207 protein-coding genes, 3 tRNA genes and 3 pseudogenes (2 of these 213 only partly in view) are annotated in these 227,471 nt (G+C 67.4%); 99 read left to right on the top strand and 114 right to left on the bottom strand.

The window, feature by feature from the left end; translation table 11 throughout:
- Both ACQPYM_RS13375 and ACQPYM_RS13370 read right to left on the bottom strand, forming a co-directional pair.
- Positions 1-1,358, bottom strand: the start of a protein-coding gene (locus ACQPYM_RS13375) for a dynamin family protein (protein ID WP_433020081.1). Its footprint begins 2,386 nt before the window's first position; only the first 1,358 of its 3,744 coding nucleotides appear in the window; it begins with the start codon at positions 1,356-1,358; the stop codon falls past the left edge of the window.
- A gap of 90 nt (positions 1,359-1,448) precedes the next feature.
- The gene (locus ACQPYM_RS13370) at positions 1,449-3,122 is read right to left on the bottom strand and encodes a PrsW family glutamic-type intramembrane protease (RefSeq protein ID WP_433020078.1); all 1,674 of its coding nucleotides are present in this window, start codon (positions 3,120-3,122) and stop codon (positions 1,449-1,451) included.
- A gap of 216 nt (positions 3,123-3,338) precedes the next feature.
- Between ACQPYM_RS13370 and ACQPYM_RS13365 the strand changes: the two genes are divergently transcribed.
- From ACQPYM_RS13365 to ACQPYM_RS13355, 3 genes are all read left to right on the top strand, one after another.
- Positions 3,339-3,415: transfer RNA gene (locus ACQPYM_RS13365), tRNA-Arg, on the top strand.
- Positions 3,416-4,059: 644 nt separating this feature from the next.
- Positions 4,060-5,319 (top strand): pentapeptide repeat-containing protein, encoded by a 1,260-nt coding sequence (locus ACQPYM_RS13360; protein ID WP_433020076.1) that lies wholly within the window; start codon positions 4,060-4,062, stop codon positions 5,317-5,319.
- 549 nt (positions 5,320-5,868) lie between these two features.
- Complete coding sequence (locus tag ACQPYM_RS13355; protein WP_433020073.1) at positions 5,869-6,864, top strand: hypothetical protein; 996 nt, start codon at positions 5,869-5,871, stop codon at positions 6,862-6,864.
- Positions 6,865-7,136: 272 nt separating this feature from the next.
- On the opposite strand, the gene ACQPYM_RS13350 is transcribed toward ACQPYM_RS13355, so the two are convergent.
- Entirely contained in the window at positions 7,137-10,598 is a 3,462-nt protein-coding gene (locus tag ACQPYM_RS13350) for an error-prone DNA polymerase (protein WP_433020070.1), read from the bottom strand.
- Positions 10,599-10,661: 63 nt separating this feature from the next.
- Here ACQPYM_RS13350 and ACQPYM_RS13345 point away from each other — a divergent pair, with 63 nt between their 5' ends.
- Both ACQPYM_RS13345 and ACQPYM_RS13340 read left to right on the top strand, forming a co-directional pair.
- On the top strand, positions 10,662-11,012 hold the full coding sequence (locus ACQPYM_RS13345; protein ID WP_433020067.1) for a hypothetical protein: 351 nt from the start codon (positions 10,662-10,664) through the stop codon (positions 11,010-11,012).
- A gap of 19 nt (positions 11,013-11,031) precedes the next feature.
- Positions 11,032-11,325, top strand: a complete 294-nt coding sequence (locus ACQPYM_RS13340) for a hypothetical protein (RefSeq protein ID WP_433020064.1) — start codon at positions 11,032-11,034, stop codon at positions 11,323-11,325.
- Between the two features lie 77 nt (positions 11,326-11,402).
- On the opposite strand, the pseudogene ACQPYM_RS13335 reads toward ACQPYM_RS13340, so the two are convergent.
- A pseudogene (locus ACQPYM_RS13335) lies at positions 11,403-12,263 on the bottom strand (ATP-dependent DNA ligase); the annotation flags it as partial.
- Between the two features lie 71 nt (positions 12,264-12,334).
- Here ACQPYM_RS13335 and ACQPYM_RS13330 point away from each other — a divergent pair.
- From ACQPYM_RS13330 to ACQPYM_RS13315, 4 genes and pseudogenes are all read left to right on the top strand, one after another.
- Positions 12,335-12,544, top strand: a pseudogene (locus ACQPYM_RS13330) (hypothetical protein); the annotation flags it as partial.
- 197 nt (positions 12,545-12,741) lie between these two features.
- Positions 12,742-13,515 carry a tyrosine-type recombinase/integrase gene (locus ACQPYM_RS13325; protein WP_433020061.1) on the top strand — a complete coding sequence of 258 codons (774 nt, stop codon included), beginning with the start codon at positions 12,742-12,744 and terminating at the stop codon, positions 13,513-13,515.
- On the top strand, positions 13,512-16,010 hold the full coding sequence (locus tag ACQPYM_RS13320; protein WP_433020058.1) for a tyrosine-type recombinase/integrase: 2,499 nt from the start codon (positions 13,512-13,514) through the stop codon (positions 16,008-16,010). Before ACQPYM_RS13325 ends, ACQPYM_RS13320 begins: the two co-directional genes overlap by 4 nt.
- Before the next feature lie 47 nt (positions 16,011-16,057).
- Positions 16,058-16,348 (top strand): hypothetical protein, encoded by a 291-nt coding sequence (locus ACQPYM_RS13315; RefSeq protein WP_433020055.1) that lies wholly within the window; start codon positions 16,058-16,060, stop codon positions 16,346-16,348.
- 50 nt (positions 16,349-16,398) lie between these two features.
- Here ACQPYM_RS13315 and ACQPYM_RS13310 read toward each other — a convergent pair whose 3' ends face one another.
- The 4 genes from ACQPYM_RS13310 to ACQPYM_RS13295 form a co-directional block, all read right to left on the bottom strand.
- Positions 16,399-17,604: an alpha/beta hydrolase gene (locus ACQPYM_RS13310; RefSeq protein WP_433020052.1), complete on the bottom strand. Its 1,206-nt coding sequence runs from the start codon at positions 17,602-17,604 to the stop codon at positions 16,399-16,401.
- 288 nt (positions 17,605-17,892) lie between these two features.
- Entirely contained in the window at positions 17,893-19,176 is a 1,284-nt protein-coding gene (locus ACQPYM_RS13305) for a multidrug effflux MFS transporter (protein ID WP_433020049.1), read from the bottom strand.
- Between the two features lie 25 nt (positions 19,177-19,201).
- Positions 19,202-19,552 carry a cyclophilin-like fold protein gene (locus ACQPYM_RS13300; protein WP_433020046.1) on the bottom strand — a complete coding sequence of 117 codons (351 nt, stop codon included), beginning with the start codon at positions 19,550-19,552 and terminating at the stop codon, positions 19,202-19,204.
- Positions 19,553-19,793: 241 nt separating this feature from the next.
- Complete coding sequence (locus ACQPYM_RS13295) at positions 19,794-20,813, bottom strand: zinc-dependent alcohol dehydrogenase family protein (protein WP_433020043.1); 1,020 nt, start codon at positions 20,811-20,813, stop codon at positions 19,794-19,796.
- 160 nt (positions 20,814-20,973) lie between these two features.
- On the opposite strand from ACQPYM_RS13295, the gene ACQPYM_RS13290 reads away from it, so the two are divergent.
- The 3 genes from ACQPYM_RS13290 to ACQPYM_RS13280 all read left to right on the top strand — a co-directional run bounded on the left by ACQPYM_RS13290 (position 20,974) and on the right by ACQPYM_RS13280 (position 23,359).
- Positions 20,974-21,846: a helix-turn-helix transcriptional regulator gene (locus ACQPYM_RS13290; protein WP_433020040.1), complete on the top strand. Its 873-nt coding sequence runs from the start codon at positions 20,974-20,976 to the stop codon at positions 21,844-21,846.
- A gap of 7 nt (positions 21,847-21,853) precedes the next feature.
- A complete protein-coding gene (locus tag ACQPYM_RS13285) occupies positions 21,854-22,264 on the top strand; it encodes a (R)-mandelonitrile lyase (protein WP_433020037.1) in 411 nt (136 codons plus the stop codon).
- A 171-nt stretch (positions 22,265-22,435) separates the two neighbouring features.
- Positions 22,436-23,359 (top strand): hypothetical protein, encoded by a 924-nt coding sequence (locus ACQPYM_RS13280; RefSeq protein ID WP_433020034.1) that lies wholly within the window; start codon positions 22,436-22,438, stop codon positions 23,357-23,359.
- A gap of 153 nt (positions 23,360-23,512) precedes the next feature.
- On the opposite strand, the gene ACQPYM_RS13275 is transcribed toward ACQPYM_RS13280, so the two are convergent.
- From ACQPYM_RS13275 to ACQPYM_RS13255, 5 genes are all read right to left on the bottom strand, one after another.
- Entirely contained in the window at positions 23,513-23,677 is a 165-nt protein-coding gene (locus tag ACQPYM_RS13275; protein WP_433020031.1) for a hypothetical protein, read from the bottom strand.
- Positions 23,661-23,888 (bottom strand): hypothetical protein, encoded by a 228-nt coding sequence (locus tag ACQPYM_RS13270; RefSeq protein ID WP_433020028.1) that lies wholly within the window; start codon positions 23,886-23,888, stop codon positions 23,661-23,663. The genes ACQPYM_RS13275 and ACQPYM_RS13270 overlap by 17 nt, the downstream gene beginning before the upstream one ends.
- A gap of 249 nt (positions 23,889-24,137) precedes the next feature.
- On the bottom strand, positions 24,138-24,698 hold the full coding sequence (locus ACQPYM_RS13265) for a hypothetical protein (protein ID WP_433020025.1): 561 nt from the start codon (positions 24,696-24,698) through the stop codon (positions 24,138-24,140).
- Positions 24,699-25,982, bottom strand: coding sequence for an AAA family ATPase (locus tag ACQPYM_RS13260; protein WP_433020022.1), 1,284 nt, complete (start codon positions 25,980-25,982; stop codon positions 24,699-24,701).
- 275 nt (positions 25,983-26,257) lie between these two features.
- Positions 26,258-26,842, bottom strand: coding sequence for a hypothetical protein (locus ACQPYM_RS13255; RefSeq protein WP_433020019.1), 585 nt, complete (start codon positions 26,840-26,842; stop codon positions 26,258-26,260).
- On the opposite strand from ACQPYM_RS13255, the gene ACQPYM_RS13250 reads away from it, so the two are divergent.
- From ACQPYM_RS13250 to ACQPYM_RS13235, 4 genes are all read left to right on the top strand, one after another.
- Positions 26,835-28,127, top strand: coding sequence for a hypothetical protein (locus ACQPYM_RS13250; RefSeq protein WP_433020016.1), 1,293 nt, complete (start codon positions 26,835-26,837; stop codon positions 28,125-28,127). The genes ACQPYM_RS13255 and ACQPYM_RS13250 overlap by 8 nt on opposite strands.
- A 271-nt stretch (positions 28,128-28,398) precedes the next feature.
- On the top strand, positions 28,399-28,860 hold the full coding sequence (locus tag ACQPYM_RS13245) for a hypothetical protein (protein WP_433020013.1): 462 nt from the start codon (positions 28,399-28,401) through the stop codon (positions 28,858-28,860).
- A 467-nt stretch (positions 28,861-29,327) separates the two neighbouring features.
- Positions 29,328-31,091, top strand: coding sequence for a hypothetical protein (locus ACQPYM_RS13240; RefSeq protein ID WP_433020009.1), 1,764 nt, complete (start codon positions 29,328-29,330; stop codon positions 31,089-31,091).
- Positions 31,092-31,113: 22 nt separating this feature from the next.
- Positions 31,114-31,686: a hypothetical protein gene (locus ACQPYM_RS13235; RefSeq protein ID WP_433020006.1), complete on the top strand. Its 573-nt coding sequence runs from the start codon at positions 31,114-31,116 to the stop codon at positions 31,684-31,686.
- A gap of 329 nt (positions 31,687-32,015) precedes the next feature.
- On the opposite strand, the gene ACQPYM_RS13230 is transcribed toward ACQPYM_RS13235, so the two are convergent.
- The 19 genes from ACQPYM_RS13230 to ACQPYM_RS13140 form a co-directional block, all read right to left on the bottom strand.
- A complete protein-coding gene (locus ACQPYM_RS13230) occupies positions 32,016-32,936 on the bottom strand; it encodes a bifunctional DNA primase/polymerase (RefSeq protein ID WP_433020003.1) in 921 nt (306 codons plus the stop codon).
- Positions 32,933-33,391, bottom strand: coding sequence for a hypothetical protein (locus ACQPYM_RS13225; RefSeq protein ID WP_433020000.1), 459 nt, complete (start codon positions 33,389-33,391; stop codon positions 32,933-32,935). Before ACQPYM_RS13225 ends, ACQPYM_RS13230 begins: the two co-directional genes overlap by 4 nt.
- A gap of 5 nt (positions 33,392-33,396) precedes the next feature.
- Entirely contained in the window at positions 33,397-34,266 is an 870-nt protein-coding gene (locus tag ACQPYM_RS13220) for a hypothetical protein (protein ID WP_433019997.1), read from the bottom strand.
- An 81-nt stretch (positions 34,267-34,347) separates the two neighbouring features.
- Positions 34,348-36,093 (bottom strand): DNA cytosine methyltransferase, encoded by a 1,746-nt coding sequence (locus ACQPYM_RS13215; protein WP_433019994.1) that lies wholly within the window; start codon positions 36,091-36,093, stop codon positions 34,348-34,350.
- Positions 36,094-36,175: 82 nt separating this feature from the next.
- Positions 36,176-36,415, bottom strand: coding sequence for a hypothetical protein (locus ACQPYM_RS13210; protein WP_433019992.1), 240 nt, complete (start codon positions 36,413-36,415; stop codon positions 36,176-36,178).
- 429 nt (positions 36,416-36,844) lie between these two features.
- Positions 36,845-38,257 (bottom strand): hypothetical protein, encoded by a 1,413-nt coding sequence (locus tag ACQPYM_RS13205; RefSeq protein WP_433019989.1) that lies wholly within the window; start codon positions 38,255-38,257, stop codon positions 36,845-36,847.
- Positions 38,258-38,275: 18 nt separating this feature from the next.
- Positions 38,276-43,132 (bottom strand): MobF family relaxase, encoded by a 4,857-nt coding sequence (mobF, locus tag ACQPYM_RS13200; RefSeq protein ID WP_433019986.1) that lies wholly within the window; start codon positions 43,130-43,132, stop codon positions 38,276-38,278.
- Positions 43,123-43,374, bottom strand: coding sequence for a hypothetical protein (locus ACQPYM_RS13195; RefSeq protein ID WP_433019983.1), 252 nt, complete (start codon positions 43,372-43,374; stop codon positions 43,123-43,125). The genes mobF and ACQPYM_RS13195 overlap by 10 nt, the downstream gene beginning before the upstream one ends.
- Complete coding sequence (locus ACQPYM_RS13190; RefSeq protein WP_433019980.1) at positions 43,371-44,852, bottom strand: DUF2637 domain-containing protein; 1,482 nt, start codon at positions 44,850-44,852, stop codon at positions 43,371-43,373. The genes ACQPYM_RS13195 and ACQPYM_RS13190 overlap by 4 nt, the downstream gene beginning before the upstream one ends.
- Positions 44,849-45,616, bottom strand: coding sequence for a hypothetical protein (locus tag ACQPYM_RS13185; protein ID WP_433019977.1), 768 nt, complete (start codon positions 45,614-45,616; stop codon positions 44,849-44,851). The genes ACQPYM_RS13190 and ACQPYM_RS13185 overlap by 4 nt, the downstream gene beginning before the upstream one ends.
- A complete protein-coding gene (locus ACQPYM_RS13180) occupies positions 45,616-45,813 on the bottom strand; it encodes a hypothetical protein (protein WP_433019974.1) in 198 nt (65 codons plus the stop codon). Before ACQPYM_RS13180 ends, ACQPYM_RS13185 begins: the two co-directional genes overlap by 1 nt.
- Positions 45,810-46,493 (bottom strand): RRQRL motif-containing zinc-binding protein, encoded by a 684-nt coding sequence (locus tag ACQPYM_RS13175; protein WP_433019971.1) that lies wholly within the window; start codon positions 46,491-46,493, stop codon positions 45,810-45,812. Before ACQPYM_RS13175 ends, ACQPYM_RS13180 begins: the two co-directional genes overlap by 4 nt.
- Positions 46,490-47,293 (bottom strand): DUF7221 family queuine tRNA-ribosyltransferase-like protein, encoded by an 804-nt coding sequence (locus tag ACQPYM_RS13170; protein ID WP_433019968.1) that lies wholly within the window; start codon positions 47,291-47,293, stop codon positions 46,490-46,492. Before ACQPYM_RS13170 ends, ACQPYM_RS13175 begins: the two co-directional genes overlap by 4 nt.
- Positions 47,290-47,871 carry a hypothetical protein gene (locus ACQPYM_RS13165; protein ID WP_433019966.1) on the bottom strand — a complete coding sequence of 194 codons (582 nt, stop codon included), beginning with the start codon at positions 47,869-47,871 and terminating at the stop codon, positions 47,290-47,292. Before ACQPYM_RS13165 ends, ACQPYM_RS13170 begins: the two co-directional genes overlap by 4 nt.
- Positions 47,868-50,282: a type IV secretory system conjugative DNA transfer family protein gene (locus ACQPYM_RS13160; RefSeq protein WP_433019963.1), complete on the bottom strand. Its 2,415-nt coding sequence runs from the start codon at positions 50,280-50,282 to the stop codon at positions 47,868-47,870. Before ACQPYM_RS13160 ends, ACQPYM_RS13165 begins: the two co-directional genes overlap by 4 nt.
- The gene (locus tag ACQPYM_RS13155) at positions 50,279-50,512 is read right to left on the bottom strand and encodes a hypothetical protein (protein ID WP_433019960.1); all 234 of its coding nucleotides are present in this window, start codon (positions 50,510-50,512) and stop codon (positions 50,279-50,281) included. Before ACQPYM_RS13155 ends, ACQPYM_RS13160 begins: the two co-directional genes overlap by 4 nt.
- Positions 50,509-51,030, bottom strand: a complete 522-nt coding sequence (locus ACQPYM_RS13150) for a Pycsar system effector family protein (RefSeq protein ID WP_433019957.1) — start codon at positions 51,028-51,030, stop codon at positions 50,509-50,511. The genes ACQPYM_RS13155 and ACQPYM_RS13150 overlap by 4 nt, the downstream gene beginning before the upstream one ends.
- Positions 51,027-51,425, bottom strand: coding sequence for a hypothetical protein (locus ACQPYM_RS13145; RefSeq protein ID WP_433019954.1), 399 nt, complete (start codon positions 51,423-51,425; stop codon positions 51,027-51,029). Before ACQPYM_RS13145 ends, ACQPYM_RS13150 begins: the two co-directional genes overlap by 4 nt.
- 113 nt (positions 51,426-51,538) lie before the next feature.
- The gene (locus tag ACQPYM_RS13140; RefSeq protein ID WP_433019951.1) at positions 51,539-51,787 is read right to left on the bottom strand and encodes a helix-turn-helix domain-containing protein; all 249 of its coding nucleotides are present in this window, start codon (positions 51,785-51,787) and stop codon (positions 51,539-51,541) included.
- Between the two features lie 115 nt (positions 51,788-51,902).
- On the opposite strand from ACQPYM_RS13140, the gene ACQPYM_RS13135 reads away from it, so the two are divergent.
- The 6 genes and pseudogenes from ACQPYM_RS13135 (at position 51,903) to ACQPYM_RS13110 (ending at position 55,952) form a co-directional block, all read left to right on the top strand.
- Entirely contained in the window at positions 51,903-52,244 is a 342-nt protein-coding gene (locus tag ACQPYM_RS13135; RefSeq protein WP_433019948.1) for a GntR family transcriptional regulator, read from the top strand.
- 124 nt (positions 52,245-52,368) lie between these two features.
- Positions 52,369-52,503: pseudogene (locus tag ACQPYM_RS13130) on the top strand (helix-turn-helix domain-containing protein); the annotation flags it as partial.
- A gap of 141 nt (positions 52,504-52,644) precedes the next feature.
- Positions 52,645-53,592: a hypothetical protein gene (locus ACQPYM_RS13125; protein WP_433023532.1), complete on the top strand. Its 948-nt coding sequence runs from the start codon at positions 52,645-52,647 to the stop codon at positions 53,590-53,592.
- The gene (locus ACQPYM_RS13120) at positions 53,589-54,164 is read left to right on the top strand and encodes a flavoprotein (protein ID WP_433019945.1); all 576 of its coding nucleotides are present in this window, start codon (positions 53,589-53,591) and stop codon (positions 54,162-54,164) included. Before ACQPYM_RS13125 ends, ACQPYM_RS13120 begins: the two co-directional genes overlap by 4 nt.
- 229 nt (positions 54,165-54,393) lie before the next feature.
- Complete coding sequence (locus ACQPYM_RS13115; protein WP_433019942.1) at positions 54,394-55,044, top strand: TauD/TfdA family dioxygenase; 651 nt, start codon at positions 54,394-54,396, stop codon at positions 55,042-55,044.
- Entirely contained in the window at positions 55,041-55,952 is a 912-nt protein-coding gene (locus ACQPYM_RS13110) for a hypothetical protein (RefSeq protein ID WP_433019939.1), read from the top strand. The genes ACQPYM_RS13115 and ACQPYM_RS13110 overlap by 4 nt, the downstream gene beginning before the upstream one ends.
- A 179-nt stretch (positions 55,953-56,131) precedes the next feature.
- Here ACQPYM_RS13110 and ACQPYM_RS13105 read toward each other — a convergent pair whose 3' ends face one another.
- The 4 genes from ACQPYM_RS13105 to ACQPYM_RS13090 all read right to left on the bottom strand — a co-directional run bounded on the left by ACQPYM_RS13105 (position 56,132) and on the right by ACQPYM_RS13090 (position 61,685).
- Entirely contained in the window at positions 56,132-56,887 is a 756-nt protein-coding gene (locus ACQPYM_RS13105; RefSeq protein WP_433019936.1) for a hypothetical protein, read from the bottom strand.
- A 268-nt stretch (positions 56,888-57,155) separates the two neighbouring features.
- Positions 57,156-58,610, bottom strand: a complete 1,455-nt coding sequence (locus ACQPYM_RS13100) for a mCpol domain-containing protein (protein ID WP_433019934.1) — start codon at positions 58,608-58,610, stop codon at positions 57,156-57,158.
- A 167-nt stretch (positions 58,611-58,777) separates the two neighbouring features.
- Entirely contained in the window at positions 58,778-60,436 is a 1,659-nt protein-coding gene (locus tag ACQPYM_RS13095) for a GntR family transcriptional regulator (RefSeq protein ID WP_433019931.1), read from the bottom strand.
- Between the two features lie 295 nt (positions 60,437-60,731).
- Positions 60,732-61,685: a hypothetical protein gene (locus ACQPYM_RS13090; RefSeq protein WP_433019928.1), complete on the bottom strand. Its 954-nt coding sequence runs from the start codon at positions 61,683-61,685 to the stop codon at positions 60,732-60,734.
- A gap of 195 nt (positions 61,686-61,880) precedes the next feature.
- Between ACQPYM_RS13090 and ACQPYM_RS13085 the strand changes: the two genes are divergently transcribed.
- Together ACQPYM_RS13085 and ACQPYM_RS13080 are read left to right on the top strand one after the other, a co-directional pair.
- Positions 61,881-62,822 (top strand): aldo/keto reductase, encoded by a 942-nt coding sequence (locus ACQPYM_RS13085; RefSeq protein WP_433019925.1) that lies wholly within the window; start codon positions 61,881-61,883, stop codon positions 62,820-62,822.
- Positions 62,823-62,887: 65 nt separating this feature from the next.
- Positions 62,888-63,598 (top strand): YdcF family protein, encoded by a 711-nt coding sequence (locus ACQPYM_RS13080; RefSeq protein ID WP_433019922.1) that lies wholly within the window; start codon positions 62,888-62,890, stop codon positions 63,596-63,598.
- A 48-nt stretch (positions 63,599-63,646) separates the two neighbouring features.
- Here the strand turns inward: ACQPYM_RS13080 and ACQPYM_RS13075 are convergent, their stop codons facing one another.
- Positions 63,647-64,036 (bottom strand): nuclear transport factor 2 family protein, encoded by a 390-nt coding sequence (locus tag ACQPYM_RS13075; protein ID WP_433019919.1) that lies wholly within the window; start codon positions 64,034-64,036, stop codon positions 63,647-63,649.
- Between the two features lie 140 nt (positions 64,037-64,176).
- Here ACQPYM_RS13075 and ACQPYM_RS13070 point away from each other — a divergent pair, with 140 nt between their 5' ends.
- On the top strand, positions 64,177-64,527 hold the full coding sequence (locus ACQPYM_RS13070) for a winged helix-turn-helix transcriptional regulator (RefSeq protein WP_433019916.1): 351 nt from the start codon (positions 64,177-64,179) through the stop codon (positions 64,525-64,527).
- Here the strand turns inward: ACQPYM_RS13070 and ACQPYM_RS13065 are convergent.
- Positions 64,503-65,279 (bottom strand): alpha/beta fold hydrolase, encoded by a 777-nt coding sequence (locus ACQPYM_RS13065; protein ID WP_433019913.1) that lies wholly within the window; start codon positions 65,277-65,279, stop codon positions 64,503-64,505. The two genes, ACQPYM_RS13070 and ACQPYM_RS13065, sit on opposite strands and share 25 nt — an antisense overlap.
- Positions 65,280-65,418: 139 nt before the next feature.
- On the opposite strand from ACQPYM_RS13065, the gene ACQPYM_RS13060 reads away from it, so the two are divergent.
- The 3 genes from ACQPYM_RS13060 (at position 65,419) to ACQPYM_RS13050 (ending at position 67,611) form a co-directional block, all read left to right on the top strand.
- Positions 65,419-66,381: a LysR family transcriptional regulator gene (locus ACQPYM_RS13060; protein ID WP_433019910.1), complete on the top strand. Its 963-nt coding sequence runs from the start codon at positions 65,419-65,421 to the stop codon at positions 66,379-66,381.
- Positions 66,382-66,522: 141 nt separating this feature from the next.
- Positions 66,523-66,687 (top strand): hypothetical protein, encoded by a 165-nt coding sequence (locus tag ACQPYM_RS13055; protein WP_433019907.1) that lies wholly within the window; start codon positions 66,523-66,525, stop codon positions 66,685-66,687.
- 171 nt (positions 66,688-66,858) lie between these two features.
- Complete coding sequence (locus ACQPYM_RS13050; RefSeq protein ID WP_433019904.1) at positions 66,859-67,611, top strand: GntR family transcriptional regulator; 753 nt, start codon at positions 66,859-66,861, stop codon at positions 67,609-67,611.
- A 212-nt stretch (positions 67,612-67,823) separates the two neighbouring features.
- On the opposite strand, the gene ACQPYM_RS13045 is transcribed toward ACQPYM_RS13050, so the two are convergent.
- The 5 genes from ACQPYM_RS13045 to ACQPYM_RS13025 all read right to left on the bottom strand — a co-directional run bounded on the left by ACQPYM_RS13045 (position 67,824) and on the right by ACQPYM_RS13025 (position 75,071).
- The gene (locus tag ACQPYM_RS13045; protein WP_433019902.1) at positions 67,824-68,360 is read right to left on the bottom strand and encodes a hypothetical protein; all 537 of its coding nucleotides are present in this window, start codon (positions 68,358-68,360) and stop codon (positions 67,824-67,826) included.
- A gap of 1 nt (position 68,361) precedes the next feature.
- Entirely contained in the window at positions 68,362-69,861 is a 1,500-nt protein-coding gene (locus ACQPYM_RS13040) for an Nramp family divalent metal transporter (protein ID WP_433019899.1), read from the bottom strand.
- 105 nt (positions 69,862-69,966) lie between these two features.
- Positions 69,967-72,111, bottom strand: a complete 2,145-nt coding sequence (locus ACQPYM_RS13035; protein ID WP_433019896.1) for an acetate--CoA ligase family protein — start codon at positions 72,109-72,111, stop codon at positions 69,967-69,969.
- Positions 72,112-72,146: 35 nt separating this feature from the next.
- On the bottom strand, positions 72,147-73,373 hold the full coding sequence (frc, locus tag ACQPYM_RS13030) for a formyl-CoA transferase (protein WP_433019893.1): 1,227 nt from the start codon (positions 73,371-73,373) through the stop codon (positions 72,147-72,149).
- Positions 73,374-73,385: 12 nt separating this feature from the next.
- Positions 73,386-75,071 (bottom strand): thiamine pyrophosphate-binding protein, encoded by a 1,686-nt coding sequence (locus ACQPYM_RS13025; protein ID WP_433019890.1) that lies wholly within the window; start codon positions 75,069-75,071, stop codon positions 73,386-73,388.
- Between the two features lie 181 nt (positions 75,072-75,252).
- On the opposite strand from ACQPYM_RS13025, the gene ACQPYM_RS13020 reads away from it, so the two are divergent.
- The gene (locus ACQPYM_RS13020) at positions 75,253-75,537 is read left to right on the top strand and encodes a hypothetical protein (protein WP_433019887.1); all 285 of its coding nucleotides are present in this window, start codon (positions 75,253-75,255) and stop codon (positions 75,535-75,537) included.
- Positions 75,538-76,048: 511 nt separating this feature from the next.
- On the opposite strand, the gene ACQPYM_RS13015 is transcribed toward ACQPYM_RS13020, so the two are convergent.
- A complete protein-coding gene (locus tag ACQPYM_RS13015) occupies positions 76,049-77,407 on the bottom strand; it encodes an MFS transporter (protein WP_433019884.1) in 1,359 nt (452 codons plus the stop codon).
- A gap of 139 nt (positions 77,408-77,546) precedes the next feature.
- Here ACQPYM_RS13015 and sucC point away from each other — a divergent pair, with 139 nt between their 5' ends.
- Together sucC and sucD are read left to right on the top strand one after the other, a co-directional pair.
- Positions 77,547-78,704, top strand: coding sequence for an ADP-forming succinate--CoA ligase subunit beta (sucC, locus tag ACQPYM_RS13010; protein WP_433019881.1), 1,158 nt, complete (start codon positions 77,547-77,549; stop codon positions 78,702-78,704).
- A 10-nt stretch (positions 78,705-78,714) separates the two neighbouring features.
- Entirely contained in the window at positions 78,715-79,605 is an 891-nt protein-coding gene (gene sucD, locus ACQPYM_RS13005; protein ID WP_433019878.1) for a succinate--CoA ligase subunit alpha, read from the top strand.
- Here sucD and ACQPYM_RS13000 read toward each other — a convergent pair.
- Both ACQPYM_RS13000 and ACQPYM_RS12995 read right to left on the bottom strand, forming a co-directional pair.
- On the bottom strand, positions 79,602-80,408 hold the full coding sequence (locus tag ACQPYM_RS13000; RefSeq protein WP_433019875.1) for a hypothetical protein: 807 nt from the start codon (positions 80,406-80,408) through the stop codon (positions 79,602-79,604). The two genes, sucD and ACQPYM_RS13000, sit on opposite strands and share 4 nt — an antisense overlap.
- A 62-nt stretch (positions 80,409-80,470) precedes the next feature.
- A complete protein-coding gene (locus tag ACQPYM_RS12995) occupies positions 80,471-81,502 on the bottom strand; it encodes a LacI family DNA-binding transcriptional regulator (RefSeq protein WP_433019872.1) in 1,032 nt (343 codons plus the stop codon).
- 102 nt (positions 81,503-81,604) lie between these two features.
- Here ACQPYM_RS12995 and ACQPYM_RS12990 point away from each other — a divergent pair, with 102 nt between their 5' ends.
- Genes ACQPYM_RS12990 through ACQPYM_RS12970 form a run of 5 tightly spaced genes read left to right on the top strand, consistent with a single transcriptional unit; the run spans position 81,605 to position 87,948 of the window.
- Positions 81,605-82,468 carry a carbohydrate ABC transporter permease gene (locus ACQPYM_RS12990; RefSeq protein WP_433019869.1) on the top strand — a complete coding sequence of 288 codons (864 nt, stop codon included), beginning with the start codon at positions 81,605-81,607 and terminating at the stop codon, positions 82,466-82,468.
- A complete protein-coding gene (locus ACQPYM_RS12985) occupies positions 82,465-83,328 on the top strand; it encodes a carbohydrate ABC transporter permease (RefSeq protein WP_433019866.1) in 864 nt (287 codons plus the stop codon). The genes ACQPYM_RS12990 and ACQPYM_RS12985 overlap by 4 nt, the downstream gene beginning before the upstream one ends.
- 10 nt (positions 83,329-83,338) lie before the next feature.
- Entirely contained in the window at positions 83,339-84,793 is a 1,455-nt protein-coding gene (locus ACQPYM_RS12980; protein ID WP_433019863.1) for a ricin-type beta-trefoil lectin domain protein, read from the top strand.
- A gap of 11 nt (positions 84,794-84,804) precedes the next feature.
- Positions 84,805-86,157, top strand: a complete 1,353-nt coding sequence (locus ACQPYM_RS12975) for an ABC transporter substrate-binding protein (protein ID WP_433019860.1) — start codon at positions 84,805-84,807, stop codon at positions 86,155-86,157.
- A gap of 57 nt (positions 86,158-86,214) precedes the next feature.
- The gene (locus ACQPYM_RS12970; protein ID WP_433019857.1) at positions 86,215-87,948 is read left to right on the top strand and encodes a glycoside hydrolase family 35 protein; all 1,734 of its coding nucleotides are present in this window, start codon (positions 86,215-86,217) and stop codon (positions 87,946-87,948) included.
- A 93-nt stretch (positions 87,949-88,041) separates the two neighbouring features.
- Here the strand turns inward: ACQPYM_RS12970 and ACQPYM_RS12965 are convergent, their stop codons facing one another.
- On the bottom strand, positions 88,042-89,031 hold the full coding sequence (locus tag ACQPYM_RS12965) for a 2-dehydropantoate 2-reductase (RefSeq protein ID WP_433019854.1): 990 nt from the start codon (positions 89,029-89,031) through the stop codon (positions 88,042-88,044).
- Between the two features lie 327 nt (positions 89,032-89,358).
- On the opposite strand from ACQPYM_RS12965, the gene ACQPYM_RS12960 reads away from it, so the two are divergent.
- Positions 89,359-89,562 (top strand): cold-shock protein, encoded by a 204-nt coding sequence (locus ACQPYM_RS12960; protein WP_026163488.1) that lies wholly within the window; start codon positions 89,359-89,361, stop codon positions 89,560-89,562.
- A 25-nt stretch (positions 89,563-89,587) separates the two neighbouring features.
- Here ACQPYM_RS12960 and ACQPYM_RS12955 read toward each other — a convergent pair whose 3' ends face one another.
- From ACQPYM_RS12955 to ACQPYM_RS12945, 3 genes are all read right to left on the bottom strand, one after another.
- Positions 89,588-90,097: a GNAT family N-acetyltransferase gene (locus ACQPYM_RS12955; protein WP_433019850.1), complete on the bottom strand. Its 510-nt coding sequence runs from the start codon at positions 90,095-90,097 to the stop codon at positions 89,588-89,590.
- Between the two features lie 104 nt (positions 90,098-90,201).
- Positions 90,202-90,564: a M23 family metallopeptidase gene (locus ACQPYM_RS12950; protein WP_433019847.1), complete on the bottom strand. Its 363-nt coding sequence runs from the start codon at positions 90,562-90,564 to the stop codon at positions 90,202-90,204.
- Positions 90,565-90,597: 33 nt separating this feature from the next.
- Positions 90,598-93,795, bottom strand: a complete 3,198-nt coding sequence (locus ACQPYM_RS12945) for a tetratricopeptide repeat protein (RefSeq protein WP_433019844.1) — start codon at positions 93,793-93,795, stop codon at positions 90,598-90,600.
- Positions 93,796-93,942: 147 nt separating this feature from the next.
- Between ACQPYM_RS12945 and ACQPYM_RS12940 the strand changes: the two genes are divergently transcribed.
- The 3 genes from ACQPYM_RS12940 (at position 93,943) to ACQPYM_RS12930 (ending at position 95,640) form a co-directional block, all read left to right on the top strand.
- On the top strand, positions 93,943-94,860 hold the full coding sequence (locus ACQPYM_RS12940) for a class I SAM-dependent methyltransferase (protein ID WP_433019841.1): 918 nt from the start codon (positions 93,943-93,945) through the stop codon (positions 94,858-94,860).
- A gap of 48 nt (positions 94,861-94,908) precedes the next feature.
- Positions 94,909-95,517: an oligoribonuclease gene (orn, locus tag ACQPYM_RS12935; protein ID WP_433019838.1), complete on the top strand. Its 609-nt coding sequence runs from the start codon at positions 94,909-94,911 to the stop codon at positions 95,515-95,517.
- Positions 95,518-95,567: 50 nt separating this feature from the next.
- Positions 95,568-95,640 (top strand) — tRNA-His (locus tag ACQPYM_RS12930).
- A 1,267-nt stretch (positions 95,641-96,907) separates the two neighbouring features.
- Here ACQPYM_RS12930 and ACQPYM_RS12925 read toward each other — a convergent pair.
- Positions 96,908-98,704, bottom strand: coding sequence for an aminotransferase class V-fold PLP-dependent enzyme (locus tag ACQPYM_RS12925; RefSeq protein ID WP_433019835.1), 1,797 nt, complete (start codon positions 98,702-98,704; stop codon positions 96,908-96,910).
- A 93-nt stretch (positions 98,705-98,797) separates the two neighbouring features.
- Between ACQPYM_RS12925 and tenA the strand changes: the two genes are divergently transcribed.
- The 3 genes from tenA (at position 98,798) to ACQPYM_RS12910 (ending at position 101,162) form a co-directional block, all read left to right on the top strand.
- A complete protein-coding gene (gene tenA, locus ACQPYM_RS12920) occupies positions 98,798-99,463 on the top strand; it encodes a thiaminase II (protein ID WP_433019832.1) in 666 nt (221 codons plus the stop codon).
- Positions 99,463-101,016, top strand: coding sequence for a phytoene desaturase family protein (locus ACQPYM_RS12915; RefSeq protein ID WP_433019829.1), 1,554 nt, complete (start codon positions 99,463-99,465; stop codon positions 101,014-101,016). Before tenA ends, ACQPYM_RS12915 begins: the two co-directional genes overlap by 1 nt.
- Positions 101,017-101,086: 70 nt before the next feature.
- Positions 101,087-101,162: transfer RNA gene (locus ACQPYM_RS12910), tRNA-Lys, on the top strand.
- Positions 101,163-101,380: 218 nt separating this feature from the next.
- Here the strand turns inward: ACQPYM_RS12910 and ACQPYM_RS12905 are convergent.
- A complete protein-coding gene (locus ACQPYM_RS12905; protein ID WP_433023263.1) occupies positions 101,381-102,832 on the bottom strand; it encodes an AI-2E family transporter in 1,452 nt (483 codons plus the stop codon).
- Positions 102,833-103,185: 353 nt separating this feature from the next.
- Here ACQPYM_RS12905 and ACQPYM_RS12900 point away from each other — a divergent pair, with 353 nt between their 5' ends.
- From ACQPYM_RS12900 to ACQPYM_RS12890, 3 genes are all read left to right on the top strand, one after another.
- Positions 103,186-103,593 (top strand): MerR family transcriptional regulator, encoded by a 408-nt coding sequence (locus tag ACQPYM_RS12900; RefSeq protein WP_433019826.1) that lies wholly within the window; start codon positions 103,186-103,188, stop codon positions 103,591-103,593.
- Entirely contained in the window at positions 103,590-104,552 is a 963-nt protein-coding gene (locus tag ACQPYM_RS12895; RefSeq protein WP_433019823.1) for an alkylmercury lyase family protein, read from the top strand. The genes ACQPYM_RS12900 and ACQPYM_RS12895 overlap by 4 nt, the downstream gene beginning before the upstream one ends.
- Positions 104,553-104,742: 190 nt before the next feature.
- Positions 104,743-105,285: a hypothetical protein gene (locus ACQPYM_RS12890; RefSeq protein ID WP_433019820.1), complete on the top strand. Its 543-nt coding sequence runs from the start codon at positions 104,743-104,745 to the stop codon at positions 105,283-105,285.
- A gap of 244 nt (positions 105,286-105,529) precedes the next feature.
- Here ACQPYM_RS12890 and ACQPYM_RS12885 read toward each other — a convergent pair whose 3' ends face one another.
- The 5 genes from ACQPYM_RS12885 to ACQPYM_RS12865 all read right to left on the bottom strand — a co-directional run bounded on the left by ACQPYM_RS12885 (position 105,530) and on the right by ACQPYM_RS12865 (position 110,602).
- Positions 105,530-106,390 carry an SH3 domain-containing protein gene (locus ACQPYM_RS12885; protein ID WP_433019817.1) on the bottom strand — a complete coding sequence of 287 codons (861 nt, stop codon included), beginning with the start codon at positions 106,388-106,390 and terminating at the stop codon, positions 105,530-105,532.
- 991 nt (positions 106,391-107,381) lie between these two features.
- The gene (locus tag ACQPYM_RS12880; protein WP_433019814.1) at positions 107,382-107,939 is read right to left on the bottom strand and encodes a hypothetical protein; all 558 of its coding nucleotides are present in this window, start codon (positions 107,937-107,939) and stop codon (positions 107,382-107,384) included.
- Positions 107,940-108,580: 641 nt separating this feature from the next.
- Complete coding sequence (locus ACQPYM_RS12875) at positions 108,581-108,796, bottom strand: hypothetical protein (protein ID WP_433019811.1); 216 nt, start codon at positions 108,794-108,796, stop codon at positions 108,581-108,583.
- Between the two features lie 286 nt (positions 108,797-109,082).
- Positions 109,083-109,643, bottom strand: a complete 561-nt coding sequence (locus ACQPYM_RS12870) for a carboxymuconolactone decarboxylase family protein (RefSeq protein WP_433019808.1) — start codon at positions 109,641-109,643, stop codon at positions 109,083-109,085.
- A gap of 32 nt (positions 109,644-109,675) precedes the next feature.
- Positions 109,676-110,602 carry an SDR family oxidoreductase gene (locus tag ACQPYM_RS12865; RefSeq protein WP_433019805.1) on the bottom strand — a complete coding sequence of 309 codons (927 nt, stop codon included), beginning with the start codon at positions 110,600-110,602 and terminating at the stop codon, positions 109,676-109,678.
- Positions 110,603-110,687: 85 nt separating this feature from the next.
- On the opposite strand from ACQPYM_RS12865, the gene ACQPYM_RS12860 reads away from it, so the two are divergent.
- Complete coding sequence (locus ACQPYM_RS12860) at positions 110,688-111,254, top strand: TetR/AcrR family transcriptional regulator (protein WP_433019802.1); 567 nt, start codon at positions 110,688-110,690, stop codon at positions 111,252-111,254.
- 194 nt (positions 111,255-111,448) lie between these two features.
- Here ACQPYM_RS12860 and ACQPYM_RS12855 read toward each other — a convergent pair whose 3' ends face one another.
- A complete protein-coding gene (locus ACQPYM_RS12855; protein WP_433019799.1) occupies positions 111,449-112,507 on the bottom strand; it encodes a phosphotransferase family protein in 1,059 nt (352 codons plus the stop codon).
- Positions 112,508-112,845: 338 nt separating this feature from the next.
- Here ACQPYM_RS12855 and ACQPYM_RS12850 point away from each other — a divergent pair, with 338 nt between their 5' ends.
- Entirely contained in the window at positions 112,846-114,489 is a 1,644-nt protein-coding gene (locus ACQPYM_RS12850) for an alpha/beta hydrolase (RefSeq protein WP_433019797.1), read from the top strand.
- Between the two features lie 43 nt (positions 114,490-114,532).
- The gene (locus tag ACQPYM_RS12845) at positions 114,533-115,261 is read left to right on the top strand and encodes a MerR family transcriptional regulator (protein ID WP_433019794.1); all 729 of its coding nucleotides are present in this window, start codon (positions 114,533-114,535) and stop codon (positions 115,259-115,261) included.
- 75 nt (positions 115,262-115,336) lie between these two features.
- Here ACQPYM_RS12845 and ACQPYM_RS12840 read toward each other — a convergent pair whose 3' ends face one another.
- A complete protein-coding gene (locus ACQPYM_RS12840) occupies positions 115,337-116,005 on the bottom strand; it encodes a GntR family transcriptional regulator (RefSeq protein ID WP_433019791.1) in 669 nt (222 codons plus the stop codon).
- A 102-nt stretch (positions 116,006-116,107) separates the two neighbouring features.
- Between ACQPYM_RS12840 and ACQPYM_RS12835 the strand changes: the two genes are divergently transcribed.
- Both ACQPYM_RS12835 and ACQPYM_RS12830 read left to right on the top strand, forming a co-directional pair.
- Complete coding sequence (locus ACQPYM_RS12835) at positions 116,108-116,539, top strand: VOC family protein (RefSeq protein ID WP_433019788.1); 432 nt, start codon at positions 116,108-116,110, stop codon at positions 116,537-116,539.
- Entirely contained in the window at positions 116,536-117,027 is a 492-nt protein-coding gene (locus ACQPYM_RS12830) for an NAD(P)H-binding protein (protein ID WP_433019785.1), read from the top strand. The genes ACQPYM_RS12835 and ACQPYM_RS12830 overlap by 4 nt, the downstream gene beginning before the upstream one ends.
- A gap of 119 nt (positions 117,028-117,146) precedes the next feature.
- Here the strand turns inward: ACQPYM_RS12830 and ACQPYM_RS12825 are convergent, their stop codons facing one another.
- The 3 genes from ACQPYM_RS12825 to ACQPYM_RS12815 are packed head-to-tail and all read right to left on the bottom strand — an operon-like array spanning position 117,147 to position 119,127.
- The gene (locus tag ACQPYM_RS12825; protein WP_433019782.1) at positions 117,147-117,557 is read right to left on the bottom strand and encodes an RICIN domain-containing protein; all 411 of its coding nucleotides are present in this window, start codon (positions 117,555-117,557) and stop codon (positions 117,147-117,149) included.
- Positions 117,558-117,585: 28 nt separating this feature from the next.
- Entirely contained in the window at positions 117,586-118,377 is a 792-nt protein-coding gene (locus ACQPYM_RS12820) for an SDR family NAD(P)-dependent oxidoreductase (RefSeq protein WP_433019779.1), read from the bottom strand.
- Between the two features lie 27 nt (positions 118,378-118,404).
- Positions 118,405-119,127: an SDR family NAD(P)-dependent oxidoreductase gene (locus ACQPYM_RS12815; protein WP_433019776.1), complete on the bottom strand. Its 723-nt coding sequence runs from the start codon at positions 119,125-119,127 to the stop codon at positions 118,405-118,407.
- Between the two features lie 154 nt (positions 119,128-119,281).
- On the opposite strand from ACQPYM_RS12815, the gene ACQPYM_RS12810 reads away from it, so the two are divergent.
- Together ACQPYM_RS12810 and ACQPYM_RS12805 are read left to right on the top strand one after the other, a co-directional pair.
- Positions 119,282-120,295, top strand: coding sequence for a sigma-70 family RNA polymerase sigma factor (locus ACQPYM_RS12810; protein ID WP_433019773.1), 1,014 nt, complete (start codon positions 119,282-119,284; stop codon positions 120,293-120,295).
- A 27-nt stretch (positions 120,296-120,322) separates the two neighbouring features.
- Positions 120,323-120,862, top strand: coding sequence for a pyridoxamine 5'-phosphate oxidase family protein (locus tag ACQPYM_RS12805; protein ID WP_433019770.1), 540 nt, complete (start codon positions 120,323-120,325; stop codon positions 120,860-120,862).
- Here ACQPYM_RS12805 and ACQPYM_RS12800 read toward each other — a convergent pair.
- Both ACQPYM_RS12800 and ACQPYM_RS12795 read right to left on the bottom strand, forming a co-directional pair.
- Positions 120,849-121,496: an NADPH-dependent FMN reductase gene (locus ACQPYM_RS12800; RefSeq protein WP_433019767.1), complete on the bottom strand. Its 648-nt coding sequence runs from the start codon at positions 121,494-121,496 to the stop codon at positions 120,849-120,851. The genes ACQPYM_RS12805 and ACQPYM_RS12800 overlap by 14 nt on opposite strands.
- Entirely contained in the window at positions 121,493-122,131 is a 639-nt protein-coding gene (locus ACQPYM_RS12795) for a DUF2867 domain-containing protein (RefSeq protein WP_433019764.1), read from the bottom strand. The genes ACQPYM_RS12800 and ACQPYM_RS12795 overlap by 4 nt, the downstream gene beginning before the upstream one ends.
- 103 nt (positions 122,132-122,234) lie before the next feature.
- Here ACQPYM_RS12795 and ACQPYM_RS12790 point away from each other — a divergent pair, with 103 nt between their 5' ends.
- Positions 122,235-122,840: a TetR/AcrR family transcriptional regulator gene (locus tag ACQPYM_RS12790; RefSeq protein WP_433019761.1), complete on the top strand. Its 606-nt coding sequence runs from the start codon at positions 122,235-122,237 to the stop codon at positions 122,838-122,840.
- A gap of 16 nt (positions 122,841-122,856) precedes the next feature.
- Here the strand turns inward: ACQPYM_RS12790 and ACQPYM_RS12785 are convergent, their stop codons facing one another.
- Positions 122,857-123,600, bottom strand: a complete 744-nt coding sequence (locus ACQPYM_RS12785) for an SGNH/GDSL hydrolase family protein (protein ID WP_433019758.1) — start codon at positions 123,598-123,600, stop codon at positions 122,857-122,859.
- Positions 123,601-123,718: 118 nt separating this feature from the next.
- On the opposite strand from ACQPYM_RS12785, the gene ACQPYM_RS12780 reads away from it, so the two are divergent.
- Positions 123,719-124,360, top strand: coding sequence for a TetR/AcrR family transcriptional regulator (locus ACQPYM_RS12780; RefSeq protein ID WP_433019755.1), 642 nt, complete (start codon positions 123,719-123,721; stop codon positions 124,358-124,360).
- 37 nt (positions 124,361-124,397) lie between these two features.
- Here ACQPYM_RS12780 and ACQPYM_RS12775 read toward each other — a convergent pair whose 3' ends face one another.
- Positions 124,398-124,724, bottom strand: a complete 327-nt coding sequence (locus ACQPYM_RS12775; protein ID WP_433019752.1) for a nuclear transport factor 2 family protein — start codon at positions 124,722-124,724, stop codon at positions 124,398-124,400.
- A gap of 65 nt (positions 124,725-124,789) precedes the next feature.
- Between ACQPYM_RS12775 and ACQPYM_RS12770 the strand changes: the two genes are divergently transcribed.
- The gene (locus ACQPYM_RS12770; RefSeq protein WP_433019749.1) at positions 124,790-125,317 is read left to right on the top strand and encodes a MarR family winged helix-turn-helix transcriptional regulator; all 528 of its coding nucleotides are present in this window, start codon (positions 124,790-124,792) and stop codon (positions 125,315-125,317) included.
- A 6-nt stretch (positions 125,318-125,323) separates the two neighbouring features.
- Here the strand turns inward: ACQPYM_RS12770 and ACQPYM_RS12765 are convergent, their stop codons facing one another.
- Positions 125,324-126,160 carry an SDR family NAD(P)-dependent oxidoreductase gene (locus ACQPYM_RS12765; RefSeq protein ID WP_433019746.1) on the bottom strand — a complete coding sequence of 279 codons (837 nt, stop codon included), beginning with the start codon at positions 126,158-126,160 and terminating at the stop codon, positions 125,324-125,326.
- Between the two features lie 222 nt (positions 126,161-126,382).
- Here ACQPYM_RS12765 and ACQPYM_RS12760 point away from each other — a divergent pair, with 222 nt between their 5' ends.
- Positions 126,383-127,090 carry an alpha/beta fold hydrolase gene (locus ACQPYM_RS12760; protein WP_433019743.1) on the top strand — a complete coding sequence of 236 codons (708 nt, stop codon included), beginning with the start codon at positions 126,383-126,385 and terminating at the stop codon, positions 127,088-127,090.
- Positions 127,091-127,189: 99 nt separating this feature from the next.
- A complete protein-coding gene (locus tag ACQPYM_RS12755; protein WP_433019740.1) occupies positions 127,190-127,858 on the top strand; it encodes a trimeric intracellular cation channel family protein in 669 nt (222 codons plus the stop codon).
- A gap of 1 nt (position 127,859) precedes the next feature.
- On the opposite strand, the gene ACQPYM_RS12750 is transcribed toward ACQPYM_RS12755, so the two are convergent.
- The 3 genes from ACQPYM_RS12750 to ACQPYM_RS12740 all read right to left on the bottom strand — a co-directional run bounded on the left by ACQPYM_RS12750 (position 127,860) and on the right by ACQPYM_RS12740 (position 129,221).
- Positions 127,860-128,516, bottom strand: coding sequence for a GntR family transcriptional regulator (locus ACQPYM_RS12750; protein ID WP_433019737.1), 657 nt, complete (start codon positions 128,514-128,516; stop codon positions 127,860-127,862).
- 29 nt (positions 128,517-128,545) lie between these two features.
- Positions 128,546-128,761 carry a hypothetical protein gene (locus ACQPYM_RS12745; RefSeq protein WP_433019734.1) on the bottom strand — a complete coding sequence of 72 codons (216 nt, stop codon included), beginning with the start codon at positions 128,759-128,761 and terminating at the stop codon, positions 128,546-128,548.
- Between the two features lie 91 nt (positions 128,762-128,852).
- On the bottom strand, positions 128,853-129,221 hold the full coding sequence (locus ACQPYM_RS12740; protein ID WP_433019731.1) for a TetR/AcrR family transcriptional regulator: 369 nt from the start codon (positions 129,219-129,221) through the stop codon (positions 128,853-128,855).
- Between the two features lie 68 nt (positions 129,222-129,289).
- On the opposite strand from ACQPYM_RS12740, the gene ACQPYM_RS12735 reads away from it, so the two are divergent.
- Together ACQPYM_RS12735 and ACQPYM_RS12730 are read left to right on the top strand one after the other, a co-directional pair.
- On the top strand, positions 129,290-129,742 hold the full coding sequence (locus ACQPYM_RS12735) for an SRPBCC family protein (RefSeq protein WP_433019728.1): 453 nt from the start codon (positions 129,290-129,292) through the stop codon (positions 129,740-129,742).
- 4 nt (positions 129,743-129,746) lie between these two features.
- Entirely contained in the window at positions 129,747-130,112 is a 366-nt protein-coding gene (locus ACQPYM_RS12730) for a hypothetical protein (protein ID WP_433019725.1), read from the top strand.
- 25 nt (positions 130,113-130,137) lie between these two features.
- Here ACQPYM_RS12730 and ACQPYM_RS12725 read toward each other — a convergent pair whose 3' ends face one another.
- Both ACQPYM_RS12725 and ACQPYM_RS12720 read right to left on the bottom strand, forming a co-directional pair.
- The gene (locus ACQPYM_RS12725) at positions 130,138-130,554 is read right to left on the bottom strand and encodes an LIC_13387 family protein (RefSeq protein ID WP_433019722.1); all 417 of its coding nucleotides are present in this window, start codon (positions 130,552-130,554) and stop codon (positions 130,138-130,140) included.
- Positions 130,554-131,198 (bottom strand): class I SAM-dependent methyltransferase, encoded by a 645-nt coding sequence (locus ACQPYM_RS12720; RefSeq protein ID WP_433019719.1) that lies wholly within the window; start codon positions 131,196-131,198, stop codon positions 130,554-130,556. The genes ACQPYM_RS12725 and ACQPYM_RS12720 overlap by 1 nt, the downstream gene beginning before the upstream one ends.
- 86 nt (positions 131,199-131,284) lie before the next feature.
- Here ACQPYM_RS12720 and ACQPYM_RS12715 point away from each other — a divergent pair, with 86 nt between their 5' ends.
- The 4 genes from ACQPYM_RS12715 (at position 131,285) to ACQPYM_RS12700 (ending at position 134,480) form a co-directional block, all read left to right on the top strand.
- The gene (locus ACQPYM_RS12715; protein ID WP_433019716.1) at positions 131,285-131,893 is read left to right on the top strand and encodes a TetR/AcrR family transcriptional regulator; all 609 of its coding nucleotides are present in this window, start codon (positions 131,285-131,287) and stop codon (positions 131,891-131,893) included.
- A 57-nt stretch (positions 131,894-131,950) separates the two neighbouring features.
- Entirely contained in the window at positions 131,951-132,457 is a 507-nt protein-coding gene (locus ACQPYM_RS12710) for a MarR family winged helix-turn-helix transcriptional regulator (protein WP_433019713.1), read from the top strand.
- A gap of 14 nt (positions 132,458-132,471) precedes the next feature.
- On the top strand, positions 132,472-133,305 hold the full coding sequence (locus ACQPYM_RS12705; protein ID WP_433019710.1) for a helix-turn-helix transcriptional regulator: 834 nt from the start codon (positions 132,472-132,474) through the stop codon (positions 133,303-133,305).
- Between the two features lie 242 nt (positions 133,306-133,547).
- The gene (locus ACQPYM_RS12700) at positions 133,548-134,480 is read left to right on the top strand and encodes an NADP-dependent oxidoreductase (RefSeq protein WP_433019707.1); all 933 of its coding nucleotides are present in this window, start codon (positions 133,548-133,550) and stop codon (positions 134,478-134,480) included.
- A 16-nt stretch (positions 134,481-134,496) separates the two neighbouring features.
- Here the strand turns inward: ACQPYM_RS12700 and ACQPYM_RS12695 are convergent, their stop codons facing one another.
- Positions 134,497-135,339, bottom strand: coding sequence for a LysR family transcriptional regulator (locus ACQPYM_RS12695; protein WP_433019704.1), 843 nt, complete (start codon positions 135,337-135,339; stop codon positions 134,497-134,499).
- A 72-nt stretch (positions 135,340-135,411) separates the two neighbouring features.
- On the opposite strand from ACQPYM_RS12695, the gene ACQPYM_RS12690 reads away from it, so the two are divergent.
- From ACQPYM_RS12690 to ACQPYM_RS12675, 4 genes are all read left to right on the top strand, one after another.
- Complete coding sequence (locus tag ACQPYM_RS12690; RefSeq protein ID WP_433019701.1) at positions 135,412-136,602, top strand: MFS transporter; 1,191 nt, start codon at positions 135,412-135,414, stop codon at positions 136,600-136,602.
- Between the two features lie 139 nt (positions 136,603-136,741).
- Positions 136,742-137,281: a dihydrofolate reductase family protein gene (locus ACQPYM_RS12685; protein WP_433019698.1), complete on the top strand. Its 540-nt coding sequence runs from the start codon at positions 136,742-136,744 to the stop codon at positions 137,279-137,281.
- Between the two features lie 35 nt (positions 137,282-137,316).
- Complete coding sequence (locus ACQPYM_RS12680; protein WP_433019695.1) at positions 137,317-138,288, top strand: sigma-70 family RNA polymerase sigma factor; 972 nt, start codon at positions 137,317-137,319, stop codon at positions 138,286-138,288.
- Positions 138,289-138,373: 85 nt separating this feature from the next.
- Positions 138,374-138,805, top strand: coding sequence for a nuclear transport factor 2 family protein (locus ACQPYM_RS12675; protein WP_433019692.1), 432 nt, complete (start codon positions 138,374-138,376; stop codon positions 138,803-138,805).
- 34 nt (positions 138,806-138,839) lie between these two features.
- Here ACQPYM_RS12675 and ACQPYM_RS12670 read toward each other — a convergent pair whose 3' ends face one another.
- The 6 genes from ACQPYM_RS12670 to ACQPYM_RS12645 form a co-directional block, all read right to left on the bottom strand.
- Positions 138,840-139,928: a DUF3048 domain-containing protein gene (locus ACQPYM_RS12670; protein ID WP_433019689.1), complete on the bottom strand. Its 1,089-nt coding sequence runs from the start codon at positions 139,926-139,928 to the stop codon at positions 138,840-138,842.
- Positions 139,929-140,069: 141 nt separating this feature from the next.
- Positions 140,070-141,365, bottom strand: coding sequence for a ricin-type beta-trefoil lectin domain protein (locus ACQPYM_RS12665; RefSeq protein ID WP_433019686.1), 1,296 nt, complete (start codon positions 141,363-141,365; stop codon positions 140,070-140,072).
- A gap of 25 nt (positions 141,366-141,390) precedes the next feature.
- Positions 141,391-143,106, bottom strand: a complete 1,716-nt coding sequence (locus ACQPYM_RS12660) for a ThuA domain-containing protein (protein ID WP_433019683.1) — start codon at positions 143,104-143,106, stop codon at positions 141,391-141,393.
- A 48-nt stretch (positions 143,107-143,154) separates the two neighbouring features.
- Entirely contained in the window at positions 143,155-145,974 is a 2,820-nt protein-coding gene (locus ACQPYM_RS12655; RefSeq protein ID WP_433019680.1) for a PQQ-dependent sugar dehydrogenase, read from the bottom strand.
- Positions 145,975-146,025: 51 nt separating this feature from the next.
- Positions 146,026-147,531, bottom strand: coding sequence for a non-reducing end alpha-L-arabinofuranosidase family hydrolase (locus ACQPYM_RS12650; protein ID WP_433019677.1), 1,506 nt, complete (start codon positions 147,529-147,531; stop codon positions 146,026-146,028).
- 24 nt (positions 147,532-147,555) lie between these two features.
- On the bottom strand, positions 147,556-149,067 hold the full coding sequence (locus ACQPYM_RS12645) for an endo-1,4-beta-xylanase (protein WP_433019674.1): 1,512 nt from the start codon (positions 149,065-149,067) through the stop codon (positions 147,556-147,558).
- Positions 149,068-149,332: 265 nt separating this feature from the next.
- Here ACQPYM_RS12645 and ACQPYM_RS12640 point away from each other — a divergent pair, with 265 nt between their 5' ends.
- From ACQPYM_RS12640 to ACQPYM_RS12625, 4 genes are all read left to right on the top strand, one after another.
- On the top strand, positions 149,333-150,343 hold the full coding sequence (locus ACQPYM_RS12640) for a glycoside hydrolase family 5 protein (protein WP_433019671.1): 1,011 nt from the start codon (positions 149,333-149,335) through the stop codon (positions 150,341-150,343).
- An 83-nt stretch (positions 150,344-150,426) separates the two neighbouring features.
- The gene (locus tag ACQPYM_RS12635; RefSeq protein WP_433019668.1) at positions 150,427-151,923 is read left to right on the top strand and encodes an amino acid adenylation domain-containing protein; all 1,497 of its coding nucleotides are present in this window, start codon (positions 150,427-150,429) and stop codon (positions 151,921-151,923) included.
- Positions 151,920-153,113, top strand: a complete 1,194-nt coding sequence (locus tag ACQPYM_RS12630) for a hypothetical protein (RefSeq protein ID WP_433019665.1) — start codon at positions 151,920-151,922, stop codon at positions 153,111-153,113. The genes ACQPYM_RS12635 and ACQPYM_RS12630 overlap by 4 nt, the downstream gene beginning before the upstream one ends.
- Positions 153,110-153,889, top strand: a complete 780-nt coding sequence (locus tag ACQPYM_RS12625; RefSeq protein ID WP_433019662.1) for an enoyl-CoA hydratase/isomerase family protein — start codon at positions 153,110-153,112, stop codon at positions 153,887-153,889. The genes ACQPYM_RS12630 and ACQPYM_RS12625 overlap by 4 nt, the downstream gene beginning before the upstream one ends.
- A 66-nt stretch (positions 153,890-153,955) precedes the next feature.
- Here the strand turns inward: ACQPYM_RS12625 and ACQPYM_RS12620 are convergent, their stop codons facing one another.
- Positions 153,956-156,343, bottom strand: coding sequence for a ricin-type beta-trefoil lectin domain protein (locus ACQPYM_RS12620; protein ID WP_433019659.1), 2,388 nt, complete (start codon positions 156,341-156,343; stop codon positions 153,956-153,958).
- A gap of 194 nt (positions 156,344-156,537) precedes the next feature.
- Between ACQPYM_RS12620 and ACQPYM_RS12615 the strand changes: the two genes are divergently transcribed.
- Positions 156,538-157,299: a FadR/GntR family transcriptional regulator gene (locus ACQPYM_RS12615; protein ID WP_433019656.1), complete on the top strand. Its 762-nt coding sequence runs from the start codon at positions 156,538-156,540 to the stop codon at positions 157,297-157,299.
- Positions 157,300-157,333: 34 nt separating this feature from the next.
- On the opposite strand, the gene ACQPYM_RS12610 is transcribed toward ACQPYM_RS12615, so the two are convergent.
- From ACQPYM_RS12610 to ACQPYM_RS12590, 5 genes are all read right to left on the bottom strand, one after another.
- Complete coding sequence (locus ACQPYM_RS12610) at positions 157,334-158,074, bottom strand: phosphotransferase (RefSeq protein ID WP_433019653.1); 741 nt, start codon at positions 158,072-158,074, stop codon at positions 157,334-157,336.
- 64 nt (positions 158,075-158,138) lie between these two features.
- On the bottom strand, positions 158,139-161,048 hold the full coding sequence (locus tag ACQPYM_RS12605) for a caspase, EACC1-associated type (protein ID WP_433019650.1): 2,910 nt from the start codon (positions 161,046-161,048) through the stop codon (positions 158,139-158,141).
- A 3-nt stretch (positions 161,049-161,051) separates the two neighbouring features.
- Positions 161,052-161,450, bottom strand: coding sequence for an effector-associated constant component EACC1 (locus ACQPYM_RS12600; RefSeq protein ID WP_433019647.1), 399 nt, complete (start codon positions 161,448-161,450; stop codon positions 161,052-161,054).
- Positions 161,451-161,546: 96 nt separating this feature from the next.
- The gene (locus ACQPYM_RS12595) at positions 161,547-161,855 is read right to left on the bottom strand and encodes an AzlD domain-containing protein (RefSeq protein ID WP_433019644.1); all 309 of its coding nucleotides are present in this window, start codon (positions 161,853-161,855) and stop codon (positions 161,547-161,549) included.
- A gap of 3 nt (positions 161,856-161,858) precedes the next feature.
- Positions 161,859-162,560: an AzlC family ABC transporter permease gene (locus ACQPYM_RS12590; protein WP_433019641.1), complete on the bottom strand. Its 702-nt coding sequence runs from the start codon at positions 162,558-162,560 to the stop codon at positions 161,859-161,861.
- A gap of 49 nt (positions 162,561-162,609) precedes the next feature.
- Here ACQPYM_RS12590 and ACQPYM_RS12585 point away from each other — a divergent pair, with 49 nt between their 5' ends.
- Positions 162,610-163,179, top strand: coding sequence for a CGNR zinc finger domain-containing protein (locus ACQPYM_RS12585; RefSeq protein WP_433019638.1), 570 nt, complete (start codon positions 162,610-162,612; stop codon positions 163,177-163,179).
- 198 nt (positions 163,180-163,377) lie between these two features.
- Complete coding sequence (locus ACQPYM_RS12580) at positions 163,378-164,229, top strand: EamA family transporter (protein WP_433019635.1); 852 nt, start codon at positions 163,378-163,380, stop codon at positions 164,227-164,229.
- Here the strand turns inward: ACQPYM_RS12580 and ACQPYM_RS12575 are convergent.
- On the bottom strand, positions 164,168-166,345 hold the full coding sequence (locus tag ACQPYM_RS12575) for a hypothetical protein (protein WP_433019632.1): 2,178 nt from the start codon (positions 166,343-166,345) through the stop codon (positions 164,168-164,170). The two genes, ACQPYM_RS12580 and ACQPYM_RS12575, sit on opposite strands and share 62 nt — an antisense overlap.
- A 122-nt stretch (positions 166,346-166,467) precedes the next feature.
- Here ACQPYM_RS12575 and ACQPYM_RS12570 point away from each other — a divergent pair, with 122 nt between their 5' ends.
- The 5 genes from ACQPYM_RS12570 (at position 166,468) to ACQPYM_RS12550 (ending at position 171,182) form a co-directional block, all read left to right on the top strand.
- On the top strand, positions 166,468-169,017 hold the full coding sequence (locus ACQPYM_RS12570; RefSeq protein ID WP_433019628.1) for a tetratricopeptide repeat protein: 2,550 nt from the start codon (positions 166,468-166,470) through the stop codon (positions 169,015-169,017).
- 45 nt (positions 169,018-169,062) lie between these two features.
- Positions 169,063-169,275: a PadR family transcriptional regulator gene (locus tag ACQPYM_RS12565; protein WP_433019625.1), complete on the top strand. Its 213-nt coding sequence runs from the start codon at positions 169,063-169,065 to the stop codon at positions 169,273-169,275.
- Positions 169,272-170,096, top strand: a complete 825-nt coding sequence (locus ACQPYM_RS12560; RefSeq protein WP_433019622.1) for an ATP-binding cassette domain-containing protein — start codon at positions 169,272-169,274, stop codon at positions 170,094-170,096. Before ACQPYM_RS12565 ends, ACQPYM_RS12560 begins: the two co-directional genes overlap by 4 nt.
- Complete coding sequence (locus ACQPYM_RS12555) at positions 170,096-170,776, top strand: hypothetical protein (RefSeq protein ID WP_433019619.1); 681 nt, start codon at positions 170,096-170,098, stop codon at positions 170,774-170,776. The genes ACQPYM_RS12560 and ACQPYM_RS12555 overlap by 1 nt, the downstream gene beginning before the upstream one ends.
- A 193-nt stretch (positions 170,777-170,969) precedes the next feature.
- Positions 170,970-171,182, top strand: a complete 213-nt coding sequence (locus tag ACQPYM_RS12550) for a hypothetical protein (RefSeq protein ID WP_433019616.1) — start codon at positions 170,970-170,972, stop codon at positions 171,180-171,182.
- 16 nt (positions 171,183-171,198) lie between these two features.
- Here the strand turns inward: ACQPYM_RS12550 and ACQPYM_RS12545 are convergent, their stop codons facing one another.
- Positions 171,199-172,005, bottom strand: a complete 807-nt coding sequence (locus tag ACQPYM_RS12545) for an MBL fold metallo-hydrolase (protein ID WP_433019613.1) — start codon at positions 172,003-172,005, stop codon at positions 171,199-171,201.
- A 277-nt stretch (positions 172,006-172,282) separates the two neighbouring features.
- Between ACQPYM_RS12545 and ACQPYM_RS12540 the strand changes: the two genes are divergently transcribed.
- From ACQPYM_RS12540 to ACQPYM_RS12530, 3 genes are all read left to right on the top strand, one after another.
- On the top strand, positions 172,283-172,579 hold the full coding sequence (locus ACQPYM_RS12540) for a hypothetical protein (RefSeq protein WP_433019610.1): 297 nt from the start codon (positions 172,283-172,285) through the stop codon (positions 172,577-172,579).
- Complete coding sequence (locus tag ACQPYM_RS12535) at positions 172,576-172,755, top strand: hypothetical protein (protein ID WP_433019607.1); 180 nt, start codon at positions 172,576-172,578, stop codon at positions 172,753-172,755. The genes ACQPYM_RS12540 and ACQPYM_RS12535 overlap by 4 nt, the downstream gene beginning before the upstream one ends.
- 219 nt (positions 172,756-172,974) lie before the next feature.
- Entirely contained in the window at positions 172,975-174,210 is a 1,236-nt protein-coding gene (locus ACQPYM_RS12530) for a glycoside hydrolase family 5 protein (RefSeq protein ID WP_433019604.1), read from the top strand.
- 565 nt (positions 174,211-174,775) lie between these two features.
- Here the strand turns inward: ACQPYM_RS12530 and ACQPYM_RS12525 are convergent.
- From ACQPYM_RS12525 to ACQPYM_RS12470, 12 genes are all read right to left on the bottom strand, one after another.
- Positions 174,776-176,185 (bottom strand): GDSL-type esterase/lipase family protein, encoded by a 1,410-nt coding sequence (locus ACQPYM_RS12525; protein WP_433019601.1) that lies wholly within the window; start codon positions 176,183-176,185, stop codon positions 174,776-174,778.
- A gap of 17 nt (positions 176,186-176,202) precedes the next feature.
- Positions 176,203-178,110 carry a glycosyl hydrolase 53 family protein gene (locus tag ACQPYM_RS12520; RefSeq protein ID WP_433019598.1) on the bottom strand — a complete coding sequence of 636 codons (1,908 nt, stop codon included), beginning with the start codon at positions 178,108-178,110 and terminating at the stop codon, positions 176,203-176,205.
- Positions 178,111-178,191: 81 nt separating this feature from the next.
- Positions 178,192-179,502: an RICIN domain-containing protein gene (locus ACQPYM_RS12515; RefSeq protein WP_433019595.1), complete on the bottom strand. Its 1,311-nt coding sequence runs from the start codon at positions 179,500-179,502 to the stop codon at positions 178,192-178,194.
- A 72-nt stretch (positions 179,503-179,574) separates the two neighbouring features.
- A complete protein-coding gene (locus ACQPYM_RS12510; protein WP_433019592.1) occupies positions 179,575-181,098 on the bottom strand; it encodes a glycosyl hydrolase 53 family protein in 1,524 nt (507 codons plus the stop codon).
- A gap of 13 nt (positions 181,099-181,111) precedes the next feature.
- Positions 181,112-181,945, bottom strand: coding sequence for a carbohydrate ABC transporter permease (locus ACQPYM_RS12505; RefSeq protein WP_433019589.1), 834 nt, complete (start codon positions 181,943-181,945; stop codon positions 181,112-181,114).
- Positions 181,932-182,855, bottom strand: a complete 924-nt coding sequence (locus ACQPYM_RS12500) for a carbohydrate ABC transporter permease (RefSeq protein WP_433019586.1) — start codon at positions 182,853-182,855, stop codon at positions 181,932-181,934. Before ACQPYM_RS12500 ends, ACQPYM_RS12505 begins: the two co-directional genes overlap by 14 nt.
- Complete coding sequence (locus ACQPYM_RS12495) at positions 182,855-184,207, bottom strand: ABC transporter substrate-binding protein (RefSeq protein WP_433019583.1); 1,353 nt, start codon at positions 184,205-184,207, stop codon at positions 182,855-182,857. The genes ACQPYM_RS12500 and ACQPYM_RS12495 overlap by 1 nt, the downstream gene beginning before the upstream one ends.
- Positions 184,208-184,262: 55 nt before the next feature.
- Positions 184,263-186,137: a rhamnogalacturonan lyase gene (locus ACQPYM_RS12490; RefSeq protein WP_433019580.1), complete on the bottom strand. Its 1,875-nt coding sequence runs from the start codon at positions 186,135-186,137 to the stop codon at positions 184,263-184,265.
- Between the two features lie 29 nt (positions 186,138-186,166).
- Positions 186,167-187,264 carry a rhamnogalacturonan acetylesterase gene (locus tag ACQPYM_RS12485; protein WP_433019577.1) on the bottom strand — a complete coding sequence of 366 codons (1,098 nt, stop codon included), beginning with the start codon at positions 187,262-187,264 and terminating at the stop codon, positions 186,167-186,169.
- A 340-nt stretch (positions 187,265-187,604) separates the two neighbouring features.
- Positions 187,605-188,930, bottom strand: coding sequence for a helix-turn-helix domain-containing protein (locus tag ACQPYM_RS12480; RefSeq protein ID WP_433019574.1), 1,326 nt, complete (start codon positions 188,928-188,930; stop codon positions 187,605-187,607).
- A gap of 51 nt (positions 188,931-188,981) precedes the next feature.
- Positions 188,982-189,815, bottom strand: coding sequence for a glycoside hydrolase family 16 protein (locus tag ACQPYM_RS12475; protein WP_433023261.1), 834 nt, complete (start codon positions 189,813-189,815; stop codon positions 188,982-188,984).
- A 145-nt stretch (positions 189,816-189,960) separates the two neighbouring features.
- Positions 189,961-191,007: a LacI family DNA-binding transcriptional regulator gene (locus ACQPYM_RS12470; protein WP_433019571.1), complete on the bottom strand. Its 1,047-nt coding sequence runs from the start codon at positions 191,005-191,007 to the stop codon at positions 189,961-189,963.
- 160 nt (positions 191,008-191,167) lie between these two features.
- On the opposite strand from ACQPYM_RS12470, the gene ACQPYM_RS12465 reads away from it, so the two are divergent.
- Both ACQPYM_RS12465 and ACQPYM_RS12460 read left to right on the top strand, forming a co-directional pair.
- The gene (locus ACQPYM_RS12465; RefSeq protein ID WP_433019568.1) at positions 191,168-191,761 is read left to right on the top strand and encodes a hypothetical protein; all 594 of its coding nucleotides are present in this window, start codon (positions 191,168-191,170) and stop codon (positions 191,759-191,761) included.
- A 122-nt stretch (positions 191,762-191,883) separates the two neighbouring features.
- Positions 191,884-192,771: a hypothetical protein gene (locus ACQPYM_RS12460; RefSeq protein WP_433019566.1), complete on the top strand. Its 888-nt coding sequence runs from the start codon at positions 191,884-191,886 to the stop codon at positions 192,769-192,771.
- 28 nt (positions 192,772-192,799) lie between these two features.
- Here the strand turns inward: ACQPYM_RS12460 and ACQPYM_RS12455 are convergent, their stop codons facing one another.
- Entirely contained in the window at positions 192,800-193,009 is a 210-nt protein-coding gene (locus ACQPYM_RS12455) for a hypothetical protein (protein ID WP_433019563.1), read from the bottom strand.
- 306 nt (positions 193,010-193,315) lie between these two features.
- Here ACQPYM_RS12455 and ACQPYM_RS12450 point away from each other — a divergent pair, with 306 nt between their 5' ends.
- Positions 193,316-194,509 (top strand): S1 family peptidase, encoded by a 1,194-nt coding sequence (locus ACQPYM_RS12450; protein WP_433019560.1) that lies wholly within the window; start codon positions 193,316-193,318, stop codon positions 194,507-194,509.
- A 52-nt stretch (positions 194,510-194,561) separates the two neighbouring features.
- Here ACQPYM_RS12450 and ACQPYM_RS12445 read toward each other — a convergent pair whose 3' ends face one another.
- Positions 194,562-195,491 (bottom strand): helix-turn-helix transcriptional regulator, encoded by a 930-nt coding sequence (locus ACQPYM_RS12445; protein WP_433019557.1) that lies wholly within the window; start codon positions 195,489-195,491, stop codon positions 194,562-194,564.
- Positions 195,492-195,552: 61 nt separating this feature from the next.
- On the opposite strand from ACQPYM_RS12445, the gene ACQPYM_RS12440 reads away from it, so the two are divergent.
- Genes ACQPYM_RS12440 through ACQPYM_RS12430 form a run of 3 tightly spaced genes read left to right on the top strand, consistent with a single transcriptional unit; the run spans position 195,553 to position 198,112 of the window.
- A complete protein-coding gene (locus ACQPYM_RS12440; protein ID WP_433019554.1) occupies positions 195,553-196,536 on the top strand; it encodes an ABC transporter ATP-binding protein in 984 nt (327 codons plus the stop codon).
- Positions 196,533-197,336 (top strand): ABC transporter permease, encoded by an 804-nt coding sequence (locus ACQPYM_RS12435; RefSeq protein WP_433019551.1) that lies wholly within the window; start codon positions 196,533-196,535, stop codon positions 197,334-197,336. The genes ACQPYM_RS12440 and ACQPYM_RS12435 overlap by 4 nt, the downstream gene beginning before the upstream one ends.
- Positions 197,333-198,112, top strand: a complete 780-nt coding sequence (locus ACQPYM_RS12430; RefSeq protein WP_433019548.1) for an ABC transporter permease — start codon at positions 197,333-197,335, stop codon at positions 198,110-198,112. Before ACQPYM_RS12435 ends, ACQPYM_RS12430 begins: the two co-directional genes overlap by 4 nt.
- 33 nt (positions 198,113-198,145) lie before the next feature.
- On the opposite strand, the gene ACQPYM_RS12425 is transcribed toward ACQPYM_RS12430, so the two are convergent.
- On the bottom strand, positions 198,146-198,355 hold the full coding sequence (locus ACQPYM_RS12425) for a hypothetical protein (RefSeq protein WP_433019545.1): 210 nt from the start codon (positions 198,353-198,355) through the stop codon (positions 198,146-198,148).
- Between the two features lie 168 nt (positions 198,356-198,523).
- On the opposite strand from ACQPYM_RS12425, the gene ACQPYM_RS12420 reads away from it, so the two are divergent.
- The 4 genes from ACQPYM_RS12420 to ACQPYM_RS12405 all read left to right on the top strand — a co-directional run bounded on the left by ACQPYM_RS12420 (position 198,524) and on the right by ACQPYM_RS12405 (position 201,174).
- The gene (locus tag ACQPYM_RS12420; protein ID WP_433019542.1) at positions 198,524-199,306 is read left to right on the top strand and encodes an MBL fold metallo-hydrolase; all 783 of its coding nucleotides are present in this window, start codon (positions 198,524-198,526) and stop codon (positions 199,304-199,306) included.
- A 66-nt stretch (positions 199,307-199,372) separates the two neighbouring features.
- A complete protein-coding gene (locus ACQPYM_RS12415) occupies positions 199,373-199,948 on the top strand; it encodes a hypothetical protein (protein ID WP_433019539.1) in 576 nt (191 codons plus the stop codon).
- Positions 199,949-199,965: 17 nt separating this feature from the next.
- Positions 199,966-200,595: a histidine phosphatase family protein gene (locus ACQPYM_RS12410; protein ID WP_433019536.1), complete on the top strand. Its 630-nt coding sequence runs from the start codon at positions 199,966-199,968 to the stop codon at positions 200,593-200,595.
- 195 nt (positions 200,596-200,790) lie between these two features.
- The gene (locus ACQPYM_RS12405; RefSeq protein ID WP_433019533.1) at positions 200,791-201,174 is read left to right on the top strand and encodes a hypothetical protein; all 384 of its coding nucleotides are present in this window, start codon (positions 200,791-200,793) and stop codon (positions 201,172-201,174) included.
- Between the two features lie 77 nt (positions 201,175-201,251).
- On the opposite strand, the gene ACQPYM_RS12400 is transcribed toward ACQPYM_RS12405, so the two are convergent.
- The gene (locus ACQPYM_RS12400) at positions 201,252-202,214 is read right to left on the bottom strand and encodes an RNA polymerase sigma-70 factor (RefSeq protein WP_433019530.1); all 963 of its coding nucleotides are present in this window, start codon (positions 202,212-202,214) and stop codon (positions 201,252-201,254) included.
- Between the two features lie 200 nt (positions 202,215-202,414).
- Between ACQPYM_RS12400 and ACQPYM_RS12395 the strand changes: the two genes are divergently transcribed.
- A complete protein-coding gene (locus ACQPYM_RS12395) occupies positions 202,415-205,393 on the top strand; it encodes a BTAD domain-containing putative transcriptional regulator (protein WP_433019527.1) in 2,979 nt (992 codons plus the stop codon).
- 15 nt (positions 205,394-205,408) lie between these two features.
- On the opposite strand, the gene ACQPYM_RS12390 is transcribed toward ACQPYM_RS12395, so the two are convergent.
- Both ACQPYM_RS12390 and ACQPYM_RS12385 read right to left on the bottom strand, forming a co-directional pair.
- Positions 205,409-211,201 carry an RHS repeat-associated core domain-containing protein gene (locus ACQPYM_RS12390; protein ID WP_433019525.1) on the bottom strand — a complete coding sequence of 1,931 codons (5,793 nt, stop codon included), beginning with the start codon at positions 211,199-211,201 and terminating at the stop codon, positions 205,409-205,411.
- A 2-nt stretch (positions 211,202-211,203) separates the two neighbouring features.
- Positions 211,204-215,253, bottom strand: coding sequence for a LamG-like jellyroll fold domain-containing protein (locus tag ACQPYM_RS12385; RefSeq protein ID WP_433019522.1), 4,050 nt, complete (start codon positions 215,251-215,253; stop codon positions 211,204-211,206).
- Between the two features lie 769 nt (positions 215,254-216,022).
- Here ACQPYM_RS12385 and ACQPYM_RS12380 point away from each other — a divergent pair.
- Together ACQPYM_RS12380 and ACQPYM_RS12375 are read left to right on the top strand one after the other, a co-directional pair.
- The gene (locus ACQPYM_RS12380) at positions 216,023-216,313 is read left to right on the top strand and encodes a hypothetical protein (protein ID WP_433019519.1); all 291 of its coding nucleotides are present in this window, start codon (positions 216,023-216,025) and stop codon (positions 216,311-216,313) included.
- Positions 216,314-216,569: 256 nt separating this feature from the next.
- Positions 216,570-216,968, top strand: a complete 399-nt coding sequence (locus tag ACQPYM_RS12375) for a hypothetical protein (protein ID WP_433019516.1) — start codon at positions 216,570-216,572, stop codon at positions 216,966-216,968.
- 904 nt (positions 216,969-217,872) lie between these two features.
- On the opposite strand, the gene ACQPYM_RS12370 is transcribed toward ACQPYM_RS12375, so the two are convergent.
- The 5 genes from ACQPYM_RS12370 to ACQPYM_RS12350 form a co-directional block, all read right to left on the bottom strand.
- Positions 217,873-219,288, bottom strand: coding sequence for an MFS transporter (locus ACQPYM_RS12370; protein ID WP_433019513.1), 1,416 nt, complete (start codon positions 219,286-219,288; stop codon positions 217,873-217,875).
- 174 nt (positions 219,289-219,462) lie between these two features.
- The gene (locus tag ACQPYM_RS12365) at positions 219,463-220,203 is read right to left on the bottom strand and encodes an isocitrate lyase/PEP mutase family protein (RefSeq protein WP_433019510.1); all 741 of its coding nucleotides are present in this window, start codon (positions 220,201-220,203) and stop codon (positions 219,463-219,465) included.
- Complete coding sequence (locus tag ACQPYM_RS12360) at positions 220,196-220,972, bottom strand: SDR family NAD(P)-dependent oxidoreductase (protein WP_433019507.1); 777 nt, start codon at positions 220,970-220,972, stop codon at positions 220,196-220,198. The genes ACQPYM_RS12365 and ACQPYM_RS12360 overlap by 8 nt, the downstream gene beginning before the upstream one ends.
- A 29-nt stretch (positions 220,973-221,001) precedes the next feature.
- Positions 221,002-221,352, bottom strand: coding sequence for an ArsR/SmtB family transcription factor (locus tag ACQPYM_RS12355; protein WP_433019504.1), 351 nt, complete (start codon positions 221,350-221,352; stop codon positions 221,002-221,004).
- Positions 221,349-221,798 carry an SRPBCC domain-containing protein gene (locus ACQPYM_RS12350; protein ID WP_433019501.1) on the bottom strand — a complete coding sequence of 150 codons (450 nt, stop codon included), beginning with the start codon at positions 221,796-221,798 and terminating at the stop codon, positions 221,349-221,351. The genes ACQPYM_RS12355 and ACQPYM_RS12350 overlap by 4 nt, the downstream gene beginning before the upstream one ends.
- Positions 221,799-221,987: 189 nt before the next feature.
- Between ACQPYM_RS12350 and ACQPYM_RS12345 the strand changes: the two genes are divergently transcribed.
- Complete coding sequence (locus tag ACQPYM_RS12345; protein ID WP_433019498.1) at positions 221,988-223,310, top strand: SGNH/GDSL hydrolase family protein; 1,323 nt, start codon at positions 221,988-221,990, stop codon at positions 223,308-223,310.
- Positions 223,311-223,321: 11 nt separating this feature from the next.
- Here the strand turns inward: ACQPYM_RS12345 and folP are convergent, their stop codons facing one another.
- From folP to ACQPYM_RS12330, 3 genes are all read right to left on the bottom strand, one after another.
- Positions 223,322-224,107 carry a dihydropteroate synthase gene (gene folP, locus ACQPYM_RS12340; RefSeq protein WP_433023259.1) on the bottom strand — a complete coding sequence of 262 codons (786 nt, stop codon included), beginning with the start codon at positions 224,105-224,107 and terminating at the stop codon, positions 223,322-223,324.
- 52 nt (positions 224,108-224,159) lie between these two features.
- Positions 224,160-225,131: an LLM class flavin-dependent oxidoreductase gene (locus ACQPYM_RS12335; RefSeq protein WP_433019495.1), complete on the bottom strand. Its 972-nt coding sequence runs from the start codon at positions 225,129-225,131 to the stop codon at positions 224,160-224,162.
- A 75-nt stretch (positions 225,132-225,206) separates the two neighbouring features.
- Complete coding sequence (locus ACQPYM_RS12330; RefSeq protein WP_433019492.1) at positions 225,207-226,664, bottom strand: peptide MFS transporter; 1,458 nt, start codon at positions 226,662-226,664, stop codon at positions 225,207-225,209.
- Positions 226,665-226,751: 87 nt separating this feature from the next.
- Between ACQPYM_RS12330 and ACQPYM_RS12325 the strand changes: the two genes are divergently transcribed.
- Complete coding sequence (locus ACQPYM_RS12325; RefSeq protein WP_433019489.1) at positions 226,752-226,913, top strand: hypothetical protein; 162 nt, start codon at positions 226,752-226,754, stop codon at positions 226,911-226,913.
- Between the two features lie 8 nt (positions 226,914-226,921).
- Positions 226,922-227,098 (top strand): hypothetical protein, encoded by a 177-nt coding sequence (locus ACQPYM_RS12320; protein WP_433019486.1) that lies wholly within the window; start codon positions 226,922-226,924, stop codon positions 227,096-227,098.
- 13 nt (positions 227,099-227,111) lie between these two features.
- Here the strand turns inward: ACQPYM_RS12320 and ACQPYM_RS12315 are convergent, their stop codons facing one another.
- Positions 227,112-227,471 carry the 3' portion of an erythromycin esterase family protein gene (locus ACQPYM_RS12315; protein ID WP_433019484.1) on the bottom strand. It continues 927 nt past the right edge of the window, so 360 of the gene's 1,287 nt are visible here — the last part of the coding sequence; the start codon falls outside the window, past its right edge — the gene reads right to left on this strand; its stop codon occupies positions 227,112-227,114.

Here is a 227,471-nt window from a genome sequence, read left to right as displayed (position 1 = left end):
GCAGGCGGGACCTCGGCATCGGAGTCCTCAGCGTTGGAGTCCTTAGCATTGCTGGCCTCTGCGTTGGTGGCCTCTGCGGTCGACTCGTCCTCGGCGTGCTCGGCCTCGGGGCCGGGATCGTCCGTGGCGTCCGTCGCAGGTGGGTCCTCGGCGTTGGCGGCGTTCGGGTCTGCCTCTGCAGCTACGTCAGTCGGGCTCGCAGGCGGCTTGGCGTTTGCGGGGTCTCCGTCCTCCGGGTCGGCGGGGTCCTCGGTCTTCGCGGCTTCGGCGTCGCCATCTGTTTCGTCGGCGGAAGCTGCGGGTCCGGCAGTCGTCGGGTCTGCGGTTGCCGGTTCTGCAGGCGTTGGGTCTGCGGTTGTTGCGTCGGCGTCGTCTTCTTGGTTCGCGGCTACCTCGGCCGCTACTGCGTCTGCCTCGGCTTCTGCGGCCCGGGTGAGGTCGACGGGCTCGCCGTCGTTCGCTCCCGGCTGCTTGGGCAGGCCGATGATGATCTCGCCGTACTCGAGTGGGAAGCCCTCAGCGGACTCCACCGGCTCGTACACGACTCCGACCTTGGGCCGTGACTCTTCCTCACGCATCCGAGCCTCGGTCCCAGTGGGCGCATCTCCGCCAGCCATCTCAGCAGCGGTCACCATCTCAGCGGACAGCTCACCACCCGCTGCACTCTCAGCAGCCTCAGGAGCCGACTCCTTGCCGGAGGGCTCCTTCGCTGTCGTCTCAGAGGCAGCCTCCGAAGACGCCTCTCCCGCCGTCTCAGCCGCGAAGGTCTCCTCATCAGAAGGCTTCCCATTCGCGGCCTCAGCTGCCGGGACCTCGTCGCCCGAGGACTCTTCTGCGGCTACTGCCTCATCCGAGGGCGACACCTCAGCCGCAACCGGCTTCTCAGCCGAGGAGTCACCTGTGGTCGCCCGCTCGTCGTCCGTCGCCGCACCAGTCACCCCAGCCGCCGACGACCCAGCCGGCTCAACAGCAGCGCTGGCATCAGTCGACTCGGCCGACTCACCTGACGCACTCGACCGCCCGACCTTCTCCTCCGTCGCCTCACCAGTCGACGCCGACGCACCAGCCGACTCCGGCGCAGCGGCCGACCCGGCAGGAGGCGCAGCGGCCGACCCGGTAGGCGTGACAGCGTCCGGCTCAACAGTCGGCGCAGCGGCGGGCATGGCAGGCGACTCAGCCGGGGGCTCGGCGGTCGTAGTACCGGCTGCTTTGCGCTTGCGGCGGCGCCAGAAGCCCTTGCCTTTGGCATCGGACTGGGCGATCAGCCGGGCCAGCTCGGAGACAGGCTGATCCTGGGCCGGAACCTTCGGCTGTCCCGAACGCTCCGAACCCTCACCAGCTGGCCTGGTGTCAGCCACGGCTACCGTCCACGAGCACAGAGTGCCCGTTCGGACAGCGCAGAAGCAAAGTCATCTTCATCCCCGTTTGGCGGCGTGGACGGGTGGCAGTCACTGCGACGGTGGATAGGGACCGTATCCTCCCGGCGTTCCGGGCGGTCCAGGGGGTCCCGGTGGGTAACCGGGCTGGCCCGCGGGGTAGCCGGGTTGCCCGGAGGGATACCCCGGCTGCGCCGGTGGATAACCCCCTTGGCCGGGCGGGTACCCACCCGCCCCCGCATCTCCCTGGTACTGCGGCCCGCCGTGCTGCACAGGCTGCCCAGCAGGCTGCCCGGACTGCCCCGGCTGGCCGTACTGCCGAGGCTCGTCCTGCGGCCTCCCATTCGGCCCCACGGGCGGCATCCCCTGCCCCGGCGCCACCTGACCCGGCGGCACCTGTCCCGGCGGAAGGCCCTGCGGCCCGCCGTACGGCGCACCGCCGTACTCCATCCCGCCGTAGTACTGCGCCCCCTGCGGCGCCCCCTGGTACTGCGGAACCGCCTGCGCGAACGCCGGCATCGGGGGGAACGGCACACTCGGGCGCCGGGCGCGGAGCTCGTCCAGCAGCCGCTTCTCGGTCGCGAGCGCTTCCGGGCCGATCACCTGGCGGACGATCTTGTCTCGCAGGTAGGCCAGTTCGGTCGCGTTCTGCTGGAACGCCTTGGCCGCCGTCTCCGCCTGGGAGCCGTACCGCTTGGCGTTCTGCCGGAGCGCTTTGCGGCCGCGCAGCGTCGCGATCAGCGGCACGTCCTGCGGAACCAGCCAGCCGAACCGCACGTAGTCGTAGAGCCGCGACGCGATCATCTGGCCTTCACGTGATCGCATCACCAGGGCGAAGACGACCATCGCGATGAAGATCGGCACCATCAGGAAGAGGTAGACGGTGATGAAGCCGCCGCCACCGGCCCAGCTCGCGCCGCCGTTCCACAGCCCGTGCGCGAGCACCGCGGCGAGGTAGCCGACGACCGGGGCGAGGAAGCGCACGATCGTACTGCGATGCCGGACCGCGATGCCGATCCCGATCGCGGTGAAGGACGTGAAGAGTGGATGCGCGAACGGTGAGATCAGCCCGCGGATCACGAACAGCATGAACGCGCCGCGCAGACCCTCGTCGCTGCCGACCTCCTCGGACAGCTGCCGGAAGATGCGGCCGTAGTACAGGATGTTCTCGGTGAAGGCGAAGCCGACGCCGACCATGCCGGCGTACACCAGGCTGTCGATGATGCCGTCGAACTCCTTGCGGCGCATCAGCGCCAGAATCAGGATGATCGCGCCTTTCGCGAACTCCTCCACCGGCGGCGCGACGAACACCGCTGACCGGGCACCGCCGCTGCCGGTCTCGTGCATCCACTCCGACACCGTGGTGTTGATGAAGATGGCCGCCAGGGTGGCGATGAACGCGCCCCAGCACAGGGCGACCAGGATGTACTTGGTCGGCTCCGGTTCGTAGCGGTCCAGCCACAGGTACAGGGCGATCACCGGGATCACCGGGATGAACGCGAAGCCCAGGCCCCACATGAACCCGCCCGCGCCGGTCGACTTCGCCACGATCGCGAAGATGCCCAGGCCGGCGATCGCGAAGGCGACCGCCACCACGACCCCGATCAGGATGCCCTGGTTCCGCCGCTGCCCGGGCACCGGATGAGCGCCGAGCACATTGGGCTGGGGATGCTGTGCGCCGGGCTCGCCGACGGCCGCCCTCGCCGGTTGCGGCGACTCGGGCGGGCCTCCTGAGGGGTAACTCATGCCCGCAGCCTAGTTGTAGAGCCCACACCTCGGCAGGACCGCCCACTCAGCGTTACCGGGATGGAACGACAACCCTGTACTTCGCAGTAGCCAGAGCCGCCCGTACGCCGTACCAGCCGCGCCCCGTACGCCGCGCCGGCCTCACGGGAGGAACCCACGAGCGTGATCGGCCTGCCATCTGAGAGACTCTGATCCTGCCGGGCCCACCCCGGCCGGGCGCCCGTAGCTCAGCTGGATAGAGCGTCGGACTTCTAATCCGTTGGTCGCAGGTTCGAATCCTGCCGGGCGCGCCAACCAAAACCGCAGGTCACGCGGGAGTTGGCCGGAAGAACACCCGCGGCGCTTCCCCTCGCGTGGGGCCATTCGTGGTGCGAAGTATAGTCAACTGACGGCACCTGGAGTTATCGCCAACTGCTCCAGCTCGTATTGGTCATGATCCGCGAGGACCTTGGCTCCACACGCCGGTGCTCGCCGGCCAGCGGCCGGCAGGGCCTCCCAGCTCACGGTCAGGGCGCGCAGAGCACAGGTGGCATCCCGTCACTCGGAGAGGTGATCGCCACCTCGACTTGCACCGTGCCGGCCACGTGTCCGGCAAGCCACCCTCTCGTCACGGTGATAACGATGAATCACACCACATGGCCGACCGGGTGTGTCAGGCGTGAATCCGGGCCGCAAGCAAACCGTCTCCGGTGATAAGGCTGGTTATCACCGGCCCTTTCTGAGCAAGTCGCTTCGGCCAGGCGCCTTCCCCGGCCACGTTGCGTCCGATCTACTACTTGCCTCGTCTAACGCATCACGACCCATGTCGTGATGCGGACGAGCGTTGGGGCGGAGGGGACGCACTGTGACGAATCGTAAGAACGGCCGGGGACAGGAACATCGGTCGGTGGTCTTAGCTGGCGGGCGACGGGGAGACCGCCACTGGACCGGTGCACTGGTGCAACGGCCGGACGGTGCCGATGGGTTGTCCCGCGCGACGATGCGGATCAGCGTGGGGCTGTTCATCGGCGCTGCTGTGGCGTGGATGGTCGTGTCGGGGCTCCTGTCGCGGAGGTGGCCATGGGAGTTGTACGGCGATAAGGCGTCCCAGTCCGAGGTGCTGAAGCTGGCGCTCGGCCTGGTCGCGGCTGGTGGTGCTGCGGTCGCCTTGGTGGTGAATTACCGTCGCCAGCAGCACCTGGAACGCGACGACGCCGGCCGACGGGATGAGGTCCGGCTGTTCACCGAGCGGTTCGGCGCCGCCGCCGCCCAGCTCGGCGGTGCCCGTCCCGCCGTCCGGCTTGCCGGGGTGTACGCCATGGCGGCCCTAGCCGACGAGTGGGACACCCAACGGCAACAGTGCATCGACGTGCTCTGCGGCTACCTTCGCCTGCCCTACGCAGGAGAGCCCCCGCCAGGACACCCCGAGATGGTGGTCGAACAGCGTCAGTACGCCGGTGGCACAATCCAACGCACCGAGACCACCACCCATCAGGCCGGAGAGATTCAGGTCCGTCGCGCCATCGTGGACACCATCCGCCAGCACCTCCAGCCAACTGCTCAACCCAGCTGGAGCAATCTCAACTTTGACTTCAATGGCGCGATCCTGATCGATGCCTCATTTAGAGGAGCGCGGTTCGCCGGCGAGCGCACGTCGTTCGACAGGACGACCTTCTCCGGCAACACCACGTCGTTTGCCGGGGCAACCTTCTCCGGCGGGAACACGTCGTTCCACGAGGCGATGTTCTCCGCCGAGGTCACGTGGTTCGACGGTGCGACCTTCTCCGCCGAGATCACATGGTTTGGCGGTGCGACCTTCTCCGCCGAGATCACGCGGTTCAACGAGGCGACCTTCTCCGGCAAGATCACATGGTTCAACGAGGCGACCTTCTCCGGCAAGACCACGTCGTTCGACGAGGCGACCTTCTCCGGCAAGACCACGTCGTTCGACAGGGTGACCTTCTCCGGCAAGACCACGTCGTTCAACGAGGCGACCTTCTCCGGCAAGACCACGTCGTTCGACAGGGCGACCTTCTCCGGCAAGACCACGTCGTTCAACGAGGCGACCTTCTCCGGCAACACCGCGTCGTTCAACGAGGCGACCTTCTCCAATGTTGACGCACTACGCGAGGCCCGAATCAGCGCCCAACACGTTATTTGGGGCCCTGTCCCGCCCCGGAGCTCATGGCCACCCGGAACACCTCCCGAAAGCAGCTAGCCCATTAGCAACCGGTGAGAGCAGTCGTTATCACCGGGTAGTTCGGCTGTCGGGAATCGAACCGATGACCTTCTCATTACGAGGAAGACCTACACCGTCGCATTCGCTCTCTACGAGCGCTTTCGGCAACACGGTGTCCGCATCAGGCACGAGATTCCCCATGGGTATCGACGATTTCGTGCCACGAGTAGTGCCACGCAGAGTGTTGGGAGTAGTGATGCGGACCGAGTGCTCCCGCGCTCATGGTCCGAGTAGGGGCGCCAGCCGCATCCCGGTCGTGAGGCACCGCCTGCACGGTTGAAAGGCCGGATCGATCTCCGCGTCGATCAGGTACATGCCGTGGCCGCCACAACTCAGGCACGAGGATCGAGGCCACTGTGTCTGTTTGACCAGCGCACCCAGGGGGCTTGAAGACGTGGAGAAGATGTCAGGTGACCGCTCGGACTGCCGCTATCGCGTACGCGCAGACAATGCTGAACTGGGCAGCAAGACTCGGCGTAGCAGTTGTCCTCTCGAGGGGACGCGGGTAGCCGAAGACAGGGGATTCAAGTGGCAGAGTCACGTCGCCTGGAAGGCGTCATCGATCTTCCTCGGGAGATCCTGGTCGCTTCTGAGGCCCTTGGTCAGTCGGTTCAAGGTCACACTGGACTGGACGCATTCACGCTCTTCCTTCCCTCGCTGGCTGATCCGTTTGCGGGCAACTGGATGTACTTGAATCCGCCGTACTTCGATGATCACGAGGTACTTGGCCTGCTGGGTCAGCGCACATGGGGAAGACCCAGCTCCCCAGAACGGATGATGGTTCTGGGTCCATCGTGGGTTCACTCCGTTGTGGTCAGAATCGATGCGGAGCCGCTCGGTAGGCAGAGCGATGGGTTGGCAGCGGAAGCGGCAGGCACGGCAGATGCTTTTGGGCAGCGGTTTGCAGTTTGGTATGGGCGTTTTGCAGCCTGGTTGGAGATTTGGACCCCACAGCGGCTCATGTCCAACCCTTCGGGTGAGCCAAAGCTCCGCGGGCGCGTATTCTTCAGGATCGACGAGAATGTGCAGTTGACAGGCTGGGGTGAGGCGTTTGGTCCAGTCGAGCTATATCACGCACGTGACGCTGTAACGCTCAAAGTGTTGCGAGCCGCCGCTGCCAAGGCGTCGCTGGGAGCGTCGCCTCCACTGGAGTGGCAACTCCTAATTCGAGCCCTTCGGTACGATGACGACAGACGCCAGTCGGTAATCGACGCCGCATCGGCCGCCGAGGTCGCCATGGCGCAGGCCGCCCGCGCGAAACTGGGTTCAGTGCCTGATAAGGCGATAGAGGCAATCATCCAGTCTGCGAACGGCGTTGCTGGCATGGTGGAGCTTCTCGAAGCCATCGACGAAGCGACGGGCAAGAGTTGGCGCAGCCGCGTCGCCGCACGGCTGGCTGGCCCTCGCAACGATGCCGCCCACCGCGGGCTTACGCCGTCGCACGAAACCACCACGGAAGCTATCGCACAAGCGATAGACCTGGTGAATAAATACTCGCCTCGCCCGAATCCCGATGACACGTAACTGCGACGGCCACGGAGCACCCCGCACCTAGCGGGTCGACAAAAATGCTCACCAGTTCGCGAATGTCAGTGATCCCCCAGTCCGCCCCTGCGCCAGCCAGGTCGGACTCTGGCTGGCCTTGTTGCATAGCCGACGTTCGGAGCCTGTGGCTAGTGCCGCTGCGACATCGATCGCCTGTCGCCAATGAGCAGATAGTCCAGGGTGATCGAGAGCCGGCGTCGCAGGTGCGGTAGCACTGGCGCCGAACCAGAAGTTTGCGTCAGCAGGAGGTGCTAACGGAAATCTCGGGATTTGGTTTTGGCGGCGAGTGGGAGGGGCTCTAGACGCTCGGCGTTGAGGTTGACGACTTGGCCGGTGCGTTGGACGCGGCCGGTGACGATGACGGCGGCTGCTGTGCGGGCAGTTTTGGCGTTGGCGTTCCAGGCGCCGATGGACACGACGATGTTGGACATGCCGGTTTCGTCTTCCAAATTGATGAAGGTGACGCCAGAGGCGGTGGCAGGGCGTTGCCGGTGCTTGATGACGCCGGCCACCCGGACGCGTGTGCCGTCTTGGGCTTGGCGGAGGTCAGCGGCCGAGAGGATGCCTTGGTCGCGGAGCCAGCCGCGGATGCGTTGGACAGGGTGGCTGGTGGTGGTGATGCTGGTTGACCACAGGTCGGCCATGTCGGTTTCGATCTCGCTCATGCCGGGCAGCATCGGCGGCGGCCCGGCGGCGCTGATGCCGGGGAGCCGGCCGGGGCGCTCTTCGGCGGCGGCGCCGGCTTGCCACAGGGCTTGGCGCCGGTCGAGGCCGAAGCCGTCGAAGGCTCCTGCGGTGGCGAGCGCGTCGACTTGTTTGGCGGTGATCCCGGTACGCCGTACCAGGTCAGCCATCGACGCGTACGGACCACCTGCGTCGCGTTCGGCAACGATCTTCTCGGCGTCCTTCTCACCGATCGACCGGACATCGGTCAGCCCGAGACGGACGGCATAGGCGCCGTCGCGGCGGTGCGTGCTGGTGGTGAACGGCGCCGTGGGATCGAAAGGGCCGACGACAGGTTGCGGGTCCACCAGACAGGCCGGGTCACCGGTCGGCCCGGTCAACTCCTGCCCGTCGACGAAGGGCTCGAGGGTGGCATTGACGCCGGAGCGGTCGAGGTCAGGTCGCCGGGTTTCGACGCCGTGCCGGCGGGTGTCGGCGACCAAAGACTGGGGTGAGTAGAACCCCATCGGCTGGGCCCGCAGGAGCGCGGCGAGGAAGGCTGCCGGGTAGTGGAGGCGGAACCAGGTGGAGGTGTAGACCAGTAGCCCGAAGCTGATCGAGTGGGACTCGGCGAACCCGAAGTTCGCGAACGCCTCGATCTTGTCGTAGATCTCCTCGGCGAGGTCACCGGTGATCCCGTTGGCCGCCATCCCCTCGAACAGCTTGGTCTTGAGTGACGAGATCTTTTCGACGCCGCGTTTGGAGCCCATCGCGCGGCGCAGCAGGTCGGCCTCGTCACCGTCGATCCCGCCGACGGCCATCGCCATCTGCATCAACTGTTCCTGGAACAGCGGTACCCCCAGGGTCCGCTCGAGGACGGGTTGGAGTTTGGGGTGGAGGTAGGTGATGGGTTCTTCGCCGGTGCGGCGGCGGATGTAGGGGTGAACTGCGCCGCCCTGGATCGGTCCGGGGCGGATCAGTGCGATCTCGGTAACCAGGTCGTAGAACCGACGCGGCAACAGCCGCGGGAGGGTGGCCATCTGGGCGCGAGACTCGACCTGAAACACGCCCACCGAGTCGCCGCGGCACAGTTGGTCGTAGACGCCGGCTTCTTCTTTGGGGATGGTGTGCAGCGACCACTCCTCACCGGTGTGCTCACGGACGAGGTCGAGGCAGTACTGCAGGGCCGCGAGCATGCCGAGGCCGAGGAGGTCGAACTTCACTAAGCCCATCCAGGCGCAGTCGTCCTTGTCCCACTGCAACACCGTCCGCTTCTCCTTGCGGGCGTGCTCGATCGGCACCACCTCCCCCACCGGCCGCTCCGTCAGCACCATCCCGCCCGAGTGGATGCCCAGGTGCCGCGGGAACTTCAGCAACTGTGTCCCCAGCGCGACGACACGGGGCGGGATGTCACCGTCTCCCCCGCCGCCGGCGTCGATGTCGGGTGCCCGCCCGTCGACTTGTTTCGACCAGGCGTCTTGCTGACCGACGGAGTAGCCGAGGGCTTTGGCGGCGTCGCGGATCGCGGACTTCGGCCGGTAGGAGATGACGTTGGCGACCTGGGCGGCGTTACGGCGACCGTACTTGCCGTAGACGAACTGGATCACTTCTTCGCGCCGGTCGGAGTCGAAGTCGACATCGATGTCGGGTTCCTCGGTGCGGGTCGCGGCCAGGAACCGCTCGAACGGCAAGTCGTACAAGATGCTGTCCACCGCCGTGATCTCCAGCGCGTAACACACCGCCGAGTTCGCCGCGGATCCCCTGCCCTGGTAGAGGATCCGTTTGTTGCGGGCGAACCGGCAGATGTCGAACACGATCAAGAAGTAGCCCGGAAATCCGCGCTCCTCGATCACGTCCAGCTCCCGATCCAGCCGCCGGTAGGCGTCGGGGCGCTGCTCGCGGGTGCCGTAGCGGATCTTCGCGCCGGTGTAGGTGAGGTGCCGAAGCCAGCTCATCGGCGTCTGCCCCTCCGGCACATCCCGCAACGGCAACCGCGGCTTGGCGCGGCGCAGATCGAACCCGAGCTGCCCGGCCAGCCGCACCGAGTGCTCGACCGCGCCGGGGAACCGGTGGAACTGCCGCTGCATCTCCTCACCGGAGCGCAGGAACGCCATCCCGGCCGGCGGCAGCCAGCCGTCCATCGCATCCAAGTCCCGCCGCGCCCGCACAGCGGCCAGCGCGGCGGCGAGCTGGTGGTCGCGCGGGTTCGCGTAGTGCACGTTGTTCGTAGCCACCACCGGTAGAGCCCGCGCCGCCGCTAGATCGGCGAGGATCCTGTTCCGGGTCGAGTCGGCCGGCAGCTGATGGTCGATCAGCTCGACCACGACCCGGTCGGCGCCGAACAGCGCTACCAGCCGGTCCAACTCCCGGTCGGCGGCGGCCCGGCCGTCTGCGGCTCCCCCGGCCTCGAGTGCCTGCCGCACGGCGCCCTTGCGACAGCCGGTCAGAACGACCCAGTGACCGCTGCCGCGGGCTGACAGTTCCTCCAGGTCGTAGATCGGGCGGCCTTTCTCGCCGCCGGCGAGCTGGGCTTCGGTGATCGCGCCGGCGAGGCGGTGGTAGCCCTCCTGGCCCTCGGCCAGCACCAGCAGATGACTGCCTTCGGGGTCCGGTACACCGTTCTGCGGTCCCGACAGGCTCAGCGACAGCTCTGCACCGAACACCGTCGGCACACCGTGCGCGGTCGCTGCCTCGGCGAATCGGGCCGCGCCGTAGAACCCGTCGTGATCGGTCAATGCCAACCCGTGCAGACCGAGATCGGCCGCGGTCTCGACCAGCCGCTCCGGCTGCGACGCACCGTCCAGGAACGAGAACGTCGAATGCGCATGCAACTCCGCGTAGGGGACGGCGGCTGCGCGGAGCCGGGCCGCCCGAGCGATCGGCGACTCCCCCTCGGCGGCAGCGACGTAGGGGCCGCGATGCTGGCTCCACGCCGGCGAATCGCCACCATCACCAGCGGCGGGGCGGCCGCCATCGCTGCCCGGCCGCGACCGGTTCGACAACCGGCGCTCCAGCTCCGACCACTTCACCGGCGGATTGTTGTAGCCCATCCGTGTCCCTCCCGTTAACACCCAGACTAGAACATATGTTCGAACTTGAGCTACCGTGGAGGCATGCTTGGACGGTTCACGGTGCGCCCCTCGGACGACGGCTCGAGCACCTTCGGGGTGTGGGACGGCGCGGTCAACGGCTGGCGCGTCACCAACCTCGACAGGGCTGCGGCCGAGCAGATGAAGACCGATCTCGATTTGCAGTTCAACGCTCACGGGCCGCGCCCGGCCAGCGACATCCGCAGTGTTGCGCCGCCCCAATCCGTCGAACTCGTCACAGCCTGGGAGCCGGGAGAACTCGACGCCTGGATCCGCGACGACGGCCAATGGCTCGGCCGAGTCCGCGACCGCGACGGCTACATCGCCTGGATCCCCCAATCCGACCTTCGCCCCGCCGGGCAAGAGACTCCGTAGTGTCGAGGAGAGTGAACTGATGGCGGGCGGCCCCACGATCAGGCTCGACGGCGGACCAGGCCACGGGCAGATCTACTTCGAGGAAGACTTCCGCGACCGGATCAAAGCCGCACAACGGATGCACCGGGCAGAACCGGACGCGGCCGGCTGGGCTCTCGGCTATGCACCCGGCGGCCTCTCAGCCAGCGGCGGAAGGCTCTGGACCTGGCAAGGCATCAACTGCCACCCAGCCGATCCGCGTGATCCGGACTTGGCCCACTACGGCGCCGCGTTCGCGGCTGCACTCCACTCGGTGCACGAAACTGCAGCCTGACCGGGGCCCGTGGCCGGCTCGGCGGCTGTGATGGCGTCGGCGGGCACTGGCTGATTCCTGGTGCAGCAACTCGGCTGCTAGGCGTCGAGGTGGTCGACATCGTTCGGGGTGAGGTCCGCGCGAACACGGTGGAACCGCAGCGGGTGGCGGTAGTGGTCGCCTTGTTTGGCAGCGTCGGCTGCGACTTCAGCGATGACGACGGGTTTGACCTTGACGATCGCTATTTTCTTCGCGCCACGGCCCCAATGGCCCGGCCCGATCTCGTCGGGCCACGGATGCCGAGCGCCTGCCGGTTTGAGGGCTGCGGCGAGTTCGGTCGCCTGCGTCGGGGTGAGAGGCACGGTCCGGCCCACGATCTCGAGGTCACGGCCGCGGTACAGCCCGCACACCGCGACCTCGGGCTGCTTGAGGCTGCCGGTGACGGCACCGACGATCACTTCGATGGTCTCGCGGTGTCTGACCTTGAGCCATTCCCGACGGCCCGGCTGGTAGCGGGTTGCGGCGCCCTTGACGACGAGGCCTTCGACACCGGAGTAGCTGAACGCGTCGACCCATTCCCGCGCTTCGTCGGGATCATCTGTGACCGGCGACAACTGCAGCGGTGGTCGCCACCGAGCGGCGAGCGCGGCGAGCCGCTTTTGCCGTTCGCTGAGCCTCATCATGCGGATGTCGACCTGGTCGATCGCGAGCAGATCGAACGCAACGTACGACGCGGGCTGCTTCGGTGCGAGCCGGCGGCGGACAGTCGCCGCGGAGTTGACCATGCGCTGCTGGAGGGCTCCGAAGTCGAGCCGTTCGCCGGTCCACACGACCACCTCACCGTCGAGCACGCAGTCGCGGTCCAACTGTTCGCCGAGGGCGGCCAGGACGTCGGGGAACTTGTCGGTCAGGTCCGTTCCGCTGCGAGACCACAGCTTGATCGCTGCGTCGCGGCGAACGACGGCACACCGACTAGTTGACTGAACTCTTCAGGCGCCGATTCGCGCGATCCTGTGTTGCTGGAGAGGGTGTGGCGGTGCAAGGTACTGAGCTGGGTCGAGTAGCGGCATTCGAGCAGGGCCTGCCGTGGCGGGTGGTGTTCCCGGACGTCGAGCACCTGGCGGCGTCAGGGTTTCTTCGGGAGCTGGCTGCGTCGGACTGCTCCCCTGCGACGTTGCGCAGCTACGCCTATGACCTGCTGCGGTGGTTCCGGTTCCTGCACGACCGGTGGACGGCGTGGGAACGGGCCGAGCGCTCCGACGTGCGCGAGTTCATAGAGTTGTTGCGCGAGGCACCGGTTCGTCAGCGGTTGAACCGCCGACCTGATGCGCCAGCGCCAGGTTCGGTGAACCCAGTAACGGGCAAGGCGACGCTCGGTACGACGTACTCGGCCAGGACGATCAACCATCAGCTGAGCGTGCTGTTCGGGTTCTACGAGTGGGCCTGCGCGGCTGGGCTGGGGCCGTTGGTGAACCCGGTGCCGGCTCAGCGGAGCCGGTCGACGGGCGGCCGGCTGGAGGCCCACCACAATCCGATGGACGACTTCGTGGTCCGGCGACGTACCGGCAGAAGGCCCCTCGGCCGACCTGGCGCGCGATCCCGGACGACGGGGCCGACGCGCTGTTCGGGGCGCTGCGCAGCCACCGCGACCGGGCACTGGTGTCGTTCTGGCTGTCCAGCGGCGCAAGGGCGAGCGAGCTGCTCGGGCTGTGCCTGGACACCGATCTGGACGCCGGCGCGAACACGATCACGGTCGTCAGCAAGGGCAGCAGGCTGCGTGAGACGATCCCGGCCAGCGTCGACTCATTCGTGTGGCTGGCGCTGTACCTGCGCGACGAGTGCCCACCGGTGTCGCCGGGCGGTCCGCTGTGGTGGACCCGGCAGGGCACGCCACGGCCGTTGACGTACCACGCCGCCCGGGCGGTGCTGCAGCGTGCGAATGCCGCGCTGGGCACCAACTGGACACTGCACGATCTGCGGCACACCGCCGCGGCGCGGTTGCTGGCCGATCCGGGGTTCACGCTGTTCGACGTGCAGACGATCCTGCGGCATGCGAGCGTGTCCACTACCCAGATCTATGCCCAGCCCCGACTGGAGGACCTGGTGTCCAAGGTGCTCGAGCACTACGCCCGACCACGCCCGGCAGGTCCGACGATCGAGCCGGTCTACGACTCCGCCGCGGTCCGCGAACTCCTCGGACTGCCCGCGTGAGCGGCCCAACGACGACCGAGTCGGAGATTTCGCCGCCACGCCGGCAGGCGAACGCGACGAGGGCCGCGTCGGGGCCCTCGATCAAGTTGCTGTCCCCGCCCACGGCCCGGCCGGACTCTGTGTTCGGCCCCGCTGGGAAGGTGAGGGCGCGGCACGGCTACGACCTGGGGATCGCGGCGCCGCCGCTGCTGCCTGACGCACCGGGCCGCGCCGTTCAGGCACTGGGCCTCGCCGCCACGATCGAGCACACGCTGGAGTTCACTCTCGGCGTCTTCCCGAGCCGCAAGGAGCTGGCCTACGGCGTACGGCGTCTCCTCGGCTGGCTGGACCTGTTCGACGGTGACACCTGGGAGGAGCGGTGGCTGGCCAGCGGCGCCGAGCTGGCCCCGACGTCGTGGCGCGAGGCCGTGGAGCCGCAGACACAGCCGAGCGCGTTGCGGGTCGCGGCGAGTGCCTTGATGGTGTCGCGGGTGCTGCGACCGTCCTACCGGTGGCAGTTGACGACCCGAGCCGGCGCGCACCAACCGCAGCGGATGCTCGAGGGGCACGAGCCCGACCTGGTGGCGAAGCTTCGCGCGCTGCCTGCCTACCGGAACGCGCTGCTGCGTCATCAGTACGACGCCGAGGCGTGTCTGGGGCGGGTGCTGATCCGCACTGGCCTAAGACTGGAACAACTGCAGGGTGAGCACCTGCTCCACTATGCCGATGTTGTGAAGACGTCGGGGCGCTCTCGGCGTGAGCACCTGGCCTGGGAACTGTTGGTTGCGCTCGGCCCGTTCGCTGAGGAACCGGTGACACTGCGCGCGGCGTGGTCGGCCAAAGGCAACTCCCGCCAGCACTCGGTCGAGACCCTGGTCGACCGGTACGGCGTCCCATCAGGCGGGGTACGCGACCTGCTGGTGGACTACCTGCGGGAGCTGAAACCGTCGATGGACTACTCCAGCCTGGAGGGCTGGGCCTACCGGCTGGTGCGACTGTTCTGGTGGGAGGTGCTGCAGATCAACCCGAGCCAGGCCGACCTGCACCTGACCGCGGAGACCACGATGCAGTGGCGGGAACGGCTCGCAGTCACCACCAACGGCCGGCCACGGCGCGAGATCCACTCGATCCTCTTCGCGGTCCGAGGGATGTATCGCGACCTGGCGGAGTGGTCCCACGACCAGCCCGCGCGCTGGGGTCCCTGGGTCGCTCCGTGCCCGGTGTCGCGGCACGAGTCGAAGGCCGCGTCCAAGGCCAAACGTCACCAGCAGTCCCGCATCCAAAACCGCACCCGCGCCCTGACGCCCCTGCTTCCGGCACTGGTCGCCGGCGCAGCCCGCCGCAAGGACTGGACCGCCCGCGCGCTGGCGGCCGCCGAACTGGCTGGTCCCGGCCAGCAGTTCACCATCGACGGGACAGTGTTCGAGCTGCACGAGCCCGAGCAGCGCCGCTACGAGCGTGACCGCTCGAGTCTGGTGCGGGCTCGGGTGATCACCGCGACACCGGACGCTCCGTTGATCCGGGTCAACCGCCGAGGGCTGGTCGACCTCACCGCCGCCGAGGCCGATGGGTTCTGGGCCTGGGCGGTGATCGAGACGCTGCGCCACACGGGCGTTCGGATCGAGGAACTGCTCGAGCTGACGCAACTGTCGCTGCGGCATTTCACCTCGTCCACGACCGGCACGCTGGTGCCGCTGCTGCACATCGTGCCCAGCAAGACCGACGCCGAGCGGCTAATACCGATGACACCGGAGCTGGTCACCGTGCTGGTCGCGGTCCAGCGCCGCGCTAAGGGCGGTGACGACCGGGTGCCGCTGTCGGTGCGCTACGACCCGCACGAGAAGGTTCACGGCGAACCGTTCCCGCACCTGTTCGCTCGCCGCGTCGGTGCCCGACATGAAGTGCTATCCGCGAACGTGGTCCGTCGGCTTATCAACGATGTCGCCGCGTCGGCAGGCCTGAACGACGCCGGACAGCCGGTCAGTTTCACCCCGCACGACTTCCGGCGCCTGTTCACCACCGAGCTCGTCTCGACCGGGCTGCCGCTGCACATCGCAGCGAGCCTGCTCGGCCACCTGAACCTCGACACCACCCGCGGCTACACCGCGGTCTTCCCCGAAGAAGTCGTCGCAGCCCACCAGCACTTCATCGAACGCCGCCGAACGACCCGGCCGTTCGCCGAGCTCCGCCCGGCCACCAGCGAAGAGTGGGCTGAGTTCGAGAACCACTTCCTGCTCCGCAAGGTCGCGCTCGGCGACTGCCACCGCCCCTACGGCACACCGTGCGTCCACGAGCACGCTTGCGCCAGATGCCGGTTCCTGCGCGTCGACCCCGCGCAGCTGCCCCGGATCGAGGAGATGACCAGCAACGCCGAGGCCCGCCTAGTCGAAGCCAAGGACCGCGCCTGGCTCGGAGAGGTGGCCGCTCTCGAGGAGTCGCTGCGCCACCTGCGCCAACGCCGCACCGACGCCGAGCAGCAAATTGTCCCCCTTGAGCCGGGGGTGACGGCGAGCTGATCAGTAGCCCGCCAACATCTCGACATCGGCCGGTTCAGGTCGCTGCGATGCCGGACCAGACGCAGCGCGTGTCGGTAGTGATCTGCCTGCAAAGCGGCGTCGGCGGCGACCTCGATCACCACGGCCGGGCGGACTTTCACGATCGGGGTCTTGCTGCCCCGCTCCCAGTGCGTGGCGATCTGGCCCGGCCACGGATGCCTTGCACCGGCCGGCTTCAGCAGCTTCCCGATCGCCGCCGACTGGGCGTCGGTCAGCTTCACTGTCCGGACGACCACCTCGAGATCCTTGCCGCGCGGGATGATCGCTCAACCGTTCCCGGGAGCCCGCTTTCGCCGTGAGGGCTCCCCGACAGGCCGGTGGCGGTACCGGCCTGTCGGGGCACCGCCGGTCAGGCGAGGTTCTTGGTGAAGAACTCGTCGAGCCTGTCGAAGGGGATCAGGTCCAAGCGGTCGTACAGATCCACGTGGTCCGCACCCGGGACGATCACGAGGTCGACGGCGTCGGGGGCCTTCGCCTGGACGTCCTCGGAGTAGTAGCGGGAGTGCGCGTCGGCGCCGGCCACCAGGAGGGCCTTGCGGGGCGCCAACATGTCGATGTTCGTCATCAGCTGGAAGGCGAAGAACGACATCGGCGTGGTCGCGGTCCACGCGGTGGTGGAGTTGATCGAGCGCGGGTGGTAGCCCCGCTCGGTGCGGTAGTAGTCGAAGAAGATCTTCGTGACCGGGTCGGCGTCTGCCGGGAGGGTCTTGGGCAGGACGCGGTTCGAGGGGGCGACGTTGCCGTTCTCGTCGAAGGGGACCTCGTGGGAGAGCCGCGCGTAGCTGCCGTTCTCGGCGTCGATCCAGCGCTGCCGGCTGAGGTGGTCCACGACCTTCTGGCGCTGCTCAGGCGTGTAGTAGTCCTGGTGGCCGCGGGACATGCTGCGGGACATGTCGTACATCGAGGCCGCGGCAACCGCCTTGATACGGCTGTCTGCAGCCGCCGCGGTGAGCGCCATACCGCTCAAGCCGCAGACGGCCTGCGCGCCGATCCGCTCGCGGTCGACGATCTTCTGCAGGCCGAGGAAGTCGACCGCGGCGCTGTAGTCCTCGGTGTAGATGTCGGGCGAGGCCACGTCGCGCACAGTGCCGCCGCTCTCCCCGGTGAAGGAGGGATCGAAGGCGAGGGCGACATAGCCGCGACGGGCGAACTCGTTGGCGTAGAGCCCCGAGGACTGTTCCTTGACCGCGCCGAACGGGCCGCTGACCACCAGGGCGGGCAGCTTGCCCCTGGCGTTCTTCGGCACGTAGAGGTCCGCGGCGACGTCGATACCGTAGCGGTTCTTGAACCGCACAGAGGTCCGCTTGACGTTCTTGTCCAGCGCAAAGGTGTAACCGCCCTTGGCCGTGGTGCCCTGTCCTGCGACGCCCGCAGCTCGGCCGGGTTCCGCACCGAAGGAGGGCACAGCCGCGGCGGAGGCCGCCAACGCAGCGGTGCCTGCGCCGGCGAGCTGGAGCAGGCGGCGCCGTCCTAGACCACGACCGGCCGCCGCCTGGGTGGACAGATTGTCGGCCTGCGTCTGATCTTGGCCGATAGAGCTGCTCGTGGTGTCCATGACAACCTTTCACTAGGTAGAGCTGTTTCTGACTTGGTTGGTTGAGTCGCCGTTGACGCAATCAAGCCTTCCGCGTTTGCCGTGAGGCAGGAAGTCACTGGCAAGAGGTGTACCGAGAGGGAACCCCTGCAGTGCTTGGCCGGGAAGGGCATCCGAGGCATGCCCGGTGGCGTGTGCTGGGACGCCGGAGTTCGAGGTCGCGGCGGCGCCTGAAATTTCGTGCCGCCGATCATTCCGCGTGTGAGGAAAGACCGGTTGCCGCTCCGATCGTTGTCTTCACGTCGTGGCCTACAGCGCTGTCCTGTTCCGGCTGCTGGCCGTCTCTGCGGGCTTCGGCTTGGCGAGGATCAGGAGTCCGGCCATGGAGACGGCGGAGCCGGCGGTGATGAGGGTGGCCATCGGTACGGCGGTATGTTCGCCGCCGAGTCCGGCGAGCGGTGCGATGGTTCCGGCGGCGACCCATTGGACGAATCCCTGCACGGCTGATCCGGTGCCGGGGTGTTCAGGGACGGCGGCGGATGCAAGCGCTCCGCCGTTGGGGATCATGAGGCCTTGGGCGGTCATCAGGACGAAGAAGCACACGAGCGCGAGGACCAGTGGTGTGCCGAGCCACAGGGCGCCGGCCAGCATCGCAATGCCTGCCGCCAAAGCAGCGATCTGACCGCCCAAGATGAGTTTGCGGGTGGAGACCCGCCCAGCGAGCCGGGCCGCGATCAGCGCCGCGACTGTCATCCCGACAGCGTTGGCGGCGAAGTCGATGGAGTACGCGATCGGTGAGAGCCCGTTCATGGACTGCAGAACGAAAGCGGACGTGGCGACGTAGGCGAACAGAGCGCCCATCGCGGCCCCGGCGACCACCAGGTAGCCGACATACTCCCGGTTGGCCAAGACGATGCGCCCGGCGGCGACAAAGGTCCGTAACCCGCCGGCGTGACGGCGCTCGCGCGGGAGCGACTCGGGCACGGCAACCAGCGCCGCCAGCGTCATCGCGAGACCGAGCGCTGCGACGAGCCAGAACGAGACCCGCCAGTGCGACAGTTGCAGGATGAGCCCGCCAAGGAGCGGACCAACGATGGGTGCGATGCCGCCGACCGCGGCGACGACGTTCAGTACCCGGACCAGTTGGGTGCCGGTGGCCAGGTCGACGATGATCGCCCGGCCGATCACCATCGCCCAGCCGCCGGCGAATCCCTGAATCAACCGGGCGACCGTCATCACCCCGATGGTCGGAGCGAGCGCGCACACGATCGAGGCCGCGGTCATGGCCAGCAGCGCCGCCAGCAACGGGATCCGCCTGCCGCGTTGATCCGAAACAGGGCCGCCGATCAGCTGGCCGAGTGCCATGCCGACAAAGAACGTCGTCAAGGTCAACTGGACCTGCGTCGCGGTACTGGACAGGTCGCCGGCGACCTGCGGGAACGCCGGGACGTACATGTCGGTGGCCAGCGGCGCGATCGCGGTCAAGAACACCACGGTCGCGACCAATCCGGCGGTCAGCCGAGCCTGGCGACGGGCTTTTGCCGTCGGCGGCGTCGACCGGGTGGCGTCCGACGGCGACTGAACCTGCTGCATCAAACCTCTTAAGCTAGGGATGGAGTCAGCGCTGGAGCTGAACCGTGACAGAGCCGTCCATGTTCGCGATGCGCTCGGCGGCGTCATCGTGCATGCGGCCCAGGACGACGATGCCGTCGTAGTAGGACTGGTCGCCGTAGTAGAGGACGAGATCGTTGCCGGGGGCGTAGTAGCCGACGTCGCCGACGTCGGGATCCGCGCCAGCCGGTTGACCGTCCAGCGACAGCGGTGACGGCAGACGACCCGTCTTCTCCACACCACCGTGGTCGCTCATCTCAACGGTGAGCGGAAGTTGCGCGACCAGATCGCGCGTGGCGGCGCTGTCGTCGAGGGTGGCTTGGAACTGCTTGCCACCGATGCTGATTTGAATTCTCATTCCGTCCTCTTCTGTACTGCTCGGGCGCGGTGAGGTGGGCCGGGTGGATCGCTGCCCAGCGGACGGCGATCCGGTCGGCTGGCCGATGGGAGCACTGATGGTGGGTGTCGTGGGGCGGCCGTCGGGTTGACCGTCGTCGGGTGCGCACGCAGCCAGGGCTAACGCGACACCTGTGGCCAGTACGGCGGTAGCGATACGGCGTGCGGCTTTCATCGGTCCCCTAGGGCAGTTTCGGACTCGGTCAGACGGTGAGAAGGACTTTGGTGGCAGTGCGCTGGTCCATCGCCTGGTAGCCCTCGGCGGCCCGGTCGAGTGGAAGGGTGAGGTCGAAAACCTTGCCGGGGTCGATCTTTCGGTCCCAGATCAGCTGAATCAGTTCGGGCAGATACTGCCGGACGGGAGCCGGGCCGCCGTGGAGGTGGACTCCGGCCATGAACAGTTCGTCGCCGGGGATCGCGACGTCGTGGGAGACGCCGACGAACCCGACGTGGCCGCCCGGCCGGGCGGAGCGAATGGCCTGCATCATGGCCTCCTGCGTGCCGACGGCCTCGATCACCGAGTGGGCTCCGAGCCCACCGGTGAGGTCCTTGACCCGGGCAACACCGTCCTCGCCGCGTTCTTCGACGATGTCGGTGGCGCCGAACTCCTTGGCCAGCGCCTGGCGATCGGCGTGGCGGCTGTAGGCGATGATGCGTTCGGCACCGAGCTGCTTGGCGGCGAGGATGCCGAGCAGTCCGACGGCGCCGTCGCCCACGACCGCGACAGTCTTGCCCGGCCCGGCCTGCGCGGCGACAGCGGCGAACCACCCGGTCCCCAGTACATCGGAAGCCGCCATCAGCGACGGGATCAGATCGGCGTCGGGCATCCCCGGCGTGGCGACGAGCGTGCCGTCGGCCAGCGGGATGCGCGCCCGTTCGGACTGGGTGCCGATGGTGCCCATCAGAACCCGGTGCACGCAGTACGCCTGGTAGCCGGCCTGGCAGATCTCGCAGGTGTTGTCGGAGGCCCAGAACGAGCCGATGACGAAGTCGCCGACCTTGATGGTGCGGACGTCCGCGCCGACCTCCTCGACGACGCCGACGTACTCGTGGCCCATCACCTGGTGGTCGACGGGCTCGGCGCCCCGGTAGGGCCACAGGTCACTGCCGCAGATGCAGGTCGCGGACAGGCGGATGATCGCGTCGGTGGGCTCGACGATCGTCGGGTCCTCGCGATCCTCGACCTGCACGTTTCCGGGTCCGTGCATGACTACCTGGCGCATCGCGCCCTCCTTCTCATCGCCTGCTGTGGCGGCCCCGATCAGGGGCCACTCAACGAGTCAACCTGCGCAGACCGGCGCGGAGAAGTCCCTGTCGATGGGTGTACTCGCAGGGCACCCTTCAACCTCATCTGAACGCTTTCGGCCGTCTACTGTCGTAGTCGTGGACAACCATCAGGAGGTGCGCGAGTTCCTCACCACTCGCCGCGCCCGCATCACGCCGGAACAGGCCGGCCTGCCCACCACGGGCAACCGGCGGGTGCCTGGCCTGCGGCGCAGCGAGGTCGCGACGATCGCCGGTCTCAGCGTCGAGTACTACGCTCGGTTGGAGCGCGGCCAGATCGCGGGCGCTTCCACGGGGGTTCTGGACGCGTTGGCCCGGGCGCTGCAACTGGACGAGACCGAACGCGCTCATCTGTTCGACCTCGCCCGGGCCGCGGACGGGATCCCGACGTCGGGTCGCCCGCGCCGCCGGTCGCCGGGCAAGGCCACGTCTCGGCTCAGCCTGCAATGGGCGCTGGACGCGATCAAGGACGGCGTCGCGTTCGTCCGCGACTCCCACCAGAACCTGCTCGCCACGAACACGCTGGGCCGCGCCTTCTACTCACCCGTTATCGGCGACAGCGGCCGTACACCGAACCTGGCCAGGTTCCAGTTCCTGGATCCCGCCTCGCGGGACTTCTACCCCGACTGGGACCTGTTCGCCCAGATGTGCGTCGGCGTCATGCGCGCAGAAGCCGGCCGCGACCCACACGACCGCGGCCTGCAAGACCTCGTCGGCGAACTGTCCACCCGCAGCGAGGTGTTCCGCCGACTGTGGGCCGACCACAACGTCCGCACCCACGGCACCGGGACCAAACGGTTCCATCACCCCGTCGTCGGCGAACTCACGCTGGCATACGAGGAACTCGCGATCACCGCTGAACCAGGCCTGGTTCTCCTCATCTACACCGCCGAACCCGGCTCACCATCGGCCGAACGACTCCAGCTCCTCGCCTCCTGGGCGACACCGACCGACCTACCAAACAACAGCTGAAGGACCCATGCAGATCACCCGAAATTCCGTCGACACCGCCAAAGGCCCGGCCGACTGGTTCACCGGCGACGTCTACATCGACGCCGTCGCCGCGGCCCCACCACCGTCCCGCGTCGCCGCGAACCTCGTGCACTTCATGCCCGGCGCCCGCACCCACTGGCACCACCACCCGCTGAGCCAGACCGTCTTCGTCACCGAAGGCATCGGTCTGTGCCAGCGCCGCGGCGGCCCGATCGAGGTCATCCGCCCCGGCGACCGGGTCCTGTTCGAAGCCGACGAAGAACACTGGCACGGCGCCGCCCCGAACCGGCTGATGGTCCACGTGGCGATCAACGAGGCCGACGCCGACCACGAGGTCGTGCACTGGCTCGAACCCGTCACTGACGACGAATACCGGGCCGCGCCGGCCATCACCTGACGCGCCGGCCAACGATCTGATCGGCAAGACCTCTCGGCGGTTCACATGGCACCGGCAGGAATCACCCGGACGAGCAACCGGCACCTCCTGCACAGGCTCGGCACGGTGGCCTGGCCAGTCTCACTTCTGGTGTGTTTCGGTCTCTTGGGTCTGATCTGGGCAATGCCGGCAATGCGCCGACGGGCACAGCACCACGCGGCCAGATGCGCGATCTGTCGGCGTCACCGCACCTGGTCGAGGCTCTTCATCGGAGGCTTCGTCATCCTCCAAGCCCTCGGCGCCGCGACCACGGCGCACGCCGCGGCCGCACCACCCTTACTCTGCCACGCCCATGTGTACCCCGACGGCCGCGTGGAGACCGAGCCCACGCTCCAGGGCATCTCTCCGCCACAACCGTGGAGCATCACCCGCGACATCATCAACGCTTCGACCACTGGACTCGCGCTCCTCGCGGCCAAGAGCGCCGGCATGCGCGAATGCACGGGCCCGCCGCTCACGGTGACCTTCTGGCAGCCGCCCCGCGTCAGCGGCGGCGGCAGTACGGTAGGGGACGTCTTCGTGGCGTGGATGCCCACCGACTACCAGATGTCGAGCCTGCTCCAGGGCGCTCGCGGGTTCGGGCTGGCAGCCGAAGGGCACGGGCTGCTCGCCCAGGAAAGGCAGCAGTACCTCCGGTACGGACCCAACATCTCCTCCACCCGCGCCAACGAAGCACAGCTTGGCCGGCACGAGTCCCGGCACACCGACCAATGGGCCATACTCACCATCATCGGCGGGCCCCTGGCCTTCCCTGCGGCGTACTACGCCGACGGCGCATTCTTCCCGTTCTCCCGCAACCACTTCGAACGCGCAGCCAGCCTCACCGACGGCGGCTACTCTCCGCCCCCCGACAACAAACCCGACCCGCTGCCTGGCGCTGTGTCCGCCATCGCTGTCGTACTACTGCTGATGCTGCGCCGACGGATCCGCTGGCTCACCCGAGTCCTCATAGCGGGCCGCGCCAGCGCCACCGCCCACCTGCCGGGCCGCTGCCCCGTGCACACCACCGGCTGGTTCCGACATTCCACCCAACACTCCCGGCGCCCGCCGACGTAGCGCAACATCCGCCGTGCTTGGACCGGACCGTCAACGGCGGGGTCTGACGACTCACTGCTCAGAGCGGTCTGGCAGCCTGGGTCAGGCCGTCTGCCGCGTCCCTGCCCGGCTGGTCGGTGCCGCTCTGGCAACACCACGTCTCCCTTGACTCGTTCAGTGAAGGTAGCCGTCGTACTTCAACTCGTAGCGGCAGCCGCCTGGCAGCGCATTGCGGCCGGGCAGTTGCTCGACGGCCTTGGCCAGTTCGAGGCCGACCGGGCCGGCCAGGCCCGTTGCGAGCCGTTGAGCATGCTGGTCGGCATCAGGGTTCTGGGTCATCGCGCGCCGCCTTGTCTGGGCGGTTGATGACATCAAGTGAGGGAATCAGTACGTTCTCGATCCGGAGGGCCCAATAGCCATCGGAGCGCTGCAACCAGTGGCCCAGGCGAATGCTGTGCCCGTCGTCAGTTTCGACCTCGACGAACCGTCCCGCCTCGTGTCCGGGCGGCCCGTCGAAGACAATGTTGATCGCTTCCACCGATCCGGTCATGACCCCAGCGTGCGCCCAACTAGTTGCTCATGTCACTACTTGCTCAGAGCACCATCAGGGAGCGGCGGAGGTCCATACCAAAACCTAGCGGCCCACTTGGATCTGACAGCGTCTCCCGGGGGCCGAGGTTGATGCTCGTCACTACTGTGGATGTGTTGCTCTCGGCAAGCTCTTGCAACTGCGCGGCCCGGTCGTAGGTCCATCGGTCACACGGAAATCGGATCCGTTTGCCAGGCGGCGGACGTGATCTCAGCTGCCCAGCATGTCGGTGACAAATGCTGCGACTTCGGTTCGCTCGGCGGGTGTGAGTACTTCGGTGAATCCGGTCGGCGCGTGGAGCAGGTCGAGGTATCCGAGGAAGACGCGGAGGATCTCAAAACAGTCGGTGATGTTCTCACTGAGACCGCTTTCGGCGGCGCGCTCGTCCGCGGCTTGCAGCGCGGCGCGCGCCTGCTCAGCGTTCCACCCCGCTGCGGCCTTCCTCCCGCCGCGGGTGATGTAGCCGTGGCGCGGTTCCATCCACTGCTCGGAGCGGGCCGGATTCTCTCCAAGGGACGCGATGTACGCCGCGACCTGCCCGCTTTCGGCAGGACTGAGGAACTGTTGCAGGCGGGACGGCGCGTGGAGTTCTTCGGTGTAGAACACGACGGCCTCGGTGCATTGGACGATCGCGACGAGCTGGTCATCGCCGGTCTCGATCGCCTCGTCGAGCGTGTCGTGGGGGTAGTCGAGCGCGACAACCAAATCCATGCCGATGCTGTCGATACGGGTCTGCCGGTCCGTGGTGTTGGGCTGCGTCATCGGGGCCACCTATCGCTCGATCGCCGGGTGAGAACGGTTGTTATTGCTGGAAGGTTGGGGCTCGATCCGCGCAGTCGCAGCTGTCGCGGGTGAGCCTATCTGCCGTGTCGGACCAGATTCGAGCATGTGACCGGCGGTGCCTGCCGGCGGCCGGTTGCGCAGCACCCACCCTTCCGTACCCGGGTCGTTGAAGGCGATCCGTCCGCCCGGCAGCTCCTGAATGACGTCCTTGCGGACCAGGCCTGCGACCGCCTGTTCCAGCTGCTCGCGGTGTGGTCTGGGCACGTGCTGCTGCAGGCTCAGCAGGCTGCGTGGTTCGGACCCGCCTCGGGCAGCGAGTGTCTGTGTGAGGGCCTGCTCGGGAGCCGTGAGTTGCCGCCAGGTGCGGGTGTGCTCGCCTCGGTCGAGTTGCGCAGTTGCCGCAGCAATCCCATGGTCGGCAGCTGCAGCGTCGATCCGGTCACCGGCAGGCGCCGCCTCCCATGCTTCGTGCGCGGCGAGCTGCAGGCGTCGCGGATGTCCCTGGGAGAACTTGACGAGACCTTCGAGGGCGGCGGGATCGAACTGGACGCCGCGCTGTGCGGCGGTCTGCTCCAGCACGTGTGCCGACTGGCGGGGTGTCAATGGGCCGAGGCGGTGTGAGGAGAACATGCCGTGCTCGTCCGCGCGGGCCAGCCGTTCCTCACCCGCGGGCGAGGCGAATGCGACCACACCGATGGGGTGATCTGCCCGGGCGCAGTCGGCCAGTCCTTGGCACAGCTCCCGCATCTCCCGTGGTGACCACTTCTGTAAATCGTCGATCACAATCACAGCGGGCCTCGCCGTACGTCGCGCCTGCTCGCCGGCCTGCACAAGGTTCCGGGCGATCTCGGCCTCCGGCGCTCGCGGGAGCCCGAGACCAGACGAAACACTCGGCCCCTTCAACCCCACTGACACACTCGGCCCTTTGAGCACCGACCGCAGCCGCCCCAACTGGGTCCGCGCGACAGCACCGAAGCTGCGCATCGACTGGTCATCCATCGCCCGCCGCAACACGGCGCCCGCCTTCTGCCGGTCATCCCACTCGACCACTGCAACCCGCAGCGATTGACCGCCGAGTACTCCCGCTGCGGCGCGGGCCACAGCGGTCTTGCCGATCGCCTTGGACCCCGCGATAAGAAGGCCGTTCGACAACTGCACCTGGGCCGCCGCCATCCGCGAACCGAACCCACGCATCAGATCGAACTCGACAACACGCCCGCTCGGCGCTGCCGGCGGATCGCCCGGTCGCGGCGTGAAAGGACTCCCCAGCATCCCATCCCCCCTCGTCGACGCCCGATCAACAGACACTACCGACAAACAGCACCAGCCATCTCCAGCCCTGTGGAAAACCCTGCTGCGTTACACAAAACCGCGGCGCAAGCGATCCACCTGAGCCTGCCAAGCCCGGCTCCCAACCGCCACCGGCTCCCAGAGCAAGGTCAACGGCGCGGGACTCCACCGCGCCGTTAGACAGCGGCGTCGTTGCCGATGATCCAACCTCGGACACCGACACGCGGCTTGATCGCGAGGTGCGCCGGGCAGACGCGTCAAGCATCACGCCTTATCGAAACTCCTGTGTCCGGCTCAGGTTGGACGAAAGCAACCCCTTCGGCCGCGGCTTCCAGTTCCTCTGCATACGTGCGATCCACCTTGTTCAGGCTGATCGACAAGAGGCCCGAGTACACGTCAATCCAGGTTGCAACGACTCGAGCACCCTGCCATTCCCGGGGGCGGTTGTTGTTCCAGACCCAAGTATTCACGCGGTCGATCTCGGCCCGGGAGGGCTTCCAGCGGCGCACCCGCAGACGGGTGGCGGAGATGCCTAAGCGGACCAGTTCCTCGCGGGCGCGAACCATCTCTCTGTGGTCGGGAACATTAACGATGAAGATGACGCCGCCCGGTTCGTCGGGGTCGTCGGCCTCGGTCAGCCGAGCGTCCGCGCTGGGATTGTCCCTGACCCAGGCACGTACTTTCCGCCGGTCGGTACCTGGGTCGGCCTGCTCCCGAGGTGGCATAGCTATCACTCCAGCATCTTGCACGAAGGTGCAACGCATTGGTTCTTCCGTTCCAGAGTAGGCGTCTGTACCGTCGCATCGGGGTGAGGAAATGTTCAGATCAAGGAAGATGTTCATCGCCGTCACTGCAGTTGCTGTTGGCGTGGTCTGTGCTTCGACCTCGAACGCGGCGGGACCGGTCGTCCAGGGCGGCGATCCCAAGGATCCAGCCCCTCCAACGTCGTCAGGGTTCCCGCAACAGACACCAGTACAAAAAGCGGTGCAAGAGTTAACGAACTGGACATGGCAACACCCGGCTAGTGGTATGGCCAGCGTCGGTCCCGGCGAGGACGGAAAGAGCGTCGTCGTTCACTGGAAGGGCACCTACCCTTCCGGTCTCAAAGCTCTAGCCGCGAGCCAACCGGTGCCCGTCATGTTCCGCCCGGCCGCCTACTCCGGGCCAGAGCTCAGCGATCTCGGCAAATCGCTCCTGGACAGCGATCCAAACCTGGCCGCGACTTGGGCAACCCCCGGCTACTCCGGCCTGACGATCCGGCTGAAGCCGAACGCGTCGTCGACCGCATTGTCCTCGTTGAGAGCGAGAACCACGGTGCCGATCACATCAGCCGGCGTCGAACACAGCGTATCGCTTCGCAGGACAGCGCTCCCCGCTCAGGCCGAGTTGTCGTTTCCATCGGCGGTTCGTCCTGCGGACAGGGCGCCATTCTACGGAGGAGCGCTAGTCCGCAAGAGGGGCGTGTCCAGTGCCTGCTCCACCGGCGCGGCCCTGGTCGCTGGTACTCACGAGTACATGACCACCGCAGCGCATTGTGGCGCGGGAACCTGGGTTTCCTATGACCAGATTGGGACGGCTCCGAGCGCCGTGCTGGGTGCGCCACGTCCCGAACACATCAGCGAAGCACAGGACATCCAACTCATCGAAACGGACAGCTTCCCTAGGATCTGGCACGGCCGCTGGGATACAAGTACCTCCAGAATAGTTGAGGGTGCCTACATGCCGGGGGATTTGGCTCCTGTCGTCGCCAGCGGGGGCGTCGCCGGGAGCGGCGTCTATCCGCGGTCGGTCACCGGGCAATGGGCGCATTGGGAGGACACGATCACTGGCGCCACCGTAGGTCCTGGGTTCATCGCAACACCTCGGAACTACACAACGCTCAATGGTGCGATCATCCTGGGTGACTCGGGCAGTCCAACGATCGCTTCATTTGCGGGTGGTCAGCATGTCTACGGCTTCGTTTCCAAAGGCTACTCGGCGGGCATCGGAACGGTTGGTACCGAGACCCCCCTGCATCCCGGATTCAAATGCGGCAGCGCCACCCCATGCTTTGCAGCGTGGTATTCCGTTTACGCGCTTTCAGCCATAAACATCGAGTTCGACGGACTGTCCTTCCAAACGAGCTGATCCTCCGGCCAACCGGCCGGGCCTGGGACCGTTAACTGGCCCCTACCAGCAGTCCGTCAGCAGTCCGCCGAAGATCGGCACCAGGTCGCGCTGGTCGCGGCAGCGCGATACCCGGCGGCGCCGTCGACGCACCACGGTCGACCAGTATTGTGCACAATTCCCTGCAGCAAACACGCCCGCGGGCGCAAGGGCCGGCCGGCACCACATGCTCCTATGCTGCGGGCTCGGCATCTCTGGAAAGTGTCGGTAGGGGCTGGGATCGTGTTGTGGCATGGAGATCACTGAGGAGATGTTGGCGGCAATTCCGCCGGGCAATGTGCTGCGGCCGGTGGATGAGTTCGGGGCGTTTTGGCAGTTGGCCGAGAACGAGTGTGTGCGGCTTGTGGTGGCGACGCCGATGGGTCAAACGTCGTGGGAGTTGTCGTATGCGTCGGCGGCGATGAAGACGGCCAGGTGGCTGGCGGCGTGCGAGGCGGATCTGGGACCGGAACACGCACCGGTGGCGACGTCGACCGGGATGGAGCTGGGGCGGGCGACGCCGAAAACGATCGGTGTAGCGCACGAGGAGGCCGGCGCGATGTTGCTGCTGTCGCCGGGCGGCTACAAGACCCCTGGGATGCCGCCGCGGCCGGGTTACCTGGAGGGTGTGCGGGCCGTGATCGACTGGGCTTGGCGCTACGGGCCGCCACCGCAGTTAGGTGGTCAGCGATCGGAGTCGGCCCGGTCGCAGTGAAACCACGGCACCTGCACCCGACCAACGAGGGCCTCAGGAAAGCCGCTGGATGGCTTCCTGAGGCCCTTTCGCATGCCCGTGGTGGGTCGGCGGCGGGCGCGTGGGTGGCGTACCGCTGCGGCCAGGCCTGAGGTGATGGTGCGTTCGGCTTCGGTTCTAGGCAGCCCGACGCGGCCGGCGGCGTCCTCATGTCTGCGTCCGTCAGCCTGTCCAGCTCAGTTGAGCCGCCTGGGACTTGACCAATGTTGCGGGTTCGGCATCTCTGGAACGTCAGCACGACCCTTCACCTCAGTTGGGTGGGCAGCGGTCGAAGTCGGCAAGCACCCATACAGAAGTTTGTATGGGTAGCTGTACCTGTGCTTTCTGTTACCGTCGTGGCACTGTCAGCGAGACCCATCACGGGCTCGCGCATCGCGGGGGCCTCCGAGTGGCGAGCAATTCGTGCCGCCTACACGAGAGGATGTTAGATGTCCAAGCTATTCAGACGATCGGTCCTGGCGCTCGCGTCAGTATCGATCCCCATCGCTGTACCCATGTCCGCCTCAGCGGACCTATCTTCGGCTACGTCTGAGGCTGACGTGCTTTACGTCGATTCAGAGGCGTTCCCCGAGGGGCAGACCGGAGCGACCAGTAAGCCTGCGTCCTTCACAGTCACCGCCACGACCAAGGCTGCCAAGCGACTCGAACTCAGCCTCGACGGCAAGGCACTGCCTGATCGGTACTTCTCGCCACACGGCGGTGCGCGCGCACGCACACTGTTCGAGCTTTCGCCTGATGCCGGATGGCATCAGCTGGCCATGACCATTGTTGATGCCAAAGGCAACCGCAGCGCCGTGCGCACGTACTCCTTCGGCAGCCGGCAGGCACCGGCGAGCCCGCCCGGCAAGTCGGCGACTACCAGCGCATCGGTGATCGGTGGCCGTTTCGTCGAAGCCGACGGCTCTCCGGCGGCCAATCTGCCAGTCGCGGTGTACCCGGTGCGGATGGGTGGCCATGATTCAACCGTTGTGGCTCTCGCCGAGGCGACGACCGCAAGCGACGGCACATGGACGGCCGAAATCGGAACACTTCCCGAGTCGGTGAAGAAGTGGGCGGCCGACAACGACGGTGTCCTCAACTTGCAGGCCATCGCCGAAGGCGTTGCCCGCGACCCCAAAACAGGTCAGGCGCGCGAGATGGCCGGGGTTTCGGCGTTCATGACGGGCGTAGCATCGGCTGGAAGAATGACCGATGCAGCGGCTAATGCGGTGATGTCTGCAGTTCCGACCGCGCCGCTGCTGCCCGTGCGGCGTAGAAGCGAGCTGCCGAGGTCGCCCGAGGTTGCGCCACCAGTTGATGCGCCAGCGGCGGAGTCCCCGAAGTTGTCTGCGGAGCAGGCAAGTCATAACAAGCCGGCCTACTTCGGGGCACCGGACGTCACCGGGCGACCGGCCGACACGGGAACTGCGGCCGCGAAGGTAGTAGGCGGCAGTGACTACACCGCACAGCCTGTGGCGCCGGCGACAGAAAAGGAGCAGGCCGCTCTCGCAGCCGCGGCGGTAGGGCCTACGGTGATGGCCGCTGATGAGTGCACCATCGAAAGGGCCATAGTCACCAAGCGCACAAGAGGCACGGTTGGCTACACGGTGGTTCTCGAGTCACACGCAGCGCGCGACGTCATCGGCGGCGTGGATTACACCTCTGTGGCCGGATCCAGCCTTTCGCAGGGGATCAGTTACAACGTCGGCGCAAACTGGTCGGTGAACGGCTCGGTCTATGTGGGGAACAGCTTCGGCTTCACCACCGGATTCACCAAGGGCCCGAACTGGTCCTACCAGTGGAAGGTCCCGGTCGCCTACGGCTTCTACACGATGTACACGTGCACGATGATCGATGGCGTCAAACGGCTCGTGTACAGGTACAACGCCATGCATGCAGAGAAGGTGGCGATCCCGAACGGCGGCTACGCAGGGCTGTACGGCGCTGACGTGTCAAGCTACGACAACTACTACGGTTGGCGCGAATCACCGTACAAGTTCGGCCTGGCCCGCGGGGCTTCGTTCTCGCTCCACGACAACCACACCAAGAGCACTAGTGACTCCGTGACCGCGTACGGGTTCTCCGTTACATCGACCACCAATCGAAGCACCACCCGCCAGCAGCGGATCACAGCTGGCAACCAATCGATCTCTCACACGGTCTACGGCTACGAGCCAGCAGGCCAGGGCATGAAGGTCTTCTACAGCTACTGATCGAGTCTTGAAAGGGCAGACAGTGAGACGCAAGCCGATACTGGCCGTCGCAGCGGCCGTGGCCGTGGCAATCGTCCTGGGCGCAGGGCTCGCATGGAACCGGCGCGACGCGGACGGAGTACACAACGGCAGAGCATTCGCCACCGATGGCGGCGTGCCAGTATCGGAACTCACGACGGCGACCAAAGGCGATGAAGTCTGGGTACTCGCGCCCGCGCCGGCCAACATCTCCGACTCCGATCTGACCATCAATGCAGTCCAGCCAGGCGACACCCCGCCCGGTCTGGACTACATCGAGGCCAAGATCTTCAACCGGGACGACTTTCCCAGCGGCGTACCGCTCGCCTGGGACACCGGTAGCGGCGACGGCGCCAACCCGGCCCTCCGCCCGTCAGTGACACCCCAGGGCTACAAGCTGCAAGCCGGTCAGACCATGGACAAAGAGGTCATCCTCCTCCACTTCCGCGTCACCACAGAACAAAGACCACTCGAAACGACCGGCGTGACGATCGAGTACAGCCAGAAAGGCAAGCACTACCAACAGACCCTCGAAGGCGTACTCAAGCTCCAGCCGGCGCCAGCGGTGGCCAAATGAGACCGCCAGTCGTGGGATTTCGCAACGGCGGACATAGACCCCGCTAGGTCGCGCCTTCGTGCCAGTTCCACATCGGCCGGCACACGCCAAGCCACATCATCGTGTGCACGGTCGCCCTTTCAGATGCCGAGCAAGCGGAGCCGCCCCGGACCAGCGGGTGTCGGCGGCCGAAATCGACCTGATAATTCAGCTGCCATCTCAGTTAGGTGGTCAGCGATCGGAGTCGGCCCCGTCGCAGTGACACCAAAAGCTACGCGACCTAAACCCACGAGGGCCTCAGGAAAGCCGCCGGATGGCTTCCTGAGGCCCTCTTGCATGCCGTTGGTGGGTCAGTGTCGGGCGCGCGGGTTGCGTTTTCCTGCGGTCAGTCCGGAGAGGATGGTGCGTTCGGCTTCGGTTCTGGGGAGCCCGATGCGGCCGGCAGCAGAGATCAGCTCGTCGCGGGTGGTGGCTTCGTCGAGCATGTCCGCACCGACAAGCGTCCCGAGGACGAACGCAGCGGAGTTGAGGGCGTCGTTGCGGCTGCCCTCGGTGGCGGCTAGCAGTTTGTCCAGTTCGCCGGTCAGGGCGGCCAGGGCGTAGGCGTCGGTGTGGCGCTGCACGGGACCGGGCGCTGGCCTGTTGGTGCTGGTGGCTTCGGTTGTGGTGAGTGCGTCGGTGATCCAGTCGGGTAGATCGGGTGCGGGCAGGTGCCCGGTGGCGGTGTAGTGCCATTGCCCGATCAGTGACCCGGCGCCGACGACGTACCCGCCGTGGCCTCTGGTGTCGATCTTCCATCCGATCCTCCCGGCACTGTTGCCCAGTTCCCGGCCGGAAGGCTGCTGGAAGTACAGGTGTTGGCCTCCTGACGATGTGGTGACGGTGTAGGTGCCTGGCACGACCACCGTGTGGTCGGCCGCGACCAGGGCCAGCACCTCGGCACCGGACACCGCTCCTCGAGAACCCCACTCGGCCGGTGGAAGGTCGTCGGGTGTCTTGGGAAGGTCAAGATCAACAACGAGTAGTCCTGACGGGCCGGTGGCAACGCCGATGTTGTAGGGCGCTTGCTGCCAGGTCCGCGCAATCCTCAGGTGGTCGATGGTGGCGGCGCTCTCCCAGTCCTTGTCGACCGCGGGCACCTTGCTGCCTGGCGCCAACGGGAACACGAACAGACCTTGGTCGGCGTGCCAGTGCGCGGCCCGGCACAGCAGTTGGTGGACCGGGTCGGTGACCGGCCGCGGTCTGCGGCGTCGGCGGGCGGGTGCACTCACGCCTCCACCTGCCTTCCAACCAATTCGGCTCCGTCTTCAGTATCGCCGTTGAACAGCACCCGCAGCGGGCCACGCGAGGCCAGTAGTCCGGCGAGGTCGTAGCGGCCCGGGGCGCCGTTGTCGGGGCATTCGACGGTTACGGCGTAGGTGTCGCCGTCTTCGGTGCAGTACAAGATCCACGGTGTCGCGTACCGGTCGAGAACGACCGGGCACCTGCCGCCCGGTGCCCACCAGATCAGTCGGTCCAGATCCTGCTCCGTCCAGACGGGCGCACCCACCGGAACCAGGCTCGGCCTGTGCTCGTCGGCGCTGGGGTTGTTGTCTTGGCAGGGCCAGCCCTGTCCGCAGTCGCGGCAGGTGACACCGCACCGTGCGGCGTGGCTGTCGGGGTGTAGGTCGTCCATCGTGCCGCCGGCCAGGTGCGGATCGAACGCGCTCGGGGAAACGTTGCTCATCACGGTCAGCTCTCCTGCTCGGTCGTCGCGGCGGTGGGGGTGGAGTAGTGGGCGAGTTCGGGGACACGCAGGTGCGGCCAGTGGCCGTCGACCAGCAGGGTGTCGACGAAGCCGGGCGACCAGTCCGGCTTCGCGTTGCTGCCGGGCAGCAGCGTGTTCTCGCGGGCATGCTGGTACAGCTGGCTGGCCAGATCCAGACCCCATCCTTCGGTCAGGGCACGGTCGTTGTCTCGGTCGTCGACGAACGTGACCGTCACGGTCAACTGAGCGGGGTAGCGGTTCGGGTCCTCGGTGCGCAGCTGCCTGAGTCGTGCCGCCACCTCGGCGGTGAACCGCTCTTCGTACTCGGCGCGGTCTTGGACTTCCAGGTCGTACAAGTAGTCGTGAACGTCTTCGATCTGTTCCAGCTCACCGGGGGTCAGGTTGCCGCGCGCAGGTGTCCAGCGGTCACCGAACAGCACTTGGCCGATGTGGGCCAGGCTGGCTTCGTAGGTCTCGTAGATGCCGAGGTCGTCCAGTTGGTAGGTGCTGCTGGCAATGATCTCGACCGGTTCGGTGCGGTACGCCAACAGATACTCGTCGTCGGAACCGACCGTGCTGTGCAGCAGTTCACCGACGCCGGCGGCCTCCCAGGACCCGGGCCGTGCCCTGGTGACCGCGTTGGTGCTGCCGAGGTTGGCGGCCACGGTCGCGAGTACATGGGTGATGAACTCGGCTCCGTCTCCTCCACGTTCGTCGTTGTTGATCGCGCGGATCGCGCGGGTGATCGCGGTGTGGGCGATCTCGAAGTCGTCCGGCCCGGCCTGGACGTTGCCCTCGTCGCTGCCCGGGGTGTTGTTGTGGTCGCTGGTGCTGCCCGTTGGTGGGGTGGTCATCTCGGGTTCTCCCTTGTGTCGTTGAAGATTGGGGAGGGCGCCGGTGGCTGTGCGGCCCTCCCCGGGGGTGATGGGTCTGGGTCAGGCGGCTGTGCCGTAGCCGAGTGATGCTGCGACGGCGCTGATGAGGTCACGCGCGGCGGGTGGTGTGACTGCGTTTCCGGCCATCTTCACGAGGTCGCGTTTGCTGGGCGGCTTGCCGTTGGCCTTGACGACGTTCCAGGAGTAGTCGGTGGGGAACGCCATCCCGGCGGCCACTTCGCTGGGGCTGAACATCCGGAACAGGCACTCGGGCACCATGGCTTCGGCTTCCTTCAATGTGGCTGGCGTGATCGTCGGGCGGCCGCCGCGTGGCCCGGCCTGGATCAGCGACTGGTGCCCTGTCGTGGTGAGGGTCCGCAGGTACTCGGTGACTGGTGTGCTCATTTCGGCGCCGTCGCCGCGTGAGCTGTTGTTGCGGTGGATCAGGGCGTACCGGTCGACGGTGGTCAGCGTCCCAATCGGCTCCTCGACGGGCTTGGCGTACTCAGCCGTCCCGTAGTACGGGGAGACCAGCGCGTAGGAGTCACGTGTCGTCAGGGTCCGCAGCGCTTCACTTGTGGGCCGGGCGTCGTCGTTCCACGATCCGCCTGACGGGGTGACGAGTCCGTGGTGGTTGCCTGAGGCACAAAACGTCGCGGCCGGTTCCAGCACTGTCCGGGCATCGGACCCCCCGCCGCGTAGCTCGGCCACGAACGGTGTCACGATCGCCGTCTCGGCGCGGGTGGTTTGGGTCCGCATCGGCGCCGATAGCGGCTGGGCCACCTTCCCGTCGCGGCCCTCGACCGGTACCGCGAGAGCCTTGGATTCGGTGGTGTGCAGGGTGCGCAGTACGTCGTCGGTGGTCCAGGCGCGGTAGTAGGCGTCGGGGTCGCCGAAGCGGGGGTGGTTGGGGTCGGCGGCGTCGTACTGGTTCCCGGTGGTCTCCAGGTGGAATGGTCCCCAGTAGCGGGCGATCCCGGCCGCGATCCGTGCGCGGGTCTTGGGCTGTAGCCGATCGCCGATCCGTTCGCCGGGAACGGTCCAGTCGATCGCGGCAGCGGCGGGCAGGTAGCCCGGCTCGACGACTGTTCCGCACGCGGCGTGCACGTACACGTAGGTCTGCCGGTAGCGTCCGACGGTCTTGCCTGGCTTGAACGCCTGCTGCGACTCGATCATCTCGGCACACCGCGTGCAGTACGCGCGCGGGCGAAGGACGCTGTCCACGTCCGGCGCCGGCGTCCCGGCCAGCCAGCACACGATGTAGATCCGGTCACGCGATTGCGGCGCGGGCGCACCGAACGCCTGCGCGTGCATCGAGTTCAGCGACACGACCCGGAACTTGTAGCCCAGCTTCATCAGGTCTTGGCGCCACACCTGCCAGGCCAGCCGGTACTTCGCCTGTGTCGCGATGTCGACCACGTTCTCCACGATCATCACCTGGTAGCGGTGGTGCTCTGCGAACTTCAGCACATCAAACATCAGCAGCCTCGACCGCTGTGCCGCCTCGTCCGACGCGGGGTCTTCGAACAGCCCTTCCTCGATCGCGGGCAGCTTCTTGCCGTTGGCCTGCGACCATTTCGTGCACTCCGGCGACGCCCACAACATGTCGGTGCGGGGAAAGAACCGGGGGTCTTCCTTGTGCAGGTCAGCGGTGGAGTGATCGGTGTTGGGGTGGTTCAGGTTGTGCACGGCAACGGCCAGATCCCAATGGTTCGCGGCGATCCGCACCGTCACGCCCGGCACCTGCACCGCTCCGGAACTCGATCCACCGGCACCGCAGAACAAGTCGGTCAAGGTCAAAGTCATGTCCAGCTCCTCCTCTTCGAAGTTGGTGCGGGGAACGCCGTGGGTGCGTGGTCCTTCACCACGGCGCTCCCCGAGTCGGTGGTCAGTTGGCGGTCTCGGTGTGCTCGTAGAGAGCGAAGTCGGCCTCGTGGGGGTCGTTGCCGGTGAACTCACGGCCGCAACTGCAGAGGCTGACGAACATGCCGTCGACGTAGGGCTGCTCGGTCGGGGTCACATCACGGTGATCGGTCGCGGTCGCCATCGGAATCACCAGCCCGACCGGCTGAAGGCCTTCTTGGGCTTGCGCGTCGAGCGCTTCACCTCGTAGACGTGCGGCGAGCACTTCGGTCCTCCGCAGACGAGGTGCTTCCTCGGGTCGCACCATGGCTGGCATGGGGTGGGGGTTCCTGTGGTGTGGTTGTTCTTGGTCATGGTGTGACTCCCCTGGCGCGGTCGCTGGTGGGCGTTGTGTTGGCGGCAGCCCCGTTCTTGGGGGCCTGCCGGCTACTGCCGCCTAACAGGCCGTCCAAGAGGTCTCCGCCCAAATCGGCGCCGGCCGTTGTCACGTGGTGGACAAGTGCGAGGGAGCGCAGCGACCGGTGAGCGCAGCGAGCGCCGCCGTCCTCCAGGTGAGAACTGCCGGTGCCGGTTTGGGTGGAGGGGGACGGTCTGTTAGCCGCCCGCCGGCCCCAGCCACAGGGGTACTTGCTCCGGCCGAAGGCCGGGGGCTCTCCCGCCCGCCAGGGGCGGGAGAGCCTGGGAAGCGCTTTTGCTACTCGCCGCCGTGCACCGCGGCGCTGTCCTGCACGGCAGTGTCGTTTGCGGCTCGTTGTGCTGTGGTGTCGTCGGCGTGCCAGCGGGTCAGTTCGTCTTCGCGTTCGGCGGCTGCTTGCTGCTCGGCGGTGTCGAGTTGCTGATGTGCCCGATCGATCGCGCAGTGGGCGCGAGTGACCGCGATCGCGCACGCCGTGGTTTCAGTGGCCGCGACCGGCTCTGCTTCGGCAGCATCAGTCGGCGTAGCGTCGACGTCTTGGGTGAGCTCCGAGACGCCACGATCGTCCGTGGCCGAGTCGCTGTCGTCGTCGCTTTCTTTGGTGCTTTCTTCGTCGGCCTGTTGCTCGGGCTTGTCCGCGTGGCTGTCGCCGGCCGAGTGCGACTTCGACGCTGCCCTGGTTGCGGCCTTCGCTTCGGCAGCCAGGTCACCGGCCCGGTCGCGAACTGCGGAGCCGACAGCGTCTGCGTCGGACTGAACCTCGGCGCGACGGGCGTCGCCAGGGGGCGGGAAGTCGCCGTACGGCGGCTCCTCCGGCGTGCCGATGGAACGCCAAATGGCGGCTCTGTCCGCGTCGGTCAGTGGTTCACCCAGCCAGTCGTCGGCGTCCTCGAGTTCGGCTCGGGGGTCGACGCCGCGGGCTGCCAGGTGGTCGAGGTAGGCCGCGTCCATGGCCTCCTCGAACAGCTCCTCCGATCCCTTCCACCGGTCGTCGTCGACATCGTCAGCAGGTGCGTCAGCATCGACGCTGTGGTCGGCGTCGGCGTCGCGGTCCGCGGTGTGCTGGCCGCCGTCGTCATCGGCGTCGGTGTAGACGCTGCCGAGACCGGATTCGTGCGCGAGCTGGTCGGCTTGAGCCACGAGGTCTCGGGCGTTCTCGCGCAACTGCTCGGCGGCTTGGGGCCGGTCGGCGTGGTCGAGTCGTTCGGCGTCGAACTCGGCCTGTTCTGCGCGGCCCATCAGGTCATCGAGGCGCCGGGCGAGCGCCTCGTCGTTCGCGTTCGTTCGAGCGGCCTGCGCATCGGCGTGACGGTCTGAGGGCAGTTGCAGGGTCGCGCCGCCGCCTAGATCGATGAGCTGGAAGATCTGGGCGGCTTCGGGGTGGTGTCGCAGATGGGCTCGGCCCTTGGTCTGCCACTCCTCGAACACAGCCGTCATGTCGTCAGCGGCGAGTTGGCCGGTGTCGACGTCGCGGGTGAGGAACGCGAGTTCCTCGCCCATCTCGCGCCACACCGACTCGTAGTACGACGCGGTCAGCGAGTCGTGCGCGGTTTCGGCCATGTCGCGGAGCTGGCCGAGTTGCCTTTGGAAGGTGCGTAGCCGCACGTGCCGCTCGTCGAGTTCGGTCGCGGGCTGCGGTGAGCGGGCGAATGCCTGGGTCACCTTGTGAACCCAGCCGGGTCGGTCGGTCATCGTGGGTCTCCTTCGGGGCTAGTTGTCGTACCGGGTCATGGCAAGGTCTGCGTCGTGCTGTGCCTGGCGCGCGGCTTTGCGTGCGGCCTGGTCGTCGGCGTGCCACCGGGCGAGTTCGTCGTCGCGGGCGGCCTGGTCGGGGTCGTGGTCTTGGTCGGTGGCGCTGCGGTGCTGGATCTCGATTAGCGCCCTCTTCGCGCGCCGGGCCGCCTCCGAGGTTTCGTCGGCGCTCGGCACGCGGGGGGTGTCGGATTCGGCGACGGTGGGCTCGGTGGCCGCGACCTCGCGGATGTCGGCCGGTGCCTGCATCTCCCGCGCCTTCTCGTGCTCCTCGGCGGCGTCGCGGGTCTCGTCGTCATCGCCTAGCGCCGTGTTGTCATCGGCAACGACTTCGGCGTCGATGTATTCGCTGTCGTCTTCGTCGTCGGCCGTGGTGTCGGCGTGTTGGGCCGGCACCAGCTCGGGTTCGTCGACCAGCTCGGCTTCCACGTGTTCGTCCACGAAGACGAGTTCGTCGCTGCTCGCATCAGGGTGCTCGTGGACCGGTTCGGTGTCCGCGTACTCGTCGTCGATGGTGTCGGCAGCAAGGACTTCGGCATCGATGTAATCGGCGTCTTCCTCGGTGTCGCTGCTGGCGACACCGGTCGGGGTGTGGCTCCGTTCGGTGTAGTCGACTAGTTCGGCTTCCACGAACTCGTCGCCTGGCTGGGCCACGGCGAAGTCGCGGTCGCGGGCCTCGGCGACGTCGGCCAGGTCGAGTTCGTCGACCACGCGCAGGTCGTCGGCGGCTTCGGCCGCGTCGAGTTCGTCGGCCCATTCCTCCACGGTCGGGCCGGTGTCGCTGTTGTCGATCCCGCGCGCCTTCAGTTCCTGTTCGGCACGTTGCGCGGCGGCCTGGGTCGCGGCGGTGTGGCTCAGCCAGACCGCGCGGGCGTCATCGCTGATCTGCAACTGCGCGGCGCGGGCATCGAGTGCGACCGCGAGGGCTTGGCGTTGCTCGGCTTCGGTGAGCAGTCGCTCCCGCGCGGCCTCGTCCGGGGCGGTGTCGGCTTCGGCGGCCCGCAGCGTCGCGGTACGCCGTTCCCGCTCGGCGGCCTGCCGGGTCCCGGCCAGCTCGTGAGCAACGAACGGCGGCGCCCAGGCCTGTTCGCGCTGGTAGGCGCGCACCCGGACCCGCAACTGCCCGACCGACATCGACGCCTCGGCGTGGTCTGCGTCCGGACGGCCCAAGGCCCGCCACGCGGTGCGCCACGACGCGTACTGCTCGACCTGTCCGGCCTTCGGCGCCGGCCCCAGCGGGTCGTCGGGCGCGTCGTGTCCCATCACCTCGCGGTGCGCGGCGACCTGCCCCGCGCGCTGCACCCACGCGTCGCGGTCCTCGCCCGGTTCGGTGGGCAACTCACCCAGTGATTCGAGCGCCCACTGCGGCTGATCGGCCGCGACCTGCTCGCCCAGTTCGGCGGTGCGGGCGTCGGCTTCGCGCGCCAGATCGGCCAGGTAGGCCGACCACTGCGGATCGTCGACCTGCGGAAGACGATCGGTGTAGGTGTCGCCGATCGGATCGAGGCCGCCGTCTCGTTGCGCGACGCGTTTGATCCGGTCCTGGATCACGTAGCTGACCTTGCGGGCGTCGTCCAGGCTGCGCTGCTCGATCGCCTCGGTCAGCACCTGGCGCGGGTCGTGCCCGGCCAGCTCGACCTGCCGGAGCAGGTTCGCGAGTGTCCCGGCGCCGTCCTCGGTCGCCAGCGCGCACCGCTGCGCCTCGCTGAGCACCCCGGTACCGGTGAGGACATCGAGCCACCGGCCAGTGCGGTTTGCTGTCGCGAGCGCGATCCCGTCGGCCAGCAACTCTGCCGGCGTACGTAGCCGGTGCGCTTCGGTTGCGGACTCGGCCGCGGCCTGCAACGCCGACAGCTGCGGGTCGTCCAACTCGAACGTTGCCCGCAGCACCGACAACGGCGAGCGCTGCGCGGCGTCGTTGGTCTCGCCGAACTCGGACTCGGCAGCCAGCGACCGCGTCACCACGTGCGCGTTGTTGGCCGCCCGGCCGCGCGTCAGCCCGACATACAGCGCATAAACCGACGTGTTCTGCGTCGCGACCACGTGCGCCGAGTCCACCGTCATGCCCTGGGAGGAGTGCACGGTGGCGGCGTAGCCGAGTGCGACGTGGTCGCGCACGTAGGCGGCCGGCAACACGATCGACCCGGTCGGCGCAGGGTTCCGGGTGCCGCTCTGTAGCGGCAGGACCCGCAGCGACCCGTCGTCCAGGACACAGTCGACGAGAAACTCGTCGCGGTTGAACACCGCGCGCGTGTTGCCGCGGTACCCCTTGAGGTGCCATGCGTTCAGCCGGGTCTGGATCAGATCGCCACGTCCGACCCGGTTGCCGGTGCTGTGCAGGTCAACGGTGCGACGGTCGTCGACCTTGTTCAGCTCGACCAGCCGGGCACGCAACTGGGCCGACACCTCAGCGGCCTGCACGTTCGTGTCAACGATCAGCAGCGCATGCAGCCCGGCCAGGTGATCGGCCAGCCACGCATCGCCTGCTGAGCGTTGCGCCGCCTCGATGTGCCCGCCATCGATGATCCGACCCTGCTTGTGGTACTCCATCAGCACCGCTGCGTCGCCTTCGCGCAGCCGCAGCGACGCCGGGCCTTCCCACCCGGCCGCGAACCGGCGGGTCTCGACCAGTTCGTGGGTGAGCGCGTTCTCGGTCACCAGTTCCATGCCGCCACCGGCGCCGACCGCGGCGAGCTGGCGGTGGTCACCGACCAGCAGCAGCTTCGCGCGAGCCTGGTCACAGCGGGCCTGGATGTCGGCCAGGTCGGTCGTGTTGGCCATCGCGGACTCGTCGACCACGACCAGGTCACCCTCGCGGAGCCGCCACGCCTCATGCTCCGGCCGTGCGGTCGTCTCGCTGTTCAGTGCCTGCTGGGTTTGCAGCCAGCGGGTGATGTTCATCGCGGTCACGCCGTCGGCGGTCAGCACCTCGGTCGCTACCTGGGACGCGGCGAGCCCGACCATCCGGCGCTTCTTCCCGTCCCACAGTTCGGGGTCCTCCCACGCCTTGGCCAAAGCGCCGACGACGCGGGACTTGCCGGTGCCGGCCGGGCCGACCAGCGTCTCGACCTTCGCACCAGAAGAGAGAATTCCGCGCACGGCGGCGGCCTGGTCGGCGCCGAGCTCCATCCCGGCAGCGGCCAGCTGCTGGACGAACGCCTCCGTCGCGCCCGTGGTCATCGCGACCGCGCCCCGGGCATAGCCCGCGTTGGCCAGCGTGCGCTCAGCGCGCAGGTGGTCCGGCGTCACATACCGAGCCGCGCCGGGCGCTTCGTAGGCCGACAGGCCGTCCCTGCGCACGAGCTGCTCGGGCAAGGCACCGGCCTGTCCCCGGTTTTTGGTGTCGACCTGCTGGGCCATCGCCAGACCGCGCTCGGTCAGCTTGTCCAGCAGCCGGGCGATCTTGTCAGGTTTCATGTTGCCGAGGTTGTCGGGCAGTGCGTCGTTGATCGCGCGTGTCAGGTCGGCGGCGCGCCAGGTGGCGTGCTTGGACTGCACGTCGGCCAGCGCCAACTCGAGCACCTTGGTTTTGTTCACCCGGGCCGGCAGCCAGCGCCGTTGCCGCAGCGCCAGCACATCGGCGGCGACCTTGCCGAGTCCGCCGCGCAGCTCGGCGCGCAGTTCGGCGTCCCAGCGCTGCAACCGCGCCTCATATGTCTCGCCGTCGTGCGACTTCGCTTTGCGGGTCGCCTTGGTCGCTTGCTCCTGGATCCGGTCGAGTTCGAGGTTGTTCGGTTCGCGGCCCCACTTCTTCTCGAACGCGGCCACCAGCGGGGCGGTCTTCTTCGTGATCGCTCGCCGCCGCTTGGAGAACAGATCCATGACCGCCTGGTCGACGCCGGCGATCTCGCGGGACTTCCCGTCGGGGCGCATCACGAACTGCACGCCCAGCGCGCGGGTCAGGTGCTGTTCCATCACCCGCTCGCCGACCGCCGCGGCTGCGGGCTTGAAGCGGTGCAGGGCCTGCCCGTCGAGCGTGCGCCATTTGCCGTCGGGTCCTTGGACCCGGTTCAGGATCGCGTTGTGGATGTGCAGCTGGGGATCGTGCTCACGGCTGTCGTGCTGGAAGAACGATGCGATGGTCAGATCAGGTGCCTCGGCCCACCGGCCTGCGGCACCGCCGTGGTGGCCGACGCGGGTATATGCGGCCTTGTCCTGCAAGTACGACAGGGCCGCGTTGTTCCCGTTCCAGATCGCGTCCTCGACCGCCTGGCGCCGCTGGCCCCACTGCACCGCTTCGCGCTGCGCGGTGCGCACCGCACCGACGTAGCGGTGCACCGCGGTGCGGTCACCGGTGCGCCGGGCCTCGGCCAGTGCACCGCGCGCCGCGTCGACTGCACCGAGCGCCTGCACTTCTTGCGCCTCGAACGCGGTGTGCAGCACCGTGATCGACTTCTGCGGTGAGAACGTCGCGTCGTAAAACGCGACGTTCCTGCGCACCGATGCACCAGCTTGCGCCTGCAATTCCTGGCGGCGCTCCGGTGATGCACCGGGCTCCTTGGCCAGTGCAGCGGCCAGTGCTTCCTGCTCGGTTTTGTAGGCCCGGCCGGTGTGACCTAGCGTCGCCGCCTCGATCCGCCGCGCCGGATCGTGGAACGCCGGATCGCGCGGGTCCAGGAACTGCTCATAAAGCGCGGTCATGTCCTCGGCGTCGACTTCACCGGCCAGCCCGAACGTGGCCGCGCCCCGGCCGAACCAGCGTCCCGGCGGCTCGCCGGCCGCGACCGCGCCTGTGTAGTAGTTCTCCCGGCCGGTCGCCACCGACCCGGTCAGATAGCTCGCGGAATGACCGCTCTGCATGCCCATCACAGCCATGCCGCACCTCCCCCGCGGACCGGCCCGAAGGCGCCGGAAACCGCCGACGGCGGCACACTGTCCCGACGACGCGAAGCGGAGTCGGGACTCCACTTGATCGTGATGCAATGGTGTGTATCAGAGTTCTTGGTCTTGCTGTTTGCTGCCGACGGCTGCTCGATGGGTTTGTAGGTGCTGGCTGCTGAGGAGTGGTTGCTGACGTGCTCGTTGTGGGTTGATCGGTTACTGATGGGCTTGGTCATCGGCTGCTGCTCGTTTCGAGTTCGCGGTCGCTGGCGTCGTCGTCTTCTTCGCTTGGCTCTTCGGTCGCGTTGTCATCGGTAGTGGCGACGAGGAGGAGTTGTCCGCGCGTCTGCTCGGAGGGCTCGGGTGCGTCGTCGGCGGGTGTTGTGGGTTCGGCCCACCCCGCCAGCTCCTGAAGGCGCTTGGCGCGCCCGAAGCCGACGGGCCGCCCGAAGGCCTCCTCTGTGGCACGGCGGATCTCGCGCTGCCCGAGCGGCTCCCCGCCGTGCTCCGCTGCGTGGCGCTGCACCGCATCGAGCAACTCCGCATCGGTCGGCCCGGTGCCCTTGCGCGGTGCGGATTCGGCCGTGCCGGTGGCAGGTTCGGCAGTGGTGTCGGTGCGGTGCGGTGCGTGCACCGGTGCGCGTGCACCGTCGGTCATGTCGTCGTGCACCGGTGCGGCCGGTGCGGTGCGGGTGCCGGGGTGAACCGGTGCGGCGCGGAGTGCACCGATAAGGAAGGCGATCAGCCACAGCGGTGCATCGCTGTGGTCGGCTCCGGCCCGCGCCGGTACCGCGACGGCCGGGTCGTCGACTGGGTCCGCGTCGGCCGGCTGACCAGCGTTGGTCAGGCCGAGCGCGGCCGAGTCGACCAGCGCCAGCAGCTCCCCCGGCGTCAGGCGACCGGCGCCCGGCAGCAACGCGGCCAGCTCGGACGCCGACAGCAGCCCGTCGCGGATCGTCTGCAAGCAGGCCGACCGCGCGGCCCGTGCGGCGTCGAACGGCCATAGCTTGCGGCTGGGGCACAGCGTCGCCAGCCGCGACGCCATCCGAACAACCTGCTGCACCAGCGCCCGCGCAGCGGCCGGATCGTCGGACCCGGTCCGCGACAGGTGCAGCCACACGCGGGTCGTGATGACCGGGGAGGTGAACCAGGTCAGCGCCGACAACTTGGGCTTGGCGGGCTGGGCGAGCTTCATGTGCAGGCGCAGCAGATGAGCGAGCATCTCGACCAGCACCGCGTAGGCCAGCGGCGCGAGAGCATGTGCGACGGCGTCCGCGATGCCGTGGGCGGTGTCGATGTTGAGCCACACCGTGCCGCCGATGAACACGTACGTCGTCACCAGCGCACCCGGAATCCGCCACCCGCGCGTCAACGCTGCGAGCCGCAGCGCGGTGCAGGCGACGATCATGCCGTCGGCAACCAACGGCACCAGCGGGCTGTCGAACTTCTCCGACACCGCACCGAACGAGCGGGCGCCTCCGATCACGGCGACACCGAGCGCGGCGACGATCGCGACCACGATCAGCACCCGCCGGGTCGTCCACCGACCAGCCTCGACCGCAGCAGCAACGCTGCGGACGGCACGGCGGATCGCCCACACCAGCGCGGCCACGGTCGCGGCCACGAGCAGCAGGCCGACCGCGCCGGCCACCAGCATCGGGCCGGTGACCTGGTCCGGAACCCACGCGGGCAGGCTCATCATCTGGGTGTTCATCGCTGGCCTCCAGCGGTGTCGGGTACGGCAGACAGGCCGGTGCGTCCGGCGCGGATCTGCTCAGTGGTCGGGGCCGGGCCGGTCTCGTCGCGGGCGGTGGCCCACCAGGTCACGAACGGGTCGGCCTCGGCTGCCAGCGGCACCACCACGGCCCGCGTGTTTGCGTTGTCGCGGTGCTCCAGAACGTTGCAGCCCGCCGCGTACTCGCCGACGCGGCGGGAGACGCCGGGGCGCTGCCTGTCGTGCCAGTCACCGACGAGCTTGTTGCACGCCTCGTCGCCTTCGTAGGCAGCCGTCCAGGCGTCCATCAGCCACAGCAGTTCCTCGACGACTTCGGGGTGCCACAACCAGCACGGCGGCAACGATTCCCGGGCCGTGGCGTAGCGCAGATAGACCGACTCCATCCACGGCAGCAACTCGCTCAGGACGGCCTCCACCGCGCCGGCGTCCTGCGCGGGCAGCCGCAGCCACGAACGGACCGGCACCGCCGTGTCACCGCCACCGCTGCCGCTGTCGGCGCTGTTGCTCTTGCCGGACCCGCCGGCCTTGGTCAGCCGGTCGAGCAGGTCCTCGAAAGAGGTCACGGTGTTGCCCAGCGACTCGACCGACCTGGCGAGGTTCTTCACCGTCGCCTTGGACGCCGCGTCATCAGCCTTGCGCTTCAGCGTGTAGATGTCGCGGTTGATCGCCTCGATCTGGCGGGCCTGCCCTGCCACCGCAGTCAGCGCGGCGGTCCCGGGGTCAACGTGATCGGTGTGGTCCATCAGTCGTCTCCCTCCTTCTTGTCGTGCGCTTCGGCCAGCCAGTCGCTGAGCTCGGCCGGGTCGATCGCGATCTGCCCGGTCGGGCGGCCTTGGTCGTCGTAGGCCGGAACCGCAGTCAGGCCGTAGGCCTCCACCGCGCGGCAGGCGTGATAAGCGCGCAGTTCGTCACCGGGCGAGCCGGTCGTTGGGGTGGTCATGCCACGGCTTCCTCGTCGTAGGTCCACTGCTGGTCGGTGCTGTCTTGGGCCTGCTCGGCGGCCCGTTGTGCGGTGTCGTCGGCGTGCCAGTTCGCCGGCTCTTCGTCGCGGTCACTGGCCCGGTCGGCGGTGTCGATCCGGGCCGCCGTACGAGCCAGCGCCTGCGCTGCCCGCTGAGCAGCCACCGACGCCTTCTCGGTGTCGGCGGCCGCCTGGTCGTCGGTGTCGGTCTGCTCGTCGGTGTCGGCCTGGCTCTGCCAGTCCTGGACGGTGCGCCAGCCGTCGGTGCCGCCCGCTGTCGGTGCGACTCCGGCGGCGTGGCAGTCGCCGCACAGCTGGTCGGTGGTCCGGACGAAGTGCTCGACCGGACCGCACTCCGCGCAGACCTTCCGCGCCGCGAGGGCTTTCTGCACGGCGGCGAGCTGCTTGTGGCTCGGGGTCCGTTTTGGCTTGGCCTTCGCGTCCACGTACAGCCACGCGAACCGCTGATCGCGTTTCCAGGTCAACCGCGCGAACGGCTCCTGCCCGCCCCGGCACAGACCTCGCGCACGCAGCTGCCGCCGCGTCGATAGCCCGGCCGGCGCCTGCCCGAACCTGAACTCAGGCAGGCCGTTGCGGACCCGGCCCGGCCACTGCCGCCCGTCCCACAACTCGACCCACTTCGTGCTGTGGCCGGTCATGAGCGGCCTCCGCACAGAGTCGGGTAATCGAAGAGCGTCGGCGCCTCGTGAAGCGGGATTGAGGCGATGACGCGCCGGCGCCACTGGTGGGCGTACAGGTGGCAGTTGGCGCAGTTCTTGTGCTGGCATCCCGGTAGAGGCGCAGTACGTCGCGCCTCGATGGACCAAGCCATCGAGTCGGCCGACGCCAAGCGGTGACCACACCGGCGCAGGCCTAGAACCTTGAACCCAAAGCCGTGCAGACGCTCCACGCCGGCGGCTCGAAGTGCGTCGATGATGGTCACGGCTTCGTTGGTGGCTTGGCGGCGGCACACCGAGCCGAGACCGACGACCTGAGCGGCAGCCAGGTCGACCCCCGCCTTGCTGTACAGCTCGACGCACACCAGGTAGTCGTCTAGGCGCCAGCCCTGCAGTACCGGGACGAACGGCAGGTCAGGCGCGATCTCCCGCAACTGGAGATAGTTGCCGACGGTCCGTCGCTGGTGGTCCAGCAGCGACCGTCCTGTCTTGGACAGAATCCACGGCTCGCACATCCAGTCTTGAGGTGCGGCCCACAGCAGTTGGCCAACCTCGTCGCGGTAGCGGCGGACTCGATCGGCGTACTGACGCGGTGTCGGCCCGTGGTCCCACGATCCGTGGGTCGACAACTCGGTGAAGCCGCCGGAGTCGAGCGCCCACGGCGCCGTCGCCCGAGGCAACGTCTTGTATCCGCGAAGCCTCCGGTCGGACACGAACAACGGCACGCTACTGGTCCGCAGCCAGCCCGGCTGATGAGTGCCAAGGAAGAACTCCACCGTCATGACATCGCCTCGATCCAGCCGCCGGCGTCGATGGAGCGAACCGTGGTCGGGAACGGGACCGGGACCAGAACGGACGCATCGTGGAGGCTCGCCAGTGCCCCGTCAGGTCCGTCGTAGCTTTCGGCGAGCAGCCGGGCGGCGTCGCGCGGGTTGTCCATGGCAACGAACAGCGTCGGTTCGCCGTCGCTGTCCAGCCACACCTCGCGCACCGTGCCCGGCAACCGCGACCGGTCCGAGTGTCCGGGCCGCGTCGCCGCGACCAAGACCCGGGTACCGACCTCGAACCCGGCGCACTCGGCCATGAACGACAACGCGTACTCCCGGACCCAGTCCGGGTGACGCTCGTCGACGCCGAGCTGATCACCGCGCGCGGCGAGCTCCTCGACCAGGGGCAGCGTGAACATGTTGTGCAGGTTGCTCACCGCGTCCGCGCGAACTTCGGCAAGCTCCTCGCGGAGCTGGACGAGCGCGGCGCGCTGCTCTGCGATCGTGTTGTCGCGCGTCCGGCACGCCGCGCACGCCTCCGTGGCGGCGCGACGCGGAGCGGTTGCCTGACGCAACTGCGTGAGCCACTTCATGACCGGCCGCCGTTCTCGTCGCGGCCGACCAGCTCACGCTGCGCCGTACGGGCGGTGTCGCGGGTGGCGAGTGCTGCGCGTGCGGTCCGGGTGGCGCTGTTGAGACGGCGGCGGGCGACCAGTTCGCGTACCGGGTCGGCCGTCTCCAGCCAGGACACGACACCGCTGACCCGGTCACGCGTTCCACCGGCCGGACGAATCGGGTCGGGTGTGGGGTCGACGACGTGACCGCCTGCTGCCACCTGCGCGTCGCCGACCAGCGGCGCGAGCATCCACGAGCACCGCACCAGCAGCCACTGCCCGGCGCCGTCGACCGCCCGGTCGGCCGCCACGGTGACAGCCTTGACGGCTGGCAGATCAACGAACCAGGCGCGTGCCGCTTCGGCTTTGGCGGCGTAGCGCTCGGCGCGCACATCCCAGGTCTGGTAGTACATCCGGGTCTTCACCACGACCGGCGGCATGTTGTTGCTGATCACCAGCATCTGCCGCGCCCGCAGCTCCCCGACCTGGCCCGGCGTCAGGACCTGCGTGCGGCGCAGGGACTCCTGCTTCGACCCGGTGGACCGGTCGCGGGTGACGGCCGGTTCGTCGCGCTCACCGGCCAGCGTCGACCAGTACCGCAGGTCGTCGTCGTCGCCGGACCCACCGAACACGACCTTGGTCGCGGTGTTGGTCAGCAGTGACCCGGTCGCGGCGTCACCGAACCGCTTGCGCAGCTGCGCCCTGGACTGGGCCGCGATGTGCATGCAGATCCCGCGCGACCCGAAGTCACCCGACCACTTGTCCAGCGGGATCAGGCAGATCAGTGCGGCCTCGTCCAGCACCATCGTCAGGAACGGGTCGAGGCGCTGCCCCGCCAGGCCGGCCGCGAACAGCTCGGCACGCCGCGCCAGATCGGCGGTCAACGAGGTGACCAGGGGCGCGATCTTGTTGTCGTCCTTGCCCAGCAGATACACCGAACCGCTCGTGGCCAGCAACTGCTCGATGTCGAACTGCTGCCCGCCCGGCGCTGAGGCCTCGACCGCTGACTCGACCGACAGCCACGACAGCGCGGGCATGATCCCAGTAGTGATCGACGACTGCGTGGCAGGGTTGTTCTTGAAGAACTGTGTTGCGTCCGACATCATCCCTTCGGCCTTCTTGCCGGCCAGCTTCAGCTCGAACAGCACCTCGCGCATCGCCGCTTCCGACGGGGACGCGACCCACCGCTGCACGTCATACATCGAGTAGCCGCCCAGCGCGGCAGCGTGCAGCAGCGCCTTCAGGACGTGCTTGGCGAACCCGTCCCACCGCTCACCGCCACCGTCGGTCGAACGCCCGACGCCGTCGATCAGGTCCGCGGCCCGGTCCATCGCGGTCGCCGCGACCTCGCACCCACGCAGCGGGTTGAATCGCACGAACGTGACCCGGTCGTCGGCGGCCAGCGCCGCCGCGAGCTTCGACCCCGGCTGGACCACACCGGACGGGTCGAACACCCACACCGGGCCCCGCTTGGCGCGGTGCTGGTAGGTGTGCTCCAGCAAGTCGAGCTTGGTCGACGTCGTGATCAGCGCACCCGGCGCCTTGCGGGCGTACTTCATGATCTGCTGCGTCTTGCCCTTACGCGGGCCACCGAACGTGATCGTGTGATCCTCGGCCGATGACCACACCGAGAACAGCCCGACCCGGGCGATCCTCACGCCCAGCTCGTACAGACTGATCCGGCGCCGCGCCCACCGCGACACCTGCGCCAGGTGCGGGCGCAGCTGGACCGCCTTACCGCGCAGCACCCGCGCCGACGCGCCCCTGAACACGTCCACCGACGACGCCATACCGTCGGTCTCCCGACCCGCTCGGCCCAGCCTGCGCAGCAGACCCCGCGAGCTCGACCGCGACAACACCACCCGCGCCACCGTCGCGACAGCCATTACGGTCCCGGCAATCACCGCGACCCACCAGTAGCCGTGCACACCGTCCGAGTGCGGCAGCACCCGCGCGAGCAGTCCCGCATAGACCAGCCAGGCCGCGAACACGAGCCCGGCGCCGACTGCGCGGTTCACCGCGATCAGAGCCAGCGACACCGCCGCCAAAGCTCCGGCAGCGATCAGCCAGCCACCCGCGCCGCCCGCCATGTCGGTAGCCGAAGCGACCGCGCCGGCCAGCAGCAGCCACAACGGGGCCGCCAGCAGCAGGCCGGTGCCGACCCGCCAAAACAGCAGCAGGCCAGTCACCACCCCCACGCCACCGGCGCCGGTCATCCACCACCCGGCCTGCACAGCACCATCCACAAAACCCGGAAACTGGACCACCAGCGACGCCGGAGCCTTCGGCGCCAGCTGCACCAGCGCGAAACCGGCCAGCACTACTAACACCGCCGCCGTCAGGAACTTCGGCATCACCACACCGTCGCGAGCACTCGGCCGCCGCATCATGACCGCACCTCCCCAGCACTGCCGCTCCCCGCCGCATCGGCCGGACCGCTGTGGGTGGCGGCCTTGTTGGGCGCGTCGGTGGCGTCGATCAGCAGGGCGGCCGCGATGTCGTAGGGCAGCTCCTCGCGGGTCGCCAACTCGAGCACCTGGCGCCGCGCCGACACGTACGCGATCCCGGCGTGCGCCGAGTACTCCCTCGCCGCTCGCTTCAGCCACTTGTTCGCCGTCATGCCGCACCACCGATCAGCACGCCGGTCACCGCGAACCCCGCACCGAGCACGGCAGCCACGAACGACACCCGCAGCCACTGATGCTTGGTCCAGGCGATGTCGGCCAGCCGCTTCGCGTGGTGCACAACCGCCGACATTGGCTCCGCCACGTTGTACCGGTCGTCGAGAAGCCCACGGCCGACGATGTGGTCGTGCAACTGCTCCACCGACCGCCGCCGGACCGCACCGAAGTACAAGAACTCGCCCGGCACCAGCGCGTCAGCGGGCTTGTGCAGGCGAGGAACCACCACCAGCAACGCCGAACCCAGCGCCACCGCCAAAGCCACCAGCGCCACACCCAGCAGCAGCCGCGCACTGATCGGCCTTCCGGCCGACTGCGACACCAGCGTCAGCACCACCGCCGCCAGCGCCGTCTCCACCGTCGCCGCGAAACCGGCCTTCGTGTCGGCCTTGTCGATCGCCGCCGCAGCCGAATCGTGCATCCGCCACGCCAACTCCAGCGGGTCCCGGGCGCTCATCGCGCACCACCCGGGATCGGGCCGGACGGTCGTACGTTGTTCTTGTAGGACATGTGGGCCTGGTAGGCGGCCTGGTGCTCCGGTGTGCTCGTCATCGCATAAACGCGGACCGGCCCGAAGCTCTTCGCGGCCGTGTACTGCCCACCTCCGGCACGAAGCCCTGCGGTCACACCCAGCCCCGCCGCGACCCGATCGACAACCGCGACCTCGTCGCTGAACGACGCTTCACGCGGGAACATGCCGGCGTCCACAGACGGCAGTGGCAGCTCCGGGTGGTCGGCCACGAACGCAGCCAGCTCGAACAACCCACGGATCAGCGCCGCACGCTCGGCCGGCACCTCCAACATCCCAAACCGCGGCACCCACTCCGTGCCGCCCTGCACCTCGTCAGTCATGCTGTAGACCTCTCGAACTCGTTCCTGAGTGATGGGAGAACCGGCCCTGTTCTGGTTGGCGCCTGTGCGGGGCCGGTCTTTGCTGTCTTGCTGATGCAAGGGCTGCGCGCGGCTCATCCCGCGGCCTGCGAGGGCCGCCAGTCGGCGGCGTCGACCACTCCCCCGCTGGCGATAGCCGCCGTGGCCAGGTCGTCCAGTGCCTGGCTCGGAATGAACAACCGCCGCCCGATCCGTACAGCGGGGAACGAGTTCGCCGCGATCACTCGATAGAGGGTCATTTCGGACAGTCCGAGTGCTTCGGCAGCACCCGCAACGCTGAGGAACTTTCGGTGCCCCTCGCCTGCGCTCTTCGCTTCGCTCATTCGCTCTCTCCCTTGGAGTGCTCTAGTCTTGGCTAGACTAGACTAGTCTACAATTGGCTACAAGAGTTCGCGGTCAACCATGACTAGCTGACCTAGGCTGGACTACGGTTCAGTTATGGAGTTGAACGTCAGTTCCCCCGCAGCGACCTACGTGAAGGTCGCGGATGCGATCCGCGACGCCATCACCACTGGTGAGCTAGGTCCGGGCGAAAAGCTTCCAGCTGGTCCCAAGCTCGCCGAGCAGTTCGGTGTCGCGCTGATGACCGTGCGTCGAGCCATCGACTCGCTGCGCGCTGAGGGCCTCCTCCGTTCAACGCACGGCGTCGGCGTCTTTGTCGCAGCTGGCGGCGAACCTGAGGACGACCTCGCCAGCCTGCGGGCGAGGGTGGATGACCTCAGCCGCAGACTCGAAGCCGTCGAAGAACGCCTGCGCACCAGTGATGGCGCTTCGACCTGACTAGGTTCAACTCGTCTCCCGAGTGCTGCTGTGGTCATGAGAACCAGTGGACACTGGAGTTGACCGGAGTACCCGGACAAACTGTCCGGGTAGGTCAGAACGCCTCTGCACTATCGTTGTAGGTATGCGAGGAGCGGGCGACCATCTCAGCATCGGCGAGCGCGTCGCGTTCTACCGCGCCCGGCGGGGACTCACGCAATCTGTCCTCGCAAACCTGGTAGGCCGTACCGAAGACTGGCTCAGCAAGATCGAGCGCGGCGAGCGGGAGATCCGCCGCCTCGATGTCCTCGGAGAACTCGCGTCCGCGCTTCGAGTGCCACTCGGTGACCTGCTTGGGCAGCCGGTCCTGCTGGAGGACGGTCACCAGCACGACGACGTACCGGCTATCCGCGACGCGCTCATGGCTCCCCAGCGGCTTTCTAGGGTGCTGTTCGCAAACGACCCGTCTGTGTCGCCGCCGAACATCGAGCACACCGCGAACCTCGCAGAAGGCGCCTGGGATCACTACCAGCAGGGCCGTATCGGCCGCACAGTCGTCCTACTGCCAGAGCTGATTCGGGCAGCCCAGGCGATCGAGGCTGATACGAGCAACGGAGGACGCGGCCCCGCAGTCTCGGCACGCATCCACCACCTCGCGGCAACAACGCTGACCAAGATCGGCGAATCCGACCTGTCATGGATCGCAGCCGAGCGAGCAATGAACGCCGCCGACAATTCAGACGACCCCCTCGTACTCGCTTCCGCGGCCAGAGCCGGCACCCACGCACTCCTTGCAGTAGGCCGATACGACGATGCTCTGCAACTCGGCGAAACTGCTCGCTCCTGGCTCACCACCCGAGTGCACCGCATGGACCCTGCGGCACTCAGCCTGCTGGGAATGCTCGACCTCCGGATGGCGACAGCAGCATCTCGACGCAATGACCGCGCTACAGCAACCGAACTCCTTGCCGCGGCCGATGTGGCAGCGCAGCAACTGGGTAGCGACGCGAACTACTGGCAGACATCATTCGGCCCAACGAATGTCATGCTGCACCGCCTCTCTGCTGCGCTCGATCTCGGCGACATCGCCTACGTGGCTGAACGCGGCCCACAAATCGACTCGTCCGTACTACCCACCGTGCGCCAGGTCGCACACAGCATCGATCTCGCCCGAGCGCACAGCTACTCAGCTCAGGACGACGAGGCAATCGCTGCACTTCTCAGCGCCGAGGAGAAGTCGCCGCAACTCGTGCGCCATAACCCTGCAGTGCGCGAGATCGTCCGCGACATCCACCGCCGTACGCCGGTCACCGGTGGTCGAGGTTCGCAGATCCTGGCACTCGCCGAGCGCTGCCGAGCGGTCCAATGAGCGGTCGGACACTTGGCCTCGTTTGCGCGGCGGCCGGCGGGATCGAGCAAGTCCGCGAACGACTCATCGAACCGATGCTCGACGACGGCTGGACGATCGCCGTGACTCTCACACCAACCGCGAGCACATGGTTGGAGACCAGCGGAGAAGTTCGCAAGATCGAATCCGTCACCGGCCTGCCGGTACGCAGCGCACCTCGACTGCCTCACGAAACCAGTCCGCACCCCGATGTGGACTGCTACGCCGCCGTTCCGGCTACCTCGAACATGGTTGCCAAGCTGGCGTTGGGTATCGCTGACAACCAGGCGCTCACCCAACTCTGCGAAGCAATTGGGCGCCGTCATCCACCACTTGTCGTCTTCCCGCGAGTCAACGCAGCCCATGCCGGCCACCCCGCCTGGGAGCATCATCTCGCCGCACTAGCAGCCTCCGGTGTCCACCTCGTCTACGGCGAGGACGTCTGGCCGCTCCATGGGCCTCAGAGTGCGCCTGGTGCGCCTAGTAAAGAGCTCCCGTGGCAAGCCATCCGTGACGCGATCAACCGTTCTGTCGCGAGTTCTACCGAGCACTGACTGGCCGCCCTCGGTGCATTCACTCGCTGCCACTCGAACCCAGCACGTACGGAGCCGGTGATCTCAACCGGCCTGCCACTCATCGTCTGCGCGCTACCAGAGAGTGACCGGGTTCGATGTGACTACGTTGGCCTGCCTTGACAGCAGCAACTGATGCGCCGACCGTCTATCGGGACAGCGAGAGCGTTCGTCGCCACCCGCACACCGAGGCGACTACTGGAGGCGGCAGATGCAGTTTGAAGTGAGTGGACTAGCTCGCAAAGCGGTCGATGCTGGCTGGGCCAGCGGGCCTGGAGATCTTTTAGCGGTCCAACTCACAGCGGGGGTGCTCGGGTGGACCGAGGTACCCACAAGACGTGGTGAACAGGTACTCACCACGTTGACCCCCTCGGAGACCGAGGACGCCAAACCTCGGTCACTCAGCGCCATTTACGGCCTCGCCCAGCTCCCCCTGCATACCGACGGAGCCCACCTCGAGCGCCCACCAGACTTCGTCGTACTGATCGCCGAAGCGCCGAGCGCCACTGCAACGCGCCTGTGGGTCGCCGCCCCAGCCACGTCGGCGTTTCCAATGGACGATGCACAGCACGGCGTCTTCCTAGTTGACGGCGGGCGGGACAAGTTCTACTCCACGGCATCCTCATCTGACGGACATATTCGCTATGACCCAGGCTGTATGCATCCGTGCGATCCCAGGGCGATCCGAACTGCCAACTACTTCGAAAACCAGGAGGAGAACGCCACCCGCCTCGAATGGACCGGGGCAGGCGTTCTGATAATCGACAACCGGCGCACCCTGCACGGGCGCGAGGCCGTGACAACCAGTGACGTGGCTCGGGTACTCCGAAGGATCGCCTACCACGCTAAGGATGAACAATGATTCTGCCTTACGACCCCGAGGCATTGTGGCTGAAATCGAAGATGTTTTTGAACCGAGCCATGGAACCGGGTAGTGATAGGGCATTTGAAGAACGCTCTTTTTGGGCAGCCGCAGCTTTGGAACTACTAGGAAAAGCTGCGCTAGCGAAGATATCGCCCTTGCTGATCGCAGACCCGAAAGAAGATGGCAAGAACATCCTAATCGCGGCTGGCGTACTGAAAGGCGGAGGACGATTCGTTTCAGTCAGTGCCGCGACAGTCTTCCGTAGATGCGCTCGCGCCTTCTTCCCGTTTGACGACGACGGTGCTATCCGGATCGCGAACGGCCGGAACGAGTACATGCACGGGCCTGGGAGTGGGCTAACACCACTGCCCGAGGAGCAGTGGTGGGCGCAATACTGGTCACTCGCGACCACACTTGTCGACGCACAAGATCGGAAACTCGTTGATCTGATCGGACAATCTCGGGTGCAGATTGTCGAATCATACTTAGCACTGAACGCAAAGAATATTGAATCCCGGACCCAATCATTGATTGCCCGTGCCAAACAAAGATTCGACTTCGAGCGCGAAGGGTCAGCGCCCGCGAAGGTGCAAGCCGACTGGGCGAAGATCATGAAAGCAGATAGCCAGCTACCATACAAGGCGGAGCAGCAATGTCCGGCTTGCGGCTCAGTCGGGTTCATCGAGGGCGACGAGACCGTTGACGTGGAGTTCGATTACGACAACCGGGACGACGACGGCGCTCTTCTCGCACGGGTGACCGTCCCGTCCGAGCGCTTCTCATGTCCGGCCTGTCGTCTAGTTCTGGACAGCTTCCCACTTATTGAGCAGGCCGGCTTACCGGACTACTTTGAGACTGACGACGACGCTGAGGAGTACATGGAGCCGGACTACGGCAACGACTAGCCAGGCAGCCTCGCAACCATGTAGAGGTCTCGTGACACGGTTCATGACAAGAACTGGCGTCAACCAGTGCTGGTGAAGGCGGCCAACAGCGACATCGGTGAGACTTGTGACGCTTGAAGGGGCCCAGTGAGATCGGGTCACGCAGCCTTCTAGTCCGCAGGTCCACAGTCCGAAGCGCATCACCGGTGCACGTCGAAGGCTTCGCCAAGTGCATCGTCGAAGTCGCCCTCGAATCCCTTGCGCGCAAGGGCAACCCAAATGGTTCCATCCGGGGTCCGATCGGTTCGTCGCTCGTTGCCTTGCAAAGCCGGCGCGACGATTAGTACCCCAACAAACATCTCGTCCTGAGCTTTGATCTGTGTCAGCAGTTGTCGCGTGACTCCGACTTGCCACGACCTGAGGCGACGCCCCACTGCTATTACCCACAGCTTGCGACCAAAGTTGTCGGTGACGATTGCGTCAGGCCGTGCGCCGTTCACTTGAACCTTCGGGCCGACAACAATCTCAAGGCCCAGTCGTTGGACCGAACTGGCAAGCCGGGACAGTAGAACGTACTCTCCAGCCCTAGCTTGATGGACAACCTGCGCGACCTCCGGCGCAAAGACGTACAACTCCTGCATCGCGTCGTCGACCCGCACGCGTGCGTCAGGCGGCACGGCTTCTATAACTGCCTCGATTGCCTCGCCGACTATTTCGACCCATTCCGCCTCACTCTCGCCAACTTTGAGTCGCGTAGGCATCACACCCGCGATGCCGATGAGCACGAACAGCGAACCGCTGACGATAAGAGCAACAGGTCCAGCCTCAACGTCTCGGGTAAATGTTGCTGTCCCCCCGGCAGATAGCAAGACGGCACCGACTAGTCCAGTGAGCCATCGAGCCAGCGGATCAAGCTTGACTGCCCGGCGCCTCGGAGACGGTTGTTCCTCACCCATTGAGCCACCAATCCTCGTAGATGCGCTAGGCCTTCGCTACGCGCCGTTCACCGCTGTGGCCGGCGCATCTGTCTATCGTCGCTACTCCGGCAGCTGGCACAGCGTTGACTCAAAGCCGACCGCGCGCCCCTCAGATCACCAGCGCCGAACCCGTGATTCTGCCAGTCGGTCGTGGAACTAGCGCAGCTGTTTACTACTTGCGCCAGTTCGCTGCCCGTTGTGCCGAGGCACAAGCCAGGCGCCGGTAACATAGAATCTGCGTACGTCATTACACAGAGTCGTCACTACGGGACGTATTCTTGCCTGACGCCTTGGCAAGTCGGAGATTTGCATAGGCGGACCGTACATCCTCACCGATGCCGCACGAGAATCGAAACGCATCGGCTTTCCGCAGGCCGTCGACGCACTGTTGGAATCTGGTCACCGCCTCCGGGACTACAGCGAATATTGCGCTGTCGCCTGCACTTGATATCAGCTGCACCCCTGGAACTATTTCGAGCGCGTCGATGGTTCGTTGGACCTTAGTCGATACGGCCGAACTATAGTCGATTGCGCCCTGTAATTCGTTGCTGAGGAAATGTCGCTCCATACCACTTCCAACGTCGTCGCCATCGATAATCGCGAGGAATCGACCATCGTGAGCGCCGTCGACCGCTGCATGTTCAGGCCGATGCCGGGTCCATGGGATCAACTTCGAACTTCTCGGCAGCAAGGCGCCGGCCGCAAACGCGATCAGCGAAGGACCGTTGATGAAGAGCAAGACCTCTACGTCGTCCGACCCGTAACATTCCCTGGCATGAGCTCTCCATTGCTTGTCAATGAAGTGCATAAACCTCTGCGCACCCTCAGCCTTGAGAGCAGCGATAAGCGCGTCGGGCGAGATGGTAATGAAGAGCGCCCTGTCACAGAACTGACCACTATCGATGGCATAACTGTGATCGTCTCCACCAGTCACGGCTTCGATCACGCTTTTCCTGAATGGGGCGACGCTTCCATCATTGGCGGAGGCGAACACTGCGAGTGCGAGCCGACGTGGGGGTTGTATGCCGCTAGGTAGATGGCCGCGAAGGTCCTCGAGATCCACGTTCCCAGGGTCTGCGCCACCCTCGGTCGTCTGCGTGAGGTCAATCTTGTAGTACTCGGCAGGAACTCGCCGATCGTACGTGGAGATGTAACAGACCTTCACCGCGAGCCGGGGAGCTCCCCTACCGCCGCCGAGCAGCTCCCTACCGTTTGCCCAGACATCCGCACTGGCTCGGCCAAGGTGGAACGACTGCTCTTGGCGGCAATGCAGGTACAGAAACACGTCTGAATCGCTCGAACGCGCGTCCAGCTCTGCTAGCCGGTGGCGGATGGTCTCGATTGCCCACTTAGCTCTTGAGCTCGGCGCCTGCGCAGTCTCCGGACTTTCCGGTCCCGATCGGAACCAGCCGCGGTGCTTCGTACCCATGAAGTGATCGATCTGCTTGACGATCTTGTCGGTCTCGTCGACGTCCGGCGCCTCTGGAAGGCTGACAAGGACGGCGACACCCTCCCGGCGATGATCACGCCACCACAGAACGCATCCAACGGTCCCGGCCAGGCCCCAAACGAACCACAGATAGCCCTTGCCGAACGTAAGCAGCAACTCGGGCACCGCTCCACCAAAAAGCGCTGCCGACAGCCAGAATCCAAACTGGCGTACGTCCAGCCGTGCGACACCCCTGCGGAGGCTGATGCCCATCTCTTGCTTCCCAACATGTCGTCTGATCTGGTGCAATCTACCGTCGGCCAACGCGCAGTCTTGCCGATGGGCGCCTCCGTGCTACATCTTGGTCGACGCAGGGCCGGGCCAGGGGCCTCCAACCCATTGTTGATGCGGGAAGCGGATGGAAGATGTGCGCCTCGCCGTCAGCTCGACTTCTCACTCGCTTCGCGCTTGTGAGCGACTGTTGCGCGAACGCCACGCGATGCATTTACGAGGCCAGCATCGACCAGCAGCTTGACGGCGCGATGGGCAGTGCTCACGGCCACGCCGTATGTCTCAGATAGCGCCTTCATGGTCGGCAGCGGATCGCCTGGCGCGACCAAGCCGCTCGTGATCGCACCTTGAAGGTCGGCGGCGATGTTCCGGTACGGCTCGTGAACACCGTCGTCGGCGTGCGGAAGCCGCAGGATCTGAGCTGCCGCGTTGTTCTCGGCACTCGTTCGGGCCGTCGGCCGGGTCGGCATGCGCACGATCATGGCGCCGGCAGCGCGTTGGGATCGTTCGGCGTGGTAGGCAGTGTAGGACTTGAGGGTGGTGGACCCTCCGCCGCCGTGTCCGAGGCGTGAGGCGACGACGTTGATGTCGGCGCCGGCGGCGATCAGTTCGGTTGCGTTGTAGTGCCGCCAGTTCTTGAGCTCAGCGTCGATTCCGAGGCGTGCGGCCATACGACTGAACTTCTGTGTCGCCGTGTCGGGCTTCAGAGGCGCTAGACCGTCTGGATCCGGCGAGAAGACGTACGCAGTGGGGCGCAGCCTGATGCCGAGTGTTTGAGCCTCGGCGTTCTTCCGCTTGCGGCGCTCCTGGAGCATGAGACGCGTTTCCGGATCGAGGACAGTTCGGCGCTGCTGGTGGGTCTTGGTGTCCTTGATCTGCCAGCCTCCGCCCGGAGCCTTGGCGAGGGCCTGGTGCACGTCGATGACCGCGGCTTCGGCTGAGTCCGCCGGATCCTCGAAGTGCTGCCATTGGAGTGCGCAGTGTTCGCCGCGACGGTTACCAGTGGTGGCCTTCGCGAAAATGAACTCACCCCAGTCCTCGCTGATCGCGTAGGCGGCGTTGATCAGCTGCGCCGCCTCGGCAGCGGAGGGCGGCTTAGGGTTCGGCTTGGGCATCGACGGTTTGTCTGCCTGGTCAGCCGGGTTCTTCGAAATCCACTTCCACTTGACGCCGCGGGCGAGGGCGCCGCTGATGATCCAGTGGACTGTACGGATGGTGTTGTCAGCGAGAGGGACACAGGCGTGCGGTTTGCACGCGCGGCGGCAGGCGCGGCAGCCATCGGTGTTCGCCGGCACACAGGGCTCGTCGCGGTGCTCGTCACAGACGTGCCCCGACATGTCGGTCCTGTGGTCGACGAGCCTTTGACGTTTGGTGCAGTGTTTCGAGCATCTGCGCATGGCGGCGTACAGAGTGTCGAGCGCCTCGGAGTCCCGCAGCTGGGTCAGCGGCAACGCGCCCAGGTATGGCGCGATATGGCGACGGTACTTCGACTCGTAGTCACGGCGAGTCGACTCCGCGATGTCGAGAACCTCCAAGTGACGCTCGATCAGCTGGCCGAGTGAAGCACGCGTCTTTGGGTTGCGCTGCTCGTCGACCTCGTTAATGAGCCTGGTCTTGGCTTGCTTGACGAGCTTCTTCTGGTCCGGTCCCGGCTTGATCGTGTCGGTGAGGTACAGCCGCGTCTTCGTTACCTGATCGAGGCCGGCGTACACCTTCACCCGCACCGAGCCGGAGGGGAGCAACTCCTCCTCACCTCGACCGCGCGGCTGCGGTGCGTCCTTCTCGGCAGGAGTACGCGGCTTGGCCATGGGCCAAGTCTAGGCCACGAACGTGGGGCCATTCGTGGTGCGAACTGGCGTCAACTGGAGTGCTTTGAAGCCGCTAGCGGGGCGCAGAGCGCAACGCCTGTAGGCGTGAGCGGACTCCTGCGGGAGTGAGCGACATACTTCTAATCCGTTGGTCGCAGGTTCGAATCCTGCCGGGCGCGCAACACAGAGCTCCAGGTCAGTCGCACACCAGGGCAGCACGGATAAAGCCCAGGACGGGTGACCTGGGCTTTTCCGGTACTACGAATTGGTGGTGCTCAGCGCATTGGGCGGAAAGTCACTCGCCGATGAGCTGGGTGTTGGCGGTGTACCGCATGTGGACGGTGCCGTCCTGCGGCAGGGCGACGCTCCCGATGGTGTTGACGATGGTCTGCGCGCCGTTCGCCCTGCTGAGGGCGTACACGGTGGCCGTGTTGGCCGTGTTGTTGAAGCCGGTGAGCAGCGTGCCGCCGTTGTTGCCGCAGCGCTCGGCGACCAGCTGGTGGTAGGCGCCGAAGCCGGTGGTGCGGACCGCCTTGAGGGTGCCCTTCAGTACCTGCGTCTTGGGGAGGCGGATGGTGTAGATCCCGCCGGCCTTGGTGACCCCCAGCAGCGTGTCGTAGGTCGCGGTCTCGGAGATCGTGGTGATCGACCTGAAGGACTTGTAGCCGGCCGCGCTACCGGCGGCCGCGACCGGACCGGTGGTGCCCCTGATGTGGTAGCGGTACAGCGTGCCGTTCGTGTTCAGGCCGTAGAGGAACATCGGGCCGACGACTCCCGTCGAGCTGGCGTAGCGCGAGCTGGCCAGGGAGGTGAAGCTGCTCCACCCGGAGCCGAGCCTCTTCGAACTGACCACCGGAGCTGACGTCGGAGTCTTGTACGACTCGGCGGTGGCGTACAAGCTGCCGCTCACCAGGACGAGTCCGGAGTAGTACTGGGTGGTGCCCGAACCGGCCCACCCGAACCAGGTGGAGCTGGCGCGGACACCGAACAGCTTGTACGGCTTGAACGGCGACGCCTTCACCGGCTTGGTCGCGGTGATTGTGTAGCCACCGTTCTGACCGGTGGCAGTCACGGCACCGACATCGACCGCGCAGGCCCCGGCGGCCAGCGCTTTGGCCGTGGACTCTCCTAGCACCCCCGCCCGCGGCTGGGGCTTGCCCTGCACCTCCGCGGTGGCCTGGTTGGCCGCCACAGCCCCCGTGACCAGGCTCAGCCCAGCCACTGCAAGAGCAAAACGACGAATTCTCATCTGCGAGTTCTCCCTTGGTATCCGATGCCCCCCGAGGGCTTCTCGCACCGACAAATGTCGGCTCACCCTAGCGACTCAGAGGTCTACACCAGAAAGGATTTGCACCAAGCTGCAATCAGCGCACAAGCACCCGCACACAAAGAGATCTGGTCACGGCCCTAGCCCTGAGGAAGGTGTCGGAGTTACCCTGTCCTCATGCATAAGACGGATGTGAACGCAGATCTCATCTCAACCGTATCATCTCACGAGTCAGAGCGCAAGCCCGCCATAGCGGCCGGCGTCTGGAACCTGGCGGGACAGGACATCCACCGGATCGGCTTCGGCGCCAAGCGCCTCGGTGGTGGCGGGTCGACGACCAGTGCCGAGCAAGTGACCGACCTCCTGCGCCGGGTCGTCGAGCTCGGGATCAACCACATCGACACCGCCGCGTTCTACCCCTCGGTCGGGCGGGCCGGCGAGCGGCACGGGTTCGACAGTCTCGACTGGGCCAACGACGCCATCCGGCAGGCGCTGGCCCCCTACCCCGACGATCTCGTCATCGCGACCAAGGTCGGGCCGATGGAGCACGGGCTCGCCCGGCCGGACCAGTTGCGCGGTTTGGTCGAGGACAACCTGCGCCAACTGGGTCTGGAAACACTGGATCTGGTGTACCTGCGTCAGTCCGGGCTCGAGTCGGTCGCCGAGCACTTCGGCGTACTGGCTGAGCTGCGTCAGGCCGGCCTGATCCGGCACCTGGGGTTGTCCAACATTCGCGTCGAGCATCTCGCGCAGGCGCAGGAGCTCGGGCCCGTGGTCGCAGTACAGAACCGGTACGGCGTCGGCTTCGGCCGGGTGAACGACTCCATGCTGGAGATCTGCGGTGCGCAGGGCATCGCCTTCGTACCGTTCTTCGCGGTCACCGCCACCGGGCGGGAAGCCGGCGGGGTAGCCGAGTCCGACCCGGTCGCCACCATCGCCCGTGAGCACGGCGCAACCACCGCCCAGATCCGGATCGCCTGGACCCTCGCCAAGGGCCCGCACGTCCTCGCGATCCCCGGCACCGGCAACCCGACCCACCTCAGAGAGAACGTCGCCGCCGCCTCGATCCACCTCACCGCCGACCAACTGGCCACCCTCGACGCCATCCCCTCCGACTGACCCCCAAAGGCCGGCCCACCAGAGTCCACCAGAGCAAAGACCGAGCCGACAGGCAGACTGGATCCGTGGACACCGCGGCAGTGACGGTCATCTCGGACTACCTGGCGCGGCGGGATGTCAGCACCCCCGTCGACGCCGGGCTGCTCGTCCTGATGGGAAGCGCCGTCCTGGAGTCCGTCGAGGTGGCTGCGCAAACCTGGCAAGCGGGCCTGGTGCCACGCATCCTGATCAGCGGAGGAATCGGTCACTCCACGCGGCATCTCCTGGCGAAGGTCGGCGAAACAGGCCTTCGCCCGGAGGCGCACATCTTCCGCGACCTGCTGATCCGCCAGTACGGCGTACCGGCGGCTGCGATCGAGGTCGAGGATCGGTCAACCAACTGCGGGGAGAACGCTGAGTTCACTCGTGCGCTCGTCGATCGGGGGCAGCGACTCCTGCTGGTGCAGGACCCGACGATGCAGCGGCGGACCCACGCATCGTTCGAGCGGTCGTTCCGCGACCTCCCCGGCACCGAGTTGATCAGCTTCGCGCCCGTCGTTCCCTGGATCGGCCCGTACTACGTCGCGGCGGCGGCCGGCGGGCCCGCGATCTGGGAGCGCGAGCGGTTCGTGTCGCTGGTGCTCGGGGAGATCCGGCGGCTGCGGGACGACCAGGACGGGTACGGTCCACGCGGCCGGAACTTCATCGACCGGGTGGACCTGCTGCCCGCCGTACTCGATGCCTACAGCAACCTCACGAGCCGGCACCCAGAGCTGATCCGCCCGGCCGGAGGCTGAGGGGTGAGTATCCGGCCGGGCGGGGACTGAGGGGGCAATCCCGAGGGGTCAGCCCCAGAAGGCGTCTTCGGCGGGCTGGTCGGCGGAGAACAGCCAGGCTTCGACGATCTTGCCATCGGCAACCTTCAGCAGGTCGACACCGTCCTGGCCGAGGTCGGCGCCGGACCGCTTCGCGGTGAAGTGGATCGGCGCCGCGACCAGATCGCCGTTCAGCATCGGCGGTCCGGTCAGCGCCAGTTCGAAGGTGCCTTCGCTGACCTCCATCATGCCGCCGATCATCGCGTTCACCGCGGCGGCGCCGCGCTGCGTGCCGGAGAACCGATTGCCGCCGGGCTGGTGCCAGACGATGTCCTCGGCCCACAAGGTCGCCACCGTCGCGAAGTCCTTCGCCGCCAGCGCTGCGAAGTACTGCTGAACCACTGCCACCGGGTCGCTCATCGTGCCCTCCAGATTTGGTTGTTTGCCCTTCTGGAGACCAATACTTACTATTGGTGACTGTTAACTTCAACGTAACTAATGGGCGGGCCGCGATGTCGCAACCAAAAACTTACGCTCCCCCGTCGGGCCGGAGCTGGAACGTGCTGTCCAGCCAGTGCCCGTCCCGGACGTCGCTGGCCCGGATCGCGAACAAGTGGACCGCGATGATCGTCGCGGTGCTCGAGAGCGGCCCGATGCGCTTCGGCGACATCCGGACCGCCCTCGAAGGCATCAGCGGCAAGGTGCTGACCGACACCCTCCGCGACCTGGAGCGCGACGGCATGGTCACCAGACGCACGTACGCCGAGGTCCCACCGCGCGTCGAGTACGAACTGACCCCGCTCGGCCACACCCTCGAGGGCCCTTTGACCGCCCTCTGCCGCTGGGCCGAAGACCACATCCCTGAGGTACTGGCCGCCCGAGACGCCTACGACGACCGCCGACCCAAGTAGAAGGTCTTGAGGGCTGGCGCCAGGACCTCCGGTGGGACTTGGTGGAACTCGCCGGGGAGACCCAGGAGCTTGGCGTTGGGGAGGGTGGCTGCGGTTGTTCTGACTGCGGTTTGGAGCCACTCGGGGCTGCTGGTGCTGTGCAGGGCGAGGGTGGGAGTCGGTGTGGACGACAGGAGGTCGGTCGGGACGGCGCTGTCGCCCAACTGGAGGGCGTCGTAGATCAGGGTGTGGGCCATCGCTTCGAGGGACTTCCACATCGGGGTGCCCTTGAAGCTGTCGACCATTTCCTGGGGCTGTCCGACCGCCTCGACCATGAAGAGCTCAGCGGCTCCACCGGGATTGCCGGCGGCGATGAACTCCCGCAGGCGTTCGAGATAGCGGTCCGGGGCCGGCGGGGCGCCCTCTACCCGGAACGGCGGTTCCATCACGGCCAGCTTCTCGAAGGCGGCCGCCGCGCGGAGCAGGATCATCACGCCGGACGAGTCGGCATACCCATAGACAGCGCCCGTCTGCTCTCGGAGCGCTTGGAGATCCTCCACTTCCCGCTCGATCGCGTACTGCGGATTGTCGGTGCTGTCGCCGCGGCCGCGACGGTCGTAGGTGATGACGGTGAAGGACGACGACAACGCGGTCGCCAGCGGGACGTAGTACGAGCGGTCGGTGAAGGCGCCGGGGGTGAGGATCAGGCCAGGGCCGCTGCCGAAGGTGTCGTAGGCGATGCGGGTTCCGTCAGGTGAGGTGATTGTCTCCATGCCCAGGCGTCGAACGACCCCACCCAAGATGGACACCCCAGAGATGTGACTTGGATCACATCTGGCATCTTCCCGCCGCCTACCCTGCCGCGTAGTGTTGGATTATGTATACAGACGAACGGTATTCCGTCGGCAGTTCGTGGAAGCGGGGCTGATCGCCATGCTGCTGCGCCAGCTCGAGTACCTCGTCTCGCTCGCCCGGGAGCGGCATTTCGCCCGCGCCGCCGATGCCTGTTACGTCTCCCAGCCGTCGCTGTCCGCCGCGATCCGCAAGCTGGAGCAGGAGCTGGACGTCCCGATCGTCCGGCGCGGTCGCCGATACGAGGGCCTCACCCCCGAAGGTGAACGCGTACTGCTCTGGGCCCAGCGCATTCTCGCCGAGCAACAATCCCTGAAACACGAGCTCTCGATGATGCGCGGCGGCCTCACCGGCACGTTGCGGCTCGGCGCCATCCCCACCGCCATGCCGGTCGTCTCGCTGCTGACCACACCGTTCTGCGCGAAGCACAGCCAGGCCCGGGTGACCATCGAGTCACTCTCATCGCGCGACATCACCCAGAAGCTCGCGGAGTTCGAGCTCGACGTCGCGATGACCTATCTCGACGACGACACCCTCGGCCAGGTCCGCAAGACCCCTCTGTACGAGGAGCGCTATCTCCTACTGACGCCGGAGGACGGCGATCTCGCGGAGTTGCCCGTCGCCACTTGGGCGCAGGTGTCCGAGCAACCACTCTGTCTGCTCTCACCCCAGATGCGGAACCGCCGGATCATGAACGGCTACTTCACCGACGACGGCGTGACGGCCACGCCCGCGATCGAGAGCGACACCGTCTCGGGCCTCTACAGCCACCTGCGCGGCAACCACTGGTCGACGGTCATCTCCCATGCGTGGCTGCACATGTTCGGCGTACCGGCGGGGATGAAGGTCGTGCCGTTGAAGAGTCCCGCGCACGGTCCGCGCGTCGGCCTGGTGATCGCGGCACGCAGTCCCGAGCCCGTACTCGCTCGCGCCCTGCTCGACGTCGCCCGGCAGGCCGGCGTACACACCGCGCTGGACGAGTTGCTCGACGTCCATCTGATGGGTTCGCAGCTCGCTCGCTAGACAAGGCCTGCTTGGGTACAGGGCTTGTAACCGGGATCACGTACGACGTAACCCGGATCACGTGTGACGTGGGCATAACCGGTGAGTACGCCTGGTTGAATGTATGCAGTAGGCAGTATTACCCACCTAGGAGAGGCAGAGATGATCTTCACCCGTAGGTTCGGCGCTCTGGCGGCCCGGCCGCAGTTCCCGGATGCACCGGAGCTGCAGCAGGAGCTGGACAGCGACGTCGAGCTCCAGCAGCACGACGGCACCACGAAGACCGAGGGCGGCCGGCGATCCGAGCGCGTGAGCACCGCCGCCTGATCAATAGGCCCGATCGGTGCTCCGGACCCACGCGTCCCACCGCGGCGGCGGACTCCCCGCGGGGCAGAATGCAGGGATCCGGAGCACCGGGAGCAGGACGATCCGCCACGGCACTTGGTAGACTGTCTACCAAGTGCCACTTGTTCTCCATCACCAGCGGGGAAGGACCTCATGACCACACTCAGCGCGGGCCCGGATGCCACCTCCGACTCCCCCGGCGTGCGGCACGTCAAGCGGCCGACGCCGCTGCGTGAGTCGGTCTACGAGGCGCTGACCGAGATGATCATCGACGGCACCCTGGAGCGTGGCCGGCACCTGGTCGAGGTGGAGCTGGCCGGCATGCTCGGCGTCTCCCGTCAGCCGGTGCGCGAGGCCCTTCAGCGGCTCAACAACGAGGGCTGGGTCGACCTGCGACCGGGCTTCGGCGCGATGGTGCACGTGCCCGCCGAGGACGAAGTGGACCAACTTCTCGCGGCCCGCGCGGCGCTCGAGTCGGAGTCGGCGCGACTGGCGGCTCGGAACCCGAGCAAGGATGCGGTGGCCAAGCTCAAGGAACTCTGCAAGGTCGGCGCGAGTCTGCAGGAGTCCGGCGACATCGACGGCGCCGTCCGGACGAACGCCGAGCTGCACGGCCTGATCACCGAGATGTCCGGCAACCGGTTCCTGGTCGACTTCGCCGGTCAGGTCGACCGTCGGGTCCGCTGGTACTACACGCCCGTCGCGCCGGTTCGCGGTGCCGCCTCCTGGCGCGAGCACACCCGGCTGGTGAAGGCGATCAGCGACGGCGACGAGGACAAGGCCGCGCAGATCATGCGCGAACACACCGAGCACACCCGCAAGGCCTACCACGACCTCCAGGCCGGCGCCGAGCCCGCGGAAACGCCGGCCCCGGAAAAGCCCCGCCGCCGCCGCACCGCCACCTGACCCAACCACCCCGCCCGGCTCCCGGCTCCCGGCTCCCGGCTCCCGACGACGTTTCAGGGGTTAACCCCCCAAACGGTGGGTTGCCCACCGTGATTCCGAGGGGGCAACCCACAATCTGAGGGGTTAACCCCTGAAAGGTTGCGGGGGTGAGGGGCGCCGGAGCGCCGGGGATGGGCTTGCCGAGGGCTGGTGAGTCAGCTGGTGCGGACGGGTCAAGCGGTGCGTTGACGGTGGCGCTTGGTGGCTGCTTTGCGTTCGGCCAGCGAGGTCGCGAGTTCGACGTACTGCTCGACGACCCGGCGGGCGTAGAGGTTGTGGTCGAGGATCCGCGGCCACCAGTGCCGGCCGAGTTGCTCGTGCATCCACAGGAAACCGATCGCGAATCCCATACTGAGCAAGGCCCGGAAGGCGAGGAACTTCAGCGGTTCCGCCGGCAGGCCCGGCGTACCGGCGACTGTCCACTCGGTGACCACCGCGTGCGCCATCAGCGCCAGCGGGAAGCCGATCACCCAGTAGACCGCCGCCGGCGCGAACACCCCGGCCGGAAGCTTGCCAAGGGCAAGCAGTACGGCGTAGCCGGCGCCGAACATCATCAGCGGTATAGCCAGCCCGAGTCCGGTGACGAGGGCCCAGCCGATGGGCTGGCCGACAAACGCGGCCAACCCACCGGCGACAAGACCGGCTGCTACTCCGACGGCGGCAGCGGGCAAGGAGAACTCCGCCAACTGCCGCCCCTTTGAGGTAGTCATCTCAGCCCACGACCACGCCGAAGCGCACCAGGCTGTAGAACAGCATGCCCAGGTAGAACACCGCGCCGAAGCCGATGATCACGTTGCGGACCGGTCCCGGCCGGATCGGTTTGGGCAGCAGCTTGTTGTTCACCAGGAGCAACACGATGCAGTACGCGCCCATCGCGAACGTGGACAGGAAGGCGAGGATGTCCAGGATGCCCGCCGGACCGTCGGCCGGCCCGAACAGCAGGATCAGGATGCCGAAGGTGATCACGCCCCAGAGGAACCCGGCGTACAGCCGCGACATCGAGAACCGCTTGGCGCCCGGGATGAAGTAGTACGTCATGTCCGCCTGGCCGCGGGAGAACGAGTCGAACAGGCCCAGCGTGGCGTTCAGGCCGATCAACGCGATGAAGGCGAAGAACATGGTGCCCAGGATCGGGCTGCCGGCCGAGGCGAAGGCATCCGACATGGCTGCCAGCGCGGCCTCCCGGTCACCGCCCTCGATCAGGTTCGCCACGTCCGGATTCTCCCGGGCCGCCGACATGGCCAGCACGGTGAAGGAGATCGTGACCAGCATCGTGATTCCCCAGAAGAGCAGCAGCGCGTCGAAGGTGACCCACTTGCGCCAGCCCTTCCACTTCTTCATCTCCTCGGGGTTCTCGGTGTCGAACATGTAGCCCCGCGACGGCATCGACTCCGCCTCGGCCGACGACCGCAGGCCGCGGATCTTCGGGATGTGCGCACCCATGCCGGCTCCGCTGTCGCGCAGCTGCAGGGTGTACCACATCTGCTGCATACCGGACGGGCCGGCGAAGGCGATCGAGCCGACCAGGATCGGGAACCAGACGTCCGACAACGCCTTGTCCGGCAGGAACCCGAACGCGAACATGCCGGACACGGTCTGGGCCAGGTCGTCCCAGCTGCCGACGATCGCCGCGATGATCGAGGTACCGACCACCAGGAAGCCGATCAGGAAGCCGAGCAGCTTCTCCAGGAAGTTGTAGATCACCGACAGCAGGCTGAACAGCACGCCGACGAAGACCAGGGCGACGCAGGCCGAGACCTGCCAGGGAATGCCGGATATTTCCTCGAACGCGGCCGCGCCGGCCGACAGATGCCCCGGCCAGATGTAGATCAGGATCGCCGCGACGTAGAAGAACCACATCAACGGTTTGAACACCCGCGCGGCGCCGAAGAAGATGCTCTCCCCGGTCGCCATCGCGTACCGCGCCATCTCCAGCAGCACGAACGCCTGCAGGGTGACACCGACCATGAACAGCCAGCGGATATCCGGACCGAACACCAGGACGAGCCGGGGCCACATGTAGGACTCACCCATGCCGACGCCCAGCGCGACCAGGAAGACGGTCGGACCGAGGATGTGCAGGGAGGGCGGAGCCGGCGGCAGCGGCCGGATCGGCATCGGTTCGAGCCGGCCGGCCTTCCAGACCCGCTCGGTAGCAGCCGCTGCCGCGGGCTCTTCGGGTACTTCTGAGGTCTTGCTTGTGACGTCCAAGGCGGACTCCTTAGATCGACGCCAGCTGACGAGACTTATCGCTCCCCCGTGCACTCCCCCCGGACCAAACGCATCACCGGCTCTCCAGAGACGTAGCAGGAACTATCAGGAACCGAGCGGACCCGCGTTCCGGGCCCAGCGGTACTTGGCGCCGAGCACCTGGACCGGTGTCTCGGTGGTGTACGGATAGGCGACGATGCCGTGTTCGAACAGGTACTGGCTGGCTTCTTCGACCTCGACGTCACCGGACAGCGAGGCGACCACGGGCTTGTCGATGCCCTTGGCCCGGTACTCCTCGACCACCTCGGCGACGAGCTTCGCGAACACCATCGGCGGTGTCACGATCGTGTGCCAGTAACCCAGGATCAGCGCGTGGATCCGGTCGTCCTGGAGACCCAGCGCGACCGTGTTCCGGTACGTCGAGGGCGGCTCGCCGCCGGTGATGTCGACCGGGTTGCCGGCCGCCCCGAACGGCGGGATGAACTTCTTGAACGCGGCGTCCAGGTCCGGCGGGATCGTCATCAGCTGCAGCCCGTTGTCGACACAGGCGTCCGACAGCAGGACCCCCGAGCCACCGGCGCCGGTGATGATGACGACGTTCTCGCCCTTCGGCGTCGGCAGCAACGGGATGCCCCGGGCGTACTGGAGCATCTCGTTCAGCCCCGGCGCCCGGACCACACCGCTCTGCCGGAGGATGTCGTCGTAGACCTTGTCGTTGCCGGCCAGCGCGCCCGTGTGCGAGCTGGCCGCCTTGGCGCCCGCGCTCGTCCGGCCGGCCTTGAGCACGACGACCGGCTTCTTCTTCGACACCCGGGCGGCCGTCTCGGCGAAGGCCCGGCCGTCCTTGAGATCTTCCAGGTGCATGGCGATCAGGTTGGTGTTGTCGTCGGTCTCGAAGAACGTGAGGAGGTCATCCTCGTCGATATCGGCCTTGTTGCCTACCCCAACGATCGCCGAAACGCCCATCCGGCTGGACCGGCTGAAGCCCAGGATGGCCATCCCGATGCCGCCGCTCTGGGACGAGAGCGCGACACTGCCCTTCACGTCGTACGGCGTACAGAACGTCGCGCACAGGCTCTCCGGCAGGTAGTAGTAGCCGTAGATGTTCGGGCCGAGGATCCGTACGCCGTGCTTGCGGGCGATCGCGACGACCTCGTCCTGCAGCTCCTGCTCGCCGGTCTCGGCGAACCCGGACGGGATCAGGATCGCCCCGGCGACACCCTTCTGACCGCACTGCTCGAGCGCCCCACCGACGAACTTGGCCGGTACGGCGAACACCGCGACGTCCACGTCACCGGGAATGTCGGTGATGGAGGGGAACGCCTTCAGCCCGAGCACCTCGCCGCCTTTGGGATTGACCGGGTAGATGTCGCCCTGGTAACCCCCGTTGACGAGGTTCTTCATCACCGAGTTGCCGATCTTGCCGTCCTCGTTCGAGGCGCCGATCACGGCCACCGCGCGCGGCTTCATGATCCGGGTCATCGCGGTCAGGATCTCGTCCTGGCTGTAGCGCTCCGCCGGCTTGCCGGCCTCGGCGTCCACGATGATCCGGAAGTCCACCGCGGTGGCACCGGCCGGCCCGGCCAGCACCGGGTTGAGGTCGACCTCGGCGAACTGCGGGAAGTCCTCGACCAGGTCGGACAGCTTGGTGATGATCGCGGCGATCGCGTCCTTGTCGACCGGCTTGGCACCGCGGACGCCGTTCAGCATCTCGTGCGCGCCGATCCCGTCGACCATCGAGCGCGCCTCGGCCGGGGTGGTCGGCGCGAGCCGGAAGGTGACGTCCTTGAGCACCTCGACCAGGACGCCACCGAGACCGAAGGCGACGATCTTGCCGAACGTCTCGTCGGTGACCGCGCCGACGATCACCTCCTGCACGTCACCGCCGGTGACCAGCATCTTCTGCACCTGCACGCCGGTGATCGCCGCATCGGCGTCATAGGCGTGAGCGTTGGCTACGATCCGCTCGTACGCCGAGACCGCGGCCTCGGCGCTGTCGACCCCGACCACCACGCCACCCGCCTCGGTCTTGTGCAGGATGTCCGGCGAGACGATCTTCAGCACGACCGGGAAGCCGATCTCGGCCGCCAGCTCAGCGGCCCCCTCGGCAGTCGTGGCCAGCCCCTCACCCGGGGTCGGGATGCCGTAGGCGTCCGCGACCCGCTTGGCCTCGGGTGCGCTCAGCGAGGTGCGGCCTTCCGCCAGCGCCTGATCGAGGACGGTCTGGACAGCTGCCTTGTCATATGTCATGCCTGAAGCTCCTCAGAAGCGGGGTGGGTGGTGGCTCAGATGACGCCGGCGGCCTTGAGCTCTTCGAGTTCGGCGGTGTCGATGCCGAGGGCGCCGTAGATCGCGGAGTTGTGTTCGCCCAGTCCGGGTGAGGTCTCCACCTGGACCGGCGAGTCGGACAACTTGATCGGGCAGCCGACGGTCTTGAAGGTGCCGCGCTGCGGGTGCTTCACCTCGACGACGGCGCCGAGCTCGGCCAGCGTCTCGTCCTCGATCAGTTCCCGGGTGGACAGGATCGGGCCGCACGGCACGTTCAGCGCGTTCAGCTTCTCCATCACCTCGAACTTGGTGTGCTGCTCGGTCCACGCCTCGATCAGCTCGAACATCTTGTCGAGCTTGTCCAGCCTGGCGGCCGGCGTGGCCCAGTCCGGGTCGTCGGCCAGCTCGGGCCGGCCGATCAGCGTGGCGATCGGGGCCCAGCCGGGTGGCTGGACGATCACGTAGATGTAGTCGTTCGGCCCGCCGGGGGCGGTCCGCACCGCCCAGCCGGGCTGGCCGCCACCGGACGCGTTGCCCGACCGCGGTACCTCGTCGCCGAAGTTGTCGTTCGGGTACTCCTTCAGCGGGCCGTGCGCCAACCGCTGCTGGTCGCGCAGCTTGACCCGGGTCAGGTTGAGCACGGCCTCCTGCATCGCCACGCTGACCCGCTGGCCCTTGCCGGTGACGGTCCGCTGGTAGAGCGCGGCGAGGATGCCGGCGACCAGATGGATCCCGGTGCCGGAGTCACCGATCTGTGCTCCGGTCGCGGTCGGCGGGCCGTCCTCGAACCCGGTCGTGCTCATCGCGCCGCCCATCGCCTGGGCGACCACCTCGTAGGCCTTGAAGTCCTCGTACCGGCCCGGCCCGAAACCCTTGATCGAGGCGTAGATCAGCTCCGGGTTGATCAGCTGCAGCCGGTCCCAGGTGAAGCCCATCCGGTCGATCGCGCCGGGTGCGAAGTTCTCCACCAGGATGTCGGAGTTCTTCACCAGGTCGGTGAAGATCTCCTTGCCCCGCTCGGACTTCATGTTCAGCGTGATGCTGCGCTTGTTGCAGTTGAGCATCGTGAAGTAGAGGCTGTCGACGTCCGGGAGGTCGCGCAGCTGCTGACGGGTGATGTCACCGGTGGGCGCTTCGAGCTTGATCACGTCGGCGCCGAGCCAGGCGAGGATCTGGGTACAGGACGGTCCCGACTGCACGTGCGTCATGTCGAGTACGCGAACGCCTTCAAGGGCTTTGCCCATCATCGTCCTCCCCTACTTGTACATGGTCTGGTTCATCGTTCCGGGCGCGTAGGCGTCCGGATCGACCCACACGTTGATCAGCGACGGCAGGCCGGACTCGCGGGCCCGCTGCATGGCCGGCCCGATGTCCTTGGGATCGCGGACCTCCTCGCCGTAGCCGCCGAGCATCTTGGCGAACTGGTCGTACTTGACGTCGCCGAGCGTGTTGCCGATCCGGCCCCGGTCCTGCCCGTACTTCGCTTCCTGGCCGTAGCGGATCTGGTTCATCGACGAGTTGTTGCCGACCACACCGACGAACGGCAGCTTGAACCGGACCAGCGTCTCGAAGTCCCAGCCGGTCAGTGAGAACGCGCCGTCACCGAACAGCGCGACGACCTCCTTGTCCGGCCGGGCGTACTTGGCCGCCATCACGAACGGGATGCCGACGCCGATCGTGCCGAGGGGGCCCGGGTCCATCCAGTGGCCGGGTGACTTGGGCTGTACTACGCCGCCGGAGAAGGTGACGATGTCGCCGCCGTCGCCGATGTAGATCGAGTCCTCGGTGAGGAACTCGTTGATCTCGTGCGCCAGTCGCAGCGGGTGGATCGGGTTGGCGTCCGACAGCTGCCGCGGGAGCCGCTTCTGGTACGCCGCGTCCTCCTCCGCCCGCAGCTCGCTGAACCACGCCTTGCGGTCGCCGGCCTTCGCGACCCGGCCCGACGACGCCTGGGTCACCGCGGCCAGGATGGCGCCCGGGTCGCCGACCAGGCCGAGGTCGATGTCGCGGTTCTTGCCGACGGTCCGGTAGTCCATGTCGATCTGGACCACGGTCGCGCCCTTCGGCAACCGGCGGCCGTAGCCCATCCGGAAGTCGAACGGCGTCCCGACGATCAGGATCAGGTCGGCGTTGTTGAAGCCGTACCGCCGGGACAGGTGGAAGTGGTGCGGGTCGCCGGGCGGCAGGGTGCCCCGCGCCGAACCGTTCATGTACGCCGGGATGTTCAGCTTCCGGACGAAGTCGATCGCCGCGTCGCTGCCCCGCGCGGTCCACACCTGCGTTCCGAGCAGCACGACCGGCTTCTCGGCCCGGGCCAGCAGATCGGCCAGCGCCTCGATGTTGGCCGGGTCGCCGATGCTCTTGGTGGAGGCCCGGTACCGGCCGGCCGCCGGGATGGTCGCGGATTCGACCGGGACCGAGTTGTCCAGGATGTCGCGCGGGATCTCCAGGAACGACGGACCCGGAGCCCCGTTGTAGCACTCGCGGAACGCCATCGAGACCATGTCGGCCACTCGTGCGGTGTGCGGCACGGTGGCGGCGAACTTGGTGATCGGCGTCATCATGTCGACGTGGGGCAGGTCCTGCAGCGACCCCATCTTGTGCTGGTTCAGCGCGCCCTGGCCGCCGATCAGCAGCATCGGGCTCTCGGCCCGGAAGGCGTTGGCGACGCCCGTGACGGCGTCCGTCGTACCGGGGCCGGCGGTCACCACGGCGCAGCCGGGCTTGCCGGTCATCCGGGCGTAGCCGTCGGCGGCGTGGGCCGCGACCTGCTCGTGGCGGACGTCCACGACGGCGATGCCCTCGTCGACGCAGCCGTCGTAGATGTCGATGATGTGGCCGCCGCAGAGGGTGAAGATCACGTCGATCCCCTCGGCCTTGAGCGCCTTGGCCACCAGATGCCCGCCCGAGATCGTGGCGGTACCCGGCTGAGGCTCGTTCACCTGCGACACCGCTTGGCCTGCGTCTATTGATGCTGGGGAAACTGTTTGGGCCATCTGTGCAGTCATCTCCTCAGAGGAAGGCCGACCTGGAATATCGTTCTGTAGATTGCATACCGTATGTGGTAGTCGTAGTCATATCGCACCGTCGATCCCGTTGTCCAGAGCTCAGCAGGGAGTTGTCATGACGATCCACGACGAACTCGATCAGACCCGCCGCGCGGTACAGAACCTCGAGAAAGCCCTTGCAGCGTTGCGGAACCAGCTCGGGCCGCACCTCGACGTACTGCGCCTGCTGGACGACGTAGCGCGTTGCTCAGCCGACCTGCGACGACTGGAGGACCAGCTCGGTACGCCGAGCCGGCACGAGTTGGTGGCGATCCCTGACGACGACTACACCCACGGCCTCTGGGCGACCGGCGACGCCGACCACGAAGGGCTGGGCGCACCAGGCCGTCGAGCTCCCTGAAGCGCTAGACACTGTTTGAGCAGCTGCCGAAGCTGGACGTCGTCCGCCGCTCGCGCGGTGACGGCCACGGCTTCGGCAGCGTGTTCGCCGGCAACGAAGGTGCGATAGAACGGTTCGCTCAGACCGATCCGGTCGAGCGGCGGCAACCACCAGCGCGCCGCCCCTCCTGGTGACTCCCCATTACCCAGCAGATAGAGCGCGGTTCGCTGCGCGTTGGACAACCGTGCGTGTTCGTCGCGGGTCAGCTCCCCCGCTGTCGTGAGAGCCGTCGATATACAGAGCGCGACCAACCGGGCCGACGTTTCGAAGCCGGCCCGCGCGGTGCCCAGGAAGGCCGGGGCCAAAGGCAACAGCGCCCGGCGCCCGGCCTTCGTACTGTGGTCGTGCACCATCCTGGCGATCGAGCCGAGGACCGGATGAACGCAGCTCGGTCGATCCGTCCACGGCTCCCGCGCGAGCTTGGAGACCACTTCCAGCACACACGGTTCGGGCCGCGCCACCCGGCCGTAGGTCACTTCCCCGGCCGTACTACTCCGGCGACCGGGGTGCCGAGTTGCGATTGGAGCGTGAGGGCCGGTCGCCCGGGTTGCTTGAGGAACCGCACACTGAGCGCGGTGACCAGACCGAGCAGCCCCGCACCGAGGAAGACCGGCCGATAGCCGATCGCTTCGACCAGGCTGGCCGTCACACCGACGCCGACCAGCCCACCGGCCGCCTTGGCGCTGTACAGGATCGCCTGGTTCTGCAGCAGGCTGTTCTCGCCGAAGAACTCGAGCACCAGATTCGCCATGATCGCGTAGAAGGCGCCACCTCCGAGCCCGGCGAACATCGCGAAGAGCACGAACGCCCACCCCGCCCCGGCCTCGCCCGCCAGCACGAGCCCGATATGCGTCAGCCCTTCGATCATCAGTACTGCGGCCAGCACCCGCCGACGGCCGAACCGATCGGACAACTGACCGGCGAAGGACCGCCCGAGACCGTTGACCGCGGCAAGCAATCCGGCAGCGAAACCGGCCACGGCCAGCCCGAGCTGCGCCTGGATCGCATAGCTGACGACGAAGGCGATGCCGAACAACGACAGCGCAGTACTGAGTGCAAGAGTCAACCACATCAGCGGGAGCGCTCCGGTGCGCATCGCTTCGCCGGGGCGGTAGTGCCGGGCGGCGGGGATGTTGTTGGGGATGCTGCGGTTGAGTTTGCGGTCGACCGCCCACGCTTGCGCGTCGAGTTCAGCGGGCCACCAGTGCCGCGGCGGATCCTTCAGGACGCCGCCTGCTGTCAGCACGATGAGCAACGCCAACGCGGCCGCGAGGTCGAAAACCAAGCGATAGTCGGCGACGGTCAGCAACGCGATACTCGGCACGGCTCCGACGGCGAACCCGCCGGTGACGAATCCGATCGTCGCAACCCGGTTGTCAGGGAACCACCTGCCGGCGGTCGTGATGCAGGCGGCGTACACGAGACCCGCGCCCATGCCGCCGATCACGGCATACCCGAGCACCACAGCCGGATAGCTCGCAGCGTGCGCCAACGTCGCCAGACCGGCAGCAGCGAGCACCCCACCCAGTACGACGAGGCGAGTCGGCGTGACCCGGCGTACCCGCTGGAGCCAGGCCGCGGGGATCGCGACCAACGCCTGACAGGCCACGAAGATCGCCAAGAGCCACATCGTCTCGACCGTGCCCCAACCGCGACCAGACTGCAGGTCGAGAGCGGCCGTGCCGAAGGAGTACTGCAAGGGGCTGATCGCCACCATGCAGGCCCAGGCGGCCCACAGTTGCCAGCGTCTCGGATGCCCGGTGAGTTCCCGGGCATCTTCACCGACCCGGTACTGGCGGCCGTACACGTCACGAACATCCCGTGCTGTCATCAGCGCCTCCCTGACTACTGCATACCGTATGTGGTCTTTGGTACTCCTCTCCGCTATCGGTTGTCCAGAGTTGGGAAGGTCTTGTGACCAGAGTGCATACAGCATACAGTCGGCCACAGACCGATCGAGGAGGACTTCTGTGGATCTGATGGAGTACCAAGCCAAGGAACTCTTCGCGCGGCACCACGTGCCGGTGACTCTCGGCCGGGTGGTCGAAGACGCGGCCGATGCCGCTGCGGCGGCCGAGGAGCTGGGCGGCCGGGTCGTGGTCAAGGCGCAGGTGAAGGCCGGCGGCCGCGGCAAGGCGGGTGGCGTCAAGCTCGCCGCAACGCCGGCCGAGGCGACCGAGCGGGCCCGCGACATCCTCGGCATGGACATCAAGGGGCATACCGTCCGCCGGGTCCTGCTCGCGCCGGCCGCGGACATCGCCGAGGAGTACTACTTCTCCTTCCTGGTCGACCGGGCCAACCGCAACTACCTGTGCATCGCGAGCACCGAGGGTGGCGTGGAGATCGAGGAGGTCGCGCACAGCAACCCGGATGCGATCGCCAAGATCTCGATCGACCCAGCCATCGGGGTGGACGCGGCGAAGGCAGTGGAGATCGTCAGCGCCGCGGGCTTTCCCGCCGAGGCGGCGTCCGTAGTACAGGCGTTGTGGGAGGTGTTCATCGCGGAGGACGCGTCGCTGGTCGAGGTGAATCCGTTGGTGAAGCTGGCCGACGGATCGCTGGAGGCGCTCGACGGGAAGGTGACGCTGGACGAGAACGCGGCGTACCGGCATCCCGATCATGCGGCCTTCGACGACAAGGCGGCCGCGGATCCGCTGGAGGCAGCGGCCCAGGAGAAAGGGCTGAACTACGTCAAGCTCGACGGTTCCGTGGGCATCATCGGCAACGGCGCGGGACTCGTCATGTCCACCCTCGACGTCGTCGCGTACGCCGGACAGGCGCACGGCGGGGTGAAGCCGGCCAACTTCCTGGACATCGGGGGTGGCGCTTCGGCCGAGGTGATGCGGAACGGGCTGAGCATCATCCTCGGAGACCCGCAGGTGCGCAGCGTCTTCGTCAACGTGTTCGGCGGCATCACCGCCTGCGACGCCGTCTCCAACGGGATCGTGCAGGCACTCGAGCTGCTCGGCGCCGAGGCGGACAAGCCGCTGGTGGTCCGGCTGGACGGCAACAACGTGGAGGAGGGCCGGCGGATCCTCGCGAAGGCGAACCACCCGCTGGTGACAGTGGTCGACACCATGGACGGCGCCGCCGATCGCGCCGCCGAGCTGGCCGCTTCAGGCCTTTGAGGAGACAGACATGGCTATCTTCCTGACTGAGCAGAGCAGGGTCGTGGTCCAGGGCATGACCGGTGCCGAGGGACAGAAGCACACCTCCCGGATGCTTGCCGCAGGCACCAATATTGTCGGCGGCGTGACGCCGGGCAAGGGCGGCCAGTCGGTCGACTTCGCCAAGCGCTCGATCCCGGTATACGGATCCTGCGCCGACGCGGTGAAGTCGACCGGTGCGGATGTGTCGATCGTCTTCGTGCCGCCGAGGTTCACCAAGGGAGCGGTGATCGAGGCCGTCGACGCCGGGATCGGCCTGGTGGTGGTGATCACCGAAGGCGTACCCGTGCATGACACGGCCGCGTTCTTCGCCCACGCGCAGGCGGCCGGCACCCGCATCATCGGCCCCAACTCCCCAGGCCTGATCAGCCCCGGCAAGGCGAACGCCGGCATCATCCCGGCCGACATCGCCGGACCCGGGCGGATCGGACTGGTGTCGAAGTCGGGCACGCTGACCTACCAGATGATGTACGAACTGCGCGAGTACGGCTTCACCACGGCGATCGGGATCGGCGGCGACCCGATCATCGGAACGACCCACATCGACGCCCTGCGGGCCTTCCAGGACGATCCCGAGACCGAGGCGATCGTGATGATCGGCGAGATCGGCGGCGACGCCGAGGAACGCGCGGCGACCTTCGTCAAGGAGTACGTGACCAAGCCGGTGGTCGGTTACGTGGCCGGCTTCACCGCGCCGGAGGGCAAGACGATGGGCCATGCGGGCGCGATCGTGTCCGGTTCATCCGGTACTGCGGCCGCCAAGCAGGAGGCGCTCGAAGCGGTCGGGGTGAAGGTCGGCAAGACGCCGAGCGAGACCGCCGGCCTGATGCGGGCGGCCCTCGACCAGCTTCTCGTGCACTAGGTCGACACCAGGACGATTCCGGCCAGCACGGCGGCGAGGCCGGCCACGGTGGCGATCGTGAGTCTTTCCCGCAGCACCACGATCGCCATCAGGTTGCCGACAGCAACATTCATCGTGCGGCCGGCCGCGATCGTGGTGACTGGTGACAGCGACATCGCCACCAGGACCAGGCCGTAGCTGGCCGGCGTCAGGACTGCGATCGGGAGCGCCTGGCGCCAGTTCTCGAGACTGCCGCGACGCGGTTTCACCAGCAGGCTCAGCACCAGCAACTGGCCGACACTGGCGACCGCGAGATAGGGCAGCACGCTGACGCCCAGCGAGGCGATCGCGTAGCTGTCCCAAAGGGTGTAGGCACAACTGCAGGCCGCGACCGCCATTCCCCTCCCGCTCCCCCGGCCCGGTGCGACCCGGTCCATCACGAGCACACCGGCCAGTACGGCGACTACTCCGCACCAGATTTTCAGGGACGGTGCGCCGATCCAGGGAATCGCGGCGAGGGTGACGAGGACCGGCGTCATCCCGCGACTGACGGAATACACGACCGAGAAGGCACCGCTGCCGTAGGCCCACTGCAGGACGACTGCGTAGACCGTATGCAGGACCATGCTCACCAGACCGGCCGGCCACGACTTCGCCAGCTCGCCCTGCAGGGCGGACCAGATCAGCAGGCCCAGCGAAGCCGGCGCGCCGATCGCCGTGCAGAGCCAGACGAACTGCGGGCCCTGCTGCCCGGACTTCTTCATCAACAGGTTCCAGGCCGCATGGCAGAGCGCGGCCGCCGTCAGAATCCCCACCACCGTCACGTAGACAGTGTCTACATCCTCAAGGTAGACACTGTCTACTCAGCTCAGCCTGCCACTGAGGGTCACTGGCGAGGCGGCCCGCTGCTGGCTCGGACGATCAGCTTGGTGTCCACCGAGACCGGCTGGTGGTGGTGTTCGCCGGCCTGGATCTGGCTGATCAGCGCATCGACGCTCCGGCGGCCGACCTCGGAGAAGAACTGCCGGACCGTCGTCAGCGGCGGCCAGAAGTGCGCCGCCTCCTCCTTGTCGTCGAAGCCGACGACGCTGATGTCACCGGGCACCTCTCGGCCGTGCTCGTGCAGGGCATGCAGCAGACCGAGCGCCATCTGGTCGTTGGCGACAAAAACCGCGGTGACCTCGGGGTTCGCGGCAAGCTCACGCCCCGCGTCGTACCCCGACTCCGTCGACCAGTCGCCGGTCAGCACCGGAGGCACCGGGCAACCCCGATCCTGCAAAGTCTTGCGCCAGGACGCCAACCGCCGCGAGGCCGCGACCGAGGTGGCCGGACCACCCAGATGCCAGACCGTCTTGTGCCCGAGATCCAGCAGATGCTCGGTGGCGATGCGGGCACCCTGAGCCTGGTCGGTGTCCACGACCGGATAGTCGAACTCCGCGTCGGAGTCCACCACGACGACCGGCAACCCGTCGGGCAGCATCACCTCCGCCTCGTCGAGCTGGTGCGCCTCGATCAGGATGATCACCCCGTCGACGGCCTGCTCGCCGAGCCGGTCGAAGGCACCGGTCAGGGCCGCCTGGGTGGCGTCGAGCACCGGCATCAGGTGGACGGCGTACCCGCTGGCGGTGGCCGCGGTGGCCACGGCGTCGAGGGTGCGGGTGTTGCCGAAGCTGGACAGCTCGAACACGATCACGCCGATACTGCGGAACCGCCCGTTGCGCAGCGCCCGCGCCGCGCCGTTCGGCCGGTAGCCGACCTCGCGCATGGCGGCCAGCACCCGGTCCCGGGTGGCCGCGTCGACGTTGTGCCTGCCGTTCGCGACCCGCGACACCGTTTGACCCGAAACACCGGCCAGCCGGGCCACGTCGGCCATCGACGGTCCACGCCGGCGGCGTACCGGAATGTCGTCCACTGTCATCGGCAGCTCCTTCGGGCTCTCGCCGAACTATAGACATGTTGACGTCAACACAGTACCTTTCCGGACAGAAATGTTGACGTAAACATCGGAGGCCGCAGGCAGATGCACCGAGATACCAGGGGATGGGTCTTCGTCGGACCGTTCCTCGCCGTTTTCGCGCTCACGTTCCTGGCCCCGATCGGGTACGCGATCTATCTGAGCCTGTTCCGCGACCAGGCGTTCTTCGGCGGCACCGTGTTCGTCGGGCTGGACAACTACGCCGCGGTGATCCAGGACGCCAAGTTCTGGGAGTCGTTCCTGCGGGTGCTGGCCTTCCTGGTCGTCCAGGTGCCGGTGATGCTGATCCTGGCCCTGCTCGCCGCGCTCGCGATCGACAGCGCCCGGCTGCACGGCGCCAGCTTCTTCCGGATCGTGATCTTCCTCCCGTACGCCGTACCGGGGGTGGTCGCGGTGCTGATGTGGGGCTTCATCTACGGCAACAACTTCGGCCTGGCCGCCGATCTCAACGATCTGCTCGGCAGCTCGATCCAGCCGCTGAGCAAGTCCTGGATGCTGCCCTCGATCGCGAACATCGTCACCTGGGAGTTCGTGGGCTACAACATGCTGATCTTCTACTCGGCCCTGCGCACGATCCCCGAGGATCTGTACGAGGCGGCCGCGATCGACGGGGCCGGCACGTTCCGGACCATCCGGGCGGTCAAGCTGCCGGCGCTGCGCGGCGCCATCGTGATCGCCACCATCTTCTCGATCATCGGCAGCTTCCAGCTCTTCAACGAGCCGAACATCCTGCGGGTGCTGGCGCCGAACGTGATCACCACGTACTACACGCCGAACATGTACGCCTACAACCTGTCGTTCGCCGGCCAGCAGTTCAACTACTCCGCGACGGTCGCGATCGTGATGGGTCTGCTCACCGCGATCATCGCCTACGTCGTCCAGCTGCGCGGTTCCCGGGAGGCACTGTGACCACGACCTCGCCGCTGCGGCCGAAGCGTTCGCCGCTGCTGACCGGACTGATGGGGCTCTACCTCGTCTACACGCTGGTCCCGCTGCTCTGGTTGTTGATCAGCGCAACCAAGACCCAGAACGACCTGCAGGCCACCTCCGGCTTGTGGTTCGGCAAGCAGTTCGCGTTGTTCGCCAACATCCGGGACACGCTGACCTACAACGACGGCATCTTCGTGCGCTGGCTCGGCAACACCCTCCTGTACGTCGTGGTCGGCGCGGGCGGGGCCACCCTGCTCGCGACCGCGGCGGGGTACGGGCTGGCGAAGTACAAGTTCAAGGGCCGGCGGGCCGTCTTCGCGGTCCTGCTGGGAGCGGTCGCCGTGCCCGGTACCGCGCTGGCCGTGCCGACCTTCCTGATGTTCTCCAACCTCGGGCTGACGAACACCGTCTGGGCGATCATCATCCCGTCGCTGGTCAGCCCGTTCGGGCTCTACCTGATGTGGGTCTATGCCACCGACGCCGTACCGCACGAACTGCTCGAGGCGGCCCGGATCGACGGGGCCGGCGAGATCCGGATCTTCTTCACCGTCGCCCTGCGGTTGCTTGCCCCCGGCATCGTCACGGTGCTGCTGTTCGCGGTGGTCTCCACCTGGAACAACTACTTCCTGCCGCTGATCATGCTCAGCAAGCCGACCCTCTACCCGCTCACCGTCGGGCTGACCCAGTGGAGCAACCAGGCCACCGGAGTGGGCGCCCGGCCGATCTACAACCTGGTGATCACCGGCTCGGTGCTGACCATCGTGCCGCTCGTCGTCGCCTTCCTCCTGCTCCAGCGGTTCTGGCAGTCCGGTCTGAGTGCCGGCAGCGTCAAACAGTGAAAGGAATCTGATGAGAACTGCAGTCTGGCGGAGCGCCGCGGCCGCACTGGTCCTGGTGACCAGCACGCTCGTCGCCGCCCCGGCCATCGCGCCCCCCGCCACCGCCACCACTACCGCCACCACCGACGCCACCGCTTCGGCCACCAACGGACCGGCCAGCACCCGCGAGTTCCGCGGCGTGAACTGGGCCGACCCGCGCGACAACTACGCCTCGGACGAGGTCGTCCCCTCCGGCCTGAGCACCGCTGACGGCTACGCCGCCACCTACCGCAAGGCCACCGGCATCGTCGGCGAGTTCCGCAAGGAGCTGAAGGCGAACACGATCCGGCTGCCGATCAACCCGTCCAGCGTCGGGACCGACTGGTGGAAGTCCTACCGCGGCGCGATCGACGCCGCCACCGGCCAGGGCTTCAAGGTGATCCTCAGCTACTGGGAGGCCAACGACGCCAAGGACGGCCGGGTCGACAACCCGGCCGCGTACGACGCGATGTGGAGCACCGTCGTCGCGGCGTACGGGAAGAACCCGCGGGTGTACTTCGAGCCGATGAACGAGCCGTTCGGGTACTCGCTCGACGAGTGGGTGTCGCTCACGTCGTCCTGGCTGGCCAAGCACAAGTACGTTCCGCGCGGCCGGGTGGTCATCTCCGGGACCGGCTACAACGACAACGTGACCGGCGTCGGCGCGGCTGCCGCGCTGAAGGGCACGCTGCTCTCCCTGCACTTCTACGGCTTCTGGGACGACGCCACCACCGAGCAGGAGTGGCTGGACAACCTCAGGCCGCGGATCGGCGAGTACGGCTGGCGCACGATCATCGACGAGGCCGGCTCGCCCATGACCATCGGGCTGAACTACGGCAACCACGAGGGCAACGTCTCCACCGCGTACTTCGGAGCGCTCACCCAGGTCGCCCGCGAGCAGGGCATGGGTGTCGTCTACTGGCCCGGTCTGCGCACCGGCGACTCGTACTCCCTGACCACGCTGGTCGGCACCTCGGACCTCACGGTGAACAGCGCAAGCGGTCTGGCGCAGCTGCACTGGGGCTGGGGCCTGCTCAAGACCGAGCCGGTCAACGACCTTCCGCCGGCACCGCCCGGTGAGCAGCTGCGCGGCGTCGCGAGCGGCCGCTGCCTCGACGTACCGGGGTTCTCGACCACCGACGGCACCGCTCTTGACCTGTGGGACTGCAACGGCGGCGGCAACCAGGCGTGGCACCCCACGGCGGACAAGCAGATCACCATCTACGGCACCAAGTGCCTGACCCCGAACGGATCGACCGCGGGAAGCCCGGCCATCATCACCGGCTGCACCGGCGGGTCCGACCAGACCTGGGAACACAACCCGGATCTGTCCATCTCCAGCATCGGCCGACCAGGTCTCTGCCTCGAAGCTTCCGGCACCGCGAACGGAAGCCCGGTCATCGTCTCGGCCTGCAACGGCCAAAGCAACCAGCAGTGGGAACAGTGAAGGGATCCATCATGAAGAGCAGTAATCGGCGCGGCTTCCGGCAACTCGCCGGCGCCATCGCCACCGTCGCCGCCGCGTCACTCGTGCTTGCCGCCTGTGGCGGCGGTTCGGACACCGCGGGCGGCGACCAGCCGCAGGCCTCCCCGGACGCGGTGAAGGAGGCCCTCGCGAAGGGCGGCACCATCACCTACTGGAGCTGGACCCCTTCGGCCGAGGCCCAGGTGAAGGCGTTCCAGGCGGAGTACCCGAACGTCAAGGTGAACTACGTCAACGCCGGTACCGGCAACGACCACTACACCAAGCTGCAGAACGTCATCAAGGCCGGCTCAGGCGCACCGGACGTCGCGCAGATCGAGTACCAGGCGCTGCCGCAGTTCGCCCTGCCGGGTTCGCTGGTCGACCTGCGTCAGTACGGCTTCGACAGCCTGTCCTCGGCGTACACGCCGTCGACCTGGACGGCCGTGCACGCCGGCGAGGGTCTCTACGGCCTGCCGCAGGACTCGGGCCCGATGGCGCTGTTCTACAACAAGGAGGTCTTCACCAAGTACGGCCTGACCGTGCCGAAGACCTGGGACGAGTACATCGCGACCGGCAAGAAGCTGCACGCCGCGGACCCGAAGAAGTTCATCACCAACGACGTCGGTGACGCCGGCTTCACCACCAGCATGATCTGGCAGGCGGGCGGCAAGCCGTTCAAGACCGACGGCAAGAACGTCACCATCGACCTGGCCGACGCCGGGACGCAGAAGTGGACCGGCGTCTGGAACCAGCTCGTCACCGGCGGTCTGGTCTCGAGCATCCCGGGCTGGTCCGACGAGTGGTTCAAGGCCCTCGGCGACGGCACCATCGCGACCCTGCCGATCGGCGCCTGGATGCCCGGCGTCCTGGAGTCGTCGGTCAAGGCCGGCGCCGGCAAGTGGGCGGTCGCCCCGATGCCGACGTACGACGGACAGCCCGCGACCGCGGAGAACGGCGGCAGCACCCAGTCGGTGCTGAAGCAGAGCGCCAACCCGGCGCTGGCGGCCGCCTTCGTCAAGTGGCTGAACCACGATGGCGGCGTCAAGCCGTTCCTGGCCAGTGGCGGCTTCCCCTCCACGGTCAACGACCTCAAGGACCCGGCCTTCGTCGACAAGAAGAGCGCGTACTTCGGTGGTCAGCAGATCAACCAGGTGCTCACCGGCGCGGCCAACAGCGTGGTCAAGGACTGGAGCTACCTGCCGTTCCAGCTGTACGCGAACAGCGTCTACGGCGACACCGTCGGCAAGGCCTACCAGGCCAAGACCGACCTGAACCCGGGACTCAAGGCCTGGCAGGACGCACTGGTGGCCTACGGCAACCAGCAGGGTTTCCAGGTCAACGGCTGACCTGGCCCACCGCCCCGGACCGGGGCGGTGGGGTGGTGTCTACAGAGAAAGGGACGCATGTCCGACTTCACGATCGGTGAGTCCGATTTCCTCCTCGACGGTGCCCCGTTCCGGATCCTGTCCGGTGCGCTGCACTACTTCCGGGTGCACCCAGACTCCTGGGCGGACCGGATCGAGAAGGCCCGCCTGATGGGGCTCAACACCATCGAGACCTACGTCCCGTGGAACGCCCACAGCCCTCGGCGTGGCGTCTTCGACACCGCGGGCATGCTCGATCTCGACCGGTTCCTGCGACTGGTGGCCGACGCCGGGATGTACGCGATCGTGCGTCCCGGCCCGTACATCTGCGCGGAGTGGGACAACGGCGGCCTGCCCGCCTGGCTCTTCCGGGAGCCAGGCGTGGGGGTCCGCCGGAACGAGAAGCAGTACCTGGCCGCGGTCTCGGAGTACCTGGAGCAGGTACTGCGCATCGTCCGGCCGCTGCAGATCCACGAGGGCGGGCCGGTCGTGCTCGTCCAGGTGGAGAACGAGTACGGCGCGTTCGGTGACGACCAGGTCTATCTGAAGGCCGTCGCCGACATGATCGGCCAGGCCGGGATCACGGTGCCGCTGGTGACCGTGGACCAGCCGGTCGACGAGATGCAGGCCGCCGGCGGACTCAGCGGCGTACTGCGCACCGCGTCGTTCGGCTCGCGCAGTGCAGAGCGGCTCCAGACGTTGCGGGCGCACCAGCCGACCGGACCCCTGATGTGTATGGAGTTCTGGGACGGGTGGTTCGACCACTGGGGCGGTCCGCACCACACGACCTCGGTCGAAGAGGCGGCCGCGGAGCTGGACGCGTTGCTGGCGGCGGGTGCGTCGGTCAACGTGTACATGTTCCACGGCGGCACGAACTTCGGTCTGACCAACGGGGCCAACGACAAGGGCGTGTACCGGCCGACCATCACGTCGTACGACTACGACGCGCCGTTGGACGAGGCGGGCAACCCGACGGCGAAGTACCACGCGTTCCGTGAGGTGATCGCTCGGTACGCACCTGTGCCGGCCGATGAGGTGCCTGCTGCGGAACCGTCGCCGGAGTTCGAGGTGACGCTCGGCGAACCGATCTCCCTGCTGGATCGGGGACCGTGGGTGGAGCACGAGTCGCTGCCGACGCTGGACGAGCTGGGGACGCGACTCGCGATCTACCGGACGGCGGTCGACATCGACCGGCCGGCGTTGCTGGAGATCGGTGAGATCCGCGACCGCGCGCAGCTCTACCTGGACGGTCATCCGCTCGGCACGCTCGAGCGGGAGAACCACGACCGCGCGATCCTGCTGCCCCGCGCCCGGGGGAAGCTCGATCTGGTGGTGGAGGACCAGGGCGGGGTCAACTACGGTCCCCGAATCGGCGAGACCAAGGGCATCGTCGGTCCCGCGCTGCTCGACTCGGCGCCGATCACCCGGTGGGCCACTTGTGCGATCGACCTCGACGGCATCCCCTCGCTGTGGTCGTCGATCACGGGTGCGGCGGATCCGTCCCCCGGCCCGACTGCCTGGCGGGCGGTCTTCGAGCTGGGCGAGGCGCGTGATCTCTTCCTCAGGACCAATGCCTGGGGCAAGGGAATCGCCTGGGTGAACGGGTTCTGCCTCGGCCGGTACTGGCGACGAGGGCCGCAGGAGACGCTGTTCGTTCCCGGACCCGCAGTACGGGCTGGGAACAACGAACTGGTCGTTCTCGAGCTCGACACGTTGCCCGATCGGGTGGCGCGGTTCGTGAGCGGGGCGTCGCTGGGGCCGCTCGAGCTCTAGGGTTTTGAGTGGAACAGATGGGTCCGGAGGCGCCTGGCAGGGCACACAGCTCCGGACCCATCTGGCTCTTGACGGCCCTCTTGGACGGCCCGCTTAGACGGCCCTCGCCGCGGTGGTGCCGACCTTGGTGGAGAGCAGGTCCGCGACCGCGTGGACGGCGCGCAGGGTCGGCGCTTTGGTGCCGGTCAGGTCGGCCAGCTCGACCACCGCGGCCAGGATGACGTCCAGCTCGAGCGGCTTGTCCTTCTCCAGGTCCTGCAGCATCGACGTCTTGTGCTCGCCGACCCGCTCGGCGCCGTCGATCCGCTTGTCGACCGAGATGTCCGGAGTACAGCCGACCGCCTTGGCGATCTCGAGCGTCTCCTCCATCATCAGCCGGACCATCGCGCGGGTGCCCTGGTGCTGGGCGATCTCCACCATCGTGGCGCGGGCCAGCGCGCTGATCGGGTTGAAGGCCGCGTTGCCGAGCAGCTTGATCCAGATGTCGTTGCGGACATCCTCCTCGACCGGGCACTTGAGCCCGCCGGCGATCATCGCCGCGCTGAACTCCAGGCAGCGGTCCGACAGTCCGCCTGACGGCTCGCCGATCGAGAATCGGGTGCCTTCAAGGTGCCGAACGACTCCCGGGCCGACCAGTTCGGTCGAGCAGTAGACGACGCAGCCGATCGCCCGCTCGAGCGAGAGCACCCGGGTCACCTCTCCCCCGGGGTCGACCGACTCGATCCGGCGACCCTCGTACGGGCCGGGCAGGCCGTGGAAGTACCACCAGGGAATGCCGTTCTGGGCGGCCACGACGGCGGTCTTATCGTGCAGCAACGGCTCGATGAGCGGGCCGCAGGTCGCATACGAGTTCGCCTTCAACCCGAGGAACACCACATCCACCGGGCCGATCTCTCGGGCGTCGTCGGTGGCCGGCGTACGGGCCACCCAGTCACCGCGCGGACTCAGTACTTCGACGCCCCGCTTACGGATCGCGGCCAGATGGGGGCCGCGGGCAACAAGATGGACCTCGGTCCCGCCGCGGTGCAGCGCGGCGCCGACATAGGCACCGATCGCGCCCGCGCCAAGAATCGCTACTCTCATGCAGCCTCCTCCGTTGTATACCGAATACAGTAGGCCGCGCGCTGAGAGAGGGTCAAGGCATGACGCAGGTCACATTTCCGATCAGTTGATAGACACGGCCGATCAGGTTGTCCGGCACGTACCCACCCCCGGCGGCGACGGTGTGCTACCGTTTCTCTCGGTTGCAGTTTTGCAGTTCCACGTTCGTTTTTGAGACGCCCGCGGATTTGTGATCCGCAGGGCGTTTTCCTATTTCTGGGCCTAGGTCTGGTGTGGGAGGGCTCGTTCGGCAACCAGGGGACCGGCGACCGTCGGGACCTGTTACCCGCCCCACACAAGGAGCAGATCATGGCTAGCGGAACAGTGAAGTGGTTCAACGGCGAAAAGGGCTTCGGCTTCATTTCTCAGGACGGCGGCGGCGCCGACGTCTTCGTGCACTACTCGGCGATCGCGGCGGACGGCTACCGTTCGCTCGATGAGAACCAGAAGGTCGAGTTCGACCTGACCCAGGGCCCCAAGGGCCCGCAGGCGGAGAACGTCCGCCCGGTCTGAACCACCGCTTGAGCAGGCCCGGCCGTTACGGCCGGGCCTGTTCTGCGTTCCGGCGCACCCAAAGGTGCTCCCCGTCGTCCAGCTGAGCCGTCTTGCTGAGCCCAGCGGCCGCAGCGACGGCAGCTGACGCGCTGTGCTCGGGGTGAACGTGCGCGACGATCCGCTGCGCCCCATGAGCGTCCAGCCAGGCCACCAGCCCGACCGCCGCCTCCCTGGCATAGCCGTGGCCCTGCCAAGCCGTCCCGAGTACCCAGGCGATCTCTGCCTCGTCACCGCTCACAGTGGCCTGGACATAGCCGATCAGCTCGTCGTCGGCCGTCGTACTGATCACCCAGTTGAGCCATGACTCCCCCGGACGTCCCGGGCCGGCAACCTGTCGCCGGTAGCGCTCCGTGAGGGCTGCCTGCGTCGGCGGCTCGCCACCGGTGAAGGCGTAGAGCTCTGGATCGGCGAGTACGTCGGCCATCGTTTCGGCGTACTCGACCCGTAGTGGCAGCAGCGCCAGCCGGGCGGTACCGAACCTGGTAGCGATCATCCGGTCACGGTAGCGTCGAGCGGCTCGGCAGCTCCCTCCTCGGCCGGCCCGCTCGACGCCACCTCCTCCCCTTCACGCCTTCACGCCTTCACGCCTTCACGCCTTCACGTGCGAAGCCGTGCGTTCGGGTGCAGGTCGAACCGGGGGTTGCGATGGTCCCCCGGCCCGTACGGCGCGACCCGCTCCTCGTAGTGCAGGTGTGGCCCGGCCGCAACGCCAAGGCAATCCCCTGTCTCCACCGTGTCGCCCTGACTCACCTCCGGGCCCACCAGGTGGTCGTAGAGATGCCAGATCGCATTGGACTCGACCACTACCTGCTCGGCAGTCACCCGGACGACGACCCCGGCCATGGTGGCCCTGATCGGCGTACCGGCGGCAGCGCGGTAGTCACGGCCCGAGTGGAGGCCGTGATCGTCGGTGACGCCGAACTCGCGCGTCACATCCAGGTGGTGTACCGGAGCTGCCATAACCCGATGGTGCGGACCAACCTTCAGCCAGTCTTAAACCCGGGCCGGCACCGCCGGGTAGGGAGCCGGTTCGACCTCCAGCTCGGCCATCCGCTGGATGTAGGTCCGGTAGGCCCGCCTGGCCTCGCCATGGGCCCCACTGGCCTGGAACGCCGTGACCAGTCCCAGGTGAGCGCGTTCGTCGTACTGGTCGCGCTGAAGGATCCGCAGCAGGTACCCGGCGGCCGCATCCGGGTCGTCCTTGCCTCGCTCGGCAAGCACTCGCGCCACCCGGACATAGAGCGCCCTGGCCTCTTCACGCATCCCGGCGGCCCAGTCGGCGTACACGTCCTCCTCCAGGAAGTCCCCGCTGTACGCCGCTTCGGCTGAGCGCAGCAGTGCCAGGTTGTTGCCGTCCAGGCCGGCCCTGGCGTCGCAGAGGAAGCCTTCGACGTCGACAGCGGCTTGGTCCCCGTCCAGCCAGATGGTCGCTCGGTCGGCCCCGATGAAGCGGTCTGCCGGGTGCCGCTTCTCCGGGTCGAGCACAGAGCGCACAGTCGACAGGGCGACCGACAGTCGCGGGGAGGCGACTGACTCGCTCTGGTCCGGCCAGAGGAGGTCCAGTAGCTGTACTCGCGCCACAGGGCGGCATCGGCGGGCTACCAGGATCTTGAGGAGGTCGCGCGCCTTCTTGGACGGCCACTCCCCTAGCTGGATCGCCTTGCCGTCCCGTAGTACACGGAAGCCGCCCAGGCACTCGATGCGAACCGAAGCCGGCCCTGTCTGCTGGCTGGCCGCCAACGCCGCTGCTGCATAGCGAGTCGCGCCGGCAGCCAGGAACTGCTCGTGAGCCCGTAGTGCGAGCTCACGACCCTCCGGGCCCGGCGTACGTTTCGCCAGCATCAACTCGGCCCGAGCCTCTCCCAGGGGGTCGCCCAGCTCCCGTCTGATGTTCAGTATTTCGTGCAGTACCTCGCCACCATCAGCTGCTGCGTACAGCTCGAGCGCATCGGCCAGCCCGGCTCGGTCACGGCGGCGACGGCACAGCGCGGCCGCTTCCTCGGCAGCGGCTGCCGCCTCTGCCTTGTTGCCGGCGTGCAGCGTCACCCAGCCAAGCCCTACAAGCGCACCCGACAGACCAAGGACCGGGCCGTAGGCCACTGCCTGCCTGGCCATCTGGGCAAGCTCCGCGGCCCGTTCGGGCTCCTCTACCGCCAGGACCCGGGCAAGGCCGGCCAGCGACGGTACAAGCGACTGCATGTCCTTGGTGTCATCTGCCATGGCGATGGCCTCTTCGTAACAAGCCCTGGCCATCGCCCGATCCCCGCGCTCGCGGTAGACCTCACCCAGTACTGCGAGCGGCTGGGCGACCCGTTTCGACTCCAGCTTCTGGTAGAGCGCCCGCGATGCCTCCAGCTCGCCGATTGCCTCGTCCAGCCGGCCGAGACGCAGTAGCGCCTCGCCCCGGTTGTTCAAGGCCAGCGCCCGGAACACTGCGAAGCCGGCGCGATCCGCCAGCTCCACTGCGATCTCCAGCTCCTCCAGGCCGAGTGCGTAGTCACCTTCGCCGATATGGTGCGACGAGCGGTTGACCCTGATCCGGATCGACTGCAGGATGTCGCCCGCGCGCCTCGCATGCTCCAGGGCCCGCACGTAGTGGGAAGCGTTGCCGCGGGGGTCGCTGTCGACCGCCGCAAGCATCGCGAGCACGGTGTGGACGATCGCCAGCGCCCGGTCGTCTCCGGAGACCTTGGCAGACACCTCCGCGCTCGCGATCAGCTCACGGCACTCGTCGAACTCGCCGCGTAGCCAGTGCGCTCCCGCCCACCAGGCCTGCAGCAGGGCTTCCTCAGCGGGGTGCTTGCCGTCGATCCGCCCCCGCCGGTACATGGCGACGGCAACATCGGTCTGGCCGCGCAGGTGATGGATCAGGCCGAGCCGCCAGGCGATCCCGACCGGGATCTCGCCCTCCGGCTCGATGATCCGGTCGAAGCATTCCTCCGCGCCCTGCCAGTCGCCGAGCACCTGCCGGGCTTCACCTTCCAGCTGGTCCATCGCAGCATCCTGCAGCTCCTGCGGCAGAGCAGTGACGGCTACGACAACCACTTCGGCGAGGCCACCACTCACCATCGCGTGCCCTCGCTGGGTGAGTAACCGGGCCACCTGGGCCGGGTCGACGGCCTGGTAGCAAGCCAGAGCGTCCCGCAGTTCACCGACGGACTCGAACCACTGCCCGGCCTGCAGAGTCAGGTCAGCCATCCCGATCTCGTCCACGGACAGCCGGTCGATGGCAAAGTCCCGAACGAGCGGGTTGAGCTCATAACCATCCACATCACCGGCGGAGACGAGTAGACCTCTGGTACAGAGCTGATGCAGGGTTTCTGCACTGTCCGTGAGCCCTACTGCCTGACAGAGCTCCGCACTGAACTTCGGCAAGACGGCCACCGCCGCGACCAACCGTCGTACGGACTGAGGCTCTGCTGCGAAGACCTCTTGGGCCAGGTAGTCGTACAGCGGCCCGTCCGACCGCAGGGCCCGCCGCAACCGCGCCTGCCGCTCCGACGCCGGCACCGTCCGCAACGCCTCAACAGCAAGCCGCACCGCAGCCGGCCACCCCTGTACTGCGGCGTGCAACGGCTCAGCAAGCTCCTCAGCCCCTTCACCCAGTACTACGTCCAGCACGGCAAGGGTCTCCTCTACCGTGAAGGCCAGCGCTGTCGCGTCGATCTCCAGCACCTGGCCTCTGCCCCGCAACCGGTCGATCCCGAACGGGATGGCTGTGCGCGAGGCGACTACCAGATGCAACGAGGGGGGTGCGATTCGCACCAGGCCCTCGATCAGCTTCGTGGCTGGGTCACTCGGGTTGAGCTCGTGCAGGTCGTCCAGTACGAGCATGAGGTCATCACTCAGGTTCTGCTCGAGCGCGTCAGCCAGCAGAGCGGCGTACGCGAGCGCTCTGGTGCCCTGCTCGGCGTCAGCGTCCGGGCCGCGCGGGCCCTGGAGCTCAGCGGCGAGCACGGTCGACAGTGCGGGCACCTGGCGCCGCAGAGCGTCAACCAGTCCGGTGACCATCGCAGCGAGCGAGCGGTCCTCGGCACGGACCGTGTACCACGCGCAGCGCCGCTCAGCAGCCCAGGAGGTGAGCAGAGTGGACTTGCCAAACCCGGCATCGGCCACCACCGTCAGCAAGCGGCGACGAACGCCCTCGTTGAGCAGCTTGGTCAGCCGCGGCCGCGCGACAACCCCCTGCATAGCCCCACCTCCCTCAACCCCTGCCCTTAGACAGGACAGCACTCTGGGTAGTGGCACTGCAACCGTGCTAGCCCTGATGTCGCCGGGAGATTTGCCGAGTCGGCAAGGAATCGTGTCCCGAGCGACCCGGGAAGGCATTCTGAGCACATGATCGAGATCGATTGGGCGGACCAGGCCGAACACCTCCGCGAGGCCGCGACCAGTGACGCCGACTGGAACCAGAAGGTCGCGGCCGCGCTGGTCCGGCCGACCGACCGGCTGGCTGTGGACGTCGGCTGCGGCGCCGGTGGGATGGCGAAGGCGCTGGCCGCCGCGCTTCCCGGCGGCACGGTGGTCGCGATCGACGCCGACGCCGGAGTACTGCAAGAAGCGCGAGCCCACACGGGTGGAGCCGTGCGCTGTGAGCTGGCCTCGATGGACGACGGCCCGGAACCGTTGCGTGCGGCAATCGGCGCCCCGGCGGACCTCATCTGGGCGTCGGCCTCCGTGCATCACGCGGGCGACCAGCAGGCGGCCATCGATGCGCTGGTGTCGCTGCTGGCGCCGGACGGCCGCCTGGCTCTGGCCGAGGGTGGGCTGCCGTCGCGCTATCTGCCGTGGGACCTCGGAATCGGTGAACCAGGTCTGGAGGTTCGGCTGGATCTGACGCAGGACCGTTGGTTCGCCGCCATGCGTGCCGCGCTTCCTGGGTCTGTGCCGATGCCGTACGGGTGGACCGAAGCGCTGCGGCGGTCGGGGTTGCAGGACGTGACCACCCGGAGCGTTTTGACAGAGAAGCCGGTACCGCTGTCCGAGGCCGACCGGGACCAGGTGGTCAAGGCGCTCCGGTACCGCGTCGAGCAACTCACGCCGGGAGCGGCTCGCGGTTCCGGTTCCGGTCACGGGCATGGGCATGGGCACGGGCATGGGCATGAGTTGCCGGCCGAACTGGCGTTGCCCGCGGCGGATCTGGAGATCTGGCGACAACTGCTCGACCCGGACTCCGAGCACTACCTCGGCCGCCGTACGGACCTCACCGCCCTGTCGGTCCGGAGCATCCACATCGGCCGCCACGCCCGCGCCTGACGCTACCGGGCGCGACGGTGTCGGCGTGTCGCCGTAAGGTGGGTCCTCATGAACGACCGGCTGGTGTGGATCGACTGTGAGATGACCGGACTCGATCTCGACAAGGATGCCCTGATCGAGGTCGCGGTGCTCGTCACCGACTACGAACTCAACGTGCTCGGAGACGGGATCGACCTGGTGATCGCGCCCCCTGCCGAAGCCCTCGAGCAGATGGGCGACTTCGTCCGCGACATGCACACCGGCTCCGGCCTGCTCGACGAACTGCCCAACGGCATCGCCCTGGCCGACGCCGAACAACAGGTCCTCGAGTTCATCTCCGGCTACGTCAAAGAACCCCGCAAGGCCGCGCTGGCCGGCAACTCCGTCGGCACCGACCGCACCTTCCTGGTCCGCGACATGCCCAAGGTCGAAGCCCACCTGCACTACCGCAACGTCGACGTCAGCTCCATCAAAGAGCTCGTCCGCCGCTGGTACCCACGCGTGTACTACGCGACGCCGGCCAAGAACGGCAACCACCGCGCACTCGCCGACATCACCGAGTCGATCGCCGAGCTGCGGTACTACCGGCAGACCGTTTTCGTGCCCCAGCCCGGCCCCGACACCGAGACCGCGAAGGCCGCCGCCAGCCTGATCAGCGCCCCGATTTCAGGTAACTGACCATCATCGCTATGATTGCCGAGCCGCGCTGATCGAGGCGGCCGAACATGGTGGGTATAGCTCAGCTGGTAGAGCACCTGGTTGTGGTCCAGGGGGCCGCGGGTTCAAGTCCCGTTACTCACCCTCAGGCGAAGGCGACCTGTGTCCGCGGAAAGCGCGGACCGGGTCGCCTTCGGCATATCTGCGGCTCGCTCCGCTCGCCGCGCGGCGGGGGCTCCGCCACCCGCACCCCCCCTGTCTGTGGCTGAGGTGGGTGCCCGCGGTCTGTGGTTGCTGTTGGGTCGCTCGCTTCGCTTCGCCGGGGTGCGGGCTCCAGCACATGCGAGTGGCTCGCTCGCTTCGCTTCGCCAGGGTGCGGGCTCCAGCACATGCGAGTGGCTCGCTCGCTTCGCTTCGCCAGGGTGCGGGCTCCAGCACATGCGAGTGGCTCGCTCGCTTCGCTTCGCCAGGGTGCGGGCTCCAGCACATACGGGTGGCTTGCTCGCTTCGCTTCGCTGGGGTGCGGGCTCCAGCACATACGGGTGGCTTGCTCGCTTCGCTTCGCCGGGGTGCGGGCTCCAGCACATGCGTGGGGATGTACAGCTGATGGCTGGCGCTGGCAGCCGGGTGCGGCCGGGCCGCCTGCCTTAGCAACGGGTGGCACCTGCGGATGGCCGGCTGCTGAACAACAGCTGCTTTCACCCAACCCACGGCTGGCTCCGGCCTGGCCGCCTGCTGCAGCGACGGCTGGCCCGGCATGGGGCCGCCTGCCTCGGCGGCTGGTACCTCCTGCGTAGGCCGCTTGTTGAACAACAACTGCTTTCACCCGCCCCACAGGCTGCGGGACCACGTGCGGTGCTGGGCGGGTGGAAGCTACGGCAGGGGGCTGGCTTCGGGAGTTAGTCCGTGAACCTCAGGGGGCGGTTGTGGCGGGTCTTGTTGGTTTGGGGGTGTGGGGCTGGAAGGATTCGGGGGGTGAAAGCGTCCGGCAGTGTGTGGGTTGGGTATGGGGTTGCTGTGGCGGTGACCTTCTTGGTGGGGGTGCTTTCGTTTTCGGTGTTTGTGTTGTCGAAGGTGTTTGGGGGGTCTTCGGCTGAGGAGAAGCCGGTGGGGGTGCCTTCGGCTGTGGTCAGCCCGAGCACTGCGGCTAGTGGTGCGCCTCGGGTTGTTCGGGCTACTGCGGCTGGGGTTATGTCGGTTCAGGTGGTTAAGGGGAATTCTCGGCAGTTGGTGCTTGTGGTGGCTACGCCTACTGGGTGTGCTCAGCGGGTGCGGGCGGTTGTGTACGCCGAGGGGGCGGGCGCGGTCGGCGTACGGGTGACTCAGAAGACTTATCGGCGTGGGTGCAAGCTGAAGGCGGAGCCGGTGCTGGTGACGACGAAGGCTCCTGTTGCCAAGCGCACCTTGTTGCTCAACGGGGTGCCGTGGACTCCGGGGGACGATGGTGCGTACGAAGAGGCGTTGCGGACAACGACTTCGTGAGGCAGCCCGACGGTAGGTCGAACCATCTGAGGTGGTCGAACTCCTCGTTCACCGTCGCCTCGGTGTCGGTAGCCGCCGACTGGCAGGCTGACAGCAGTTCCCGCGCCTCGGCGAGGTAACCCTCCAGCGCCGACTCGGGTGCCGTGTCGTGGTGACACGGGTAGCGGAGCTTGCCGTCGGCGTCGTAGCCGAGCTGGGACAGGCGCATCGGCGGCTCCACCGGTCCGCGGTAGTGCTTCCACAGACCGCTCGCCGGGTCGAAACGGTAGTCACCGAGCAGCCGCCAGCCGTGCTGGGCGACCAGGCGCACCGCCTCCACGACGTACGAGAACACCGCCTCGGAGATGAAGTAGTTGAAGTTCACCCGGACCCAACCGGGTTTGATCCCCTCGCACCCGTGCACGATCTCCTCGGCGAACTCGTGCGACTTCTCCAGATCGATGCCGAGCAGCGTGTGCCCGTACGGTCCCGCGCACGAACAGCCGCCGCGCGACTGGATCCCGAACAAATCGTTCAGCACCGCCACCACGAAGTTGTGGTGCAGGTACCGCCCCGACGGCGCCTTGATCACGAACGACACGATCGACAACCGCTCGGCGTCGAGATTGCCGAGGATCTGGATGCCGGGCTCGTGGCGCCAGGCCTCGACCGCGCGCCGCAGGTACGCGTCCTCGTGCGCCCGGATCACGTCGATTCCGACCGCCTGCTTGAGCTGGAACACCAGACCGGCCCGGATCGACCCGATGATCGCCGGCGTCCCACCCTCCTCGCGATGGACCGGGTCGTCGAGGTAGCGGTGCTCGGTCGGGTTCACGTACGCGACCGTGCCACCACCCGGTACGTCGGGAACGCGGTTGCGCAGCAGCTCACGCCGGGCCACCAGCACGCCCGGCGTACCGGGTCCGCCGATGAACTTGTGCGGGCTGAGGAAGATCGCGTCCTTGTAGGCCAGCGGATCGGTGTCGCGGCCGCCGTACATGTCGATCTCGACGTACGGCGCGGCGGCGGCGCAGTCCCAGAACGACAGCGCGCCGTACCGGTGCAGCAGCGCCGAGACCAGTTGGGTGTCGGTGACGATGCCGGTGACGTTGCTGGCCGCCGAGAACGAGCCGATCTTCAGCGGCCGGTCCGCGTACTTCGCCAGCTGGCTCTCCAGTTGCGCGATGTCGATGTGCCCGTCGGCGTCCTGGCCGATCACCACCACGTCAGCGATCGACTCGCGCCACGGCAGCTCGTTCGAGTGGTGCTCGTAGGGGCCGATGAAGACGACCGGCCGCTGCTCCGGCGGGATCGTGTCGGTCAGGTGGTACTCGTCGTCCAGCTGGGCCGGGATCCGCAGGCCCAGTACGCCGATCAGCTTGTCGATCGCGCCGGTCGCGCCGGAGCCGCAGAAGATCACCGCGGTCTCGTCGTCACCGCTGACGCTGTCGTGGATGATCTTGCGGGCGTCCTCCCGCAACCGGGTGGTCTGCAAGCCGGTACCGCTGGACTCGGTGTGGGTGTTCGCGTACCGCGGCAGCACCTCCTCGCGGATGAAGTCCTCCAGGAAGCTGAGGGCGCGACCGGAGGCGGTGTAGTCGGCGTACGTGACCCGGCGTGGCCCGTACGGACCGGGCATCACCTGATCGTCCCCGATGACCGACGCGCGGATCCGGCTGAGCAGCGCGGTATCCGGCGGCATGACGAGCGGCGCATCCTGCTCGGTGGTCTCCCCCTGGATGGTCATGGCGTCAGGGTACGACCGCGGAGTGATCTTCGTCTCGTGTCAGTTCGGCGGCCTGGCACTAGGGTCGGTCGCAGTCGAGCTGGAGGAGCAGGGATGACGTTTTCCGCGGAGCTGTGGGAGTCCGGTGCCGCCAAGGTGTACGGCGACATCGTGCGGCATCCCTTCATCACCGGGCTGACCGACGGGACGTTGCCGCACAGCGCCTTCCGCTACTTCATCGTGCAGGACAGTCACTATCTGCGCTCGTACTCGCGTGCTCTCGCACTGGTCGCCGCCAGAGCCGTGGACGAGGATGCGGTCAGCATGTTCGCCCGCCACGCCGCCGACGCCATCGAGGTCGAGCGGGAGCTCCACAGCTCACTGCTGGGCTCACTGGGCCTCACCTCGGCCGACGTCGACTCTGTCGGCTCCGGACCGACCACCACGGCGTACATGTCCTACCTGACGGCCGTCTGCGCGACCGGGACGTACGCCGAGGCGGTGGCGACCGTGCTGCCTTGCTACTGGATCTACCGCGACGTGGGACGCGAGTTGCTCAAGCACTCCTCGCCGGACCCGGTCTACGCCGAGTGGATCGCGGCGTACGGCTCAGAGGAGTTCGATGCGGTCGTAGAGTCGGTACTGGCAGTGACAGACCGGCTCGGCGCCGAGGTGGGGCCGGGTGAGCGGAGCCGTTGCCACCAGCACTTCGCCACCACCACCAGGTACGAGTGGATGTTCTGGGACGCCGCGTACCGCGAACTGGATTGGCCGGTCTGATGAAGGACTTCTACGACGTCGTGATCGTCGGCGGAGGCCACAACGGCCTCGTCGCGGCTTCGTACCTCGCCGGTGCCGGGCTGAGCACGCTAGTACTCGAGCAGCAAGGCCACACGGGCGGCGCAGCGGTCAGCCAGCAGGTGTTCCCGGGTGTCGACGCCCGCCTCTCGCGGTACTCGTACCTGGTCAGCCTGCTCCCCGACAAGATCGTGGCCGACCTAGGCCTCTCCCTGGAGCTCAGGTCTCGCTCCGTGGCGTCGTACACCCCTGTACGCCGGGACGGGCGCGACCTGGGCCTCATGGTCGAGCGACCCGAGGGGGCAGCCACCCGCGCGTCCTTTGCGGCCCTGACCGGCAGCGACTCGGAGTACGAGGCCTGGACGTCTTTCTACGACGCTGTCGCCTCGCTGGCGGGTGTACTCGCGCCGACGCTCCTGGAGCCGCTTGTGCCGGCTTCAGAGATCCGCAAGCGAGTGGACCCTGCTCTGTGGGCCGCGCTGGTCGAGAGGCCGTTCGGCGAGGTCGTGGAGCACCTGTTCAAAGACGACACCGTACGAGGCGTCGTGGCGACCGACGCGGTCATCGGCACCTTCGCCGGGCTGCATGACGAGTCGCTGATCCAGAACCGCTGCTTCCTCTACCACCTGATCGGCAACGGCACCGGCGAGTGGCGGGTGCCTGTCGGCGGGATGGGCGCAGTCACAGACGCACTGGCCGGCTCTGCCCGTCGCGCCGGCGCCTCGCTGGTGGTCGACGCTTCGGTGACCTCCGTCGAGGCCGACGGCAAGCGGGCGGCTGTCACCTGGCTAGGTGGCGACGGGGAGCGATCAGTCGACTGCTCCTATGTGCTGGCCAATGTCGCGCCTGCGACGCTTGCGGCTCTCCGCGGACGACCGGCCGGCGAGAAGCCGGAGGGGTCCCAGCTGAAGATCAACCTGCTGCTCTCCCGGCTCCCCCAGCTGCGCTCCGGTGACGACCCGACGCGAGCCTTCGCCGGCACCTTCCATATCGACGAGGACTACGGCCAGCTCGAGACGGCGTACCGGTCGGCCGCGGACGGCGTACTGCCTTCCGTGCCACCCTCCGAGGTCTACTGCCACTCCCTCACCGACCCGTCGATCCTCAGCCCCGATTTGGTTGCCTCCGGCCACCAATCCCTGACCGTCTTCGGTGTCCACTTCCCCACCCGCCTGTTTGCCTCCGACAACGACGCCGTTCGCGCCGAGTCGGTACGCCGGGTGCTGGCCGGCCTGGAGTCGTACCTGGCCGAACCACTCGAACCGTGCATCGCCCGCGACGCCGACGGCAACCTGTGCATCGAGGCCAAGACCCCACTGGACATCGAGGAATCCGTCGGCATGCCAGGCGGCCACATCTTCCACGGCGACCTCCAGTGGCCCTGGTCCGACGACGATTCCGAGGCCGGCCGCTGGGGGGTCGAGACCGACGTCGCCAACCTCCTGATCTGCGGCTCCGGCGCCCGCCGCGGCGGCGCCGTCAGCGGAATCGCCGGCCACAACGCGGCCATGGCCGTCCTCGACCTCCACCCCTGACGAACCGATTTCGCATCCACCCAAAACCCCTGCTACGATCCTCTTCGTTCGAAAGCAACAAAAGAAACATGCGCCGCTAGCTCAATTGGCAGAGCAGCTGACTCTTAATCAGCGGGTTCGGGGTTCGAGTCCCTGGCGGCGCACCAACACGAAGGCCCAGGCAGACATCGCAATCTGCTCCTGGGCCTTCGTGTTGTCAGCGTGACCTTTACGCGACCCTTTGCCTCTGGGCGGCACCGCACGGACCTTTTTGCCGAAGCCTGAGTCCGATGCTCCGCGACGGCCGGCCCACGCCGTCGCAGCCACCAACGCCCGTGGGTGGACCGGTGCGATAGCGATCGCTGCGACCGCGATGGACCTCGACTTACGGTGGCGGCATTCCAGCGGGCGGTGGGTCTGTGTCGCCGGCTGGGTTTTCTGGTTCGGTGGATCGGGACCGAGTGGGCAACCAGCGCCGGACCCGCCTGCCAAGCCAGGCGATGGCGGCGGGTGGACTTGCCTTTGTGGGGGGCAGGTGGGGGGTGGATACGGGCCCGGACGGCTGGGCGCGCAGTACTGCAGCAGTGGGGGTCCCCCAGGGTTCCATCATCAGATGACGTCGCAGGTAGATCGCGGTTTCGCGGGCGACCGCGGCCAGCGGCAGCGCGATGAGGGCGCCGGTGATGCCGTGCAGGTGGCCGCCGAGCAGGAGCGAGAACAGCACGATCAACGGGTTGATCCGCAGGGTGTGGCTGAAGACCTGCGGGGCCACGATGTGGCCCTCGAGTTGCTGCAGCACGATGAACAGGATCAGCAGCCACAGTGCGGTCAGCGGTTCCCCCTGGAACAGTGCGACCAGCAGCGCTGGTGTCGCACCGAGGACAGGTCCGAGGTACGGGATCAGCTCCATCAGTCCGTAGAACACACCGAAGAACACCGCGTAGGTCTTTCCGGCCGGGAAGATCCCGAACACCCCGAACAGCCACAGCGAGATCCCGGCGGACAGGCCCATGATGAAGCTGAAGGTGAGTTGGCCGCGGACATAGCCGGAAACCGCTCGCTGGATCCGGACCGGGTAGTCGTCCTCGATGCTGCCGTCACCGGATGGCATCAGGTCGCGGGCCAGGGCCCCGATCTGCTGGCCGTAAAGCAGCATGTAGATCGCGATCACCAGGATCAGGATCAACTTGAAGCCGGCCTCGACGATCATCGTGACCAGATCCCGGGTGAAAGCGACAACGTCACCAGAACCCCGCAGGATCGACGCCTGCAAGGTTTCGAGCGCCGTCTCGCCCGGCCGTTTCACCTGGATGCCGATGCCGCGCTCGTCCAGCCAGCGCTGCAGATCCGCCAGCGACGCGTTCGCCGAACCGATCAACCGGGGCAGATCGGACTGGAACTCCGACACCTGCGCAGCGACCGGCCGGACCAGCAACGCGACCGCACCGGCCAGTACCGCGAAGAACGCCACGAACACGACACCGATCGCGAGCCCCCGCGGCACCCGGCCCCGCTCCAGCAGGACCACCATCGGATTGATGATCAGTGCCAATACGGCGGCGATCAAGAAGAGCACCAGCACCGGCGCGGCCGCCCGTGCCAGCATCGTCACAGCGAACAGCGCGACGGCAACCACGACCGCCTGCACCCACCGCGGCACCACCACTGGCTCCACCCGGGCAGTTGTCGGCCCGTCGTCGAGCGGAACCGGTACGGAGTCTTCCGGCACGACGTCATCCGCGGACTGTTCGATCAGCGAATCGGCAGGCGGCGAGTCCTGGCCGGTGAGCCGCGGCGCCGACAGATCGTCGATGGGCTCGTCGTACTCACCGGGCATCGCATCCACCGCCCCAACTCCTGGCCCCAGCGGGCGCCGCGACCCGGCGACCCGGTACCCACCCCGGCCGGAGCGCACCAGTTTCACCAGACGTCCGAACAACCCCGCCGCAGCCCGGACTCGAGCGCGGCGTCCCACCGCAGAAGTTGCCCCAAGCTCGCTAGTTCCGCAGCTCGTCGCGGAGACGATCCAAGAGGTAGCTCGAGTCGAGTTCTGGGCGGCGGGCAGTCGAGGTCCGCGGGACAGAACCATCATGACCAGCCAGTCGCCAACCCAGGCCCATTCAGCCTCGACGGCGTGACGAAACGATGGGCTTGACTCCGTAGTTGGGTCCAGGGTTGACGATGGGTGGTATGCGAACCAGTGAGCTGGCCCGTGAGGCTGGGGTGAACACCGAGACGCTGCGGTACTACGAACGCCGCGGGCTGCTCGTCAAGCCGCCCCGTACGCCGGGCGGCTACCGCGACTACCCACCGAGCACGGTCGGGCTGCTGCGGTTCATCAAGCGCGCCCAGGAGCTCGGCTTCACTCTCGACGAGGTCGAGGAACTGCTCCACCTCGATACCGGTGGTCCGGACGCCTGTGACGCGGCCCGAGCATTGGCCGAGCATCGGCGCGCCGACCTGGCGGCGCGGATCCGCGACCTGCAACGGATGCATGACTCGCTGGCCGACCTGGTCGCCACCTGTGAGCTGCCCCGCGCCGACCGCAGCTGCGCACTGCTCGAAGCGATCGACCACCGCCCGGAGGTGACCCGATGAGGCTCGAAGTCCTGCACGTCCCCGACTGCCCCAACCTTCCACCGATGCTGCAACGACTCGCCGACATCACCGACGTACCTGTCGCCACCCGGCTCATCGAGACCGACGCCGATGCCGCCCGGTTCGGCATGGCTGGCTCACCGACCCTGCTGATCAACGGAACGGACCCGTTCACCGTCGTCGGCGACCCCGCAGGCAGCCTGTCGTGCCGGCTCTACCACGACGAAACCGGGCGGATCGTGCCTGCTCCGTCGGTCGACCAGTTGCGCGCCGCGATCACCACCGCCGTCGGGGCGGACCAGACGCCGTCGCCGTCGCCTGCGGAGGTGCTGAGCCAGTGGCGGACCCGCGCGCAGCCGCTGGACCCGGTCGAGAACGCGGTGCATCAGGCGATTTTGCGGAGCTTCGCGGTTACTGGACGGGCGCCGGTCCCCCGCGATCTGGAGCAGATCGCGGCGGGCAGCGGCCGTACTGCGGCCGAGTTGCTCACCGCGCTGCATGCGGTCGATGCGATCCGGCTCTCTGCCGTCGGTCAGATCGCGGTCGCGTACCCGTTCTCTGCCACACCGACCCGGCACCGCGTCCGCATTGGCAGCCCGACCAATGGAGTCGACGTCTATGCGATGTGCGCGATCGACGCACTCGGCATCGCCGCTATGACCGGGCACAACACGCTGATCGAGTCCGTCGACGTCACCAGCGGCCGCCCAATCACGGTCACCACGCGCGACGGTGTGACGAACTGGAATCCGCAGCAGGCGGTGGCTTTCGTCGGCGCCGATGAAAGCGGCGGGCCGTCGGCGGACTGCTGCTGCGACTACCTCAACCTGTTCACCGACCAGGCAGCCGCAAAGACCTGGACCGAGACCCACCCCCACGTCCCAGGACAGATCCTGACCCCGGCCGAGGCCGAAGACCTCGCCCGGCGCCTGTTCGGCCATCTGCTCACAACCAACTGACCGACAACGACCACGCGGTCTCAAAGGCCGAACGCACTGAGATCTGCAACCTGCGAAGCGGCGTCGAACTCGGCTGGAAGGCCAGCCGACGTGCTCCGGCATCACACTCCAAGGTCTTGACCTCGGACCCACGTACGGGGTCAAGCATCGAATGACAGCTATCCTCACGCGGCGAATCCAAGAGGCCCCCATGAACGACTCCTCCTCAGCCACCCTGCAATCCACGCCCGAACGCAGCCGACGCCAGATCGGCCCGGTGGGCACCACCGCCCGGCTCGCCCTGGGTGGCTACCTGATCTGGACCCTGATCGATCCACCCTTCCCCAGCGGAATCTCGCCCTGGTCGATCGCCACGGGACTGATCGTGCTCCCGAGCCTGTTCACCGGCTGGCAGTGGCTGCGCGCCAGGAAAAGCCCGGCACCACTGGCAGCGACCGGCCCGGTCGCCACCGTGGTCAACTTCGCCGGGTTCCTCGTCCTCTACCTCACCCCGGTCTACGCGCCGCCACTGGCCTGGACCCAAGACGCCGCCGTGATCTTCTACGGCCTCGCCATGCTGCTCGCCGCGATCCGCGGCTACGCCGGCTGCGAAGTCTTGACCATCTCCAACTGGCTCCTACACCGCGACGACCACATCGGCTGCCTCATCTTCTCCCCCATCGACCAACTCGAACACCGCTGGACTCCCAAACTCGCCCTCACCCAGCCACCACCGTGCTGGAAGAAACGCTAGCCACCCAACGCCTGCAACCTGCCCGAATCAGTGCCAACCCCAACCCACAGCACTACGGCAAACGGCGATCGATCCACCTAAGAACTGGCCGCACCCACTGGCTCACCGTCACGGCGGGACTGCCGGTCAGTGCCCGGACTGCTGCTCGACTGCTCGAGCGAGCGTCAGCCCGATGCCTCTACGGCGGTCTCGGATCCGGGCTCGATCGTCCGGCTGGCGCCTCGTACGCAAGTCGAACCGCTGCTCAGGCGGTGCCAGAGTTGCCGTAGACGGAGACGTGGACGTGATCCTCGTGGTTGGCCGTGGGACCGCCGCGGTCTTCCATCGAGCGCCAGCCATCGCTACTGCGCTGGACCGTCCAGATGCGCTGGCTGTAGATCAGTTCGCTGATGCCGAGCTTCTTGCGGTTGGCCCGCAGCCAGTCGGCGACTTCTTGGCCTTCGGAACCGCTGACCATTACATCCAGCCCCCGGCCACTGGAGTGCTCGCTGCCGGAGTCGCCCGAGCGCAGACCGCCGTAGGAGGTGATGTTGGGGAACTTGTTGCAGACCGCTCGGTGCACCCGGACGGCATCGGCGGTGAGGCCGTTCTCGACCGAAGAGCCCGACTTGCAGGCTTCCAGGGAAATACCGCCTACCACGCCGGCGGCCGGCTTGGTGGCGGACAGGTACTGCGCCTTCACCCAACGGACCACGCCATCGCGGACGACCTGGGCCCAGATTCCATCGACCTCGCCCGTGACGGCGACCTTGCTGCCCTTCGCCAGGACAGTCAGCAGGCTGCCGGTGCCGCCCGCCGCGGACCAGACGTTCACGTCGGTGGTGGTGTACTTGCTGCCCGCGATCTTGACCGGCGGAAGGTTCTTCGCCCCCTCCGCCGCCCTCGTCTTGGCCGACGTCTTCGGGATCGGGGCTTGCTTCTTCAGGTGCTTCGCGACAGGTTTCGCAGCCTGACCGGGGTCGACGTCGACCGGCGGGCGAAGAGCGTCCCGGCTCGCCGGCGCCTCACGCTTCGACTGCAGGGACGAACTGGCGCTGACCGCCTCCCTGGCCGAGGGAGCGTGGTCGACGAAGGCGACCGCCGTACCGGTGGCCATCACAGCCATCGCCGCACCGGGGACGGCAATCTTCACGATGTTGGGACGGACCAACTTCGGGCGCGGTTGACGGTGTTGCGCCTGCCTGTGCCGTCCTTCAGCCACTGAAGCTCCACCCAATCTGGCGGGATCGACCCGTTATCGATCGGTGGAGTCAAGCACACTTCCTCGCAGAGCTCCCAGCTGAGCCGGAGTTTTAACGAAGTACGAACATCTTGGGCTCTGGACGGCTCAGAAGCCGTTGCGGAACCAAGGTGTAGCCGCGGCCCCGGACTGATCCATCTTCCTCACCGCGAGGCCGCGTGCTCCAGCACGTCGATGACGGCATTCGTGCAGTGCGAGCGCGTCAGGTCGGGCGCCTTGAGGACATGCTCGGTGGTCTCCGTACCGGCTTGACGATATGCGAACCAGAGAGCTGGCCGGGTAGCCGTCCCACCTCAACGCGTTGAGGCAACGCCCGTCAGCGCCCGTTCGCCGGGTAGCTGCTCAACCGCCGGGGCCGGCGCCAACTGGTCTGGGCCGAGCAGATCGCCCGCGGACTCGTCAGCGAGTTCGGCGGGGGAACGTTCCGGACCCACAAGGAGATCAAGGCACTGTTCCCCAACCAGGTCCTCGTCGAGCCCGGTCTCGTGCAGTGCGACGACTGGCCAATAAAGACAGGCAACTGCAATCGCAACTGGGTCGAGAAGTGCTCCGTCGGAGCCGTCGGCCGAAAGATCTGAGCAGGGTAATCGCAGCCCATCTGCTCCGTAGGCGGCCGCCGAAAGCAGCAAAACCCCTCGCGATCTTCCAAGCCGGACACCATCCGTCGGGTCCTGGATGCGGTTGAAAGCAAGAGCAGCTACCTCCGCGCTGCAAGCAGTGCAGCGCTAGGCGCTGCTCGAACCCGAAGCCGTGAGCAACAAAGCTGCCTCAGACCCTGCCGATCTGCTGTCCTTCCGTCGTCCGCCGGCCGAGTCCCTGAACTGGAGAACCACACCTGGATCAGTGGGATCCTGGCTCATCGCCAGTTCGGGTTGTCGCTCGGCCGGAACCTTCCGAAGAGAGACTCGTACTCGTCGCCCGCTTCACTGACCACCAGGTAATCCGGTTCGGTCCTGGCCACCGCGTCCCGCAGCCGGGCGAGGAGCTCGGGTACAGGCACGTCGCGCAGTGCCAGATCCGCTGCGACGCGGGCCCGGTGCGTGGCAATCTCGGGCTCTTCACTGACCATGTCCCTTTCGAGGAGCCGATGGGCGGCTTCCATGGCATCCAAGCTGCCTCCACCTGAGAACTTCAGGCAGTCCTGCCACGCGACCAGACCAGTGATGATCTCCAGCGCAGCTTGCAAGTCATCAGCGATCAGGCCAGCCTGACCTTCGGAGCTCGCGAAAACGACAGGCCGATGCCCATCCCCGCCACGGCACAGGAAAAAGGTTCCGCCGGAGCCGTCACCAGCGATGGCCTCCAACGACGCTCCCGAGGCCACCCGGACCGCTTCGCCGTGTTCGTTGCGGGAGACGCTGAACTCGAACGACGAGTCCAGCAGGTCGGCGAGGCCTGGGGTGTCCCGGATCAACGCGAGCAGGTCATCGGTCGAGGTCACGGCGCCAACGCTAACAAGAGCCGCTGTGAGACCCAATCCCACAAACGAAAGCGCCTCCCTCGAAAGCGAGAAAGGCCTCGCCGGTACGACGGTGGGGCCGGCAGTCGCTGCGGAGACAGCAGGCCGCTGAGCCCACGACGTCCGGATGGACCGGCGGACCGCCCGATCGACGTTCGCGGCCAACAGGTCAGTGAAGACTAGTTGACTGAACTCTTCCGGGCGCCAGTTGGTGCTACAGCCGATCTTGGAGTCGCGGCGACGCGCAACCTCGCGGTACGGGTGCGGTACGGGCAGAGACACGTCGGCGACAACTCGTACTGTCGCGACACATTCAGCAGGCGGGCGCGAGCCTGCTCGCGACATCTCTCTCGGAGGACTGATGAAGGTACGTGCACTGGGGGCTGCGGCTCCGACGGCACCCAATTCCCGACGGTCGACCTCGACAGCGGCCGGCGAATCAAATCGTTGAGCCTGAAGGTGTGCGTCTACACAGCAGCGCTCGGCAACATGAAGTGTGAGACCAGTAATGTCCGGCACGACTGCGGGGACCTGCTCGGCGGACCAGTTTGCCCGATCGGCGTCTGCCGTGATCAGGCACGGGCCCAAGAACCGCCTCAAGACTCACCCCACGACAGCGTCCAGCTCGCGGCGAACAACGCCGCGTGCAGCGCCTGGTAGATCAGGTCCTCACCGACGACACGCTCGGGCTCGGGCTCGTCCTCGTACAGATGGCAGTGCCGGGAGACTGGGAACCGGCGCCATTCAAGAGTGGGCGGTATTCCGGTCCGCCTTGGGGCAAGCGTGGATTGGATCACTGGCTCTGGGTTCATCAGCAGTGTCTCGAAGTGCGCGGCTACCCCGTCGTACCGTGGTTCCACGGATCTGGCCTCAGGACTTCATCCGGTACTGAGGTTCCTACGGGCATGGGTACCGGCCGTCGCGAACCTGTGCGGCAATCGGTCCGGTGCGGATCGGGCCGTCCTTGCAGCCGCGCCAGACGTCGTCGTCCCACTGGCACCAAGTTTCACACGGTCACCTGCGAAACTGTCCCAGCCCACGAAAGATTTCCCGCGGGCTGGGGCAGTTCCACTCAAGGTTCCTTGTGTAACCGCCCGGCTAGGCTTGGACGGCTGTCCGCGGCTCGACGACGACCGGCCAATCGTTTTCCACGTCGGTGAGCACGTTGAAGTAGTTGGTCAGCACGTTGAGCGCGATGTGGCCGACGACTTCGCCGATCTCGGCATCGGTCACGCCGGCTGCCCGGGCGTTCTCGATCTGGTCGGGTGCGACGCGGCCACGCGTGCGCAGGATCGCGTCGGACAGGGTGAGCAGCGCGCTCGTGTGCGGGTCGGCGGACTTCGCATCGCGCGCCGCGTCCAGCTCTGAAGCGGGTAGCTTGCCGACAGCGCCACCGATGTAGGTGTGCGCGGACAGGCAGTAGTTGCAGCCGTTTGTCTCGGCTGTCGCGATCGCCAGCTGCTCGCGCCTCCCGGCGTTGATCGTGCCGGTGGCGAGCGCGCCGGACAGTGCCAGGTAACCGCGCAGCAGAGCCGGGCTGTTCGCCATCATCTTCGTCATGTTCGGCGTGGTGCCAAAGGCTTTCTGGACCTGGTCGAGCAGCTCCTTTGCGGCCCCGGTGGCGCTGGCGGGCTCGACGGCGGTGAGGGTGGTGGTCATTGCGTCTCCTCGTTGATGATTCTGATGAATAACTACGGCTGCGTGGTGGCAGAGGTGTGGAAGTAGTGGCCCATGTCGAGATCTTGCAGAAGGCCGGGCTGGGTTGGCCGCCAGTCCAGCAGCTCCCGGGTCAGGGTGTTCGACGCCGAGACGTCGAGGTCGAGGAAGGCGCCTAGCCAGGTGAAGTGCTCGGAGGCGATCTCGGGATTGACGGCCGTGACCGGCACGTCCAGGAGACGGCCGATCACCTCCGCGATGTCGCGGAGCGGGATGCCCTCCTCTGCAACGCCGTGAAGCACCGATCCGGCGGGTGCCTTCTCGACGGCCAAGCGGAACAGCCGCGCGGCGTCGAGGCGGTGGACGGCCGGCCAGCGGTTGGAGCCGTCGCCGATGTGACCGGAGACGCCCTTGGCTCGGGCGATGGCGACCAGGGCCGCCACAAAGCCGTGGTCTCCTTCGCCGTGGCAGGTCGGGGACACCCGTACGACGGATGAGCGCACACCGCGCGAGGCGAGTGCCAGTACTGCTTGTTCGGTGGCCATTCGGATCGACAGCGGTGAGCCGTCGATCATGGGCATGTCCCGCTCGGTCGCCAGACGACCCGGCTCGAAGCCGGCCAGGCCGGACGCGACCACGAAGGGGCGGTCAGTGCCTGCCAGCGCGTCGCCGAAGACATCGACGGCGCGGCGATCGGCCTCGGCGGCGCCCTGGTAGTCGCCGGTGAAGCCGATGTCGTGCTTGAAGGCGAGGTGGATCACCGCATCCGATGCGGCGGCCGCGTCCCGCAGGACGTCGAGGTCGTCGAGGGTGCCGCGGACGGCCTCTACTCCGGCGGCGGTCAGGGCGGTGGCGGAGGCGTCGGACCGTGCGAGCCCGAAGACCTTGTGCCCCGCATCGACGAGTTCGGTAACGACGGCGGAGCCGATCCAGCCGGTCGCGCCGGTCACAAAGATGCGCATGACGATTCCAATCCGTTGATGTCAGTGCCTGTCATCAACGCTAACACAACGATGTCAGTCACTGCCATCACGTAGGATCTGTCGCATGAGTAGATGGGAGCCGAACGCGCGCGGACGCCTGGCGAAAGCGGCGTTGGAGCTCTACAGCGAGCGCGGCTACGAGCAGACCACCGTGGCCGAGATCGCCAAACGGGCCGGGCTCACGGAGCGGACCTTCTTCCGGCACTACGCCGACAAACGCGAGGTGCTGTTCGACGGCTCCGACATCCTGAAGGTGCTGTTCGCGAGCGCAGTCGCCGAAGCTCCGGAATCCGCAGCCCCGATCGACGTGGTAGCGGCTGGCCTTGAAGCGGTCTCCACCGCGTTCGTCGACCGCCGCGAACACTTCCGCCGGCGACAGGCCGTCATCGTGGCCAACGCGGAACTCCAGGAGCGCGAGCTGATCAAGCTCGCCTCGTTGTCAGCCGCGCTTACCGACGCTCTGCACGGACGTGGTGTTGCGGAGCCGGCCGCGAGCCTGACCGCCGCGGCCGGGATCGCCGTCTTCAAGGTTGGCTTCGAGCGATGGATCGCCGCGGACGAGGAACGCGAGATGTCGCGGCTGATGCGGGAATCGCTGGACGAGCTCAAGGCCGTGACTGCGGGCGGCTAGGAGTCGTCGCCCGCCCGACGGGATCCTTCACCTGCTGGGCCACCGCACCTGTGCTCCCGCGCCCAACCGGTTGGATCACCACAGCGTCGTGAGGCCAAACCAGACCGGATCGCCCACGACTCAACGATCTGGCACGGCCGCCCGCGACATCCACGGACGGCAGACCCAGCACAACGGCACTTCTATAACAGGGCCTAGTACCAAGGGCGGGTGTCGTGGTCGGGCAGCGGCCGCAGTTTCGGCCAGCGTTTCAACAGGCGCACTGCCAGGGTGGAGCTGAGGCGGCCCACGGCGTGCAGGTGGTCGTGGTCGCGGGTCATGTCGGCGACTACGCCGAGGCGGTGGACCAGTCGTTCGCGGGCGGAGATGTAGCCCCACTCGAAGTCCTCGGTGGGTACTCGAGCGAGCTGGTCGACCGTCCCGCGGTGGGCTCGCTCGACGAGCGCGTCTCCCTGAATCAGCCAGCCGGTGCATGCGTCGGCGAGGTCGCCCGGCACATCCCTGCCGGTGAGGTCGTGCCAGGTGGTCCGATAGATGTCCTCGACCTCCCCGAGCGGGGCCGCGTTGACCGACATCGCGCACCAACAGGTGGGGAAGCCGATGCGGAAGTACGCGAGTTCGACCAGTCCGTTGCCCAACGAAGCCCGTTCGAAGTCGACGAAACGGACACCGTCGGTGGTGCGCAGATCGTTGCCGGGGCACGGGTCGCCGTGCAGCAGCGCATGATGCGGAGTGGGGTCCAACCGGTCCAGGAGGGCGGTGAGTTCATCGAGCACCGCGGACGGGACGGGCACGTCGAGCGCCCGGGCCAGGGCGAGGAAGGACTCCGCGTCCGCGGCCGTGGGCCCTGACCAGGCCGGGAGCGCGCCCTCGTCGGCGGGTCCGGTCAGGGCGTGCAGTCGGGCGAGCGACTCGGCGTACCCCGGCATCCAGTCATCCGTCTTGCCGAGGTCGTCCAGGTGCTCGAGGACCATCACCCGCGCGGGCAGGTCCGTGGCGAGCACCGCGGGAGCCACGGCAGGCCCGATCGCCCGCCCCGCCAGGCGAAGCCCGGCGACCTCCCGCGCGAAGCGCTTGTCCGCGTCGGCGCCCGTGTCCCCGCCGTCGGTGATCTGCTTGACGATCACCAAACTCCGGTCGGCAAGCCGGACCCGCCACACCCGTGACCGCGGACTGCTGTCCAGAAGCTTGCTCCATTTGGGGATGCCCACGGCGGAGCGCAGCGCTTCGTCGAACGGAAGCCGGTTCAGCATGCGGACGAGCCTAGCCGTAGCTCGTACGCATGCGAGCGCCATGGCCTGGGCCGGTCCCAGTTCTAACAGGCCCTAGGTGGGGTCGGGATCGATCGGGGGCGGGTGGCAATTGCCGACGTTCTCGCGACCGCGGATCCTTCACTCCCTGAGTCGTTGAGCTGCCAACCACTGACCAGGTTGGAGGCTTGAGATGCCAAGGCCGACCTCCACTGGGCTTTCGCCGTCGCCCGAAGGGACGCCATCGAGGACGTGAACACCTCGCCACCTTAGGGATTTGACCGTGCCCTAGGGGCACGGTCTGGAGTGGGCTCGTGGACGAACGAGAGAGAGGACCGAAGATGCGTTATCGACGAGTCGCTCGTGTGGGTCTGGCATTGGTGGTCACGGCTGGTCTCGGCGGGACGTTGATCACCGCTGCGCCGGCGATCGCTGAAGAGGCCAGGACTCCCCTTGCCGCTGCCGAGCCGGTGAAGCTGGCCTGGGGCAAGTGTCCGACCGGTGTGGCGCCTGGGGCTCCGCAGTTGCAGTGCGCGAGGGTGCCGGTGCCGCTGGACTACTCCGAGCCTGACGGCCGGAAGATCGAGATCGTGATCTCCCGGCTGGCCAGTGCGAAGCCGGCCAAACGGCGAGGTGTTCTGCTGCTCAACCCGGGTGGTCCGGGCGGAGCAGGTTTGTCACAGCCCGCTGACCTCGTCGCGTTGGGACTACCGGCGACCGTCTCCGCGGCGTACGACCTGATCGGCATGGATCCCCGCGGCGTCGGCCACTCGTCCCCGGTGAGCTGCGGTTTCCTGGCCGACGACGAGTACGCCGCCAACATCCCGCCGTACGCCGGGAACTCGGCCGCCGTCGCCAAGCAGGCCAAGATCGCCAAGCGGGTGGCCGCTCAGTGCGCCGCCAACGACAAGCACGGGTTGCTACCGCATATTTCGACGGCCAACACCGCCCGCGACCTGGACCGGATCCGGATCGCGCTCGGCGAGCAGAAGATCAGCTTCTTCGGAGCCTCCTACGGTTCGGCGCTCGGCTCGGCCTATGCCTCGATGTTCCGCGAGCGGACCGACCGGATCGTGCTGGACAGCAACGCCGGCACCACCTCGCTGGACCGTGCCGCCGTCCGGCGATTCGGCCTCGGCTTGGAGCTGCGGTTCCCGGATTTCGCGAAGTTCGCGGCTGAGCGCCACGCCGGCTACGGCCTCGGCCGGACCCCGGCCGAGGTGCGAAGGAACTTCTTCGCCCTGGCCGAGCAGCTGGATCGCAAGCCCGTCGACGGAATCGACGGCGCGACCTTCCGGCTCTATATGTTCGCCTCGTCGTACGGCGAGGCGAGGTTCCCGGTGATGGCCCAGATCTGGCAGTCACTGGCCAGCTCCGACGACGCCGCCGTCCGGCTGCGCCAGCGGACGGACAGCCGGATGCCAGAGGTCCTCGCCCTGCCTGGGTTGAGCGCCGGCCGAGCCACCCAAGGCGCGGCACAGTCGCCGCACGACAATGCCTTCTCCGCGTTCCTTGCAGTCACCTGCAACGACACGGCCTGGCCCACGGACGTCGCGACGTACCAGCGAGATGTCGCCAAGGATCGCAAGCGCTTCCCGATGTTCGGTGCCGCCAGCGCGAACATCACCCCGTGCGCCTACTGGCCGCGGCCGGCCGAACCGCCCGTGCGGATCACGAAGGACGGACCGGCCAACGTCCTGATCCTGCAGAACCTGCGTGACCCCGCCACCCCGCATCTCGGTGGAGTGCTGCTGCGCAAGGCTTTCGGGGACCGGGCCCGGCTGGTGAGCGTCGACGCGGGTGAACACGGCGTCTACGTGTACGACGACAACCCGTGCGCACTCAACCTGACCACCACCTATCTGGTCGACGGAACGCTGCCCAGGCGGGACACGTTCTGCTCGGCATCGACGCAGTCGGGGCTGAACCTCGACGCGGCGGCCCAGCGAACGCGCGCCGCCGTACTCGACCGGCTGCATCGCTGAGCCAGTAGCGTCGAAGGCAACCGACGTACGGAAGGGATGAGCCGTGGCGTGGAGTACGCGTCAGGTCGCGGAGCTGGCCGGGACGACCGTGAAGGCTGTGCGGCACTACCACAAGGTCGGCCTGCTCGATGAGCCCGAGCGCGACACCAACGGGTACAAGCGCTACGGCGTCCCTCACCTGGTACGGCTGTTGCGGATCCGGCGGCTGTCCGACCTCGGAGTGTCGTTGGCGCAGATCGCGGCGATGGGTGACGCCGACGAACATCCGCAAGAGGCGTTGCGCCTCCTGGACGCCGAACTCGCCGCCGCGGTCGACCGGATCCAGCGCGTCCGGGCCGAACTGGCCCTGATCCTGCGCCAGAGCCTGCCGACCGATCTACCGGCCGACCTGGCAGCGATCGCGGACAACTTCTCCGAGGCCGACCGCCGGCTGATGGTGGTGTACAGCCGGGTGGCCGGCCCGGCCGGTCTCGAGGCCTATCGACGGATGCTGGCCGAGTACCGACGTGCACCCGCCGATGCCGAGTTCGATCAGTTGCCGACCGACGCCGACGAAAACACCCGGCGCGACCTGGCGGAGCGGCTCCTCCCCCACGCCATCGGAGTACTCGGCAAGCATCCCGACGTACTCAGCACCCAGCAGCAGGCGCCCGGGGGAACCGGTCACATGGCCCACACCCTCGCCACCGCCATGACCGAGATCTACAACGCGGCGCAGCTGGACGTGCTCGTCCGAATCGGAAAGGAACTACGCCGGCGAGAGGAGGGATAGCCAGTCAGCTGGGGGTTCGCCTGGGCGCGGTCGCTGAGGACGCGCTGGTAGAGGCGGACCTCCGGACCACGGTGCTCACTTCTGCTCGGTGCCTGAGGTGACCACGTCGATCGCGTGGCGGCGGTGCTCGGCGAAGCGGCTGAGCGCTGTGCTTGCGTCTCGAGATCGAAGTGCGCTGACGAGTTCCTGATGCTCGCGAGGGATGCACTGGAGGTAGCCCTCGGTACTGACGCCGATCCGGGTCAGCAGGAACAGGTGCACCTGGCAACGAATGCCGTCCCAGGCTTCGGCGAGGCGCCGGTGGCCGGAGACTGCGAAGACGGCGTCATGGAACACGATGTCGCAGCGCACCATCTCGTGCGGGTCAGCTGCTCGTTCCATCGCCGCCGCGGTCTTCGCCAGGGTGTCCAGGTCCTCGTCCGAGGCGTGGGCGATGACCTGATGAACGGCAAGGTCCTCCAGTGCGCCGCGCAGGGAGTCCAACTCGTCGACATCGTCAGCGGACAGGGTGGTGACCGTGGCGCCGCGGTGCCACGCGGTACGGACCAGGCCCTCCCGCTCCAGAAGCCGCAGCCCTTCACGGACCGGGCCTCGGCTGACATCCATCACGCCGGACAGCTCCACCTCGCGCAACTGGGCGCCGGGCGCATAGGCCCCGGTAAAGATGGCCTCACGGATCCGGTCCGCGACCTCGTCGGCCAGACCCCGGCGTCGGGCCGGCGCGACCTTGCTCTGCTCACTCATCTGCGACTTGCACCTCCTCAATGTCGCAATGTTAACATTGTGTCGTTGACTGAATGTCAACATTGCGACAACTCCACGCCTCCTCGATGGAAAGGCACTGTCATGAGCGTGCTCGACTCCCCGATCCCCCGGTTTCACCTGGCCGTGCCGGTCGACGACCTGGCCGCGGCTCGCCACTTCTACGGCGAGGTGCTCGGCCTCACCCAGGGCCGTAGCTCCGACACCTGGGTCGACTGGAACCTGCACGGCCACCAGTTCGTCACCCACCTCGCACCGGAACGCGCGCAGCGCATCCACAACCCGGTCGACGGACACGACGTCCCCGTGCCCCATTTCGGTCTGATCCTTCAGGTGCAGGCCTTCCAGGAACTGGCCGGACGCCTGCGCGAGGCCGGCACCGCCTTCGTCATCGAGCCCTACGTCCGTTTCCAGGGCCAGACCGGCGAACAGTGGACGATGTTCCTCCTCGACCCAGCCGGCAACGCCCTGGAGTTCAAGGCGTTCGCCGACGACTCCCAGGTCTTCGCATCGTGAAGGTCTTCCAGATCGGCGCGGCGGGCGGCGTCGGCCACCGCCTCACCCGGCTCCTCGCCGCCCGTGGCGACACGGTGACCGGTATGCATCGCGCGCCCGCCCAGGGCGACACCATCAGTGAAGCCGGTGGTACGCCGGTGACCGGCGACCTGATCGCCGACTCGGCGGAGGCACTCGCGGGGAAGATGCGCGGGCATGATGCCGTCGTCTTCTCGGCCGGCGCGCACGGCACCGGCCGGGACAAGACCACGCTGATCGATGGCGAAGGACTGGCGAAAGCCGCCGACGCCGCCGTCGCCCTCACCTCCTCGGCCTCGGCTGGAACCTGGCCGTGGCCCGCCGGCGTACAACAGGTGGCCGTACGCTGCCGGGCCAACTGGTTCAGTTGGCGTCGGGCGCTACCAAGTTGGGAAGTTCGGCCTGTGGACTGGTTCTCGATCGGCGGCCCAGGCAAGGCGAAGCACGGAGTGGTCATGACCACCCCTTGATCGCCGGCCTCTACCTGGCTTGCATCATCGCCTTTCTCAGCGAGCACCTCGTGATGTACAGCTTGGACTCACGACTGAGTGACCGGAGGCCCCTGAGCGGTCGGGACCTCCGGGTTAGGTCAGTACCACTTGTGGGTGAGGCTTGTGCTGTAGGGCTGCACCTGTACGCCGGGGCTCGGGTTGCTGGCCAGGTTTTTCTGCGTCAGGCCGTGAACGATGTAGCCACCGTTGACGTAGACCCACCGCTGGTACTCGCCGCCGTTGCAGGCGATGACGTAGACGGTGGTTCCGTTGCTGTCGAGGCAGTGGCCGGTGGACCGGTTCCGCAAGGTGCCCGCGAAATCAGGGCTGGACCACTCCCACTTCTGGTCGTTGTCGGCGGCGTTGCACTGCCTCATGGTCACCCCGGAGCCCGGTAACTGCTGCAGGCACAGGTTGCTGGCCGTGTTCCTGATCTGGTCGTAGTAGGTCGTGCCGGTCGGTGTCGCGCCGGCGGTCAGGGGCGTGGCCGCCAGTGCGATCAGCCCCACGACCGCGGCCGCACCGGCCTTGGGGGGCTTAGTCGGGGATGGCGCCGAGGCTCATGTTGGCCATGGTGCCGGCAATTCCGCCGGCCCGGTCCGAGGCGATGAACGTGACGATCTCGGCCATTTCCTGGAGGCTTGGCAGACGTTTGCGGTGCGTGCGCCCGGCGACCATGTCCTGGAACTGTTCGCGGGTGATTCCGTGGGCCTTGGCGTGGATGCCGAAGACCTCTTCGATCGTGCCGCTGTCGGGCATGGCCTGGGTGCGCACGCCGGCCACGCGGACGCCGTACGGCGCGAGCTCGACCGAGAGGTCCCTGATCAGGGCCTCCTCGGCCGCCATGGCCAACGCGACGCCACCCATCAGGGGGGTGGCGATCCGGGAGGGACTCGAGGTCACGGTCATGATCACGCCCGAGCCCTTCGCCGTCATGTGCCGGCCGGCCAGGCGGGCGGTCAGGAAGTTGGCTCGCACGTGCTCGGCGATCGGCCGCATGAAGTCGTCGACGTCGAGATCGACGAGCGGAATGCCCTGCAGGGTGGTGTTGCGCAGCCCGACCGCGTTGAACGAGATGTCGACGCCGCCTGCCTTCTCGATCACGGTGTCGAGGTGCTCGGCCACGGCGTTCTCGTCGAGCGCGTTGACCTGCGCGGACTCGGCCACGCCTCCGACCGCACTGATCTCTTTGGCGAGTAACTCTGCCTTCGACAGGGTGCGGCCGGTGAGAAAGACCCGTGCCCCTTCGCGCGCGAAGGTCTTCGCGACGGCGTGACCGATGGCACCGCCGGCTCCGTAGATCACGGCGGTCTTGCCCTGGAGCAGCAAACTCGTGCTCACTGATATGCCCTTCCTCTACTGGTTCTGCGTCGCGGAGACGAGAGCCGCGTTGTCGCGCTCGAGCGCCTTGACCGCACCGCTGTTCCAGCTGTCGGCAAGCGCCTGCGAGAAGGGATCGGGGAAGATCTCGTCTTCTCCCTTGGCAAGCCCGTCGAGGATCGCCCGGGCTACCGACTGCGGTGACGCCTTCGGAATGTCGAGATCGCGCACCATGTCGGTGTCCACGGGACCGGGCAGCACGGCATGAACGTCCACGCCCTGACCGGCGAGCGTGGCCCGCAGGGACTGCGTCAACGAGAACGCGGCCGCCTTCGAGATCGAGTACGCCGGGCTGATCGGCACGGCAGCCACCGCTGCCATCGACAGCACATTGACGATCGCGCCCTTCGACTCGACAAGTCGAGGCAAGAATGCCTGGATGACGCCATAGGGGCCGAAGAGGTTGACCTCGAGATGCCGCTCCAGGCCGGCTCGATCGGCCAGGTCCTCATAGCCGTAGACGCCCGCATTGTTGATCAGGACGTCGAGTGAACCAACCGTCTCCAAAGCAGCGGCGATCTGTTCGGCATTGGTCACGTCGAGGGTGAGCGGCGTGACGCGCGCATCCGCGTGGGTGAAGGGCTGTCGGGTGCCGGCGTAGACCCTTTTGACGCCTCTGCTCAGCGCCTCGTCGACCAGCGCCTTCCCGATGCCGCGGTTGGCTCCAGTCACTAGGACCGTCTTGTCCGCGATTGTCATGCGTTCTCCTCGTCAGGTGGAAATCGAACTGTCGAGAGTGCAGACATCACGCCGCCGGCAAAATGGGCGGCGCGGAATGCGCCCAGTTTTCGGCCCGGCCGGTGTCACAACTGAGGAAGACCGGCGAACCTGACATCAGGCGAGGAGATGGCACGTGATTGTGAGCGAGCTGATCGCAAGGGCGCGGGATGGGGATGACGAGGCGTTCCGGCAACTGACCGAGCCACATCGCCGGGAGCTGCACATGCACTGCTACCGGATGCTCGGCTCGTTCCAGGACGCCGAGGACGTTCTGCAGGACACGCTGCTCGCCGCATGGCGCGGTCTCGATCGGTTCGAGGGGCGGTCCACGCTCCGCACCTGGCTGTACCGGATCGCCACCAACCAGTGCCTCAACGCGATTCGCTCGGCCAGCCGCCGCCCGGCAAAGGAGTGGGACGTGCCCGAGATCGAACCACCGGACCCGAGCCGGTACGGCGAAATCGTCTGGCTCGAGCCGTACCCCGACGCACTCCTCGACGGCGCGATCGCCACGCCGCCCGGCCCGGAAGCACGCTACGAGCAGAAGGAGTCCATCTCGCTGGCGTTCGTCACCGCGCTACAACTCCTGCCGGCGCGCCAGCGGGCCGTCCTGATCCTGCGCGAGGTGCTCGGTTACCCAGCCGCCCAGGTCGCCGACATCCTCGACTCGTCGGTCGAATCGGTCACCAGCGCGCTCAAACGGGCACGCGCCACGCTGCAACAGCGCATCCCGCCGGACGGAACCACCGCGTCATCGCCGACGCTCGCCTCACCGGCCGAGCAGGCACTGGTGGCGAGGTTCACTCGCGCGTACGAAGCCGGCGACATCGACGCGCTGGTTGCCCTGCTCACCGACGACGTTCGGGTCTCGATGCCGCCGATGCCGCTCGAGTACCTCGGCCGCGACGCCGTCGCCGGTTTCTACACCGCGCTCATGAGCGCCAACCGCGAGTACCACCTGGTCCCCACGCGCGCCAACGGCCAACCGGCCTTCGGCACCTACCTCCGCGCGCCCACCGACGGCATCCGGCACGGGACTGGGCTTCTCGTCCTCACCCTGGCCGGCGACCGGATCTGCGCCGTGACCCGCTTCGACAACAGCGTCCTTCCCTGGTTCGGCCTCCCCCGCTCCCTTCCCAGCCACTGACAGCCGTTCCGCAACCAAAGGTTGCACATGCTCGATGACCCCGCTACCCTGATCCGCAACCAAACGTTGCAGATAAAGGAACTTCCTATGAACCAGGCCGAGGCTCGTGAACTCATGAATGACCCGGTGGCGCGGGCGCTGATCGAGGCGCCAGTCCACGCCCGCCTTGCCTACACGGCGAAGGACGGCTCACCGCGCGTCGTTCCCATCGGCTACATCTGGAACGGAGATGCCTTCGTCATGGCTTCTCCTCCGAACGCCCCGAAGGTGAAAGCCCTCTCCGTCAACCCGAAGGCGGCGTTGACGATCGACACCGAGGACTTCCCGCCGAAGATCCTTTTGGTACGGGGCGAGGCCGCACTCGAGACCGTCGACGGCGTCCCTGACGAATTCGTCGAGGCCGCACGACGGTTCGTTGGAGAAGAGCGCATGCCGGAATGGGAATCCGGAGCACGCAGCCTCTACCAGCAAATGGTGCTTGTTCGCATCACGCCAACTTGGGCCAAGATCATTGATTTCGAGACCCGTTTCCCTGGCTACGTGGAGGAATTGATCACAGCGCAGTAGGTCCATCCGCGGATTCGCGGCGCCAGATGTCGCGAGCGGGCTCGTACTCCATGAATTTGGCGATGTCTGCAGAGCGCAGCGGTTCCAGGACGGCAGCCAGCTGCTCTACTTCGTTCAGTACGCCATCGAGCTCGTCCGCCCGTCGTTCCAGCGGCGCGAAGTGCTCGAGCTGCCAGTCGTCGTAGATCGACAGCGCTACCTGGGCCCGGGTTCCGAGCATTCGCACATTGGCCACGATCGAGCGCCACTGCTCAACGGCCCGCACGCCGCCGTCGACGCCGTACGCCACGAACCCGACGGCTTTGTGGTTCCACTCCGGGTAGAGCAGATCGAGGGCGTTCTTGAAGGCCGCCGGTACGCCGAAGTTGTACTCCGGCGTCACCCACACGAATCCGTCGTAGTCGTCGATGGTCCGGCTCCAGACGCAGGTCTGCCTGTTCTGGTAGCAACGGTTGGCCGCGGCCGGTGTGATCGACTCCGCGAGGAGAGTGAGTCCGAACTGTTCGAGTTCGAGGACGTCGTACGACCCGCCTTCTCGGCCCTTGGTCTGAGCAAGCACCCACCGTCCGACCGCCGATCCCCTGCGGCCCGGGCGGGTGCTACCGACAACAATCGCGATCCGCGGAACCGTCACACCTGCCCCTTGCTGCCGGTGGATCGGTCGGTGGTGGGGCCGACCGGAGTTTCCCGCCAGCGGCGGTCGATCTGCTTCATCAGCTGCGGATAGACGAACAGGTAGCGAAAAGGCAGGATTCCGGCCATGTAGGCCCGCCCGAACACGACATTCGGTTTGACCAGCGCGGTCGCCTGGCTGCGGTATCCGCCCGCGCCGTCGGCGACCCATCCGTAGTGGGACAGACAGTGCACCGTCTTGTTCGACAACTCCCAGCACATCTCGTTGTGCGTCAGGTAGACCGGTCGAAAAGGTGCGCCGTGCGGCACCGGCGGGAGCGGCCCGTCGCGCAGATCGGCCGATAACCGGTCACGCAGGGATGGTGCTCGTACGCCAAGGTCGTGTTCGGGCTTGTCCCAGCCCAGCAACCGCCCGAGCTGCCAGCGCAGGCTCCACAGCGCACGCGCCGGCCACGCCCAGCCGTCCGTCGGGTGATGGTCGTCGCCGGCGATCCGCTCAGCCATCCGTACGAATCGCTGGAAGTCGTCCGGGCCGCCCGGGGTCGGCAGGGCCCACACGTCCTCGATGCGGAAGTCGGCAGCGAACTCGTGGATGCGCCACGGCTGATCGGTGTGCGCACGGTTGGGGAGCCTCATGAACGTGCCCACTTGATCATCCGAGTTCTCCGTTCGCGTCCTGAAGGTGCCACCAGCTTCCGGAACTAGAGTTCCGGAACCAATGTTCCGTATCATGCATCGGGTGACAGCTGGAAAGCAACCGGGCGGACGCCCACGCGACAGTCGGGTGGATGACAAGATCCTTCAGGCCACCAGGGAACTGATCGACGAGGACGGGTACCCGGCTCTGACGATGGACCAGGTCGCGGCGCGCGCCGGGGTGGGCAAGGCGGCGATCTACCGCCGCTACGCTTCCAAGGCCGAGATGGCGTTCGCCGCCACCATGCACGGACAGTGGCCGCCTCCTTTGCCCGACGCCGGGTCCCTGTACGACGACCTGCTGGCGCTCGCCCGCGCCTTCCATGTCCGCACAGCAACCCCAGCGGCGAGACACGTGGCACCCGCCCTGATCGGCGAAATTGCCGGGAATCCTGAGCTGCACACTCGGTTCCAGGACACCTTCCTGGCCGCTGAACACGCTGCGCTCGCAGAGATCATCCAGCGGGCCGTGTCACGCGGCGAGCTGGCCGGGCCGATCGATCCCACGGTTGCCCACCTGCTCCTGCTCGGCTCTTTCGCGGCCGGGCTCTACATCATCAATCTGACGATCGACGACACGATGATCACCGACCTCGCCGCCGCGGCCGCAGCCGGCATCACCGCCTTGGCCGACAGGCAGCATCAATGAACCGCAGGTGGCGTATTCAGGACGCTCGATGGAGTTGTTGGGTGGCGGCGTCATCCACAGCGTCCGCGACGGCAATGGCCAGGATCCGGGACCACGCGCGATAGCCGGCCGCTGACGGATGGAATCCGTCTTGCGCGAACCAATGCGCCTTACTTGCCCCGCCCAACGGCACATGACTGTTGCCGGTCTGAGCCGCCACCTCGTTCAACACCGCGTCCATCCGCCGCGCCCGGAACCCGGCCACCGGACGGATTGTTGCGGGTAGCAACGGAAAATCACCGACCGGTGGCAACCCTGACACCACCACGATCGCGTCAGGGGCCTGTCGCCGTACCTGCCGGAACACTTCGGTCACATCCGATCGCCAAGCCGACAGCGGACGCCAGCGGATCAGATCGTTGACGCCGACAACGATCACCACGACATCCGGGCGCCACCCCTCGAGCGGAACGACAAGATCGCGGGTGAGCGTGGCGGCCACCCTCGCGGTCGTGGCGCCGGACTCGGCGATCGCGCGCCAGGAGACCGCTCGGCCGGTGAGCCCGGCCACTGCTGTCGCGAGTTGTCCGGCCAAGGCGTCGTCGTGCGTGGCGGCGCCGACACCCGCGGCCGTGGAGTCCCCCAGCACGGCCAGCCGTAGTACGGGATCGGAGCCGCCGGTGGTGTGGCCGCTGTCCCCCGCTGCGTCCGGAAGCCTCGGCGCAGTACTGAAGATCCGGCGGCGGGCGGCGCGAGCGACCCTGGACAGCACTGCGTTCATCGGCGTCAACGCTCCTGACTGATAGTCTGTAGCAGCGTTACGTAACACTGCTATCTAACGCCATGGGAGCATCTCGGCGACAGCGGTGTCAAGACGGTTCGAAGGAAGGTGTCCACGCATGAGCCCGCGTCCGGTCCGCGACGAGATCCGTACGGCGCTGCTGGAAAACGCCGCCCGTCTACTGGCCGAGGACGGACCGGTCGCGCTGTCCACCCGCCGGCTGGCGTCCGAGACCGGCGTCTCGACCACGGCGGTCTACACCTATTTCGGCGGCATGCCGGAACTGGTGCGGGCCGTCGTCCACGAAGGCTTCGCCCGCCTCGACGGCCGGCTGACGCTGCTCGAACCGACGAAGGACCCGTTGCTCGACGCAACAAAAGCCATCTACGTGTTCAGGGAGAACGCACTGGCCGACCCGCACATCTACCGGGTGATGTTCGGCGGATCCGCGGTCGCCGGCTTCGAACTCTCTCTCGATGACCGGAAGATCGGCCTGCAGTCCTTCCGGATGTGGGCGGTGGAGTCCGTACGCCGCCTGATGGCGGAAGGGTTGTACAGCCAGGGTGACCCCTGGCCGATTGCCCTGGGGCTCTGGTCGGCGGTCCACGGCCACGTGATGCTCGACATGAACGGCTACTTCCTCCAGCAGGACGTCGCCGACACCTCCTTCGACCACCTGGTGTTCTCGCACCATCTCGGCGCGGGATGCCCGGCCAAGCAGGCGACAGCCGCGATCCGCCGGATTCGCCAGACCAGCTAGGTGCGTTGTCCGGCCTTCCGCACGGAGACCGATTCCGTCAGGCGGGGGTGACTTCCAGCCGCTCGATGACGTCGGTCAGGGTGAAACGGAAGGAGAACGGCAGTGGGCCGCCGGGGAAGTCTCCGTTCGCGTTGGCGATCAGCGTCGGGCCCGATGGGTCGAAGTCGACGACGGTCAGCGTGATCTTGGGAGCGATCTGGTGGTCCTGGATCCACTGGGCGATCTGCGTGACGCCGCGGTACTCGGTGTTGTCGTCGATCACCACCGCTTCCGGTCCGAAGAGGCCGGCCAGTACTTCGGCTTCGTGGGTGTTGGTCGCCTCGACGAACGAGGTGACCAGGGACTCAGTGATGGTTGCACTCATGAGATTGCCTTCCTGGTTCTGATTTTTATGTCTTCGTGGACAAGAAGATTCGGTAGGGTGCGGGGATGGTTGCACCTGTCGGTCCGTCGTCGCGGAGGCCGCGTGAGGCGGGTGATTTCCCGTATCGGTCGGAGTTGCTGGCGAGCTTGAGCGCGCTGATCCTGTTGTGGGAGTCACCTGGCCTGCAGAGCGAGATTCTCACCGCGAGCGGTGAGCCGATCGATCAGCCGGCCCACTCGGCACTTCGGCATCTGGCCGCCGGTGAGCCGATGCGGCCGAGCGATCTTGCCCAGGCAATGGGGACCGGCCCTTCGAACATCAGCAAGATCCTCAAGCGCCTGGAGGCGGCGGGATTTGTCGAGCGTGGCCCCGATCTCGAGGACACCCGCTCGACCTTGATCACACTGACGCCCGAGGGGCAGGCGGCCGCGCGGCACATCTATGACCTCGGCGATGCCATGATCGCCCAGGTGCTCGCCACCTGGTCGCCGCGCGACATCGCCCGGTACACCGAGCTGACGAAACGCTTCACTGCCGACGCGATCGCGGCCGCCGAGGTGATGCGACGCGAGGGCCTCACCCACCGACGCTGACCGGATTCAGCCAGGGAAATCGGCGCTGCGTGAGAGGGCTTCATTGGCGCGGATGTCGGCGAGGTTCGACTCCAGAGTGTTGACGGCGGCATCGAATCCGCCGCCACCGAGCACCAGGCGCCGCGGCGGAGATTCCAGGTCCATTGTCTGAAGCACGGCCTGGACGCCACGCTCCGGATCGCCAGGCTGGTGGCCGTTCTGGTCGATCATGGCTTTGCGGATGGCGTCCAACTGCGGGAGGTAGGCGTCCACGGTCTCCCGCACTGGCTCGTCGGCAAAGTTCGAGTACGCCCGGGTGCGGAAGGCGCCCGGCTCGACGGCCAGCACCTTGATGCCGAACTCGGCAACCTCCGCACGCAGTACGTCGGTGACTGCTTCAACCGCGAACTTAGCCGCCGAGTAGTACCCGAAGCCCTCGATCCCCCGCAGGCCCGCCACCGAAGACATGTTCACGACCCAGCCAGAACCCCGCGCTCGCATTCCCGGCAGGACCGCTCGGGTCACCTCCAGTACGGCGAAGAAGTTCAGCTCCATCACTCGCCGGACATCCTCGGGCCGCATCCCCTCGATCGATCCGTACCAGCCCCGGCCGGCGTTGTTCACGACCACGTCGATCCCACCGAACTGCTTCTCGGCGGCGGCAACCCCAGCTCGCACCTGACCGGCATCGGTCACATCGACCTCGACCACCAGGACGCTCTCGCCGTGTGGAGCAGCCCAGTCGGCCAACTCCGCAGGGCGCCTCGACGTGATCGCCACCCGGTCGCCCCGTGCCAGCACAGCGTCAGCGAACACCGACCCAAAGCCGCCAGGGGTCCCGCCGGTGATGAACCAAGTCCTCATGTCACTCCTCATCGGTGTGGCGTAATCAGATACTGTCCTTCCAGACACAATAACATGTCCCCTAGGACAGTATCTTCCACCGAGACCCGTCACCGCCAGCGGTCCGATTGACGCTTGCGTGCGCGTTCTGCATGCAATATATTAGATATCAGAGTCGGCAAACCGCCAGATTCGCAGCAGCCGCTCCGGGGGCTCCCGGTGCGGGAGGAGAGGAACCAGAGCATGAGCAGCGACCAGCAGATCAGGAACGTCGTACTGGTGCACGGCGCGTTCGCCGACGGCTCGGGATGGCGTGGCGTGTACGAGAATCTGACCGCGCGCGGCTACCGGGTGACGATCGCGCAGAACCCGCTCACCTCACTCGAGGACGATGTCGCAGCCACCACCCGCGTGCTGGACCGGCAGGACGGCCCCGCGATCCTCGTCGGCCACTCCTGGGGCGGCACGGTGATCACCGAGGCCGGTGTCCACCCGAACGTGGCCGGTCTGGTCTACGTCTCCGCGCTGGCACCCGACGCCGGCGAGACCACGAGCCAGCAGTACGAGGGCTTCGCCGCGACGCCGGACTTCGTCATCGACGTCGGTGACGACGGCTACGGATTCCTCAACCACGACAAGTTCAAGGCCGGGTTCGCCCACGACGCGAGCGACGCGGACGCCGCCTTCCTGCGGGACTCGCAGGTCCCGATCAACATGGCGGTCTTCGGTACGGCGGTGAAGACCGCCGCCTGGCGCGACAAGCCCACCTGGGCCGTCATCGCCACCGAGGACAAGGCCTTCGACCAGGCCATGCTGCAGCACATGGCGACTCGCAGCGGCGCCAAGATCACCAACGTGTCCGCCAGCCACGCCCTCTTCACGACCCAGGCCGGCGTCGTCGCCGACACCATCGACGACGCCGCGAAGAACGCCGCGAACGCCGATCAGTGAACCGCTGATCATTGCCCCCGCCGATCCGTGCGTCACTGATCGCTTCTCGACCAAGGGGCCGGCCCGCGCGCCGGCCCCTGTCTCTGCGGGGAGGACCGCATGTCGATCACCCCTTTCCAGGTAACACTCTGGATCGAGCTCCTGGCCGCCGGACTCGGCGGCCTCCAAGGGGCACTCTTCGCCGCGGGCGTCCGGTCGCGCCGCATCGACGTGCTCGGCGTCATCGTGATCGGACTCGCCGTCTCGCTCGGCGGCAGCCTGCTCCGCGACCTCGTGCTCAACCAGCCCCCGGTCGTGATCTGGAGCAACTGGTACCTGACCGTGGCCGGCGCCTCCGCGATCCTCGGCATGATGCTGCGACCTGTCCTGGCACGAGCGGACTGGCTGATCACCGTGCTCCTCGACGCCGTCGTGATGGGCCTGTTCGGAGCCATCGGCGCCTCAAAGGCGCTGTCGCTCGGCGTCGGCGCTGCCGGCGCACTGGTGGTCGGCGTGATCGGAGCCATCGGCGGCGGGATGCTGCGCGATGTCATCCTGAGCCAGCCGTTCTCCTTCCTCCACGTCGGCACCCTGTACGCCGTCGCGGCGGGCGCCGGCACCGGAGCACTCATCCTCGTCGCCGAACTCGGCACACCCATCCCGGTCGCAGGATCGGTCTGCGTGGTGCTGACCACCCTCATGCGCCTGACCGCCGTCCGCTTCGACTGGACCTTCCCGGAACAGTTCGCAGTACGCCGGAGAACGGCGGGCAAAGCCGTCGACGACTAGGTCAGGCGTCGGTGTTCTCGTCGACCGCGAGGCTGTGCCAGATGTCGAACGCCACCGCCGCGGCGCCTTCCGCGTCGCCGGCCTCGATGAGGTCGATCAGCTGCTCGTGCCGGCTGACCGACACCCGGCCGTCGACGCCGAAGCGCAGTCGCTCCGCGCGGCGGATCAATGGGTCAAAGCGTTCGATCACCGCTTCGAGGGCCTGGTTGCCGAGTGCGGCGACCGGGATCCGGTGCAGTTCCTCGTCCGCATCCAGGGCTGCACTCACATCGCCTGATGCCACCGCCGCGGCAAACCGGCGATTCGCGTCTCGCATCCGGCCGACGTCCTGCGCGCTGATCCGCCCCGTCACCTGCCGTACCGCCAACTCGTGCATCGCGGCGACAACGTCCTTCGCGTCCCGCACCACCTGGATGTCGATGGCACTGACGGTCGTGGATCGCCCCGGCAGCGCCACCACCAGCCCACTCGCCCCGAGCCGCAGCAGCGCCTCGCGCACCGGGGTCCGGCTCACCCCCAGCCACTCGGCGAGCTCCCCGTCCTTGAGTTGCTCCCCCGGCCGAAACGTTCCGTCGACGATGGCGTCGCGGAGCCGACGGTAGACGTCGTCGCGCAGAAGGGTGCGGTCGACAGCAGGACTGCCCTGGGGAATCGGCATGGCAACATATTGCACACACAGCCCGCCATCTACGAAACCAGGTCTTCGAAGATCCCCTGATCGGGAGCGAGCGCGCCGAGTAGCTGCTGCACGAGGGTTGTGAACAACCAGGACTTGTAGTCGGAGAGCGGCCAGCCAGCCTCCAGTACGAGCCCGCGGTACACGTCGTGGCCGTCCAAGACGACTACTAGATCTGTGGCCCGTTCGGTGTCGAGGCCTTCACGCAGGGCACCCAGTTCGGCCACCCCCCGACCATGCGTGCTTGGCCGGCACGCCGGTTTGCGGTGACGCCACGCCAGTACTGACCAACCCTGGGATCAGCAGCAGCCGCGGCATTCATCGCCGGCCACAGCGGTGCGGCGCTCGCTCGTAGATGCCGGTGCCGTGCTCGACTGCCAGGGTCAGGATCCGTTGGGCCGACGTTGCCGTCAGTAGTTCTCGCATCCATGGACGCTGGGCGACCGGAAGCGTGTCGTCGGTCCCCGCCGCGGTGACCTCGACCAGCTCACAGAGCAGCTGGCCCTTGGTCCGGAACGAGTAGCACAAGGTCTGGACGGCGACGTCGGCTCGGCTCGCAATCCGCTCCATGGTCGTCGCCGCGTACCCCTCGGTGACGAAGAACTGCTGGGCACTGTCGAGCATCCGCCGCCGGGTCTGCCGGGCACGGTCGGCACGGGTGGGCTTCGATCCCTTGACGGACGACATGCCGGCGAGTGTACTAGAGGTCTCACTAGTGACAGCTCTAGTAAAGTCACCCGGAAGAAGTGATGACCATGCCGGTGATCAGAAACTCCGTGCTCATCAGGTGCATACCCGAGGAAGCGTTCGACTACCTGTCCGACCACCGCGCCGAGCTCGAGTGGAACCCGAAGTGCGAGCTGATGGAGAAGGTCACCGACGGCCCGGTCGGCCTGGGGACGAAGTACCGGGCCAAATGGAAGAGCAGCCCGCTGGTCGATCTCGAGACCATCGCCTTCGACCGGCCGCACAGCTGGACCATGCACAACGGCGGCCCGATCGAGGTCACTTTCACCTGCCGGCTCGAACCGGTCACCGGTGAAGGGACCCGGCTCCACGCCGAGTTCGAGCCGAAGCCCCACGGCTGGTTCCGGCTGATCTTCCCGATCTTCCTGCTGGCGGCCCGCCGCGAGGAGAAGACGAACATGACCCACCTCCGCGACGCCCTGGAACAACGCACTCAGCCGGCGCGACCCCAGGAAGACTGAGAACATGACGACGCGAGCGGGCAAGATCGCTTGGACGGTGCTCCTGATCCTGGCGGCAGGCTGGACCCTGAACCATCTGGCCGGCATCTTCCTGTACGCCGGCGACACGCCAAGACTCGTGTTCGTGTCGTTCGCCGCCGTCGACCTGGCCGCGACGCTGGTCCTGCTGTTCCCGTACCGGCGCCACCGGCAATGGGCGTGGCTGGCCATCTGGGCCGAGGTCGCCACGATCGCCAGCGTCTTCTTCTGGGCCGACCGCGAGATCGGGGCTTGGTACGGCGCGATAGCAGTCCTGATGGCCACCGCCCAATTGCTCACCCTCAGAGAGTTCAGCACCTCGGCACCCAGGAGGCCGGTGCGCAACCCGTAGTACGGCGGATTGGTCCGACGTCGGGTTATTGGCCGAGGATGGTTGCCAGCAGGAAGCCGGTCGTGCCCAGTGCGGCCAGTACGCCGGCCGGGAGGAACCAGAAGCTGAAGGCGACCACGCTGTAGGCGGCGCCGGCGATTGCGGCGACAGCTGTCAGCGGCCGGGTGATCCCGTCGGTCAAGGTCTGCGTCACCACCAGCGCGGCAAGAGTCACGAGCCCCAGCGAATGGGTGATGTTGGCGCCCTGCCAAGTGCGCCACAAGTCGCGGCCACCTGGACCGTTCGCGGTCGCGACCACGCCGGTGGCCTTCATGGCGGTAACCAGTTGAGTGTCGGTCGGCAGCCAGTACTTCGGTAGGCGGACGTCTCGGAGCGCCTGAGCCAAGTGCAACACCCCCAGCAGCAGGAATGGTGCGGCGCCGAAGAGAGCCCAGGGGCTCATCACGCCACCACGCTTGCCGAGTCTGAATGTGATGCGCGACGGCCTCGGGCGGCGAACAAGGCAACCGCTCCGTGGGTGGACACCTCCACCTCTCGAAATCCTTCGTGCAACACGGCGGCAAGGTCCTCGAGGCTGTCGCCGCGGTTGTTGAAGACGCCCGCCGCGTTGAGCAGCCCCTGGTGCAGCCTGCTGTGCGGCGAGTGCCGGACACCCGCGTCGAGCACCGTGGCACCGAAGACGACGCCGGTGTCCCCCACGACGCGCGCGGCGTGCATCAGCGCCTGCTCCTTCCCTCTGACACCGCCCGGCAGGCAATGCAGGACGAAGCCGAGCGCGACCGAATCGGCACTGCCCGGTGGTAACGGGAGTGGCCGCAGTACGTCGGCGCGAATCGTCGATGGCCGGTACCGGCGCAGGCGTCGACCGGCGACCGCGAGTGGTCCGGGATTCGCGTCGATCAAGGTGATCTGTGGATCGGGAGCCGGAAACGGCACATGGTCGAGGAAGTAGCCCGTCCCGGGGCCGATCTCCACGTGCACGCGGCCGAGATGCTGGGCGTAATGATCCCGGATCACCCGAGTGGGGCATCGCCAGACGAAGCGGTTGGCCAGCCCCAGTACGAGTGGATCGTAAATGGCCAGCATCAGCGGCCCATAGCTCATCCGGGCGCCGCCGGGCGGTGGACTACTGTCTACCAAGTTAACTGTGCTCACATTCAAGGATGTTAACGGTGATTACACCTGCAGGCAACGGGTCGCCCGGCCGTTACCACCACGGCGACCTGCGACGCGCACTCGTCCGAAGTGGTCGAGACCTCTTGCGCGAGGGAGGTGTCGACGCGCTCACCTTGCGGGCGGCCGCGGCCCGGGCGGGCGTCTCGGTTGCCGCGCCGTACAGGCACTTCACCGACAAGCAGGCGTTGCTGACCGCAGTACTCGCCGACGGTCTCCGCGACCTTCAGCAGGCACTCGTGATTGCGGAGACCGTCGACCCGGTCGCCCGCCTTCATGCGCTCGGCCACAAGTTCGTCGACCTGGCGCTCGCCGAACCAGAACTGTTTCGCCTGCTGGCGTCATCAGGACCGCGTGGCGACGACCCGGAACTGGCTGAGGCCGAGCGGGAAGCATTCGGCTCCTTCACCGCAGCAATCGAGCAAGCCATCGCCGTGGGCGCAATCGAAGCGGACTCCCCCGAGACCGTGCAGGTCACGATGCAGTGCGTGATCCTTGGCCTGGCCGGGCTGATCACCCAAGGCGCAGTACCGGCACCCGTCGCCCACGAACTCGCTGACCGGGTCATGAAGACCGTCGACCGAGGTCTCCTGCCACGACACGAATGAGCCAGGCACGACGCTTTTCTCTGATGGCTTCGAATTCAAAGCAGGTACGATCGCGGGATGACGGAAGCGGCGCCAGGGCTGAGTGGGGAGCAGCTTGGGGCGTACTTCGCTCTGGTGGAGGTCAGCAGCCTTCTGCAGTACGCGGTGGACGAGCATCTGCGGGTCGACGGTGACCTCAGCTATGTGCAGTTTCAGGTCCTTGCCCGGCTCGTCGACGCGCCCGGGGGCAAGCTGCGGATGACCGATCTGGCCGACGGTGTCGTGTACAGCCGGAGCGGGTTGACCTATCAGGCGGGCCTGTTGGAGAAGCGTGGCCTGATCACCCGTTCGCCGTCGCCGGACGACGAGCGCAGTGTCATGGTGGCGGTCACGGACGTCGGCCGTGACTTGGTCGCCCAGGTGCTCCCGGAGCATGTCAACCGCGTCCGGGACCTGTTGTTCGAACCCTTGACCAGCGACGACGTCACCGCCCTCAACGCCATTCTGGGCCGGGTCCGCGACCACATGCGTGCCGCTCCGCCCCGCTCCGCCAAGCCTCGCGCCCGGCGCAACCAGGCCGACTGAGGCACGGGAGAGCGATGGACCGCGCGTTGCTGGCGGACTTCCTCCGGGCTCGCCGGGAAGCACTGCAGCCGGAAGAGGTGGGACTGCCGCGGGGCGCCCGGCGTCGTACGGGTGGGCTGCGGCGCGAGGAAGTCGCGGTGCTGGCCGGCATGTCGGCCGATTACTACAGCCGGCTTGAGCAGAAGCGCGGGCCGATGCCGTCCGAGCAGATCCTGGCCGCCGTGGCCGGGGCGTTGCGGCTCAGCCCGAGCGAGCGGGAGCACCTGTTCGCCCTCGGCGGGCACGCGGCTCCGCGGCGTACGCTGCCGGACGACCGGGTCGGTCTGGCCATCAGGACCATCGCGGAACAGCTCTCGGACACGCCCGCGATCGTGTTCTCCCGGTTCGGTGAGGCATTGCTGCAGACCCCGGCGGCGGTGGCGCTGTTCGGTGACTACACCCGTTTCGACGGCCTGTCGCGCTACCTGGTCTATCGCTGGTTCACCGACCCGGCGCAGCGTGCCATCTATCCGCCCGAGGACCACGACATACGCGGTCGGGTCTTCACCGTGGACCTGCGGGCGGCGTACACGACCGATCCGACGGGCACCGCCGGTGAGATCGTCGAAGGGCTGCTGGCGGTCAGCCCTGAGTTCGCCGAGGTCTGGCGGCGGCACGAGGTGGACGTCACCCATCACCACGAGCTCAAACGCTACCGGCACCCGGTACTGGGCGAGTTGAAGCTGTACAGCCGGCGGCTGGTGGATCCCGACGAGGGCCAGGATCTGCTGGTCTTCATGGCCGAACCCGGATCACCGAGTGAGGCGAAGCTCCGGCAACTGGTCACCCTGGCCGGCGACGAGGCGTGAGCCGAGCCTGAATCTCTTATCCATGGTCGGTCATACCGTGGATAACGAGAACATTCACCCGCCTCCCGTACTGCGCCACGCTTGAGTGGTTGGCCGCCACGAGTAACGAGGATCGTTCTGGGCCGGCAGTAACCCCAGCGGAGCTCATCCGCCACATCCCCTTTGCTTCGAATTCGAAGCTTGCTATGCTTCAGAAGTGCTTCGAAATCGAAGCACAACGACTCAGAAAGACGAGGCCCGTCATGAAGGCAGTGCGTTTCCACGAGTACGGCACCCCCGAGGTCCTGCGCTACGAAGACGTGGACCAGCCGGTCCCCGGCGTCGGCGAGATCCGGATCCGGGTGGCGGCGACATCGTTCAACCCGGTCGAGGGCAACATCCGCGCCGGTGTCATGCAGGGCCCCATCCCGATCCAGCTGCCGCACACCCCCGGCCTCGACATCGCGGGCACGGTCGACGCCCTCGGCGAGGACGTGACCGGCTTCGACGTCGGGGACCGGGTGATCGGCGTCCTGCCGCTGACCAGTACCGGCGCGGCCGCCGAGTACGTCATCGCCCCCGTCCAGCTTCTGGCGGCAGCCCCTACGAGCGTCCCGCTGGTGGACGCCGCCGGACTACCGTTGGTTGGGCTCACCGCGTGGCAGGCGCTGTTCGAGCACGCGAAGCTGACCACCGGCCAGCGGGTGCTGATCAACGGCGCGGGCGGCGCCGTCGGCACCTACGCGGTGCAGCTGGCCAAGAACGCCGGCGCGTACGTGATCGCCACCACCGGCCCGCGCAGTTCCGAGCAGGCCAAGGCCGCCGGCGCCGACGAGATCCACGGCCCTGGGATCCCGGAGCTGTCCGAGCCGGTCGACGTCGTACTCAACTTCGCCCCGATCGCCCCGGAGCAGATGGCCGCCCTGGCCGCCGTCATCCGGGACGGCGGCGTGCTGGTCAACACCACGGTGTGGATGCCCGCTGCGTCCGACGAGGCCCGCGGCGTACGGGGAATCAATCTCTTCTTCCGTCCCGACGCCGAACAGCTCACCGAACTCGTGTCCCTGCTTGACGCCGGCAAGCTGCACCTCGGCGAGACCCGGCGGGTGCCGCTGGCCGGACTGGCACAGGTGCATGCCGAAGCCGCTACCGAGCCGATCAACGGCAAGGTCGTCTTCACCGCTCCCCTCGACTAGAGCAGGCGCCCTGGCATCAGATCATGCGCCGTAGCGCGCTCTCGACGGCGTCGATCAGTGGGTCGCCCTCGGTTCGTGGGTGGCGGGCGAGTCCGATCTCGACGTCCGGGAGGGTCGGCAGTGCCTCGGTGTCGGGGATGGACATGCCGGGTTCGAGGTTTGCGGACATCAGTGCCGCGACGCCGAGCCCGGCTCTGGTGGCGCCGAGCACACCGGCCAGGCTGTTGCTTTCGAACGCGATCCGCCAGCGCCGATCGGCGGCTGCCAGAGCCTGCAACGCTGCGGTGCGGAAGAAGCAGGGCTCCGAGAACAAGACGACCGGTAGGGGGTCGGCGGACACGTCCACCCCCGGCCCGGCCGCCCAGATCAACGGACGCCGTACGGTCCATCGCGGGGCAGCGGGTACGTCCTGAAGCTCGTCGAGGACGAGTTGGACTCTGTTGTCGTCGTAGGCCTCCCGCATCGCGGCGGTCGACAAGATGAGGACCTCCAGGATCGCGTCGGGATGCATCCGGGCGAGGTCGGCGAGGGCTTGCGGAAGCTGAGCTACGACCAGGTCCTCGAGTATTCCGACGCTGCAGCGGCCGGTGAGCGTACGCCCGGTCTCGGTGAGGGCCTGCGCGGAGAGCGAAAGAATGCGCTCGGCGTACGGCAGGAGTTCCTCGCCTGGCCGGGTCAGCAGGACCCCCGACGGCGATCGATAGAGCAGCGGACGGCCGATGATGCGCTCAAGCTTTCTCAGCTGCTGACTGAGCGCGGGCTGGGTGACACCCAGCGTCGCCGCGGCGCGGCTGATACTGCCGAACCGTACGGCGGTGACAAACGACCGCAGCAGCGAGGTCGGGAGGTCTTCGGGCATAAGCAATTGTTATGTCATCGCCAACAGATTGACCACTACCTATGGCTCAACCGCTGATCTAGCTTCGTGCAGGTGAAGAAATACCGGCAGGTGTTGGCCGTACCGGGCATGACTTGGCTGCTGGCCGTCTCGTTGCTCGCGCGGGTAGCGATCACCGCTGACGTGATGGCGCTGACCCTCTACGTCGTACTTGGCCTGAACAGGAGCTACCTGGCAGCCGGCGCTGTTGCAGCGGCCGTGACCCTTGGGCTGGCGCTGGGTGGTCCAGTGCTCGGTCGCGTGATCGACAGGCGCGGAGCCCGCATCGTCCTGCTGGGGACCGCCGCGGTGCAGGCGATGTTCTGGCTGGCCGTGCCGATCGTTCCCTATCCCGTCCTCCTCGGCGCCGCTCTGGTCTCGGGTCTGTTGATGGTCCCGGCCCAAGCGGTCACCAGGCAGGCGATCGCCGCGATGACAACGGCCGGTCAGCGCCGTACTGCGTTCGCCCTGGAATCGGTGCAGGGGGAACTGTCCTATCTGGTCGGCCCGCCGATCGTGATTCTCTGCGCGGCGAGTGCTTCTCCCGGCGTGGTGGCGTGGGGTGTCGGCGCCGTGGTCGTTGCCGGGGGCATCGGACTCGCGGTCCTCGACCCTCCGTTACGCGCGGGCGATGAGTTGTCTGCCGAAGCCCCAGCTCGCCCACGCCGCCGGGAGTGGCTGGGAGCACGCATGATCGCCGTGTTGATCATGGCCTTCGGTACTACGATGCTGCTCGCCGGCATCGATCTTGCCATCGTCGCCACCCTCAAAGCAGCCGAGCGGGTGTCCTGGGCCGCCTTGGTGGTAGCGGTGTACGGCGCGGCCTCGATCGTCGGCGGACTGATCTACGGTGCGCTGTCCCGGCCGCTACCCACTTCGCTGCTTCTCGGCCTGCTGGGCTTGGTGACCATTCCCGCCGGCCTGGCCACGAACTGGCCCTGGCTGTGCGTGGCCGGTGTCGGTGCTGGGCTACTCACTGCCCCGACGCTCTCCACCGTGGCAGAAGCGGTGAGCCGGCTAGCGCCGGTCGGCGTACGCGGCGAAGCGACCGGCTTGCACTCCTCGGCCTTGAGCGCGGGCTTCGCACTGGGATCCCCTGTCGTCGGTGTGGCGATCGACGTATCTGCGCCGGGAGCAGGCTTCGCCGCAGCAGGCCTGGTCGGCCTCGCCGCCGCACTGACCGGAGGCTTCTTGTCGCATCGCTCATCTACAGCGCGACGGCAGGACGCAAGAGTTGGCGGCTAACCCGTGACGCTGGCCGGCGAGGCGAGGGCCCGAAGCGCCCGCGGGTTGCCGGCCTCGGCCGCTGCCCAACGCGCCGATTCCTTTCTTGTCGAGGTGCGGTCTATATCGATCAGGAAGCCCGAGCTGCGGAAGGTATGACATGAGCAAGATCATCGAATCGACACTGATCTCTGCCGATGGAGTCGTCGACAACCCAGGTGACTGGGCGCTGCCGTACTTCAACGAGGAGTTCGCCCAAGAAGCCGCGGACCTCTTGTACGGCTGTGACGCCATGTTGCTGGGACGCGGCACGTACGACGACCTGTCGTGGAGATGGCCTGGCCAGACCGGAGTGTTCGCCGACGCGATCAACGGCATCCGCAAGTACGTCTTTTCCTCCACGCTCGAGACGGCCGAGTGGAACAACTCCGTTGTTGTTCGAGGCGATGTGGTCAAAGAGGTGACCCAGCTCAAGGAGGAGAGCCAGAAAAACCTGGTGGTGTTCGGTCATGGGCGACTGAGCCACACCCTGCTGGCCAGCGGACTGCTGGACGTCTTGCGTCTTGCCGTCCACCCCGTCATCGTCGGGCAGCAGGCCGGCGGCTTCTCGGCGAACACACAGACCCCGCTGCGCCTCATCAACACTCATCCCCGCAAGTCCGGAGTCGTCGTTCTGACCTACGCCACAGCAGGATCCTGATTCTGCTTGTACGCCGCGGCTGCGACACTGGCTCGGTGGAGCGTGGCGGCGTACTGCTGGGAGCAGCTAAGGGTGGGGACGACGGTGCCTTCAGGCGCCTCGTGCAGCCAGTACTGGGTGAGCTGCATGCGCATTGCTACCGCATGCTCGGCTCCGACCACGATGCCGACGACTGTGTGCAGGAGACCTTGCTGCGGGCTTGGCAGAGCCTGGACCGCTTCGACGGCGTTGCCCTGCGGGCTTGGCTCTACAAGATCGCGACCAACCGCTGCCTGACACTGATCGAGCGCAGAGGCCGCCGCGAGCTCCCCACCGACCTGAGTACTCCGCACGCCGAGGCGACTTGGCTAGAGCCGTACCCGGAGCAGCGGCTGGCCTGGACCACGCAGCTGAGCCCAGAGGCGCGGGTGGTCGCGCTGGAGAGCGTGGAACTGGCGTTCGTGGCGTCGCTGCAGCACCTGTCGGCGTTGCAGCGCGCAGTACTGCTCCTGCGAGACGTCCTTGCGTTTGCTGCCAGTGAGGTCGCCGAACTGCTCGACACCTCCGTCGCAGCGGTGAACAGCGCACTGCAGCGAGCCCGGAAGGTGCTGACAGCAGTAGGGCCCGACGTCACGCAGCAGACGACTCTCGCCCAGCTCGGTGAGGCGGAGCAGCGGGAGATAGCGCGCCGCTACATGGCCGCGTGGGAGGCCGGCGACGTCGACGCGATCGTGGCGATGCTGACCGACGACGCGAAGTACTCGATGCCGCCGTTGCCGCTGTGGTTCGCCGGACACGACGGGATCCGTGAGTTCCTGCTTGCCGGGCCGCTGCAGTCGAGATGGAAGTTCGTGCCGACCACGGCGAACGGGCAACTGGCCTTCGGGACCTACATGTGGCAAGACGGCCGCTACGTCGCGATGGGCCTCGACCTCCTCGTACTGCGGGGGCCGGCGATCGCTGAGGTGGTCTCGTTCCTGGACGCCGACTTCACCGACTTCGGACTGGCGTCTGAGTTGACCGGGTAAAAGTTTTGCCTCGGTTGCGATGAGTTTCCGGCCCGGCCCGGGTTCTAGGGGTGACAGAGCGGGACTTTTCGAGAAGGGCAGAGCTATGACCTCGAACGAGCAGGAGATCCGGGCACTCATCGAAGGCTGGGCGGCCGCGGTACGCGCGGGCGACCTGGCGGCGGTGCTCGAGGACCACGCGGCCGACATCGTGATGTTCGACGTACCGCCGCCGTACCAGGGAGCGCGCGGCCTGGACGAGTATCGCGCCACCTGGCCCGGGTTCTTCGAGTGGCAGGCGTCGGGAGCCGTGTTCGAGATCGAGTCGCTCGACGTGACCGCCGGCGAGGACGTCGCCTTCGCGTTCGCACTGCTCAGATGCGGAATGGCGGAGGAGTTCCCCGCCAGCCCAACCCGGCTGCGACTCACCCTGGGCCTACGGAAGGAGGACAACCGCTGGCTGGTCAGCCACGAACACCACTCGTTCCCCAGCGAAGACTCCCCCACCGCAGAATCCGAAGTACGGGACCTGACGTAACCGTCCTGACCCGCGGCGACCAAAACGGCGCCTGTTATTTGGTGGTGACCGGGGTGTTGGTGAGGGCGCATTCGATCCAGGTTGTGCCGGGGGTCAGCAGGAGGGGGCTGCCGTCGGTGGTGGTGAAGGTGAAGGGTGCGTTGGCGCCTGTCTTGGTCCAGCGGGCGTTGACCGTTTTGCCGCCGGTGAAGACCTTCAGTGGGCCGGAGGCGTCGAAGAGGTCGAGGATCGTCATCGACGGCTTGGCGCGGGCGAAGCTGGTGTCGCGGGCGGCGGTCAGGACGATGACGTTGTCGGCGGCAACTTGTCCGCCGTTCTCGATCAGGTGCCGGGACCACTTCTCCGCGCGCGACCAGCGGCGCGTGCGGGCGTCGTACGTCCACGTTGCTGTTGCGGATCCGCCGTACGCGACGGTCACCGATCGGGCGTTGGCGCCGCTGCGCTGTGCGGTGGATCGGGCGAGGTCGGCGGCGTAGGAGAAGTACGGCGCCGGCGGCTCGGTCCGGTCGGTCAGCGGGAGCAGCTTGGCCGGTCTGGCGAAGACGTGATTCGGGGCCCGCCGGCTGTCGTCGAGTGAGTAGGTCCCGGAAGGCACCCGCAAGCTACCGAGGTTGGCGAGGTCCGCGGTCTTGTCCAGGTAGTCGAGAACCCACCTGTCGGCCATCGTGCTGGCGATGATGCCCTTGGTCGGACCGATCAGCGCGGCGTCCATCGGCCGCAACGAGCGCACCGGGCCGACCTGAGCAGGGAGCTTGGAATGGAAGATCGCGGCCAGTCGGGTGGTCGCGCCGGCGATGGGTTCCACGAAGACGAGGTCGGCCTCGGCCAGGCCACGATGCGGATGCGCGTCCGGAGTGTTCGAGATCTTCACGGTGACCGCCGGATGCTTCAGAGCATCCTTGGTCAGTACGCCGGTCAACGGCGCGCGCCCGGCCATGCTCACGGCACCGCTATCGGTGACAGTCGGCGATACCGGGCTCGGAGCAAGCCCTGGCGACGCACCCGACTCGTCATCGCGCAGTACGAAGACACCGCCGACCACCACAGCAATCACCAGCAAGCAGGCGGCGGCAATTCCTCCGCGCGTCCCAACCAAGCTGCCCATCCGCCGGCCGATGCCCATCGTCGTACTCCCCGTCTACGGCCCCCTCCTACGACTATGCACCTCCACCGTCCTCCAACGCATCAACTCACTCGCACCGCCGGCTGACAGACCAAACGCCGGTCCCGGGGACATCGGGACCGGCGGTGGTCTGCAGGAGGGTCAGGCTCGGGGCCAGCGTTGGTTGGAGTTGGTGGTGCAGGGGGTGATGGTTGTGGGTGAGGCGTTGGCGGTGCCGGTCGCGGTTAGGCAGAGGCCGGTTTGGGGGTTGGTGATGGTGCCGTTGTCATTGAGGTTCCACTGCTGGTTGGTGCCGCCGTTGCAGTCCCAGATGCGGGTCGGGGTGCCGGAGCCGGCGTTGAAAGGTACTTCGAGGCACTTGCCGAGGACCTGTAGTGCCTGCCCGGTGCGGGTGAACTGCTGGTTGGCGTTGGTGTGGCAGTCCCAGATGATCGTCGGGGTGCCGTTGGCGGAGTTCGCGGCGTTGACGTCCAGGCAGCGGCCGGCGGACTCGCTCCGCAACCGGAAGGCGGTCGGGGTCGGGGTGGTGTCTCCGGTGAAGAACTTCCACACCTCGTTCTTGACCCAACTCCTGGCGCCGCTCTCACAGCCGGCGCATCCGTCGACGGGGCCCTGCTGGTGACCTCCGTCGAAGGCGGCCCAGACCACTGGGTACCCGGCCCGGCAGCCGGAGTACGTGGTGGTGATGTGGGTGCGGCTGCCCGCGGCCGGCTCGGGCGGATTCTGTGGGGTGCAGCCGTTGTTGCGGACGAACCTGTCACGCATTCCTCGTCCGGCGCCGATGTTGTCGGAGATGCCGTGGATCCCCATGTACGCAAAGGGTTGGGTGCCGCCGCTGCAGCCGCTGATCCCACCCGGCGCCGCGATCGCCGCGACCGCACGGAAGGTCGTCGCCCGGGCACACGCGAGGGCGTAGCTCATCGCGCCGCCGTAGCTGAAGCCGAGGGCGAAGCGCTGTGCCGTGTCGACGCAGAGGTCGTTCTCGATCCGCCGGATCATGTCGTCGGTGAAGGTGACGTCCTCGCCGCCGGAGTTGCCCCAGCCGTTGTTGAGGCCCTGCGGTGCCACGAAGATCGCCGTGTTGTTCGCCAGCCGCCGCAGGCCGTAGTGGGCGTAGACGTCGCCGTCACTGCCACCAGAAGCGACCTGCTGCATCGTGCCACCCAACCAGTGATAGCCGAAGACCAGCCGGTACTGCGTGGTGTTGGTGTAGTTGTCAGGGACGCTCAGGATGAAGCTACGGTTCTTGCCGTTGCTCTGAATCGTGTACGTGCCGCTCCGCAGCGTCGGGGCCTTGCCGCATCCTGGGGAGGCGGCAAGAACAGCCGGTGCGGGTGCGGGTGCCGGCTCCGCCTGGGCCGGGCCGGCTCCGGTGAGAGCCAGCGCGGCGATGGCAAGTGGGGTCAACACCAAACTGAGAAGGCGTCTCTGTCTCATGAACTTGCTCCTGTTTCTTGAGGGGTCAGGGCCGGGTCCAGCGTTGGTTGGTGCCGCCGTGGCAGGTCCAGATGATCAGTTGGGTGCCGTTGGCCGTGCTGCCGCCATTGGCGTCGAGACACTTGTTCGACTGCGGGTTGATCAGGGAGCCGTTGGCGCCGGCCGTCCAGTTCTGAGCGCCGCTGCCGTTGCAGGTGGACAGTTGGACCTGTGCGCCATTCGCCGTACTGCCGCCCGCGACGGTCATGCACTTGCCTAAGGCACGCAACGTGTCGCCCTGCACGGTCCACTGCTGGTTGGCGCCGTTGGTACAGGTCCAGAGCTGGATCTTCGTGCCGTCGGCGGTGCTGCCGCCGCTCACGTCAACGCACTTGCCGCCGGGGCCGGTGATCGGTCCGGTGCGCGTGCCGCCCAGCTCCTTGATCCGAATGTTGCGGAAGGCAACGTCGTCGCCGGTGCCGTGGTTCTGGATGCCGATGTGGCCGGACGTCAGCGACCGGGCCGGGTCGGTGTTGGTGAAGTCGTTGATCTTTACGCCGTTCAGGAACACCTGCAGCCGCTCGCCCTCGACAAGCAGTTCGTACGTGTTCCACTCCCCCGGCGGGTTGAGCGCGGCGTCGCGGGCGGCCTGGTCGGCGGCCTTGAACCCGTAGACCGAGCCGGTGGTCTTGTCGGCTGTATCGGTGGCGTCGATCTGCACCTCATGCCCTTGTGCGAGGGCGGCCGCCGGGTCGCTGCCCGCCGGGAACCCGATGACCACGCCGGAGTTGTCGTCGCCAGGCATCCGCCAGTCCAGCTTGAGCGAGTACGAGCGGAACTCCTTGGCGGCGTACCAGAGCATGCCCATACCGCCGGAGGAGGTCAGCGTGCCGTCGCTGTTGGCGAATCCACCCGGCCCGGCCTGCGACCATCCGGCGGTCGATCCGTTGTACAGCGTGGTGTAGCCGGTCTCCGGCCGGCAGTCAGCCTTCGTCCGTTTGGCCGCGTACCGGATGCCGCCGAGGATCATGGCCCGGAAGCCACTCTCGCTGAAGCTGGACTGGGTGTGGCCGCTCCCCGTGTAGAAAGACCGTCCGCTCTGGACTGTCTTGCACCAGGTGTGCGGATGATCGGCGCCCATCGAGCCACCGGAGTAGGTGGACTCGTCCAAGGTCGCCAGGACGCGCGCGCTGGACCGGACGTTGGTGCGGTAGTTGTACCACTCGTCGGTCCGTACCCAGGCCGGCGCGAGGTGCTGCGTGGCCTGGTGCGCCCGGTTCTCGACTCGTACCGTCGCCTGCTGGATCGCGGGATGCGAGACGAAGTACGCACCGACCAGTTCGCCGTAGAACGGCCAGTCGTGCTCGGTGTCCGCCGCCGAATGGATACCGGCGTACCCACCTCCGCCCCGGATGTAGGACTCGAACGCGCCCTGCTGCGTCGCGTTGAGGACATCGCCGGTGGTGTTGAGGAAAACCACCGCCTCGTACTGCGCCAGGTTCGCGGTGGTGAACGCATTCGCGTCCTCGGTCGCGGTGACGGTGAACCCGTTGGCCGCGCCCAACTCACGGACCATCTGAAGGCCCGCCGGGATCGAGTCGTGCCGGAACCCGGCGGTCTTGGAGAACACCAGTACGTCGTACGGGGGGTCAGCGGCGCTGGCCGACGGACCGGCGCTGGCCGGCGGACCGGCGTTGGCCGCGAAGACGACGAGCGCGGTGACCGCCAGGCCGAGCGCGCGCCGGGCGAAGGAAGACTTCATCTCAGCTCACATCCCTTTCCTGTAAGTGCAGTCCTGTGCAGAGTTTTTTCATGACTGGGTCCAGCGCTGGTTGGTGCCGCCGCCGCAGGTCCAGATGATCAGTTGGGTGCCGTCGGCCGAGCTCGCTCCGGTGGCGTCGAGGCACTTGGTGCCGTTGCGGATGGTGCCGTCGCCCGGCACGGACCAGTTCTGCGCTGCGCTCCCGTTGCAGGTGAGCAGCTGCACCGGGGTGCCATCGGCGGTGGAGCCGCCGGTGACATCCATGCACTTGCCCAGTGACTGGAACGTGTTGCCGGAGCGCGTCCACTGCTGGTTGGCGCCGCCATGGCAGGTCCACAGCTGGAGTTTGGCGCCGTCGGTGGAGCTGGCTCCGCTGACATCGACGCACTTGCCGCCGATCCCGGTGATCTGCCCGGCGCCGCCGCCTGTCGACGTACCGAAGGTGAACGCGTCCAGGTCGAACAGGTAGCCCGTGCCGCTGCCGGCAAAGGTCAGGTAGAGCGTGCCGGTTCCGCCTGGGACGTTGGACAGCGCTGTGGAAACTTCGGTGAAGGTCTCCCAGCCACCGGTGTTCGGAACTGTCACCGTGCCGAGTACAGGCCCGGTCGGCGATCCAGTCCGTACCGACAGCGTGCCGCCCGAACCACCCGAGGAAACCCGGGCGGTGAACCGGGTCTCGCCGCTCAGCGCGTACGGCTGGAACGCGATCCAGTCGCCGTTGTGGATATCACCGACCGTCTTGCCGCCCTCGGCAGCCGCCTTGTCGTACAGGCCAGTACCCGATTGGGTGCCGTAGTGCTCCGCCTGGCGATGCCGTTGCTGCAGGACGTGCTGCGTGTGGGTGGTGACCGGCGGCTGCCCGTTGGCGCCGAGATCGGTGTATTCGGCGTTGAACACGGCGTACAGGTTCGCCGCGGTGTCGTGTTCACCGTCCGCAGGGATCGGCAGCGTGCCTGTGCATCCGTTGCGTGAGGTGATCAGGTGCGCATGGCTGTCATGCCCCACCAGGTAACTCAGCTTGACCCGGCTGCAGTCGATGGTGCCGTCCTCAGGGTCGGACACCGTGATCGTGTACGCCTTGGTGTCCCCGAAGCTGAACAGGCTCCCGTTGACAGGTGTGCTCAGCGTGACCGTCGGCGCTGTGTTGCCGACCGAGATGATCACACTGGCATTGCCGGAGCGACCGGCGGGATCCGTCACGGTGAGCGTGGCCGTGTACTGGCCGTTGGCGTTGTAGGCATGGCTCGGGTTCGCTGCCGTCGAAGTGGTTCCGTCGCCGAAGTTCCACGAGTAGGTCAGCGCACCACCCTCCGGGTCCGAGGAGCCGGCAGATGAGAAGGTCACGGCCAGCGGCGCGGAGCCCGACGTACGGTTGGCGCTGGCCCGCGCGACCGGAGCCTGGTTGCCGGCCGGGTTGTACTCGATGCGGTAGAGCGCCGAGCTCGCGTCACCGCTGCCCCAGCCGGTGCCGTAGTCCAGCACGTACAGCGCGCCGTCCGGGCCGAAGGCCGAATCCATGACCTGGGTACCGCGCCACGGGAACGGGTTGATCTGTCCGGCCGACCCGTCCGAGTTCACATCGATGACCTTGATCCAGCGCCGGCCGAACTCGCCCGCGAAGACATGACCGTCCAGGGCGGGCGGGAACTTGACCGACGACGGGTTGGCCGCGTCGTACCGGTAGACCGGCGCGCCCATCGGCGACTCCGAGCCGCAACCGAAGGCCGCCAGTGAACAGTTGTCGTACTTGATCCACGCCGGACGCGCGGCCGGCAGATTGGTCAGCCCGGTGTTGCGCGGAGAGTTGTTGACCGGTGCGGCGCAGTTGAACCGGGCGCCGGAGGGCCCCGACGGGAACGTGTAGTCCACATAGGTTTCCGCGGTGTTGTTGGAACCCACGCAGTACGGCCAGCCGTAGTTGCCCGCCGACGTGATCCGGTTGAACTCCACCAGGCCGGCCGGCCCGCGGCCGTTGCTCGCAGTACCGGCGTCCGGTCCGTAGTCGCCGAGGTAGACCACGCCGGTGGCCTTGTCCACGTTCATCCGGAACGGGTTGCGGAAGCCCATCGCGTAGATCTCCGGGCGGGTCCGCGCGGTGCCTTGGGGGAACAGGTTGCCGGCCGGGATCGAGTACGTTCCGTTGGCGTTCACCTTGATCCGCAGGACCTTGCCGCGCAGGTCGTTGGTGTTGCCCGCGCTGCGCTGCGCGTCGAAGGCGGGATTGCGGTTGGTGCGCTCGTCGATCGGGGTGTAGCCACTCGAGGCGAACGGGTTCGAGTCGTCCCCGGTGGACAGATACAAGTTGCCTGCGGCATCGAAGTCGATGTCGCCGCCGACGTGGCAGCAGACACCGCGGCTGGTCGGCACGTCCAGCACCGTCACCTGGCTGGACGTATTCAGGGTGAAGTCGGCGTTGAGGGTGAAACGCGACAACCGGTTCACGCCGTTCCACACCGAGAAGTCCGTCCCGTTCTCCGGGGCGTCACCTCCCGGTGTGGACAGCGGCGGCGAGTAGTACAGGTAGATGAACCGGTTGGTGGCGAAGTTGGGGTCGGCCGCGATGCCCTGCATGCCTTCCTCGTCGTGCGAGTAGACCGGCAGGGTGCCGATCACGTTGGTCGTCCCCGCCGCGGTGGTTCGCCGCAGGGTTCCGTTGCGTGCGGTGTGCAGCACCGAGCGGTCCGGCAACACCGCCAGCGACATCGGCTCGCCCATCTCGGCCACTCCACGCGCCAGCTCGACCTGCTGGAAATCGGCGGGGTTGACCGCATGCGCGGCGGCCTCTGGCGCCGAGCTGATCGCAGTCGCCGTCGTACCGGCGGCTATCAGGATGGCGGCGGAGATCGCCGCTGTGAACTTTCTTCTCATGGCAGGTCACACCCCTTGTTCGGTCGGGCGGGAGCGGGGGCAGTCAGGGGATCAGCAGGAGTTCGTCTGGGTGAGCAGACCCATTCGCCAGGGCAGCCTCAGGTAGTCGCCGCCGGCTCCGGGATCCTGGCCCTGGTAGACGAACTGCAGCCGGCAGGGATTGATCGTCAGCGTCTGGTCGTTGCTGGCCCGGACCAACTCGCCATGGCTGATGTCCTGCGTCCAGGCACCGTTGGGGAAGGTCACGTTGTTGCGGCCGGCAAAGGGTTGGCTTTCCGTTGCGGCCAACGGACTCCAGTTGCCGGTGAGGCTGGTGGAGGTGAAGGACCGGAAGTACCGCCGGCCGGTGCTGCCGATCGCCTCCTGCATCAGCAGGTACTGGTTGGATCCGGCCACTTTGTACACGTTGGTCGCTTCGAACAGCGCGAACTTGGAGTCCGACAACACGATCTGGGTGTTGCCGAAGCCGTTCGGGAAGTTGGCCAGGGTGGTCTGGGCCCGGTAGATGTGACCGTTGTCGTCGCTGAAGAACAGGAAGCAGTTCGCGGTGTCACAGATGACCCAGAAGTCGATCCAGGTCCCGTCCCCCTTGTTCTGCCGGACGATCTCGGGCTCCTGCGCGATGAACGTGCGCGGCGCCGACCACGACCGCGGATCGGCCGGGTTGGTGCTGGTCGAGTACGTCGGTGGCGCGGTCTGGTAGACCAGGTACCAGAGGTTCTGTGGCACGAAGTGGAACAGCTGCGGCGCGGCGCGGTAGCCCGGCCCGATCGCTGAAGCCGTGTCGAGATAGGTGTGCGGAGCCGCCGCGGCCTGGGACCAGTCGCCGAAGTTGAAGTTCACCAGACCCCAACCGTTCGCGCCGGCCGTCGTTGCGTAGACCAGCCACTGGTTGTTGTGGCGTACCACCGAGAAGTCCTTGATGGCATAGCGGTTGGGGTGTTGCGCGTCAGCCTTCGGACCGGCCAGCACGCCACTGGAGGACCACTGGAAGGTGGACGGCAACTGTCCGCCGCCGCTGATCGGGACCAGTCGCCACTGCTGGTTCGTACCGCCGCTGTCCGAGCGCTGCACGATCCCCGTGCCGTCCGCGGTCGAACCCCCCGGTACTTCGAGTGCTTTGTTGCTGTTGCGGTTGATCAGCCGCACGTGGCCGTCGGGCGAGTCGGCCAACCGGAACTGCTGATTCGTTCCGTTGTGATCGCTCCACTGCACGATGCCGGCACCGTCGGCGGTCGAGAAGTTGAACACGTCGAGCGCCTTGGCCGAATGCCGCGCCCGGAGCCGGTAGTACCCGCCACCGGAGTCCACGAACTGGAACTGCTGATTGGTGCCGTCGTGTCGCGCCCATTGCTGGATGGCGGCGCCGTCGGCGGTGCTCACGCCGGCGACATCCATTGCCTTGCCACTGGCACGGTTGACCAAGACGTACCAGGCGCTCGGGTCCACAGTGGCCGCTTGCGCCGGGATCGCCACGACCGCAGCCAGCAGACCGGCCACCAGAGCTACCACCATGGCGAGCGCCGTACGGCGACGGCCACGCGAAGTTCTCTTCATGCGGTGCATGTCCTTCTCCTTCGACTAGGAGCGCTGGAGTTGGAAGCGCTGGTTGGCGTTGCCGGTGTAGGTCCACTGCGAGATGCGTGCGCCATCGGCGGTCGACGCCGCCCACACGTCCAGCGCCAGGCCGCTCTGCCGGTTGACCAGGCTCACGACGCCACCGCCGTGATCGGTCGCCCGCCACTGCTGACTCGCGGCATTCGTGTCCGGCTGCTGCGTTACGTCAGCGCCGGTGCCTGAGCCCGACACCTGGAGTACGAGCCCGCTGTGCCGTGCCCTGATTCGGTAGTAGCCGCTGCCGGAGTCGAGGAAGTCGAACTGCTGGTTGGTCCCACCGCTGATCGACCACTGCTGCAGCCCGGCGCCGGGAGACGTGGACACGTTGGCGATATCGGCGGCCTTGCCGCTGTGCTGCGCCACGAACCGGTAGTTGACACCGACCTGGATCGGACTGCCGCTGGTCGTGCCGTTCAGCACGTTGAGCACGGCGTCGTACGCCGGCTTCTTGTTGCCGCTCCGGTCGAACAGCAACGGGTTCTCGCTGCCGCGCCAGGAGTCGCTGTCCCGAACGCCCCAGGTGGTGATGCCGGTGCAGCGCGGCACGTTCATGCACGCCCGGACAGTGTTGGCGTAGGCGGTCGGTGAGGCCTGCGCGATGTCGAGCTCGGTGAGCTGTACGTCGACGCCGAGGGCGGCGAAGTTCGCGATCGTGGTCTGGAACGTGCCGGGCGCGCCTCCGCTGCCGAAGTGGGCCTGCAGGCCGACACAGTCGATCGGCACACCACGGGCCTTGAAGTCACGGACCAGCCGGTAGACCCCTTGGGTCTTGGCGGCGTTCCAGTCCTCGATGTTGTAGTCGTTGTAGCAGAGCTTGGCGGCCGGGTCCGCGGTACGGGCGGTACGGAACGCCTCCTCGAGGAAGCCGTTGCCGAGCACATCCCGGAACACCGACTGGCGAAGTGCGCCGCTGCCGCCATCCTCGAACGCCTCGTTCACCACGTCCCAGGAATGGATCTGGCCGCGGTAGCGGCCCGCCACCTGGTTGATGTGGTTGTTCATCACGCCGCGGAGCGTGTTCGCGTCCCGGATCGCCTTGACCCAGTCGGGTAGCTGCGCGTGCCAGACCAGCGTGTGGCCACGCAACTGCTTGCCCTGGCTGCGCGCGTGGTTGGCGATCCGGTCAGCGTTGCCGAAGGTGAAGTTGTTGCGGGACGGCTCGGTGTGGTCCCACTTCATCTCGTTCTCGGCGGTGATCGAGTTGAACTCGCGGTTGAGGATGGTCGTGTACTGCGCGTCGGCCAACTTGCCGCCGGCCACCGCGGCCCCGAAGTACCGGCCGGACTGGGCTGCCGCCGCACCGAGGGTGCTGGCCGCCTCAGCGGTACCAGCCGCTTCAGCGGTGCCGGCCGCGTCGATGGTGGCGACGGCGCCGGACGGAACGAGGGTCATGGAACTGGCGACGGCGAGCGAGACGATCGCACCACGGAGCAGTGGCCGGCGCCACCATCGGGCAGGACGGAGTTGCGGGGTCATACTTCCTCCTCTTGTCACGGGGCGGTGTCACTGAGGTCGGGAGCGCTCCCAAGTTGGTTGCAGACCGTACGCGAGACCTCACGCAGGGCGCAATGCTTCAGTCTTATTCACTTTTGGTGCCTAAATGATTCAGTCCCATTGACGCCGGTGTTCGGGTCTGAACGTTCGTGGCCAGCTCTGATCGACGGATGGACACGCCCTGGGCGGAGGCCGATATTTCTTGGCACATCTCACGTTCCCTCGAGCCGCTCAGAAGAGGCGAAACATGATCCGGAAAAAGCTGACCCTGCTGGTCGCGACCGCCCTCGCACTGGGTGGCGTGGTCGCCACCACGCCACCCGCCCAGGCCGCCACCAACCAGTTCCGCGGGATGAACTGGGCCGTCCTCGGCGACAACTTCACCAAGGGACCGCTCGTCATCTCGGGCCTGAGCCAGACCGACAGCAACGCGACCGTGCGGGCCAAGGCCAACGCCCTCTACGACGACATGGCAGCGATCGGGGTGAACGCCGTCCGGCTGCCGATCAACACCCACACCGTCGGCACGACCTGGTGGAACAACTACCGCGGTGCCATCGACGCCGCGACCGCGCGCGGCTTCAAGGTGATCCTCGCCTACTGGGAGGACGGCGCCGCCTCGGGCGGCAAGGTCACCAACTACGCCGCCTGGAACACGATGTGGTCGCGAGTCACCAGCCTGTACGGCTCCAACCCCAACGTGTACTTCGAACCGATGAACGAGCCGCACGGCTACAGCTCGACGGAGTGGCGCAACGTCGCGGCCGAGTGGCTCAGGTACCACTACTCGGCCGTGCCCAGCCGGACGCTCATCGGCGGTACCGGCTTCAGCCAGGATCTACGGGACATCTGCAACGACAGCCGCTTCAACGGGACGCTGATGTCCTTCCACACTTACACCTTCTTCACCGGCCCGATGACGTACGACGGTTGGCGCAGCCACATGCAGACGCGACTGGGCAACTGCGCCTCGCGCGCGGTGATGACCGAATACGGATCGCCGATGTCCACCGGCCTCAACTACGCCAACGCGTCCAGCACCGACAACTTCGTGCGCTACCTGCGCGCCGCCACCCAGGTCATGCGGGACAACCAGATGGGCGGCACCTACTGGCCGGCGCTCGGCGGCAAGCGCACCAACGGCGGCGGCTACGACTGGTACTCGATGTTCGCCCTGAGCGGCAGCGGCACCAGTCTCAACCTGACCGTCCGCAATGGCTCCGGCCGCGACCGGATCAGGTACGGCTGGGGTCTGTAGACAGACGGCACGACATCAGATCAAGGGCAGGTCGGCGTGAGCTGATCTGCCCTTTCGGTTTCGCCCCGAACCAGGAGGTCGTCATGTCTGACCAGCTCACTCCCGCCGACCAGATTCTCTTCCAGCACTACGGCTCCGGCCGCGCTGCCCGCCCGGAATTCACTCGTATTCACCACGCCGTCGAGGCCCAGGCGCGCAACCATCCGCGCGGTACCGCGGTCGAACACCTGGGTGTTCGGCTGACGTACCAGGAACTCGACCAGCAGGCCGAACACCTCGCCAACCGGCTTGCCGTACTGGGCATCCGGGCGGGTGACCGGGTCGGCCTGTTCCTCGCCCGTTCAGCCCAGATGGTGGTCGGGATCCTGGCCGTCCTCAAAGCCGGCGCGGCCTACGTGCCGCAGGACATCCGGATCACTCCGCCAGACCACTTGCGGCACGTCGTCCGCACGGCCGGCATCCGGGTCGTCCTCACCACCAGCCAGTACGACGTACCCGCCGGGCTCGGGGAGATCGTCGCGATCGACACCGTCGCGGCTGAGGCCGACCCACCGCGAGCCGAGCAGGACGGCGACGCGGCCGTGGTGATCTTCACGTCCGGCACCACCGGAGTACCGAACGGCGTCCAGGTCAGCCACGCCAACGTGTGCAACGTGCTGCTCACCGAGCCTGGATCGTTGGGAATCCGGCGGGCCGACCGGGTCGGACAGTTGCTGAACATCGCCTTCGACCTGGCCGCCTGGGAGATCCTCGGGACGCTCGCCCACGGCGGCACGCTGGTTGTCCGAGGCAACGATCTGGCGCGGACCGCGGCCGGCCTGACCGTCGTCATCGCCACGCCGAGCATCCTGTCCACCCTCGACCCAGCCGCCTGCCCGGCGGTCCGCACGGTCGCCGTCGCGGGTGAACGATGCCCACAGCGTCTGGCCGAGGCGTGGTCGCGACGAGCGGCCTTCCACAACTGCTGTGGCCCGACCGAGGTCACCATCGTCAACACCGTGCAGCGCTACGACGGCGCCCTGACCATCGGCCGGCCGGTCCCCAACACGACGGTCTACATCCTGGACGACGACCTGCGGCCGTGCCCGATCGGAGAGATCGGCGAGATGTGGGCCGGCGGCGCCTGCGTCACCGACGGGTATCTGGGGAACGAGGCGCTGACCGCCGAACGGTACCGGCCTGACCCGTTCCTCGGTGGCGCCCACCGGATGTTCCGCACCCGCGACCTGGCCCGGTGGACTCCGGACGGTCAGCTGGAACACCACGGCCGGACCGACGACCAGGTGAAGCTCCGGGGATTCCGGGTCGAGCTGGACGCGGTCACCTCGGCACTCGAGCAGACTCCGGGCTGCGCTCGCGCCGCCGCGGTACTGCACGAAGACCGGCTGGTCGGTTTCGTCAGCCCGGCGACCGTCCAGCCGGAGCTGGCCCGGCGAGCCGTCGAGGAGCTGCTGCCCTACTACTGTTCACCGACCCTGATCGTCGCCGTCGACAAGCTGCCGGTGACCGAACGCGGCAAGATCGATCGGCGTGCGCTGGTGTCCCGGCTTGCTCGAGTCGAGCAGTGGGGCGTGGCATGACCACACAGCTCAGTCTGCCCGCCCCGGGACGGTCGTTGCGAGCACGGGTCAAGCGCCGTCCGTTCACCCATCACAACCGGCTCGCCGCCGCCGTCGTACTGATCAATGTGGCGTCGATCCCGAGCGCCGATCCGTCGACGATGGTGCTCGCCAACTTCGCCCTCGCGGTACTGATCCGGCAGCAGTACGTGATCAATCTGCTGTTCTGGCTGGCGACCAGCGTGCCCATCCACTGGCCGCTGCGGATCCGGTGGACGATGGGCAAGGTCTATCACTTCGGCGGCCTGCACGTCGGTGCGTCGGTGTGCGCCACCGCCTGGTTTCCCTTCACTGCCCCCTCCCTCGTCCTGACCTGGGTGATCCTGGCGCTGCTGCTCACGATGATCGTGCTGGCGCTGCCGGTACTACGGGCCCGGCAGCACAACTGGTTCGAGCGAGCCCACCGTTTCGGCGGCTGGTCCGTCCTCGCACTGTTCGCACTGCATGCGGTGGCGACCGCCGGTACGGCGAGCCTCTGGGTGCTCGGGGTCGTCACCTTCAGTGTGCTGCTGCCGTGGCTGCGGTTGCGCCGGGTGCCGGTCCGGATCGAGCGGCCGTCCCGGCACGTCGCGCTGGTCCGGTTCGGGTACGGGGTGACGCCGTTCGCCGGATCATCCACCGCGGTGAGCCGGAATCCGTTGCTGGAGTGGCATTCCTTCGCCAACGTGCCGACGCCCGGACAGCCCGGGTTCCGGCTGACGATCTCGCGGGCGGGCGACTGGACGGGTGCCCTCATCGACGACGCGCCGCCGTACCTGTGGGTCAAGGGCATCCCGACCGCCGGCGTCGGCAACATCGACAAGTTGTTCCGCAAGGTCGTCTGGGTCGCGACGGGCAGCGGTATCGGCCCCTGCCTGCCGCATCTGCTCGCCGGTGACACGCCGTCGCTGCTCGTCTGGTCGACCAGGCACCCGCGCCAGACGTACGGCGACGCCCTGGTCGACGAGATCCTCGCCGTCCAGCCGGATGCGGTCATCTGGGACACCGACGCGGCCGGCAAACCGGACCTGCTCGCGCTGACTTATCAAGCCTATTTGCAGTCCGGTGCCGAGGCTGTCATCTGCATCTCGAACAAGTCGACCACCTGGCAGATCGTCGAGGAGCTGGAGCTGCGCGGCATTCCGGCCTTCGGTGCGATCTGGGATTCGTGAGGAGCATCGTGGACTATCTGCATCTGGACATCGAGGACGGCGACGTCGTGACGCTGACCGTCAACCGCCCGTCCGCCCGCAACGCGCTGTCCGTCGGCGTACTGACCGAACTGCGGCACTTCCTCCGCACCGCGTCCAAACCGATGATCCTGACCGGTGCGCCCGGACCCGCGTTCGTCGCCGGTGCGGACATCCGCGAGATGGCTCCGATGACTCCGGACGAAGGGGCGGCGTTCGGCCGGCTCGGTCAGGAGGTGATGAACCTGCTGGAGAGTGTGCCGGCACCGGTCATCGCGTGCGTGGACGGGTACGCACTCGGCGGCGGCTGTGAACTGGCGATGGCCGCGGACTTCATCTATGCGACCTCGAAGGCGGTCTTCGGCCAGCCGGAGGTGCTGCTCGGGCTGATTCCCGGATTCGGCGGCTGTGTGCGTTTGCAGCAGTTGGTGGGGCCCGGGCTGGCCCGGGAGCTGATCTACTCCGGCCGCAAGGTCGAGGCCGCGCAGGCTCAGCGCATCGGGCTGGTCAACCAGGTCTTCGACTCCAGGGAAGACATGCTCGCGGCCGCCGCCCGAACCCTGGGCGAGATCGCGGTGAACTCGCCCACCGCCGTGGCCCTGTGCAAGGCCGCGATCAACGGCTCCCGAGGTGCGAACGTCGAGACTGGACTCGACCTGGAGGCGACGGCCTTCCGGCAGGCGTTCACCACACCGGACATGCGCGAGGGAACAGCTGCCTTCCTGGCCAAGCGCACTCCGGTCTTCCGGCACGCCTGACAGGATGCCGGCCCACGGACCACCACCGGACAGTGGTGGTCCGTGGGGCCTTGCTGGTCTCCGTGATCAGGAAAGGGCCCACTGCTGGTTGCCACCGCCGTGGCAGGTCCACAGGTGGACCTTTGCGCCGTTGCTGGTGCCCGCACCGCTCACATCCAGGCAGAGTCTGGACTGCACACCGGTGATGGTGCCGTTCGCGTTGAACTGCCACTGCTGGTTGGCTGCGCCGGTGCACTGCGAGATCACGACCGCGGTGCCGTTGGTGGTCTGGCTGTTCAGGGCCGTCGCGCACCGGGTGTTGCCGCCGCTGTAGACGGTCAGCTGGCCGGTCGCAGTACGGGTCCAGGTCTTGTTCGCCGCGGCGGAGCATCCCCAGATGTTCAGCTGTGTCCCTGGGGTGGTGCTGTTGTTCGGGACGTCCAGGCACTTGCCAGCGGCCAGGGCGAAGAGCTCACCGGTCCTGGGTCGCAGGGCGGGTTCGATGCCTGCCGCCGCCATCACCTGCTGCGCGGCAGCGGGCCAGGAGCCAGCCACCTGGACGTTGCCTCTGACAACGTTGTTGTGCGGCGGGCCGGTGGCCACGTTGGTCACGCCGGTGTTGTACCAGTTGTCGGCGAAGACGTTGTCGTTGGTGTTGTTGGTGGAGCTGGCGTTGGTGAAGGCGAAGACGCCGCTGTCGATGATCACGTTGTTCGTCACCGAGACGTAGCGCGAGCCTTCGTCCAGATACAGGCCGACGGTCCTGCGGTTGTCGTAGACGAGGTTGTGGTCGATCGAGCCGCCGGGGTTGGCGGACAGGTTGTAGAGACTTCCGCCGTCGTGCAGTGACTTCTTGGTGCCGTGGACGACGTTGTACCTGACGATGGTCTCGCGCAACGTCGTCGGCGTCGTGTAGACCGGCTGGTAGTTGTAGAGGCCGCGGTTGCGGTAGTCCTGGCTACCGCCGGGGTCGTTGGCGCCCCATCCCCAGCCGACGTCGATTCCGTCGTACGCGAGGTTGGACACCTCGTTGTGCTCGATCACGGCCCGGGTGGCGTACGTGGACAGGATGCCGGCCATGTCCTTGTAGTCCTTCGCCACATCCGTCACCAGGTTGTTCTTGACCAGGATGTCCCGGTTGACCATCGCGGGATTGCTCGGGTGATGCGCGTCCGGCCGGACTCCGCCGATCAGGATCCCGCCACCGGAGAGGTTCGTGAAGGTGTTCTGGGTGACGGTGATGTTGGACGCGCCGAGCCCGACACCCGACTGATGCGCGTTGGCGTCGTTGCCGATCCCGAGACCCACTTGGCCGAGGTGGCGGAAGGTGTTGTTGGTCAACGTGATGTTCGTGGCAGCCGAGACCTGTACGGCGGCGGGCACCTGCCCCCAGCCGTTGCGGGTGGCCTCGAACTGTTGGCAGCCCGACTGGCAGGAGGTCAGGAAGTCGCCGGGCATCTGGTAGGCGGCTGGGATGAAGGCGCCACTCTGCTGGTTCGCGTACCCGATCGAGGTGCCCGGCTGGAGCCAGGTGGTGTGCTCGAAGACCATGTCCCGCAGGGTGATGTCGCGGACGGGGTTTACGTGGGTGCCGCTCACCTGGACCAGGGAGGTCAGGCGCGGCAACACGATCTCCCGTCCGACGGGTGACTGGCCGGCGGCCGCTTTGTAGTAGAGCTTCCCGGCCTGCGGATCCAGGTACCACTGCCCCGCAGTACGGAGGAATGAGTAGGAGTTGTGCAGCGTCAGGCCGCCGCCTGCGAAGGGTCTTGCCAGGGTGTCGTAGCCCCAGTTGTTGTTGTTCCACGCGGGTTGCTGCATGGTGACGGTCGTTCCACTGATGCTTTGCACGGGTGAGTACCGGTCGGTGAACGAGTTGAGACTCTCCAGCTCGATCCGGTTCTGCTGGGGCAGCGTGGCGAGGTAGTTGAGTGCGGAGTTCGTGATGGTCAGGCCCGTGGGGGTCATCCGTACGTCGTTGCGCGAGATGGGGATCGAAGCACGCGGCGCAAGAGTTCCGTCCACGTAGAGCTGCCGCGAGTCGACGCCCTGCGGGACCGACGCGACCCAGACGTTCGCGCCCGCGTCGTACTGCGTCCAGCCGGTGACGGGCTGGCCACCGGACACCCTCGGTGTCGCGCCGGGGCTCGCTTGCCAAGTGACGGTGTGGCCGTTGCGGCCCGAGTCGGCACTGGTGAACTTCAACGGTTCGGACAGCCGGTAGACACCGCCTGCGAGCTCGACGACCACATCGGCCTCAGCCGACCGGGCGCGGGCCAGTTCCTGGGCCTTGGCGAGAGTGGCGACCGGGTTGTCGGTGGAACCCGCGTTGCGGTCGTTGCCGTTCGGGGCGACGACGATCCGCACGATCGCGGTGTCCGCGGCCAGGGCGGGAGGGACGGTGAGGAGCGGCACGGTGAGGGCGGTGGTCGCCGCAATGGTTGCGGCGATCAACGTGCTTGGGCGTGAGGGCATGGGTGGTTCACCTTTCCGGAGGGGCGGAATCGGTCGGGTGTGACGAGGAGCTGACAGAGCGCTCCCAAAATGTGTCTTACTTATAGGACCTGCCCTGTCACACTCAGTCAAGAGATGAGACCGACTGATCCTTCGGTCTTCAGACAACGTTGGCAGGTATCCTCGGGATGGCTCTACACAAGGGAGGCAGGCAGGTGGACAGCGCGTCCCTTCCGGCCGGCGCAGTACCGCAGCCGCGGGAGGCCGGCCCGTACCGGCCCGGCTACGAACTGGTGGCCGAGCAGATCCTGCAGCTCATCGCGGAGCTGGACCTGCGGCCCGGCGACCGGATGCCGACCGAGAACGACCTCGCCGAACGGCTGGGCTCCAGCCGGACCGTCGTACGGGAAGCAGTGAAGATCCTCTCCGCGATCGGCCGGATCCGGGCCCAGAAGGGCCGCGGGCTTTACGTTTCGGACGACGACGGGATGCTGAGCGCGTCCCGCTTGGGCGGGTTCTTCCATCCCACCGACCTCGACCACGTGTACATGCTCTTCGAGTTCCGCCGGGTCCAGGAGACCGCCGCCAGCCGATTGGCGGCGACCCGCGCGACCCCGGCCGAGCTGCGAGCCATCGAAGCCGCCGCCGAGACCTGCCGACATGGCCACCTGACCGGGCAGCCCACCCTGTTCGACCGCGGCGACGAAGACTTCCACCTCGGCATCGCGGCCGCGTCCCACAACAACTTCCTGGTCTCCTCGGTCCGCGAGGCCCGCCGCCTCCAGCACCAGTCCAAAGTCATCGGCTTTCTGAGCGCGGTCGGCGGCCACGCCCAGGAGGCCACCGAGGAACACGCCGCCATCTACCAGGCCATCCGCGACGGCGACCCGGACGCAGCAGCCCAAGCCACCGCCGTCCACCTGGACAACACCCTCGAGGACTACCGCCGAGAAATCCAACGCCGAGTCTTCGGCTGAGCGCCCTAGCGGGCGTCGCCGCCTTCGGGCGGGCTCACATCCGGGATCTCAGGACGTCGAACTCGCCGCCTGGGGTGTTGGGGTCGAAGCCGTGGTTGATCAGCCAGCGGGAGGCGCGGAGGCTTCGGAGGGACCACCAGGCGCGGATCGCGTCGAGGTCGACGTCGGTGCCGTAGCCGGCGAGGAGGTCGGGGAGGCGTTCCTCGTGGCCGAGCGTCAGGCTGGCCAGGTCGTACATCGCATCGCCCTGGCTCGCCTCGGACCAGTCGATGATGCCGGTGACCTTGTCGCCGTCGACGAAGACGTGGGTGATCTGCAGGTCCCCGTGGGTGAACACCGGTGTCCACGGCCGGAGCGCGGCCTCGGCGATCTCACGGTTGCGCCTGACCAGGTCGGCAGGAAGCGCGCCGCTGGTGACGAGCCACTCACATTCGCCGTCGAGGTGCGCCGCAATCTCGTCGCGGCTCCGCCGACCGGGCCACGGCGGCAGCGGCGCCTCATGCAATGCCCGTACTGCGGCGCCCGCCGCGGCCCATCCCGCCGGCGACGCGGTCGACGGCTCCCCCAGTCGTCCGAGCGCCTTGCCGGGAAGTGCGGCGATCGCCAGCACGGACGGCTTCCGCCACAGGATCTCCGGAGTCGGCACCGGCGCCAGACCCATCGCCTCGACCTCGATATCGAGGTTCGCCTGATTGCCGTCGACCTTCAGAAAAAGGTCGCCGACGCGCAGCGTCACCCGCTCGCTGTGAGCAACGACGACCTCAACCTCATCCACACCACCCATTGTCCCGGGGCCACTAACCGGAGTCACCGGAATTACGCAGCCCGCAACACCCGGGCTATCTTCCGAGGTTGATACCTCCTACCGCCTTGGGGATCGTGGCGTCCACGACCAGGATGTTGTGGTCGGGGTGGTAGCCCATGACGTAGATGCGCTGGTTGTCGTGACTCACCTCGACCCGTCCGGACAGGCCGCCCTCGCTCTCGACCGTCCCGATCACGTCGCGCTCCTTGGTGTCGATCACGGTGATCAGATCCTTGAGCGGCTGACCCTCGGGCGGCGTGCCCAGTACGACGTACCGGCTGCCGTCGTCGGTCAGTACCGCGTCCGTCGATCGTCCCGGCAGGGGAACCGGTGACGGCCGGGGACTGTCGACGTTCGTGTTGACGACGGAGTACGAGTCTTTCGCCAGCACGTAGAGATAGTCGTCCCGCGTGATGCTCAGATCGATCGGTTGGCCGGTGATCTTGTACGGCGATCGCGCCGGCCGCATCGTCACCGCGTCGAACACGGCGACGGTCGACGATTCGCGACTTGCCACGTAGAGGCGCCTGCCGTCCTGTCCGGCCACCAGGGACGACGGCGTGGCACCGCTGCTGACGGGCCCTCCCACCGTTGCCAGCTTCTCCGTGTCGACGACCGTGATCGTGGCCGCCTGAGAGCTGAGCACGAACAACCGGTTCGTCTCCGGACTCAGCGCCAGGTCGATCGGTTCGGGCCCGACCGGTATCGGTTGGCCGACAACCTTCCAGGTGGCGACGTTGATCACCGAGACCGAGTTGGACCGGTTGTCGGCCACGTACAGCCGATCCGCGTCGGGCGCGAGCACCGCCGCGAACGGGGCCTCGCCGACCTCGAGGGCCTCGCCTTCCTGGTGCTGGGAATGGGTGTTGATCTTCACTGCCGTGCCGTTGGCGTGGTCGATCCCGTAGAGAACGTCATTGTTCGGTCCGACCACGACCGACACGATGACCGGCGTCGTCGGCCCTCGGGGATCGACAATCACGACTGCCCCACCCAGTACTACGGGAAGCACCGCCGCGACCACCACGATCCACCGACGAGCCTTACCGGTCGCAGGGCTGGCGGCATCCTCAGGCTGTCGACGGCCGATGATCACCACGCCGGCCAGCAAGGACCAGACAGCAAGCAGAACGATGAGCGCAAGAGTCCGGTGGGCAAAGGTACTGAGGCCTCCGTAGACGCCGATCAAGATCGCGAAGCCGGCCAGCACCCAGCCACCGAGGAAGGTCAGCCCCCGTCGCATCATCATCGCGATCAGCGGGCCGGCAAGAGCCAGTTCCGCCGCTCCGATCTGGAGAGCCGCGACCTCCACGGGCACGCCCGACCGGAATCGGAGCGTCGCGTTGTAGGTCAGGTAGAACATGATCCCCAGCTGTACCGCCGCGGCCAGCCCGCCGAGTCCCATTGCCGTCCAGGCCAGCCGGCCGCGCAGCCGTCGTACGTCGAGGGTCAACTCCTTGCGGAGGCGCCACAGCGCGGCGGCGCCTGCACCGATCCAGGCCGCATGCCCTGCGAGTGCCAGCCCGGCCACGGCTGGCTGAGAGGACAGCGCGCCCGCGCCACCGACGAAGAGCGCGTTCGTCGACCACCCGGTCACCATGGCTGCGCCGAGTACTCCGAACGCTGTCGTTCCGGCGACGAGTTCCAAGCCATGGCGTCGTTGAAGAACAACAGAGGCACCGGCCGCAAGGGCAGCGACGACGAAGTACCACAGCGGCGCGGAGTCCAGGCGATAGATTTCGAACCCGATGGCTGCCGACACCACCAAGGCGAGCGCGGCCAGCAGGCTGAGGGTGTAGATCGGCCAAGGGACAGTCGCCGGGATCGCTCGACCGGCACGGCGGCGCAACGATGTGCCGAGGAGCGCGGGATCGATGACGATGCGGCGCGCCGCCGGAATCGGCCTGCGAGCTGACCGAGCCGCCTGCGTTGACTGAGCCGGCTGCGTTGGCCGAGCGGGCCGGGTTGGGCCGGAGCTCACCGCGGCGGCAGGCACCGGCGGCGCGGGAGCATCCAGCGCTGCGCGGGCTGCTGCCGAGACGGCTCGGCTGTCGTCGTCGACGAGTTCCTCGAGCCGGGCATTCGCAGTACGGCGGACAAGGTCGTTGCCGGACCACCGCAACTGGGCGAGCTGTCCCACCGCGGCTTCTCTTGCCCCAGGCAACGGACTGACCAGTGCCTCGGCCAGGTGGCGCGGCAGGGTCCAGTTGACGTTGGCCGCGATGATGGTCCGGCCCTCGACCTGGTCCAGCTTCTTCGGCCGCTGGTTGGGCTGCTCGGCCGTGACCCGGTCGTAGACGAAGTTGTAGAGCTCGTCGACCGTGATGTCGCCGTCGCCGTCCAGGTCCGCGGTGCCGTCGCGCAGCCCGTCCACCAGATGACGGGTGAAGACCGACTGCGCGGCCTCGCCATGAATCGTGCTGCCTTCGAACGCGTACTGCGTCGAGTCCGACGCGGTCAGCACCGTTCGCCCACGGCCGCCCAGCTTCTCCAGCGTGTGCACGGCGGAATCCGACTTGGCGAACTGCTGGGTCTCGTACGAACCGCTGTAGCAACAGTCCAGGATGAGGATCTTCTGCCGGGAAAGGCTGTCCGTCATGGCTTCGTCGACGAGCTGCGCCGACAGTGCGGTGAACCGCAGCCGGTCCCGTTTCGTGTTGGCCATGGCCAAGTGCAACCGGCCGTTGTCGTCCTTGAGCCCGTGACCGGTGAAGTAGAGCAAGGTGAGATCGTCGCGCCGGCTTTCCCCGTAGAACTCCGCGATCGCCTCCCCGACCTCGTGCGTCGGCGCGTTGACGAGAGTCCGTACGTCGAACCCCGCGATCTCGGGGTCCTCCAGTACGGCTGCGAGCGCTTCCGCATCGTGCGCCGGGGTAGTCAGCCGTCTGAGCCCGGTGTCCTCGTACTCGTACGTGGCGATCAGCAGCGCCAGTCGGCGGCCCATGGGCTACTGATCCGTGTGCTTGGCGAGGAACAGCTGCAGCAGCTCCTCCCGTTCGCTGAAGCTCGGGCGGTCCAGCTCGATCGAGTCGTCGCCGACCTTGACGCTGATCCGTTCCGGCCCGGTACGCCGGGCGAGCCAGTCCCGGAGTACCGAGATCAGGCTCGGGATCATCCCGCCCGCTCCGCCCATTGCCACCGCGATCGCTCCGTACGTCACGGCGTCGCCCTTGCTGTTGCCGGGAGCATCGGCCGTCACCGGCCGGGTGTCGAACTCCCGCTCACCGAGCTCGTTCCGGAGCTGCCGCGCCAGCCGGTCCACGCGCTCCGCGTCGAACTCGTCCTCCCCCAGCACAACGATCTCGACCCACCGCACGTCGTCGCCCACGAACTTCCCCCACCTCATCAGCCGCCTTCGCGTCCGGCAACATGATCCTCGGCTCCACGCCGACCCACAAGCACCAATCTGACAGCGGGTGACGGACCCGCTACGTGCCTCGCTTCAGACCACAGCTCTCAGTACCGCGGTCACCGCGAGGGCGATGGCGACGCTGACGAGGACTGGTGCGCGGCAGAGGTACGAGATCGTGGCGGCGGTCAGGCCGGCTGCGAGGGTCCAGTCGGCTTCGCTCCAGCCTGGGCCGGCGAAGTCGGTCACGATCAGACCGGCCAGCAGGGCCGGCGCGAACAGCGCGATCATGGTGGCCGTTCGCGGGGGAAGCGGCCGGTTGCCGAGCAGCGCCGGGCCTGCTGCCTTCAGCACGAAACTGACGATGGCCACGAGCAGGATGGCCGTCCAGAGTGAGTTCACCGGTCAGTCGCCCCCCACGGTCGCAGCCCGGTCGGTCGCTGCCGAAGTTCGCAGCCCGATCAGGACAGCCGCGCCGGAACCGACAATCGCGAGACCGACCGGGACGACCAGGGTCAGCCCTGCCGCGAGTGCGGCAGCCGTCGCGGCGACCCAGCGAGCCTGCGCGGAGGCGCGCAGTTCGTCGATGAGCAGCAGCAGGAAGAACGCGGGGAACACCACGTCGAGTCCGAACCGGTGGATGATCTCGGCGGACGGTGCGGTGAGCGCACCGAGGAGCGTTCCGAGCACCCACGCGGGCAACTGGACGAGGGTTGCCCCGATCATCTTCTCGCGGTCGTACTTGCCGTTCCCCTGATGCGCCGAGGCCCAGGAGGCATCCACGATCGCCTGCCCCTCCAGCGCGCGGCGTACCCGGCCGCCTTTCAGGTCGGAGGCGACCGCAACCCCCATCGGCAGGAAGCGGGCGTTGATCATCGCCGCCGCGCCGACGGCCAGCGCGATGCCGCCGCCACCGGCCAGCGCGGTTGCGAGCGCGAACTGCGCGGAGCCGGAGAACACGACCAACGAAGCGACAACCGGTGCCAAGGTCCCCCAGCCCAGCGAGTGGGCCAAGGCACCGAAGGTGACACCCATGACGAACGTCGGCACGCCGATCGCCAGACCGACCCGTACGCCGGCCGCGTAACCGCCTCCGATCACTGCCATGATCGCCATTCTAACATCCTATCGACATTTAGTCTGTTAGAATGAGACCGTGACGGACAGTTGGCGGGGATACGAGCTGCTCGGCGGCCATCTGGCCCTCGATCTCGTCAACACGGTGTCCTGGCGCCTCGACCCGGCCAAAACCTTCGACCGGCTCGATGCCCCGGACTTCCTGGCGCTGTGGCTCGCCCGCACCGGCCTGGTCCCGGGCGACCCGCTCACCGACGCCGCCGACGTGATCGATCCGTTGAAGGAGCTGCGGGAGACCGTGTACCGGCTGCTCGTCGCGACCGACCAGGCCGACGTCATCTCCTTCGGCGAGCGGCTTGCGGCGGCACGCGGCCTGGCCGTCGCCGAAGCAACGCTGCCGTTGCAGTGGACCGTCCCCATCACGCGGATCGCCGACGTGATCCCTGCCCTCACGCTCACCGCTGACGACCTGCTCCGCTACCCCGACGCCGCCTTGGTCCGGCAATGTCTGGGCCCCGGCTGCGGCTGGCTCTTCCTTGACCGCACCCGGAACCACTCCCGGCAATGGTGCAGCTCGCAGGACTGCGGCAACCGCGAACGCGCCCGCCGGCACTACCGCCGCTCCCGCGAACAGCAACCTGCCGACTGAGCCGTGGACGCCGGCTCGAAAACTGGTCGGTGGTTGGAGTGCTGGATTGCTAGGGTCGCGGGCATGTATCGCATCAGCACTCCGCCGGCCGCCGCTTAGCGGACGGCCGGTCTCAGCACGCTCAGGTTTCTGACCTGGGCTTCTTTGGGCTGTTCGCAGACGCCCCGATCCTTTCGTGCGAACACCCTGGAGTGTCTGATGCACCACCGTCTCGCGCCGTCATCGGCGCGTGGTCTCCTGTACGTCGCCCTGGCCGGAATCGCGTGGGGCACCGGCGGCCCCACCGGCGCCCTGCTCTTCCAGCACAGCGGCCTGAACTCGACCGCGATCTCCTTCTGGCGCCTGCTCGGCGGAGCGCTCTGGTTGGCGGTCGCCTGCCGTCTGCTCGGACGAGGGCCGATCGTCCAGCAGTTCGCCGCTGCCCCGATGCGCTACCTCCTGAGCGGTCTCGGCCTGGCGGTCTGCCAACTCGGGTACTTCGCCGCCATCCCCCGCATCGGCGTCGCCGTATCGACCGTCATCGCACTCGGCGCCGGCCCACTCTTCATCGCCTTGGGCGCTCGCGAGCGCATCACGAGCACCTTGCTGCTCGCAGTACTGGGGCTTGGTCTTCTCGTCTCCGGAAGCGACGGCAGCGGCGGCTCACCAGTTGCGGGCGTCGCCTTGTCGCTTCTCTCGGCGGCCGGCTACGCACTGACCACGCTGCTCAACCGCGATCAGCAGGACCCCCTCACCAGCGCGTTCCTCGGCTTCGCCACCGGCGCATTCATCCTGTTGCCCTTGGCAATGACCGGAGGAGTCGCTCCGGCCATCGGCAGTTGGCCGTTGCTCGCGTACTTCGGTCTCGTACCGACCGCGCTTGCGTACGCCTTGTTCTACACCGGACTCAGAGCCGTTCGCGCCTCGACCGCCGCCGTCATCGCCCTGATCGAACCGCTCCTGGCCGCGCTGATCGGCATGCTCGCTTTCCATGAGCACCTGACCACTCTCAGCCTTGTCGGCGCTGCCGTACTCCTCGCCGCGGTCCTCCTTCAGGCGCGCCGCGAGTAACCCGGCGGTGAAGCACCACGCCTAGCAGCAGAATCGCCACCGCGGCTGCGGCAAGGCCTGCTGTGCGAAGGACAGAGGAATTGCCGGCAGGTGAAGCAGTTGCCTGAGGCACGCTTTCTGTCGTGGGCCGGTTCGGCGCTTCGGCGACGACGTTCACCTTGACCGGTTTCAGGGTGACGTCGTTGCCGTCGCCGCCGCGGTAGCTGATCGCGTACTTCGCACCGCCGACCGCCACCCCGGCGCCTTCGGTGAGATCCGTGAAGGTGCCCACGACCGGGTCCGAGCCCGCATTGGCGATGAGAGTGATCCCCTTGGCGGAGGACTCGGGCTTGGCCGTTGGGTCGGTGATGAGCGCGCCCGCAAGTGTCACCGCACCGGTGACGTTCAGCGGCTTGCCGTCCACGCGGGTCGTCAATCGGCCGGTTCCGGATTGCGCGAAGTCCCCGTCCACCGAGAACGACCCACCGAGTACGCCGGTGTTGAGCAGCTTGCCGCCCGTGAAGGTGCCGGCGAGGGTGGATGTCTTTGCCAGCGTGACAGTCGAGTTGCGGCCGGCCGAGACCGTGGTACCGGCGATCATCGTGAGGTTGCGCAGCGTCTGGTTTCCCGCGCTGGTCAGGTCGAGCCTGGCGCCCGCCTTCGTGAGGGCGACGGCACGGCTGGACTTCAGGCTGCCTCCCGTGAGGGCGAGGACTCCCTGCGAGATCGTCGTTTTCCCTGTGTAGGTGAGAGATCCGGCGAGGCGGGTGGTGGCTGCGCCTGCCTGGGTGAAGGATCCGCTTCCGCTGATCTTCGAGAGCGAGATCGTCTTGCCGGTGTTCTGCACGATCAGCGAACCGTCGTTGACCACCTTGAACAGCGCGGCCTTCGTCAGCAGGCTGCCGTCACCACCCGATCGCCCACTGCCGAGCCGGAGGATCGCGCCTTCCTCGATCGTGGTGGAGCCGTCGTAGTACTGGTCGGCCGCGAACGTCACGTCGTTGCCCCGCACCGACTTGATGACGATGGCGCCGGCACCCGGCGACTTGAGCGTGTCGTGGAAGACGCCGCCGCCGATCGGCGCGCCCAGTGTCACCGGGCCGTTGTAGGCGAAGGTGAGCTTGGAACGCGACCGCGCGGCCAGCAGGTTGATGTAAACGGTGTCCGCGGTTCCCGGCATGAAGATCTCGTTCGTCGTGCCGTCACCCCACTGCACGTTGGCGCCTTTGATGTTGGTACCGCGCTTGTTGAGGCTCTTCGGAATCTTGCGCCAGTTGATGGCCGGGTCACTGAGTGACGGGTCGGTGTCGCCGCCGCGGTCGGAGTAGCTGTACTGGCCGGTGAGCACGACCTTGCTGCCCGGGCGCGACTGGACGTTGATGTCGCTGCCGTACTCCCGCTGGTAGAAGTTCTGCCGCAAGGTGACCGTCTGGCCCAGCGGGGTGTCGACCGTCCAGGTGCCCTGGTTGAGGACGGCCCGCGCGTTCGGCAGCGCCACGGCGAACTCGGGTTTACCGGCGGCCATCCCGGTCCCGTTGTCGATCACACCGGAGAACGGATGAGTCCCCGCGAGGTCGAGCGTGCCCCACAGGAACCGTGGCTGAGTGACCAGTCCGGAGCCGCTGATCGTGCCGAGATTGAAGGTCCGGACGAGGGACAACCGCAGCGTGCCGTTGACCTCGATGTTGTCCTGGTTGAGCTGGTAGCCCGGGGTGTTGTACGGGAATCTCCCGATCAGCCCGGTGCTCCCACCTGTCCCGTACTGCAGCGTGGCACCCCGGTCGACGATGACCGCCGGCGGATCGGGGTTCTTCACCACGACGTACGGATGGTTGCCACCCTGGATGTCGACCGTCTGCCGCTGCTTGGCCTTCGGCACCGTGAAATCGCTGTCCTTGCTGAGGATCAACGTGCCACGCCCACTGATCCGGAGCGTCCCCTCACCGGTGATCACTCCGCCGTACGTCGTAGTACCGGAGGGCACCCGCACGACAGCATCACCCGACAACGTGACGTTGCGACCGGCAATGATCTCGCCCGTGATGTCCCCCGCCCCAGCCGCCACCGCCGCCCCCGGCTGCACCAACGCGCCCACCACTCCGACCGTCGCAAGCAGTACTACGCGGCGCCTACTCACAATCCGGTGCCTCCTCGATCAGTTGCGGACCTGACCCCACCAGGCACGACCGGCGCCAACCCTACTTGCCGCGCGGACGCGTAGGGTGATCCGGACATCATCCGGACGGAAGGTGCCAGGGTATGGGCGAGCAGTTGGGGAACCTGCCTGATCCGGGGCAGGCGAGTGAGCTGAACGACCTCGTCGAGCAGCTCCGGCGATTGAAGATCTGGGCCGGCGATCCGTCGTACACAGCAATCACCGCCGCGATCAACAAAATGTGGACCACCGCCGGGCGTCCGCCGGCGGAGTTGACCAGAAAGTCCACGGTGGCCGACTGCTTCCGGACCGGCCGGCGCCGGCTGAGCGCCGACCTGACGCCGGCGATCGTCGAGGCACTCAACCCCGATCCCGCGTACGTCGCGCAGTGGCGGCAGGCGCTGCGGGTGATCTCCGGTGAGACCGAAGCGGCTGGTCAGGTCCGGGTCGCCGACACGTTGCCCGAGGACCTTGTCGAGTTCTCCGGCCGCTCCGCCGAGCTCGCTGGCCTGCGGGATGTGCTGGCACAAGGTCGCGACCAGGCCCGCATCATCGCCATCGAAGGCATGGCGGGCGCCGGCAAGACGCGGTTCGCAGTACACGCTGGTCACCTGATCGCCGGGGAGTTCGACCAGGTCCTGTTCGTGAACCTGCGGGGATTCCATCCGGATCCGGCGCAGCCGCCGGCCGATCCGGCCGCCGTACTCGATGGGTTCCTTCGGCTGCTCGGAGTTCCCGGGCACAAGATTCCGCACGGACTGAGTGCGAGATCGACGTTGTACCGCGAGAGCCTCGCGGATCGCCGGGCCCTGATCGTCCTGGACAACGCGGTCGATGCCGACCAGACGCGATCTCTTCTTCCGCGGACTCCCGGCAGCCTGACGCTCGTCACGAGTCGCCTCGATCTCAGCCCGCTCGGTGGTGTCGCCCTGCCGGTCGGAGTCTTCGCGCCCGAGGAGTCGATCGCCTTTCTGTCCCAGGCTGTCTCCGCCGACCGTGACGACGCTGCTGCCGAACGGATCGCGGCACGCTGCGGCCACCTGCCACTGGCACTCGGCCTGGTCGCCGGTTACATCCGGGCCACCCCCGACTGGTCGTTGTCGGACCACGCCGATCGTCTGGAGGAACGACACCAGGACCGCAGGCTGGAGACGGAGGTTGAGCTGGCGCTGGAGTTGTCGTACCACCACCTACTCGCCGACCAGCGCCGCCTGTTACGCCTTGCCTCTCAGCATCCTGGCGATGAACTGGACGCGTACGCCGCAGCCGCCCTCTGCGACACCGACCTGGCCGCCGCCGAGTCCGCTCTGCACGTCCTGCACCGCGACCACCTCCTGCAGCTCACCACGCCCGGCCGCTACACCTTCCACGATCTGGTGCGCGCTCACGCCCATCACAAGGCGGTGGACGAGGACAGCCCGACGGATCGCCGCACGGCCCTCACTCGCCTGTTCGACTACTACCTCTTCACTACCGCGACAGCGACGAACATCCTGTTCCCGAGCTACGCCTCCCGCCGGCCACAGATCACGCGACCGATCACGCCCGTTCCGGAGCAGGCCGACGACGACGCTGCCCAGCAGTGGCTGGACAGTGAGCGCCGGAGCCTGGTCGCCGTGGCGAGGTACGCCGCGCAGAACGGCTGGCCCAGGTGCACGACCCTGCTGTCGATTCTGTTGCACCGCTACCTCGACGTGGTCCATTCCGGCGATGCACTGGTGATCCATCGGCAGGCCCTCGAGGTCGCGGAGTTGGTGGGCGATCCGCTGACGAACGGGCAGGTACGGATGAGCCTTGCCAGCGCCTTCCGGTCATCGGGACAGTACGAGGAGGCCGTCGAACTGCTGCTGGAGGCGGCGCCCTACTTCCGCCAGGCCGGCGACCAGGTCGGGGAGGCCGGCGCCTACAACCTGCTGGCGGTCGTCGAGAAGCGTCTTGGCCGGTTCGAGTCCGCTGCCGACTTCCTCAAGCGGGCACTGGCCCTGTTCCAGGAGGCGGGAGAGCTGAACGGCCAGGCCAGCGCGCTGAACATTCTCGGTCAGCTCGAGGAACGGCTCGGCCGGTACGACGAAGCTCTCGAACTCCTGGGCCAGGCGCTGGCGATCTACCGGCGGACCGGCGTACGGATGGGCGAGGTGAACGCGCTCAACGATCTCGGGGAGACGGAAGGCAAGGCGGGCCGTCACGAGTCCGCCGAGCGGCATCTGCGCGAAGCGATCGAGCTGTGCCGGGCGATGGGCTACCGAGCCGGCGAAGCCTCCACTCTCGACAGCCTGGGGACCCTGCACATCCGGATGGGCCGGCCGGCCGAGGCCGCTGCCCATTACCAGGAATCGCTGACGATCTTCCGCGAGATCGGTGAGCGGGACGGTCAGTGCTGGGCGCTGGCAGGGCTTGGCGATGCCGCACTCGCGGCCGGTGACCCCGATGGTGCCCTGACGCAACATGGTGCCGCACTGGCTGTCGCCGCGGACATCGGTGCTTCCGACCACGAGGCTCGCGCCCAGGCCGGCCTGGGCCACGCCCATCGGGCCCTCGGCAACCGCGCCGAGGCGAGACGGCACTACGAGCGGGCCATCACCATCTACTCAGAGATCGGGATGCCCGAGGTGGCCGAAGTACGCGCCGCCCTGAAGGCGGTCGACGAGCGGTAAAGCAGCCTGGTTGCTGCGGGGTTCGACGAGATTCCGGGCGGCACGTTGTATCCCTCCCTGCTTCGGCTGGAGAAACAAGGGCTGGTCCAGACGGAGTGGGTTCCGTCCGCGACGGGACCACGACGCAAGTACTACGACCTGACGGCGGCCGGACACGACGCTGTCGCCGAGCGGATCGGGTCCTGGCATCAGTTTCGTGACGCCGTCGACTCCCTTGCAGAGCAGGTCCAAGGATCCCGAGTGGAGCGGTCCAAGTGACGCCGGCCGAGGAATGGTCGCGACGGCTGGACCGGAGTTTGATCGAGCTCGGTGTGGAGCCGGCCGAGGCACGCAGGCTGACCGAGGACAGTCACGACGAAGCTCGGGGCGCGGGTGCCGACCCCAGCGAGCTTTACGGACCTGCTGCCGCGTACGCCGTCCGGCTGGCGCAGGCCGTCCGCACTCCCCAGCCACGGTTCTCGGCGATGCCCGCGGGTGATGTCGTACTGCGATTGTCGCGGGTCTCCAAGCGCTACGGCCGGCAGACCGTTTTCAACGGCGTCAGCCTGACCCTGCGAGCCGGCGAAGTGGCCGCCGTCGTCGGCGCCAATGGTTGCGGGAAGTCAACTCTGCTGAAGATCTGCTGCGGGATCACGGCACCTTCCAGTGGAGTGGTGGAACGCACGCCGCGGATCGGCTACGCGCCACAACAGGGCGGAGTCTCCGGGTTCCTCACCCCAGCCGAGCACTTTCGGCTCTTCGGCGCCGTCCACGGGATGGGCCGGCGCAAGTCCGTTGCTACTGGCAACCAACTCTGCCGGCGACTCGGCTGGCGGCCGCGGTCCGGCCTGGCCGCGGCTCAGCTGTCCGGTGGAACCCAGCAGAAGCTGAACGTCGTCCTCAGCGAACTGAACGGCCCCGATCTGATCCTGCTCGACGAGCCCTACCAGGGCTTCGACCAGGACAGCTATCTGGACTTCTGGGACCAAGTGCTCAAGTGGCGCGACGCCGGCGCCGGAGTACTGGTGGTGACTCACCTGCTGCAAGACCTGGAGCGGGTCGATCACCTGGTAGAGCTGCACGGATCGGAGGACCGGTGATGGTGTCAGCAGTAGCCGCGGTGACGCTTCGCGAACTCGTCCGCCGACGCCGCGCCCTCGTACTGGTCGTCGCGCTGCCACTGGCGTTCTATCTGGTCCGGCTGGACACGCCGGGACAGGCGATCCGATTCATTGCCCTCGGCATCGGATGGGCCGTCGCCACGCTGTCCTTGTTCACCCATGTGAGCTCACGTGACCTGGACCAACGACTCGCGATTGTCGGTGCGTCACCGAGCGCGCTCATCGCCGGACGCCAACTGGCCTTGACGGGAACCGGTCTCGCGTTGGCCGGGGCGTACTTCGCCCTGGTCGCCCTCACCCAGGACGTCGCCCACCTGTCGGCCATCGGACTACTCCTCGGTACCTGCGTACTGATCGCGGCTCCCCTCGGCGCCGCCGTCAGCCTGCTCGTCCCCAGGGAACTCGAGGGAGCACTGGCCTTGCTCTCGATCATGGCTCTGCAGATGCTCGCGGACCCCAACGGCACGGCCGCCAGAGTCCTTGGGCTGTGGTCGACCCGGGAGTTCACCACGTACGCCGTCGACCCCTCCGGCGGCGCTGACCTGTCGCAGGGGGTGTTGCACTTCATCGCAGCAGCCGCGATCGCCATTGCCATCACCTGGGCCGCCGGTGTACTGCGCCTCCGCCCCCGCCAACTCCCGACCCCGTCCACTCCGTAGTACGCCGGGTCGGAAATTCCGCAAGCGATAGCGGTGGGCACTAGCGGCCGACTCGCCTCTCGTGGTGCGTGTTTTGGTGCGCGCGTAGCGTGAGGGGTGACCGTCGGCTTCTCGGATTCGCCAGCCAAGGTGTGCCGTCTGCGGTGAACGACTCCCGGCAGCGCAGTGCGCGGCCGCGAAAGCAGGCGGTCCTGTGGACCACCAGGACGACGACCGGTCGCGTCCGGCCGGCGGCGAGCAAGCCCAGTTCAGCTCGATCATCGCGATCGCCGAGGGAATCCTGATCGAGCGTTACGTAATCTCCGCGGAGCTGGCCAGAGCCTTGCTCGAACATCGCTCGGCGGCCGCCGGTCTACCCGTGGTCGAGGCCGCCAACTGGCTGCTCTGCACCCAGGACCTGCCCTGACCGCATCACTTCTTCGCTAACGAGGCCCTAGCTGCTCGCGTTGCCATTCGTACAGGGCAGGCAGCCAGTCCTGGCCATAGGTGGCATCTGGGCCGATGCGTGGGTCGTCGGGAGTGCGACCGTCCCGTAAGGCCTGCACGTACGCGCGATCCAGCTCGATCCGAGCCTGTACCTGATCAGCTCCCCCGACGGACCCATGACCGGGGATGACGACCTCGACGTCGTCCGCCACTTCCTCGAGCAGTCGCAGCCCGGCGAGATAGTCATCAATCGGAGCCGTCGCGCCCAGGTCGGGGAACGGCATCAGGATGTCGGAGAGCATGTCCCCGGCGACGAGGACCCCACGCTCCTCGACCAACAGCGCCGCGTGGCCTTGGGCGTGCGCCGGATGCTCGATGATCCGAACCGTCGGGCCGTCCCAGGGAAGCCGCGTGGTTCCGGCCGGTAGGCCGGTGATGAGGCCGAACAGCTCCAGCGGTATGTCGTCGGCGATCTCCGGCGGCAGCCCTTCGGCGACGCGAGCCTTCCAGTCCGGGTCCGCCAGGACCTCCTGCATGAAGGCCGCGCAACGAGCCGTCCCGTACCGGGGTGCATCGCCGAGTTCCGCGTGCCAGAGCACATGGTCCCAGTCCGGATGCGTCGAGAACCCGGCCACGACGGGCTGACCCAACGCGCGCAGATCGTTCGCCAGGCAGGCCATTTCGCCGCCTGTGATCCCGGGATCGACCAGCAGCACACCGGCCCGGCCCTGGACTGCCACGGCGTTGTTCTGGAGCAACTCGCTCTGATGAACCAGCACTCCCTCAGCGACCTGGGTCAGCACAGGCGTCTCCCTTCCACAGCATCGCACCCTACGGCAGGGCCCCGACGTTTCGAAGCTTCGCGCCGGTCTACGGTGGCGGCGGCATCCTGCCGCTGTCGCCGGCGAAAGCGTTCGCGACCGGGCGCTTCAACAAGGTTCCGGTGATGCACGGCATGACCCGGCACGAGTACCGCACGTTCGAGGCCGCGCAACAGATCTACGGCGTACCGCCGATCAGGGACTAGGCCGAGTCGCCCGACGGGTCACCGCCTATGTCGGTACTGCGAACGCTTCCAAGGTGCTGGCGCGCTATCCGGCCGCGAAGTACGGGTCGTTCAGTGAAGCCTGGTCGGCGGTTGTCACTGACGCCAACTTCGCACGCTCGGTCAGCGACGTCAGCCGTGTTCGCTCGCGACAGGTGCCCACCTACGCCTATGAGGTCGCCGACGAGAACGCCCCTTGGGTGACTGGCGCACCGCCGCCCACCTTCCCGGTCGAGGCATTCCACGCGGCCGAGTTGCAGTACCGGTTCGACACGGACTCTTCGCGGGACAGCGGCTCGCGCCGGCGCAGGTGCGGCTCGCCGACCAGATGACCCGCTACTGGACCCGCTTCGCGCGAACCGGAAACCCGAACGGGCCGGGCTCACCGCACCGGCGTCCGACCACCGGTGACACCGCCCAAAGCCTTGCCCCCGGCAACAACCGGGTACGGCCTAGGGACTTTGCGAGAGACCACTCCTACGAGTTCTGGCAGGCCGTCTACCGCTGACCGGTGCGGGTGTGCACGTTCCCAGATTTATGGCATCCAGCTCTTGTGCTGCAGGGGCTGGATGCTGTTCCATCTGTAGCACCCGCCCCCTGGTCTCGCTTTTTGCAGGCCGAAACCGCGTTCCTGCCGGCTGCCTTGGGTAAGCCCTGGCGCACTGTCGAAGCGCTTCGACAATGGGCGCCGACCGCCCTGACCGCCCCATGTTCCACAGGAGGACGTATGACCAGACGACTGAGTTTCGCCGCCGCGTTCGGGCTGCTGGCATCGCTGCTCGTCATCGTGCCGGCGGCCAACACCGCGCCGCGCGCCGAGGCAGCGGAGACCAGCCAGACGAGCAACCAGGCCGCAACCGGCACGCAGGCGAGCCCCGCGCAGGTCGTGGCCGACCTCGGCGCCGGCTGGAACCTCGGCAACTCGCTGGAGGCCAACGCCAACGGCTATCCCAGCGAGACGGCCTGGAACAACCCGACCGTGACGCAGGCGATGATCGACAAGGTGAAGGCGGCCGGGTTCAAGTCGATCCGGATCCCGGTCTCCTACCTGCGCCACATCGGGCCCGCGCCCGGCTACGCGATCAACTCCGCCTGGCTGAACAGGATCCAGCAGGTCGTCAACTACGCCTACTACCGCGGCCTGAACGTGATCATCAACATGCACGGCGACGGTTACAAGTCGATCCCGTACGCCTGGCTGATCTGCGACGCGTCCAACCAGACGGCGATCAAGGCGAAGTACCAAAAGGTCTGGCAGCAGATCGGGTACCGGTTCCAGAACTACGACAACCGGCTGATCCTCGAGTCGATGAACGAGAACTTCGACGGCCAGTACGGCCGCCCGACCCAGCCCTGCTACTCGAACATCAACGCCTACAACCAGATCTTCGTCGACACCATCCGGCGGACCGGCGGCCACAACAGCTCGCGCTACCTGCTCGTCCCCGGCTGGAACACCAACATCGACTACACCGCCGGCAACTACGGCTTCGTCGTACCGACCGACCGGTACCGGTCCTCGTCGATCCCCAGCAACGAGCAGCGGATCATGATCTCGGTGCACTACTACTCGCCCTGGGACTTCGCCGGTGAAGAGAACGGCACCATCACCCAATGGGGGCGCGGGGCAACCAACCCGTCGAGGAAGTCGACCTGGGGCCAGGAGGACTACCTGACCGCGCAGCTCAAACTGATGTACGACAAGTTCGTCGTCCGCGGCTATCCGGTGGTGGTCGGCGAGTACGGCTCGATCGACAAGACCTTCGCCGACTCGTCGAACAACCGGTACCGCGCTGACTTCGCGCGAGCCGTGGTGTCAACCTCCAAGCGCTACGGCGCAGCCACCTTCTACTGGGACAACGGCGTGAACGGCCAGTACGGCTTCGGCTTGTTCAACCGCAGCACCACATCCGTAACCCAGCAAGGCATCATCGACGCGATCCGAGCCGGCGTAGCCAGCTAACCCCAAACCGCCCGGGGCCGGCCCGTCCCACCGGCCCCGGGCATCTCTGGGCGTAACCCCGCGCGCCCTCCGACGCCCGCTCCTACGTCGCGTGCACGTTCGACCACTCCGACCCACCCGATGTTGAGAGCACGCTCCTACGTCGCGAATGCGACCACGATGCGCAGCCGACCTGCGCGCTGAGGCGAAGTCCGTTGGGTGGTTGGCCGTGCGGGCCTGGCCTCGCTGAGTGGCAACCCGGGCTTTCGGTGGCTGACCATCCCATTGGCCTGGAGTGGAAGGCATGAAGTTGCTCAAACCATGCCGGCGACATTTCCGTAGCCCCACCCCATTTGGGCGGTCAGCCACCGAGCTTGTGGGTTGCCACCCCGGAGTACTGGGTGGCAACCCGCGCTTTCGGTGGTTGACCGCCTATCTGGCGTGGGGTGGAGGGCGTGACGGGGTGGCCGCGTGGACGGCCAGCGGCTTCAGCTCACCTCGTCGGATTCACGCCCAACAGCCTGGGTGGATGGTTGAGGAGACCGCGGGCCGTTTGCCCACCACCCAACGGGAGGCCGCGCGGGGCCTACAGGTACTGGTCGAGGACCGGCGCAAGACGTTGGGCGATCTTGGCGTGGCCGGTCGGGCTGGGGTGGACGGAGTCGACCAGGTCGGTGGTGGTGTTGATCCATCCGGTGGTGTCGACGAAGTGGACCTTGCTGTCGCCGGCCGTGGTTCGGGCCGCGACGGCGTTGCGGGTCTCGGGCACATACCGATTCCGGAACGTCTGCAGCGCGAAGATGTGGGCATTCGGATAGGCCCGGCGAACCCGCTCGAGGAGCACGACGTACCCCTGCTGGAACTGCGCCGCGGTCACCCCGTGACCCACGTCGTTGGTACCCAGATTGATGACAACACCGGTCGCCTGATAGCTGGCGAAGTTCCAGTCGTCGGAGGTCGACCGCGATGTGGAGCGCCGGAAGAAGTCCATCATTCCCACGCAGTCCCGACTGACCAGGCACGCGCCACCTTCAGCCACCTGCGTGTGCCCAGCCCTGAGCGCCTCACCAGCGCGCCACGGATAGGCGACGAACGGCCGATCCGCAGTGGGCTGGCCGACAGTGATCGAGTCGCCGATGAACTCGATCAGGTTCTGCGGCCGGGTGACCGGCGCGGTTTGCCCGCCCCCGGCGAGGATCAGGCCACCGAATCCCGGATCGCCGTTGTACGAACCGGCGCGCTCGCGATAGCCGATCCGGACGCTGTGTGTGCCACTGGCCAGTCCAGTAGCAAGCGTGACGCTGCCAGAGACATTACGACGCCAGGTCAGAGCCCCACCGTCGATGGAGTAGAACAGGTCGGCGGCATTCCGCTGACGTACGCCGATCGAGCTCCCGGTGAACCGCGCATCGACGTACCCGCCGGCCCATCCCATCGTGTAGAAGGACGCATTGGACCGGTTCCAGCGACCGTAGTACTGGAGATTCGGGTCATCGAGCCGACCCGTACCGGCCGATCCGCCGGCCGTCACCTCGACGTCGATGTAGTCCACGTTCGGCAGGCCGGCGGCGGTGGTCGGGCTGAACGCGATCGTGTTGCTTCCCGCCCTCACCTGCACCGCAAGGGTTTTCGTCGACCACATCGACCAGGCGCCAGTCCCCTCGAACGTGGTACCGGCAACCCGCGAGCCGTTCACAACAACATCCGCCGGCCGCACGGTCGTAGTACCGCTGGCGAAACGAATCCCCACCGTCGCAGTGCCCGCCGCCGCAGCATTGGCGGTGAACTGGACAGCAGCACCAACAGCATTAGTACCGTTGCAGAAGCCAGTCCCCGAGTAACCTGAGTGATCGGTATCAATAGTGCCGCTGCAAGTAGCCGGCGCGGTCTCCGCTTCGTACCGGGCGGGTGCCGCCGATGCGGTGGTGGCCGGTGCCAGGACGGCCAGGCCGGCGATGAGGGTCGCACTGATGAGCGAGGCTCTGAGTTTCATCATGGGTCTCCGTGCTGTTGTTACGGGGCGGATGTGCGGGCGACCACGTCGATGACGGCTTTCACCTCTCCCCTACGCGTCGTCCCGGTGACGGTGACCTGGCCGGGCGCATCCGTCGCTCCCGGAGGCAACGCCTGCCAGCGAACCGGGACAGCGGCGATGCGCTTGCTCGCCGTGGTGAGGACCTGGATAGTGCGCGGCAGCGCCGGCCTTCCGCCCACCACGGTGGTCGTGTAAACGGTGTCCTCGAGGACGAACTTGGCGCGGCTGGCGTTGTAGACGTTGATCGACGCATGCGGTTCCCAGGTGTTCGCCAGCCCCGGTACGGCGCGGAACATCGTCTGCCAGCCGGCCGGCTCCCACGTCAGTACGCCGACGCCCTGGTTGCCGATCACGTCGTTCGTGGCCTGGAAGACGCGTTGGATGGCGTCCGCCTGCCCTTGCACCGTGCGCGGGAAGGGCGAGTTCGGCATCGGGGTGCCGTTGCCGCCGGATGCGGGGTACGACGTCTCGGCGACCTCGATCTCGTAGCCGGGATAGGTCTTGGCCATCGTGTGCAGGTTGACGTCCAGCGCCTCCGGCGTACCGTGCCACTCCGGGTAGTAGGAGATCGCCAGTACGTCGGGGTTCTGGCCCTTGGCCTTGACCCGGGTGAGGAACTGGTTCCAGAACTCCATCGTCTTGGCCAGCCGGCCGGTACCGACGATCACGTGGATCTCGACCTTGGAGCGCGGCGACGTGTCGCGGACCGCCTTGATGCCGGCCGCGGCCAGCGTGGTGAACCGGTCCCAGGACTCGTTGTAGAGGCGCTGCTCGACGGGATCGGCCGAACCCCAGTACTTCCAGAGCAGACCGCCGCCAGGCTTGGACTGATAGGTCGAGGCCTGGTCGACGAAGTACTGCGGGGCCGTCGTACCGATCAGCGCCGCCTCACTGCCGTACATGAAGCCGTTGATGATCTCATTGCCGACAGCAACCTTTTCCGGGACGGTGCCCTGCGCGGCGAGCCGGCGAAGGTAGCCGGCCGTGTAGTCGTACACCGACCGGGTCAGGTCGTTGAACTCCAGCTCGGCCCAGCGCCGTGGCTTCGGTTGCTTGCTCGGGTCCGCCCACGAGTCCGCGTAGTGGAAGTCGATCCCGAGACCCATCTTCCGCTGCTTGATCCACTGCGCGGACTGCAGGGAACGATCCGGTCCCTGGCGGGGAACCGGTGTCAGCTCTCCCGTGCTCTCGTTCCTCGGCTCGTTGAAGATCCGCAACCGGGTGAACTGCATGCCGCGATCCTTCACGACGTCCAGCAGATGCGGCCCCGCCCCGCGGTCGGCCGCCAGCGGGTCGACCCAGTACTGCCGGTCCTGGTAGTCGTCCACCCAGGACAGGTCGGCACCGAGTACGACGTCGTCGCGCAGGTAGTTCAGGACCTCGAACTCGCTGACCGCCAGTTTGCTGCTGGCCGGCGAGCCGATGACGGTGAGCCGCACGTAGCGTGTTCCCGGTCGGGTGAACAGGTGGACCGCGCCGCGCGAACGGCTGCGATCGTTCGACCGATCGGCGATCCTCGACCAGCGGCGGCCGTCGGACGACGCGTCGACGACGTACCGGTTCGCCGTGCTGGCTTCCGCGAACAGGACGCGCACCTTGCGCAGGTTGTCGTAGGCCCCGCCCAGATCGACGGTCAGCCGTTGCGGGCCGGCCTTGTCCGCGACCCAGGACGTCGTGGGATCGCCGTCGACGGCCAGCTTGGCGGTGGACGAGCCACTGGTCGCCGTGGCCGAAGCCCAGAACTTGCCGGCGATGTTGCTCTCGATCGGCTTGATGTCCGCGGTACCGAAGACGGCGTGAGCCGGCACCATTTGGGTGCCGGCAGCAACCACGGTCGCGAGGGCGGTCAGCCCCGCGAAGACGCGCAGCGTGCGCTTCTTGCTCATGTTGCCTCCTGGGATTTCGTGGAGCAGCTGGCCGGGGCGCCGCTCGCTCGGTGGTTGAGCGGCGCCCCGGCGAGTCGTGGGTCAGACGCGGCGGCGGGTGAAGCGCTGGTTGGGAGCTCCGTTGACGGTGTACAGGGCGATCCGGGCGCCGTCCGCAGTGGACCGCTCCCAGACGTCCATGGCCAGACCGGACTGCCGGTTGACCAGGCTGATCACGTCGCTGCCGTGCTCGACCACGCGCCACTGCTGACTGGTGGCAGTGCTGTCGGTCTGCTGGACGACGTTCGAGCCGGTCGCGGTGCCGGTTGCCTGGAGGAACAGGCCGCTGTGCTTGGCCTTGAGGCGGACGTAGCCACTGCCGGCGTCCACGAACTCGAACTGCTGGTGGGTACCACTGGTGGCGGTGCGCTGGACGAGCCCTGCCCCGGCGGCAGTCGAGGCCCCGTTGATCTCGGCGGCCTTGCCGCTGTGCTGGGCCGCCAAAGTGAAGAGACCCGTCACGGGGGACGTGGTGCCCAGCTGGGCTTCCCACCTGGTGTTGGATCCGGCCGCGTCCGCCGGGAGACGGTCGCGCGCGGCGGTGTCGCCGTACATGGTCCAGCGGGCCCAGTCGACGACGGTCCGCGGGAAGCGCTGGTCGCTCCAGAAGCTGGTGTGGCTGCCGCCGACGAAGGTCAGGAACGCCTTCGGCCAGGTCATCTCCGTGTACGCCTGCCGGGCCGACGAGTACGACGTGGTCGAGTCCCGGTCGCCGTGGACGAACAGGACCTTGGCGTTGACCGAACTGGACGGGTTGCCCATGTCCACGCAGGACTGCGGGTTGGCCGAGATGATCCGGCTGTCGGGCCAGGAGGTCAGCAGGCCGTGGGTGACCATGCCGCCCAGGGAGTGGCCGGAGACGCCGACGCCGATGCCGGTGTTGATCCGGCCGGCCAGCGGACCGCTCGCGTTCAGCGCGAGGGTGTTGGTGATGATCTGCGAGACGTCCTTGGAGGTGTTGCCGTTGTTGACGTCACTGAAGTTGTGGTTGAAGTGCGGCGCCGGGACGATGAAGCCCGCCGAGGCCAGCGCCCGGATGATGAACAGCGAGTTCTGCGGGCTGCTGCCGAAGCCGTGGGTCATGTTGTAGACGGGGAAGACGCCGTTGGCGGCAGGAGCGTCCGTCACCGGGTTCCCGCCGGCCGTACCGGTGGCCGGGTAGTAGACGTAGGTGGTGCACGGGCGGCTGCCGCGGGTCCAGTTGTAGCGGCGTACGCCGACCGCGAACGGTGTGGTCGGCGCCGAGGCCAGCGTTCCGGCGAAGCCCGGCAGTGTTCCGAGCTGCGACAGGCCCGCTCCGGCGACGCCGGCGGCGGCACCGAGCTTGAGGAACGAACGACGTTGCATGGTCATGAAAAGCTCCTTGGGGCGGTGGAAAAGCGGGCAGGTACGACGTCGCGGGTGGCGGCGCCGCGCGTGGAAGCGTCAGGGGAGCCAGCGGATATTGGGGTTGAGGCGGCCGGTCCGATCGAAGACGGCCTGGTTCTCCCAGGCGTTGCCGGAGTTGTTGATGTCGGCCGGATCCCAGCCGTTACCGGGTACGGCGGCGTGCCAGGTGGGCTCCCACCAGAAGACGCCAGTCGCACCCGCATTGCGGGAGGTGTTCTGCACAGCCGCGAAGTTGGCCTGCTGTCCCGCAGGGGTGGCCGGGTAGCCGGCGCAGGGTTGCAACGAGGTGATGATGTTGCCGGCGTGGTCGTAGTTGGCCGTGGTGAAGGGGTAGGCGGTCTCGGCGAGGATGACCGGCTTGCCGTACCGGGACTTCATGTCGGAGACGACACCGGCCATGTGCGACAGGCTGCCGTGCCAGTAGCAGTAGTAGGACAGCGCGGTGACGTCCCACTGGACGCCCTGGGCCCGGATGCCGTCGTAGAACCCTCGGGCACCGCTCTCGACGTTGGCCGTATGGATGATGACCTTCGTGGCGCTGTTGCACGCCTTGGTCGCGTTGTAGCCGGCCTTGAGCAGCAGGCCGAGGTTGGCGTAGGTACCGTTGCGGACCCGGCCCTCCTCCCACAGCATCCCGTTGTGGATCTCGTTGCCGATCTGCACGCTGTCCGGTGTGGTGCCCTGCGCCTTGAGGCTGGTGCAGACGTCGTACGTGTAGTTGTAGACATCCGTCTGCAGTTGGCCGATGCCGTGGTTGGCCCAAGCGGCCGGCTTGAATTGCTTGCCCGGGTCGGCCCAGGTGTCGGAGTAGTGGAAGTCGACCATCAGCTTCAGGCCCTTGGCCTTCACGATCCGCGCGTACTCCAGGACCTTGGCCTTGTTGTTGTAGCCACTGCGCGGGTTGTTCCAGATCCGCAGCCGGATGTAGTTGACGCCGGCAGCCTTGAGGATGTCCAGCGGGTCGCCCTGGGTGCCGTTGGCGTAGTAGAACTTCGTGTTGAGGTCGCCGGCCCGCTGAAGCGTCGACACGTCCGCGCCGCGCATGATCGGATCGTCAGCGACGTCGCCGGTGGTCACCTCGAGGTAGTCGATGTTGCCCAGTCCGCCGGCGGTCGTCGCGGCCAGCCGCACGGTGTTGGCCCCGGCCGTCAGTTGCACGGTCACAGTCCGGGTCGCCCACGTGGTCCACCCACTGGTGGCCGCGAACGCCATCCCGGCCTGGGCTACCGACCCGTTGACACTCACGTCACCGGGTCGATTTGTGCCGCTGCCATTGGCGTACCGGAACGCCAGGGTCGCAGTACCGGCGGCCGTTGCGTTCACTGTGAACGCGGCCGCGCTGCCCACGGCGTTGGAGGAGTCGCAGAAACCGCTGCCGGAATAGCCTGAGTGGTTCGAGGCGACGGCGCCATCGCAGACGGCGGGTGCCGACTCCGCTTCGTACCGGCTCGTCGTGGCGGTCACGCCGGCAGGCAACGCGGCCACTTCAGCCGGCGCGGTGAGCAGTCCGGTCGACAGGGCGGCGGCCGTGAGAACCGCAGTGACTTTCCCAAGCTTCATGAAGGACCTCCGTTTATCCCTTGATTCCGGACGTGACGACGCTCCGGATGAAGTAGCGCTGGGCGAACAGGAAGATGAGCAGGACCGGCACCATGTACAGCGCCGCGGCTGCCGCCTGGACGGTCGGGATCGCGTTGCCGCGCGGATCCCGGTACCACGAGGTGATCGCGACCGAGAGCGTCGTGTGGTCCACGTCGAGCAGCAGAGCCGGTGCGATGTAGTCGCCCCAGGTCCAGGTGAACGACAGCAGGAACGACGTGATCAGCGCGGGCCAGGACAGCGGCAGGAAGATCCGCACGAACATCCGGACCCAGCCGCAGCCGTCGATGATGGCCGCATCCTCCAGCTCGCGCGGGATCGCCGCGAAGAACTGCCGAAACAGGAACACCAGGTACGGCGAGGCGGCGAGCCCCCACAGCACCCACGGCCAGTACGTGTTGACCAACCCGATCCGGGCGAACAGCACGTAGGTCGGCAGCAGCGTGAGAATCTGCGGCAGCATCATGGTCGACAGCACCACCAGGAACAGGGCGTGCTTGCCTCGTCCCCGCAACCGGGCGAAGCCGAAGCCGACGAGTGCGCTGGTCGCAGTGACGAGCAGTGCGTAGACGGTGGAGAGGAAGAGCGAGTTGGCCGTGTAGGCGACGAAGTTGATGTCGGTGAGGGCATGGGTGAAGTTCTCCCACTGCGCGTCCCCGGGCAGGATCTTGGCCGGCAGGGCCGCCCATTCCTCGCGGGACTTCAGCGCCGCGAGCATCAGCCAGCCGATCGGCCCGGCGAACAGTACGGCGAGCGCCAGCAGCAGCACGTAGATCGCGCCGGCGCTCAACTTTCTACGATCGGCCATCGTTGTCCACCTCGTAGTAGACCCAGAGCCGGCTCGATCGCTGCACCAGCACGGTGATCGCCAGGATCACCAGGAAGAACACCCACAACATCGCCGAGCCGTAGCCGAACCGGCTGGACTGGAAGAACTCCTCGTAGACCTGGACCATGTACAGATGCGTGCTGCGCGGCACCTGTCCCACGCCCGCGATGCTGTTCGTCTCGGCCAGCAGCAACGGCTGCACGATGATCTGGAACGACGCGATCACCCCGGTCACCACCTGGAAGAACAGCACCGGCGAGATCATCGGCACGGTGACGTGCTGGAACACGCGCCAGCGGCCGGCGCCGTCGACGACGGCGGCTTCCTCGAGCTCTGGGGGCACCCCCTGCAACGCGGCGAGCGTGATGACCATGCCACCGCCCAGCCCCCAGAGCGACACCACGACCAGCGCATAGAACGCCATCGGATCGACCAGCCAGGTGATCGATTCGATACCCGCCACGGCGAGGATCGCGTTGAGCAGTCCAGCGTCCCGGTTGAACACCAGCTTCCACATGATCGCCATCGCGACCACCGGTACGACGGACGGTAGGAAGAAGATCGTCCGCCACAACCCGACCGCTTTCAGCCGCCGGTTGAGCAGCACCGCGAGTCCCAGCGCACCGGCGACACTGAGCGGTACCACGATCGCCGCGAACCCGATGGTCCGCAGCATCGCCGCCCAGGCGTCGGCGTCCCGGAACAGCTCGGTGTAGTTCGCCATGCCGACCCACCGCCAGCGCGGTGAGCTGCCGTCGAAGTTGGTCAGGCTCATCGCGAACGCATAGCCGAGCGGGACCGCCGTCAGCAGCAGGAAGCCGACCACCCACGGCGAGACGAACAGGTAGAAGGTGCGGTCGGAGTACCTCGACCAACTCCGCGCCGCCATCAGCCGATCTGCTCTTTACCCTGTTTGAGCTCCTTGTTGATCTCGTCGGTGATCGCCCGGCAGGCCGCCTCCACACTCGCCTGGTTCTTGATCGCGCGCTGGAGGTGCTTGTCGATCACGCTGTTGCACTTGTCGTTCGTCACGTACGGCGAGTCAGGCAGCGGCGCGGCGTGCTTCAGTTCCTCCTGGGCGACCTGGAAGGACTGCTTCTGGTACGGGAGCTCCTGCGGGAGCTTCGGCATCAGCGACTTCAGCGCGGGCATCCCCCACCCGCTCTTGGCCCGTTCCTCGGCCGGCGGCCCGGCCATGAAGTACTCCATCAGTTTCCAGGCCTCGTCCTTGTGCTTGGCCTTGGCCGGGATGTAGGCACCCACCCCTGCATAGGTGGGACTGACCCGCTTGTCCCCCATGACCGGGGCCGGTGCCATCGCGATACTGCCTTGCAGTGCGGCCTCCTTCACGAAGTTGCCGCCGAACCAGTAGCCGTCCTGGGTGATCGCCATCCGCTTGGCCAGGAACGTGGTCAGGTCGGCGCCGTCCGGCAACGGGTTCAGCGAGGTGGGCCCGATCCCGGCGCGACCGAACTCGACGTACCAGCCGATCGCCCGCCGGCCGGCCGGGGTGGTCAGGTCGACCTTGGTGAGATCGTCGCTGTAGACCTGCTCGCCCTGCTGCAGGATCATCGTCATGATCGGGGCCCACAGATTCCAGGCCCACTCCAGGCCCAGGCCGTACACCTGAGCCTTGCCACCCGAGCGGACGGTCAGCTTCTTGCCGATGGCAAGCAACTCGTCGTGGCCGACCGGTTCGGTGGCGCTCAGGTGCGGAACCTTGGCCTGGTCGAACAACTTCGTGTTGTACCAGAGCGTGGCGTCCTGACTCCAGTCCTTGACGATGCCGTAGTACGGGCCCTGGCCGATCTTGCTGCCGTCCCACCGGAAGCTGTCGTTGACCCCGAGCAGGTCGTCGGCGCGCAGTATCTGACTCTTCTCCAGGTACGGCGTCAGGTCCGCGGCCAGGCCCCGCGCGTTGGTGTTCGCACTCCCGACGGCCGCCGCGCGAACCAGGTCCGGCGGGTTGCCGGAGGCAAGCATCGCGTTGAGCCGGGTGGCCTCGGCCTGGATGAACTCGATCCGGATGCCGGGGTGGTCCTTCTCGAATCCGGCGATGTGCTCCTTGGTGAGCTCGTTGTTGTTGTACATCACGGTCAGCGTCACGGTCCCGCCGCCGGAACCTCCTCCCGGCGACGAGCCGGAGGTGCCGGCGTCACAACCGCTCATCACGGCGCCGACACCGCCCGCTGCCAGCGCCGATCGGGCCAGGAACCGGCGCCGGGTGATCTCTGAGTTCATCCTGTCCTCCAGGAGCACACCGACGGAGTCCGCCGGCAAGGTTGGTGAGTGCAGCTCAGCCGATGGCGAAGCTGGGGTGGGGCGGCTGGTTGTAGGCGGTGTTCTGCCAGGCGACCGCTAGCCGGTACTGGCGGTCCTGCATCAGCGACGGCCGGGTGATGCTCGTGCTGTCGGTGGTGGAGTAGATGCGCAGGGCGCGGTTGTCGGAGGTGCGCCAGATGACTTCTTCGCGCCAGTCGCCGAGGATGTCGGCCGACAAGGCGGGCGTGGACTTGGTGCCGTTGTTCGACGCCACACCCGACCCGGTGAGCAGGCGGGTGTCACCACCTGTGCCGTACTTGCTGATCGCTGTCCCGTTGAGCAGTTCGCGTTGCGCGTCGCCGTCCCACCAGATCACGAAGTTGATCGAGCCGGGTTTGCGGGACGCGACCTGGCCGCCGGTGGTGGCGCTGCGCAGTCCGCCGACGGAGGCGGACCAGGCTTCGGCGCCGCGGTTGCCGGCCCAGATGTCCGCGGCGACTGCCCTGCCGTTGTCACAGCCACACGACGGTGCACTCCAGATGATCTGACCGGTCCGCGCGTCACCCATCCAGTGCGTCGGCTCGCTGGTCCACTCGGACGGCTTGAACACCTCGAGGCCGGGACGGCTGGGGATGAAGTCGCTGACGTGGTAGGCGTCGCCGTGGTGGGTGTTGTTCTGCCACAACCCACGACCGTTGTCGTCGATCGCCATCGAGCCGTACATCACCTCGTCACGCCCGTCGGCATCCACATCCGCGATGGACAGGTTGTGGTTGCCCTTCCCGGCCCACTGACTGCCGGCCGTGTTGGAGTCGAAAATCCACCGCTGCGTCAAAGCACCATTGCGGTAATCCCAGGCCGCGATGACGGAGCGGGTGTAGTAACCGCGGGCCATGATGATGCTCGGCCGCGTCCCGTCCAGGTACGCCGTACCGGCCAGGAACCGGTCGACCCGGTTGCCGTAGTTGTCGCCCCACGACGACACGTTGCCGCGCGGCGGCTGATAGTTCGCGGTCGCCAGGACAGCGCCGTCCGTTCCGCGGAACACCGACAAGAACTCCGGCCCGGTGAGGATATAGCCCGAGGAGTTGCGATGATTCGCGCTCGCGTTGCCGATCACCTGACCGGTCCCGGAGCGGGTGCCGTCCGCCGTCTTGACCGCCACCTCGGCGCGGCCGTCACCGTCGTAGTCGAACACCTGGAACTGCGTGTAGTGCGCGCCGGCTCGGATGTTGCGCCCGAGGTCGATGCGCCACAACCGGGTGCCGTTCAGCTTGTAGGCATCGAGGTAGACGTTGCCCGTGTAGCCCGCCTGCGCGTTGTCCTTGGCATTGGTCGGGTCCCACTTCAGCACGATCTCGTACTGACCGTCGCCGTCGAGATCGCCCACACTGGTGTCGTTCGCGACGTACGTGTACCGCTCACCCGACGGCGTCGTACCGCCGGCAGGCTGCTGGATCGGCACGTCCCGGCTGCTGGCCATAATGCCGGCCGCACCGGAGACGGGATTGAGGGTCAGCGAGTCTTCCGCGGCGTGCTTCGCCTGCCGCTCGACCCCGTCTGCCACAGCCCGAACGACGTACTTGGCACCTGCGGGCGCACCAGTATCGACGAAGCTGGTCGCGCCGCTGACCGGCGCCTTGTTCACCCTGATGCCGTTGCGATACACGTTGAAGCTGGTGCCGGCCGGGTCGTCGGCCAACTGCCGCCAACTGACCCGGTTGCCCTTACCGGTGTGCACACTGATCACACCGCGGTTGAGGTTCTCGACCTGCGATGTCGCCGCGGGCTGAGCCTCCGCCGCCGGTGCTGTGTCGATCGCCACGGCCGCTGTGTTCGGCAGCAAAGCCGCGGTCACGATGCCGACGGCCGCGATGCCGAGCCGGTGCCTGATAGCCAATCTCCGCATGAGGTTCTCCGATCCGGAAGTCTGTGAGGTCAGCGCAGGAAGGCGGTCAGCGACAGGTTCTGCTCGCGGACGCCCTGCACGACGAGGTCGGCCATCTTGGTCGCGCCGTACAGGGAGAAGTGGGTGTTGTCGCCCGTCTCCCTGGTGAGGTACAGCGGCTGGGAGGCCGACGGGCCGAGCGATTCCACCAGCGCCTTGCTCTTCGCCGTCAGGTCGATCACCGGAACGTTCCCGCTGCGGCCGAGCGAACGCATCACCGCGGGCAGATCCACTCCGAGACCGTTGACGTGCTGGGCGGTCCGGGTGAGCGTGCTGCCACTGAACTGCCGCCGTACGGGTGGCGTCACCAGGACCGGCGAGCCGCCACGCTCGCGGACGCCGTTGATCATCCGGGTGAGGTTGTCGCGGAACGCGGTCGACGTCGTGTTCTTGTCGTTGTGCCCGAACTGGATGAACACCAGGTCCTTGCTCTTGATGAGCGGCTTGACCGTCGGGAACAGCGCCCGGTTGGACAGGAAGCTTCCGGAGCTCTCGCCGGAGTCCCCGTAGTTCGCGATCACCGCACCGCTGCCCACTCGGGCGGGGAACGCCTGCCCCCAGCCCGCGTAGGGCGAGGTGAACTGGTCGCAGGTGGTCGAGTCACCCGCCAGGTAGACCACCAACGGCGCGCTTGCGGGCGCAACTGTCAGCGAGCGGACCTGCGGCGCGCTCCCGCCGAAGGTGATGCTGAGGCCCGACGTACCGGTTCCGCCCTGACCTGTGGGCTGTCCTTCCGGGACGCGGGCGTTGACCGTCGCGGTGGTGCGGACGACCTGACCCGCGGTGGTCGAGACGGCGGAGAGGATCTGCCGGCGGGCTTCCACCGACATGGACGTATTGGCTGCTCTGTCAGGACTACCGAGCTCGACGGTGACCTGATAGTTGCCTGGGGCCACATTGAACTGACACCTGATCGGCGAACTGCCCGAACACTGCGGAGGCAACGCCTGTACTGCGGCGACGCTCGAGGTTGGCACCAGTCCGGCCGCGGCCACCACCAGGGTGAGAGCGATTGCGGATCCGGTCTGCCGACGGTTCGGCCTGTACTTGCTGGGGTTCTTCAGGAGATTGCGGTCACTGCTCACCATGGGGCGGTACCTCTTCCTGGCCGGGGCGGCCGCCGACACCCCACGGCGAGAACGTCGCGGGGTCGGCGGTTCCGAAAGAAGGAGCGGGGCGGAGGCGGGTTGACACGATTCAATCGCTGTGCACGTGCACACGGCGTCGAAACGCTGAGTTCACGTTGATGAAAGCGCATGTTTACAGGGCTTGGCAAGACCTGGGTGCCGACAATCTGTGCACGTGCACAGCCTCTAACGGCCTCTGAGCCGCTTGCTGAGCGAAGGTCGAATGCTAGTGGCCCGAGCACCCGGCAGGGCTCTACGCGCCGGTATTGTCAAAGATTGTCAAGTCGCCGCGGACGGCGCCTCACAGGCCGGCGTACAGGTCCCTGCCGCGGGTTGCCAGCCGGGTGCGCAGCCGGTCCAGCTCGTGCTCGATGAGAGTGCTGCCGGCGGACTGTGCGTCCGTGAGCACCGGCCGAGCCACGGCGACAGCCGCGTCGACGGCATCGCCACAGGCGTGACTGTCTGCCAGACGGAGCGTCAGAAGCACGCGACTCAAGGGCATTCGGTCCGGCATGGTCGTCAGCGCCGATTCGGCGAAGTCCACTGCGCGGCCTGCGATCGCGAGATCTCCGGTCGTCTCGGTCAGATCTCGCAGGGCACCGGCGAGGTGGGACGCGATGAACGTCGCCCCTTCGGCGTCGAACAGCCACGGCGCCTCGAGCCGGTCCCGGTTGCCGAGCCGGTCCGCGGCGCGCTGCGCCTCGGTCGACAGCCGTGTGACCTCACGCCAGTCTCCGAGCAGCGCCTGCCCACGCACCTCGTCCAGCCGAGCCTGTACGCCGATCCACCCGCGACCGTTCTCCACCGACCCCGCTGCCTGGGCGTACTCCACCGCAGTCGCGCCGTCCCCCTCCAGCACGGCAAGGGTGCTCATACTGCTGAGCACCACGCAGACCGTCGCGTGATCACGAGCTGCCGACGCCCACTCCACACTCCGGTGCAACCACGCCATCCCGATCCCGCGCTGGCCGCGTTTGACGCGCAGCCAGGCGGCCAGATCGGCGTACTGGGCAGCGAGCCGGAGCAAGGCGACGACGAGCTGTTCAGGGGCCTTGGGCACCAATCTCGTGATGGCCGCGAGCGTTTGCTCCACCGGCCCGAGGAGATCACCACGTCGTCCTTCGACATCCGCTTCGATGAAGGAGATCAGCAGCGCGGCCAGGCTGTGCACGGTCTCAGTCCCGACCACGCGCACCTCGGCCAGCCCTTCCAGGCCGTCAGTGGGTGTGGACGCCTGACAGCCGGCCATTCCGTGCAGCGGGCAGGTGATGCCGAACGCCGGCAGCTGGAAGCTCCGGGCCGGCTGCGGCCGTACCGCTGCCGCGATGGACGGCCGGGGCAGCGGTACGCCGACCGGCCCGTCCGCGAAGCCTCTGTCGTTGTCCTGCTGCCGTCGCGCCCTGGCATTCGTGGCCAGCCCGACCAGCGAACCACCCGCGCCGAGCAGCTCGTCGGCCCCACCAGCGAACGCGATGCGCGGCACGCGGGCGCCGCTCTCCAGCTTGGAGACGTAGGTGTGGCTGTACCCGAGACGAGTGGCCAGCTGGACCTGCGTGAGCCCCGCTTGTTCCCGCAGTCGACGGAGCTCACGCCCGAACCGGTCGTCCTCCGTCGCCTGGTCACGCATACGCTTGTTATAGCGTGGCGGGCTCCTTCTGTCAGCCGCGGCTCGATTCGGCTACCTGCGGTAGGAGCGGAAGTAGTCGACGACGAACTCCTTCGGCCTGGGGTCGGCGGGATCGACCGATCCGGTCCATCCCGCGTTCTCGTAGATGCCCAGCAGGAAGACCATCGGGTAGGCCGGCGAGACGTTCATCGTCTTTTTCAGGACGTTGTCGACGTAGAGCTTCATCTGCGTCGGAGTCCACTCCAGCGCGTAGATGTGCATCTCGGTGGAGATCGGGAAGTCGACGGCGATGTTGTGGTGGATCTCCTGCGCGTTCGGGTCGCCCCACTTGAACATGCCGAAGTTGAAGTTCCGGGGATAGCGCCCGGCGTGCTCGACGATGTCGACTTCCGCGGACTGGCTCGCGGTGTCCTGTTTGCCGATCATCCAGAAGGCGGCGTGCAGACCGCTGCGCGCCGAGGTCTTGGCCCGGATCTCGAAGTAGCCGTACTTGGCGGTGTACTTCATCACCGTCGGGATCGAGTGGTCGAAGCGATTGTTCTTGTGCAGGCCGTTGCGCTGGCCGGTCTGCAGACTGGAGACCTTCATCCGGTCGTCGGAGTAGTACGTCGGCTGGTCGTTGTCGATCCGCAGTACCAGCGCGTTGTTGCGGAAGCCGTACCGGGCCGCGGATCGCCATTGCGGGGTGCGCGACTCGAGATAGTTGGTGATCCACAGGTTGTGGTCCAGGCTGCCGTTGAACTCGTCGTTCCGGTCGAGGATCCAGCCGGGCTTCTGGAGCGGGTTCGGCGGCCGCTCGGCCGCTTGGGCGGCCGGTCCGGCACCGATCGCCGCGATCGCGGCCAGCGGCAGGATCGCTGCCGCGGCCAGGACTTTACGAGGCATCTTCACGCTGTCATCTCCTTGGTACGGGGCGGGTTACCGAGCGGACGATGGAGCTTCCGCGACGGAGCAGGACCCACGGTAGGAGTGCGACGGCGGCTCGGGCGGCGGGCGGCCGGTTCTGTCAAAGAACTGTCAAGCGACCGACTCAGGCCGAGGTGCGGATCACCAGTTCGGTCGGGAGGATGACGGTGGCGGTGCCTTCGCCGTTGATCTGGGCCAGGAGGAGGCGGACCATGGTTTCGCTGATCCGGGACCACGGCTGGCGGATGGTGGTGAGTTGCGGGTCGGCGGTGACCGCGACCGGCGCATCGTCGAAGCCGCCGACGGCGATGTCGTCGGGGATCCGCCGGCCGGCCCGTTTGATCGCGATCAGGGCACCGTCGGCCATCAGGTCCGAGGCGACGAAGACGGCGTCCAGATCCGGCACCCGGCTGAGGAGGTCCTGCATACACGCCTCGCCGCTCGCCCGGCTGTAGTCGCCGCTGACCACGAGCCGTTTGTCGTAGCGGATCCCCTGCTCTGCCAGCATCTCGCGATAGCCGAGCAACCGCTCCAGTCCGCCGGGGGTGTCCTGCGGACCGGCGATGGTCGCGATCCGTCGGCGGCCGGACTCGATCAGGTACTGCACCATGGTCCGGGCGCCTTCACGGTCGTCGGCCGAGACGTACGAGACCGCGCCGTGCCGGCCGAGCGGTTTACCGCAACAGACGAAGGGCAGGTCGGCCCGCTGAAGGTACTCGATCATCGGATTCCCGCGATGCGAGGAGAACAGCAGTACGCCGTCGACAGGGTGCGCCGAGAGGTACGGACTGATGCGCCGGCGCTCCGCCTCGGTACCGGCCGTCATCACGACGAGCGGGATGTCGTGGCCGGCCAGGGCGGTGGTGCAGCCGCGCAGCAAGGTGGTGATGTTCGGGTCCTCGAAGAACACGTCCTGCGTCTCCGACAGCAGGAAAGCGATCGAGCCGGCCCGCTGGGTCACCAGGCTGCGCGCGGCCCGGTTCACCACGTAGTTCAGTTTGCGGATCGCCGCGTCGACCGCTTCCCGGGAGGCAGGACTGACGTTGTGGCCACCTTGCAGAACGCGGGAGACGGTACCGCGAGAGACACCGGCCTGCGCGGCGACGTCATGAATGGTGGGTGGGCGTCTGGGTCGAGCTCGCCCGCTCCGGCCTGGCACAGTGTCCGTCATCGATCCTCATCTGCAGCGGCGTGTCCCGACCTTACCTCCCCAGCGCCTGCGTGCGGAGGCACAACTCGACCCAGCTGTGCACGTTCACAGAGTGTGCCCGGGGCCGACCCCGGCCGTCAGTTCGGCCGGCACCGAAGCGACAGCGTCGTACCGTCGTCTCGTGCTCACCGATCCGAAGTACCAGGTCCCTTCGCCGCCCCACGCCGCCAGTGGTGTTGCGTGGCTCCGGGCTTCCGTGGCGCGGTTCAGCAACGGATCAGAACATCAACGCCGACGTGCGCTCGCCGTGGCCGATCTGGCCGCCGTCGACCCGGAATCCCTGCGAGCCTTGGCCTTACGCCGCGGTACCGGCCCGGTCGAGGTGCTGGCCGAAGCGCTCGGGATGCCCGCCACCGTCGCCGAGGACATCGCCGTGATCGCGAAGTCCTACCAACCTCACACCACGATCACCCCCGCGGCAGATGAGGCCGTGGACCGCATGGTCCGGATCCTCGGCGCGTACGACGAGACGACGGCCAACCGGATCGCCCTGCTGGTCCAGGCATGTGACGCGACCGCCGCCCTGGTCGCCAACACCCTCGCAGGCCGCACCGGCCCGCCGGTGCCCAAGACCCGGCGGGTGGCCCCGGACGGCACCACCGTCGAGGTCGACCTGACCGACTCACCATTCGGCGCCGGCCCGCACGCCTGCCCCGGCCGACTCCACGCACTGGCCCTCGCGGACGGACTGGTCCAAGCAGCGCGGGCCGACTGACGGCCTTCGCTTGTGCAGCTGCACTTGCGATTGCCCGAAAAGTTGCCCTAGGCATCGGTATCGGGGAACCGCGGCCCGCCGTAGGGCTGGCGGCGGGGCCGAAGCTGGCGCACCCTGGAGAGGTGGACCTGGATGCCGTGGCCGTCGAGTTGTACGGGTTGACCCCGGACGAGTTCACCGCTGCACGCAACCACCTGGCCAAGACCGTCGGCGGCTCGACCGGTACCGCGATCAAGGCACTGCGCAGGCCGACCCTGGCCGCCTGGCTGGCCAACCTGCTGGTGCGGACCGACCCGGATGGCATCAACACCCTCACCGAGCTCGGAGAACAACTCCGTACTGCGCACCTGTCGGCCGACGGCGCCCGGCTCCGCGCACTCACCCCGAAGCGGCACCAGTTGGTCAAGTCGCTGGTGGCCACCGCTCGGGCCGAAGCCCAGCAGCTCGGCCGGCCACCGACCCAAACTGTCATGGACCGGCTCACCGAAACCCTCGACGCGGCACTCATCGATCCCGGTGCCGCCCAACTGCTGCGCAGCGGCCAGCTGACCAGCGCACTGCGGCACGTCGGGTTCGGGGTGGTCGACGAGACCGGCTCCCCCGCCAAACTCGCGCCGCTGAAACCACGGGCGGTTCGTAGTACGCCGGCAAAGAAGGCCGCAAAGACAGCCCCGAAGCGCCGACCGGCCGGCCCGGACCCCGCCTTGCAGCGTCGCAAAGCGGAGTTGGAGGCGCGCGCGAAGGAGGTCGACGCCGAGTACCGCGAAGCCGAGAAGCAGCGCGTCGCGGCCGAGTCCCTGCTGGACGCCCACCAGCACCAGGTCCAAGACCTGCACGCCGCCACCGAGCGCCTCACCGAGGAACTCGACCACGCCCGCCAGCAGCTCAAGACCACCCAACGCGAGACCGCCCGCCTCGAACGCGCCCTCGACCGCGCCACCCGAGCGGCGGAACTAGCAAAACGCCGCCGCGACAGCCATCAGCAACGCCTCGCCGACCTCGCCACCTAGCCGCGGACCAACCCGCGGCCGTCCGGGCTCACTTGACAGCGCGCGACCGGTTCCACCGGTCCACCAGCCGGTCCAGTACGCCGTAGCCGACCATTCCGTACATTCCGACCGCCAGCAGGAACGCCCACACCGCGGCTCCGATATTCACCGGCCGCAGCAGCAACCCGACGACAGTGGAGGCCACGGCGATCCCGGCGAACCGCCCGATCGCACGACGACTCATCGGCTGGTAAACCATGCCGCCGATCCTATCGACCGCCCGGCTCAAATCCGCCGCGAAGCACCGGCCGGGCGGGTGTGGTTGCTGTCGGCCACGAGTTGGGGGCGGTTGCCGGTGACAAGCAGAGGGGGGCTAAACCGTTTTATGCGTGTTCGCCCTCGGTTACGTGATGGTCGACCGAGCGTAGCCGAAGGCTTTCCCTTGACCAGTCCCGCAGCACCCCTTGGTCACCTTCCGTTTGCTTGCGGTCATCCTCCGTTACCCCCAACGATTCCCTCACCGTGGCCTTGAGGCAGGCCACACAAGAGGAACCGGATGTGACCCATGCGTAAATCTCTCGCAGGTGCAGTCCTCGTGCTCGGACTCGGTGCCACCGCCCTGGCCCCGATTCAGAGCGCGGCGGGCGCCCCTGTCCCCGCCCCCACCGACGGCGTCTACCAGGTCCTCGGCAAGAGCTGGGGCGTGTCCCCGGCTGACGCCAAGGTGCGGCTCGACGCCGAGCACAGCAAAGCGTCGGCACTCGAGGCCGCCGAGGCCGGTACGGCGAACATCGACGGCGCCTTCTTCGACGCGTCCCGTCAACTGGTCGTCAACGTGCACTCGGCCAAGGCCGCCGAGGTCGCTCGTGAGCACGGCCTGACCCCGCGGACCGTGACCCGCGGCGAGAAGGCGCTGGCCAAGCTGCAGACCCAGGTCCAGGCACTGGCCGACAAGTCCGGCTCGCTGCAGGTCCAGTCGATCGGCGCCGACCTGCCGACCGACCGGCTGCAGGTCGTCCTGCAGCCCGGCAAGCAGTCTGCGAAGACTGTTGCCCTGGTCAAGCAGTTGAAGGCGATCCCGGGTGTCGACGTGAGCACCAACGACACCACGCTGTCGATGACCGCCGACGTGATCGGTGGCCAGATCATGGACCTGGTACCGGGCACGAACTGCTCCCTCGGCTTCTCCGGCACCACCAGCAACGGCAACAACGTGATGCTCAGCGCCGGCCACTGCGTCGAGGGCAACCCCGACGTGCTGAACCGCTCCGGGGTCCACCTCGGCAAGGGCATCGCCAGCCGTTTCCGCACCGGTTCGCCGAGCGTCGACATGGGCCTGATGGACATCGACTCGGAGGACATCGGCCGCGGCTACATCGACAACCGCAACGGCCGGACCACCCGCGTCACCGGCTCCTCCAAGGCTCCGGTCGGTACGACGATCTGCAAGGCCGGCAACACCACGGGCTGGACCTGCGGCACCATCACGCAGTACAACCTGACCGTCAACTACGGCGGCGCGGGCGGCAGCGTCACCCGGACCTCCGGCCTCGCGCGTTCGACCGTCTGCACCGAGGGCGGCGACTCGGGTGGCGCCTACATCTCCGGCACCATCGCCCAGGGCATGACGTCGGGGGGTCCGAACGACGGCCACGACTGTGGCTGGAACCAGGGCGGCAACGCCACCGGCTCGTACTCCTTCTACCAGCCGGTCGTCGACGCCGCCTCGTACTACGGCGTCACGCTGACCCGCGGCTGACCTCCACCCCCTCAACAAATGGCCCCTCCCCCTGCGGAGGGGCCATTTGGCGTCAGCTGTGAGATCCCACGATCCTGCTCGCGGCACGAAGCACCACCGCCGACAGTTCCGGCGGCGAGACGACAACGGCGTCGCCTGCTTGGGCAAGAACGGCGGCGCACGCCTCATCGGCGTTCTCGAGATCCGCTTCCACCAAAGACCAGCCGTCGGCATCCGGCACCACCGGACCTGTCGGCCTGAACCGCCGTACTGCGTGGTCGCGCACCCGCAGCACGATCGGATACGACGGCAAGGTCGCCCGGAAGCGCCGCCCGGCATCCGCCCAGTACTCGGTCAGATCGAAGCCACTCGGTCGCTTGAACGTCTCGTGGGTCAGCGATGCCGAGGTCACCCTGCTCAACCGGTAGGTGCGCACCGCCGCATCGGGCCGGACCGCGATCAGGTACCACGTCCGGGCCTTGGCGATCAGGCCGAGTGGCGCGATGGTCAACTGTCTCTCGGGATCCCGGTAGGTGATCGTGATCCGCCGTTCCGCCCAAATCGCCTGCCGGCAGAGTTCCAGCCAGCGCGGCGCCTCGCGCTGGTCGTCCCAGCCGGAGTGATCGATCAGCAGCCGTTGGCGAGCGAACTCGGCGTCGCGCCGGGCACTTTCCGGCAGTTCGGCGATCAGCTTCGCCATCGCCTGGTCGCTCGACGCGTCGATGCCGAGATCGGCGAGCACGTGCGCCGTCGCGCCGACGAACACCGACATCACCTCGGACGGCGTGAGTCCGGTCAGCCGCGTGCGGTAGCCCGGAAGCAGAGCCCAGCCACCGCCCCGGCCGCGGACGGAGTACACCGGCACCCCGGCCAGGCTCAGGGCGTCGAGGTCACGCTGGACTGTTCGCGGCGAGACGTCCAAGTGCTGCGAGAGTTGCTCGACGGTCGATTGCCCGCGGGTCTGCAGGTGCAGCAGAAGCCGGAGTAGCCGTTCGGCACGCATGGTCCGACTATGGCAGGAAAACAAGCCATCGGGTGGCGTCTTTTCTTCCTACGGTCGCCTCATGAGTGTTGTCGTCCAGGTGGAAGACCTGTCCATGACGTATCGCGCACCGATCCGGGGATCGGGCTGGAAGGAGACCTTGGGGTCGGTTTTCCACCGGCAGTACCGGGAGGTTCCCGCCGTACAGAACGCCTCGTTCGCTTTGAGCGCCGGCGAGATCGTCGGCTTCATCGGTCCGAACGGGGCCGGAAAGACGACGACGATGAAGATCCTGTCCGGGTTGCTGCACGCGACCTCCGGGCAGGTTCAGGTGCTCGGCCATACGCCGTGGCAGCGCCGGTCCGGGTTCCTCCGCCGGATCGCGTTCATCCGCGGCAGCCAGCCGGTGGGCGGATCTCAGGAGCTCACTGTCCTCGACACCTTGCGCTATCAGGCCTTGCTCTACGAGATCCCGGCCGCGGAGTACCGGCGAAACCTCGACGAGCTCACCGAACTGCTCGACCTCGGCGACCTGCTGCAGCGTCAACTCCGCGCGCTGAGCCTGGGCGAGAAGATGCGGGCGGGGCTGGCGCTGTCACTGCTCTACCGGCCCGAGGTGATGTTCCTCGACGAGCCGACGCTCGGTCTGGACGTCACCGGCGCGACCGCGATGCGACGGTTCGTTGCCCAGTACGCCGAACAGACCGCTGCGACCGTTCTGCTGACCAGCCACTACATGGCCGACGTCGCCTCGCTCTGTCCACGGCTCGTCCTGATCGACAAGGGCAAGGTTCAGTACGACGGCAAACTCGACGCGCTTGCGGCGAAACTCTCGCCGTACAAGCTCCTTCGCCTCACCGCACCGAACGCCGACGAGCAACGACTACGGCAAGCCGGCGAACTGGTCGAGGCGTCGAACGGGACGTGGGTACTGCGCGTACCGCGTGACGCCGTCGCCCGGGTCACCGCGGAATTGCTCACCGATCTGGACGTGGTGGATCTGTCTGTCGAGGAGGCTCCACTCGACCTGGTGATCGACCGCGCTTACCGGGAGGGCGTCGGATGACCGCCCTGTCCGCCGATCGTTTTGCGGTCCGTCGGCTGCTGGTGCTGATCGCGCTGCGGATCCGGATGGAGGTGCTGGAATGGTCCGGCACCTGGTGGTTCCTCTTCACCCTGGTCATCCAGGCGGTCGTCGGCCCGCTGATCGGCATGTTCGTCTGGTCGGCCGTCTACCCGGCCGACCCGTACGTCGCGACGTACTACGTGGCGCTGCTGCTCGTCACGGTGATGACCGAATCGTTCGAGCAGTTCACCTTCTCCGAGAAGATCTACGACGGAACGATCAGCCACGACCTGCTGCGCCCGCAACCGGTGATCGTCAGCACGATCGGGACCAACCTGGCGATCCGGACCTGGCTGACGATCATGGGTGTCCCGGTCGTGCTGCTGACCGGGCTAGCCTTCGGGGTCTCGTTGAGCTGGAGCGCCCTCCTCTCGGCTCTGCCGGTCTTCCTGCTCGGCGCCACTCTCAGCTTCTGCTGGATCTTCATGCTGTCGCTGACCGCCTTCTGGACCGAGCGGGTGCATTCGATCGTGGGCTTCGGCTGGACGCTGAACTCCCTGCTCGGCGGCACGGTCGCACCGCTGGCGTTCCTGCCTGGTCCCCTGCGCGAGCTCGGTCAGGTCCTGCCGTTCTACGGCATGTTGGGACTGCCTGCTGACGTCATCGCGGGGCGAGTCCACGGATTGTCTGCTGTGCTCACCGGAATCGCCTATCAGGCTGCCTGGACCGCGGTTTTCGCCACCATCGCCGTTCTGCTGTGGCGGGCCGGAGTCCGTCGCTACACGGTGGCCGGCGGATGAAACTCCTCCGGCTCTTCGCCGCCGGCTTCAGCCGGTCCGCGCAGGCGACGATCACCTTCCGGATCAACCTGCTCTTCGACATCGTCCTGGCGATCATCGGCCTGTTCGTCAGCCTCGCCACCGTGTTCATCGTCTACTCCCGGACCGACTCGCTGGCCGGCTGGACCGAAGCCGAGACCTACGTCCTGATCGGCACCTTCCAACTGCTCAGCAGCCTCAAGAGCACCTTCATCGATCCCAACCTCTCCTGGTTCCCGGAGAACGGCATCCGCCAAGGCAAGCTCGACACCTTCCTCCTGCAACCCGCCCCCACCCTGTACCTCGCCAGCCTGGCCCGCTCCTCCCCGTTGTCGCTGATCCAGTTCGTCCTCGGCCTGGCCGTCATCGCAGTCGGACTCAGGAACCACGTCCCCACACCGGGCGCGATCCTGGCCTGGAGCCTGACCCTGATAGCCGCACTCGCGGTCACCTGGGCAATGGGAGTCCTGCTTGCCTGCCTGGCCTTCTGGGCCCCACGCCTAGCACTAGACGTCTTCTACACCTCAGCCTGGGAACTGGCCCGCTACCCCACCGACATCTACCGCCGCCCCCTACGCCTGGCCCTGACCTACCTCTTCCCCCTAACCCTCATAGCCACCATCCCCACCACCACCCTCCTCACCGGCCCTCACCCCTTGGTCCTGGCCTCAACCCTCACCGGAGCCGCCCTAACCTGCCTCCTAGCCACCACCTGCTGGCGCCTAGGCCTACGCCGCTACACCGGAGCCACCTCCTGACCCCAGATGTGCGGGAGGCGCAGGCAGCGCGGCTCAGGGTTTGTACTCAGGAGGCGGCTCGGTGTCGCTGTCGCGGATCTTGGTGCGTTCGCTGGTGTGCGGCGCAGTTTCGCCGGTGCCGGAGTCGGTGGCTGATCCGGCGGCGCCTGCCACGCCCTTCCCGGCGGCGAAGACGGCCCAGAGCACGTAGCCGAGGGCCACCAGCACGATGAGCATCAGCGGAATCCAGAGCGCGGCACCCATGAGAGCCTCCTGGTCGGGGATCGGCTGGTCCGGCCCCGGTACCCACCTGACTGGGCGAAAACACCCCGTTTACCGGCGGGCAGACGGGTTACCGAGACGGCCCGCACTGAAGGAGGCCGGCCATGGTGTTGCTCGTCCTGCGGCAACGGTGCGAAGAGAGAGCCCGCGATGGCTGATTCGCTGACTTTTGTCGGTAATGCGACGACCTTGCTCCGGATCGGGTCCTTCACCGTGCTGACCGATCCGAACTTCCTGCACAAGGGGCAGCGGGCTTATCTGGGCAAGGGGCTCTGGAGCCGGCGCCTGAAGGAGCCTGCGCTGCAGCCGGAGGATCTCCCCCAGCTCGACATCGTGGTGCTTTCGCACCTCCACGGAGACCACTTCGACCGGATCGCCCGCCGCCGGCTCGATCGCGCCGTACCGGTCGTCACCACGGAGCCGGCCGCACAACGCCTGCGCCGATGGGGCTTCGCGGCCGAAGGGCTGCCGGTGTGGGAACGCTACGACCAGTCGCGCGGCAACGAGTCACTGACAATCGAGGCGCTACCCGGCATCCACGGCCGCGGCGTGATGGCGAAACTGCTGCCCCCGGTGATGGGATCGCTACTCACCCATCGCGTCGGCGGCGAGGTCCAGCGGCGGATCTACCTGAGCGGCGACACCCTGACCGGCGACCATCTCGACCAGATCCGCGAGCGGCACCCGGAGATCGACGTCGCCGTCGTCCACCTGGGCGGTACCAGAATCCTCTTCGCCACCGTCACGATGGACGGCGCCCAGGGCCTCGACTTCCTGAACCGGATCCGCCCCCGCCTCGCCATCCCGGTCCACTACGACGACTACCGCGTCATGCGATCCCCGCTCTCCGACTTCCTCGCCCGGGTCCACACCAGCCCGCACCCCTGGCAGGTGACCACGATGAACCGAGGCGAGACCTTGCCGTTGGCCTGAAGTGACCCGCATGAATGGCCGCTCGTGGGGGTACAGCAGGCTGAGCTCGATCGGCGGAGGCGGCAGATGACACCTACCAGCAACAACGGCCCCACGGTTCTCCCCATCCTGTCGCGGGGCCGGCATCGGCATCCGGGGAAAGGCGCGTGCTTCATGGAGTACGCGTCCCTGCTGGCCGGTACGACGTGGTCGGATCAGCCGGACTGCACCCATCCGCTACTGGCGTTGATCGCCCGCGAGGTGAACGACGAAACCTCCAACCCCGGCCGCGCCCACCTGGTGCCCTTGATCCCGTCGGTCATCGGTCTCAAGCCGAGCGATCCGCGGGTGTCCCCGGCATTGGTAGCCTGCTGCGTCCCGCTGGTCGTACCCGTCGTGTCCCCACTGTTTCGGCCGACGCTGACCGCGGCGGTACGAGACGCTGAACGACTGCTGACCGAGCGCGAGACCAAGACGACGGCGGCGTACGACGCTTTCGCCGCGCTCGCACTAGCCGGCGCCATCCGAGCCATCACCGACTTCCGAGCCCCCGATGCCGACACCCTCTTGCGCCAGGTGCTCACCGAGGCGATCGCCGAGTGCCGCACCTGGATGCCAGCCACTCCACAACCAGCCGAAAACCCCACGCTGGCAAGTCTCTGACCTGCAAAGCTGGGCTCATGAGACAGGTCTACCTCGTCACGCATGCCGAGGCGCAGCACCATGTCGACGGCGTTGTCGGAGGCTGGCACGACTCGGAACTGACAGCCCGTGGGCGTCTGCAGGCCGAGAGGATCGCCGAGGTGCTCGCGAACAGGATCGGCTCCCACCCGGTCGAGGTCTACTCCTCCGATCTGCGACGGGCCAGCCAAACGGCGGAACGCATCGCCCGGAGGTTCGGGGTCGACGTACAGCTGGATGCGCGGCTTCGCGAGAGGTCCAATGGCGAGGCTGATGGGCGGCCCCAGGCGTGGCTGGCTGGGCGTCGGGTTCCGCTTCCGGAGTACGGGGATCGCCTTGGGCACCACGACGGGCCGGCTGGGGCGGAGACACGGCTGGCGCTGGTCGAACGGCTCTACCCGGCCCTCGATGACATCCTCGCTCGGCCGGTCGCGCATCAGGTTGTGGTGTCGCACGGATCCGCGTCGAGCTACCTGATCGCCGCCTGGATCGGCATGCCGATGAGGTCGACCGATCGGGGATTTTTCCCGCTGGCTTCGGGAAGTATCACCGCTCTTCTCCGCAACGACACCCACTTCAGTCACCAAGTCGTCTCCCTCAACGAGACCCAGCACCTCGAAGGCCTGTAGCCACGCAGTACAGGCGTTCACTGGCCTCGTGGGTGGGGATGATGGGAGGGGGAGGTGGGGCGGGTGTTGGTGGTTTGGGATTTGCTGGATGGGGTCCGGCGGGTGTGGTCGTCGCGGGCTACCTGGGTGTGGGTGGGGGATGTCGCGCAGTGGCTGTGTGCTGTGGGTGCGGGCTGGTACTGGTGGACTCGAGCGGTGACGTTTGAGTCGTTTGGTGTCGTCTTGCTCGCCTGCGCTGTGTGTCAGGCGGGCGCGGTGGCGGCCGTCGTGTGGCCCGGGCTGAGTGCTGGTGAACCCGAACTGGTCGATCACCATCGCGGTGTCACCGTGGCGATCGTGTGTCTCAGTCTGATCATCGGTCTCTGCCTCGGGCTCCCGATCGTGGACAAGGTTCTCGATCAGCCCGACCAACCGCTGGCCGCGCTGTTCGTGGCGGGGATTGTGCTCGTGCTGACTACGTTCGTCGGGCTGTGCGCCGCGACGGCGCTGTCATCCCGCATGTCGACGGGCAGCTCCGGGCAATTCTCGGCGGGTTCGGGCTGGGCCGACGCCGGCGACAGCGTGTCCGCCGACGACTGACCCGGTACGCCGCTCACTCCGCCGGGTCGCGCTGACTGACCCGGTACGCCGTTGCGCTGACCGACCCGGTACGCCGCTCAGTCGGCCGGGCGCTCGGCGATGGGGTGGGTCGAGTCGATCCCCTCGAGTCGGCGGGTCTGCCGGAGTTCGCGGTTGATCGCCCACGCGTCGGCGACCGGGCCGAGGTGGCCGAGCTTGTCCGGGTTGAGGACCGAGCGGATCGTCTGGATGCGTCCGTCGAGGATTTCGAGCGCGAACGTGCCGACCACCCTGCCGTCGCGGTCGCGCAGGATCGCGCCCGGCTGCCCGTTCAGCTCGCGGGGCTCCAGCGTCAGTCCGATCCGGCCGAACAGCGGGAAGACCGAGGCGAGCAACCGGGCCGCGTTGGCGGCACCGACGACCCCCTTGACGAAGGCCGGCGCCTTACCTCCGCCGTCACCGACGATCTGTACGTCGGCGGCGAGCAACTCCCGTACTCCGTCGAGGTCACCATCGCGCAAGGCCTCGAAGAACCGCGCCGCGAGCTCCTCGCGCTCTCGGCGGTCAGCCTCGAACCGCGGGCGCCCCAGCTCCATGTGTCGCCGCGCCCGGACCGCCAGCTGGCGACAAGCCGCCTCCGACCGTCCGACGGCTTCCGCGATCTCCGGGTAGCCGAACCCGAACACCTCACGCAGTACGAAGACCGCCCGCTCGAGCGGGGACAGCCGCTCGAGCAGCAACAAGGCTGCCATCGATACCGAGTCCGCCAGCTCCGCCGATCGCGCCGGATCGTCGTACGGGTCGGTGAGCAGCGGCTCGGGGAACCACTGCCCGACATACCGCTCGCGCCGGACGCGGGCCGAGCGCAGTACGTCGATCGACACCCGCGTCACCACGGCGGACAGGAACGCCTTCGTCGACGCGGGCTCGCTCGGCGTGGACTCGTAGCGCAGCCAGGTCTCCTGGACCGCATCCTCCGCCTCGGCCACGCTGCCGAGGATCCGGTAGGCGATCGAGAACAACAGCCCGCGCAACTCCTCGAACTCCTCGGTCCGCGTCACGCGACCTCTCCCCTGCATCCGCAACCAACAACCACGATCACGATCACGATCACGATCATCAGCATCACATCGACCTCCCGATCAGCTATCGCCTCCAAGACGAAGCAGCCGCGGCGATCTGTGACATCGAGCCACCGGCCGCTCTCGCCTGGTGACACAGATCGGCGTGGTGGGCCTGTTGAACTGTTAACGTCCGCGGCATGCCGACTCCCCCAGCAAGGATCCGGCTGCTCGGTCCGGTGGCGATCACCGTCGACGGCGAGCCCACCCGGGTCGGTGCGCCCAAGCTCGCCTGTGTGCTCGCCGCCCTGGCCCTGCGACCCGGCGAGCCCGTGCCGCAGGCCGACCTCATCGACCGGGTCTGGGACGGCGACCCACCCGAGGCGGTCCTGAGCGTCCTCTACTCGTACGTCGCTCGCCTGCGCGCGGCTCTCAAACGGGTGCCCGGCGCCGCGATCCGCCGGGCCGGTTCGCACGGGTACGTCCTGGACGTCGACCCCGGAGAGATCGACCTGCACGCCATCCGTGCCCTGCGCGCCGAGGCCAAGACTTTCCAGACCTCAGGGCAGCCGGACGAAGCCCTGGATTCGTGGCGCCGAGCGTGCGACCTGGCCGGCACTGAGGCACTCACCGGCATCGGCGGCCGGTGGGCCGAGGAGACCCGAGTCGCGCTCGCCGCGGAACGACTGGAGCTGCTGACCGACCGCTACACCGCCGAGCTCGACGCCGGCCAGCACGCCGCAGTACTGGGCGACCTGGTTGCACTCCACGATGCCGAGCCCTTGGCCGAGCCGCTCGCCGAACTGCTGATGCTCGCGTACTACCGCTGCGGCCGGCCCGCCGACGCGCTCGCCCGTTTCGAGGCGACGCGAGTGCGGCTGCGCGACGAACTGGGCGCCGACCCGTCGAAGCAGTTGCGCGACCTGCACCTGCGCATCCTCGATCATGATCCGGCGCTGGATCCGTCGGCTCCCGCACCGATCCAGTTGCCGTCCGACATCAGCGGCTTCATCGGTCGCGCCGCGGAACTCAAGGCCCTCGACCAGTACGCCGATTCGGCCTCGCCGCTTGCCGTCGTCGTCGGGCCGGGCGGAGCGGGAAAGACCGCCCTGGCCGTCCACTGGGGACATTCGCACGTCGACCGGTTCCCGGGCGGACTGCTGTACGTGAACCTGCGCGGCTTCGACGAGGGCGACATGGTGTCGCCGCGCGAGGCACTCGGCCGGCTGCTGGTGGCCATGAGTACGCCGGGCGAAGCGGTTCCGGACGACGTGGATGCCGCCGCCGAACTGTTCCGCGCCGCCACGGCCGATCGCGGCGTACTCGTGGTCCTGGACAACGCACGCAACGCCGAGCAGGTACGGCCGCTGCTGCCCGGGCCGGGCTGTTTCACGATCGTGACGAGCCGCGATCGCCTCACCGGTCTCGTCGCGCTCAACGATGCCCGGCCCGTGCGCGTCGGCATGCTCGGACGGGAGGAGGCCGTGGAGTTGCTGACGCGGATCCTCGGCACGGACCGCGTCGCTGGGGAAGCGGAGGCGGCGGAGCGGCTCGCCGATTTGTGCGGCCATCTGGCCCTGGCGCTGCGGATCGCCGCGGCGCATGTGGCGGGTGAACCGAACCTCCGCATCGCCGACTATGTGGCGGAGCTCGAGAGGCGCGACCGGTTGGACGTGCTGGCCGTCGACGGCGATCCGGCCGCGGCCGTCACGGCGAACCTTGACCTGTCCTATCGGGTACTCGACAAGGACGCTCGCGAGTTGTTCACCCGGCTGGGAACACTGCCCGGCGAGGACTTCGCGGAAGAAATGATCGCGTCAGTTTCCGGGCTGTCCGAAGAGGACAGACTGCGGGCGTTGCGGAGACTCGTCGCGGCGCATGTGCTGGAGCAGCACCGCGCGCGGAGATACCGGATGCACGACCTGGTGCGCTTGTACGCCGCGCGCGAGGCTGAACGGGCCTTGAGCAACCAAGACCGGGCGATGCTGATCGAGCGGTTCATCGAGTGGCACCACGACCGCGCCTTCCAGCCGATCGCCGACGAGGAGACCAACGTCTTCCTGGCCTGTGAGGCACTGCAGGACCATCCGCGGCTGTGGCGACTGGTGCTCCCGCTGCGCAACACCATCAACGAGTGGCGCTTCATCAGCCGCATCCACCGGCTGATCGACGTGGCGACCCGCCGGGCCGAGGAGTCCGGCGACGACCTCGGCCGGTTCCGGATGACGACGCTGCGGGCGTCCGCGAAGCGTGTTGACGGCGACAGTGCCGGCGCGATCCAGTTCGGCACGCGTGCCCTGGCCCTCGCCGAGGCCCTGGGCGATCGGGAACGCACCACCGCGAGCGGGAACCTCGGCATCTATCTGTTCGACCACGGGGACTTCACCGGATCCGCCGAGGCGTTCATCCGGGCCGTCGACCTCGCCATCGCGACGGGCAACACCCGGTCCCAGCTGATCTTCACCAGCAGCATGATCCAGGTCCTGTTGCGGCTCGGCCGGTTCGACGAGGCCGAGGCGTACGTGCGGAGCGCCGAGACGCTCGGCGGAGACTCGCTGACAGCCGAACAGCGGATCCGGCTCGGACTGTCCGATGCGGAGATCCACGTCAACACCGGTGACTTCGACCGGGCGATGGAAGCCGCCGACGCGGCCCTCGCCATCGCCCGCCAAGGCTCGTACGGCCACCTCGACATGTGGTGCATGCAGGTCCAGGCCCAGATCCACCTGAACGCCGGCCGCGCGGTGGAGGCGCGGGCGGCGTTCGAGGAGGAGTTGCGCCAGGCCCTCCACCGCAACATGTCCTCCTTCGAACCCGAGCTCCTGTGCGACCTCGCCGAGGTCCTGATCGAACTGGGCGAGTACGCGGAAGCCGGAGAACTCATCGCCGAAGCCCGCGCCAAATGGTCGACGGCCTCCAGAGGCTTCCAGATCTACCAGGAACTCCTCCTAGCCGGCGTCACCAACGGCCTAGGCCAGCACGAGACCGCCCTAACCCACGCCACCAAAGCAGCAACCGCCTACGCCACCATGCCCTGGCCCGCCCGCCACGAGCTAGCCCTCACCGCCCTCTCCAACGCCCACGCCGGCCTCGGCAACCCCGAGGCCGCCCGCAAACACCAAACCGCAGCAAACCAAATAGCAGCACCCATCAACCGCATACGGAGAGGGCGGGGCTGACCCCGCCCTCTCCGATCAACAACTCGACAGCCCTATCCGGCACTCCACCCCCGTGGGATTACCGTCGCCATGGATGCTGTTGCCCTCGAGGTCGTGGAAATCGTCGAGGTTGTCCACGATGTAGTCCCTCAGGTTGTCCTCGGTCATATCCTCGCCGTACTCGTTCCACAGATCTATCCCCATCTGCACGGCAAAGTCGTCGGCCGCGTCGGTTCTGCCCGCAAAGGACGCGTGCGAACCGGCGATGAGGGTGCCGCCGCCGATGCCTGCGGCGGAGCCGACATAGCCGTAGTGGATGTTCGACCAGACGTCGAATCGCATCCGGTAGTTGGTGCCCGGGACGTTCACGTACCGCGTGTCGTCGTTGTCGTCGTCCACGCCGATGTAGTCGCCGATTGGCCCCTTGTGGTCCCAGGCACTGCCAGGCCACACCATCCCTGCCCACCACGCCAACGTCCCGGCGTCACAGACGGCGCGGGTGGTCGGGCCGCCAATGCAACCCTCGTCCACTGACTGCGCGGTGTCGGCGTTGGCGTCCATCTCGCCGAACATGTAGGCGAGGATCGTGCTGAACTCCTTGTCGACAGGCAGACCGTGTCCGCCCGGCTTCGGCCCGATCGGCGGGCCCGGCCGCGGACCCGGCCGCGGACCCGGCGGCTTCGGCCGCTTGAGGTCGCGGGGCAGGCCGTGCGGGAGTGGTTTCGAGGTTCTCGGCGCTTCCGCTTCCGAGCCTGCCGGACGCTTGCGCTTCTGCGGGACGGCGCCCTTGCTGCCGTTCTGCTTCTTGAGCTTCTTGCCCTTGGACGCCGGGCCACCGCGGGATGCCTTCTTCACGCTCTTCAGGCCGCTGGGGTCCGCCCTCGTGACCGGGGAGTTGTTGGCGTAGGCGTAGCCGTTGAGCTGTTGTGGATCCTTCAGGTCCATGATCGGATCGGCTGACAGGAACCGGCCGGTGGTCGAGTCGTATTCGCGGGCTCCCACGGTAGTGAGTTCTACGTCGTCGTTCTCGATGCCGCCGACGAAACCTCGCTGGTCCGGCCAGCTCGGTGCGGCTTCGCCTCGGACGTTGCCGAACGGGTCGCGTCGGCGGACGGTTGCCGTCAGGGTGTCGCCGTTGACGATCCACTGGTTGGTGCCGTGGTGGTCACCGGAAAGCCACTGGATGTCGCCGAGGCCGTTGCGGACGCCGACGACGGACTCGCCGTGCTTGTAGTAGCGGGTGGCTTCAACCTTGTTCGTTGCCTTCGTGTAGGTCAGTTCGTAGCCCGCGACCCATGCAGTCAGGTCACCGTTGGCGTCCGCGCGCAGGATCCGCTGACCATCCGCGTTGTCGAAGAACTTCGCCGTACCCTCGTCGGACTTGATCGTGTCCACCCGTCCGGCCGGGGTCCAATTCAGGACATCCACCTTGTCACCACGATCGATGCCTGTGGTGAAGCCGGCCTTGTCGTAGGTGAACGCGGTCGCCGCGCCACCTGTCGAGGTGACGTTGGTCAGCTCGTGCGGTCCCGCCTCGCCTGCCCCGGTGTACGAGTACGTCTTCTGCACCGGACCCGTGGGAGTCCACTGCGTCTCGCTCTTCCGGTTGCCGACCACGTCGTACTCGTACTGCGAGCGGTACGCGCCCGGTCCGCCGACGGCCGTCGGCTCGCTGCCGCACGCCGACGCGGCACCCGCCTGTGCCCACGCATCCGTGAGCCGCTGCAGGTAGTCGTACTGGAAGCACTGCGTCTCCGGATCCAGCTTGTCCGAGGTGTGTACCGGATCGTCCTTGATGGACAGCACGTTCCCCGAGTTGTCGTACTGGTACGACAGCGCCGCGATCCCGTAGTTGGACCCGTCGAACTCACCCGCGGTGTCCTTGTCGAAGTAGAACTGCGAGAGTCGGCGGGTGCCTTCCTCGTAGATCCACGTCTGCCACGTCTGACCGGAAGTCCCGCTGACATCCGCGGGGTCACCGAGCCTGCGCTGCAGCAGATCGCCGTACGGCGAGTAGATGGCCTGGTCCACGTAGACCTGCCCGAACCCGAAGTCGTCGCCCCAGGAGGTGACCCGTCCGGGCCGGCCCATCGAGTCGTACGACTGCGTCATGACCTCCTCATCCAGACTGCCTGCGGCTTTCGCGCCGTACGTGTGCAGCGAACCGTCCTCGTTGTAGGTGAACGCCTGCCAGTACGAGCCGGCCAAGGCTCCCGCAGCCGCGGGAAGGTGCGTGTAGACCTGCTTGGCTTGGCCTTCGGGCGTGTACTTGGGCGTCTCGGTCGTCCATGCCTGCCCGTCGATCCACTTGGTCGACTTGTGCGGCATCCCGATCCCGTGCTCGGCCGCGTCGTAGCTGCGCTCGGTGAGCAGCGTGGATCCGGACAGCACCTGCGTCGGCCGGCCCAGCGCGTCGTACTTGTACGTCAGGGTTTCGTTGTTCGCGTTGGTCGTCGTGGTGGTCTGTCCGGCCGGGTTGTACGTCGTGCGCGACGTCCCGGTGTCCGGGTCGTGCAACGCCGTACGGCGCCCGCGCAGGTCGTACTCGTAGGTCCACTTGTTGGCCGCCGGGTCGGTGACCTGACGCAGTTGGCCGTTACCGGCGTACGAGTACTTCGTGGCGTCGAACGCACCGGCCGCACCGCGGTCGTGGTGCTGCCGAAGCTCGACCGTGCGGCCGAGCGCGTCGTCCAGCGTGGTGGTGGCCGTGCTGCCCTCCGGAGGGATGACCGTGGTCTTCCAGTTCGTCGGGTCGCCGCCGAACCGGTACGACGTCCGCCACTTCTCCCGGTCCTTGACCACGAGCACCTCGTCGGTGACCCGGCCCGCGCCGTCGTACACAAGCTCGGTGCGCGCCAGGTCGTTCGACCGGCTGATCCAGACGAGCTTCCCGTTCGGGCCGGAGGTGTTGTTGTACACCGGTCCCGAGCTGTACCGCGGCCGCCCGTACGAGTCGTACACGGTCTGCGTGATGAGCCGGCCGCCGTCGGTCTGAGCCTGCACCTGCCGCTCGCGGAGCAGCCCGTCGTACAGCGCGATGCTGGTCAGGTACGAGCCGTCGTGGATCATGCGCTCGGTCTTGAGCGTGGTCGGAGCGGTCTGCGAGAGGGTGTAGGTGAACTTCTGGCTGGCGCCCTCCGTTGCCGGGTCCCGACCGGGCAGCCAGACCGCGGTCCGCCGGCCGAGCGGGTCGTAGGAAGCGACCGTACGCCGGGAGTTCGGGTCCACCGTTTCGGTGGCCGTCCCCCGGAGCGAGAGCTTCGTGGTGGTGGTGTGTCCGAGCGCGTTCTTGGTGACCGTCGAGGTGAGCGGCCCACCCGTGCTGGGCGTCAGAGTGGTGGTGGTCTTGTTGCCGAGGGCATCGGTTGCGGTCAGCTGTCGGCCGAGGGCGTCGAAGGTCGAGGTGCCGACCGTCTTGTACTCCGCCGGCTCTCCCCAGCTCTCCAGCGCGTCGGCCCGGGTCATCAGTCCCTTGGTCGGCGCGGCGGTCAGCGAGGTGCTGCCGTCGTAGTACGCCCGCACCGAGCCGACCAGGTCGGCCGGCCGATTCACCGCGACCATGCAGCCGACCGACACCGACTCGACCGTCGACACCGATTCCAGCAGCCAGGCAGCGGCATTGTCGACGTACGTCGTCCGCACGCAGCGCTCGTCGCCGGTCTTGCTGACGTCGCCGTGCTCCGCGACCTGCACCTCGCGACCGTGGTCGTCGTGGACGGTCTCGGTGCGTGTGGTCCGCCAGGTCGACGCCGCCAGCAAGGTGCGGCTGTCGGTACGACGCTCGCCGGTCAGCCACGCTTCGATGAAGCCACCGTCGTAACTGCGCTTCGCGGTCCGCGACGTCCAGTACCAGCTGGTCTCCGTTTCGATCAGTGTCGTGTCGTCGAAGGACGCCGACTCCCATTCGGCGCCCGCGAGTGCGCGGCGATCCGGGGCGGTGTTGCCGGCGGCATCGGTCACCGTGACCGAGCGCTTCTCGCCGTTGGGCAGCCTGTCACCGTCCAAGCCCCGGTAGTAGCGGGATCGCGATCGCAGCTGCGGTCCCGGATCCGCCGGGTCCCCGGTCAGCGTGACGACCTGGGCATAGCCTCGCCACTGGTTCCAGTCCCGGTCCTTCTTTTTCACGAACTCGGCGTCGTTCCACGCCCACAGCGCGTTCGTGCCACCGCCGTCGGTGGAGTAGTCGTAGAACTTCCAGACCGTGTCACCACCGCCGGTCGTATCGGACTCGGCGACCGAACGGACGACGTACTTGTGGAAGTAGACGTCGACCAGCTCCGTCAGGCCCTCGGGGGTGTAGCGGGCGGGATAGCAGCGCCGGTTGTTCTGGTGCGCGCTGGCCGGCATGCTCCCGGGGCGGCAGTCCGGTTCGGTGTAGTTGATCGACGTAACGCCGCCCGTCTCGTTCTTGATCGAGGTCAGCCGCGGCCGCCAGATCCCCGGGAACGACTCCCCGGTGTCGACGCGGTTCGGCAGGAAAGTGCCGCCGAACTCCATCGGCGGGGTCGACGCCGTGCCGCCGACGTGGCCGGTGTGCTTGATCGCCGCCAGCCACAGGACGACCTGCTCCTTGTCCCCGTAGTCCTTGAACTCGTGGGTCAGGGTCCAGGAGTCGACCGCGGAGTATCCGGTGCCGGAGGCAACAGAGGTGGTGACCGCAGCCAGCCGCTTGCCGGAGAAGAACGCCGGCGAGTACTCCTCGCACTTGACGCCCGACTTGCAGGTCAGGTCCCACGGCGTGTCCGGCCACTTGGACTTCTTCGGATCGCCGTTCGTCTCGCGGCAGTCCGACAGACAGCGGTCCGCGGTGGTGAACTCCACCTTCGCCGTCTTCACCGTGCTGGCGCCGGTCCGCAGGCCGTACTCGATGGTCTTCAGCCAGCCCTCACGGATGTACGTCGCCTGGGTGTCGGAATCGACCGCCGGTGCGTACCGGCCGGTCGCGGTCTCGTAGGTGTACTGGGAGAAGGTCCCATGCACGTCGACCGACTTGTCGAGCATCCAGCGGTACGCCTGGTTGCAGCGCGAGCCCTTGAAGTCGCCCGCCTTGTGACAGGTCTCCCCGGAGTGGTTGCCGAACACCGGCACCGTCCAGCGGGACGAGGCGACGGACCCGAAGTGGTGCTTGGTTCCGTCGGTGGTCGTGATCGTCCACTGCTCGGTGGTCGCGCCACTCGCGGTGGCCCGCGAGCCCGAGTGCTCGATGCGCCAGTTGACGTCGTCCGCGGCCTTCCACTTCTTGGTGGTGTCGTCGAGGACGAGCGACGTGCTCACTCCGTCGAGGTTGACCGTGATCGAGGGCGAGTCGTCCTCCCAGCACAGATCGCCGGTCGGGTCGTCGCCCTGGCTACCGCCCTTGTCGTCGGCGCAGTTGATGTAGGTGCGCTCGATGAAACTCGGTGACGCGGACCAGCCGTCACCGACCATCGAGGCCTGGTTGTTGGTCCCGGACGTGCGCCCGTCGTGCTCGGCGGACGAGTAGGACAGCCCGAGCGACGGAGTCGGCCCCGCCGCGGGTGGCACCCGGATGTCGTAGCTGTAGCTGAATCCGCCGGACGAGCCGCCCTGCGACCAGGCCGCGGACGCGGCCAGATCCGTGGCCGACCAGTTGCCGTCGTCCGCGTCACCGGCCGCGTCGCCGGCCTCGCCGGACCAGTCCCTGGCCGCGTCCTCGAAGGCGGAGCCGGCACCGGAGACGGATTCGACGGGTGTGGAGGAGAACGCCTGCGGACTGCGCTCGAAGTTGGCGAACGCCGACGATGAGAGGACCAGCAGGAACAAGACCATCGAGGTGGCGACTGCGCCTGCTTTGACCTTGAGATTTCGCATCGTCAGCCCACCACCGTCTCGTTCGTGCCGACCATGTTCTTGATGGCTTTCGCGGAGACTGTGCTGTGCCAGACCACCACGTCGTCGATCCGGCCCTTCAGGTGGTGGCTCGGTGTGCCGGTGGTCGTGTCATGGGCACCGATCGTCAGCGGCCCCGCCGCCTTCCACGGGCCGGCCGGGCCGGCACCGCTCCCGACCTCCTCGCCGTCGACGTACAGGCGCATCAGCTTGGTGCGCAGGTTGTAGCTGGCGGCAACGAAGTACCAGGTGCCGGCGGTGGGAACCGGGCCGCCACTCGTCCAGTGCGTCGCGGAGTCGGCGGTGTCCTGCGCGGCCATGCCGAACTCGAAGCGCTGATAGGTCGGGCTGTATCGCAACCGGAGCCCGGTGGAGTTCGCACCGGTCGCCGCGACGAGGGTCTGGTGCGTGTCGAGCGCGTCGAGCCGCACCCAGGCTCCGACAGTGAACGACTCGTCGGTGGAGATCACCGGCGTGGTCGTCGCCGCGTAGTTCGTGCCGTCCAGCTCGAGAGCGCTGTCCGGGTTGTCCCACCAGCCGTCGTTGTACCGCGGCGTGCGGCTGAAGGTGAGGTTGCGGCCCTTGCCGGTCTCGTCGGCACCGGTCTCCTCCAGGGACCACCACGAAGCGACCTCCGCGGGCGCGGATTCCTTCAGCGAGGTGGTGGGCTTGACGCCGCGCCAGACCTGGACGTTGTGGAGCAGGCCTGTGAAGAAGTCCTGCTGCCCCTGGCCCTTGTCATGGCAACCGATCGTCAGCGGCGCGTCGGCGTGACCAGGAATGCCCTTGGTCCTGCTCGCGCCCCGCCGGCCGTCGACACTGACCGTCCAGCGTCCGGCACCGTGGTGCTGGAACTCGACGTACTGCCAGCCGGCCTTCGGCTGGGTCTCGATCACAGCCGCCCGGGTGCTCATGGTCGCCATGCCGATATCAGCCAGTGACCCCAGCTCCCACTTGCCGTCGGCCGTGATCATCATCGCGAAACCCTTCCCGGCGGCGTTCGCCTGGGAGAACAGCACCTGACGGCTGCCCTGTACCTGAGCGGGCTTCACCCAGGCGCCGATGCCGAACGGCGTGTCCGCCGGCACGATCGGCGTACTCGTGGTGGCGCAGGACCGGCCGTCGAGCACCAGGGCGCCGTCCGGGCGACCGAACGGGTCGAAGGCCTGCTGGGCCGACGTGGGCAGGGTCAGGTCACGACCGAAGCTGCTGGCGTCCGTGCCGTCACCGCGCAGGTCCCAGTGGGCGATCTCGCCCGGCGGCAGCATCGCTCCGGCCGTGATCTCGGCCGACGTCAGCAGCCCCTGCCAGACACCCACGTTGTCCACCGCACCGGTGAACGGATGGGCGGCACCGGTGCCGCTCGAGGTGGGCAGGCAACCGAGGCTGAAGAAGCTGGTGGCGTTCCACGGCGTGAAGCTCACGGCACGCTCACCGGCCAGCGCGCCGTTGAGGTAGATCCGTGACACCCCGGCGTCCGGGTCGTACGTCGCGACGATCCGCAGCCACTTCCCGAGCGCGACGGGGTTGGCGACCGTGATGCTCTTCCACGCGAACGTGTCACCGGGCGCGTCGAGGAGTGAGAAGGACCAGGTGTTGCCGGCCCCGTTGTGCTGGATCTGGTACATCGAGTGCGTCGTGTTGCCCTGGGCAAGCACCTTCGAGAGGCCGGTGCCGGTCATGGCGTCCATGCGCACCGACAGGGCGACGGTGAACGCCGCGTCCGTGCGGATCGCGGTCGGCGCCTTCAGGCAGTCGTTGCCGTCGAACTCGACGACGCCGTTACCGGGGTCGGCGGGGTCGGTCACGAACGCCGGATCGCTGCTGAGGACGGACATGTTCTTGCCGTGGCCGGTGTCGTCGACCAGGTCACTGCCGAGCGGCCAGGCACCCATCGGCGTCTTCGGGATGGTGCGGCCGGCGAAGAACGTGAACACCTTGGTCTTCGACTTGTTGCCGGCGTTGTCGACCGAGCGGACGTACAGCACGTGCCGGCCCGCGGCGACCGCCGGCCTGCTGATCCGCGCCGTGGCGGCTCCGGGCACCCGCTGATCGAAGGTGTCGGTGTTCCACGAGTACTCGTAGCGGTTCAGGCCCGAGCTGGACCCGTTGATGACCGGATCACTGGCCGACAGGTTCATCGTCACGGTGGACCCTTCGGTGACGGCCCCCGTCGGCCCGGTCACCTCGGGCACCCCCGGCACCGTCGCGTCCACCCTGAAGTAGCAGTAGTTCGTGTAGCCGGAGTTCACCGCGTCGTACTGCCGCGAGTCGCTGCGCGCCTGCCACCGGTACGGTCCGTCGGGCAGCGACTTGTCGCTCTTCCTGGACTGTGTGGACGCCGCGACCGGGTTCGGCGTGCGGTAGTAGTAGATCTCGCTCTCCGAGGCGGCCGGGCGGACCCGGAACCTCCAGTAGACCGAGTCCGACTCCGAGGTCCGCACCCTGGCCGAGAAGGTCGGCTTCCGCTCGTTGACCCATGGCGACCCGGACAGGGTCGGGTCGCAGCCGGTGCCGTCGACGGTCAGCCGGTCCGGGTGGGGCGGGTAGATGTAGTACGTGACGTGCAGCTTCACGCTCGTGGCCTTGATCCGCCGCCACGCGTCCCGGGAGGACTCGTTGGACGACCGCAGACCGAACGAGATCGTGGAGTCCTTGTGGGACGCCGCCGACTGCACCCGCTTCTTGATGTTGGCGCCGTCGAACTCGACCCACTCGTCCGACTTGCCGGAGCAGCCAGTGGTGTTGGACGACGGTACGGACTTCGACTGGAGCGGTTCGCCGTACCACCAGTTGACGCCGTTCCACGAGGTCCCGTTCGAGATCTCGCCGGTACGCCAGAGCTGGAGGCCCTGGTCACCGCAGCCGCCGGTGTGCGTCTGGAGCATGTTGACGCTCGCGGAAGCGATGTACTTGCCCTTCAACTTCCCGATGTCGAGCTTGATCGCCGACCGCCAGAGGCCGCAACCGTCTCCACAGGTGCTCCAGGTGTCGTTACCGACGCGCATCCCACCGGAACGCGGCCAACTACTGTCGCCGGTCCAGCCCTTGGTCGGACGGCCCTGGAACACGTTCGCCCACGCCTTGCGCGTCGAGGTGAACGGCGGGTCGATGTAGAGCGGGAACTTGAGGTTCGGGTCGGCCAGCATCGTCGCGTCCGGGACCAGGGTGATACCGGTCGCGGTCTTCCGCACGTCGACCTCAGCCATCTTCGCGGGATCGGTCTGCTCGCCGGCCTTGATCTTCGCTGTGGGGCTCTTTGCGGTGGGGCTCTTTGCGGTGGGGCTCTTTGCGGTGGGGCTCTGGGCGGTGGGGCTCTGGGGGTTTTGGGAGGAGTCCCACATGATGCCCTGGCCGGCTTCGAACACCACGTCGCCTTCGGCGTCGAGCACCTCGATGCGCCCGGACTCGGCGTCCTCCCGCACAGTCAGCCCGACCGTCGTGATGCCGACCTTGATCGTGGCCAGCTCCGGGTTCGCCGCCGCCTCCTCCGTCTTCACGACGAGCACCCAGGAGAACCCGACCGACTCGGCCTGCACCGCGAGATCCACATCAGGCAACACATTCGGGTACGTCGCCACCGCACCACTGATCGTCGGCGCCGGCAACGCCCCCTTCGGCCACGTCAACGACAGCACCCCGCCATCGGGATCGGTCGCAGTCACGAACGGCCCGCTCCCACCCGCACCGGTCTCAACGCGAATGACAGTCGCCTTAGCCAGCGCAGAACCATCGGGCCGCGCCTCGAGAGTCGGGTCGATATCGACCCACGCGCCCTCGGCGTTCTGCACCCAGTACGGCTCAACAGCGATCTTCGTGTCGAGCATCCCCGCCGGGGTAGCAAACGCCTGCCGATCGATCCCCCGCAACGACAACACCTCGACGTCGACCTGACACGCCAGCGCCAACTTGTACGCCTCGAACTCATCAGCAGCCGAAGGATCCCCGGTAAAGGTGGGACACGCCGGCAACGGCAACTCCCCATCCGGCGGCTCCTCAGCCGCATAAGCAGGAACCCCAACCACCAAAGCCACAGCCGTCAGCAACGTAGTCAAGAAAACCCACAGCGCAGAACGTCCCGGCGAGCGACCGACCATAAGGGCCTCACAGTGATGAGCGGGCACGCCTCAAGCGCCCCCAAACCAACCCCCGGCAACCACCGAGGCCGCCCCAGGCTAAGTACTCGCCACCCCAGGAACCTTGACCCAACCTTGAGCCCCCACCCCAGCCCCGCTAAAGCCACCCCGACACCCGCACCCCGCGTACCCGCTCAGCCCCACGATCCGAGCACCAAACTCACCCTCCACCACCGCCGGCAAAGGCCTCAGTCACCGCCACCGTAAGCCAATGCCCACCCACCACCGACGCAAGCGGATCCGCACCCCGCGCCAGCAGCTACGCCGCAACGGCAGTATGCAACCGGCTCCCCGCACTATGCCGGTACGCCGACCTACTACCGATTCCGCTGATCAGAGAGCCATGCAAGCTCACCAGTTGGCACGCGTGGAACAGCGTCGAGCATGCTTTGCGATTGCTTGACCACTGCGGGGTCAAGCGCGACAGCGCCAGTTCTCGCTGGCGATGCAGCCGGCGTAGCGAAGCGGAGCAGGCGTCGCGAGCCTTCCGCGTGCTGGCATTGCAGTTCGTTCGTAGTGGTGTGGGCGGTCGAGTGGTCGGGGAGATGGTTGGGTGAGGTGTGGCATTGTTTGGCGGGTGAGTACTCGGGTTGCTCCTGATAGTCGGGTGGGGGCGGGGCTTCGGTTTTTGACTGAGGTGGTTGCTTGGGTGGCTACGCCGTGGGCGTTGGCGTCGTACTCGGTGCCGCTGGCGGTGGTGAGTGTTGTGGTGCTGATCGGGCTGCCCACTGTCTTTCAGACGACTGGGGACAAGCCGCATGTGGTCGTGGCGGTGCCTGGGGTGGTGACCGTCGGGTTGGTGGTGATGCAACTGGTTGCTGCGGTTGTTGCGTCGTGGTTTGCCTGGCCGGTTGTTGTCGCCTGCGTGGTCAGCGTGTTGGCAGTTGCATGTGTGGTGACCGAGCAACCGCGATGGCGTTGGCTGTTGAGAGGGAGCGGCGGGGCTCGGCAAGATTAGGTGGATGACTGTGGAGTGCGCGTTTTGTGGGCAGGTGACGGGTTCGGGGCGGGCGATTCATGAGCGTGGTCAGCTGGCGAGGGCCGCGCCGTACGGGATGTGTTGCCCGCGGTGCGACTCGGAGTACGGGGAGTTGATGGACCGGCTTGTGCGGGTCAGCAAGCCTCGGGAGAAGGATCGGCTGGTCTTCGATCCTGGCTCTGATCAAGACGCGGGCACTGGCGTTGGCGAGAGGTTTCGCACCAGCAGGTTTCGGTTGCTCGTCAACGCAGTTCGGGGGCAGGGCGCGGCTGACAGGGCTCGGGCTGCGGCCATTGCGCGAATCGCCGCCGCGGTAGAAACGCTGGCCGCTCAGTTGGTGCCGCCGACGCCGGCGGCCGCCCGGATCATGATGCTGACGGAGGCCGTCTTCGTGCCGCCGGAACCGCAGAACCATCGCAACCTGCAGTCCGCACTCGCCGCCGTCGCCGAGCAGGTTGCGGTGAAGGTGCCGCGGGAGCGCGACCGGTCGACCGAATATCGCCTCGGCACCGTTGGCGATCGGGCCGGCCTCATGCTGCAGAACACCATCGGCGGCGACTTGCTCAGCAGCCAGTACCTGTTCCTGGTCGACACCGAAAACACGGTGCACTCCTGCTATTGGTACAGCCGCTGAGTTACCGGGTGGCGCCGGGGCGGGGGGTAGTTGGTGGAGGCGGCGGACTCGGGCGGGGGTTGGTGGGTGGGTGCGGGACAGTGCGGCGAGGCCACCGGATCCGAAGGGATTGGCGAGCATCAGGCGGGCTTGCGAGGTGTGGCTCGGGTCGGGTGGGAGGGTGCGAGCTGCACTCCGCGTTCGATCTTCTGCAGGGCGCTGGCCAGTGCTAGCGGATCGTTGATCAGCTTGGAAGCGAAGCAGGCGTCGCGAGCCCCCCATCCGCGGACGTCCGTCGCATCCACCCCGCCACCGCGGGGTCACGCGCGGCAGCGCCAGTACTCGCAGGCGAAGCAGCCGGCGTAGCGAAGCGAAGCAGGCGCCGCGAGCCCACCCCCACACCCGCGGACATCCCTCGCGCCCGCAAGAACCACCGCGGGGTCACGCGCGACAGCGCCACGTCTCGCAGGCGAAGCAGCCGGCGTAGCGAGCCCACCAACCCGCGCCAGCCTCACCCAATCGCCTCACCACCGCCGGGGTCACGCGCGGAAGCGCCACTACTCGCGGGCGATGCAGCCGGCGTAGCGAAGCGGAGCAGGCGTCGCGAGCCCACCGCCGGCATCCGCGGGCCCGCTTCGCGCGCGCTCCGCCACCGCGGGGTCACGCGCGACAGCGCCAGCCCTCGCAGGCGATGCAGCTGGCGTAGCGAAGCGGAGCAGGCGTCGCGAGCCCGCATCCGCGAGCATCCCTCACGCCCACAAGAACCACCGCGGGGTCACGCGCGACAGCGCCAGTACTCGCAGGCGAAGCAGCCGGCGTAGCGAAGCGGAGCAGGCGTCGCGAGCTCACCCCAGCAGCCGGGCCCGGTACCCCGCCAAGCGGCGAGGTACCGGGCGAGGTGCCGGCGGAGTACCGGGCTGGGTGGTCAAGCCTCACTGGGCTTGGTGGTGCGGAGTGTCACGGCGGCGAGGATCGCGCCGATTGCGCCTATGACGGCTGCGCCGAGGAAGGCGGCGGAGTACCCGTTGGTCAGTGCACCGGTGTCGCCTAGTTGGTCGGCGCCGGCGGCTGCGGCTACTGCCGTCATCGCGGCGAGGCCGAGGGCCGAGCCGATTTGGTAGCTGGTGTTGACGATGCCGGAGGCCAAGCCGCCTTCCTCCGGGCGGGCCGAGGAGAGGGCGATGCCGAGGCTGGGGATGAAGGCGAGCGACATGCCGGCCGCGGCGACCAGTGAGGCCGGCAGGACGTCGACCCAGAAGGAGCCGTCTCCCCGGATCAACGACAGCCCGGCCAACCCGGCCGTCAGCACCGACATACCGATGATCAGTGTCCGGCGAGGACCGAAGCGGGTGATGAAGCGCGGTGCGACGACGATCATGCCGAGCATGATGAACGTTGTCATCGGCAACAAGGCCGAGCCACTGGGGAAGGCGCTCAGGCCGAGGACCTGTTGCAGGTAGAGGTTCAGGAAGAACCACATCGGCACCCAGGCCGCACCCAGGAGCAGCTGCGCGACGTTGGCCGCGGCGAGGTTCGGTGCGCGGAAGATCGCCAGCCGCATCAGCGGTTCGGAGCGTCGCGCCTGGACCACCACGAAGGCGATCAGCAATGCGACGGCAATCGCTCCGACGAGCAACGTCTCGCCGCTCACCCATCCCGCTTCAGGCGCCCGGACGATCGCATAGACAGCAGCACCGATACCACCAGTCGCAGTCAATGCTCCAACGAGATCAACACTGCCACGGCGAGCAGCGGCCGCCGGCATCAAGGCGGGAGTCGCCAGCAGAACGGCTACGGCGATCGGGACGTTCAGGTAGAAGACCCAAGGCCAGCTCGCGTACTCGGTGATGACGCCACCGAGAAACACTCCAGCCGTACCACCGGCCGGCGCGGCGGCGCCGTACAGGGCTAGTGCTTTGGTCAGCTCCTTCGGCTCGGAGCCGAACAGCATCATCAGCAACGTGAGCGCGGAGGGTGCGATCAACGCGGCGCCGACGCCCTGGATCGCTCGGCCGGCCAGCTCCAGGCCGACACCGTTCGCCGCACCGGCGAGCACGGATCCCGCGAGCAGGACGAGCCAGCCGGCCGAGAAGATCCGGCGGGCTCCGAACAGGTCGGACAGCCGCCCACCGAGGAGCAGCAGGCCGCCGAAGGCGACCACATAGGCGTTGAAGACCCAGGACAGCGCCTGCGGAGTGAAGCCCAGGTCCGCCCGTATCTCCGGCAGCGCGACTCCGATGATCGACGTGTCCATTATGACCATGAACTGGGCCGCCGCGATCAGCCCGAGCGCCCACCAGCGGCGAGACGTCGAGCGCGTGACTGCAGCTGTAGTACTCATCACAATCCATCCTCTCGAAGTACCCCTAGGGGGTATCTAGTCGAAGAGGAACATAGCACGCGTCAGCACATACCGGAAGGGGGTATAGAAAACCCCGCCGCGTCGACAAATACGCGTACGGGGTATCGGCGACCACCCAGGGGCGCCCTGACCAGAGGGCGCCCCGGGTCAACCTCAGTGCATTGACGAGACGGTGGTCCGCAGGTGGTCGAGGGCGTCGCGGTACAGCTGTGGTCCCACCGAGACCCGAGCCACGCCGATCGCGCGGAGCTCGTCGAGTGATCCACCCTTCAGCGGGAAGCCGGCATTCACGGGGACGTCGACCGCTCCGATGATGGCTCGGAGGTCGTCCAGACCGGCGCCGGCGGGGAACACACAGTCAGCACCGGCCGACCTGTACGCCGCCGCGCGGCTGATCGCATCGGCAAGCTTGTGGTCGTCGGTCAGCGGCGAGGTGGGAAAGAAGGAGTCGATCCGCGCATTGATGACCAGCGGCACCCCGGCACGGTCGGCGGCCGCGCGTACCTGCGCGAGGTAGCCGGCGCGGACAGAGACGTCCATCAAGCCACCCTTGACGTGATCGCTGTCCTCGATGTTGCAGCCCGCGGCACCGATCCTGATCAGCAACTCGACCAGCTCCTCCGGCGCCAGCCCATAGCCGGCCTCGGCGTCGACGCTGACCGGTACGTCGACCGACGACGCGATGCGTCGGGCAACGAACATCATCTCCTCGACCGGAGCACCCTCACCGTCGTCATAGCCCAGCGCGGCGGCGACCGCATTGCTCGCGGTCGCCACCACCGGGAAGCCTGCGTCCACGACCACGCGGGCACTGCCCACATCCCAGGCATTGGGCAAGACCAGCGGATTGCCCGGGACGTGGAGGGACCGCAGCAGCTCGGCGTGATCAGTCAACGAGAGCTCCGGCGGTGAGATTGGCGATCGTTCCGGTCATCGCACCCGATCGATCCGAGGCCAGGAACGCGGCCGTCTCCGCGATCTCGGAAAGCGTCGGCAGCCTCTTGAGCAGAGTGCCTTGGGCCAAACCGCCTTCGAGAAACTCCGAGACTGACTGCCCACCGGCCGCCGCCATCGGCTCGAAGAGCTCCCCGGTGTACGAACCAGCCGCCGGCGCATCGGCAACAGCGTGCGGGCGGATACCGATCACACGAATGTTGCTAGGGGCAAGCTCTGCCGCGAGAACCCGCGAGAACGCTTCCTTGCCGGCCGCACTCACGCTGTGCCCCAGAATGCCGCCGACGGCAAGCTTGGACCCCGGCTCGGACAAGGTCAGAATCACCCCGGGACGCACCCGCCCCATATGCGGCGCGACCGCCTTGCTCGTGATGAACAGCGTCCGCAGGAAGCCGTCGATCGGCCGCAGGAACTCCTCCAGCGAAAGGTCCGCCAGCAAAGTCCCCTGGTCGTGCATGACACTGACCGCATTGACGGCGATGTCGATACTCCCGCCCGCCACCGCAACCTCGGCCGCGTGCTTCTCGACCGCCTCCTGATCGAAGACGTCGACCTGCGCGGTCTCGACCTTTCCACCGGCGGCGGCGATATCCCGCGCCACCATGTCGAGTTTCGCCTGCGTGCGCCCGGCAATGAAGACCCGAGCGCCTTCCCGGGCGAAGACCCGGGCGATCGCGCCACCGATCGCTCCCCCACCGCCGTAGATCACGGCGTTCTTGTCAGCGAGCAGCAATCCACTCATGAATTCTCTCCAGAGGTTCGTTCGGCCTGAAGCCGTTCGGCCAGGCGCTTGATGCGGTTCAGTCGTGCATCCCAGGACTTGCCGACCTCGTTCAGCTGCCGTACTGCGCGGGCGAGTTGCGCGTCGTCGACCTCGTACCGCCGCTCGCGTCCCATCGGGGTCGCGTGCACCAGTCCGGCGCGGTCGAGGACGCCGAGATGCTTGGTGACGGCCTGGCGCGAGATCGGGAGATGGTCGCTCAGGCTGGTCGGCGTACCGACGCCTTCGGTCAGCAGCAGGTCGAGCAGGCGACGCCTGACCGGGTCGCCGATCGCGGACCAGAGGTCGTCGTCGATGGCAACGCTCATCGCGCCAGCACCGTGGGCGCGTACTTCTGCAGCCGGGGCAGGAACAGATCCCAACCGCGCTCGTGGTCGAGGAAGGCCTCCTCGAGCACAGCCGCCTCCCAGCCCTTCTCCCGCCAGCCCGTCTCGGTCAGGCGCAAAATAGTCCCACTGCCGGATGCCTCGAGCTCGAAAGTGACCAGCAGCGAGTTGTCCGCGGCGGGCACCTCGCCGGCAGGAGCGACCCACTGGAACGAGAACTTGCGCGGCGGATCCACGTCCACCACCGTGATCGCCTCCACCGCGGCCCGGTCGCCCCACACCACTTCGCCGACCGATCCCGGCACCAGCTCGAACGAGGCGTCGTCGGGCCACCACATCTTGATGTGCTCGGGCCGGCTCACCACCTCGAAGACGATCTCCGGCACCGCCTCGATCCGGATCTCCCGTTCCAGCTTTCCGAACTCCACAGCAGACCTCCAATAAGCAACCATCGGTTGCACATGACTCTAACCGCCACCCAGGAGATCCGCAACCATCAGTTGCATAACCTGCGCCTCGGGCAGTTTCATCCTCCGGACCGCAACCTTCGCGGGGTTTGGAGCATCTGGTGGAGGGGACGACAAAGTTTGGGAGTGTTGGGTGCTGGTGTCGCGGAGGTGGGGTCCTTTCTGGCGATGGTCGCTGTGGCGCTGATGCAGTTGTCGCTCACCCCGGCGGCGGCCGAGGAGCCGGTAGGTGGTTGGCGGGCCGCGTGGTTGACGGCGATGCAGCAGCCGAACGCGAATCCGAACTGGTCTCAGCAGGGTTTTGCGGCGGAGTCGGTGCGGCAGGTTGTCCGGCTGTCGGCGGGCGGGCCGAAGGTCCGGATCAGGATCAGCAACCAGTACGGCGAACGCCCACTCCGCTTGACCGGCGCGACCGTGGCGCGAGCCGCCCAGGGTGCGGCGGTCGAGCCTGGGTCGGTGAGGACGGTCCGGTTCGGCGGGGCCGAGACGATCAGCGTCCCGATCGGCAGCCAAATCGCCAGCGACGCCGTCAACCTCCCCACCGCAACCGCCGGCGACGCCGCCGCCGTTCCAGCCGCAACCGCGACCGCGAGCGCGCGTGCGAGCGCGGCAGCGGCAGCGAGCCCGACCGCGGCGGCGACCGGGAGCGGCGGGGTCCGGCTCGCGATCACGTTGTACTTCGCCGACTCGACGGGGGCGGCCACCTTTCACGAGTACGGCGCGGCGGGGGCTTCGTACCGGGCAACCGGCGACGCGCGAGACGACACCAGCGGAGCGGCGTACGGGGAGGTGGGTGGTAGTTGGTACTTCCTGGCTGGGGTGGATGTGAGTGGGGTGGGCGCGGGCTCGGTGGTTGCGTTTGGGGACTCGACGACGAATGGGTTCCGCACTAAGCCAGGACTTCGGTACCCGGATCTGCTGGCGGCTCGTCTGACCGCCGCTGGGCGACCGATGCCGGTGCTCAACGCGGGTCTGGGTGGGGGTCGACTGCTGAACGACTCGGACTGTTTCGGGGAAAGTGGGCTCGCCCGGTTCCATCGCGACGTACTGGACCAGCCTGGGGTGAAGACCGCCGTCGTTTTGCTGGGGATCAACGACATCGGCTATCCCGAGCTCCCGGCGACGCCCTGTCTTACTCCGAACCCGGAGATCACCGCTGAGCAACTCATCGACGGCTACCGCACTCTGATCCGGGATGCCCATGCGCGGGGGATCCGCGTAGTCGGGGTGACCATTCCGCCGTTCCGTGGCGCGGACGTCCACACGGAGCGGAGCGAGCGGCTGTGGGCGGCCGTCAACACTTGGATCCGGACCACGGAGGAGTACGACGCCGTCGCCGACTTCGCCGCCGCTTTAGCCGACCCGGCGGACCCCACCCGCTTGGCGCCGCAGTACGACAGCGGTGACCACGTTCACCCCAACGAGGCCGGCTACCGCGCAATGGCCGAAGCCATCGACATCACCACCCTCTGAAGTAGTTGCTCTCAGCTACAACGGGCGCGCAGGGCGGAGTGGATGGTGAGGGCGTCGGTGAGGGCGGCCGTGTCGTGGGTGCGGATGAGGTCAGCGCCTTGGGTGGCTGCGTAGAGCTCGGCGGCGAGGGTGGCGGGGCCGATGTCGGCGAGGGCGGTGCCGGTCAGGGTGCGCAGGAAGGACTTCCGGGAAGGGGAGACCAGGATCGGTCGGTCGAATTGGGCTTTCAGGGTGCTGAGGTTGGCGAGCACCTTGAGGGACGGTTCCGGAGTACTGCCGAGGAAGTGTCCGAGTCCTGGGTCGAGCACCAGGCGGTCGACGCCGGCTGCCTGGAGGTTGGCCAGGCGTTGGTGGAAGAAGCGCTCGATGCCTTGGTAGACGGTCGATGCATCGGTGCGTACTTCGGTCGCCGGGCCGCGGCGCTGGACCGAGTGCATCACGATGAGCGTGCAGCCGCTGTCGGCCAGCTCGGCATAGCGTTCCGGGTCGGGAAAGCCCTGGATGTCGTTGAGGTACGTCGCGCCGTGGGCGGCGGCGAAACGCTGGGTCTCCGGCAGGAACGAGTCGACCGACACGGGAATGCGAGCGGCCACCAACTCGTCCAGCACGACGGCGAGCCGCCGGATCTCCTCCTCCGCACTCACCCGCTGAGCACCAGGATGGCTCGCTGCCGGGCCGAGATCGATGACGTCGGCCCCGCCTTCCACCAGCCGCCACGCTTGCGCCAACGCGTTCTCGGTCGCCAGGTACTTGCCGCCGTCGGAGAAGGAGTCGGCGGTGACGTTGACGATCCCCATCACCAGCGGCCGCGAGGTAGTCACGCGCGCCACAGTACTTCGACGAAGGGGGTCAGAGTCGGCTGATTACCTGTGGAAGGACCTTGTTGGCTAGCAGCTGCAGCGACTCCAAGGCGCGGCTGTGGGAGATGCCTGGGAGGCGGGCCCAGTGGGCGAAGTGGGTGAAGTGGATGTCGTGGTGGAGGGCAACTAGTTGGTCTGCCACTTCTTGAGGGGTGCCGACCAGGTAGTCGTTTCGGCGGGGCGGCGGGAGGTCAGGCTGGCCGCCGTACTTGGCGATGTGGCCTTCCAGGTAGGCGATTCCGGGTGCGGCTTCGGCCCATGCCTCGTCCGGGTCCTCGGCTACGTGCAGGACGCTCGTGCAGGTCAGTGGATGACCCGGTGCGATCTCATCCAGCAGAGTGCGGCGGGCAAGGAGGTCGGCAGGTTTGGCGCAGTAGATGATGACCGCGTCGCCCAGGCGGGCCGCGCGACGGAGGCCGGCTCGCGTGACTCCCCCGACGTAGATCGGGATCTCGCGTTCCGGCTGGGGCGTGATTCGCAGTCCGTCGTACGACCAGTGCTTGCCGTGGAACTCGATCGGCCCGGGCGACCACGCCTGGCGCAGGAGCGTGACGCCCTCTTCGAGCAGGGTGCCGCGATGCCGGCGTTCAGCGCCGAAAGCGGCGAACTCCTCCTCCGCGTACCCCTGCCCAACGCCGAGCACCAGGCGCCCACCCGACACCAGGTCGGCCACCGCGGCGTCTTCCGCAACTCGGAGCGGGTGATGAAGCGGCAGTACGACGATGTTGGTGCCGATCCGCAGCCGGGTGGTTCGCGCGGCAATGGCGGCTGCCATCACGAGCGGCGAAGGCAGCAGCCCGTCGGGCGTGAGGTGATGCTCCGACATCCAGACCGCGTCGAAACCCAACTGATCGGCCAAGGCGACTTCCTCGAGACTCTCGGCGTAGTACCGGGAGACGGGGTCGAGGTTGGACAGCGGCCGGCGGAAGTCGTGCAGGATTCCGAAGGTAGGAACACTCATCTGTCCCAGGCTGCCGCCTTAAGCCCACGAGATCCAATGCCGAGTTTCAAGGACTTGATGCGCGATGGACATGAGTCAGTGGATGCCACTCATCAGGCGCCGGATGGCCGGAGTGGCTGCCCCCAGGGCGAGGCCGAGCAAGAGGGCGACGACGCCGATCACTCCGAAGTACGCGGTCTCGTGGTCGGCGCTGTAGAACTTGGCCAGTACGCCGGACATCGCCGTCCCCAGCGCGATCGAGAGGAAGAACAGCGCGACCATCTGGGTGCGGAACGCCTCCGGGGCGAGCTTGGTCGCCAGCGAGAGGCCGACCGGCGACAGGAGCAGTTCGGCGATCGTGAAGACCAGCAGTACGCCGGCCAGGCCCAGCAGCGGCGCACTGTTCGGGCCGCCGCCGGCCATCGGGAGGAACAGCAGGAACGCGATCCCCATCACGGCGAGACCGAGGCTGAACTTGACCGGGGTGGACGGCTGGCGGGAGCCGAGTTTCGTCCACAGGGCAGCGAAAACGCCGGACAGGATGATGATCATGATCGGGTTGATCGACTGGACGAACGACACCGGCATCTCCCAGCCGAAGATCGTCCGGTCGAGCCGCTGGTCGGCGTAGATGGTCACCACGGTGAACTGCTGCTGGTACAGCGACCAGAAGGCGGCGCTCGCCAGGAACAGCGGGATGAACGCGAGGACGCGCCGCCGCTCGATGTCGGTGGTCTGCCGGCTGCCCAGGATGACCACGAAGTAGGCGATGGCGGCGACCGCGCTCAGCACCACCACCGCGGTGGCGAACCGTGAAGCCGGCAACACCCCGGACACGAGCACAACCACCAAAACCAGTACCGCGATCGCCACGAAGATCGCGACCCGTCGCAACGCCGCACCCTCGATCGGGTTGGGCACCTGCCGTGCCGTGTCGGCCAGTTTGCGCCGGCCGATGCTGTACTGGACCAGGCCGAGCGCCATCCCGACGGCGGCCAGACCGAAGCCGTAGTGGAAGCCGGCCTCCTTCTGCAGCAGCCCGGTCAGCAGTGGCCCGACCAGTGCACCGAGGTTGATGCCGAGGTAGAAAAGGGAGAAGCCGGCGTCGCGACGCTCGTCCCCCTCGGAGTACAGGCTGCCGACCAGCGAGGTCGCGTTGGCCTTGACCCCGCCGCTGCCGAAGCCGATCAGCACCAGGCCCACGCCGACACCGGCCAGACCTGGGATCAGCGCGAGCGCGATGTGGCCGAGCATGACCACCGCAGCGCTGTAGAACAAGGTCCTTTCGGCACCCAGCAGGCGGTCCGCAAGCCACGCGCCGACGATCGTGGAGAGGTAGACGAGGCCGCCGTATGCGCCGACGATGCTGGTCGCGGTGCCTTCGTCGATCCCCAGTCCGCCCTGGGCCGCGGAGTAGTACAGGTAGATCAGCAGGATGCCCTGCATGCCGTAGAAGGAGAACCGCTCCCACAACTCGACCCCGAACAGATTCGCCAGCACCGGCGGCTGACCGAAGAAGGTACGGCTGGACTGGGGCTGGGTCTCGGTGGTCACGGCATCATCCCTTCGTCGGCTCGCACGATCGGTACCCGCACGCACGATCCTCATGCGATGACCCTCCGTTTCCGCCACCCTGGCGTCATGACCGAACCGTGGCCCGACCAGCTCGAGGTGGCCTTCGACCCCGAAGCCCTCCACCGCGAGCGCCAGACCGCGGTCCGCACTCTCCGGATCACCGCGTGGGGCTGGCTCGCCCTCGCACTCGCCGGATCTTCGGCCGCTCCTACCTCTTCGTCCGGCTGAAGTCCGGCGTGAAACCCGACGCACCTGTCGTCGCCGGCCTCGCCGAAGTCCACGGCCCCACCAGACGCCGTCTCCCCTTCACCCCGCGCGGCCCTCGATTGTTGCTCAACACAATCAACCTTCCGGCGTCCGAGCTCGCCCTCGCAGTACGCCACTACTCCACCAGTCAGCTGACGATCGGCTGACCGCAGCAACCGGCTAGGCGTCCAGGGCCGCGAACGGGTGGCGCGGATCGGCCGGGGCTTCGGTGGCGCCTCCCAGCGGAGTGACCGCCGTGGTCTCGTCGATCCAGCAGTACTCGTCGAACTGCACCGGCAGGACGGCGTCGAAGTAGTGGCTGGCCAGCTCGGTCTGCGGCCGGTAGACCACGCCGATCGCGCGCTCCAGCCGCTGCTCACACAGTGACCGGCGCAACTCGGCATCGATGTGACCGCGCCGCAACGGCAACAAAAACGCGCCCTGATCGGCCTGGTGGAACAGGTGTTCGTAGCTGCCCGGCCGCCCGGGCTGGACCTGCATGACCTCTGGCTCCTGCCCCCAGGCCGGTGCGGCGAGCAC

The sequence above is a fragment of the Kribbella sp. CA-294648 genome (assembly GCF_050943845.1).
Taxonomy (GTDB): Bacteria; Actinomycetota; Actinomycetes; order Propionibacteriales; family Kribbellaceae; genus Kribbella.
Note: the sequence above shows the minus strand (reverse complement) of the source record. Positions and strands in the feature narration are given on the sequence as shown.

Excerpts from the sequence above, each read along its gene's own strand:
- ACQPYM_RS13370 (WP_433020078.1), bottom strand. The coding sequence starts at position 3,122 with ATGAGTTACCCCTCAGGAGGCCCGCCCGAGTCGCCGCAACCGGCGAGG.
- ACQPYM_RS13350 (WP_433020070.1), bottom strand. The coding sequence starts at position 10,598 with ATGGGCTACAACAATCCGCCGGTGAAGTGGTCGGAGCTGGAGCGCCGG.
- ACQPYM_RS13345 (WP_433020067.1), top strand. The coding sequence starts at position 10,662 with ATGCTTGGACGGTTCACGGTGCGCCCCTCGGACGACGGCTCGAGCACC.
- ACQPYM_RS13340 (WP_433020064.1), top strand. The coding sequence starts at position 11,032 with ATGGCGGGCGGCCCCACGATCAGGCTCGACGGCGGACCAGGCCACGGG.
- ACQPYM_RS13315 (WP_433020055.1), top strand. The coding sequence starts at position 16,058 with ATGCCGGACCAGACGCAGCGCGTGTCGGTAGTGATCTGCCTGCAAAGC.
- ACQPYM_RS13310 (WP_433020052.1), bottom strand. The coding sequence starts at position 17,604 with ATGGACACCACGAGCAGCTCTATCGGCCAAGATCAGACGCAGGCCGAC.
- ACQPYM_RS13305 (WP_433020049.1), bottom strand. The coding sequence starts at position 19,176 with ATGCAGCAGGTTCAGTCGCCGTCGGACGCCACCCGGTCGACGCCGCCG.
- ACQPYM_RS13300 (WP_433020046.1), bottom strand. The coding sequence starts at position 19,552 with ATGAGAATTCAAATCAGCATCGGTGGCAAGCAGTTCCAAGCCACCCTC.
- ACQPYM_RS13295 (WP_433020043.1), bottom strand. The coding sequence starts at position 20,813 with ATGCGCCAGGTAGTCATGCACGGACCCGGAAACGTGCAGGTCGAGGAT.
- ACQPYM_RS13285 (WP_433020037.1), top strand. The coding sequence starts at position 21,854 with ATGCAGATCACCCGAAATTCCGTCGACACCGCCAAAGGCCCGGCCGAC.
- ACQPYM_RS13280 (WP_433020034.1), top strand. The coding sequence starts at position 22,436 with ATGCGCCGACGGGCACAGCACCACGCGGCCAGATGCGCGATCTGTCGG.
- ACQPYM_RS13275 (WP_433020031.1), bottom strand. The coding sequence starts at position 23,677 with ATGACCCAGAACCCTGATGCCGACCAGCATGCTCAACGGCTCGCAACG.
- ACQPYM_RS13270 (WP_433020028.1), bottom strand. The coding sequence starts at position 23,888 with ATGACCGGATCGGTGGAAGCGATCAACATTGTCTTCGACGGGCCGCCC.
- ACQPYM_RS13260 (WP_433020022.1), bottom strand. The coding sequence starts at position 25,982 with ATGCTGGGGAGTCCTTTCACGCCGCGACCGGGCGATCCGCCGGCAGCG.
- ACQPYM_RS13250 (WP_433020016.1), top strand. The coding sequence starts at position 26,835 with ATGTTCATCGCCGTCACTGCAGTTGCTGTTGGCGTGGTCTGTGCTTCG.
- ACQPYM_RS13255 (WP_433020019.1), bottom strand. The coding sequence starts at position 26,842 with ATGAACATCTTCCTTGATCTGAACATTTCCTCACCCCGATGCGACGGT.
- ACQPYM_RS13245 (WP_433020013.1), top strand. The coding sequence starts at position 28,399 with ATGGAGATCACTGAGGAGATGTTGGCGGCAATTCCGCCGGGCAATGTG.
- ACQPYM_RS13240 (WP_433020009.1), top strand. The coding sequence starts at position 29,328 with ATGTCCAAGCTATTCAGACGATCGGTCCTGGCGCTCGCGTCAGTATCG.
- ACQPYM_RS13225 (WP_433020000.1), bottom strand. The coding sequence starts at position 33,391 with ATGAGCAACGTTTCCCCGAGCGCGTTCGATCCGCACCTGGCCGGCGGC.
- ACQPYM_RS13220 (WP_433019997.1), bottom strand. The coding sequence starts at position 34,266 with ATGACCACCCCACCAACGGGCAGCACCAGCGACCACAACAACACCCCG.
- ACQPYM_RS13215 (WP_433019994.1), bottom strand. The coding sequence starts at position 36,093 with ATGACTTTGACCTTGACCGACTTGTTCTGCGGTGCCGGTGGATCGAGT.
- ACQPYM_RS13205 (WP_433019989.1), bottom strand. The coding sequence starts at position 38,257 with ATGACCGACCGACCCGGCTGGGTTCACAAGGTGACCCAGGCATTCGCC.
- mobF (WP_433019986.1), bottom strand. The coding sequence starts at position 43,132 with ATGGCTGTGATGGGCATGCAGAGCGGTCATTCCGCGAGCTATCTGACC.
- ACQPYM_RS13195 (WP_433019983.1), bottom strand. The coding sequence starts at position 43,374 with ATGACCAAGCCCATCAGTAACCGATCAACCCACAACGAGCACGTCAGC.
- ACQPYM_RS13190 (WP_433019980.1), bottom strand. The coding sequence starts at position 44,852 with ATGAACACCCAGATGATGAGCCTGCCCGCGTGGGTTCCGGACCAGGTC.
- ACQPYM_RS13185 (WP_433019977.1), bottom strand. The coding sequence starts at position 45,616 with ATGGACCACACCGATCACGTTGACCCCGGGACCGCCGCGCTGACTGCG.
- ACQPYM_RS13180 (WP_433019974.1), bottom strand. The coding sequence starts at position 45,813 with ATGACCACCCCAACGACCGGCTCGCCCGGTGACGAACTGCGCGCTTAT.
- ACQPYM_RS13175 (WP_433019971.1), bottom strand. The coding sequence starts at position 46,493 with ATGACCGGCCACAGCACGAAGTGGGTCGAGTTGTGGGACGGGCGGCAG.
- ACQPYM_RS13170 (WP_433019968.1), bottom strand. The coding sequence starts at position 47,293 with ATGACGGTGGAGTTCTTCCTTGGCACTCATCAGCCGGGCTGGCTGCGG.
- ACQPYM_RS13165 (WP_433019966.1), bottom strand. The coding sequence starts at position 47,871 with ATGAAGTGGCTCACGCAGTTGCGTCAGGCAACCGCTCCGCGTCGCGCC.
- ACQPYM_RS13160 (WP_433019963.1), bottom strand. The coding sequence starts at position 50,282 with ATGATGCGGCGGCCGAGTGCTCGCGACGGTGTGGTGATGCCGAAGTTC.
- ACQPYM_RS13155 (WP_433019960.1), bottom strand. The coding sequence starts at position 50,512 with ATGACGGCGAACAAGTGGCTGAAGCGAGCGGCGAGGGAGTACTCGGCG.
- ACQPYM_RS13150 (WP_433019957.1), bottom strand. The coding sequence starts at position 51,030 with ATGAGCGCCCGGGACCCGCTGGAGTTGGCGTGGCGGATGCACGATTCG.
- ACQPYM_RS13145 (WP_433019954.1), bottom strand. The coding sequence starts at position 51,425 with ATGACTGACGAGGTGCAGGGCGGCACGGAGTGGGTGCCGCGGTTTGGG.
- ACQPYM_RS13140 (WP_433019951.1), bottom strand. The coding sequence starts at position 51,787 with ATGAGCGAAGCGAAGAGCGCAGGCGAGGGGCACCGAAAGTTCCTCAGC.
- ACQPYM_RS13135 (WP_433019948.1), top strand. The coding sequence starts at position 51,903 with ATGGAGTTGAACGTCAGTTCCCCCGCAGCGACCTACGTGAAGGTCGCG.
- ACQPYM_RS13125 (WP_433023532.1), top strand. The coding sequence starts at position 52,645 with ATGGCTCCCCAGCGGCTTTCTAGGGTGCTGTTCGCAAACGACCCGTCT.
- ACQPYM_RS13120 (WP_433019945.1), top strand. The coding sequence starts at position 53,589 with ATGAGCGGTCGGACACTTGGCCTCGTTTGCGCGGCGGCCGGCGGGATC.
- ACQPYM_RS13115 (WP_433019942.1), top strand. The coding sequence starts at position 54,394 with ATGCAGTTTGAAGTGAGTGGACTAGCTCGCAAAGCGGTCGATGCTGGC.
- ACQPYM_RS13110 (WP_433019939.1), top strand. The coding sequence starts at position 55,041 with ATGATTCTGCCTTACGACCCCGAGGCATTGTGGCTGAAATCGAAGATG.
- ACQPYM_RS13105 (WP_433019936.1), bottom strand. The coding sequence starts at position 56,887 with ATGGGTGAGGAACAACCGTCTCCGAGGCGCCGGGCAGTCAAGCTTGAT.
- ACQPYM_RS13100 (WP_433019934.1), bottom strand. The coding sequence starts at position 58,610 with ATGGGCATCAGCCTCCGCAGGGGTGTCGCACGGCTGGACGTACGCCAG.
- ACQPYM_RS13095 (WP_433019931.1), bottom strand. The coding sequence starts at position 60,436 with ATGGCCAAGCCGCGTACTCCTGCCGAGAAGGACGCACCGCAGCCGCGC.
- ACQPYM_RS13090 (WP_433019928.1), bottom strand. The coding sequence starts at position 61,685 with ATGAGAATTCGTCGTTTTGCTCTTGCAGTGGCTGGGCTGAGCCTGGTC.
- ACQPYM_RS13085 (WP_433019925.1), top strand. The coding sequence starts at position 61,881 with ATGCATAAGACGGATGTGAACGCAGATCTCATCTCAACCGTATCATCT.
- ACQPYM_RS13075 (WP_433019919.1), bottom strand. The coding sequence starts at position 64,036 with ATGAGCGACCCGGTGGCAGTGGTTCAGCAGTACTTCGCAGCGCTGGCG.
- ACQPYM_RS13065 (WP_433019913.1), bottom strand. The coding sequence starts at position 65,279 with ATGGAGACAATCACCTCACCTGACGGAACCCGCATCGCCTACGACACC.
- ACQPYM_RS13055 (WP_433019907.1), top strand. The coding sequence starts at position 66,523 with ATGATCTTCACCCGTAGGTTCGGCGCTCTGGCGGCCCGGCCGCAGTTC.
- ACQPYM_RS13050 (WP_433019904.1), top strand. The coding sequence starts at position 66,859 with ATGACCACACTCAGCGCGGGCCCGGATGCCACCTCCGACTCCCCCGGC.
- ACQPYM_RS13045 (WP_433019902.1), bottom strand. The coding sequence starts at position 68,360 with ATGACTACCTCAAAGGGGCGGCAGTTGGCGGAGTTCTCCTTGCCCGCT.
- ACQPYM_RS13035 (WP_433019896.1), bottom strand. The coding sequence starts at position 72,111 with ATGACATATGACAAGGCAGCTGTCCAGACCGTCCTCGATCAGGCGCTG.
- frc (WP_433019893.1), bottom strand. The coding sequence starts at position 73,373 with ATGGGCAAAGCCCTTGAAGGCGTTCGCGTACTCGACATGACGCACGTG.
- ACQPYM_RS13020 (WP_433019887.1), top strand. The coding sequence starts at position 75,253 with ATGACGATCCACGACGAACTCGATCAGACCCGCCGCGCGGTACAGAAC.
- ACQPYM_RS13015 (WP_433019884.1), bottom strand. The coding sequence starts at position 77,407 with ATGACAGCACGGGATGTTCGTGACGTGTACGGCCGCCAGTACCGGGTC.
- sucD (WP_433019878.1), top strand. The coding sequence starts at position 78,715 with ATGGCTATCTTCCTGACTGAGCAGAGCAGGGTCGTGGTCCAGGGCATG.
- ACQPYM_RS12995 (WP_433019872.1), bottom strand. The coding sequence starts at position 81,502 with ATGACAGTGGACGACATTCCGGTACGCCGCCGGCGTGGACCGTCGATG.
- ACQPYM_RS12990 (WP_433019869.1), top strand. The coding sequence starts at position 81,605 with ATGCACCGAGATACCAGGGGATGGGTCTTCGTCGGACCGTTCCTCGCC.
- ACQPYM_RS12980 (WP_433019863.1), top strand. The coding sequence starts at position 83,339 with ATGAGAACTGCAGTCTGGCGGAGCGCCGCGGCCGCACTGGTCCTGGTG.
- ACQPYM_RS12975 (WP_433019860.1), top strand. The coding sequence starts at position 84,805 with ATGAAGAGCAGTAATCGGCGCGGCTTCCGGCAACTCGCCGGCGCCATC.
- ACQPYM_RS12970 (WP_433019857.1), top strand. The coding sequence starts at position 86,215 with ATGTCCGACTTCACGATCGGTGAGTCCGATTTCCTCCTCGACGGTGCC.
- ACQPYM_RS12965 (WP_433019854.1), bottom strand. The coding sequence starts at position 89,031 with ATGAGAGTAGCGATTCTTGGCGCGGGCGCGATCGGTGCCTATGTCGGC.
- ACQPYM_RS12960 (WP_026163488.1), top strand. The coding sequence starts at position 89,359 with ATGGCTAGCGGAACAGTGAAGTGGTTCAACGGCGAAAAGGGCTTCGGC.
- ACQPYM_RS12955 (WP_433019850.1), bottom strand. The coding sequence starts at position 90,097 with ATGATCGCTACCAGGTTCGGTACCGCCCGGCTGGCGCTGCTGCCACTA.
- ACQPYM_RS12950 (WP_433019847.1), bottom strand. The coding sequence starts at position 90,564 with ATGGCAGCTCCGGTACACCACCTGGATGTGACGCGCGAGTTCGGCGTC.
- ACQPYM_RS12945 (WP_433019844.1), bottom strand. The coding sequence starts at position 93,795 with ATGCAGGGGGTTGTCGCGCGGCCGCGGCTGACCAAGCTGCTCAACGAG.
- ACQPYM_RS12940 (WP_433019841.1), top strand. The coding sequence starts at position 93,943 with ATGATCGAGATCGATTGGGCGGACCAGGCCGAACACCTCCGCGAGGCC.
- orn (WP_433019838.1), top strand. The coding sequence starts at position 94,909 with ATGAACGACCGGCTGGTGTGGATCGACTGTGAGATGACCGGACTCGAT.
- ACQPYM_RS12925 (WP_433019835.1), bottom strand. The coding sequence starts at position 98,704 with ATGACCATCCAGGGGGAGACCACCGAGCAGGATGCGCCGCTCGTCATG.
- tenA (WP_433019832.1), top strand. The coding sequence starts at position 98,798 with ATGACGTTTTCCGCGGAGCTGTGGGAGTCCGGTGCCGCCAAGGTGTAC.
- ACQPYM_RS12915 (WP_433019829.1), top strand. The coding sequence starts at position 99,463 with ATGAAGGACTTCTACGACGTCGTGATCGTCGGCGGAGGCCACAACGGC.
- ACQPYM_RS12905 (WP_433023263.1), bottom strand. The coding sequence starts at position 102,832 with ATGCCCGGTGAGTACGACGAGCCCATCGACGATCTGTCGGCGCCGCGG.
- ACQPYM_RS12900 (WP_433019826.1), top strand. The coding sequence starts at position 103,186 with ATGCGAACCAGTGAGCTGGCCCGTGAGGCTGGGGTGAACACCGAGACG.
- ACQPYM_RS12895 (WP_433019823.1), top strand. The coding sequence starts at position 103,590 with ATGAGGCTCGAAGTCCTGCACGTCCCCGACTGCCCCAACCTTCCACCG.
- ACQPYM_RS12890 (WP_433019820.1), top strand. The coding sequence starts at position 104,743 with ATGAACGACTCCTCCTCAGCCACCCTGCAATCCACGCCCGAACGCAGC.
- ACQPYM_RS12885 (WP_433019817.1), bottom strand. The coding sequence starts at position 106,390 with ATGGCTGTGATGGCCACCGGTACGGCGGTCGCCTTCGTCGACCACGCT.
- ACQPYM_RS12875 (WP_433019811.1), bottom strand. The coding sequence starts at position 108,796 with ATGAACCCAGAGCCAGTGATCCAATCCACGCTTGCCCCAAGGCGGACC.
- ACQPYM_RS12870 (WP_433019808.1), bottom strand. The coding sequence starts at position 109,643 with ATGACCACCACCCTCACCGCCGTCGAGCCCGCCAGCGCCACCGGGGCC.
- ACQPYM_RS12865 (WP_433019805.1), bottom strand. The coding sequence starts at position 110,602 with ATGCGCATCTTTGTGACCGGCGCGACCGGCTGGATCGGCTCCGCCGTC.
- ACQPYM_RS12860 (WP_433019802.1), top strand. The coding sequence starts at position 110,688 with ATGAGTAGATGGGAGCCGAACGCGCGCGGACGCCTGGCGAAAGCGGCG.
- ACQPYM_RS12855 (WP_433019799.1), bottom strand. The coding sequence starts at position 112,507 with ATGCTGAACCGGCTTCCGTTCGACGAAGCGCTGCGCTCCGCCGTGGGC.
- ACQPYM_RS12850 (WP_433019797.1), top strand. The coding sequence starts at position 112,846 with ATGCGTTATCGACGAGTCGCTCGTGTGGGTCTGGCATTGGTGGTCACG.
- ACQPYM_RS12840 (WP_433019791.1), bottom strand. The coding sequence starts at position 116,005 with ATGAGTGAGCAGAGCAAGGTCGCGCCGGCCCGACGCCGGGGTCTGGCC.
- ACQPYM_RS12835 (WP_433019788.1), top strand. The coding sequence starts at position 116,108 with ATGAGCGTGCTCGACTCCCCGATCCCCCGGTTTCACCTGGCCGTGCCG.
- ACQPYM_RS12815 (WP_433019776.1), bottom strand. The coding sequence starts at position 119,127 with ATGACAATCGCGGACAAGACGGTCCTAGTGACTGGAGCCAACCGCGGC.
- ACQPYM_RS12805 (WP_433019770.1), top strand. The coding sequence starts at position 120,323 with ATGCTCGATGACCCCGCTACCCTGATCCGCAACCAAACGTTGCAGATA.
- ACQPYM_RS12795 (WP_433019764.1), bottom strand. The coding sequence starts at position 122,131 with ATGAGGCTCCCCAACCGTGCGCACACCGATCAGCCGTGGCGCATCCAC.
- ACQPYM_RS12785 (WP_433019758.1), bottom strand. The coding sequence starts at position 123,600 with ATGAACGCAGTGCTGTCCAGGGTCGCTCGCGCCGCCCGCCGCCGGATC.
- ACQPYM_RS12780 (WP_433019755.1), top strand. The coding sequence starts at position 123,719 with ATGAGCCCGCGTCCGGTCCGCGACGAGATCCGTACGGCGCTGCTGGAA.
- ACQPYM_RS12775 (WP_433019752.1), bottom strand. The coding sequence starts at position 124,724 with ATGAGTGCAACCATCACTGAGTCCCTGGTCACCTCGTTCGTCGAGGCG.
- ACQPYM_RS12770 (WP_433019749.1), top strand. The coding sequence starts at position 124,790 with ATGGTTGCACCTGTCGGTCCGTCGTCGCGGAGGCCGCGTGAGGCGGGT.
- ACQPYM_RS12765 (WP_433019746.1), bottom strand. The coding sequence starts at position 126,160 with ATGAGGACTTGGTTCATCACCGGCGGGACCCCTGGCGGCTTTGGGTCG.
- ACQPYM_RS12760 (WP_433019743.1), top strand. The coding sequence starts at position 126,383 with ATGAGCAGCGACCAGCAGATCAGGAACGTCGTACTGGTGCACGGCGCG.
- ACQPYM_RS12755 (WP_433019740.1), top strand. The coding sequence starts at position 127,190 with ATGTCGATCACCCCTTTCCAGGTAACACTCTGGATCGAGCTCCTGGCC.
- ACQPYM_RS12750 (WP_433019737.1), bottom strand. The coding sequence starts at position 128,516 with ATGCCGATTCCCCAGGGCAGTCCTGCTGTCGACCGCACCCTTCTGCGC.
- ACQPYM_RS12740 (WP_433019731.1), bottom strand. The coding sequence starts at position 129,221 with ATGTCGTCCGTCAAGGGATCGAAGCCCACCCGTGCCGACCGTGCCCGG.
- ACQPYM_RS12735 (WP_433019728.1), top strand. The coding sequence starts at position 129,290 with ATGCCGGTGATCAGAAACTCCGTGCTCATCAGGTGCATACCCGAGGAA.
- ACQPYM_RS12730 (WP_433019725.1), top strand. The coding sequence starts at position 129,747 with ATGACGACGCGAGCGGGCAAGATCGCTTGGACGGTGCTCCTGATCCTG.
- ACQPYM_RS12725 (WP_433019722.1), bottom strand. The coding sequence starts at position 130,554 with ATGAGCCCCTGGGCTCTCTTCGGCGCCGCACCATTCCTGCTGCTGGGG.
- ACQPYM_RS12720 (WP_433019719.1), bottom strand. The coding sequence starts at position 131,198 with ATGCTGGCCATTTACGATCCACTCGTACTGGGGCTGGCCAACCGCTTC.
- ACQPYM_RS12710 (WP_433019713.1), top strand. The coding sequence starts at position 131,951 with ATGACGGAAGCGGCGCCAGGGCTGAGTGGGGAGCAGCTTGGGGCGTAC.
- ACQPYM_RS12705 (WP_433019710.1), top strand. The coding sequence starts at position 132,472 with ATGGACCGCGCGTTGCTGGCGGACTTCCTCCGGGCTCGCCGGGAAGCA.
- ACQPYM_RS12700 (WP_433019707.1), top strand. The coding sequence starts at position 133,548 with ATGAAGGCAGTGCGTTTCCACGAGTACGGCACCCCCGAGGTCCTGCGC.
- ACQPYM_RS12695 (WP_433019704.1), bottom strand. The coding sequence starts at position 135,339 with ATGCCCGAAGACCTCCCGACCTCGCTGCTGCGGTCGTTTGTCACCGCC.
- ACQPYM_RS12685 (WP_433019698.1), top strand. The coding sequence starts at position 136,742 with ATGAGCAAGATCATCGAATCGACACTGATCTCTGCCGATGGAGTCGTC.
- ACQPYM_RS12675 (WP_433019692.1), top strand. The coding sequence starts at position 138,374 with ATGACCTCGAACGAGCAGGAGATCCGGGCACTCATCGAAGGCTGGGCG.
- ACQPYM_RS12670 (WP_433019689.1), bottom strand. The coding sequence starts at position 139,928 with ATGGGCATCGGCCGGCGGATGGGCAGCTTGGTTGGGACGCGCGGAGGA.
- ACQPYM_RS12665 (WP_433019686.1), bottom strand. The coding sequence starts at position 141,365 with ATGAGACAGAGACGCCTTCTCAGTTTGGTGTTGACCCCACTTGCCATC.
- ACQPYM_RS12660 (WP_433019683.1), bottom strand. The coding sequence starts at position 143,106 with ATGAAGTCTTCCTTCGCCCGGCGCGCGCTCGGCCTGGCGGTCACCGCG.
- ACQPYM_RS12655 (WP_433019680.1), bottom strand. The coding sequence starts at position 145,974 with ATGAGAAGAAAGTTCACAGCGGCGATCTCCGCCGCCATCCTGATAGCC.
- ACQPYM_RS12650 (WP_433019677.1), bottom strand. The coding sequence starts at position 147,531 with ATGAAGAGAACTTCGCGTGGCCGTCGCCGTACGGCGCTCGCCATGGTG.
- ACQPYM_RS12645 (WP_433019674.1), bottom strand. The coding sequence starts at position 149,067 with ATGACCCCGCAACTCCGTCCTGCCCGATGGTGGCGCCGGCCACTGCTC.
- ACQPYM_RS12640 (WP_433019671.1), top strand. The coding sequence starts at position 149,333 with ATGATCCGGAAAAAGCTGACCCTGCTGGTCGCGACCGCCCTCGCACTG.
- ACQPYM_RS12635 (WP_433019668.1), top strand. The coding sequence starts at position 150,427 with ATGTCTGACCAGCTCACTCCCGCCGACCAGATTCTCTTCCAGCACTAC.
- ACQPYM_RS12630 (WP_433019665.1), top strand. The coding sequence starts at position 151,920 with ATGACCACACAGCTCAGTCTGCCCGCCCCGGGACGGTCGTTGCGAGCA.
- ACQPYM_RS12620 (WP_433019659.1), bottom strand. The coding sequence starts at position 156,343 with ATGCCCTCACGCCCAAGCACGTTGATCGCCGCAACCATTGCGGCGACC.
- ACQPYM_RS12605 (WP_433019650.1), bottom strand. The coding sequence starts at position 161,048 with ATGGGCCGCCGACTGGCGCTGCTGATCGCCACGTACGAGTACGAGGAC.
- ACQPYM_RS12600 (WP_433019647.1), bottom strand. The coding sequence starts at position 161,450 with ATGAGGTGGGGGAAGTTCGTGGGCGACGACGTGCGGTGGGTCGAGATC.
- ACQPYM_RS12590 (WP_433019641.1), bottom strand. The coding sequence starts at position 162,560 with ATGGCAGTGATCGGAGGCGGTTACGCGGCCGGCGTACGGGTCGGTCTG.
- ACQPYM_RS12580 (WP_433019635.1), top strand. The coding sequence starts at position 163,378 with ATGCACCACCGTCTCGCGCCGTCATCGGCGCGTGGTCTCCTGTACGTC.
- ACQPYM_RS12570 (WP_433019628.1), top strand. The coding sequence starts at position 166,468 with ATGGGCGAGCAGTTGGGGAACCTGCCTGATCCGGGGCAGGCGAGTGAG.
- ACQPYM_RS12555 (WP_433019619.1), top strand. The coding sequence starts at position 170,096 with ATGGTGTCAGCAGTAGCCGCGGTGACGCTTCGCGAACTCGTCCGCCGA.
- ACQPYM_RS12535 (WP_433019607.1), top strand. The coding sequence starts at position 172,576 with ATGACCCGCTACTGGACCCGCTTCGCGCGAACCGGAAACCCGAACGGG.
- ACQPYM_RS12530 (WP_433019604.1), top strand. The coding sequence starts at position 172,975 with ATGACCAGACGACTGAGTTTCGCCGCCGCGTTCGGGCTGCTGGCATCG.
- ACQPYM_RS12525 (WP_433019601.1), bottom strand. The coding sequence starts at position 176,185 with ATGATGAAACTCAGAGCCTCGCTCATCAGTGCGACCCTCATCGCCGGC.
- ACQPYM_RS12520 (WP_433019598.1), bottom strand. The coding sequence starts at position 178,110 with ATGAGCAAGAAGCGCACGCTGCGCGTCTTCGCGGGGCTGACCGCCCTC.
- ACQPYM_RS12515 (WP_433019595.1), bottom strand. The coding sequence starts at position 179,502 with ATGACCATGCAACGTCGTTCGTTCCTCAAGCTCGGTGCCGCCGCCGGC.
- ACQPYM_RS12510 (WP_433019592.1), bottom strand. The coding sequence starts at position 181,098 with ATGAAGCTTGGGAAAGTCACTGCGGTTCTCACGGCCGCCGCCCTGTCG.
- ACQPYM_RS12505 (WP_433019589.1), bottom strand. The coding sequence starts at position 181,945 with ATGGCCGATCGTAGAAAGTTGAGCGCCGGCGCGATCTACGTGCTGCTG.
- ACQPYM_RS12500 (WP_433019586.1), bottom strand. The coding sequence starts at position 182,855 with ATGGCGGCGCGGAGTTGGTCGAGGTACTCCGACCGCACCTTCTACCTG.
- ACQPYM_RS12495 (WP_433019583.1), bottom strand. The coding sequence starts at position 184,207 with ATGAACTCAGAGATCACCCGGCGCCGGTTCCTGGCCCGATCGGCGCTG.
- ACQPYM_RS12490 (WP_433019580.1), bottom strand. The coding sequence starts at position 186,137 with ATGCGGAGATTGGCTATCAGGCACCGGCTCGGCATCGCGGCCGTCGGC.
- ACQPYM_RS12485 (WP_433019577.1), bottom strand. The coding sequence starts at position 187,264 with ATGGTGAGCAGTGACCGCAATCTCCTGAAGAACCCCAGCAAGTACAGG.
- ACQPYM_RS12480 (WP_433019574.1), bottom strand. The coding sequence starts at position 188,930 with ATGCGTGACCAGGCGACGGAGGACGACCGGTTCGGGCGTGAGCTCCGT.
- ACQPYM_RS12475 (WP_433023261.1), bottom strand. The coding sequence starts at position 189,815 with ATGCCTCGTAAAGTCCTGGCCGCGGCAGCGATCCTGCCGCTGGCCGCG.
- ACQPYM_RS12470 (WP_433019571.1), bottom strand. The coding sequence starts at position 191,007 with ATGACGGACACTGTGCCAGGCCGGAGCGGGCGAGCTCGACCCAGACGC.
- ACQPYM_RS12455 (WP_433019563.1), bottom strand. The coding sequence starts at position 193,009 with ATGGTTTACCAGCCGATGAGTCGTCGTGCGATCGGGCGGTTCGCCGGG.
- ACQPYM_RS12450 (WP_433019560.1), top strand. The coding sequence starts at position 193,316 with ATGCGTAAATCTCTCGCAGGTGCAGTCCTCGTGCTCGGACTCGGTGCC.
- ACQPYM_RS12445 (WP_433019557.1), bottom strand. The coding sequence starts at position 195,491 with ATGCGTGCCGAACGGCTACTCCGGCTTCTGCTGCACCTGCAGACCCGC.
- ACQPYM_RS12440 (WP_433019554.1), top strand. The coding sequence starts at position 195,553 with ATGAGTGTTGTCGTCCAGGTGGAAGACCTGTCCATGACGTATCGCGCA.
- ACQPYM_RS12435 (WP_433019551.1), top strand. The coding sequence starts at position 196,533 with ATGACCGCCCTGTCCGCCGATCGTTTTGCGGTCCGTCGGCTGCTGGTG.
- ACQPYM_RS12430 (WP_433019548.1), top strand. The coding sequence starts at position 197,333 with ATGAAACTCCTCCGGCTCTTCGCCGCCGGCTTCAGCCGGTCCGCGCAG.
- ACQPYM_RS12425 (WP_433019545.1), bottom strand. The coding sequence starts at position 198,355 with ATGGGTGCCGCGCTCTGGATTCCGCTGATGCTCATCGTGCTGGTGGCC.
- ACQPYM_RS12420 (WP_433019542.1), top strand. The coding sequence starts at position 198,524 with ATGGCTGATTCGCTGACTTTTGTCGGTAATGCGACGACCTTGCTCCGG.
- ACQPYM_RS12415 (WP_433019539.1), top strand. The coding sequence starts at position 199,373 with ATGACACCTACCAGCAACAACGGCCCCACGGTTCTCCCCATCCTGTCG.
- ACQPYM_RS12410 (WP_433019536.1), top strand. The coding sequence starts at position 199,966 with ATGAGACAGGTCTACCTCGTCACGCATGCCGAGGCGCAGCACCATGTC.
- ACQPYM_RS12395 (WP_433019527.1), top strand. The coding sequence starts at position 202,415 with ATGCCGACTCCCCCAGCAAGGATCCGGCTGCTCGGTCCGGTGGCGATC.
- ACQPYM_RS12390 (WP_433019525.1), bottom strand. The coding sequence starts at position 211,201 with ATGCGAAATCTCAAGGTCAAAGCAGGCGCAGTCGCCACCTCGATGGTC.
- ACQPYM_RS12370 (WP_433019513.1), bottom strand. The coding sequence starts at position 219,288 with ATGAGTACTACAGCTGCAGTCACGCGCTCGACGTCTCGCCGCTGGTGG.
- ACQPYM_RS12355 (WP_433019504.1), bottom strand. The coding sequence starts at position 221,352 with ATGAGCGTTGCCATCGACGACGACCTCTGGTCCGCGATCGGCGACCCG.
- folP (WP_433023259.1), bottom strand. The coding sequence starts at position 224,107 with ATGGGGATCGTCAACGTCACCGCCGACTCCTTCTCCGACGGCGGCAAG.
- ACQPYM_RS12335 (WP_433019495.1), bottom strand. The coding sequence starts at position 225,131 with ATGAGTGTTCCTACCTTCGGAATCCTGCACGACTTCCGCCGGCCGCTG.
- ACQPYM_RS12325 (WP_433019489.1), top strand. The coding sequence starts at position 226,752 with ATGACCGAACCGTGGCCCGACCAGCTCGAGGTGGCCTTCGACCCCGAA.